The 228,381-nt window shown below is 73.6% G+C and carries 193 protein-coding genes, 3 tRNA genes, 5 pseudogenes and 1 riboswitch (2 of these 202 running past the window's edge); of the genes and pseudogenes, 106 read left to right on the top strand and 95 right to left on the bottom strand.

Going from position 1 to position 228,381, the window contains the following annotated elements; genetic code table 11:
- Positions 1-939 carry the 3' portion of a succinyldiaminopimelate transaminase gene (gene dapC, locus ACZ6X9_RS03040; protein WP_469776144.1) on the top strand. Its footprint begins 183 nt before the window's first position, so 939 of the gene's 1,122 nt are visible here — the last part of the coding sequence; its start codon lies off the left edge, out of view; its stop codon occupies positions 937-939.
- 177 nt (positions 940-1,116) lie between these two features.
- On the opposite strand, the gene ACZ6X9_RS03035 is transcribed toward dapC, so the two are convergent.
- Positions 1,117-1,566, bottom strand: coding sequence for an ATP-binding protein (locus tag ACZ6X9_RS03035; protein WP_469776143.1), 450 nt, complete (start codon positions 1,564-1,566; stop codon positions 1,117-1,119).
- Positions 1,567-1,881: 315 nt separating this feature from the next.
- On the bottom strand, positions 1,882-2,796 hold the full coding sequence (locus ACZ6X9_RS03030) for a VldE C-terminal domain-containing protein (protein WP_469776142.1): 915 nt from the start codon (positions 2,794-2,796) through the stop codon (positions 1,882-1,884).
- Positions 2,797-2,979: 183 nt separating this feature from the next.
- Between ACZ6X9_RS03030 and dapE the strand changes: the two genes are divergently transcribed.
- Positions 2,980-4,059, top strand: coding sequence for a succinyl-diaminopimelate desuccinylase (dapE, locus tag ACZ6X9_RS03025; RefSeq protein ID WP_469776141.1), 1,080 nt, complete (start codon positions 2,980-2,982; stop codon positions 4,057-4,059).
- A 79-nt stretch (positions 4,060-4,138) separates the two neighbouring features.
- Positions 4,139-4,888, top strand: coding sequence for an LOG family protein (locus ACZ6X9_RS03020; RefSeq protein WP_469776140.1), 750 nt, complete (start codon positions 4,139-4,141; stop codon positions 4,886-4,888).
- 86 nt (positions 4,889-4,974) lie between these two features.
- Here the strand turns inward: ACZ6X9_RS03020 and folP are convergent, their stop codons facing one another.
- A complete protein-coding gene (folP, locus tag ACZ6X9_RS03015; RefSeq protein ID WP_469776139.1) occupies positions 4,975-5,835 on the bottom strand; it encodes a dihydropteroate synthase in 861 nt (286 codons plus the stop codon).
- A 139-nt stretch (positions 5,836-5,974) separates the two neighbouring features.
- Between folP and ACZ6X9_RS03010 the strand changes: the two genes are divergently transcribed.
- Both ACZ6X9_RS03010 and ACZ6X9_RS03005 read left to right on the top strand, forming a co-directional pair.
- Positions 5,975-6,343, top strand: a complete 369-nt coding sequence (locus ACZ6X9_RS03010; RefSeq protein ID WP_469776138.1) for a DivIVA domain-containing protein — start codon at positions 5,975-5,977, stop codon at positions 6,341-6,343.
- Positions 6,340-6,966: a DNA-3-methyladenine glycosylase I gene (locus ACZ6X9_RS03005; protein ID WP_469776137.1), complete on the top strand. Its 627-nt coding sequence runs from the start codon at positions 6,340-6,342 to the stop codon at positions 6,964-6,966. Before ACZ6X9_RS03010 ends, ACZ6X9_RS03005 begins: the two co-directional genes overlap by 4 nt.
- Before the next feature lie 100 nt (positions 6,967-7,066).
- Here ACZ6X9_RS03005 and ACZ6X9_RS03000 read toward each other — a convergent pair whose 3' ends face one another.
- Positions 7,067-7,867, bottom strand: coding sequence for an enoyl-CoA hydratase-related protein (locus ACZ6X9_RS03000; RefSeq protein ID WP_469776136.1), 801 nt, complete (start codon positions 7,865-7,867; stop codon positions 7,067-7,069).
- Between the two features lie 330 nt (positions 7,868-8,197).
- Here ACZ6X9_RS03000 and ACZ6X9_RS02995 point away from each other — a divergent pair, with 330 nt between their 5' ends.
- The gene (locus ACZ6X9_RS02995) at positions 8,198-8,365 is read left to right on the top strand and encodes a DUF3117 domain-containing protein (protein WP_004950282.1); all 168 of its coding nucleotides are present in this window, start codon (positions 8,198-8,200) and stop codon (positions 8,363-8,365) included.
- Positions 8,366-8,631: 266 nt separating this feature from the next.
- On the opposite strand, the gene ACZ6X9_RS02990 is transcribed toward ACZ6X9_RS02995, so the two are convergent.
- On the bottom strand, positions 8,632-9,342 hold the full coding sequence (locus tag ACZ6X9_RS02990) for an O-methyltransferase (RefSeq protein WP_469776633.1): 711 nt from the start codon (positions 9,340-9,342) through the stop codon (positions 8,632-8,634).
- 141 nt (positions 9,343-9,483) lie between these two features.
- Between ACZ6X9_RS02990 and sigE the strand changes: the two genes are divergently transcribed.
- Positions 9,484-10,257 (top strand): RNA polymerase sigma factor SigE, encoded by a 774-nt coding sequence (gene sigE, locus ACZ6X9_RS02985; protein ID WP_469776135.1) that lies wholly within the window; start codon positions 9,484-9,486, stop codon positions 10,255-10,257.
- On the top strand, positions 10,254-11,051 hold the full coding sequence (locus tag ACZ6X9_RS02980; RefSeq protein ID WP_469776134.1) for a zf-HC2 domain-containing protein: 798 nt from the start codon (positions 10,254-10,256) through the stop codon (positions 11,049-11,051). The genes sigE and ACZ6X9_RS02980 overlap by 4 nt, the downstream gene beginning before the upstream one ends.
- A gap of 263 nt (positions 11,052-11,314) precedes the next feature.
- Here ACZ6X9_RS02980 and ACZ6X9_RS02975 read toward each other — a convergent pair whose 3' ends face one another.
- Entirely contained in the window at positions 11,315-11,977 is a 663-nt protein-coding gene (locus ACZ6X9_RS02975; protein WP_469776133.1) for a hypothetical protein, read from the bottom strand.
- Between the two features lie 625 nt (positions 11,978-12,602).
- On the opposite strand from ACZ6X9_RS02975, the gene ACZ6X9_RS02970 reads away from it, so the two are divergent.
- The 3 genes from ACZ6X9_RS02970 (at position 12,603) to ACZ6X9_RS02960 (ending at position 15,657) form a co-directional block, all read left to right on the top strand.
- The gene (locus ACZ6X9_RS02970; RefSeq protein ID WP_469776132.1) at positions 12,603-14,201 is read left to right on the top strand and encodes a S1C family serine protease; all 1,599 of its coding nucleotides are present in this window, start codon (positions 12,603-12,605) and stop codon (positions 14,199-14,201) included.
- 105 nt (positions 14,202-14,306) lie between these two features.
- Positions 14,307-14,750 (top strand): sec-independent translocase, encoded by a 444-nt coding sequence (locus tag ACZ6X9_RS02965; RefSeq protein WP_469776131.1) that lies wholly within the window; start codon positions 14,307-14,309, stop codon positions 14,748-14,750.
- A 115-nt stretch (positions 14,751-14,865) separates the two neighbouring features.
- Positions 14,866-15,657 carry a hypothetical protein gene (locus ACZ6X9_RS02960; protein ID WP_469776130.1) on the top strand — a complete coding sequence of 264 codons (792 nt, stop codon included), beginning with the start codon at positions 14,866-14,868 and terminating at the stop codon, positions 15,655-15,657.
- A gap of 369 nt (positions 15,658-16,026) precedes the next feature.
- Here ACZ6X9_RS02960 and ACZ6X9_RS02955 read toward each other — a convergent pair whose 3' ends face one another.
- Genes ACZ6X9_RS02955 through ACZ6X9_RS02945 form a run of 3 tightly spaced genes read right to left on the bottom strand, consistent with a single transcriptional unit; the run spans position 16,027 to position 19,120 of the window.
- Positions 16,027-17,184, bottom strand: coding sequence for an Mrp/NBP35 family ATP-binding protein (locus ACZ6X9_RS02955; protein ID WP_469776129.1), 1,158 nt, complete (start codon positions 17,182-17,184; stop codon positions 16,027-16,029).
- 42 nt (positions 17,185-17,226) lie between these two features.
- On the bottom strand, positions 17,227-17,802 hold the full coding sequence (locus ACZ6X9_RS02950) for a DUF1003 domain-containing protein (protein ID WP_469776128.1): 576 nt from the start codon (positions 17,800-17,802) through the stop codon (positions 17,227-17,229).
- Positions 17,792-19,120, bottom strand: a complete 1,329-nt coding sequence (locus ACZ6X9_RS02945; RefSeq protein ID WP_469776127.1) for a magnesium transporter MgtE N-terminal domain-containing protein — start codon at positions 19,118-19,120, stop codon at positions 17,792-17,794. The genes ACZ6X9_RS02950 and ACZ6X9_RS02945 overlap by 11 nt, the downstream gene beginning before the upstream one ends.
- A gap of 154 nt (positions 19,121-19,274) precedes the next feature.
- Between ACZ6X9_RS02945 and ACZ6X9_RS02940 the strand changes: the two genes are divergently transcribed.
- A complete protein-coding gene (locus ACZ6X9_RS02940; protein WP_469776126.1) occupies positions 19,275-20,078 on the top strand; it encodes a hypothetical protein in 804 nt (267 codons plus the stop codon).
- Between the two features lie 54 nt (positions 20,079-20,132).
- Here the strand turns inward: ACZ6X9_RS02940 and ACZ6X9_RS02935 are convergent, their stop codons facing one another.
- Positions 20,133-20,636 (bottom strand): hypothetical protein, encoded by a 504-nt coding sequence (locus ACZ6X9_RS02935; protein WP_469776125.1) that lies wholly within the window; start codon positions 20,634-20,636, stop codon positions 20,133-20,135.
- Between the two features lie 101 nt (positions 20,637-20,737).
- Here ACZ6X9_RS02935 and ACZ6X9_RS02930 point away from each other — a divergent pair, with 101 nt between their 5' ends.
- Positions 20,738-21,727, top strand: a complete 990-nt coding sequence (locus tag ACZ6X9_RS02930) for a DMT family transporter (RefSeq protein ID WP_469776632.1) — start codon at positions 20,738-20,740, stop codon at positions 21,725-21,727.
- Here the strand turns inward: ACZ6X9_RS02930 and ACZ6X9_RS02925 are convergent.
- Positions 21,705-22,811, bottom strand: coding sequence for a magnesium and cobalt transport protein CorA (locus tag ACZ6X9_RS02925; RefSeq protein ID WP_469776124.1), 1,107 nt, complete (start codon positions 22,809-22,811; stop codon positions 21,705-21,707). The two genes, ACZ6X9_RS02930 and ACZ6X9_RS02925, sit on opposite strands and share 23 nt — an antisense overlap.
- 492 nt (positions 22,812-23,303) lie before the next feature.
- Here ACZ6X9_RS02925 and ACZ6X9_RS02920 point away from each other — a divergent pair, with 492 nt between their 5' ends.
- The 4 genes from ACZ6X9_RS02920 (at position 23,304) to ACZ6X9_RS02905 (ending at position 26,610) form a co-directional block, all read left to right on the top strand.
- Positions 23,304-23,930 carry a suppressor of fused domain protein gene (locus tag ACZ6X9_RS02920; protein WP_469776123.1) on the top strand — a complete coding sequence of 209 codons (627 nt, stop codon included), beginning with the start codon at positions 23,304-23,306 and terminating at the stop codon, positions 23,928-23,930.
- Positions 23,931-24,019: 89 nt separating this feature from the next.
- Entirely contained in the window at positions 24,020-24,661 is a 642-nt protein-coding gene (locus tag ACZ6X9_RS02915; RefSeq protein WP_469776122.1) for a DUF6758 family protein, read from the top strand.
- 231 nt (positions 24,662-24,892) lie between these two features.
- Positions 24,893-25,753: a PHP domain-containing protein gene (locus ACZ6X9_RS02910; RefSeq protein ID WP_469776121.1), complete on the top strand. Its 861-nt coding sequence runs from the start codon at positions 24,893-24,895 to the stop codon at positions 25,751-25,753.
- 251 nt (positions 25,754-26,004) lie between these two features.
- Positions 26,005-26,610, top strand: a complete 606-nt coding sequence (locus ACZ6X9_RS02905) for a MarC family protein (protein ID WP_469776120.1) — start codon at positions 26,005-26,007, stop codon at positions 26,608-26,610.
- Between the two features lie 117 nt (positions 26,611-26,727).
- Here the strand turns inward: ACZ6X9_RS02905 and ACZ6X9_RS02900 are convergent, their stop codons facing one another.
- The gene (locus ACZ6X9_RS02900) at positions 26,728-26,880 is read right to left on the bottom strand and encodes a hypothetical protein (RefSeq protein WP_171170788.1); all 153 of its coding nucleotides are present in this window, start codon (positions 26,878-26,880) and stop codon (positions 26,728-26,730) included.
- A 273-nt stretch (positions 26,881-27,153) separates the two neighbouring features.
- Here ACZ6X9_RS02900 and ACZ6X9_RS02895 point away from each other — a divergent pair, with 273 nt between their 5' ends.
- Both ACZ6X9_RS02895 and ACZ6X9_RS02890 read left to right on the top strand, forming a co-directional pair.
- On the top strand, positions 27,154-28,080 hold the full coding sequence (locus ACZ6X9_RS02895) for an NYN domain-containing protein (protein ID WP_469776119.1): 927 nt from the start codon (positions 27,154-27,156) through the stop codon (positions 28,078-28,080).
- Positions 28,081-28,360: 280 nt separating this feature from the next.
- Positions 28,361-29,137 (top strand): VOC family protein, encoded by a 777-nt coding sequence (locus ACZ6X9_RS02890; protein WP_469776118.1) that lies wholly within the window; start codon positions 28,361-28,363, stop codon positions 29,135-29,137.
- Here ACZ6X9_RS02890 and ACZ6X9_RS02885 read toward each other — a convergent pair.
- On the bottom strand, positions 29,112-30,041 hold the full coding sequence (locus ACZ6X9_RS02885; protein ID WP_469776117.1) for an alpha/beta fold hydrolase: 930 nt from the start codon (positions 30,039-30,041) through the stop codon (positions 29,112-29,114). The two genes, ACZ6X9_RS02890 and ACZ6X9_RS02885, sit on opposite strands and share 26 nt — an antisense overlap.
- 67 nt (positions 30,042-30,108) lie before the next feature.
- On the opposite strand from ACZ6X9_RS02885, the gene ACZ6X9_RS02880 reads away from it, so the two are divergent.
- Positions 30,109-30,876, top strand: a complete 768-nt coding sequence (locus ACZ6X9_RS02880) for a 3-oxoacyl-ACP reductase family protein (RefSeq protein WP_469776116.1) — start codon at positions 30,109-30,111, stop codon at positions 30,874-30,876.
- A 130-nt stretch (positions 30,877-31,006) separates the two neighbouring features.
- On the opposite strand, the gene ACZ6X9_RS02875 is transcribed toward ACZ6X9_RS02880, so the two are convergent.
- The gene (locus ACZ6X9_RS02875) at positions 31,007-33,946 is read right to left on the bottom strand and encodes a DEAD/DEAH box helicase (protein WP_469776115.1); all 2,940 of its coding nucleotides are present in this window, start codon (positions 33,944-33,946) and stop codon (positions 31,007-31,009) included.
- Between the two features lie 550 nt (positions 33,947-34,496).
- On the opposite strand from ACZ6X9_RS02875, the gene ACZ6X9_RS02870 reads away from it, so the two are divergent.
- Complete coding sequence (locus tag ACZ6X9_RS02870; RefSeq protein ID WP_469776114.1) at positions 34,497-35,243, top strand: ferritin-like fold-containing protein; 747 nt, start codon at positions 34,497-34,499, stop codon at positions 35,241-35,243.
- Positions 35,244-35,306: 63 nt separating this feature from the next.
- On the opposite strand, the gene ACZ6X9_RS02865 is transcribed toward ACZ6X9_RS02870, so the two are convergent.
- From ACZ6X9_RS02865 to ACZ6X9_RS02850, 4 genes are all read right to left on the bottom strand, one after another.
- A complete protein-coding gene (locus tag ACZ6X9_RS02865) occupies positions 35,307-35,585 on the bottom strand; it encodes a hypothetical protein (RefSeq protein WP_469776113.1) in 279 nt (92 codons plus the stop codon).
- 294 nt (positions 35,586-35,879) lie between these two features.
- On the bottom strand, positions 35,880-36,107 hold the full coding sequence (locus tag ACZ6X9_RS02860) for a DUF3107 domain-containing protein (protein WP_469776112.1): 228 nt from the start codon (positions 36,105-36,107) through the stop codon (positions 35,880-35,882).
- A 298-nt stretch (positions 36,108-36,405) separates the two neighbouring features.
- Positions 36,406-37,035, bottom strand: coding sequence for a TetR/AcrR family transcriptional regulator (locus tag ACZ6X9_RS02855; protein WP_469776111.1), 630 nt, complete (start codon positions 37,033-37,035; stop codon positions 36,406-36,408).
- A gap of 226 nt (positions 37,036-37,261) precedes the next feature.
- Positions 37,262-37,495 carry a hypothetical protein gene (locus ACZ6X9_RS02850; RefSeq protein ID WP_469776110.1) on the bottom strand — a complete coding sequence of 78 codons (234 nt, stop codon included), beginning with the start codon at positions 37,493-37,495 and terminating at the stop codon, positions 37,262-37,264.
- 243 nt (positions 37,496-37,738) lie between these two features.
- Here ACZ6X9_RS02850 and ACZ6X9_RS02845 point away from each other — a divergent pair, with 243 nt between their 5' ends.
- The 8 genes and pseudogenes from ACZ6X9_RS02845 to moeZ all read left to right on the top strand — a co-directional run bounded on the left by ACZ6X9_RS02845 (position 37,739) and on the right by moeZ (position 48,736).
- A complete protein-coding gene (locus ACZ6X9_RS02845) occupies positions 37,739-38,746 on the top strand; it encodes an alpha/beta fold hydrolase (RefSeq protein ID WP_469776109.1) in 1,008 nt (335 codons plus the stop codon).
- Positions 38,739-39,866 (top strand): DUF3152 domain-containing protein, encoded by a 1,128-nt coding sequence (locus tag ACZ6X9_RS02840; protein ID WP_469776108.1) that lies wholly within the window; start codon positions 38,739-38,741, stop codon positions 39,864-39,866. Before ACZ6X9_RS02845 ends, ACZ6X9_RS02840 begins: the two co-directional genes overlap by 8 nt.
- A 62-nt stretch (positions 39,867-39,928) precedes the next feature.
- Positions 39,929-40,252, top strand: a pseudogene (locus ACZ6X9_RS02835) (hypothetical protein); the annotation flags it as partial.
- A 58-nt stretch (positions 40,253-40,310) separates the two neighbouring features.
- The gene (locus ACZ6X9_RS02830) at positions 40,311-40,952 is read left to right on the top strand and encodes a lanthionine synthetase LanC family protein (RefSeq protein ID WP_469776631.1); all 642 of its coding nucleotides are present in this window, start codon (positions 40,311-40,313) and stop codon (positions 40,950-40,952) included.
- 427 nt (positions 40,953-41,379) lie between these two features.
- Positions 41,380-42,912 (top strand): DUF3492 domain-containing protein, encoded by a 1,533-nt coding sequence (locus ACZ6X9_RS02825; RefSeq protein ID WP_469776107.1) that lies wholly within the window; start codon positions 41,380-41,382, stop codon positions 42,910-42,912.
- Between the two features lie 2,903 nt (positions 42,913-45,815).
- A complete protein-coding gene (locus ACZ6X9_RS02820) occupies positions 45,816-46,730 on the top strand; it encodes an NAD-dependent epimerase/dehydratase family protein (RefSeq protein ID WP_004937390.1) in 915 nt (304 codons plus the stop codon).
- The gene (locus ACZ6X9_RS02815) at positions 46,718-47,473 is read left to right on the top strand and encodes a spherulation-specific family 4 protein (RefSeq protein WP_469776106.1); all 756 of its coding nucleotides are present in this window, start codon (positions 46,718-46,720) and stop codon (positions 47,471-47,473) included. The genes ACZ6X9_RS02820 and ACZ6X9_RS02815 overlap by 13 nt, the downstream gene beginning before the upstream one ends.
- A gap of 84 nt (positions 47,474-47,557) precedes the next feature.
- Complete coding sequence (moeZ, locus tag ACZ6X9_RS02810; RefSeq protein ID WP_469776105.1) at positions 47,558-48,736, top strand: adenylyltransferase/sulfurtransferase MoeZ; 1,179 nt, start codon at positions 47,558-47,560, stop codon at positions 48,734-48,736.
- A 191-nt stretch (positions 48,737-48,927) separates the two neighbouring features.
- Here the strand turns inward: moeZ and ACZ6X9_RS02805 are convergent, their stop codons facing one another.
- Together ACZ6X9_RS02805 and ACZ6X9_RS02800 are read right to left on the bottom strand one after the other, a co-directional pair.
- Complete coding sequence (locus ACZ6X9_RS02805) at positions 48,928-49,560, bottom strand: hypothetical protein (protein WP_469776104.1); 633 nt, start codon at positions 49,558-49,560, stop codon at positions 48,928-48,930.
- A gap of 986 nt (positions 49,561-50,546) precedes the next feature.
- The gene (locus ACZ6X9_RS02800) at positions 50,547-50,972 is read right to left on the bottom strand and encodes a carboxymuconolactone decarboxylase family protein (protein ID WP_469776630.1); all 426 of its coding nucleotides are present in this window, start codon (positions 50,970-50,972) and stop codon (positions 50,547-50,549) included.
- A gap of 74 nt (positions 50,973-51,046) precedes the next feature.
- Between ACZ6X9_RS02800 and pdxR the strand changes: the two genes are divergently transcribed.
- Positions 51,047-52,519 carry a MocR-like pyridoxine biosynthesis transcription factor PdxR gene (gene pdxR / locus ACZ6X9_RS02795; RefSeq protein WP_469776103.1) on the top strand — a complete coding sequence of 491 codons (1,473 nt, stop codon included), beginning with the start codon at positions 51,047-51,049 and terminating at the stop codon, positions 52,517-52,519.
- Positions 52,520-52,639: 120 nt separating this feature from the next.
- On the opposite strand, the gene ACZ6X9_RS02790 is transcribed toward pdxR, so the two are convergent.
- The 7 genes from ACZ6X9_RS02790 to ACZ6X9_RS02760 form a co-directional block, all read right to left on the bottom strand.
- Complete coding sequence (locus ACZ6X9_RS02790; protein WP_469776102.1) at positions 52,640-54,187, bottom strand: alpha/beta hydrolase; 1,548 nt, start codon at positions 54,185-54,187, stop codon at positions 52,640-52,642.
- 197 nt (positions 54,188-54,384) lie between these two features.
- A complete protein-coding gene (locus ACZ6X9_RS02785; RefSeq protein WP_469776101.1) occupies positions 54,385-54,693 on the bottom strand; it encodes a hypothetical protein in 309 nt (102 codons plus the stop codon).
- Positions 54,694-54,853: 160 nt separating this feature from the next.
- Positions 54,854-56,410 (bottom strand): alpha/beta hydrolase, encoded by a 1,557-nt coding sequence (locus ACZ6X9_RS02780; RefSeq protein WP_469776100.1) that lies wholly within the window; start codon positions 56,408-56,410, stop codon positions 54,854-54,856.
- 423 nt (positions 56,411-56,833) lie between these two features.
- Positions 56,834-58,915: an ABC transporter permease gene (locus tag ACZ6X9_RS02775; protein ID WP_469776099.1), complete on the bottom strand. Its 2,082-nt coding sequence runs from the start codon at positions 58,913-58,915 to the stop codon at positions 56,834-56,836.
- Between the two features lie 15 nt (positions 58,916-58,930).
- Positions 58,931-59,713 carry a molybdate ABC transporter substrate-binding protein gene (gene modA / locus ACZ6X9_RS02770; RefSeq protein WP_469776098.1) on the bottom strand — a complete coding sequence of 261 codons (783 nt, stop codon included), beginning with the start codon at positions 59,711-59,713 and terminating at the stop codon, positions 58,931-58,933.
- A 129-nt stretch (positions 59,714-59,842) separates the two neighbouring features.
- Positions 59,843-60,238, bottom strand: coding sequence for a TOBE domain-containing protein (locus ACZ6X9_RS02765; protein ID WP_469776097.1), 396 nt, complete (start codon positions 60,236-60,238; stop codon positions 59,843-59,845).
- A 112-nt stretch (positions 60,239-60,350) separates the two neighbouring features.
- Entirely contained in the window at positions 60,351-61,232 is an 882-nt protein-coding gene (locus ACZ6X9_RS02760; RefSeq protein WP_469776096.1) for a helix-turn-helix domain-containing protein, read from the bottom strand.
- Positions 61,233-61,624: 392 nt separating this feature from the next.
- On the opposite strand from ACZ6X9_RS02760, the gene ACZ6X9_RS02755 reads away from it, so the two are divergent.
- Entirely contained in the window at positions 61,625-63,073 is a 1,449-nt protein-coding gene (locus ACZ6X9_RS02755) for an MFS transporter (protein ID WP_469776095.1), read from the top strand.
- A 155-nt stretch (positions 63,074-63,228) separates the two neighbouring features.
- Here the strand turns inward: ACZ6X9_RS02755 and ACZ6X9_RS02750 are convergent, their stop codons facing one another.
- Positions 63,229-66,003 (bottom strand): flippase-like domain-containing protein, encoded by a 2,775-nt coding sequence (locus ACZ6X9_RS02750; protein WP_469776094.1) that lies wholly within the window; start codon positions 66,001-66,003, stop codon positions 63,229-63,231.
- 176 nt (positions 66,004-66,179) lie between these two features.
- Here ACZ6X9_RS02750 and ACZ6X9_RS02745 point away from each other — a divergent pair.
- The 5 genes and pseudogenes from ACZ6X9_RS02745 to nudC all read left to right on the top strand — a co-directional run.
- Positions 66,180-66,599, top strand: a pseudogene (locus ACZ6X9_RS02745) (MGMT family protein); the annotation flags it as partial.
- A gap of 654 nt (positions 66,600-67,253) precedes the next feature.
- Complete coding sequence (locus ACZ6X9_RS02740; RefSeq protein WP_469776629.1) at positions 67,254-70,916, top strand: UvrD-helicase domain-containing protein; 3,663 nt, start codon at positions 67,254-67,256, stop codon at positions 70,914-70,916.
- A gap of 349 nt (positions 70,917-71,265) precedes the next feature.
- Positions 71,266-75,201 (top strand): ATP-dependent helicase, encoded by a 3,936-nt coding sequence (locus ACZ6X9_RS02735; RefSeq protein WP_469776093.1) that lies wholly within the window; start codon positions 71,266-71,268, stop codon positions 75,199-75,201.
- A 48-nt stretch (positions 75,202-75,249) separates the two neighbouring features.
- Entirely contained in the window at positions 75,250-76,665 is a 1,416-nt protein-coding gene (locus ACZ6X9_RS02730) for a dipeptidase (protein WP_469776092.1), read from the top strand.
- Positions 76,666-76,733: 68 nt separating this feature from the next.
- Positions 76,734-77,660, top strand: coding sequence for an NAD(+) diphosphatase (gene nudC / locus ACZ6X9_RS02725; protein WP_469776091.1), 927 nt, complete (start codon positions 76,734-76,736; stop codon positions 77,658-77,660).
- 80 nt (positions 77,661-77,740) lie between these two features.
- Here nudC and ACZ6X9_RS02720 read toward each other — a convergent pair whose 3' ends face one another.
- Positions 77,741-77,980 carry a mycoredoxin gene (locus ACZ6X9_RS02720; protein ID WP_004937444.1) on the bottom strand — a complete coding sequence of 80 codons (240 nt, stop codon included), beginning with the start codon at positions 77,978-77,980 and terminating at the stop codon, positions 77,741-77,743.
- A 104-nt stretch (positions 77,981-78,084) separates the two neighbouring features.
- On the opposite strand from ACZ6X9_RS02720, the gene ACZ6X9_RS02715 reads away from it, so the two are divergent.
- The 5 genes from ACZ6X9_RS02715 (at position 78,085) to ACZ6X9_RS02695 (ending at position 82,023) form a co-directional block, all read left to right on the top strand.
- On the top strand, positions 78,085-80,403 hold the full coding sequence (locus ACZ6X9_RS02715; protein ID WP_469776090.1) for an ATP-dependent DNA helicase UvrD2: 2,319 nt from the start codon (positions 78,085-78,087) through the stop codon (positions 80,401-80,403).
- 149 nt (positions 80,404-80,552) lie between these two features.
- Positions 80,553-80,879: a hypothetical protein gene (locus ACZ6X9_RS02710; protein WP_469776089.1), complete on the top strand. Its 327-nt coding sequence runs from the start codon at positions 80,553-80,555 to the stop codon at positions 80,877-80,879.
- Between the two features lie 130 nt (positions 80,880-81,009).
- A complete protein-coding gene (locus tag ACZ6X9_RS02705; RefSeq protein WP_469776088.1) occupies positions 81,010-81,381 on the top strand; it encodes a WhiB family transcriptional regulator in 372 nt (123 codons plus the stop codon).
- Entirely contained in the window at positions 81,378-81,704 is a 327-nt protein-coding gene (locus ACZ6X9_RS02700; protein WP_469776087.1) for a hypothetical protein, read from the top strand. The genes ACZ6X9_RS02705 and ACZ6X9_RS02700 overlap by 4 nt, the downstream gene beginning before the upstream one ends.
- Before the next feature lie 112 nt (positions 81,705-81,816).
- Positions 81,817-82,023, top strand: coding sequence for a hypothetical protein (locus ACZ6X9_RS02695; RefSeq protein WP_469776670.1), 207 nt, complete (start codon positions 81,817-81,819; stop codon positions 82,021-82,023).
- 79 nt (positions 82,024-82,102) lie between these two features.
- Here the strand turns inward: ACZ6X9_RS02695 and ACZ6X9_RS02690 are convergent, their stop codons facing one another.
- Positions 82,103-83,467: an ABC1 kinase family protein gene (locus ACZ6X9_RS02690; protein ID WP_469776086.1), complete on the bottom strand. Its 1,365-nt coding sequence runs from the start codon at positions 83,465-83,467 to the stop codon at positions 82,103-82,105.
- Positions 83,468-83,509: 42 nt separating this feature from the next.
- Positions 83,510-84,640: a ThiF family adenylyltransferase gene (locus ACZ6X9_RS02685; protein WP_469776628.1), complete on the bottom strand. Its 1,131-nt coding sequence runs from the start codon at positions 84,638-84,640 to the stop codon at positions 83,510-83,512.
- A gap of 369 nt (positions 84,641-85,009) precedes the next feature.
- On the opposite strand from ACZ6X9_RS02685, the gene ACZ6X9_RS02680 reads away from it, so the two are divergent.
- A complete protein-coding gene (locus ACZ6X9_RS02680; protein ID WP_469776085.1) occupies positions 85,010-85,633 on the top strand; it encodes a M48 metallopeptidase family protein in 624 nt (207 codons plus the stop codon).
- A 160-nt stretch (positions 85,634-85,793) separates the two neighbouring features.
- Here ACZ6X9_RS02680 and ACZ6X9_RS02675 read toward each other — a convergent pair whose 3' ends face one another.
- Positions 85,794-86,336, bottom strand: a complete 543-nt coding sequence (locus tag ACZ6X9_RS02675) for an NUDIX hydrolase (RefSeq protein ID WP_469776084.1) — start codon at positions 86,334-86,336, stop codon at positions 85,794-85,796.
- Positions 86,333-87,889, bottom strand: coding sequence for a zinc-dependent metalloprotease (locus ACZ6X9_RS02670; protein WP_469776083.1), 1,557 nt, complete (start codon positions 87,887-87,889; stop codon positions 86,333-86,335). The genes ACZ6X9_RS02675 and ACZ6X9_RS02670 overlap by 4 nt, the downstream gene beginning before the upstream one ends.
- Before the next feature lie 203 nt (positions 87,890-88,092).
- Between ACZ6X9_RS02670 and ACZ6X9_RS02665 the strand changes: the two genes are divergently transcribed.
- The 3 genes from ACZ6X9_RS02665 to ACZ6X9_RS02655 all read left to right on the top strand — a co-directional run bounded on the left by ACZ6X9_RS02665 (position 88,093) and on the right by ACZ6X9_RS02655 (position 91,428).
- Positions 88,093-89,217, top strand: coding sequence for an SDR family oxidoreductase (locus tag ACZ6X9_RS02665; RefSeq protein WP_433023021.1), 1,125 nt, complete (start codon positions 88,093-88,095; stop codon positions 89,215-89,217).
- Positions 89,218-89,380: 163 nt separating this feature from the next.
- On the top strand, positions 89,381-89,854 hold the full coding sequence (locus ACZ6X9_RS02660) for a molybdenum cofactor biosynthesis protein MoaE (RefSeq protein ID WP_469776082.1): 474 nt from the start codon (positions 89,381-89,383) through the stop codon (positions 89,852-89,854).
- A 485-nt stretch (positions 89,855-90,339) separates the two neighbouring features.
- Positions 90,340-91,428, top strand: a complete 1,089-nt coding sequence (locus ACZ6X9_RS02655) for a YlbL family protein (RefSeq protein ID WP_469776081.1) — start codon at positions 90,340-90,342, stop codon at positions 91,426-91,428.
- A 152-nt stretch (positions 91,429-91,580) separates the two neighbouring features.
- Here the strand turns inward: ACZ6X9_RS02655 and ACZ6X9_RS02650 are convergent, their stop codons facing one another.
- A complete protein-coding gene (locus tag ACZ6X9_RS02650; RefSeq protein ID WP_469776080.1) occupies positions 91,581-92,177 on the bottom strand; it encodes a PPA1309 family protein in 597 nt (198 codons plus the stop codon).
- Between the two features lie 143 nt (positions 92,178-92,320).
- Between ACZ6X9_RS02650 and ACZ6X9_RS02645 the strand changes: the two genes are divergently transcribed.
- From ACZ6X9_RS02645 to ACZ6X9_RS02630, 4 genes are all read left to right on the top strand, one after another.
- Positions 92,321-95,254, top strand: coding sequence for a UPF0182 family membrane protein (locus tag ACZ6X9_RS02645; protein ID WP_469776627.1), 2,934 nt, complete (start codon positions 92,321-92,323; stop codon positions 95,252-95,254).
- 43 nt (positions 95,255-95,297) lie between these two features.
- Positions 95,298-95,371 (top strand) — tRNA-Met (locus ACZ6X9_RS02640).
- A gap of 258 nt (positions 95,372-95,629) precedes the next feature.
- Complete coding sequence (locus ACZ6X9_RS02635) at positions 95,630-97,603, top strand: tetratricopeptide repeat protein (RefSeq protein ID WP_469776079.1); 1,974 nt, start codon at positions 95,630-95,632, stop codon at positions 97,601-97,603.
- Positions 97,604-97,703: 100 nt separating this feature from the next.
- Positions 97,704-97,777: transfer RNA gene (locus tag ACZ6X9_RS02630), tRNA-Met, on the top strand.
- Between the two features lie 127 nt (positions 97,778-97,904).
- On the opposite strand, the gene ACZ6X9_RS02625 is transcribed toward ACZ6X9_RS02630, so the two are convergent.
- On the bottom strand, positions 97,905-98,321 hold the full coding sequence (locus ACZ6X9_RS02625; protein ID WP_469776078.1) for a Fur family transcriptional regulator: 417 nt from the start codon (positions 98,319-98,321) through the stop codon (positions 97,905-97,907).
- Positions 98,322-98,518: 197 nt separating this feature from the next.
- On the opposite strand from ACZ6X9_RS02625, the gene ACZ6X9_RS02620 reads away from it, so the two are divergent.
- Positions 98,519-99,973, top strand: a complete 1,455-nt coding sequence (locus tag ACZ6X9_RS02620) for a catalase (RefSeq protein ID WP_469776626.1) — start codon at positions 98,519-98,521, stop codon at positions 99,971-99,973.
- A 95-nt stretch (positions 99,974-100,068) separates the two neighbouring features.
- Here the strand turns inward: ACZ6X9_RS02620 and ACZ6X9_RS02615 are convergent, their stop codons facing one another.
- Complete coding sequence (locus tag ACZ6X9_RS02615; RefSeq protein WP_469776077.1) at positions 100,069-100,479, bottom strand: CBS domain-containing protein; 411 nt, start codon at positions 100,477-100,479, stop codon at positions 100,069-100,071.
- A 179-nt stretch (positions 100,480-100,658) separates the two neighbouring features.
- A complete protein-coding gene (hisN, locus tag ACZ6X9_RS02610) occupies positions 100,659-101,465 on the bottom strand; it encodes a histidinol-phosphatase (RefSeq protein WP_469776076.1) in 807 nt (268 codons plus the stop codon).
- 126 nt (positions 101,466-101,591) lie between these two features.
- Between hisN and ACZ6X9_RS02605 the strand changes: the two genes are divergently transcribed.
- Positions 101,592-102,221 (top strand): TetR/AcrR family transcriptional regulator, encoded by a 630-nt coding sequence (locus tag ACZ6X9_RS02605; protein ID WP_469776075.1) that lies wholly within the window; start codon positions 101,592-101,594, stop codon positions 102,219-102,221.
- Between the two features lie 9 nt (positions 102,222-102,230).
- Here the strand turns inward: ACZ6X9_RS02605 and ACZ6X9_RS02600 are convergent, their stop codons facing one another.
- The 4 genes from ACZ6X9_RS02600 to ACZ6X9_RS02585 form a co-directional block, all read right to left on the bottom strand.
- Positions 102,231-102,554, bottom strand: coding sequence for a DMT family transporter (locus ACZ6X9_RS02600; protein ID WP_004937508.1), 324 nt, complete (start codon positions 102,552-102,554; stop codon positions 102,231-102,233).
- Positions 102,555-102,639: 85 nt separating this feature from the next.
- Positions 102,640-103,647 (bottom strand): ribosome small subunit-dependent GTPase A, encoded by a 1,008-nt coding sequence (gene rsgA, locus ACZ6X9_RS02595; protein WP_469776074.1) that lies wholly within the window; start codon positions 103,645-103,647, stop codon positions 102,640-102,642.
- 15 nt (positions 103,648-103,662) lie between these two features.
- Entirely contained in the window at positions 103,663-105,027 is a 1,365-nt protein-coding gene (aroA, locus tag ACZ6X9_RS02590; RefSeq protein ID WP_469776073.1) for a 3-phosphoshikimate 1-carboxyvinyltransferase, read from the bottom strand.
- Between the two features lie 88 nt (positions 105,028-105,115).
- Positions 105,116-105,829, bottom strand: a complete 714-nt coding sequence (locus tag ACZ6X9_RS02585; RefSeq protein WP_469776072.1) for a M50 family metallopeptidase — start codon at positions 105,827-105,829, stop codon at positions 105,116-105,118.
- Positions 105,830-105,983: 154 nt separating this feature from the next.
- Here ACZ6X9_RS02585 and ACZ6X9_RS02580 point away from each other — a divergent pair, with 154 nt between their 5' ends.
- The 8 genes from ACZ6X9_RS02580 to def all read left to right on the top strand — a co-directional run bounded on the left by ACZ6X9_RS02580 (position 105,984) and on the right by def (position 113,991).
- Positions 105,984-106,802, top strand: coding sequence for an SOS response-associated peptidase (locus ACZ6X9_RS02580; protein WP_469776625.1), 819 nt, complete (start codon positions 105,984-105,986; stop codon positions 106,800-106,802).
- A gap of 88 nt (positions 106,803-106,890) precedes the next feature.
- Positions 106,891-107,586 (top strand): alpha/beta hydrolase family protein, encoded by a 696-nt coding sequence (locus ACZ6X9_RS02575; RefSeq protein ID WP_469776071.1) that lies wholly within the window; start codon positions 106,891-106,893, stop codon positions 107,584-107,586.
- Between the two features lie 282 nt (positions 107,587-107,868).
- A complete protein-coding gene (locus ACZ6X9_RS02570) occupies positions 107,869-108,558 on the top strand; it encodes a sigma-70 family RNA polymerase sigma factor (protein WP_193581852.1) in 690 nt (229 codons plus the stop codon).
- Positions 108,555-108,887, top strand: a complete 333-nt coding sequence (gene rsrA / locus ACZ6X9_RS02565) for a mycothiol system anti-sigma-R factor (protein ID WP_433023053.1) — start codon at positions 108,555-108,557, stop codon at positions 108,885-108,887. The genes ACZ6X9_RS02570 and rsrA overlap by 4 nt, the downstream gene beginning before the upstream one ends.
- A 177-nt stretch (positions 108,888-109,064) precedes the next feature.
- On the top strand, positions 109,065-110,672 hold the full coding sequence (locus ACZ6X9_RS02560) for an HD-GYP domain-containing protein (RefSeq protein WP_469776070.1): 1,608 nt from the start codon (positions 109,065-109,067) through the stop codon (positions 110,670-110,672).
- A complete protein-coding gene (locus ACZ6X9_RS02555) occupies positions 110,669-111,946 on the top strand; it encodes an HD-GYP domain-containing protein (protein WP_469776069.1) in 1,278 nt (425 codons plus the stop codon). Before ACZ6X9_RS02560 ends, ACZ6X9_RS02555 begins: the two co-directional genes overlap by 4 nt.
- Before the next feature lie 339 nt (positions 111,947-112,285).
- Positions 112,286-113,272: a tetratricopeptide repeat protein gene (locus tag ACZ6X9_RS02550; RefSeq protein ID WP_436779978.1), complete on the top strand. Its 987-nt coding sequence runs from the start codon at positions 112,286-112,288 to the stop codon at positions 113,270-113,272.
- 89 nt (positions 113,273-113,361) lie between these two features.
- Positions 113,362-113,991 (top strand): peptide deformylase, encoded by a 630-nt coding sequence (gene def, locus ACZ6X9_RS02545; RefSeq protein ID WP_469776068.1) that lies wholly within the window; start codon positions 113,362-113,364, stop codon positions 113,989-113,991.
- Positions 113,992-114,058: 67 nt separating this feature from the next.
- Here def and ACZ6X9_RS02540 read toward each other — a convergent pair whose 3' ends face one another.
- From ACZ6X9_RS02540 to ACZ6X9_RS02530, 3 genes are all read right to left on the bottom strand, one after another.
- Positions 114,059-114,490 carry a YciI family protein gene (locus ACZ6X9_RS02540; RefSeq protein ID WP_469776067.1) on the bottom strand — a complete coding sequence of 144 codons (432 nt, stop codon included), beginning with the start codon at positions 114,488-114,490 and terminating at the stop codon, positions 114,059-114,061.
- A gap of 174 nt (positions 114,491-114,664) precedes the next feature.
- The gene (locus ACZ6X9_RS02535; protein WP_469776066.1) at positions 114,665-115,678 is read right to left on the bottom strand and encodes a ribonucleotide-diphosphate reductase subunit beta; all 1,014 of its coding nucleotides are present in this window, start codon (positions 115,676-115,678) and stop codon (positions 114,665-114,667) included.
- Positions 115,678-118,083, bottom strand: a complete 2,406-nt coding sequence (locus tag ACZ6X9_RS02530) for a ribonucleoside-diphosphate reductase subunit alpha (protein WP_469776065.1) — start codon at positions 118,081-118,083, stop codon at positions 115,678-115,680. Before ACZ6X9_RS02530 ends, ACZ6X9_RS02535 begins: the two co-directional genes overlap by 1 nt.
- A gap of 173 nt (positions 118,084-118,256) precedes the next feature.
- A riboswitch (adenosylcobalamin-variant (AdoCbl-variant) riboswitch) is annotated at positions 118,257-118,357 on the bottom strand.
- A 367-nt stretch (positions 118,358-118,724) separates the two neighbouring features.
- Between ACZ6X9_RS02530 and ACZ6X9_RS02525 the strand changes: the two genes are divergently transcribed.
- On the top strand, positions 118,725-119,153 hold the full coding sequence (locus ACZ6X9_RS02525; protein WP_469776064.1) for a hypothetical protein: 429 nt from the start codon (positions 118,725-118,727) through the stop codon (positions 119,151-119,153).
- Between the two features lie 135 nt (positions 119,154-119,288).
- Here the strand turns inward: ACZ6X9_RS02525 and mctP are convergent, their stop codons facing one another.
- Together mctP and ACZ6X9_RS02515 are read right to left on the bottom strand one after the other, a co-directional pair.
- Entirely contained in the window at positions 119,289-120,914 is a 1,626-nt protein-coding gene (mctP, locus tag ACZ6X9_RS02520; RefSeq protein WP_469776063.1) for a monocarboxylate uptake permease MctP, read from the bottom strand.
- The gene (locus ACZ6X9_RS02515) at positions 120,911-121,186 is read right to left on the bottom strand and encodes a DUF3311 domain-containing protein (RefSeq protein WP_469776062.1); all 276 of its coding nucleotides are present in this window, start codon (positions 121,184-121,186) and stop codon (positions 120,911-120,913) included. The genes mctP and ACZ6X9_RS02515 overlap by 4 nt, the downstream gene beginning before the upstream one ends.
- A gap of 243 nt (positions 121,187-121,429) precedes the next feature.
- On the opposite strand from ACZ6X9_RS02515, the gene ACZ6X9_RS02510 reads away from it, so the two are divergent.
- Positions 121,430-122,086 carry an HAD family hydrolase gene (locus ACZ6X9_RS02510; protein WP_469776061.1) on the top strand — a complete coding sequence of 219 codons (657 nt, stop codon included), beginning with the start codon at positions 121,430-121,432 and terminating at the stop codon, positions 122,084-122,086.
- Between the two features lie 79 nt (positions 122,087-122,165).
- Entirely contained in the window at positions 122,166-122,540 is a 375-nt protein-coding gene (locus tag ACZ6X9_RS02505) for a VOC family protein (RefSeq protein WP_469776060.1), read from the top strand.
- A gap of 70 nt (positions 122,541-122,610) precedes the next feature.
- On the opposite strand, the gene ACZ6X9_RS02500 is transcribed toward ACZ6X9_RS02505, so the two are convergent.
- Together ACZ6X9_RS02500 and ACZ6X9_RS02495 are read right to left on the bottom strand one after the other, a co-directional pair.
- A complete protein-coding gene (locus tag ACZ6X9_RS02500; RefSeq protein WP_469776059.1) occupies positions 122,611-123,786 on the bottom strand; it encodes a radical SAM protein in 1,176 nt (391 codons plus the stop codon).
- Between the two features lie 340 nt (positions 123,787-124,126).
- Positions 124,127-124,897, bottom strand: coding sequence for a GntR family transcriptional regulator (locus ACZ6X9_RS02495; protein WP_469776058.1), 771 nt, complete (start codon positions 124,895-124,897; stop codon positions 124,127-124,129).
- Positions 124,898-125,138: 241 nt separating this feature from the next.
- Here ACZ6X9_RS02495 and ACZ6X9_RS02490 point away from each other — a divergent pair, with 241 nt between their 5' ends.
- From ACZ6X9_RS02490 to ACZ6X9_RS02475, 4 genes are all read left to right on the top strand, one after another.
- Positions 125,139-126,410 carry an extracellular solute-binding protein gene (locus tag ACZ6X9_RS02490; RefSeq protein ID WP_469776057.1) on the top strand — a complete coding sequence of 424 codons (1,272 nt, stop codon included), beginning with the start codon at positions 125,139-125,141 and terminating at the stop codon, positions 126,408-126,410.
- A gap of 97 nt (positions 126,411-126,507) precedes the next feature.
- Positions 126,508-127,485 carry a carbohydrate ABC transporter permease gene (locus ACZ6X9_RS02485; protein ID WP_469776056.1) on the top strand — a complete coding sequence of 326 codons (978 nt, stop codon included), beginning with the start codon at positions 126,508-126,510 and terminating at the stop codon, positions 127,483-127,485.
- Complete coding sequence (locus ACZ6X9_RS02480; protein WP_469776055.1) at positions 127,482-128,312, top strand: carbohydrate ABC transporter permease; 831 nt, start codon at positions 127,482-127,484, stop codon at positions 128,310-128,312. The genes ACZ6X9_RS02485 and ACZ6X9_RS02480 overlap by 4 nt, the downstream gene beginning before the upstream one ends.
- Before the next feature lie 10 nt (positions 128,313-128,322).
- Positions 128,323-129,822 carry a glycoside hydrolase family 3 protein gene (locus ACZ6X9_RS02475; RefSeq protein WP_469776054.1) on the top strand — a complete coding sequence of 500 codons (1,500 nt, stop codon included), beginning with the start codon at positions 128,323-128,325 and terminating at the stop codon, positions 129,820-129,822.
- Positions 129,823-130,484: 662 nt separating this feature from the next.
- On the opposite strand, the gene nagB is transcribed toward ACZ6X9_RS02475, so the two are convergent.
- Together nagB and ACZ6X9_RS02465 are read right to left on the bottom strand one after the other, a co-directional pair.
- Positions 130,485-131,267 (bottom strand): glucosamine-6-phosphate deaminase, encoded by a 783-nt coding sequence (gene nagB / locus ACZ6X9_RS02470; RefSeq protein ID WP_469776053.1) that lies wholly within the window; start codon positions 131,265-131,267, stop codon positions 130,485-130,487.
- 80 nt (positions 131,268-131,347) lie between these two features.
- Positions 131,348-132,109 carry an SDR family oxidoreductase gene (locus tag ACZ6X9_RS02465; protein WP_469776052.1) on the bottom strand — a complete coding sequence of 254 codons (762 nt, stop codon included), beginning with the start codon at positions 132,107-132,109 and terminating at the stop codon, positions 131,348-131,350.
- An 83-nt stretch (positions 132,110-132,192) separates the two neighbouring features.
- On the opposite strand from ACZ6X9_RS02465, the gene ACZ6X9_RS02460 reads away from it, so the two are divergent.
- Both ACZ6X9_RS02460 and ACZ6X9_RS02455 read left to right on the top strand, forming a co-directional pair.
- Positions 132,193-132,843, top strand: a complete 651-nt coding sequence (locus tag ACZ6X9_RS02460) for a TetR/AcrR family transcriptional regulator (protein ID WP_469776051.1) — start codon at positions 132,193-132,195, stop codon at positions 132,841-132,843.
- A 459-nt stretch (positions 132,844-133,302) separates the two neighbouring features.
- Positions 133,303-134,772, top strand: a complete 1,470-nt coding sequence (locus tag ACZ6X9_RS02455; RefSeq protein ID WP_469776624.1) for a sensor histidine kinase — start codon at positions 133,303-133,305, stop codon at positions 134,770-134,772.
- Positions 134,773-134,947: 175 nt separating this feature from the next.
- Here ACZ6X9_RS02455 and ACZ6X9_RS02450 read toward each other — a convergent pair whose 3' ends face one another.
- Both ACZ6X9_RS02450 and ACZ6X9_RS02445 read right to left on the bottom strand, forming a co-directional pair.
- Complete coding sequence (locus ACZ6X9_RS02450) at positions 134,948-135,205, bottom strand: WhiB family transcriptional regulator (RefSeq protein ID WP_004937597.1); 258 nt, start codon at positions 135,203-135,205, stop codon at positions 134,948-134,950.
- A gap of 320 nt (positions 135,206-135,525) precedes the next feature.
- Positions 135,526-136,494, bottom strand: a complete 969-nt coding sequence (locus ACZ6X9_RS02445; protein ID WP_469776050.1) for a diacylglycerol/lipid kinase family protein — start codon at positions 136,492-136,494, stop codon at positions 135,526-135,528.
- 121 nt (positions 136,495-136,615) lie between these two features.
- Here ACZ6X9_RS02445 and ACZ6X9_RS02440 point away from each other — a divergent pair, with 121 nt between their 5' ends.
- On the top strand, positions 136,616-137,101 hold the full coding sequence (locus ACZ6X9_RS02440; RefSeq protein ID WP_469776049.1) for a hypothetical protein: 486 nt from the start codon (positions 136,616-136,618) through the stop codon (positions 137,099-137,101).
- A gap of 206 nt (positions 137,102-137,307) precedes the next feature.
- Here the strand turns inward: ACZ6X9_RS02440 and ACZ6X9_RS02435 are convergent, their stop codons facing one another.
- From ACZ6X9_RS02435 to ACZ6X9_RS02420, 4 genes are all read right to left on the bottom strand, one after another.
- Positions 137,308-138,219, bottom strand: a complete 912-nt coding sequence (locus tag ACZ6X9_RS02435; RefSeq protein ID WP_436779956.1) for an RNA polymerase sigma factor SigF — start codon at positions 138,217-138,219, stop codon at positions 137,308-137,310.
- Positions 138,220-138,235: 16 nt separating this feature from the next.
- Complete coding sequence (locus tag ACZ6X9_RS02430; protein WP_004937609.1) at positions 138,236-138,652, bottom strand: ATP-binding protein; 417 nt, start codon at positions 138,650-138,652, stop codon at positions 138,236-138,238.
- Positions 138,653-138,850: 198 nt separating this feature from the next.
- Positions 138,851-139,408 (bottom strand): GNAT family N-acetyltransferase, encoded by a 558-nt coding sequence (locus ACZ6X9_RS02425; protein WP_469776048.1) that lies wholly within the window; start codon positions 139,406-139,408, stop codon positions 138,851-138,853.
- Positions 139,409-139,527: 119 nt separating this feature from the next.
- Positions 139,528-139,791, bottom strand: coding sequence for a UBP-type zinc finger domain-containing protein (locus tag ACZ6X9_RS02420; protein WP_469776047.1), 264 nt, complete (start codon positions 139,789-139,791; stop codon positions 139,528-139,530).
- A gap of 50 nt (positions 139,792-139,841) precedes the next feature.
- On the opposite strand from ACZ6X9_RS02420, the gene ACZ6X9_RS02415 reads away from it, so the two are divergent.
- Positions 139,842-141,443 (top strand): Na+/H+ antiporter, encoded by a 1,602-nt coding sequence (locus tag ACZ6X9_RS02415; RefSeq protein ID WP_469776046.1) that lies wholly within the window; start codon positions 139,842-139,844, stop codon positions 141,441-141,443.
- 98 nt (positions 141,444-141,541) lie between these two features.
- On the opposite strand, the gene ACZ6X9_RS02410 is transcribed toward ACZ6X9_RS02415, so the two are convergent.
- Positions 141,542-142,513, bottom strand: a complete 972-nt coding sequence (locus tag ACZ6X9_RS02410) for a 1-aminocyclopropane-1-carboxylate deaminase/D-cysteine desulfhydrase (protein ID WP_469776045.1) — start codon at positions 142,511-142,513, stop codon at positions 141,542-141,544.
- Between the two features lie 217 nt (positions 142,514-142,730).
- Here ACZ6X9_RS02410 and ACZ6X9_RS02405 point away from each other — a divergent pair, with 217 nt between their 5' ends.
- The 3 genes from ACZ6X9_RS02405 (at position 142,731) to ACZ6X9_RS02395 (ending at position 144,676) form a co-directional block, all read left to right on the top strand.
- The gene (locus ACZ6X9_RS02405; protein WP_469776044.1) at positions 142,731-143,642 is read left to right on the top strand and encodes a glutaminase; all 912 of its coding nucleotides are present in this window, start codon (positions 142,731-142,733) and stop codon (positions 143,640-143,642) included.
- Between the two features lie 102 nt (positions 143,643-143,744).
- Complete coding sequence (locus ACZ6X9_RS02400) at positions 143,745-143,969, top strand: hypothetical protein (protein ID WP_469776043.1); 225 nt, start codon at positions 143,745-143,747, stop codon at positions 143,967-143,969.
- Positions 143,969-144,676, top strand: coding sequence for a helix-turn-helix domain-containing protein (locus tag ACZ6X9_RS02395; RefSeq protein ID WP_469776042.1), 708 nt, complete (start codon positions 143,969-143,971; stop codon positions 144,674-144,676). The genes ACZ6X9_RS02400 and ACZ6X9_RS02395 overlap by 1 nt, the downstream gene beginning before the upstream one ends.
- Before the next feature lie 589 nt (positions 144,677-145,265).
- Here the strand turns inward: ACZ6X9_RS02395 and ACZ6X9_RS02390 are convergent.
- From ACZ6X9_RS02390 to tatA, 3 genes are all read right to left on the bottom strand, one after another.
- Positions 145,266-146,204, bottom strand: coding sequence for a beta-ketoacyl-ACP synthase III (locus ACZ6X9_RS02390; RefSeq protein ID WP_469776041.1), 939 nt, complete (start codon positions 146,202-146,204; stop codon positions 145,266-145,268).
- Positions 146,205-146,392: 188 nt separating this feature from the next.
- Positions 146,393-147,769: an alkaline phosphatase gene (locus ACZ6X9_RS02385; RefSeq protein WP_469776040.1), complete on the bottom strand. Its 1,377-nt coding sequence runs from the start codon at positions 147,767-147,769 to the stop codon at positions 146,393-146,395.
- Positions 147,770-147,864: 95 nt separating this feature from the next.
- Positions 147,865-148,068, bottom strand: a complete 204-nt coding sequence (tatA, locus tag ACZ6X9_RS02380; RefSeq protein WP_469776039.1) for a Sec-independent protein translocase subunit TatA — start codon at positions 148,066-148,068, stop codon at positions 147,865-147,867.
- 244 nt (positions 148,069-148,312) lie between these two features.
- On the opposite strand from tatA, the gene ACZ6X9_RS02375 reads away from it, so the two are divergent.
- Complete coding sequence (locus ACZ6X9_RS02375) at positions 148,313-149,800, top strand: LCP family protein (protein ID WP_469776038.1); 1,488 nt, start codon at positions 148,313-148,315, stop codon at positions 149,798-149,800.
- Positions 149,801-149,911: 111 nt separating this feature from the next.
- Complete coding sequence (locus ACZ6X9_RS02370) at positions 149,912-151,282, top strand: hypothetical protein (RefSeq protein ID WP_469776037.1); 1,371 nt, start codon at positions 149,912-149,914, stop codon at positions 151,280-151,282.
- A gap of 20 nt (positions 151,283-151,302) precedes the next feature.
- Here the strand turns inward: ACZ6X9_RS02370 and ACZ6X9_RS02365 are convergent, their stop codons facing one another.
- From ACZ6X9_RS02365 to ACZ6X9_RS02355, 3 genes are all read right to left on the bottom strand, one after another.
- Positions 151,303-154,323 (bottom strand): HAD-IC family P-type ATPase, encoded by a 3,021-nt coding sequence (locus ACZ6X9_RS02365; protein ID WP_469776036.1) that lies wholly within the window; start codon positions 154,321-154,323, stop codon positions 151,303-151,305.
- Positions 154,307-154,720 carry an ArsR/SmtB family transcription factor gene (locus ACZ6X9_RS02360; RefSeq protein ID WP_469776035.1) on the bottom strand — a complete coding sequence of 138 codons (414 nt, stop codon included), beginning with the start codon at positions 154,718-154,720 and terminating at the stop codon, positions 154,307-154,309. Before ACZ6X9_RS02360 ends, ACZ6X9_RS02365 begins: the two co-directional genes overlap by 17 nt.
- A gap of 112 nt (positions 154,721-154,832) precedes the next feature.
- Positions 154,833-155,534, bottom strand: a complete 702-nt coding sequence (locus tag ACZ6X9_RS02355) for an HAD family acid phosphatase (protein WP_469776034.1) — start codon at positions 155,532-155,534, stop codon at positions 154,833-154,835.
- Between the two features lie 281 nt (positions 155,535-155,815).
- Here ACZ6X9_RS02355 and ACZ6X9_RS02350 point away from each other — a divergent pair, with 281 nt between their 5' ends.
- Positions 155,816-156,517 carry an EamA family transporter gene (locus ACZ6X9_RS02350; RefSeq protein WP_469776033.1) on the top strand — a complete coding sequence of 234 codons (702 nt, stop codon included), beginning with the start codon at positions 155,816-155,818 and terminating at the stop codon, positions 156,515-156,517.
- A 29-nt stretch (positions 156,518-156,546) separates the two neighbouring features.
- Here ACZ6X9_RS02350 and ACZ6X9_RS02345 read toward each other — a convergent pair whose 3' ends face one another.
- Complete coding sequence (locus ACZ6X9_RS02345) at positions 156,547-157,785, bottom strand: MFS transporter (protein WP_469776032.1); 1,239 nt, start codon at positions 157,783-157,785, stop codon at positions 156,547-156,549.
- Positions 157,786-157,956: 171 nt separating this feature from the next.
- Here ACZ6X9_RS02345 and ACZ6X9_RS02340 point away from each other — a divergent pair, with 171 nt between their 5' ends.
- Together ACZ6X9_RS02340 and ACZ6X9_RS02335 are read left to right on the top strand one after the other, a co-directional pair.
- Entirely contained in the window at positions 157,957-158,871 is a 915-nt protein-coding gene (locus tag ACZ6X9_RS02340; RefSeq protein ID WP_469776031.1) for a LysR family transcriptional regulator, read from the top strand.
- 510 nt (positions 158,872-159,381) lie between these two features.
- Entirely contained in the window at positions 159,382-160,047 is a 666-nt protein-coding gene (locus ACZ6X9_RS02335) for a hypothetical protein (RefSeq protein WP_469776030.1), read from the top strand.
- A 282-nt stretch (positions 160,048-160,329) separates the two neighbouring features.
- Here ACZ6X9_RS02335 and sodN read toward each other — a convergent pair whose 3' ends face one another.
- Positions 160,330-160,725: a superoxide dismutase, Ni gene (gene sodN / locus ACZ6X9_RS02330; RefSeq protein WP_004937667.1), complete on the bottom strand. Its 396-nt coding sequence runs from the start codon at positions 160,723-160,725 to the stop codon at positions 160,330-160,332.
- A 148-nt stretch (positions 160,726-160,873) separates the two neighbouring features.
- Between sodN and sodX the strand changes: the two genes are divergently transcribed.
- Positions 160,874-161,338 carry a nickel-type superoxide dismutase maturation protease gene (gene sodX, locus ACZ6X9_RS02325; protein WP_469776029.1) on the top strand — a complete coding sequence of 155 codons (465 nt, stop codon included), beginning with the start codon at positions 160,874-160,876 and terminating at the stop codon, positions 161,336-161,338.
- On the opposite strand, the gene ACZ6X9_RS02320 is transcribed toward sodX, so the two are convergent.
- The 4 genes from ACZ6X9_RS02320 to ACZ6X9_RS02305 form a co-directional block, all read right to left on the bottom strand.
- Complete coding sequence (locus ACZ6X9_RS02320; RefSeq protein ID WP_469776028.1) at positions 161,230-161,871, bottom strand: CGNR zinc finger domain-containing protein; 642 nt, start codon at positions 161,869-161,871, stop codon at positions 161,230-161,232. The two genes, sodX and ACZ6X9_RS02320, sit on opposite strands and share 109 nt — an antisense overlap.
- Before the next feature lie 401 nt (positions 161,872-162,272).
- Entirely contained in the window at positions 162,273-163,040 is a 768-nt protein-coding gene (locus ACZ6X9_RS02315) for an amino acid ABC transporter ATP-binding protein (RefSeq protein WP_469776027.1), read from the bottom strand.
- Entirely contained in the window at positions 163,037-163,993 is a 957-nt protein-coding gene (locus ACZ6X9_RS02310; RefSeq protein WP_469776026.1) for an amino acid ABC transporter permease, read from the bottom strand. Before ACZ6X9_RS02310 ends, ACZ6X9_RS02315 begins: the two co-directional genes overlap by 4 nt.
- Positions 163,994-164,025: 32 nt before the next feature.
- Positions 164,026-164,988, bottom strand: a complete 963-nt coding sequence (locus ACZ6X9_RS02305) for an ABC transporter substrate-binding protein (protein WP_469776025.1) — start codon at positions 164,986-164,988, stop codon at positions 164,026-164,028.
- A 612-nt stretch (positions 164,989-165,600) separates the two neighbouring features.
- Between ACZ6X9_RS02305 and ACZ6X9_RS02300 the strand changes: the two genes are divergently transcribed.
- From ACZ6X9_RS02300 to ACZ6X9_RS02290, 3 genes are all read left to right on the top strand, one after another.
- A complete protein-coding gene (locus ACZ6X9_RS02300; protein WP_469776024.1) occupies positions 165,601-166,815 on the top strand; it encodes an NAD(P)-dependent malic enzyme in 1,215 nt (404 codons plus the stop codon).
- 280 nt (positions 166,816-167,095) lie between these two features.
- Positions 167,096-168,058, top strand: a complete 963-nt coding sequence (locus ACZ6X9_RS02295) for a zinc-binding dehydrogenase (protein WP_469776023.1) — start codon at positions 167,096-167,098, stop codon at positions 168,056-168,058.
- Positions 168,059-168,065: 7 nt separating this feature from the next.
- Positions 168,066-169,520 (top strand): cellulase family glycosylhydrolase, encoded by a 1,455-nt coding sequence (locus tag ACZ6X9_RS02290; protein WP_469776022.1) that lies wholly within the window; start codon positions 168,066-168,068, stop codon positions 169,518-169,520.
- Between the two features lie 361 nt (positions 169,521-169,881).
- Here ACZ6X9_RS02290 and ACZ6X9_RS02285 read toward each other — a convergent pair whose 3' ends face one another.
- Both ACZ6X9_RS02285 and ACZ6X9_RS02280 read right to left on the bottom strand, forming a co-directional pair.
- The gene (locus ACZ6X9_RS02285) at positions 169,882-170,811 is read right to left on the bottom strand and encodes a helix-turn-helix transcriptional regulator (RefSeq protein WP_469776021.1); all 930 of its coding nucleotides are present in this window, start codon (positions 170,809-170,811) and stop codon (positions 169,882-169,884) included.
- Positions 170,811-171,713, bottom strand: coding sequence for a DUF4097 family beta strand repeat-containing protein (locus tag ACZ6X9_RS02280; RefSeq protein WP_469776020.1), 903 nt, complete (start codon positions 171,711-171,713; stop codon positions 170,811-170,813). The genes ACZ6X9_RS02285 and ACZ6X9_RS02280 overlap by 1 nt, the downstream gene beginning before the upstream one ends.
- 229 nt (positions 171,714-171,942) lie before the next feature.
- Here ACZ6X9_RS02280 and ACZ6X9_RS02275 point away from each other — a divergent pair, with 229 nt between their 5' ends.
- Positions 171,943-172,767 (top strand): hypothetical protein, encoded by an 825-nt coding sequence (locus ACZ6X9_RS02275; RefSeq protein WP_469776019.1) that lies wholly within the window; start codon positions 171,943-171,945, stop codon positions 172,765-172,767.
- 188 nt (positions 172,768-172,955) lie between these two features.
- Here ACZ6X9_RS02275 and ACZ6X9_RS02270 read toward each other — a convergent pair whose 3' ends face one another.
- Positions 172,956-173,135 carry a DUF6104 family protein gene (locus ACZ6X9_RS02270; RefSeq protein WP_004937694.1) on the bottom strand — a complete coding sequence of 60 codons (180 nt, stop codon included), beginning with the start codon at positions 173,133-173,135 and terminating at the stop codon, positions 172,956-172,958.
- Positions 173,136-173,294: 159 nt separating this feature from the next.
- Here ACZ6X9_RS02270 and ACZ6X9_RS02265 point away from each other — a divergent pair, with 159 nt between their 5' ends.
- The 6 genes from ACZ6X9_RS02265 to fxsT all read left to right on the top strand — a co-directional run bounded on the left by ACZ6X9_RS02265 (position 173,295) and on the right by fxsT (position 185,420).
- A complete protein-coding gene (locus ACZ6X9_RS02265) occupies positions 173,295-173,675 on the top strand; it encodes a CU044_2847 family protein (RefSeq protein ID WP_469776018.1) in 381 nt (126 codons plus the stop codon).
- Between the two features lie 17 nt (positions 173,676-173,692).
- A complete protein-coding gene (locus ACZ6X9_RS02260) occupies positions 173,693-175,822 on the top strand; it encodes a VMAP-C domain-containing protein (protein WP_469776017.1) in 2,130 nt (709 codons plus the stop codon).
- Between the two features lie 178 nt (positions 175,823-176,000).
- The gene (locus tag ACZ6X9_RS02255; RefSeq protein WP_469776016.1) at positions 176,001-177,008 is read left to right on the top strand and encodes an AAA family ATPase; all 1,008 of its coding nucleotides are present in this window, start codon (positions 176,001-176,003) and stop codon (positions 177,006-177,008) included.
- 6 nt (positions 177,009-177,014) lie between these two features.
- Positions 177,015-180,197 carry an SAV_2336 N-terminal domain-related protein gene (locus tag ACZ6X9_RS02250; RefSeq protein WP_469776015.1) on the top strand — a complete coding sequence of 1,061 codons (3,183 nt, stop codon included), beginning with the start codon at positions 177,015-177,017 and terminating at the stop codon, positions 180,195-180,197.
- An 822-nt stretch (positions 180,198-181,019) separates the two neighbouring features.
- A complete protein-coding gene (locus ACZ6X9_RS02245) occupies positions 181,020-182,333 on the top strand; it encodes an aKG-HExxH-type peptide beta-hydroxylase (RefSeq protein WP_469776014.1) in 1,314 nt (437 codons plus the stop codon).
- Between the two features lie 66 nt (positions 182,334-182,399).
- On the top strand, positions 182,400-185,420 hold the full coding sequence (fxsT, locus tag ACZ6X9_RS02240; protein WP_469776013.1) for an FxSxx-COOH system tetratricopeptide repeat protein: 3,021 nt from the start codon (positions 182,400-182,402) through the stop codon (positions 185,418-185,420).
- A gap of 46 nt (positions 185,421-185,466) precedes the next feature.
- Here fxsT and ACZ6X9_RS02235 read toward each other — a convergent pair whose 3' ends face one another.
- The 6 genes from ACZ6X9_RS02235 to ACZ6X9_RS02210 form a co-directional block, all read right to left on the bottom strand.
- Entirely contained in the window at positions 185,467-185,667 is a 201-nt protein-coding gene (locus ACZ6X9_RS02235) for a helix-turn-helix domain-containing protein (RefSeq protein ID WP_469776012.1), read from the bottom strand.
- Entirely contained in the window at positions 185,664-186,248 is a 585-nt protein-coding gene (locus tag ACZ6X9_RS02230) for a Uma2 family endonuclease (protein ID WP_469776011.1), read from the bottom strand. Before ACZ6X9_RS02230 ends, ACZ6X9_RS02235 begins: the two co-directional genes overlap by 4 nt.
- Before the next feature lie 123 nt (positions 186,249-186,371).
- The gene (locus ACZ6X9_RS02225) at positions 186,372-190,163 is read right to left on the bottom strand and encodes a multifunctional oxoglutarate decarboxylase/oxoglutarate dehydrogenase thiamine pyrophosphate-binding subunit/dihydrolipoyllysine-residue succinyltransferase subunit (RefSeq protein ID WP_469776010.1); all 3,792 of its coding nucleotides are present in this window, start codon (positions 190,161-190,163) and stop codon (positions 186,372-186,374) included.
- A gap of 264 nt (positions 190,164-190,427) precedes the next feature.
- Complete coding sequence (locus ACZ6X9_RS02220; RefSeq protein WP_469776009.1) at positions 190,428-191,513, bottom strand: sensor histidine kinase; 1,086 nt, start codon at positions 191,511-191,513, stop codon at positions 190,428-190,430.
- A gap of 152 nt (positions 191,514-191,665) precedes the next feature.
- Positions 191,666-192,403 carry a response regulator transcription factor gene (locus ACZ6X9_RS02215; protein WP_004937733.1) on the bottom strand — a complete coding sequence of 246 codons (738 nt, stop codon included), beginning with the start codon at positions 192,401-192,403 and terminating at the stop codon, positions 191,666-191,668.
- Between the two features lie 90 nt (positions 192,404-192,493).
- Positions 192,494-193,306, bottom strand: a complete 813-nt coding sequence (locus ACZ6X9_RS02210) for a spermidine synthase family protein (RefSeq protein WP_469776008.1) — start codon at positions 193,304-193,306, stop codon at positions 192,494-192,496.
- A 212-nt stretch (positions 193,307-193,518) separates the two neighbouring features.
- Between ACZ6X9_RS02210 and ACZ6X9_RS02205 the strand changes: the two are divergent.
- A pseudogene (locus ACZ6X9_RS02205) lies at positions 193,519-194,154 on the top strand (rhomboid-like protein); the annotation flags it as partial.
- A gap of 654 nt (positions 194,155-194,808) precedes the next feature.
- Here ACZ6X9_RS02205 and ACZ6X9_RS02200 read toward each other — a convergent pair.
- Together ACZ6X9_RS02200 and ACZ6X9_RS02195 are read right to left on the bottom strand one after the other, a co-directional pair.
- On the bottom strand, positions 194,809-195,408 hold the full coding sequence (locus ACZ6X9_RS02200; protein WP_469776623.1) for a maleylpyruvate isomerase N-terminal domain-containing protein: 600 nt from the start codon (positions 195,406-195,408) through the stop codon (positions 194,809-194,811).
- A gap of 11 nt (positions 195,409-195,419) precedes the next feature.
- Positions 195,420-196,295 carry an NAD(P)-dependent oxidoreductase gene (locus ACZ6X9_RS02195; protein WP_469776007.1) on the bottom strand — a complete coding sequence of 292 codons (876 nt, stop codon included), beginning with the start codon at positions 196,293-196,295 and terminating at the stop codon, positions 195,420-195,422.
- 159 nt (positions 196,296-196,454) lie between these two features.
- Between ACZ6X9_RS02195 and ACZ6X9_RS02190 the strand changes: the two genes are divergently transcribed.
- Positions 196,455-197,480: a helix-turn-helix domain-containing protein gene (locus tag ACZ6X9_RS02190; protein WP_469776622.1), complete on the top strand. Its 1,026-nt coding sequence runs from the start codon at positions 196,455-196,457 to the stop codon at positions 197,478-197,480.
- A gap of 257 nt (positions 197,481-197,737) precedes the next feature.
- Here the strand turns inward: ACZ6X9_RS02190 and ACZ6X9_RS02185 are convergent, their stop codons facing one another.
- Positions 197,738-198,241 (bottom strand): YfbM family protein, encoded by a 504-nt coding sequence (locus ACZ6X9_RS02185; RefSeq protein WP_469776006.1) that lies wholly within the window; start codon positions 198,239-198,241, stop codon positions 197,738-197,740.
- A gap of 61 nt (positions 198,242-198,302) precedes the next feature.
- Positions 198,303-199,013, bottom strand: coding sequence for an SDR family oxidoreductase (locus ACZ6X9_RS02180; protein ID WP_469776005.1), 711 nt, complete (start codon positions 199,011-199,013; stop codon positions 198,303-198,305).
- 278 nt (positions 199,014-199,291) lie between these two features.
- Between ACZ6X9_RS02180 and lon the strand changes: the two genes are divergently transcribed.
- Both lon and ACZ6X9_RS02170 read left to right on the top strand, forming a co-directional pair.
- Positions 199,292-201,724 (top strand): endopeptidase La, encoded by a 2,433-nt coding sequence (gene lon, locus ACZ6X9_RS02175; protein WP_469776004.1) that lies wholly within the window; start codon positions 199,292-199,294, stop codon positions 201,722-201,724.
- A gap of 336 nt (positions 201,725-202,060) precedes the next feature.
- Positions 202,061-202,804 carry a Uma2 family endonuclease gene (locus ACZ6X9_RS02170; protein ID WP_469776003.1) on the top strand — a complete coding sequence of 248 codons (744 nt, stop codon included), beginning with the start codon at positions 202,061-202,063 and terminating at the stop codon, positions 202,802-202,804.
- 272 nt (positions 202,805-203,076) lie between these two features.
- On the opposite strand, the pseudogene ACZ6X9_RS02165 reads toward ACZ6X9_RS02170, so the two are convergent.
- From ACZ6X9_RS02165 to ACZ6X9_RS02155, 3 genes and pseudogenes are all read right to left on the bottom strand, one after another.
- Positions 203,077-203,343 (bottom strand): annotated as a pseudogene (locus tag ACZ6X9_RS02165) (class I SAM-dependent methyltransferase); the annotation flags it as partial.
- 27 nt (positions 203,344-203,370) lie between these two features.
- Positions 203,371-203,511 (bottom strand): hypothetical protein, encoded by a 141-nt coding sequence (locus ACZ6X9_RS02160; RefSeq protein WP_469776002.1) that lies wholly within the window; start codon positions 203,509-203,511, stop codon positions 203,371-203,373.
- 275 nt (positions 203,512-203,786) lie between these two features.
- Positions 203,787-204,233 carry an anthrone oxygenase family protein gene (locus tag ACZ6X9_RS02155; RefSeq protein WP_469776001.1) on the bottom strand — a complete coding sequence of 149 codons (447 nt, stop codon included), beginning with the start codon at positions 204,231-204,233 and terminating at the stop codon, positions 203,787-203,789.
- 89 nt (positions 204,234-204,322) lie between these two features.
- Between ACZ6X9_RS02155 and ACZ6X9_RS02150 the strand changes: the two genes are divergently transcribed.
- Complete coding sequence (locus ACZ6X9_RS02150; protein WP_469776000.1) at positions 204,323-204,901, top strand: TetR/AcrR family transcriptional regulator; 579 nt, start codon at positions 204,323-204,325, stop codon at positions 204,899-204,901.
- A 168-nt stretch (positions 204,902-205,069) separates the two neighbouring features.
- Here the strand turns inward: ACZ6X9_RS02150 and ACZ6X9_RS02145 are convergent, their stop codons facing one another.
- Positions 205,070-205,750, bottom strand: coding sequence for a CatB-related O-acetyltransferase (locus tag ACZ6X9_RS02145; RefSeq protein WP_469775999.1), 681 nt, complete (start codon positions 205,748-205,750; stop codon positions 205,070-205,072).
- A 523-nt stretch (positions 205,751-206,273) separates the two neighbouring features.
- On the opposite strand from ACZ6X9_RS02145, the gene ACZ6X9_RS02140 reads away from it, so the two are divergent.
- Positions 206,274-206,726, top strand: a complete 453-nt coding sequence (locus tag ACZ6X9_RS02140; protein ID WP_469775998.1) for a lamin tail domain-containing protein — start codon at positions 206,274-206,276, stop codon at positions 206,724-206,726.
- 74 nt (positions 206,727-206,800) lie between these two features.
- Here the strand turns inward: ACZ6X9_RS02140 and ACZ6X9_RS02135 are convergent, their stop codons facing one another.
- Positions 206,801-207,454, bottom strand: a complete 654-nt coding sequence (locus ACZ6X9_RS02135) for a LysE family translocator (RefSeq protein ID WP_469775997.1) — start codon at positions 207,452-207,454, stop codon at positions 206,801-206,803.
- A gap of 524 nt (positions 207,455-207,978) precedes the next feature.
- Between ACZ6X9_RS02135 and ACZ6X9_RS02130 the strand changes: the two are divergent.
- Both ACZ6X9_RS02130 and ACZ6X9_RS02125 read left to right on the top strand, forming a co-directional pair.
- Positions 207,979-208,149: pseudogene (locus ACZ6X9_RS02130) on the top strand (imine reductase family protein); the annotation flags it as partial.
- Positions 208,150-208,460: 311 nt separating this feature from the next.
- Entirely contained in the window at positions 208,461-211,355 is a 2,895-nt protein-coding gene (locus tag ACZ6X9_RS02125; protein ID WP_469776621.1) for a M4 family metallopeptidase, read from the top strand.
- Between the two features lie 312 nt (positions 211,356-211,667).
- Here the strand turns inward: ACZ6X9_RS02125 and ACZ6X9_RS02120 are convergent, their stop codons facing one another.
- Positions 211,668-212,576, bottom strand: a complete 909-nt coding sequence (locus ACZ6X9_RS02120) for a lysozyme (protein WP_469775996.1) — start codon at positions 212,574-212,576, stop codon at positions 211,668-211,670.
- A gap of 225 nt (positions 212,577-212,801) precedes the next feature.
- Here ACZ6X9_RS02120 and ACZ6X9_RS02115 point away from each other — a divergent pair, with 225 nt between their 5' ends.
- Entirely contained in the window at positions 212,802-213,296 is a 495-nt protein-coding gene (locus ACZ6X9_RS02115) for a MarR family winged helix-turn-helix transcriptional regulator (RefSeq protein WP_469775995.1), read from the top strand.
- Between the two features lie 274 nt (positions 213,297-213,570).
- Positions 213,571-214,818: a TolB family protein gene (locus tag ACZ6X9_RS02110; RefSeq protein WP_469775994.1), complete on the top strand. Its 1,248-nt coding sequence runs from the start codon at positions 213,571-213,573 to the stop codon at positions 214,816-214,818.
- Between the two features lie 82 nt (positions 214,819-214,900).
- On the opposite strand, the gene ACZ6X9_RS02105 is transcribed toward ACZ6X9_RS02110, so the two are convergent.
- A complete protein-coding gene (locus ACZ6X9_RS02105) occupies positions 214,901-215,674 on the bottom strand; it encodes a protein phosphatase 2C domain-containing protein (protein WP_469775993.1) in 774 nt (257 codons plus the stop codon).
- A gap of 354 nt (positions 215,675-216,028) precedes the next feature.
- Between ACZ6X9_RS02105 and ACZ6X9_RS02100 the strand changes: the two genes are divergently transcribed.
- From ACZ6X9_RS02100 to ACZ6X9_RS02080, 5 genes are read left to right on the top strand one after another with little or no spacing between them, the layout of a single operon-like run.
- Positions 216,029-218,587 (top strand): sensor histidine kinase, encoded by a 2,559-nt coding sequence (locus ACZ6X9_RS02100; RefSeq protein WP_469775992.1) that lies wholly within the window; start codon positions 216,029-216,031, stop codon positions 218,585-218,587.
- Positions 218,588-218,637: 50 nt separating this feature from the next.
- A complete protein-coding gene (locus tag ACZ6X9_RS02095) occupies positions 218,638-219,150 on the top strand; it encodes a roadblock/LC7 domain-containing protein (protein WP_469776620.1) in 513 nt (170 codons plus the stop codon).
- Positions 219,147-219,548: a DUF742 domain-containing protein gene (locus tag ACZ6X9_RS02090; protein WP_469775991.1), complete on the top strand. Its 402-nt coding sequence runs from the start codon at positions 219,147-219,149 to the stop codon at positions 219,546-219,548. Before ACZ6X9_RS02095 ends, ACZ6X9_RS02090 begins: the two co-directional genes overlap by 4 nt.
- Positions 219,549-219,558: 10 nt before the next feature.
- Entirely contained in the window at positions 219,559-220,170 is a 612-nt protein-coding gene (locus ACZ6X9_RS02085) for a GTP-binding protein (RefSeq protein WP_469776619.1), read from the top strand.
- A 31-nt stretch (positions 220,171-220,201) separates the two neighbouring features.
- Positions 220,202-221,467: a styrene monooxygenase/indole monooxygenase family protein gene (locus ACZ6X9_RS02080; RefSeq protein ID WP_469775990.1), complete on the top strand. Its 1,266-nt coding sequence runs from the start codon at positions 220,202-220,204 to the stop codon at positions 221,465-221,467.
- 135 nt (positions 221,468-221,602) lie between these two features.
- Here the strand turns inward: ACZ6X9_RS02080 and ACZ6X9_RS02075 are convergent, their stop codons facing one another.
- The 4 genes from ACZ6X9_RS02075 to ACZ6X9_RS02060 form a co-directional block, all read right to left on the bottom strand.
- Positions 221,603-222,283 carry a hypothetical protein gene (locus tag ACZ6X9_RS02075; protein ID WP_469775989.1) on the bottom strand — a complete coding sequence of 227 codons (681 nt, stop codon included), beginning with the start codon at positions 222,281-222,283 and terminating at the stop codon, positions 221,603-221,605.
- Between the two features lie 99 nt (positions 222,284-222,382).
- Positions 222,383-222,688 (bottom strand): hypothetical protein, encoded by a 306-nt coding sequence (locus tag ACZ6X9_RS02070; protein ID WP_469775988.1) that lies wholly within the window; start codon positions 222,686-222,688, stop codon positions 222,383-222,385.
- Between the two features lie 43 nt (positions 222,689-222,731).
- Positions 222,732-223,454, bottom strand: a complete 723-nt coding sequence (locus ACZ6X9_RS02065) for a TetR/AcrR family transcriptional regulator (protein ID WP_469775987.1) — start codon at positions 223,452-223,454, stop codon at positions 222,732-222,734.
- 42 nt (positions 223,455-223,496) lie between these two features.
- On the bottom strand, positions 223,497-224,429 hold the full coding sequence (locus tag ACZ6X9_RS02060; protein ID WP_469776618.1) for an AurF N-oxygenase family protein: 933 nt from the start codon (positions 224,427-224,429) through the stop codon (positions 223,497-223,499).
- A gap of 215 nt (positions 224,430-224,644) precedes the next feature.
- Between ACZ6X9_RS02060 and ACZ6X9_RS02055 the strand changes: the two genes are divergently transcribed.
- Positions 224,645-225,805 (top strand): ferritin-like domain-containing protein, encoded by a 1,161-nt coding sequence (locus ACZ6X9_RS02055; RefSeq protein WP_469775986.1) that lies wholly within the window; start codon positions 224,645-224,647, stop codon positions 225,803-225,805.
- 149 nt (positions 225,806-225,954) lie between these two features.
- The gene (locus ACZ6X9_RS02050) at positions 225,955-226,770 is read left to right on the top strand and encodes a polysaccharide deacetylase family protein (RefSeq protein ID WP_469775985.1); all 816 of its coding nucleotides are present in this window, start codon (positions 225,955-225,957) and stop codon (positions 226,768-226,770) included.
- 138 nt (positions 226,771-226,908) lie between these two features.
- Here the strand turns inward: ACZ6X9_RS02050 and ACZ6X9_RS02045 are convergent.
- Both ACZ6X9_RS02045 and mrdA read right to left on the bottom strand, forming a co-directional pair.
- A tRNA-Arg gene (locus ACZ6X9_RS02045) sits at positions 226,909-226,981 on the bottom strand.
- Positions 226,982-227,114: 133 nt separating this feature from the next.
- Positions 227,115-228,381: the 3' portion of a penicillin-binding protein 2 gene (gene mrdA, locus ACZ6X9_RS02040; protein WP_469775984.1), read on the bottom strand. The gene runs 911 nt beyond the window's last position; 1,267 of the gene's 2,178 nt are visible here — the last part of the coding sequence; its start codon lies beyond the right edge, outside the window; its stop codon occupies positions 227,115-227,117.

Here is a 228,381-nt window from a genome sequence, read left to right as displayed (position 1 = left end):
GTCTGGGGCACGGCCGCCCTGCGCGACGCGCTCACCGACTGGACGGAGCGCCGGCTGGGCGCCCGCGGGATGGCGCACGAGAACGTGCTGCCGGTCGTCGGCTCCAAGGAGCTGGTCGCCTGGCTGCCCACCCAGCTCGGCCTCGGGGCCGGCGACAAGGTCGCGTACCCGCGGCTCGCCTACCCGACGTACGAGGTGGGCGCCCGGCTGGCGGGCGCCGAACCCGTCGTCTACGACGCCGACACCTTCACGTCCGACGCCGCGGTGGCGGGGCTCGACCCGGCCGGCCTCAAGGTGCTCTGGCTGAACTCGCCCTCGAACCCCACCGGCCGCGTCATGGCGGCGGACGAGCTGCGCCGCGCGGTCGCCTGGGCCCGCGAGCACGGCGTCCTGCTCGTCAGCGACGAGTGCTACCTGGAGCTGGGCTGGGAGACCGAGCCGGTCTCCGTCCTCCACCCGGACGTCTGCGGGGGCTCGTACGAGGGGATCGTGGCCGTCCACTCGCTGTCCAAGCGTTCCAACCTGGCCGGCTACCGGGCCGCGTTCCTCGCCGGTGACGCGGCCGTGCTGGGCGAGCTGCTGAGGATCCGCAAGCACGGCGGGATGATGGTCGCCGCCCCGGTGCAGGCCGCCACGGTGGCCGCGCTCGGCGACACCGCGCACGTCACCGAGCAGCGGGCGCGCTACGCCCGCCGCCGGGCCGCCCTGCGGGCCGCCTTCGAGGGCGCCGGGTTCCGCATCGAGCACAGCGAGGCGTCGCTGTACCTGTGGGCCACCCGGGACGAGCCGTGCTGGGACACCGTCGGGGAGCTGTCGAAGCGTGGCATCCTCGTCGCGCCCGGCGACTTCTACGGCGCGGCGGGCGAGCGCTTCGTGCGGATCGCCTTCACCGCGACCGACGAGCGGGTGGAGGCGGCCGTCCGCCGCCTGGCCGGCTGAGCGGCCGGACGGACCCCGTACGACCCCGTACACGCGCGCGAAGGGCCCGGGAGGGGTTTCCCGGGCCCTTCGCGCGCCGCGTGGGCGGCTCCTGCCGTGGTGCCGTCCGGTCCGCGGGCCGGTGGACGCGGCCCCGGACCGGGCCGGCCGTGCGGCAGGACCGCTCGTGCGGCCGGTTCAGCCGCCGAGGGGCAGGGACTTGGTCACGCCGCCGCCCGCGAGCTGGTCGGTGGGCAGGCCCTTGCCGACCGAGCCGCCCTTGCCGACGGCCTTGGCCGCGCCGCCGACCGTCGAGCCGGTGGTGCCCGCCAGGTGGCCCGCGGTCTGCTGGCCGGACTTCAGGGTGGCCTTGCCGGTGGTGCTGGTGGTGCCCAGCGCCTTCTTGGCGGCGGGCAGGGCGGTGTGCACGACCTTGTTGCCCGCGTCCGTCGTCACCGCGTCGGCCGTCTTGGAGACCGTCTCGACGTGGTTGCCCACCTGGGCGGCGTCCACCGCGGTCAGACCGCCCAGCTCGGGGGCCTTGAGCGCGTCCGCGCTCGCCGCGCCGGCCGCGCCGACGACGGGGGCGGCGCCCGCCGCGACCAGCAGGGCGACCTGGGCGATCCGACGCGTGAGGGGGAGGGACATGATGCTCCTTCGACGGGGTGTGCTTCGACGGGTGTGACTGTCGTTCGCTGTCCGGCGTGCGGACGCAGTGACTACCGCCCGAGCCCTCCGAAGGTTGCGGTGCCCTTGTGTAAAGAGTTGGTAATGCGTCGCATAATCAGGTCTATGAACAATCGGGCAAACCAGTCGGCCGACCGGAGGACGTAAAAGGCCGACAATCCGTTGTTCACCAGCGACGTGACGGGAAAGCGCCGCACCGGTCGGCCGCGTATACCCCGGCCCTCCGGGCGACAACCTTCCGTTCCGGCGGATGCCCCCGACGGGGGCAGGCTCGTACTACTGAGCGGTGGTGATCCGGACGGCCGCCGGGCCCCCGTCGGACCGGCCGCTCTCCGTCCGCCAGCCGGCCCGGGACTCCTCGGCGGTCCACACCCGGCCGTCGTACGACACCCGGGTGATCCGCAGCTCCGCCGCGTTCGCCACAGCCCAGGACGCCAGCTCCCAGCCCCGCCGCCGCGGCCCGTCGTCCACCGCGGCCGTCCGCACCGGCCGGGCCGGGACGGTCACCGTCGGGGGGACGGCACCCCGCCGCCCGGTGCTCTCCGCGGCCGGCAGCACCGACGCCCCGAAGTCCCGGCGCAGCCTGGCCCGGAGCGCCGCGGGGTCGCCCGGCTTCCCGTCGCTGGGGCTGGTCGCGCAACTGAACGCGGCGGGGGCCCGCCCGGTCAGCGCCGCCGAGAGCAGCGAGGCACCCGGCTCGTGCTTGGCGTACGCCTGCGGGAACCCGCTGCGCTGCACCTTCTGCGCCGCCACCGTGAGCGGCAGCCGCGAGTAGCCCGGCACCTGGACGAGGTGCTCGTAGAACGTGCCCGACGCGTAGACCGGGTCGGTGATCTGACGGGCCGTGCCCCAGCCCTGCGTCGGCCGCTGCTGGAACAGGCCCTGCGAGTCCCGGTCGCCGTGGTGGATGTTGCGCAGCCCCGACTCCTGCATCGCGGTGGCCAGGGCGATCGTCACGGCCCGCTCCGGCAGCCCGCGCGACGTCCCCACGGCGGTGATGGCCGAGGCGTTCGCCGCCTGCTCCGGGTCGAGCGAGTACGACTCCCCGTCCACGCGCACGGTGCAGCGCGGGGCGCCCGGGCCGGCCGTCAGGTAGTGCGCCACCAGGTAACCGGCCAGCGCCAGCAGCACTCCGCAGGCGGCCCCGACGCGCAGCAGTCGGCCGCGGCGGACAGCGAAGATCGGGGGCATGCGGCCCACGTTACTTGACGGAACAAGTGGCGGGCCGCTTCGTCCGGGCCCGGTGTCCGGGTGGGCCGGGAGCGGGTGGAGGGGGACGTTCCGGTGTCGGCGCGTCCCGCCGCGCCGCGCACCTCCGGGATTCCCGCCGCCGGCCCGGGACCGCCCTCCGGGCCCCGTATTAGAGTCGCCCGCATGGATCACGCCGCCGCACTGGACCTGTCCCTCGACGCCGCCGCGCTCACCGCGCGCCTCGTCGACTTCCCGTCGGTCAGCGGTACGGAGGGGCCGCTCGCCGACGCCATCGAGCACGCCCTGCGCGCGCTTCCGCACCTGACGGTGGACCGGCACGGCAACAACGTCGTCGCCCGCACCCGCCTCGGCCGGGCCGAACGCGTCGTCCTCGCCGGGCACATCGACACCGTGCCCATCGCCGACAACGTCCCGTCCCGGCTCGACGACGGTGTGCTCTGGGGCTGCGGCACCAGCGACATGAAGTCCGGCGTCGCGGTCCAGTTGCGCATCGCCGCCACCGTGCCGGAGCCCAACCGCGACCTGACCTTCGTCTTCTACGACAACGAGGAGGTCGCCGCGCACCTCAACGGCCTCGGGCACATCGCCGAGGCCCACCCGGACTGGCTGGCGGGCGACTTCGCCATCCTCCTCGAACCCTCCGACGCCGAGGTCGAGGGCGGCTGCCAGGGCACCCTCCGGATGATCCTGCGGATGGAGGGCGAACGCGCCCACTCCGCCCGCGGCTGGATGGGCTCCAACGCGATCCACGCCGCCGCGCCCGTCCTGGCCCGGCTGGCCTCCTACGAGCCGCGCCGGCCCGTGATCGACGGCCTCCGCTACCACGAGGGCCTCAACGCCGTCCGCATCGGCGGCGGGGTGGCGACCAACGTGATCCCCGACGAGTGCACCGTGACGGTGAACTTCCGCTACGCCCCGGACCGCACCGAGGAGGAGGCCATCGCCCACGTCCGCGAGGTGTTCGCGGACTGCGGCGTCGCCGAGATGACCGTCGACGACCACTCGGGCGGCGCCCTCCCCGGCCTCTCCCACCCGGCCGCCGCGGCGTTCATGGAGGCCGTCGGCGGCGTGGCACGGCCCAAGTTCGGCTGGACCGACGTGGCCCGCTTCTCCGCCCTCGGGGTGCCCGCCGTCAACTACGGGCCCGGCGACCCGCTGTACGCGCACAAGCGCGACGAACACGTGGTCGTGGAGCGGATCCACCGGTGCGAGGAGCGGCTGCGGGCCTGGCTGACCGCCTGATTCCCGCCGCTCGGCGGCGCCGTCCAGCGCGCGTTGGGCCTACGCTGAACTGCACCAACGGCAGCGGAGGGAGCACGGAATGGTCAATTCCGACGGGGCGCGCACACGGCGGGAACAGCGCCGGGGGCCGGTGCTGCGACGCCATGGACAGATGCAGCAGGGCACCACGGACCAGCACCTGCTGGACACCCGGGGGACGGCGGACTGGGTGCACGAGGACCCGTTCCGGGTGCTGCGCATCCAGTCCGAGTTCGTCGAGGGCTTCGGCGCTCTCGCCGAACTCCCCCCGGCGATCAGTGTGTTCGGCTCCGCCCGGACCCGGCGGGACTCGCCCGAGTACGAGGCCGCGACCGCGATCGGCCGCGGCCTGGTCGAGGCCGGCTTCGCCGTGATCACCGGCGGCGGTCCCGGGGCGATGGAGGCGGCGAACAAGGGTGCGATGGAAGCGGGTGGCGTCTCCGTCGGCCTCGGCATCGAGCTGCCCTTCGAACAGGGCATCAACCCCTATGTGAACCTGGGCGTCGACTTCCGCTACTTCTTCGTCCGCAAGACGATGTTCGTGAAGTACGCGAGCGGCTTCGTGGTGCTCCCGGGCGGGCTGGGCACGCTGGACGAGCTGTTCGAGGCGCTCACCCTGGTGCAGACGAAGAAGGTGACGCGGTTCCCGATCGTCCTGTTCGGCTCGGGGTACTGGGGCGGGCTGGTGCGGTGGATCGAGGACACGCTGGTGGCCGAGGGCAAGGTGGGGGCGCAGGACCTCCAGTTGTTCCATGTGACGGACGACGTGGAGGAGGCCATCGCGCTGGTGACGAAGGAAGCGGGGGCCTGAGGGCATGAGGAAGGGGGCGCGCCGGACCGCCCGCGCCCCCGCCCGTCCCGCCGCGCCGGCCTACGCCGCCGCCGTCCCGCCTCCGGCTACGCCAGGCCGCGCCGGGCGACCGCCGGCTCCCGGTGGCCGGCGATGGACGCCACCATGTCGAGCACCTGCCGGGTCTCGGCCACCTCGTGCACCCGGTACACCCGCGCACCCAGCCAGGCCGACACCGCGGTCGTGGCCAGCGTCCCCAGGAGCCGCTCCTTGACCGGCCGGTCCAGCGTCTCGCCCACGAAGTCCTTGTTGGACAGCGACACCAGCACCGGCCAGCCGGTCTCCGTCATCTCGCCGAGCCGCCGGGTGGCCTCCAGCGAGTGCCGGGTGTTCTTCCCGAAGTCGTGCCCCGGGTCGATCATGATCCCGTCGCGCCGGACGCCGAGCGCGACGGCCCGCTCGGCCAGTCCCACGGTGACCCGCAGGATGTCCGCCATCACGTCCTCGTACGCCGTCCGGTGCGGCCGGGTGCGCGGCGCGACGCCGCCCGCGTGCGTACAGACCAGGCCGGCGCCGTACCGGGCGGCGACCTCGGCCAGCCGGGGGTCGAAACCGCCCCACGCGTCGTTCAGCAGGTCCGCGCCGGCCTCGCAGACCGCCTCGCCGACCTCGTGCCGCCAGGTGTCCACGCTGATCACCACGTCCGGGTGGCGGCGGCGCACCTCGGCGACGAAGCCGACGGTCCGCCGGGCCTCCTCCTCGGCCGTCACCTCTTCACCGGGACCGGCCTTCACCCCGCCGATGTCGATGATCGCGGCGCCCTCGGCCACCGCCTGTTCGACGCGGGCCAGCGCGGGCTCGTCCTGGAAGGTGGCCCCCCGGTCGTAGAACGAGTCCGGCGTCCGGTTCACGATCGCCATGATCACCGGCTCGTGGGCCCCGAACTCGCGTCGTCCCAGCCGCAGCATTCTCCCGCACTCCCTCTCCGTGGTCCGCCAGCGACCTTAACCGCCGGTGGCGCCCGAAGAGACACGGACGGGCATGGCACGATCGGGGAGGACGGACCGACCGGCGGAATCCGTCCGCCGGCACCCCGGGGAGACGCTCGTGTTCTGGTTTCTGCTCATCGCGCTGGCCGTGGTGGTCGCCGCGGTCACTCTCGCCGTGCTGAGCGGCCGTGACGGCGTGCTGTCCGAGGCGGAACCGGACCGCACCGCCTGGTCGCTGCCCCCGGACCGCCCGCTGGCCCGCGCGGACGTCGACGGCCTGCGGCTGCCGGTCGCCCTGCGCGGTTACCGCATGGTGGACACGGACGACGTCCTCGACCGGCTGGCCGCCGAGCTGGCCGAGCGGGACGCGCGCATCGCCGAACTGGAGGCGGCCCTGGCGGGGGCCCGCGCGGAGACGCGGGGCGCGGTCACGGACCGGTCGGAAAGCCGGACGGCCACCGAGAACGACGAGGGGGAGCAGCCGTGAGCGACGGCGTGGTGATCGGGCCGGACGGCCTGGCGAGGTGCCCGTGGGGGCTGGAGGACGCGTCCCGGGAGGACTACCGCCGCTACCACGACACGGAGTGGGGCGTTCCGGTCCGCGGCGACGACGCCCTGTTCGAGCGGATATGCCTGGAGGCGTTCCAGTCCGGCCTCTCCTGGCTGACCATCCTCCGCCGCCGCGAGGGCTTCCGCGCCGCCTTCGCCGGCTTCTCCATCGCCAAGGTCGCGGCCTTCACCGACGCCGACGCGGAACGGCTGCTCGCCGACCCGGGGATCATCCGCAACCGCGCCAAGATCAGCGCCGCGCTGGCCAACGCGAAGGTGGCCGCGGAGTGGGCTCCCGGCGAGCTCACCTCGCTCGTCTGGTCCTTCGCTCCGGCAGACCCCCGGCCGGTGCCGCACACGGCGGCGGACGTGCCGGCGCTGACACCGGAGTCCACGGCGCTGTCGAAGGAGCTGAAGAGGCGGGGGTTCCGGTTCGTGGGACCGACGACGGCTTACGCGCTGATGCAGGCGTGCGGCGTGGTGAACGATCACTTGGCGGGGTGCTGCGTGCGGTCCGAAACCGCGCTCCGCGCGGTTGTCCTCAAGCGCCGGACGGGCTGACTTCAGCCCGTCCGGCGCTTGAGGACGAGCGGCGGAGCCGCGAAAGGGGGTCTGGGGCGCAGCCCCAGGAAACGGCGAAAGGGCGGGACCGGGGCAAACCTCACCGGCCGACGAACCGCGGCCGCTCCTTCCGCAGGAACGCCTCGACCGCGGCGCGGTGATCCTCCGACCCGCCCACCCGGGTCTGGAGGACCTCCTCCACCGCCAGCGTCTCGGCAAGAGAGTGATCCGCCCCGAACGCCAGCGCCTGCTTGATCGCCGCGAACGTGAGCGTCGGCCCCTCGGCGAGCCGCCGGGCGACCGCGGTGGCCTCCGCGAGCAGGTCGGCCGCGGGCACGACCTTGTGCGCGATGCCGAGGTCGAGCGCCTCCGACGCGGACACGCTCCGCGGGAAAAGCATCAGGTCCATGGCCCGGCTCTGCCCCACGAGCCGCGACAGCGTCCAGGACACCCCGGAGTCCCCGGCGAGGGCCACCCCGGCGAAGGCGGTGTTGAAGGAGGCCGTGTCGGCGACGACCCGGTAGTCGGCGGCGAAGGCGAAGCCCGCGCCGGCCCCGGCGGCGACCCCGTTCACCCCGGCGACGACCGGCTTGGGCATCTCGGCGAGGGCGAGGGTGATGGGGGAGTAGTGCTCCTTGACCGTCTCCCAGGTCCGCGCGGTGCCGTGCTCGCGGTCGGCGGCCAGCGAGGCGGTGTGCTCCCTGAGGTCCTGGCCGACGCAGAAGGCGCGGCCGGAGCCGGTGAGCAGGACGGCGCGGACGGCCTCGTCCTCCGCCGCCCGCAGGACGGCGTCACGGAGGGCCACCTTGGTCACGGTGTCCAGCGCGTTCATGGCGTCGGGCCGGTTCACGGTGATCGTCGCGAGCCCGTCGGTCACCTCGTACAGCACGGTGTCGGCCATGGAACGTCCCTCCCTCGGAATGACTGCGGTCAGCGGTCAGCTTGCCGCAGTCGGCCGTGAAGAACAGGGGGCCGGCATGTGACCTGCGTCAAAGAAGTCAAAGAATCGTTCCTCTGTGCGGGTGTGTGGTTGCCGACCAGGGACCGGGCAATCGCCGAATTGGGTGGTTTTGCCGGAGCGTGTTGCCGAAGGGATGCCGACCGATGTTGGTCATTGGGTCGCGCGATGCGGGATAATGGCCTGGAAGCAATGTGTTCGATGCCGGTGACACGTGCCCGTTCGGAGGGGTCGTCGGCTGACGATGAGCTGGTTTCAGGAAGGGGAACGAGCATGGCGGCCATGAAGCCGCGGACGGGCGACGGCCCGCTCGAGGTGACCAAGGAGGGGCGGGGCATCGTCATGCGGGTTCCGCTCGAAGGCGGCGGTCGTCTCGTCGTCGAGCTGACCCCGGACGAGGCGGCGGCTCTTGCCGACGCCCTGAAGAACGTCGTCGTCTGACACCCGGACCGCGGGTCTTTCGCTGACTTTCCCCTGCCCCGGCAGCCGGTGTACAACCGGCTGCCGGGGCAGGTCTTTTTCTTTTCCGGGACGGTGGGCGGCCGTCTTCCGGAAGATTCCGTTCCTTCCACGGCCCTCCAGGCCCTCCAGGCCCTCCAGGGCCTTCCGCGGTCGACGGCCGCCGACGCGGCCCGACGGCCTCGCCCACGTCACCCCGCCCGTGTCGCCTCGTGCCCGCGTCACTCCGTGCGTCGCCCCGCGTGCCCTCAGCCCCGCCGGGCCGCGCACAGCAGCCCGTCGCCCACCGGCAGCAGCGACGGCAGCAGGATCGCCGACTCCCGCACCACCCGGAGCAGTTCGCGCAGCCGCAGTACCTCCGCCGGCTGGGCGGCCGAGTCCACCGTCCGGCCGTCCGCGAAGACGCCCTCGAAGCAGACGACCCCGCCCGGCCGCAGCAGGCGCAACGATTCCGCTAGGTAGTCGAGGTACTCCAGCCGGTCACCGTCGCAGAACACCAGGTCGTAGCCGCCGTCCGCCAGCCGGGGCAGGACCTCCAGCGCGCGGCCCGGGATGAACCGGGCGCGGTTGCCGGCGAAGCCCGCGGCGCGGAACGCCTGCCGGGCGAACTGCTGGCACTCGGGGTCGCTGTCCACGGTGGTGAGTACGCCGTCCGGACGCATGCCGTGCAGGAGGTGCAGGCCGGAGACGCCGGTGCCCGTGCCGATCTCCGCGACGGCCTTGGCGTCCACGGCGGCGGCGAGCAGGCGCAGCGCGGATCCGGTGCCGGACGACACCGAGCGGAGCCCCGCTTCCTGGGCCCGGTCGCGTGCCCAGAGCAGTGCCGGGTCCTCGATGTGCTCGACGCCGTACGCATCGGCGAACGCCCAGCTCGTCTGCCGGTTGCCGGTAATGGCCCTCTCCTGTCCCCATGTGTCGACGCAACGGTGACTGTATCCGCTGCCGTCGGGAACCCGCAGATGGGACCATGCGTTGAGGGGGATGTGAGGGAGGGTGAGGGGAGTGGGCGGGGCCCGGCGGCCCCGGCGCGGGTCAGGATCGCGGATCAGTTCCAAAACCAGGTCAAAATTCCTTATCCGGAGCTAACGGGCGAGGTGGATATGGTAGGGGCTCCACTGGACACCACCAGAGCCGACAGGGGAGGTGCGGCTTCGAACGGTGACCGCAGAGGAGTGCTCAGGCGCTTCCGCCGGTCCGCCGCGGAGCCGAAATCCGTGACCGACACCGCTGACCGTTCCGCCGCCCGCACGACCGCGACCGCGACGTTCGCCACCGACGCGGACGCGCCGGCGTGGACGCCTCCCACCTGGGAGGAGATCGTCAGCACGCACAGCGCACGGGTCTACCGCCTCGCCTACCGCCTGACGGGCAATCAGCACGACGCGGAGGACCTGACGCAGGAGGTCTTCGTCCGCGTCTTCCGTTCGCTGTCCACGTACACGCCGGGGACGTTCGAGGGCTGGCTGCACCGCATCACCACCAACCTCTTCCTCGACATGGTCCGCCGCCGACAGCGCATCCGGTTCGACGCGCTGGGCGACGACGCCGCCGAGCGGCTCCCCAGCCGGGAGCCCTCCCCCCAGCAGCACTTCAACGACACGCACTTCGACGCGGACGTGCAGCAGGCGCTCGACACCCTGGCGCCCGAGTTCCGCGCCGCGGTGGTGCTCTGCGACATCGAGGGCCTCTCCTACGAGGAGATCGCGGCGACCCTCGGCGTGAAGCTGGGCACCGTCCGGAGCCGCATCCACCGCGGCCGCTCCCACCTGCGCAAGGCGCTGCGGCACCGTTCGCCCTCCGCCCGCGCCGAGCAGCGCGCCCTGGCGGGTGCGGCCCCCGGCGCCCGGCTGAGTGGGGAGGTCGGGATCGCGTGACCGGTTCAGGCGGTCAGTCCCCCGCCGAGCTCCATCTCGGCGACCGCCTCGCGGCCCTGGTCGACGGGGAGTTGGGACACGATGCGCGGGAGCGGGTGCTCGCCCACCTGGCCACCTGCCGGACCTGCAAGGCGGAGGCCGACGCACAGCGCCGGCTCAAGAGCGTGTTCGCGGAGGCGGCGCCGCCGCAGCTCTCCGAGGGGCTGCTCGCCCGGCTCCAGAGCCTGCCGGGCATGGGCCCGGACGGGCCCGCCGGGCCGCGGCCGCCCGGAGCGCCGGCCGACGGCGCCGCCGACCGCCCCGGCGGCGCCGGGCGCGGCGACGGCTTCGGCCCGCGCGCGGACGCCTTCGCCCTCCTGCCGGCCGCCGCCCTGACGGCCCGTGACCGCGGGTTCCGCGTCCACGAGGTGGGACGGAGCCCGTCGCGCGGCCGGCGGTTCGCCTTCGCCGCGGCGGGGGCCGTCACGATAGCCGCCTTCGCCCTGGTCGGCGCCGAGCCGCTGCGGACCGCCGTCGAGGCGCCGCGGGCCCGGCCCGAGAACCCCCGGGTGTCCCATCCGCTCAACCCGCTCGCCCTGTCCGCGCCCGGCGGCGGCACGGCCGGCGGCGGGGCCCGGAGCGGCGGCGAGCCGCGCCGGCCGGACCGGGGCCGCTCGGGCGGCCCCCGCACGCCCGCGCCGGACTCCGGGCGGTCCGCCCGGCCGCCCGTGACCCGGGCCGCGCTGGTCATACCGCCCGCCCTGCCGGTCGCCGTGCCGTTCCGCATGCCCCGGCAGGCGGCCGTCACACGCTGACGCGGCCGCTGATGCGCACCTGACAGGCCGGGGTTACCCTGCTCGCGCCCACCGGCACCTGGTTGAATCGCCGGTGGGCCGGGCATCCCGCTGGATGCCACGGCTCGTGGACGCATCGTGGGGGGAGCAGAGATGGACGAGGGCAAGGCACCGGTGCCGCCGACCGGGCCGCACGGACAGGACGGCTCCCCGGCGCCCGCGGCCGGGCACCCGGCACCGGACAGGGCACCCCTGCACGACCCGGACCCGTACGGGACGCCCCCCTACGGCCGCCCGGGCCCCTGGGCCCCGGCGCCGCCGGTCCAGCACCCCGCGGCCGCCACCCCGCCCCACGGCACCACGCCCCCGGCGGACGCGGCCTGGCCGTACTCCACCCTCCGGGACCGCCCTCCGGCGGATGCCGCGGTGCCGCCCGTGCCGTACCCCCCGGCCGCACCGGACGGCACCGCGCCGCCCGCGTACCCGGCGTCCCCGGGACATCCGACGGCCACCCCGCGGGACGCCGTGCCGTCGGCGGCCCACTCGGCGACCCCGGAGGACGCCGTACCGCCGGGCTTCGCCGCGCCGCGGCCGGCGCCGGAGACGCCGAGCCCGGCCTCCCAGCCGTCCTCCGCCGCCCCCGCCCCGAGCCAGGACGCCTCCCACTCCCCGGACACTTCCGCCCCCACGACGAGCCGCCCGGCCGCACCGGCGTCCGACACGACGGGCTCGTACGCCCTCCAGCCGCCCGCACCGGCCGCGAGCCGCTCCGCCGCGGGCGACGACTCGGGGCCCGCGCCGGCGTCCGAGGACGCCCTGTCCGCCGCCGCGCGGTCCCAGCCCGCCTCGGGCGCGAGCCGTCCCGCCGTGGCCGAGGCAGAGCACGGTCCCGCGCCGCTGGCCGCCTCCGCGACGCCCGGTACGGACGGGACGCAGGTGACCGCCACGCAGCGCCCGCCCGCCCCGGGCGCGGTCCGTGCGCCCGCCGACGCCCGGCCCGAGCCCACGTCCGCGACCAGCGTGCCCGAGGCCGGTCCGGCGACCCGGCCGGCTGAGGAAGGTGCGAGCCGTCCCGCCGTTGACGCGGAGCACCGGCCCGCTGACGCGGAGCACCGGCCCGCGTCGTCGGCCGCGGGCGCGCCCGAGCGTGAACCTGTCGTCGCCGTGGCGCCCGGTACGGACACGACGCCGGCTGCCGCCACGCAGAGTCCTCCCGCCCCGGGCCCGGGCCGTCCGGCCGCCGACGCCCGGCACCGGCCCGTGCCGCCGACCGCGTCCGAAGACGACCCGGCTGCCGCACATCTCCCGCCGGCCCCTGGTCAGAACCGTCCCGCCGCCGCCGCGGAGCACCGGCATCCGTCGGCTGCCGCGGGCGCGCCCGAGCGCGATCCGGCTGCCGCCGCGCAGCGTCCGCCCGCCCGGTCGTCCGCCACGGGGACGAGCCGTCCCGAGGCTCACGACCGGCACCGGCCCGAGACGGCGGAAACCTCCGAGCACGGCCCGGTCGCCGCCGCTCAGCTCCCGCCCGCTCCGGGCGGCCCGGCCGGCCCCGCCCCCTCCCCGGCGGGCCGCGTGACCGACCCCGCCTCCGGCGTGGGGCAGCGCCCTGCCACCGCGCCTCCCTCCGCCGCCGATGCGGCAGAGACGTACGCCCCCGCCGCCCCCGCGCCGGCGGGCGCCCGTTCCTCCGATTCCCCGCCCGACGCGCCGGGTTCGGCCGTCGCGGGCACGGGTGGAGAGCCCGCCGCCGCGTCCGAGCCGCAGGCTCCGGTCGCCGTCGGCGGTGCCCCGGTGGCGGGTCACGCCTCCGCGCCCGCGCCCGGCGGCGAGGTGCCGCCCCCGTACGCCCACGCGCCCGCGCCCGTGCCCGGACCCGCGCCCGCACCCGTCGGGTACGGGTACCCGGCCCCTGCTCCTGCTCCCGCCCCTGCTCCCGCCCCCGCCGGCGGGGGGTACGGGTACGGCCCGGGGATGCCCCCGGGCGCCGGTGGTCCCTGGCAGTACGACCCCTGGGCCGCGGCGGGCGGCGGTCCGCGGCCCGTGGCGGAGAAGGCGGCCGGGAAGCCGGTCAGCCGGTCCCGGATCGTGACCGGCGCGCTCATCGTGGCGCTGGTGGCCGGCGGCATCGGGGGCGGGATCGGTGCCTGGCTGGAGCGCGACGGCGGCCCGGGGCACCGGGTGACGCTGCCCCAGGCGCCCGCCGACAAGTCCGACCGCGACCCGGGAAGCATCGCGGGCATCGCGGCCCGCGCCCTCCCCGGCGTCGTTACCCTGCACGTGCGCGGCAGCAGCGGTCAGGGCACCGGCACGGGCTTCGTCCTGGACACCAAGGGCCACATCCTCACCAACAACCACGTCGTGGAGCCCGCCGGCGGCAGCGGCGAGATACAGGTGACCTTCAACGGCGGACAGACCGCCAAGGCCACCGTCGTCGGCCGGGACAGCGGCTACGACCTGGCCGTCGTCAAGGTCAAGAACGTCTCCGGGCTCACCCCGCTGCCGCTGGGCAACTCGGACTCCGTGCACGTCGGGGACTCGGTCGTCGCCATCGGCGCGCCCTTCGACCTCGCCGGCACCGTCACCACGGGCATCATCAGCGCCAAGGCGCGCCCGATCACCGCCGGCGGCAAGAAGGGCGACGGCAGCGACGTCAGCTACGTCGACGCCCTCCAGACGGACGCCCCGATCAACCCGGGCAACTCCGGCGGTCCCCTGGTGGACTCCCGCGGCCGGGTCATCGGCATCAACAGCGCCATCCGCTCGGCCGGTGGCTCGTCGGAGTCCGGCGGCCAGGGCGGGAGCATAGGCCTCGGCTTCGCCATCCCGATCAACCAGGCCAAGCGGGTCGCCGAGGAGCTGATCAACACCGGCCGGGCCACCCATCCGGTGATAGGTGTGTCACTCGACATGGAGTACCAGGGCGATGGCGCCCGGGTGAATCCCAAGGGCGGCAGCGGCACTCCCGTCACCCCGAACGGCCCGGCCGACAAGGCGGGCATCGCCGCCGGTGATGTGATCAAAAAGGTCGACGACGTGCCCGTCCACAGTGGTCAGGAGCTCATCGTCAAGATCCGCAGCCACCGGCCGGGGGACCGGCTGACCCTCACCGTCGAGCGTGACGGCAAGGAGCGGACCATCCGGATGACGCTTGGGACGGCCAGTTCGAGCTGACCCTTGGCCCGATGTTGGCCCGGCCGTCTCCCGCACCCCCACCGGGCCAGGTACCGTGAGAGGCGGCCTGAACCCCTGGGCCGCCCACGCATCAAGGAGCTGCAGGTGCTCGACATAGGACTTCCCGAGCTGATCGCGCTCGTCGTCCTCGCTCTGCTCATTTTCGGTCCGGACAAGCTGCCGAAGATGATCCAGGACGTGTCGCGCACCCTGCGCAAGCTGCGGCAGTTCTCGGAGAGCGCCAAGGAGGACATCCGTTCCGAGCTGGGGCCCGAGTTCAAGGACTTCGAGTTCGAGGACCTCAACCCCCGCACCTTCGTCCGCAAGCACGTCCTGGACAAGGACGAGCTCGGCCTGAAGGAGATCCGCAACGGCTTCGACTTCCGCTCCGAGATGGCCGAGGTCACGGACGCGGTGCACGGGCGCGACCCGGAGCCGGCCGCGTCGCAGCCCGCCGGCGGTCCCGATCTGCTCAAGAAGCCGGATCTGATGAAGAAGGGGCCCGTCCAGCCGGGCGAGCGACCTCCGTTCGACTCCGACGCCACCTGAGCCACGCCTGCGGTGCCCCATTGACGCGGGTGGCTATCCTCCCCTTGTCCGGGTCGACGACGCTCGCCGGAGCGGCGGGCCGGGCACGACGGGGCAATGAGGAGGCGCCGCGCAGATGGAGACCACCAGCCGGGCAGTGACGGCCGGAGTGCCCGCCGGGGATTCGCTCCCCGGGGGACCGGACGAGCCGGAGCGGGCGCCCGGCGAGCGGCGGCCACTCGACGGTTACCTCCAGGCGGCGTTCCCCTGGTACGGGCTGGACGGCGCGTTCACCGGCCGGCGCTGGCTGCTGCAGGTGGGCACGGCCGCCGACGGCACGGTGGAGCACGGGGCCACGGGCCACGGCGCGGAGCCCACACTGCGCTCGGGGCGCCCCGGCCGGCCGGGGCGGAATGCCAAGCCCGACCGGTTCGACAAGGCCGGCACCCTCTCCGACGGCCAGCGCTTCACGGTCGTCGTGACCGTCGCCAGCCGCCCGGTGCGCCGCAGCGCCGACGGCACGGGCGTCCTGGAGGCCACCTCGGTCTCCTCGGCGGCCTGGCTCGCCGGCGCGGGCCTCCTCGCCTGTACCTGGCCGGCCCGCATGGAGCGGGCCCTGCGGCAGAACTGGCTCGACCAGCAGACGGCCCTCGCCTGGGAGCTGGCCGACCACCTGGACGAGGCCCCCTGGTCCACCCTCTCGCTGCCGGTCGACGGCGTCTCCGCCGACTTCCGCTACCGCGAGTCCGAGTACGGCTGGGTCCTCGCCGGCTCCGCCCCGCACGCCTGCGGTCACGGCGGCGACGGCGCCTCCTGCGGCACCGGAGGGTGCGCCGGCGGGGTGCACATCGGCGCGTACGGGCGCGGGATGAGCGCCTACGGCATGGGCTTCGCGGTCATCGAGGACATCGCCTCGTACGCGGAATGACCGACCGCCGGCCCCCTGCCTGATCGTGGGCCGCCGTCCTTGCCTGCTCGCGGGCCGCCACGGCGCCGGGCACGCCGGCCCGAGCGGGCGCCGCCGGGGCCGTACGGGCGGGATCGCACCGCCGCGTACGCGGGCCGGCGAGACGCGGGCGGCAGGAGTACGCGGGCCGACGCCGCCGCGGTACGAGGCGGCCGCCGGCCGCACGCGGCCGGGCCCCCGGTCATCGGCCGTGGACGGACGGGCCGCACCCGCGGAAGTCTCGCCGGCACCAGCCGCACCCGCGGAAGCCCCGCGAGCACCGGCCGTACCCGGTCCGGCGCCCGCCCTCCCCTGGGCCCGCCCCCGAGGGGGCGCCCCCAAGGGGTCCGCTCAGAACTTGTTGCGCGGCGTGATCCCGAGCGACAGCCCCGACAGCCCCCGCTGCCGCCCGCCCAGCTTGCCCGCGATGGCGCGCAGCGCACTGCCGGCCGGCGAGTCGGGGTCGGTCAGCACCACGGGCCGGCCCTCGTCGCCGCCCTCGCGCAGCCGGACGTCGATCGGAATCGAGCCCAGCACGGGGACGGTGGCGCCGGTGGTGCGGGTGAGGCCGTCGGCGACGAGTTGGCCGCCGCCGGTGCCGAAGACGTCGACCATCTCGTCGCAGTGCGGGCAGGGCAGCCCGGACATGTTCTCCACCACGCCGACGATCTTCTGGTGGGTCTGCACGGCGATGGAGCCGGCCCGCTCGGCGACCTCGGCGGCGGCCTGCTGAGGCGTCGTCACCACCAGGATCTCCGCGTTGGGGACCAACTGGGCGACCGAGATGGCGATGTCGCCGGTGCCCGGCGGCAGGTCCAGGAGGAGGACGTCGAGGTCGCCCCAGTACACGTCCGCGAGGAACTGCTGGAGCGCGCGGTGCAGCATCGGGCCGCGCCAGACGACCGGGGCGTTGCCGGGGGTGAACATGCCGATGGAGATGACCTTCACACCGTTCGCCGACGGCGGCATGATCATGTTCTCGACCTGGGTGGGGCGGCCGTCGGCGCCCAGCATGCGCGGGACGGAGTGGCCGTAGATGTCCGCGTCCACGACGCCGACCTTCAGCCCGTCGGCCGCCATCGCCGCCGCCAGGTTGACCGTCACGGAGGACTTGCCGACGCCGCCCTTGCCGGACGCCACCGCGTAGACGCGGGTGAGCGAACCGGGCTTGGCGAACGGCACCTCGCGCTCCGCGACGCCGCCGCGCAGCGAGGCGGCCAGCTCACGCCGCTGCTCGTCGCCCATCACATCGAGCTCGACGGTCACACCGGTCACGCCCGGCACCGCCGCGACCGCCGTGCGGACGTTCTCGGTGATCATCTCCCGCATCGGGCAGCCGGCGACCGTCAGGTAGACCGCCACCGCGACCGAGCCGTCCCCCGCGATGTCGACGGATTTCACCATGCCCAGGTCGGTGATGGGCCGGTGGATCTCGGGGTCGTTCACCGTCGCGAGCGCGGCGCGCACCGCCTCTTCGGCGGGGACGGTGCCAGGGGTCTCGGTAGCCATGCCCTGATGGTACGGCCGACCACCGACACCGGGGTAAGGCCGTCAGCGGTCGCGTTCCTCACTCTCCTCCGGGAATACCCGGCGCTGTTCCAGCTCCTTGATCAGGTCCTGGAACTCGGAACGGATCCAGTCCCGCGTCGCCACCTCGCCGAGCCCCATCCGCAGCGCGGCGATCTCCCGCGTCAGATACTCGGTGTCGGCGATGGACCGCTCGTTCTGCTCGCGGTCCTGCTCCAGGTTGACGCGGTCGCGGTCGTCCTGCCGGTTCTGTGCCAGCAGGATCAGCGGGGCGGCGTAGGAGGCCTGGAGGGAGAGCATCAGGGTGAGGAAGATGAACGGGTAGCGGTCGAAGCGCAGATGGCCGGGGGCGGTGGTGTTCCACACCACCCACAGCACGACGATCACCGTCATCCAGACGATGAACCGGCCCGTGCCCAGGAAGCGGGCGATCTCCTCCGAGGTCCGGCCGAACGCCTCGGGGTCGTACTCCGGCAGCCAGCGGCGCCGCTTCTGCTGCGGCTGGTCCAGCCGGACGCGCTGGGCGGCCGCCGGGGCGGCGGATCGTTCCTTCGCCCGCTCGCGCGACGGGCCGTGCTCCCGTCCCCGGTCACTTGCCATCCCTCGCCTCCCCCGGCTCGTTCGTTCCGTCCGGCTCGTCCGCCCCCGCCATCGCGCTCATACCCAGGGCACCCTGGTGCAGTTCCGTCTCGCGCCAGTCGTCCGGCAGCAGGTGGTCCAGCACGTCGTCCACGGTGACCGCCCCCAGCAGCGAGCCGCCGGCGTCCACCACCGGCGCCGCGACCATGTTGTACGTCGCCAGGTAGCTGGTCACGGCGGGCAGCGGGGTGTCCGGGGGCAGCGGGCGCAGGTCGGTGTCGGTGATCGAGCCGACGAGCGTGAACGGCGGGTCGCGCAGCAGCCGCTGGAAGTGGACGGTTCCCAGGTACTTGCCGGTCGGCGTCTCGTCGGGCGGCCGGCAGACGTACACCTGGGCGGCGAGCGCGGGGGAGAGGTCGGGGTTGCGGACCCGGGCGAGGGCGTCGGCGACGGTGGCGTCGGGCCGCAGCACGATCGGCTCGGTCGTCATCAGACCGCCCGCCGTCCGCTCCTCGTACGCCATCAGCCGCCGTACGTCCGCTGCGTCCCCCGGCTGCATCAGGGTGAGCAGCCGCTCCTTGTCCTCCTCGGGCAGTTCCGAGAGCAGGTCGGCGGCGTCGTCGGGGTCCATCGCCTCCAGGACGTCGGCCGCGCGCTCCTCCTTCAGCTTGCCGAGGATCTCGATCTGGTCGTCCTCCGGCAGCTCCTCCAGGACGTCCGCGAGCCGGTCGTCGTCGAGGGCGGCGGCCACCTCGGCGCGCCGTTTGGGGGACAGGTGGTGCAGCACGCTGGCGAGGTCCGCGGGGCGCAACTGTTCGAAGGTGGCCAGCAGGCTGGCGGCGCCCTGCCCGTGCTCCTCCAGCGAGAAGCCGGTGACGGCCGACCACTCGACGGTCAGCGTCTCGCCTTTCCGGCGCAGTGCCCCGCCCTTGCCGCGGCGGACGAAGACCTTGTCGATCTCCCAGTCGCGGCGGCCGTGGAGCTGGGTGATCGCCACGTCGAGGACGGTGGCCTCGTCCCCGGTGGCGACGAGCCGCACCCGGCGGTCCAGCAGCTCGCCGAGGACCAGGGTCTCGGTCGGGCGCTGTTCGAAGCGGCGCATGTTGACGACGCCGGTGGTGACGACCTGGCCCGACTCCACTCCCGTCACCCGGGTCATCGGCAGGAAGATGACGCGCCGGCTGACGACCTCGACGACCAGCCCCAGCACGCGCGGCGGGCGGGCACCGACCCGGAGCATCGCCACCACGTCACGGACCCGGCCGACCCGGTCGCCGTTCGGGTCGAACACCGCCACCCCGGACAAGTGCGACACGAACACGCGGACGCTCGCCGCCACGCAGCACACCTCCTTCACGGACCGACCCCGGCCGTTGTCCGGATCAGGCTAACGTGACCGGCCGCGGGCTGCCGCTCCGCGCCGGGGGAGGCCCCCGGGACCCAGGGGGCGCGAGTACGCTGCCGTATCCGGCGCTGACAGGAGGCAGGAGCAGGTGCGAACCCGGAAGGCGGCTCTCGTGGGGGCCGTGTGCGTGGGGCTGTCCACGGTCCTGGTGGCCTGCGGCGGTGAGGAGGACCCGGACGCGGGCACCAACGGCGTGGGCAAGCTCAAGGCCGCGGCGATCCAGGACCGAACCCGGGAGGCGGCCCGCGCCGCCGACGCCGTCCACCTGTCCGGCAACATCGTCAGCCAGGGCCGCACCTACCGGATCGACGTCCGGCTGACGAAGGACGGCGGCAGCGGCAAGGTCACCTCCGGGGACGTCGCCTTCGAGCTGCTGCGGGTGGGCGAGGAACTGTTCGTCAAGGCGGACGCGGCGTTCTGGTCCCGCGGCGGCGCGGGCGCCCGGCCCGGCGGCGGCCCGAACCCGGTCCCCGCGCCGGCCGCGGGGACCGCAGGCAAGAAGGGCAAGGGGGACCTCGCCACGGCCGCGCAGAAGCTCAACGGCAAGTACGTGAAGGTGCCCTCCGGGGACCCGGCCTATCGGCAGTTGCGCGGCTTCACCGACAAGAACACGCTGCTCGACGGGCTCCTCGGCCTGCACGGCAAGCTTCTCCGTGGTGACCACGGAACGGTCGGGGGCACCCGCTCCATCCGTCTCACGGCGGGTGACGCGCAGGGCTCCGGCGGTGTCCTGGACGTGTCCCTCGACGGGACGCCGTACCCGTTGCGGCTGCGGCGGGCGGGGGGTGCGGGGGAAGTGGACTTCACGGAGTGGGGCCGGGGGTTTCCGCTGCGCGTGCCGGAGAAGGGGCAGACGCTGGATTACGGCAAGCGGCTCCCGGCAGGGGGGTGACGCCCCGGTCCCCCCTCTGGGGGAGGGACCGGGGCACAGCCTCCCGCAGGGGCCTCAGCGGCCGCGCCCCCGCCGCAGCAGCCGCGGCAAGCCCGCCGGCATGGCCCGTCGGGTCGTAGCGGGAGTCGGCAGCGGCACGGCCGTCAGCGGACCGTCGGGCAGAGGCGTCGTCGCGCCGGTGGGGGACAGCCGGAGGACCCGGCACTCGCGGGCCCACCGGTCGGTGATCGTCTCCGCGTCGGGCGCGTTCAGCCGCTTGCCCTTGAGTTCGGCGACCGCGGCGGTCCACGCCTCGCCGCCGGGCGCGAGTTCGGTCACCCCGGCGGTCCACTGGACGAGCCGGCCGCCCTTGTCCTTGCTGCGGACGGTCACCGAGGCGGTGCTGCCGTCGGTCAGGCCGAGGCCGTCGAGCGGCTGCTCGCCGGGGCCGCCGACGAGGTGTACCGCGCTCTCGTGCCAGACGTGCCACAGGGCCCGGCTCGGCCCGGTGGGGCCCTGGACCCAGATCAGGCCCGACTTCTTGGCAGCCTCTTCGATCAGCGCCCGCGTCTCCGTCATGCGCCCAACTCTATGACCACGCGCCGGTTCGTCCCTCCGTGCGCCGAAGATTCCCGGTTACTCTCCGCGAGGCAGCGGCCTAGGCTTGGGCTGTGAGCGACGTGAGTGATCCCCGCACCGGTCAACCGCCTGCCGCCGCGCCTCCGTCCGTGCCGTCGCGCCTCGACCCGGGCCCGGGCGCCGGGTGGACGCACGCCCCGCTCGACGTCGTCCTCCTGCTGGTCGCCGTCGCGGGGCTCGCGCTGTCCGCGCCGCTCATCGCCCACATCACGGCCGTCCCGGCGCTCGCCATCGCGTTCTGGCGGAACGCCATGGCGGTCGGCGTGCTCACCCCGGTCGCGCTGGTGCGGCACCGCGCCGCGCTGCGCGCCCTGGACCGACGGGCGGTCGTCCTGGCCGTCGCCGCCGGCGCCCTGCTCGCGCTGCACTTCGCGGTGTGGCTGCCCAGCCTCGGGATGACCTCGGTGGCCTCCTCGACCGCCCTGGTCACCACCACCCCGATCTGGACGATGATCCTGCTCCGGATACGCGGCCGGCGGCAGCCGGGCGTGGCCTGGGCGGGCACCGCCCTCGCCTTCCTGGGCGTGGTGATCCTCACCGGCGTCGACCTGTCGAGTTCGCCGCGCGCCCTGGCGGGGGACGGCCTCGCGCTGGCCGGCGGCATGGCGGCGGCGGGCTACGTCCTGCTGGGCGCGGAGGTGCGGCGCACGGTGGCCACCGTTCCGTACACCCTCGTCTGCTACGCGACGACCACCCTCCTGCTGCTGGCGACCTGTCTGGTGTCGGGCGCGTCGCTCGGCCCGTACGACGGCGGTGCCTGGACGCAGTTGGTGCTGCTCACGGCCACCGCGCAGTTGCTCGGCCACTCGCTGGTCAACCGGGTGGTGAAGACGCTCGGCCCGTCCGTCACCTCGACCGCGATCCTGCTGGAGACCCCGGGCGCGGCGCTGATCGCGGCGCTCTGGCTGGGGCAGTTGCCGCCGGTCGCCTCCTACCCGGCGCTCGCGGTGATCCTGGCCGGCCTGGCCCTGGTGATCGCCGCGGAGCGCGGGGCACGGGGAGGAGGGGCTAGAGCCAGCCGTTCCGCTTGAAGCCGCGGTGGATCGTCACGCAGATCGCGACGGTGACGACCATGACGGTGGGATAGCCGTACCTCCAGTGCAGCTCCGGCATGTGCGTGAAGTTCATGCCGTAGATGCCGGCGATCATCGTCGGCACCGCGAAGATCGCCGCCCAGGACGTGATCTTGCGCATGTCCTCGTTCTGCGCGACGGACGCCTGCGCGAGGTTGGCCTGGAGGATCGAGTTGAGCAGGTCGTCGAAGGCGACCACCTGCTCGTGCACCCGGGCGAGGTGGTCGGCGACGTCCCGGAAGTACTTCTGGATGTCCGGGTCGACCAGCCGCATCGGCCGCTCGCTCAGCAACTGCATCGGCCGCATCAGCGGCGTCACCGCCCGCTTGAACTCCAGCACCTCCCGCTTCAACTGGTAGATCCGGCCCGCGTCGCCGCCTCGCGAGGAGCCCTTGCTGGGGGCGGAGAAGACGTCGATCTCGACCTCGTCGATGTCGTCCTGCACCGCGTCGGCGACCGCTATGTAGCCGTCCACCACCTGGTCCGCGATGGCGTGCAGCACCGCCGACGGGCCCTTGGCCAGCAGTGGCGGGTCCTGCTCCAGCCGGTGCCGCAGGGCGCGCAGCGAGCCCTGGCCGCCGTGCCGGACGGTGATGATGAAGTCCTCGCCGGTGAAGCACATCACCTCACCGGTCTCCACCACCTCGCTGGTCGCGGTGAGTTCGGCGTGCTCCACGTAGTGGATGGTCTTGAAGACGGTGAACAGCGTGTCGTCGTACCGCTCCAGCTTGGGCCGCTGGTGGGCGTGGACGGCGTCCTCCACCGCGAGCGGGTGCAGGTTGAACTCGCGCGCGATGCCCGCGAACTCCTGCTCCGTGGGCTCGTGGAGGCCGATCCAGACGAAGCCGCCCTCCGCCCGGACGCGCCGCATGGCCTCGGCGGGACCACAGGGGGCGCTGGCCCGCATCCCCTCGCGGTAGACGGCGCAGTCCACCACGGCACTGCAGGTGGACGCGTCCCGAGTGGCGTCGTACTCGTACGGGGTCCCGCCGCGGCGCAGGGCGGGACGGACGGCGGCGCGCAGGTCACGGATCATCGACATGGCTGGCTCCATTCACGGGCCGGCCGCCGGTCGGGGCGCGGGGGCAACACGGCCAGGAACGGGGACGTGCGGGCCTGTGACGAACCGGGTACGGACACAGGCGGACGTCCACGAAGCGGGCCGCGCTTCGTGCGTAGCGCGAGAACGGCGGCAGTTCGCGGAGAACTTCGCTGAAGGCTTGCGGGAGGGGCGTAAGGGCAGCGTTCTCCCGCCAAGAGCCGCGGGCGCGAAAGGACTTCCGGAAGCCGGCACGGAGGGCCCGGCGGGGGAAGGCGTCAGATCACACGAATCGCGGAACGCGCGTCCGGAGCGACGAGGCGGGAGAACTGTCGGTACTGCACGGTCGACTAGGATCCACCGCAGCCCCACCTCCTCCGGCCGGTCCCCGCTGAGGGACGGACGTGACTCCCTGACCAGAGGCCAAGGCTAGCAGCCGCCCGGGACGTCAAGCCCCCGCTTTGCCTGTTCGATACACGTTCTATGCTCGGCGCCATGTCAGACGTTCTCGCACGGGTCGAGGCCGGACTCCGCTCCGCCTTCGGCGAACCGGACGCGCGCGCCGCGGTCACCTTCCTCGGCACCGACCGCATCGAGGTCCTCCGCTTCCCCGTGCCCGGGACCGGCGGCGCCGCGTCCGGAACCGGCGACGCCGTCGGGGACGCCGTCCGTTACGCCACCCTCGGCATGTCCGCGCACCCCATGGCCGATCCGACGTCCCCGCTGGCCGACCCGGTGCGCGGGCCGCGCGCCGAGCTGCTCCTCACCGTCCGCCCGGGCCGCGCCGACACCGACAAGGTGCTCAGGCCGCTCGCCGTGCTCGCCGCCTCCCCGCAGGTGGAGGGCCTGGTCGTGGCCCCGGGCGCGTCCCTGGACACCGGTGCGCCGCTGTGGCCGGGCGCCCCCTTCACCGCCGTCCTCGTCGGCGAACCGGGCGGGCTGGTCGAGGACCTGGCGCTGGACGCGCCGATGGATCCCGTCCGCTTCCTCCCGCTGCTGCCGATGACCCCCAACGAGGCCGCCTGGAAGCGCGTCCACGGCGCGGCGGCCCTCCAGGAGCGCTGGCTGCGGCACGGTACGGACCTGCGCGACCCGCTGCGGAAGGGCGTTCCCCTCGACTGACGCGGCGATCCGGCGGCCGCCCGGGCACGGCACTCCGGAAGGGTGATCGTCCTTGACGCGACGGCGCCCTCGGAGGACCGTTGGACCCTATGAGGGGCGAACCCAGTTGCCCGAAGTGCGGTGGCCGGGTGCGTGCGCCCGGTCTCTTCGCCGACTCCTGGCAGTGCGCCGTGCACGGGAGCGTGCACCCTCTGCAACCCGTGGTCCCGCCGAGCGTCGAGGCGCTGGCCGTGGTCGTCGGCCGGGCCCGGGTCCCGGTCTGGATGCCCTGGCCGCTGCCGGTGGGCTGGCTGTTCACGGGGGTCGTCTGCGCCGGTGACGACCGCAGCGGCGGCCGGGCCACCGCCGTCGCCTGTTCCGGCCCGGGTCCGCTCGGCGGCCCCGGCGAGCTGCTGCTGATCGCCGAGGAGCTGGGCGTCGGGCTGGGCGCCCGGTACGCGGGCATCGACGGCCCCGACCCCGGCGCCCGGCTGACCGTCGACCGCCCCCCGGACGCCAAGGTCCTCGCGGCGGGCCGCCCCACTCCGCTCTGGCACGTGTCCGGCGTCCCCCATGACCGGGCCGTCTTCGCCGGCGAGGCGTGCGGCCTGTGGCTGTGGGCCATCGTCTGGCCCGAGCGGTCCGGGCTGCTGATGTACGACGAGCTGGTCCTCACCGACCTGCGGGACGCGGGCGCCGAGGTGGACCTGCTGCCGTGCGGGGCGCTGTCGCCCTGGATCGTCTCGCCCTGAGGGAGGCGGCTCGCCCACGTCCCGCGGGCGGAGGAAGGCCGGAGGTCACGGGCGGCGGGCCGGTGCGCACCGGCTCTGTACAAACCGTCGCGTCCGCCGCGTGCGGGATGCCGGATCGGACCGGCCGGTGAGCGGGCCGACGACCGTTATCCTGAACCGGTTCCGTCCGTAGCGTGATTCTGACCGGTTCCGCCCGTTCAGGTCCCGTCCGTTCGCTGGGAGGCCCGTGTCGTGCGCATCGACCTGCACACCCACTCCACGGCCTCCGACGGCACGGACACCCCCGCCGAGCTGGTCCGCAACGCCGCGGCGGCGGGGCTGGACGTCGTGGCGCTGACCGACCACGACGGCGTCGGCGGGCACGCGGAGGCGATCGCGGCGCTGCCGCCGGGCCTCACCCTCGTCACCGGAGCGGAGCTCTCCTGCCGGCTGGGCGGCGCCGACGGCGTCGGCGTGCACATGCTTGCGTACCTCTTCGACCCGGCGGAGCCGGAGTTCGCCGCCGCGCGCGAACTCGTCCGCGACGGCCGTGAGCCCCGCGCCCGCGCCATGGTGGCCCGACTGCGCGAACTCGGCGTGCCGATCACCTGGGAGCGGGTCGCGGAGCTGGCCCAGGGCGCCGTGGGACGGCCGCACGTGGCCACGGCCATGGTCGAGGCCGGGGTGATCGACACCGTCTCGGACGCGTTCACGCCGGAGTGGATCGGCAACGGCGGGCGCGCCTACGCCGACAAGCACGAGTTCGACCCGTTCGACGCGGTCCGCCTGGTCAAGGCCGCCGGCGGGGTCACCGTCCTCACACACCCGATGGCCGTCAAGCGGGGCGTGTGCGTTCCCGAGGACGCGATAGCCGAGCTGGCCGCGGCCGGACTCGACGGCATCGAGGTGGACCACATGGACCACGACGCCGCGACCCGCGCCCGGTTGCGCGGCCTCGCCGCCGACCTCTCCCTGCTGACCACGGGGTCCAGCGACTACCACGGTCGCAACAAGACCTGTGAGCTCGGTGAGTTCACCACCGACCCCGAGATCTACGGCGAGATCACGCGCCGCGCGACGGGCGCGTTCCCCGTCCCGGGCGCGGGCGGCTGAGCCCGCACCACCCCGGAAGCCTCCCGCGCGGGACCGGACACCCCTGACACCGTCCGGGCTTCCGCGCGCATCCGTGCGCCATACGACCCGGCGCGCTCCCGTCCTTCCTTCCGGGGCCCCTTTCCTCTGGTTTCCTCGGTTTCCTCTGGTTTCCTCTGGTTTCCTCCGGCTTTTCCGGCTTTCCTCCGGCGACCGCTCCGTGCGCCGCCCCTCCCGTCCTCCGACCGGCACCACACCGCAAGGCCCTCACTGTGTTCGACTTCGCTGTCTTCGGCTCCCTCTTCCTCACCCTGTTCGTGATCATGGACCCGCCCGGGATCACGCCGATCTTCCTCGCCCTGTCCTCCGGCCGGGCCGCCAAGGTCCAGCGGCGCATGGCCTGGCAGGCGGCGGCGGTGGCCTTCGGCGTCATCACCGTCTTCGGCATCTGCGGCCAGCAGATCCTCGACTACCTGCACATCACCACCCCGGCCCTGATGATCGCGGGCGGTCTGCTCCTGCTGCTCATCGCGCTGGACCTGCTCACGGGCAAGTCGGAGGAGCCCACGCAGACGAAGGACGTCAACGCCGCGCTGGTGCCGCTGGGCATGCCGCTGCTGGCCGGGCCCGGTGCCATCGTCTCGGTGATCCTCGCCGTGCAGCACGCGGACTCGTTCGCCGCCCAGGTCTCGGTGTGGACCGCCATCGCCGCCATGCACGTGGTGCTGTGGCTGGTGATGCGCTACTCGCTGCTGATCATCAAGGTGATCAAAGACGGCGGTGTGGTTCTCGTCACTCGGCTCGCGGGCATGATGCTCTCCGCGCTCGCCGTGCAGCAGATCATCAACGGCGTCTCCCAGGTGATCCACAACTGGTGAACGGCCGCGCGGGCGGCCGGCGCAGGCCCCCGGGAACGCGAAGCGCCCCCGTACGGACGGTCCGTGCGGGGGCGTTCCGCGTCCGACGACGGCCGGACGTGCGTACTCTTCAGCCTGTCACCGGGTCGCGGTGTCGGCCGGGCGGATATAGATGCGCTGGCCGACCGAAGCGGCCTGCTGCACTATCCGGTTGACGGAGGCGGCGTCCACGACGGTGCTGTCGAGGGCGGTGCCGTCGACGTCGTCCAGGCGCATGATCTCGAAGCGCACAGGCTTCTCCCTTCGTCTGATCCTCCTGAGGAGAACTTCACAAGAACAGGAACACGCACCGCCACACTGCGGCGCCTTTCCATACGTGTCCAACGAGGTGTCGTCTGCAAACATTCCCTACGCTAAAGAAATTTTTATCATGACTAATTACTGACCGGTAGTGCGGAGCCCCGGATCCGGCCCGGGGACCGCCCACCGCGACCGAGACCGCCGGCGTACGCACTCCCCCCACGGACCACGTGGCCCCCCACCGCCACGGATGAGCGAGCATCCATGACCGAACACCGTCCCGAAGCGCCCGACCTCGCCGCGGTAGTCGCCGGCATCGAGCGCACCAACGAACTGCTCACCCGCGTCCTCGCCGAGGTCGCCACCACGCCCGCCACCCACGCCGTCTTCGTGGACGCCGGCTACGCCTACGCCGCGGCCGGCCGCCTGGTCGTCGGCAGCGAGGACCGGCGGGCCATCGAGCTCGACGCCGAGGGCCTGATCGAGGCGTTCATCGACAAGGCGCGCACGATCTTCCCCGACAGCCGGCTGCTGCGCGTCTACTGGTACGACGGCGCCCGCCGCCGTATCCACACCGCCGAGCAGCAGGCCATCGCCGAGCTCCCCGACGTCAAGGTGCGGCTGGGCAACCTCAACGCCCACAACCAGCAGAAGGGTGTGGACTCCCTGATCCGCACCGACCTGGAGACCCTGGCCCGGCACCGGGCGATCAGCGACGCCGTGCTCGTCGGCGGCGACGAGGACCTGGTCTCCGCCGTCGAGGCGGCGCAGGGGTACGGGGCCCGCGTCCACCTCTGGGGCATCGAGGCCCCCGGCGGACGCAACCAGGCCGACCCGCTGCTGTGGGAGGTGGACAGCCGGCGCACCTTCGACCGCGATTTCTGCGAGCCCTATGTGACCCGGCGGGCCGCCCCCGAACCGCTCGCCGAGGCCGGGGCGCACCGCGGCGCGGTCCCGGACCGCGAGGAGGTGCGGTTCGTCGGTGCCCGGGTCGCCTCCGAGTGGCTCGGCGCCCGGGGCCCGGACTCCCTGGCCGAGCTCCTCCCCGGCCACCCCTACCTGCCCGGCGCCGTCGACCAGGAACTGCTGGTCGCCGCGGAGGCGCTGCTCGGCCTGTCCCTGCGCGGCCACGCGGATCTGCGCAGGGCGCTGCGCGACGGGTTCTGGGACCACCTGCGGATGCGGTTCTGAGACCACCCGCGCGTGAGGTCATGAGACCGGGGCGACTGCGGAGCCCTAAGGGACGGGAAGGGAACGCCGGAACGAAGGGTGACCGAGTTCCGCGGCGGAGAGGGGTGGAGTCCTGAAACGGGGGCATACGCCGGGGGGAAGAACTGCGCGTGGGACGCGCGTGCCGGAATGCGCACCGGAGGACCGAGTGGAACCCTTGCTACGGGTGGGTCGCGGCCCCACGCGCGCCGGCCGCCCGTCACCGCTGGAGTACCGGACAAGAGAAACGAGGCGATCGGCCATGTCGGCTTCCGACCGTGCGGGGCCGGGGACGCCCTGCTGGGTGAGCCTGTTGTCCGGCGACCTCGGCGCGGCGCAGCGCTTCTACGGCGCGGTGCTCGGCTGGACCTTCCGGCAGGGCTCGCTGGGCGAGGACTTCTGCGTCGCCCTCTCCGGCGGCCGGCCGGTCGCCGGGCTGGGCAACGTCGCCCGCAGGATGGGCGTGCCCGTCCACTGGAGCAGCTACTTCGCCGTGGACGACGCGGACACGGCCGCCGCGCGGGTCCGGGAGCGCGGCGGCACCGTCGCCGTCGGCCCGCTCGCCTTCGGCGGCGGCCGTGCCGTACTGGCCGCCGACCCGGACGGCGCGGTCTTCGGTTTCTGGGAGGGGCGGGTGCTGCGCGACTGGAGCATCGGCAGCGGCGCCGCCCCCGCCTGGCTGGAGCTGCGCACCCGCGACTGTTTCGACGCCGCCCTCTTCTACGGCGGCGTCTTCCAGTGGGACGGCCAGGACACGGACGTGCGCTACGAGGACGACGTAGTGATGGTGCGGGTGGCCGGCCAGACGGTGGCCTGCCTGCGCGGCGGCGCCGTCGAGGCCGCCCCGGACCCCAAGGTCCGGCCGCGCTGGCACGTCTACTTCCGGGTGGACAACGTGGAGAAGGCCGTCGAGGCGGCCCTCGCGGCCGGCGGATCGGTCGCCGCCGAACCGGGTGTCTCCCGGGTCGGCCAGGAGGCGACCCTCTGCGATCCCGAGGGCGGCATCTTCACGGTCACCGAGGCGGCGCGGGGCTGCTGACCGACGGCCGGGAGGCCCCCGGCGGCGGCACCGCCGGCAGCGAGGCCCAGAAGTCGAGAAGCCGGGCGGCGGTGGCCGCCGGCTCCTCGGCGTTCGGCGAGTGCCCCGCCCCCGCGATCACCACACGCCGGGCGGACAGCTCCTCCGCCATGGCGTCCAGCTCGGGCACCGGCCAGGCGTAGTCCTCCTCGCCGGACACCACGCACAGCGGGATCGGGAGCCGCGCCAGCTCCGCCGACCGGTCCGGTTCGGCCGTCAACTGCCGTGCCGTGGTCGTGAGCTGGACAGGGTGGGTGGACAGCCAGCGGCGGCGCAGGAACACACCGGGCTCCGTCGGCAGGATGCTCTCCTCCGGGCCGCCACCCTGCTCGGCGTCGAGCCGCCGCATCTCCCGCCACACGTCCTCCATGCTCATCCCCAGCTCCTCCAGCGCGTGGATCAGCAGGTGGACGCGTTCCCGCTGCCCGGCGGAGACCGGTCCCCGACCGCTGCTCATCAGCGTCAGCGAGCGGAACGGGCGCGGGTCGCGGAGCGCGGCCGCCCGGGTGATCAGCCCGCCGAGCGAGTGGCCGAGCAGGTGCACCGGACCGTCCCCGAGCGCGGCGGCCTGCGCCAGCACGTCGAGGGCCAGTTCCTCCCGGCCGTAGGCCGACGCGTCGTCGGGCCCGGGCGTCTCGAACTGCCCCCGCCCGTCCACCGCGACGGCCCGCACGCCGGCCTGGGCGAGGGGCTCCAGCAGGGCGATGAAGTCCTCCTTGCTGCCCGTGAACCCCGGCACCAGCAGCACCGTGCCGCGGTGCGCGCCGGCCGGCCGGGCGTCGTGGACGGCGAACTCCCCGCGTGCGGTGGCGAGGCGGTACGCGCGGGCACAGGAGGGCAAGGTGAGGAAGGGCGGCCTGCTCATGGTCCGAGGCTAACGCGACGTCCGATGGCCGCCGGTGCCGGGAGCCCCGGGCGGCGACGATCAAAGCATGAACACGATGAACAACGCACTGGTTCCCACCGAGTTCGACGGCAAGGCCGTCCTCGTCACCGGCGGCAGCCGGGGCATCGGCCGCGCCGTCGTCCTCCGCCTGGCGGCGGGCGGCGCCGACGTCGCCTTCACCTACCAGGCGAACGAGCGGGCCGCGGCGGACGTCGTCGCCGAGGTCAAGGCGCTCGGCCGGCGCGCCCTCGCCGTCCGCGCCGACGCGGCAGACGCCACGGCGGTACGCGGCGCCGTCGACGCGGTCGCCGCGGAGTTCGGACGGCTCGACGTCCTCGTCAACAACGCGGGCACGGGCGCTCTCGGGCCCATCGGCGAGCTGACCGAGGAAGACGTCGACCGGGTCCTGTCCGTGAACGTCCGTGGCGTCTACCTGGCCACTCAGGCGGCCGTACGCCACCTCGGCGAGGGCGGACGCATCGTCATGATCGGAAGCTGTATGACGCAGTACACGCCGTTCCCCGGCGGCTCGCTCTACGCCACCAGCAAGGCGGCGCTCATCGGTCTCACCAAGTCCCTGGCGCGGGAGCTGGGCCCCGCCGGCGTCACCGTCAACATCGTCCACCCCGGTCCCGTCGACACCGACATGAACCCGGCGGACGGGCCGTTCGCCGAGGCGCAGGCGGGGGCGACGGCGGTGGGGCGGTACGCCCGGCCGGAGGAGATCGCGGCGACGGTGGCGCACCTGGCCGCGCCGTCGGCCGGGTACGTGACGGGCGCTTCGGTGGCCGTGGACGGGGGGTTCGCGGCGTAGGAACGCGACGTCGAACGCCGGACGGGCCGAGTCATCAGCCCGTCCGGCGTTCGAGAACCACCGCGCGGAGCGCGGTTCCGGGGCGGAGCCCCGGGAAACGGTGAAGAGGTGGGACCGGGGCTCTATCCCCTTACGCCACGCCCTCCGCCTCCGCGGCGGCCTTCTTGCGCGTCCGCTTCGGCTTGGCCTCGGCCTCACCCTCCGCGACCGGCGCGGCGGCGGCCTTCTTGGCCGTCCGCGTCCGCTTGGGCTTGACCTCCGCCTCGCCTTCGGCGACGGGCGCGGCGGCGGCCTTCTTGGCGGTGCGGGTGCGCTTCGGCTTCGCCTCGGCCACGGCCTCGCCCTCGGCCACCGGCGCGGCGGCGGCCTTCTTCGCGGTGCGGGTGCGCTTCGGCTTGACCTCCGCCTCGGCCTCGGCCTCGGCCTCTGCCGACGCCTCCGCCACCGGCGCGGCGGCGGCCTTCTTCGCCGTCCGCGTGCGCTTCGGCTTGGCCGGCTCCGCCGCCGGGGCGGCCTCCGGCTCGGCGGCCGCGGTGTCGACCGCCTTCACCGCGCGCTTGCGCGGCTGCTTGACCGGCGCCGCGGCCTCGTCGGCCACCGGCGCGGCGGCGGCCTTCTTGGCGCGGGTGCGCTTCACGGGCTTGGCGGCCTCGTCGGCCTCGGCCTCGCCGGCGGCCGGAGCCTCCGGAGCCTCGGCACTCAGCGTCGTCACGGCCCGCTTGGCGACCCGACGCGTCCGCTTCGTCGGCGCGGCCGGCTCCGCCTCGGCGGCCGGAGCCGTCGGCTCGGCGGCCTGCTCGGGCGCCGGGGCGGCGTCCGAGCCCAGGGTGGTGACGGCACGCGTGGCGACGCGCCGGGCGCGCTTCGCCGGGGCGGCCGGGGCGGTCGGCGTCTCCGCGACCGGCTCGGCGGCCTGCTCGGCCGCCGCCGTCGGCGCGGCGTCCGCGCCGAGGGAGGTGACCGTACGGGTGGCGACGCGCCGGGCCCGCTTCACGGGAGCGGCCTCGGTACCGGCGGCCGGAGCCTGCTCGGCGGCACGCTCGTGACGCGCCGGAGCCGAGGTCGCCGGCGCCTCGGCCGGAGCGGCGGGCGCCGCGGCCTTGGCCTTGGCCTTGGCCTTCGCCTCGGCGGCGGCCCGGGCGGCCGCCTGGACGCGCAGGAGCGCGGTCTCGACGGTCTCGAACTCGCCTTCCGGCACGGCCGTGGCCGGCGCCGCGTACCGCGGGCGCGTGGTGCGGCCGGCCCCCGTCGACCCGGCCTGCGAGGGCAGCGACGTGCCCGCCTGGCGGGGCGCGGCGGTCCGGCCACGGCGGCGCGGACGGGCCGGGGCCTCCGGCTCGGGGGCCGGTGCCGTGACCACGGACGCCTTGGGGGCGGCCGCGGCGGAGGTGACGGAGGCGGCCTCGGACCTGGTGGTGGCCTTGGCCGTCTTCGGCGCGGGGGTCTCCTCGGCGGCCGGGGAGGCGGCCGGAGCGGAGGGAACCTCGGCCACCGGAGTCTCGGCCACGGGAGCCGCCGCGGCCGGAGCCGCCTGCGGCGCCGACACCGCCGCCGGAGCGGAACCCGAGCCGCTGCCGCGCGTACGGCGGCGACGGCGCGGACGGGCCGGCGTCTCGGGAGCCGTCGTGGCCGGGCGCGCCGCGGAGGCGCTCTCCGTCACGGCGGGCTCGACGGCCTCCACGGCCTCAGGGAACGCGGTGGCCGTGGTGGCGGTGACGGCGGTGGCCGGCGCGGCGGCGTCCGCCGTCGCACCCGAACGCGTCCGACGGCGCTGCCGCGGCGTACGGGTGCGCTCGGCGGCGGCCTCCTGGCTGTCCCGGCTGTCCCGGCTGTCCCGGCCGTCCTTGGGGCCACGGCCCCGGCCCGCGCCGCGTCCACCCGTCTCGCCGAGGTCCTCGATCTCCTCGGCCGCGAGCCCGGCCAGAGTCCGCTGCGAGCGGGGCAGGACACCCTTGGTGCCGGCGGGGATGCCCAGTGCCTCGTACAGGTGCGGCGACGTGGAGTAGGTCTCCGGCGGGTTGTCGAAGGGCAGTTCCAGCGCCTTGTTGATGAGCTTCCAGCGCGGGATGTCGTCCCAGTCGACCAGCGTGACGGCCGTACCCGACTTGCCCGCGCGGCCGGTGCGGCCGATGCGGTGCAGGTACGTCTTCTCGTCCTCGGGCGTCTGGTAGTTGACGACGTGGGTGACGTTGTCGACGTCGATGCCGCGCGCGGCGACGTCGGTGCAGACCAGCACGTCGACCTTGCCGTTGCGGAACGCGCGCAGCGCCTGCTCGCGGGCGCCCTGGCCGAGGTCGCCGTGGACCGCGCCGGCGGCGAAGCCGCGGCGGGTGAGCTGCTCGGAGATGTCGGCGGCGGTCCGCTTCGTCCGGCAGAAGATCATCGCGCGGTCGCGGCCCTGCGCCTGGAGGATGCGGGAGACCATCTCCGGCTTGTCCATGGAGTGGGCGCGGAAGACGTGCTGGGCGATGTTGGCGACAGTCTGGCCCTCACCGTCCGGCGAGGTGGCGCGGATGTGCGTCGGCTGCGACATGTAGCGGCGGGCCAGTCCGATGACCGCGCCCGGCATGGTCGCCGAGAAGAGCATGGTCTGCCGCTTGGCCGGCAGCATGGTGATGATGCGCTCGACGTCGGGCAGGAAGCCCAGGTCGAGCATCTCGTCGGCCTCGTCCAGCACCAGCGCCTTGACGTGGCTCAGGTCCAGCTTCTTCTGGCCGGCGAGGTCCAGCAGCCGGCCGGGGGTGCCGACGACGACGTCGCAGCCGGCCTTGAGCGCCTCGACCTGCGGCTCGTACGCCCGGCCGCCGTAGATCGCCTGGACGCGCACGTTGCGCACCTTGCCGGCGGTGAGCAGGTCGTTGGTGACCTGCTGGCAGAGCTCACGGGTGGGGACGACGACGAGGGCCTGCGGCGCGTCGGTGAGCTGCTCGGGCCTGGCCCGGCCCGCCTCGACGTCGGCGGGGACGATGACGCGCTCCAGCAGGGGGAGGCCGAAACCGAGGGTCTTGCCGGTGCCGGTCTTGGCCTGGCCGATGACGTCGGAGCCCGAGAGGGCGACCGGGAGCGTCATCTCCTGGATCGGGAACGGGTGGACGATGCCGACGGCGTCGAGCGCCTCGGCCGTCTCGGGGAGGATCCCGAGTTCTCGGAACGTGGTCTGCTGCGTGTCAGGCGTATTCAGGGTGCTGCCTCTTCTGTGAGACGCGGCACGGGGCGGCGAAGGGGGTCGTACGAGGAGTCCGTACGTACCGCGCCGTCGTACTCGTTCCGGCGGAAGCCGGATGGCGCGGGACCACTGCCTTCGCGCGAGCACACGTGCTGCGAGCGGATCCCTCCTGGTGTGCGGACGACTCGTCCACACCGCGCGGAGGGCGGTCGGTCGGGTGGAAGCCGATCGGGCCACCGACCGGGCATCCGCTGGCGCTCCGAGGACTCACTCCCGGAGGAACCTGCATGGAGACGGCCAGTCGGGCACGTGCCTTGTTCGGCGTACTCGGCGGGCCGTATAGCACTCTACCCCGGAACCACGCATCCGCGCCCGGGCCATTCGTCCCTGACCTTGTGGACACCTGGCTGACCAGGGGCTTCCCTCCCCGCCACAGCGGGCTAAGGTTCCGTTCATGGAGACGTCCGACAAGGCCGCAGCGGCCACAGAGCCCGCCGAGGAACTCACCGGAATCGCCGCCCAGGACTGGGCGCAGGCATCCGCCGACCCCCGCTACCGCGCCGCGGTCGTGGACCTGCTCGGCGCGCTCGCCTACGGCGAGCTGGCCGCCTTCGAGCGGCTGGCGGAGGACGCCAAGCTCGCGCCGACGCTGGGTGACAAGGCGGAACTGGCCAAGATGGCCGCCGCCGAGTTCCACCACTTCCAGCGGCTGCGGGACCGGCTCGCGGCGATCGACGTCGAGCCGACCGCGGCGATGGAGCCCTTCGCGGCGGCGCTGGACGAGTTCCACGGCCAGACGGCCCCCTCGGACTGGCTGGAGGGCCTGGTCAAGGCGTACGTGGGCGACTCGATCGCCAGTGACTTCTACCGGGAGGTGGCGGCCCGGCTGGACTCCGACACCCGGGCGCTGGTGCTCACCGTCCTCGACGACACCGGGCACGCCACGTTCGCGGTCGAGAAGGTGCGGGCCGCGATCGAGGCCGAACCGCGGGTGGGCGGCCGGCTGGCGCTGTGGGCGCGGCGGCTGATGGGCGAGGCGCTGTCGCAGGCGCAGCGGGTCGTCGCGGACCGTGACGCCCTGTCGACGATGCTCGTCGGCGGGGTGGCCGACGGCTTCGACCTCGCCGAGGTCGGGAAGATGTTCTCCCGCATCACCGAGGCGCACACCAAGCGGATGGCCGCGCTGGGGCTGGCCGCGTAGCCGCGGCGGTCGGCACACGGCGCACCGTCCCGTGACACCGGGGGCTCCGTCCGGCGGCCCGGCTCAGGCCGTGGCTGACCGGCGGGGCGGTCCGGCGGGACGCAGCAGCAGGGACAGCAGCGCGACCGCCACCACGAGCGAGGCCGCCAGAATCGCGAGGGCGTGACCGGGACCCAGCACCGAGCGGGCCAGCAGTCCGCCGAACAGGCCGGCCACCGGTCCGGTGCCCAGCGTCAGAGGGCGGGAGCGGAACCGGCCGAACCGGGCCGGCAGCCAGCGCAGGGCTCCGAAGGAGACGGCGAGGCCGATCAGGACCGAGCCGAGCGCTTCCCAGAGGATCATCGTCGTTTCCCTCCCGTGCCACCGATGAGCGGCAGGTGCAAATCGGTCGTAGCGGTCCTACCCCGGGGCCGCCCGCGGCAACCCTCGGGACGGGCCTCCCATGGTTCTCCCCGGGAGCGCGCGCGGGGGTCCCGACACGCCTCGCGCCCGGGTCTCGGCACGCCTCGCGGGGCACTCTCCGACCTGCTCGGCGCGGCCGGCCGCCGGCGCGGCTCGGCTCCAGGACGCCGCCGGGTACGACGACGGGCGGGACCCCGGTGCCCGCGCACCGGGGTCCCGCCCGTGTCCGGTGACTCAGATGGTGGTGAAGCCGACCCGCCGGGTGGCGGGCTGGCCGATCTCCACATAGGCCAGCCGGTCGGACGGGATCAGGACCTTGCGGCCGTGCTCGTCCGCCAGGCTGAGCAGCGGTGCCTTTCCGGCCAGCGCGTCGGCCACCGCGCGCTCGACCTCCTCGGCGGACTGACCGCTCTCCAGAACGATCTCGCGGGGCGCGTGCTGCACGCCGATCTTGACCTCCACGGCTACTGTCCCTCCGAAGGTGTGCGTCCCCCACGGCGTAGCCCCAGGGGAGGGGTGCGCGGACGCGCCGCGCCGTACGGTCCACACATTAGCCCGGTGCGGGGGCGCGCCGGGCCCGCGCCCGCACGCTGGCAGCGAACACGCGGCCGGGAAGGAAGGTCCCCGGACCGGGGCGCGTTCCCCGGCAAGCGGGGAAGGCGCCCGTCCTCAGGGCGAGGCGCCCCTCCTCAGGGCATGGCGTCCGCCCTCAGGGCACGGCGTCCCGCGGGCAGGACGCCCGTCCTCCGGGAAAGCGGACTCAGTGCTCGTTCTTCGGGAACCCGGCGATGCCGCGCCACGCCAGCGACGTCAGCAACTGGACCGCGGTGTCGCGGGGGACGGTGCTGCCGCTGGAAAGCCAGTACCGGGCCACCACCTGGGAGACGCCACCGAGGCCGACGGCGAGCAGCATCGCCTCCTCCTTGGCGAGGCCGGTGTCCTCGGCGATGACCTCGCTGATGGCCTCGGCACAGGTCAGCGCGACCCGGTCGACGCGCTCGCGCACGGCGGGCTCGTTGGTGAGGTCGGACTCGAAGACCAGCCGGAAGGCGCCGCCCTCGTCCTCGACGTACGCGAAGTAGGCGTCCATGGTGGCCGCCACCCGCTGCTTGTTGTCGGACGTCGACGCCAGCGCCGTGCGCACCGCCTGCAGCAGGTTGTCGCAGTGCTGGTCCAGCAGGGCCAGGTAGAGGTCCAGCTTGCCGGGGAAGTGCTGGTAGAGCACCGGCTTGCTGACGCCCGCGCGCTCGGCGATGTCGTCCATGGCGGCGGCGTGGTAGCCCTGGGCCACGAAGACCTCCTGGGCGGCGCCCAGGAGCTGGTTGCGTCGGGCTCGGCGCGGCAGGCGCGTGCCCCGCGGGCGCGCCTCGGTCTGCTCGATGGCTGTCACGCCGCCTCCCATGATTGTTCCTGCACGGTGTGCACCGCGCCCGCCATCGTACTTTTGGGTAACCGCGCCGTGCGTGGCCGCAGGGGAGAATTTCACCTGACGGACGCTGTGGGAAGCCCACAAAAACCCGACAAATCCCGCGTTGTGCCGTCGAGGAACGGCCGTCTCCCCGTTCGGCCGCCGCCGCGCGGGACCGCCTCGGGGGTCCGCGCGGCCGGGGCCGGGCTCACCGGTAGTCGTCCTCGTCCAGCTCCACGACGCGGGCCTGCTCGGCGCGGTCCGCCTCGTTCGCCGCGCCCGGGTCGATCACGGTCAGCGGTTCGTCGCGTGTCGGGGCGACGTCGGCGTGCTGCTCGGCGGCGTCCGCCTCCGGGGCCTCGACGTCGAACTCGGTCACCGCCGCCTCCTCGGTGTCGTCGAAGTCCTCGAAGGTGTCCGGGTCGGTCGGGTCGACAGGCATGCGGAAGGTCTCCTTCGTCCTCGTCCTCCGGGCGGTCCGCCCGGTCCGGCCTTCGCCGGCGTACCGGAACTCCTTCCCATGGGAGCCGTCGCGAGTCCTCCGCGGTCCGGCCGCCCAGGAGGCCGCCGGGGCCGCCCTCGGGGCCCTTCCTCCGAGCGTAGGAGACGCGGCTGCGCGCCGCCAGGCGATCTGTGACGGCTGCCACAGACGATTCCGGCGTGATGCTCTCGTAACATTGCCCGCATGTCGGAGACCGAGTCGCCGGTGGCACTGGGTGCCCCCGCCGTTCCCGTGGTACCGCCCACGCCCCTCCCGCCGCAGTCCGGCGCGGGGGAGCGGGTGCGCATGGTGACCCTGCCCGGAGCGACGCTGACGGTGCGCTCCCGGCCGCCGGCCGCCTCGGACGGACCGGCTCCGCCACCCGCCCTCTTCGTGCACGGCCTCGGCGGCTCCTCGCGGAACTGGACCCCGCTGATGGCCCGGCTGGCGGACGACGTCGACGGGGAGGCGGTGGACCTCCCCGGCTTCGGGGACTCGCCGCCGCCCGACGACGGCGACCACTCCGTCACCGCCTGCGCCCGGGTGGTCATCCGCTATCTCGACGTGCGCGGCCGCGGTCCCGTGCACCTGTTCGGCAACTCGCTGGGCGGTGCGATCGTCACCCGCGTCGCCGCCGTCCGGCCCGACCTCGTCCGCAGCCTCACGCTCGTCTCGCCCGCCCTGCCGGAACTGCGTCCGCAGCGCACCGCGCTGCCCACCGGGATGCTCGCGGTGCCGGGCGCCGCGGCCCTCTTCGCCCGGCTGACGAAGGACTGGACGCCCGAACGCCGGACGCGGGAGCTGCTCGCCCTCTGCTACGGCGACCCCGGGCGGGTGACCCCGGAGGGGTTCGCCCTCGCCGTCGAGGAATACGAGCGCCGGCTGGAGCTCCCCTACTTCTGGGACGTGATGGCCCGCTCCGCGCGTGGCGTGGTCGACGCGTACACCCTCGGCGGGCAGCATTCGCTGTGGCGTCAGGCGGAACGCGTGCTTGCCCCTACCCTGCTGGTGTACGGAACGCGCGACCAGCTCGTCTCGTACCGCATGGCCCGCCGGGCGAGCGGGGCGTTCCGCGACTCGCGGCTGCTGACGCTGCTGGGCACCGGCCATGTGGCGATGATGGAGGATCCGGACGCGGTGGCCCGTGCCTTCCGCGAACTCCTCGCGGACACCGTCACGACGTCGGAACGGAGCGCCACGCCCCGTGGGTAAACACAGCGCACGTGCCCCCCAGGCTCCTCGGGGGCGTACGGAGGAGGCGCCGGAGGTCCCCGGTGCCCGGGAGACCGTCCGGACCGCCGAGCGGCCCCTCCTCACGGAGGACGACCGACCGCCCGGCCCGCCGGATCCCGTCGTGCGGTCCGCGCCGCGTGGCCCGGCCATCGGCTGGGGCGTCATCGGACGGCAGGGCGGCCGGTCGGGACCGTCCCGGCCCGCCCGGTCCGCCGGCCCGCGGCCGTCGACGGGGCGGGTGCCGGAGCCGCGCCGGGCGGGCGGCGGGCGCGGGGACGCGCCCGGCGGCGGCACCCACCGGGCCACGGGCGGCAGAGGCCGTGCCGTCACCGGGGTGGCGGCGGCGATGGTGACGGCCGTACTGGCCGTGGTCGTGGCGGGGCAGGTCGAGGACGGCACGGAAAGCCGGGCGCAGGCGCGGACCCCGGACGCGCGCAACGGCGCGGGCGCCGCCGCCTCGCGGTCCGACAGCCGCCCGACGCCCCGCGCTCCCGCGGCGCCGGTGACGTACGAGCAGAAGATGGCGAAGAAGTACCCCCTGGACCAGCGGATGCCGGCCTCGGGTGAATTCATGACCGTCGGAGGGCACGACAAAGCCCCCGGTAAGGGTGAAGTTCTGCGTTACCGCGTTGACGTCGAGAAGGGGCTGCCGCTTGACGGCGGGCTCTTCGCCACCGCCGTGCACCGGACGCTCAACGACGAGCGCAGTTGGGGCCACGGCGGCGTCCGCACCTTCGAGCGGGTCTCCTCGGGCCACGCGGACTTCGTGGTGACCCTGGCCAGTCCGGCGACCACCGCCAAGTGGTGCGCCAAGTCGGACCTGGACATCACCGTGGACAACGTCTCCTGCGACTCCGCCGCCACCGACCGCGTGATGATCAACGCCTACCGGTGGGCGCAGGGCGCCGAGACCTACGGCGACCGGATGTACGAGTACCGGCAGATGCTCATCAACCACGAGGTCGGCCACCGGCTCGGCCACAACCACGAGTCCTGCGGCAAGTCGGGGGCCCTGGCGCCGGTGATGATGCAGCAGACGAAGTTCCTGACGACGGACGGCGTGACCTGCAAGCCGAACGCCTGGCCGTTCCCGGGCTGACGCGGCGGACCGTTCGGCGGGCCGCCCGGAAAGCCCCGGGTGACTTCACCGGCGCGGGGCCGGTGGCCTTCTCCCTGCTGATCGCCCACCGGACGACGGGGGGTTACCGCGCGGCCCTGGAAGGGCTGGACGACTTCCACCGCCGTCTGGTGCGCGAGCGCCTGCCGGCCGTCGGGACGGGCCCGGTCGACACCAACGGCGTATTCGAGACGGTCAGAGGCATGACCGGGATCGGGCGGTATCTGCCGGCCCGCCGCGACACTTGCGAACCCGAACTCCGCCGTGTCCTCGCGTACTTGACGCGGCTCGCCCACGGCGAGATCCGGCACGCGGGACACCGCCTGCCCCGCTGGTGGACCTCGGCGGCGCCTAAGTTCGGGCAGGAGGCCGAACTCCCCGACGGACACCTCAACCTGGGCCTGTCCCACGGCATCGCCGGCGCCGCTGGCGCTGCTGTCCCTCGCCCGGCGGGAGGGCATCACCGTCGACGGCCGGCGCGAGGCAGCCGAACGTCTCGTCGCACCCCTCGTCCGCTGGTCCGCCGAGGACGGCACCGGGCTCCGCCGGCCCGGTTACATCACCCTCGCCGACTGGGCGGCCGGCCCGGGAAGCCCGCGGGTGCCCCGGTCGCGGCCGTCCTGGTGCTACGGCGCCCCCGGCGTCTCCAGGGCGGTCCGACTGGCGGCCCTCGCCTTCGACCGCCCCGACTGGCACGGCGTCGTCCACCGCTCGCTCCTGCCCCTGCTCACCACCGATCCGGACACCTGGGGAGTGGACGATCCCGGGCTGTGCCACGGCTGGGCGGGACTGCTCCACCTGTCGGGGCTGCCGGCCCACCACGTCGCCGACGAACGGCTGCCCCGCGTCCGCGAGGAGATCGCGGCCCGCACCCTGGCCCACTTCGACCCCGGTGCGCGCTTCGGATTCCGCACGACACTGATTCCGCACGACACTGACGGAGACCCCGGGCGGCGCCGACGCCCCGGGCTTCCTCACCGGGGCGTCGGGCGTGGCCCTGGCCCTGGACGCGTACGCCGACGGAGACACGGTGGACCGGGCGGCCCTGGGGGATGGCACTGCTGGTGAGCTGACTCTGGTGCGCTTTCCGGGGTGGCGCTTTCTTTTGGGGGCTTCCGTCTGTCGGCGGGCCGGAGCGTCCAGTGGTCCGGGACGGTCCGAGTCGGCCCGGCCGGCGTGTGAAGCCGAGCGGCGCGGCCGCGACGGGGCGGGGCGCGCGGGGGCGCGGCTCCCGCGAGGAACGGGAAGGGGCGGAGCAGGGGCGCGGCTCCGCTCACGCTCACGCGGACACGCGCCCGTACGCCCGCCCCCGCGCCGGCGGGCGCGAATCGGCGGGACCCGGGCAAGCGCCTATAACGCACCCCAAAGAGGAAGGTCACGCCCGTTCACCCCTTCCGGTGGTGCGACGGACAACCGTCCGCCGCACCACCGCCGCGCCGCCATAGCGTGCTCCCGGCTGCCGGACGACTGAGGGATCGGGGGTGCGCTCGTGCGCGTGGGACTGCTGACCGAGGGTGGTTACCCGTACGCCGCTGGTGAGGGCGGGGAATGGTGCGACCGGCTCGTACGCGGGCTGCCACGGCACGAGTTCGAGGTGTACGCGCTGAGCCGGAGCGCCCGCCAGGAGGACGGCGGCTGGTACGCGCTGCCCGGCAACGTCCGCCGGATCAGAGCCGCCCCGCTGTGGGGCGGACCGGCGCCCGGCGGGGCCGGGCGCGCCCACGGCGCGTACGGCCGGCGCGAACGCCAGCGGTTCAGCGGCCACTTCGGCGACCTGGCCGCGGCCCTCACCACCCCCGGCGATCAGGCGTACCGTTTCGCCGAGGGGCTCTACGGACTCGCCGGCCTCGCCCGCGACGAGGGCGGTCTCGTCGCCGCGCTCCGCTCGGAACTCGCCCTGCGCGCCTTGGAGACGGCCTGCCGCGCCCCCGACGCCCACCCCGGCGCGCAGGGAGTCCGCGTCGCCGACCTCCTCGTCGTCGCCGGCCTCCTGGAACGGGCCCTGCGCCCGCTCTCCCTCGACTGGTACGGCACCCCGGACGGCGACCTCGGCCTGGCCGGTGTGGACCTGTGCCACGCCGCCTCCGCCGGCCCGGCCGCCCTGCCCGGACTGCTCGCCCGGCGCTACTTCGGCACCCCCCTGCTCGTCACCGAGTACGGCGTCAGGCTGCGCGAGCACTACCTGACCGAGCCGGCAGGCCTGTCCGTGCCCGTCCGCGCCCTGCTGTCCGCCTTCCACCGGCTGCTGGCCGGCGAGACGTACGCCCACGCCTCGCTGATCACCCCCGGCGACGCGCAGGTGCGCCGCTGGCAGGAGCGCTGCGGCGCCGACCGCGGCCGGCTGCGCACCGTTCCGCCGGGGGTGGACGCGAGCCTGTACGAGGCCGTCGCCCAGGCGCGCCCCGGGCGGCGCGGCGACGGGCCGGTGCTGCTCCTCGCGGGCGGCCCGCCCGAACCCTGGCTCTGGGAGGCGACCACCGTCCTCACCCTGACCCGGCCGGACGTGCGGCTGCGGGTCACCGGCGTCCCGGAGGGCGGGCCGCTGCCCGAGGGCGTCTCCCGGGTCGCCGTCTGCGGGCCGGAGGACTACGCCGACGCGGACGTCATCGTCGTCGGCGCCCCCGGCGACGGCTTCCCGGTCCCGCTCGCGGAGGCCATGTTCTGCGGTCGGGCCACCGTCGTCGCCGACACCGCGACGGCCCGCGAAGTCGTCGGCGGCACCGGGCTGCTGGTGCCCGCGCACGACCCGCACGCCCTCGCCGAGGCCTGCCTCACGCTGCTCGACGACCCCGCCCGCGCGGACCGGCTCGGCGCCGCCGCCCGGGCCCGCGCCCTGGAACTCTTCACCGTGGAACAGAACATCGCCACCTTCGGCGGCATCTACCTGGAACTGCTGTCGAGCTCCCCGGCCCGGCAGGACCTCGCCGCCGCCCCGCGCGACGCGGCCCCCCTCGCCACAGCCGGACGCTCCCGCGGCCTCGCCTGGTCCGCCCGCCCCGCCTCGCCGTCCTGGGCGGGCCGCCGGTGACGCGCGCCGCGGCCCCGGCCGCCGTCCCCGCCCCGGCCGTCCCGGCGGGCCCCGCACCGGCCGTCGGCATACCCGCCGCCCCGGGCCGCCCCGGGCCGGCCCCCGACCCGGTCCGCCCCTTCCTGATCCGCCACCACGCGGTCTGCGCCGACGCCGTCGACCCTCTCGAACTCGCCGCACGGCTGGAGGAACGGGGTGTCACCGACCGCGCGGCGGCGGCCTGCGGGCACCGGGACGTCTTCTCGCTCGCCGAGGAGCTTTTCGCCCGGGCGGGGGGTGGCGCCGGGGACGGCGGCCACACTGCGGGGACGGGCGCGGCGGGTGCGACGGGCGTGGCGGATCGGAGGCGTGGGGCCGGCCGGTCCGCCGGGTCCGCCGGGTCCGACGCCGAGGGGCCGGGCGGAGGCGGGCGGTGGGTGGCACCCGGCGACGTCGAGTGGCCGGAGTTCCGGAGCCGGGACTGGCGGCGGTACGGGACGCCGTCCGGTGCGGCCGGTGCGTCCGGCGGTATGAAGGGGGCGCTCACGCTCGGCGCGGGCGTGAGCGGCGACTCCCCGGACGCCCGGCTTCCGCACGGGTCCGGCCTTCGGGCCGTCGGTGCCGTCGGTGCCTCAGGAGCCGCGCGGAGAACGGGAGTCCAGGGAGCCGCCTCCGCTCCGGGTGCCGGCTGCCGTCCGTCGGCCTCCTCCTGCCGCCCCCTTCCCTGTTCCCTCTCCTGTTCCCGTTGCTCCTCCTCCGACGATGCCCACGGCCGGTGTGCCGCCCGCCCGGGCCGGAGCCGCCGGACCGTCGCCGTGGCACTGGCCTGGGCCTGGTTGCTCGCCTACGGCTGCGTCGGGGACCGGCTGTTCGCCGTGCTGGCGCACGGGCACGCGCACGGACGGACCGACCCCCGGTCCCTCGCCTTCGCTGCGGCACCCACCGCCCTGGGGCTGGCCTGCGCCGTCGCGCCCGCCGCGTGGTGTGCGCACGCCTTCGCCGGGTACGCCCGACGGCGACTGACCGCCGCCCGCTCGCTGCCGGCGTACCGCGTCCGGGTCAGGTGTGCCCTGCTGGCCCTCCTCGTCGTCCTGCTCGGCGCCCTCTTCCTGTCCGTCTGGACGGCCCGGTCCGCCCTTCCCGGGCTCGGGCATCCCACATCGCCCGCCGCCCTCGCCGTGCTGGTCCTGGGCTTCCTGCTCTTCCTCGACCGGCTGTGCGCCGCCCACGGCCTGGCCTGGCCCGCCACCACGGCCCTCCTCGCCGCCTGTGCCGTCGAGGCGCTGCCACCGGCCGCGCTGCTCGCCTCCCGGCTGCCCGGATGCGCCGCCCTGGCCTGGCCGGTCACCAGGCTGCCCGACGTCGTCGGCCCCGCCATCCTCGGCCCCGCCACCCTCGGCCTGGCAGCCTGCACCGGAGCGGCCCTCGCCCTGACCGTCCGCGCCCTCGCCACCCTGCCGCACGCGGCCGTCCACGGACTGGCCGGACGGGGCGGGGGCGGCGCGCGGGGTGGGCGGGAACGGGTGATTGGGCCTGTCAGTCCTGTAGGGCCTGTCGGCCCTGTCGGCCCTGTCGGCCCTGTCGGCCCTGTCGGCCCTGTCGGCCCTGTCGGGCCCGACGGACCTGCCCGTCTTGTCGGTTCTGTCGGTCTATCGGGTCGTGTTGGGCCGTCGGGGCCCGGCGACCCGTATGAGGCTGGCGACTCGTACGAGGTCGGCGACTCGTCCGGCGACCCGTTCAAGCCCGGCGCGCCGTCCGACCTGTCCGGCTTGCCAAGTCTCGTCGAACCGTTCGGTCGTGTGCGGCCGTCAGGCTTCCCCGGTTCGTCCCACGCCGGTGATCCGATCGATCGCGCGGGGGCACCTGGGTACGTCGGTCCGTCCGGTCGCGAGAATTCGTCCGGCGCCGTCGAAGCGGCGGGTCACGTGGCTTCGTCCGGCTCTGGTGACGGTCCTGTTCGTCCGAGCTCGCCCGGCGTGCTCGGTTCGTCGGGGCGTGGAGGTGTGCCCGGTGGTGGAGGTTCGTTCGGGCTCGTGAAACGAGTCGGCCACGCGGGTTCGCTTGGTCTCGTCGGTCGGCCTGCGCACGCGAATTCGCCGGGCGCGCCCGGTTCGTCGGAGTTCAGTGATGGTCCCGGTCGCGGGGGTCCGTCCGGTGTCGTTGAACCGGCGGGCCGCGCGGGTTCGTCCGCCCTCGCTGGTCCCCCCGCTCGCGCGGGCTCCGCCGGCGGGCCGGGCTCGCCCGGCGTCGCCGACGCATCCGACTCCACGAGCGCATCCGACTCCACGACCGCATTCGGCTGCCCCGAGGCGACCGGCCGCACCGCTCCTTCCGGCCTTCCGCCCTCACCCGGTTCCGCGGACCCGGCAGACCAGGCAAGCCCGGCTGCGCTCTGTGGGCCGAAAGCCCCGGCGGGCCCGACCGACCCGACTGGCACAACCGGCCCGGCCGGCCCGGTCAGCGCACCCGGCCCAGAATCCCCGGCGGATCAAGCACGCCCCTTCATCCCGGCAGACCCCTGCGACCCGGCGATCCCCTCCGCGACCACCCTCGCCGACCCCGCCCTCAGTTCCCGTCACCCCCTCAGGCCCCGCCCCTCCCTCAGGTCCCCCCGTCCCCTTCGTCCCGGCGGGGTCGAGCCCCCCGCACACTCCCGTCAGAGGAGCACCCACCATGACCGTTGATCCCACTGGCCTCATCAGCCCGACCTTCCCCGCCGGCCTGACCCACTTGACCCACCTGACCCACCTGACCCACCTGACCCACCTGACCCACCTGACCCACCTGATCCACTTGACCGGCTCGACCAGTCCCACCAGCCCGCCCCACGGAGACCCCAGGAACTCTGGGAATCCCGGGAACCCCGGGAATCCCGGCGACTGCGCCGTCACCGGCCGCCCCGGGCGAGCGCGAGGAGGAGACCGATGAGGGTCCTGTTGCTCGGCGCCAACGGCTACCTCGGCCGCTTCGTCGCCGACCGCCTGCTCGCCGACCCCGCCGTGCAGCTCACCGCGCTCGGCCGGGGCGACGACGCCGACGTCCGCTTCGACCTGGCCACCGGCAGCCCGGGCGCGCTCACGCGGTTCCTCAACGCCGTCCACCCCGGCGTCGTCATCAACTGCGCGGGCGCCACCCGCGGCGGCGCCCGCGACCTGACCCGGCACAACACCGTGGCCGTCGCCACGGTCTGCGAGTCGCTGCGGCGCAGCGGCTGCGGGGCACGCCTGGTTCAGGTGGGCTGCTCCTCGGAGTACGGGCCCTCGCAGCCCGGCTCGTCCACCGCCGAGGACGCGGTGCCGCGCCCCGGCGGCCCGTACGGCGTCAGCAAGCTCGCTGCCACCGAACTCGTCCTAGGCTCCGGTCTGGACGCGATCGTGCTGCGCGTCTTCTCGCCCGTCGGTCCGGGCACCCCGGCCGGTTCCCCGCTGGGCCGGCTCGCCGAGGCCATGCGGCGGGCCATGCAGAACGGCGACAACGAGCTTAAACTCACCGGCCTCGGCGTCCAGCGCGACTTCGTGGACGTCCGCGACATCGCGCGCGCCGTGCACGCCGCCTCTCTCTCCGCCGCCCAGGGCGCCGTCAACATCGGCACCGGCCGGGCCACCCGGCTGCGCGAGGCCGCCTCGCTGCTCGCCCGCGTGGCCGGCTTCGGGGGCGCCCTGCACGAGCTCGACGATCCCCACCTGGGCGCCACCCCCGTCTACCCGTACCCGGACGGCTGCGGCGCCTGGCAGCAGGCCGACGTCCGTACCGCCCGCGACCGGCTCGGCTGGCGGCCCCGGATCGGGCTGGAGGAGTCGCTGGCCGACATCTGGATGGAGGCCGCGTGTCGTATCTGATCTCGTCCGGCAACCGCCGCCCGCTGCCCGCGGCCAAGACGCCGCTGCGGCTCGGCGTCCCCGGGTTCGCCCACCCGCTCGTGGCGCCCGTGGAGTGGGGCCGGCTGTGCCGGGCGGGCCTCCCGCTGGAGTGGACGGTGCTCGGCAGCGCCTCCGGCGGCCCCGGCACCCGCCCCGACCCGTACTGCACGGCCGCGGCGGCGCCGCTGCGCGAGGCGGGCGTCCGCGTCCTCGGCCACCTCGACGCGGGGTTCGGCGCGCGGCCGTTCGGCGAACTGCTCTCCGACGCCCAGCGCTTCCTCAACTGGTACAAGGTGGACGGCTTCGCGGTGGCCCGCTGTCCCGCCGACACCGGCGCGCTCGCCGACGTCCGGCGGGTCACCGGGGCGCTGCGCACCCTCCACGACCGGGCGTACCTCGTACTCCTCCACGGCAGCCACCCGGTCGCGGGATACGCGGCGCTCGCCGACCAGTTGGTCACCTTCACCGGCCCGTGGAACCGCTACCGCTGGTCGCGTCCCGCCGACTGGACGGCCGACCACCCGCCCGGCCGGTTCTGCCACCTCGTGCACAGCGTCCCCCGCGCCCACCTGGAGGAAGCGCTCCTCATCACCCGCCGGCAGGGCGCCGGCACGGTCTACATGACCGACCGCACCGACCGCGACGGACTCGACCCCTGGGAGTCGATGCCCGGGTACTGGGACGAGTTCATCTCGAACATCGGACCGGGTGTCTCGGAATGAGGCGGGGCGTGGCAGGGTTGCAGAGGAAGTACAGAACGCTGCCTCTACGTTCCCCGCCCGCGTGGGGATGACCCTGGAGACCCCGTGTCGCTGCCACCCCTGGTCGAGCCGGCTTCCGAGCTCACCGTCGACGAGGTCCGTCGGTACTCGCGCCACCTGATCATCCCGGACGTCGGGATGGACGGGCAGAAGCGCCTGAAGAACGCCAAGGTGCTCTGCGTGGGCGCCGGCGGCCTCGGCTCGCCCGCCCTGATGTACCTGGCCGCCGCCGGCGTGGGCACGCTGGGCATCGTGGAGTTCGACGAGGTCGACGAGTCGAACCTGCAACGGCAGATCATCCACAGCCAGTCCGACATCGGCCGTTCCAAGGCGGAGTCCGCGCGCGACTCGGTGCTCGGCATCAACCCGTACGTGAACGTCGTCCTCCACCAGGAGCGCCTGGAGGCGGAGAACGTCAAGGAGATCTTCTCCCAGTACGACCTGATCGTCGACGGCACCGACAACTTCGCCACGCGCTACCTGGTCAACGACGCGTGCGTGCTGCTCGGCAAGCCGTACGTCTGGGGCTCGATCTACCGCTTCGACGGCCAGGCGTCCGTCTTCTGGAGCGAGCACGGCCCCTGCTACCGCTGCCTCTACCCCGAGCCCCCGCCGCCCGGCATGGTCCCCTCCTGCGCCGAGGGCGGCGTCCTCGGCGTGCTCTGCGCGTCGATCGGCTCCATCCAGGTCACCGAGGCGATCAAGCTGCTGGCCGGGATCGGCGAGCCGCTCGTCGGCCGCCTGATGATCTACGACGCCCTGGAGATGTCGTACCGCCAGGTCAAGGTCCGCAAGGACCCCGACTGCGCGGTCTGCGGCGAGAACCCCACGGTCACCGAGCTCATCGACTACGAGGCGTTCTGCGGCGTCGTCTCGGAGGAGGCCCAGGAGGCCGCCGCCGGCTCCACGATCACTCCCAAGCAGCTCAAGGAGTGGATCGACGACGGCGAGGACATCGACATCATCGACGTCCGCGAGCCCAACGAGTACGAGATCGTCTCCATCCCCGGCGCCCGTCTGGTCCCCAAGAACGAGTTCCTCATGGGCACCGCCCTCCAGGACCTCCCCCAGAACAAGCGCATCGTCTTGCACTGCAAGACGGGTGTCCGCTCCGCGGAAGTCCTCGCCGTCCTGAAGTCCGCGGGCTTCGCGGACGCGGTCCACGTGGGCGGCGGCGTCATCGGCTGGGTCAACCAGGTGGAGCCGCACAAGCCGGTGTACTGAGCGCGGCCGCCGCTGACGTCGACGAGGCGGACGAAGCCCGCGACCCTGGCCGGTCGGGTGCCGTGGGCTTCCGCTGTTGTCGGTCGATGTCGGATGTCCTTGACGGTCATGAGACGGCCCCGTGGAGTTCTCACGGGCGGGCTTTCGGCCGAGCGGAAACTTACGAGCGTGCGGCCCCGAATAACCGGTCTTCAACTGCCGTCTGCCGGGTCCTGCCAGTGCCAGGGCACCGTCGGAGGCAGCCAAGGAGCGCTGTCGCTCCGGTCGAGAACGGGAGCCTCACAATCATCGGGTATGGGGCTGTCGTCGATCACGGCCTCAAGGGTGAACTGGACATAGCGTAGGTATCCGCGCACGTCGCGAATTTGGCGCTCTCGGTTGCTCTGGCCGACGCCGCGCCATGCGACATCGAAGCCCAGCCGCACAAGGGTCCTATATCGCATGCGAACGCGATCGTTGCTTATGGAGAGAAGGTCGGTTCGCATGCCTTGCCGAACCGAACCGAGTGCCGCTATGCAACGTTCACGAGCTTGTGGGCTCAACTGAGGCTCGTCCAGGGCAATGTCCGGAAGCGACGGCAGCCACGCGTACAGCTCTGCGAGCCGGTCGAGGAGCCGTTGTGCAGCTTCGGCGGAGCGCTGCTGCGTCCATTGCCGACGTGCCAACGCGCTGGCTGCAGCTTCTTGTGAGGCGGCAAGCGCAGCTTGGGCCTCAATGGTCTTCGAGGTTTGCCAGCGGGCAACATGCACCGAGATGGCTCCGCCGGCCAACGTTCCCATGAGTGCACTGACAGTTTGGGCCGCCAGATCCCCCCAGCTGCTCATCTCCGCATCTTGGGCACTCTGCACACGCGACAAACCCCCGCCGTCGAACCTGTCCGGATCACGGCTGCCATAACGATCGGCGCTCCTAAGCGAGTTCGCAGCCGCTATGGCCGACCGTTCGTGTGGCCCGGTGGATGTCTAGCGATCCGCGCGCCGCCCGAGCGAGGTCTCGGGCTGCTCGGGTTGCCGTACCCACACGGCCAGTAGCCGCAGCGCGGGAGGGCGTCCTCGGAACGCTTGGCAAGGAGGTCGCCGATTTCGGCATCCACGTCACTGTTGTCGCGCCGCGCAGCTTCCGGACCGGCTGGCCAGCCGCTCACTGATCCGCGCACCTCGTGCGATTGCCGACTGCGACGAGCTGTTCGAGCCCGTACTCACCTGGTGCATCCAGGCCGGTGGGAGCCAACCGGGCTACTGGGACAAGGCGCGGCGTCGGTGCTGCGCAGCGTGGCAGCCGACCGGCTGCCGACGCGCCTGCTGCTCGGCACCGACGTGCTCCGGCTCGTCCCGGGCCGGATACGACGCCTTCGGGCGCGAGATGCCGGCGTGGGTTGAGTTGTCGCCTCGACCGGCTTCGACGCCGGGCAGCGTGACGTCACTTGCTGTCGCCCCCCGGTGCGACCGGCGCTTCGGCGCTGTCCGGTCGGTGATCGTCCCGCGGTCACGAGCTCGTCCCGCGGAGCGTGAAGCGTGAGGCCGCGGTCGGTCCACGGCATGTCCGTGGGGCCGGCGGCTTGACCGCCAAGCCGCCGGGCCGGGCCGGTACCAGACGGCGGTCGGAATGGCCGGTGGCGACCGTGACCAGGGGTGTGGAGGCCGCGGTGGCAGCTCTGGGAGGCCGCCATGAGCCCGGCCGTGCCCACGGACCTTCCTGGCCCCCGCCGACCGGGGTGAGCGGGCCCACCGGGAGCAGCTCGGAGGTCATGACGGCGCCGGCCGTCCTTTCGGGGGCGGGAGCGGGATGGGCTGTCGTCCGGCGGAGGGGGTTATGCGGTTCCGGGGGTCTTGCGGGTGGTGACGTTCATCCGGTTCCAGACGTTGACCGTGAAGACGAGCGCGATGAGCTGCGCAAGTTCCTGTTCCTCGAAGTGCCGGGCGGCCTCGTCGTACACGGCGTCCGGCACCCCGTCGGGCAGCCGGGTGATCGCCTCGGTCAGGGCGAGGGCGGCGCGCTCCCGGGCCGTGTAGAGGCTGGACTCCTCCCAGCCGTCGAGCTGGTAGATGCGGTTCTCGCTCTCGCCCGCCTTGCGGGCGTCGCCTGTGTGGTACTCGATGCAGTACGCGCATCGGTTGATCTGTGAGGCGCGGATCTGGACGAGTTCGAGCAGCACCGGGTCGAGGCCCTGGCGGGCGGCGGCGTCCAGGGCGAGGACGGCTTTGTAGACCTTGGGGGCGACGGTGCCGAAGTTCATGCGCTGGGGAATCGTTACTGGGGTCATGTCAGGGACACTAGAAGCCGATTAGACCACCGGTATGGTGCATTTTCATGGCGAATCTTTGGGGCAATGCCGTCGAGTCACCGGCAGCGCCCGAATCGGGGGCGGCAGCGCACGGACCTGGGGCGGCAGCGCCCGAATCGGGGGCGGGGGCCGACTTTCATCTGGAACTTCCCGGAGAGGGCACCCTGCGCGAGCAGGTGATGCGCGCCCTCCGTGACGCCGTCGGCTCCGGCCGTCTGGCCCCCGGCGCTCGCCTGCCTCCCTACCGAAGCCTCGCGAGGGACCTCGGCATCGCCCTCAACACCGTCGGGGAGGCTTACGGCGAACTGGTCGCGGAGGGCTGGCTCACGGCCCGCCAGGGGTCGGGCACGTACGTCGCCCGGCGCAGCACGCCGTTGCCGCCGGACCGCTCGCGGCCCTCGGTCCCGCGGGCCCGGCGCCCCGCCTACGACCTGATGCCGACCTCACCGGACGCCGCCGCGTTTCCCCGGGCGGCCTGGCAGACCTCGGCACGGCGCGCGCTGAACGCGGCGCCCAACGACGCGTTCGGCGTCGGCGATCCGCAAGGCCGCCTCGAACTGCGCGTCGCGCTCACGGAGTACCTGGCCAGGGCCCGCGGCGTGCGTACCGCACCCCACCGGATCGTCATCTGCGCGGGATTCGCCCACGCCCTGAGCCTGCTCGGCCGCGTCCTCCAGGGTGAGGTGGCGGTCGAGTCGTACGGACTGGACTTCCACCGGTCGCTGCTGGCCGAAGCCGGGCGGCCGACCGTCCCGCTGACCGTGGACGGACGGGGGGCCGTGATCGACGAGCTGCCGGCGACGGGCGCGCGGGCGGTCCTGCTCACCCCCGCCCACCAGTTCCCGACGGGGGGACCGCTGCATCCCGCGCGCAGAGCCGCCGTGGTCGACTGGGCGCGGGCGCACGGGGGGCTGGTGATCGAGGACGACTACGACGGCGAGTTCCGCTACGACCGTCAACCGGTCGGCGCCGTGCAGGGCCTGGACCCGGACCGCGTCGTCTACGTGGGGTCGGCCGGCAAGAGCCTTTCGCCCGCGCTCCGCATCGGCTGGATGGCGGTGCCGGACCATCTGGTGGACGACATCCTCGCGGCCAAGGGCACCCGCGAGCTGTGGACCGGAGTCACGGACCAGCTCACCCTCGCCGACTTCGTCACCTGTGGCGCCTACGACCGGCACCTGCGCCGGATGCGGCTGAAGTACCGGCGGCGACGCGACCGGCTCGTCGCCGCCCTGCGGGCACGGGCCCCTCACATCGGGGTCGGCGGTATCGCCGCCGGGCTGCACGCCGTCCTCGACCTTCCGCCGGGCACCGAGCCGGCCGCGGTACGGGCGGCGTCCCGCCAGGGCCTCGCCCTCGCCGGCCTCGCTCCCTACCGCCATCCCGACAGCGGCATGCCGCCACGTGACGGCCTCGTCATCGGGTACGGCACCCCGCCGGATCATGCCTTCGAGGGCGCCTTGGAGGCCCTGTGCCTGGCCCTGCCGGATCCGGAGTGAGGCCCACCGCGGTGCGGGAGCATCGCCCCGCTGCCGCCGGCGGCCGGTCGGGTTTGCCGGCGGGCCGGTCGGTTTCCGAGAACACGTCGTCGTCCTTTCCCGCTTTCCCAAGAGCCGTGTCTAAGAGCACGTCGTTCCCTCCTTCGGCACCTTCCCCTCGAGCAGGTAGCCGTCGACCAGGCGCGTCATGCAGGCGTTGCCGCTGTTGTACGCGCCGTGGCCCTCGCCGCGGTAAGTGACGTTGACGCCGACGCCCTTGCCGAGGCGTTCGGTCATGGTGCGGGCGCCCTCGTAGGGGGTGGCGGGGTCCCCGGTGTTGCCGATGACGACGATGGGAGCGGAGCCGTCGGCGCGGACGTCCGGGGTTTTCCAGGCGCCCTTGACGGGCCAGTCGGTGCACTGGAGGAGAGCCCAGGCGGCGGACTCGCCGAAGACCGGGGAGGCGGCACGGAAGGCGGGGAGGCGGGCGGAGACGTCGTCCGCGGTATAGCGCTGTTGGGCGTCGGCGCAGGTGATGGCGCGGTTGGCGGCCTGGAGGTTGCTGTAGCGGCCGTCAGGGGAGCGGCCCGCCAGGGAGTCGGAGAGGAGCTGGAGAGTGGTGCCGGTGCCCTTGGTGCCGGCTTCGCGGAGGCCGGCGGTGAGGTACTTCCAGGTGTCCTCGGAGTAGAGGGCGGCGGCGATGCCGTTCACCGCCTGGTCCTGGGTGAGGGGGCGGCCCTTCTGCGCGGTGGGCAGGGGATGGGCGTCCAGGCGCTTCAGGAGGGCGGCGATGCTCTCCTGGGTGGGGCAGACGCTCGCCGCGGCGCCCTTGGCGCAGTCCTTGAGGTAGTCGCCGAGGGCCAGTTGGAAGCCCTTGGCCTGGGCCTGGGCTCCCTCGACGGGGTCCTGGGAGGGGTCGACGACGGCGTCGAGGACGGCCCGCCCGACGCGCTGGGGGAACAAGTGGGCGTAGACGCCGCCCAGTTCCGTCCCGTACGAGATGCCGAAGTAGTTCAGCTTGTCGTCGCCCAGGGCGGCGCGCAGCCGGTCCAGGTCGCGGGCGGCGTCGGTGGTGCCGACATGCGGGAGGACCTTGCCCGCGTTGCGCTCGCAGGCCTGGACGTAGCGCTTGTTCAGGGCGAGGGCCGCGGTGAGCTCGGCCGCGTCGTCGGGCGTCGCGTCCGTCGCCTCGGCGGCGTCCAGCTCACGGTCGTCCAGGCAGCGGACGCCCGCGCTCTCGCCGACGCCGCGCGGGTCGAAACTCACCAGGTCGTACCGGGCGCGCAGCCCGGCGTAGCTCTTGGCCAGCTCGGGGAGCGTCGCCACCCCGGAGCCGCCCGGGCCGCCGAAGTTGAAGACGAGCGAGCCGAGGCGGTGCTCGGTGTCGGTGGCCCGCGCCCGGATCAGGGCGAGGCCGATCGTCGGGCCGTCCGGTTTCGCGTAGTCCAGCGGCACGGGCAGGGTCGTGCACTCCCAGCCCTTGCCGGGGGCCTTGCCGCCGCCCTGGAGTGCCGTGGGCGCGGCGCAGGGCTTCCAGCCGCTCGGGGAGCCGGGGCGTGCCCCGTCCTTCCCGCTGTCGCCGCCGCGCCCGTCCCCGCTCCCGTCACCGGCGCCGCAGCCGGCGGCGGCGAGGACGAGCACGAGGGCGGCTCCTGCGAGGGCGAGGGCCCTCGGCCGTGATGGACTCATGGCACGACTGTACGGCCGGGGCCGGACGGCGCGGGGTGGAACACCCCCGACTTCAGGGGCGTTCCAGGGGCGCTCCGGGGGGCGTCTCAGGGGCGCGCCGCGCACGCTCCGCGCGCCTCGGGGCCGGCGCGGCGGGGCCTCTCGTCAGGGTCGGCGCGGCGCGGTCTCCGGTCAGGGCCTGCGCGGCGCGCCTCCGGTCAGGGTCTGCGGGGCGTGATCTCCGGCGGGATGGCGCGCACCGGCCGTTCGGACCCGGGTCCGAACCCCGGCCCGAAACCGTCCCGCGCCGGCACGGACGCCTCGCCCGAGGGCCGCGGCGTCGACGGGGTCGGTGGTACCGGGGTGCCGTCCGGCCCGACCAGCGGGGCGGACTGCGTCTGCCAGAGGGCCACCAGCGCGGCCAGTAAAGCCGTGACGGCCAGGGCGCCGGTGAACCGACGCGCGTGCCGGCCGGGCTCCGGATCCGGCGCCTGCCCAGGCCCCGGCCCCGAGGGCTCGTCCCGCATGCCACCCCCTCCTCTCGCCCGTGAACGGCCCGCCCGTGCGGGCGGCCCGTACCGCCCCCTCGGCGCAGGGCCTCCGCGACCCGTGTGCGGGTGATGGTAGTGCGGGCCACTGGCATTCGAGAGAGCGGAATTCGCCGTACGGTGTGATCTGCCATGCGTGCTATGAGCACACCGTGCCGCGCCCCGGCACAGTACCGTCAAGGAGGTAGGCGTCGACGGCCTTCTTGACACAGGAATTGCCGCTGTCGTAGGCCCCGTGGCCCTGCCCCCGGTACGTCATCTCGACGCCCACTCCGTCGCCCAGCGCTCGCGCCATCCTGTGCGCTCCCTCGTAAGGAGTGGCCGGGTCACCGGTGTTGCCGACCACGAGGACGGGTGCCGACCCGGCGGCGCTCACGTCGGGCGTCCGCCACTCGCCCTTCACCGGCCAGCCGGTGCACTGGGTCAGCCCCCAGGCCATGAACGCGCCGAACACCGGGGACGCCTTCCGGAACCGGGGCACCTGCTCGGCGATCTCGGCGGCCGTGTACCGCTGGGAGAAGTCCGCGCAGGTGATCGCCGTCAGCGAGGCCTGGAGGGAGCTGTAATGCCCGTCCTGGCCACGGCCGTTCATGGCGTCGCCGAGGGCCATCAGGATCTTCCCGTCACCGTTCTCGGCGTCCTCCAGGCCCTCGGTGAGGTAGTCCCAGAACTCCTTGGAGTACAGCGACTGGGCGATGCCGGTGGTCGCGAGCGACTGGGTGAGCCGCCGTCCCTCGCCGCCGGGCACCGGATGCTCGCCGAGCCGGTCCAGGAGGGACACGATCTGCTTCTCCGTCGGGCAGTTGTCGTGCGTCGCGGTGCACGCGGTGAGGTAGTTGCCGAGGGCGAGTTCGAAGCCCCGGGCCTGGGCGAGCGCGCTTTCCACGGGGTCGGTCGTGGGGTCGACGACCGCGTCGAACAGGGCCCGTCCCACCTTCTTCGGGAACAAGTGGGCGTACACACCGCCCAGTTCGGTGCCGTACGAGACGCCGAAGTAGTTGAGCTTCTCGTCCCCCAGGGCCTGGCGCATCAGGTCCATGTCCCGCGCGGCGTTGGCCGTCCCCACGTACGGGAGGACCTTCGCCGAATGCCGCCGGCACCCCTCCGCGTACTTCTCCACCCGTTCGACCAGTGCCTTCTGCTCGTCGGTGGTGCGCGGCGTCGAACCGGCCGAGTAGTACGCGTCGAGTTCCTTGTCGTCCAGGCAGGACACCCCGCCGCTGCGTCCCACGCCGCGCGGGTCGAAACTCACCAGGTCGTAGCGCCGGCGCAGGTCCCGGTAGTCCTCGGCGAAGGCCGGCAGGGTGGCCACGCCCGAGCCGCCCGGGCCGCCGAAGTTGAAGACCAGCGAGCCGATGCGGTGGGCGGGGTCCGTGGCCCGCGCGCGGATCAGCGCGATCCCCAGGGTGTCGCCGTCCGGGTGCGCGTGGTCGAGGGGCACGCGCAGGGTCGCGCACTCCCACTCGTCCCCCGGCGCCCGCGCCGGAACGCCTTCCTTGCTGCTCGGCGCCGGGCAGGACTTCCACTCCAGGGAGGGGCGGGACGGCGTGGCCGACCCGGGCGCACCCTGCGCCACGGCACCCTTGTCCCCGCCGGTGCACCCGGCGGCGGCCAGCATTCCGGCGGCGAGCAGGCACCCGGCCCGTACGCGTCTGGACACCGCTGCTCCCGGGGTCGGAGGGACGGACGCGTTCATCGTCCGGGCGGCGGACGGGAGTGCGCGCGCAGTGCGGGGCGTACGGGTGGAAACGGGGGCGCGTGGACGGACGAGTGCGTGGCGGGATGGGGGAGGGGTACGGGAAGGGGCTGAGTCCTGGCGGTGAGGATTTGGGGGTGAGGGAGGGGCTGGAGTGCGCCGGTGGGTCGCGGGGGAACGGGAGGGGGTCGGGCGGCGCCGCGTCCTGGTCGCGGGTGTCACCGACGGGCCGCGGCTCGAGTTCGGTATCCGTCCGCCCGTCCGCCCGTCCGCCCGTCCGCCCGTCCGCCCGTCCGCCCGTCCGCCCGCCCGTCCGTCCGCCCGCCCGTCCGCCCGTCCGCCCGTCCGCCCGTCCGTCCGCCCGCCCGTCCGCCCGTCCGCCCGTCCGCCCGTCCGCCCGCCCGCCCGTCGCTGTCGCGCCCCTCAGAGCGGGACGAACGTCACCGCAGCCGCTCGTACCCCCACCCACACCCGGGCGCCCTCCACCGGGCGGAGCTCAGCGGCTGCCGCCGGCGGGAGTTCGGCGACCGCGTCGGGCCCGTCGGCGCCGCCCGCGACCAGGACGCGGAGCCGCCCGCCCTGCGCGGAGACCTCCCGGACCGTGCCCGGCCACACGTTGCCGCCCTCCGGACCGCCCTCCGGACCACCCTCGCGACCGCCTCCAGGCCCGTTCCCCGGCCCGGCCCCCGCCGGGCGGGAGGCGTACAGCGTGACGGCCTCTGGGCCGGCCACGGCCAGGGCCGCCGTCACACCGTGCGGCGGGGCGACGGCGGCGGTCAGTTCGGTGCCGTCGTCCAGCCGCAGCCTGCCCTCGGCGGTGACCTTGCCCGGCCAGGCGTTGTGCCCCAGCATCCGGGCGACCCACGGCGAACGCGGGAACCGGGCCAGTTCGTCAGGTGCCGCGTACTGCACGACCTCGCCGTCCTCCAGGACGAGGACCCGGTCGGCGAGCGACACGGCCTCCACCGGGTCGTGGGTCACCAGCAGGCAGACGCCCCGGAAACCGGTGAGCCGGCGGCGCAGGGTCTGCCGTACGGACGCCTTGGCCGACTGGTCGAGCGCGGCCAGCGGCTCGTCCATCAGCAGCAGCCGGGGGCGCGCCGCCAGGGCGCGCGCCAGGGCCACGCGCTGGGCCTGTCCGCCGCTCAGCTCGTGCGGCCTGCGGTGGGCCAGCCGGCCGATGCCGAGCTCGTCCAGCCGGGCCCGCGCCTCGCGGCGGGCCTCGGCCCGGGGCACCCCCTGGGCGCGCAGGCCGTACGCGGTGTTGGCGAGCGCGGTGAGGTGCGGGAAGAGGGCGCCGTCCTGCGGCACCCAGGCGATCCGCCGGCGGTGCGCGGGCGCCGTCGACAGGTCCCCGCCGCCGAGGCGGAGCGGGTGCGCCGTGGCGCGTGTGGTGAGGCCGAGCAGGGCGCGCAGGAGCGTGGTCTTCCCGGCCCCGTTGGGCCCGATGACGGCCACCGTCGTGCCGGGCGGCACGTCCAGGACGGCACGGGTGGCGCCGGTGACGCGGGCGTACAGGGGGTACGCGACCGGGGCGGCACCGGCACCGGCGTCGGCACGGGGGCCCGCAGGGTCCGGACGGTGAGGGGCGGCGGCCGTCGCCTCCTTAGGAGGTGTGTCGTCAGGAGGGGTGTCGTCGACGGGTGCTTCCCGGCGCGGGCGCGTCGCCGCTCCGCCCCCCAGCCAGCGCCCCCGCAACGCGAGCAGCACCGCCGTCGCGATGGCGAGCAGCAGCAGCGAGACGGCGGTCGCACCCTCGGGATCGTCCTGGAGCAGCAGGTAGACCTGCAACGGCAGGGTCTGGGTCTCGCCCGGCAGGTTCCCGGCGAACGTGATCGTCGCGCCGAACTCGCCCAGGGCCCGCGCCCAGCACAGCGCCGCCCCCGCGAGCAGGCCGGGGGCCACCATGGGCACGGTGACGGTACGGAAGACCCGCAGCGGTGCCGCGCCGAGCGAGACGGCCGTCTCCTCGTACCGCGGATGCAGGCCGGCGAGGGCGCCCTCCAGGCTGATGACGAGGAACGGCATCGCCACGAACGCCGACGCGACGACCGCGCCCGCCGTCGAGAACGGCAGCGCGACCCCGAACCACGCCTCCAGCCACGGCCCGGCGACGCCCCGGCGCCCGTACCCCTGGAGCAGAGCCACCCCAGCAACCGTCGGCGGCAGCACCATCGGCAGCATCACCAGGCAGCGCACCAGCGCCTTCCCCGGGAAGTCGACCCGGGCGAGCAGCCAGGCCAGCGGTACGCCGAGGACGAGCGAGAGCAGCAGGGCCCAACCGGAGACCGTCAGCGAGAGGGCCAGCGCCTGCCGGACCTCGGGCGACCCGACGCGAGACGGGAGCGAACCCCACGGCGTCCGGGCGAGCACTCCCGCCAGCGGCACCAGCAGGAACACCACCGCGAGCCCGGCGGGTACGCCGAGCGCCAGGGGCGTACGCCCCCGGCCTCTCAGCCCTGCCGCCCGCTTCCCCGCCGCCGTCTTCCCTGCCGCCGTCCTCATTTCGTCGGCCCCGCCCTACGGCTGCTGGAACCCGGCCGCGCCCAGCAGGCGCCGCGCCTCGGGGGACCCCAGCCAGCGCACGAACTCGCCCGCCTCGCCGGCGTGCTTCGATCCCTTGAGCGTGGCGGCCGGGTAGGCGGCGACCGCGTTCTGCGCGTCCGGGACGGCGACCGTGGCCACCTTCCCCTTGGCGGCCGTGGCGTCGGTGACGTACACGATGCCGGCGTCCGCCTCCCCCAGCGAGACCTTGCTCAGGACGGCCCGCACGTTCGGCTCCTCGGAGACAGGCCGTACGGCCACGTGCTGCCGGTCCAGCACCTTCCTGCTGTACCGGCCCACGGGCACCTCGGGCGCCGCCAGCACCACCTTGAGGTCCTTCCTCGCCAGGTCGGCGAGGTCCTTGACGTGCTTCGGGTTGCCCTGAGCGGTGGCGATCGTCAGCCGGTTGCGCGCGATGACGACGGGCTTGCCCGTCTCCCCGGACAGCCCGTCCATCGTCTTGGTGTCCGCCGTCACCAGGGCGTCCGCCGGAACGCCCTGCCGTACCTGGGCGGCCAGTTCCTGCGAGCCCGCGAAGGAGAACGTCACCTTCGTCCCCGGGTGCGCCTTCTCGTAGGCGGCTCCCGCCTGCCGGAAGACGTCGGTGAGGGAGGCCGCCGCCAGCACGGTGAGGGCGGTGCCCTTCTTGCCGTCGCCGCCGGCGGACCCGCCGTCCGACGCGTCGTCACCGCAGGCCGTGGCCAGGGGCAGGAGAAGGACGGTGGCGAGGGCGGCGAGACGGACGGACGTGCGGCGCATCGGTTCTCCGTGGGTGTCGGGCGACGGGCGAAGAGGCGGTCGGACGTTGAAGGAAACTGAAGGCGACTGAAGGAAATCGAGAGAAGGGGCGCACAAGCGACTAAACCAGTCAGAATCGGCCGCTACCGGTCAGGCCAGGTCGACGTGCACATTGGTGGCCTTGACCCGGGCTACGGCCTCCATGCCCACGGCCAGCCCCAGTTCCTCCACGGCCTCACGCGTCAGCAGGGACACCAGGCGGTGCGGGCCCGCCTGGACCTCCACCTGGGCGGCGACGTCCCCGAGCTTCACCGCCGTGACGATCCCGGGGAAGGCGTTGCGGGCGCTGGAGTACACCTCCTCCCCGTCGTCGTTCGCCTCGGCGGCGAGCGCCACGGAGAACGCGGCGAGATCCGCCCCGTCGATCTCCCGCTTGCCGTGTTCGTCCCGGCGGGTGGGGATCCGACCGGCGTCCGCCCAACGGCGGACGGTGTCGGGGCTGACGCCGAGCAGCCGGGCCGCCCGGCCGATGGTGTAGGACCGCATGTGCGGCACGGTAGAGCCGCTGGGCGCGCAGGTGCAAGGCAAGAAGGTTTTTCCGCCCGGCACATGCGAGGAACGCGACGCGGGACCGGCTCCCTCCGCCTGGCCGCGACGGTCACGCCCGTCCCGCCGGCCGCGCCCCGCCCTCGGAGTCCAGCCGCAGCATGGCCGCCTCGTCCGCGCCGCCCGGCTCGGCCTGGTAGACGACGAGGCGCTGCCCGTCCGTCGCCGCGAGCGGCATGATCTCGTACGTGAGCGTCATCCTGCCCGCCGACGGGTGGTCGAGGGTCTTCGCGCCGCCGACCCGCTCCTTCACGTCGTACCGTTCCCACAACCGTGCGAACTCCGGCGACTTCAGCAACAGTTCGCCCACCAGCGCGGCGAGCCGAGGCGAGTCCGGATCGATCCCGGCAGCCGCCCGGAGGTGGGCCACCGAGAGGGCGACGGTCTCCTCCCAGGGCTGGTACAGGACGCGCCCCACCGGATGCAGGAAAAGGTACCGGGTCACGTTGCGCCGCTCCGGCGGCCAGTCCCAGAGACCGGGCATCAGCCGCCGCCCCGGCGGGTTGGCCGCCAGCATGTCGCTGTGCCGGCCCACCACGTACGCCGGGAGCGGGCGTAGCGCCTCCAGCATGCGCAGGACGGATTCGCGCACCGTCTCCCCGGTGCCGGACGCCCGCCCGGTGCCGGTACGCGGTTCGGGGACTCGCCCGGAGGCGAGTTCGGCCAGGTCGTGCAGCCGCTGGTGGGCGTCGCCACCCAGTCGCAGGGTGCGCGCGAGCGCGTCGATCACGCCGGGCGAAGGGTTGCGCTCCCGGCCGCGTTCGAGGCGGGTGTAGTAGTCGACGCTGACGCCGGCGAGGGTCGCCAGTTCCTCCCGCCGCAGGCCCGGCGTCCGGCGCAGTCCGGTGCCCGAAGGCAGCCCCACCTCCTCGGGGGTGATCCGCGCCCGTCGCGCCCTGAGGTATCTGCCCAGCTCGGTGCCGCTTTCCGTCATCCCGACATTGTCGCCGGGGGCCGTTCGCCGTGGGGGGCCGTGTCACGGCCGGGAACGGCACGGTCTCCCGTCGCGCGGAACGGGCGCACAGGATGGTCCCGTTGTGGGCGGCCGGCCCGCCGCGCTGCCGGGAGGCGCACGACGCTGTGCCCGGACGCGGCGCGAGCCGCCCGCACACAGCCGTCCCCCAGCGTCATCCGGCCGGGGGAGCGGTGGCGGCGCGTCCGCCGGATCGCTCGCACTCGCTCCGGCGGCCCGTACGCCGCGAACGGCGGGAAGGGCTACCGGAATCGAGCCCGCCCGTCGCGGCCGACGCGCGGTCCGGCCCCACCTGCCGCCGTGTTCCCCGTCCGTCTCCTCGCCCCTCCCTCACTCACCGAAAGCGACCCCGCATGCCGACCCCCGTGGACACCCAGCCACCCCGCCCCACGTCCCGCCCGGCACCCGCGACCACCGCGGAGCCGATGCCTCCGGCACCGCGCCGGCCCGCTTCCCCCGCTCTTACGCTGGCCGCCTCGCTGCTCGGCTTCGCCGTCATCACCATCGACGTCTCGGCGGTCAACATCGCGCTGCCCGCCATCCGCACGTCCCTCCACGGGGACATGTCCGGTCTGCAATGGGTCGTCGACGCGTACACGTTGATGTTCGCCGCCCTGATGATGTCGGCGGGCGCGCTCGCCGACCGTTCGGGGGCGCGGCGGGCGTACGTCTGGGGGACCGCCCTCTTCACTCTCGCCTCCCTCGGCTGCGCGCTGGCACCCGGGATCGGCCCGCTGATCGCGGCGCGCCTGGCGCAGGGCGGGGCGGCGGCCGTCCTCATGCCGGCCTCGCTCGCGCTGATCCGGCAGGCCTACGACGACGCCGGGCGCCGTGCGCGGGCCATCGCACTGTGGACGGTGGGCGGTTCGGTGTCCATGGCGGCAGGACCCGTGCTCGGCGGCTTCCTCGCCGAACAGGCGGGCTGGCGCGCCGTCTTCCTGCTCAACCTGCCGGTCGGGGCTGCGGTCTTGGCGCTGCTGGCCCGGACCGCGCCGTCCCCGCGCCGGCCGGCCCCCCTCGACCCGGCGGGCCAGGTCACCGCCGTCCTCACCCTCGCCGGCCTGACGTACGCGGTCATCGAGGGCGGCCACCGCGGCTGGGCGTCCGCTCCGGTGCTCGCCGCGCTGGCCGTCGCGGCCGGCTCCGCCGTCGCCTTCCGCGCCGTGGAGAAGCGGCACCGCGCGCCCATGGTCCCGCTGGGCATGCTGCGCGAACTCCGCGTGCGCGTTCCCCTGATGGTCGGTTTCACCGCCAACGCGGGCTTCTACGGCCTCGTCTTCCTCCTCGGGTTGTACTACCAGCAGGCTCGCGGCATGACGGCGACGCAGGCGGGGCTGATGTTCGTGCCGCTCGCGGCGGTCATCACCACCGCCAACCTCGTCTCTCCGCGCCTGGCGGAGCGCTTCGGCCGCCGCGCCGTCATCGTCGCGGGGCAGGCCGTGCTGGCCCTGGCGATGTTCGCTTTGCTGCCGTTGACGCCGGGGACGCCGGTCTGGCTGGTCCTCGTTCTCCTGGTGCCCGCGGGGGTGGGCGGCGCGCTCGCCGTCCCGGCGCTGACGGCGCTGCTCATCGACGCCGTTCCGGGGCACCGGGCGGGCACGGCGTCGGGCCTGTTCAACGCCGTCCGTCAGACCGGCGGCGCGCTGGCCGTCGCCGTGTTCGGCGCCCTGCTCGCGGACGGGGGCGCGGGGGAGGGATTCTCGGTCACGGGCATGCGGGAGAGCCTGGGGGTCGCGGGTGGGCTGCTGACTCTGACAACGGTGCTCACGGTGTGGCTGCTGCGACGGGAGCGAGTGGCGTGACCGGAGGGGTCACTCGGGTCGCGCCACCCTCCGCAGCCCGGCGCACCCCTCAGCCCGAACGCGTCACCGTTCCGTCCGGTGCCACCCCTCAGCCCGGACGCGCCTCCCACAACGTCGTCGCGCTGCCCTCGGTCCGTTCCACCGCCCCCCGTCCCTCAGATGGCGCCCTTGCGCGTGAGCTGGTTGAAGCAGAACCACCCCGGCAGCACCGGCAGCCAGAAGGTGAGCAGCCGGTACAGCAGCACGGCGGGGGTCGCGATGTCCGCCGGCAGTCCGGCGAGGGTCAGGGCGCCGATGAGGACGCCCTCGACGGCCCCGACCCCGCCGGGCGTGGGCGCGGCCGACCCCAGCGCGTTGCCGGCCAGGAAGATCACCGCGACGCTGGCGAAGCTCATGTCGCCGCCGAACGCCCGGATCGAGGTGTCGAGGCAGAACACGAAGGCGGCGGTCAGCAGCAGCATGCCGCCGATGCCGTTGACCAGTTTCCGCGGCCGCTGGAGCAGGTCCAGCATGCGCGGTACGACGCCGGCGAACAGCGACCGCACCCGGGTCGAGACGAACTTCCGCAGGAACGGGATGGCCGTCACCACCAGCACCAGCACCGCGGCCGTCAGCAGTCCGCCGATGACCGTACGGGACGGCGGCAGCGGCGACTCGGTCCGCTCGGTGCCGGTGATGTAGCCGAAGGTCAGCAGCAGCAGGATGTGCGCCGCCAGCCCGAACAGCTCGGACGCGCCGACGCTGGCCACCGCCAGCCCCGGGCGGATCCCGGCGCGTTGCAGGAAGCGGCTGTTCAGGGCGACGCCGCCGACCGCGGCCGGGGCCACGAGCTTGACGAACGAGCCCGCGACCTGCGCCATGACCGTCCGCAGGTACGGCACCTTCTCCGGGACGAAGCCCAGCAGCCGCATGGCCGCCGCGAAGTAGGACAGCGCGGAGAAGGCCGCGGCGACCGCCACCCAGCCCCAGTTGGCGTGCTCGACGATCTTGTCCAGCTCGACGTGCGACAACTGCGAGAGCAGGAAGTACGCGGCGATCGCGCCGGCGATGGAACTGATCAGCGTGCGCGGCCGGATGCGCTCCAGCCGGACCGGCTCTATCGGCGCCTGCGGCCGGATCAGCAGCACCTGACGGCGGATCTGGGCCAGCAGGTCCTCCTCGCGGGCCTCCTCGGCCGCGACGTCCAGCGCCTGCTTCTCCGCCTTCTTCTCGGCCTTGAGCGCCCGGCGGTCGTCCGCCGGCCCCGAGCCCTTCTCCGCCCGCTCCCGGGCCCGCTCCTCCTTGGCGATCCGGGACGCCTCCAGCACCGCGTCCCGTTCGCGCTGCGCGCGCTCGCGCGCGAGCCGGCGCAGGGTCGCCCGGCTGGCGCGGGTCAGGGCGATGGGCTGGAGCAGCGGCAGGCTGTCGGCGACCGCGTCCGGGCCGAGCACGGCGACGGCCGAGGCCACGGCCCGTTCGGCGCCGACGCGCAGGCCCAGTGTGGTGAGCAACTGCGCGACGTCCATCCGCAGCACCAGGTCGCCGGCGGCGATCTCACCGCCGCGCAGATCGGTCAGGACGACATTGCCGGAACGATCCACCAGGAGCGCGTCGCCATCGAGGCGCCGGTGCGCGATCCGGCGCGACTGCAGGGCGCGCACCTGCCGCCAGGCGCCGTCCACCAGCTCGTCGGTGATCTCCGCGTCCGGCAGCGTGTCCAGCGTCCGCCCGCCGACGTGCTCGTACACCAGCATCACGGCGTCCGGACCGAGCTCGCTGGTGGCGATCAGCTTGGGCGCGTTGGCGCCGGCGGCGATGGCCGCGTAGGCGAGCAGCGCCTCCTGTTCGAGGGCCTGGCGGAGCGACTGGAGGCTGCGCCGCTGGGTGATGCCGCGCAGCGCGAGCCGCTGCCACAGCCGGTAGAAGAAGCCCTGCGCCTGTTGCTCGCGGTCGACGACCGTGACGTCCAGCGGCGGGCCGTCCTCCAGGGTGACGACGTAGCGGCGCCCCCGGTCGTGCGCGGCGCCGGGGGACGGCTCGGCGTCCGGGGCCTCCTCCGTGCGCAGCGCGCTCACCGGCTTGAAGCCGACGCGCCGCAGGCCGTGCAGGAGGTGCTGGCCGGTGGGGCGGACGTTGGGGGAGCCGACGGCGTACAGGGTGCCGTAGGCGACGGTCCAGCCGATGAGGACCGTGGTGGCGATCGAGAACGGCGTCGAGTAGCCGTTGACCACCACCGCGAACGCGTCGAGCAGCAGTACCGCCCACATCGCGACCCGCCAGCGCGGGCGCCGCGACATCCCGACGGCCGTCATGTAGGCGATGACGGGGGCGAGGTAGCCGTGGACCGGATCGGTGAGCTCGTGGGTCGGCGTGATCCGGGTCAGCGCCTCCCGGATGGATTCCGGGGCGGCCTCGGCGACCCAGAGCGCGGCGCCGAGCGAGACGCCGTGCGCCAGTACGGCCGCGAGGACGCCGTCGGCGATGCGCAGGCCGTCCCGTTTGACCAGCCGTTCGACGGCGAACGCCACGGGGACGATGAAGATCGCGATGTTCGCCGTGAGGCCGGCGATGTTGGCCAGCGTCTGCGGGGCGTGCCCGGCGCTCTCCTTGATGTCACTGGCGAGGCCGGTGGTGGTGCCGTGCGCGAACGCGGCCAGGGCGAGGACGACGGCGATGCCGATGATGCCCAGCAGCATGCGCACCAGGTCGGCGGGGCGGTGGACGCGGGCGGGGAGCAGCGGCTCGTCGCCGGAGACCTTGTCGATGTGGACCTCGCCGTCCTTCGTGTCGCACGCGTACGACGAGCCGTTCCGGTCGTCCGGGGCGCCGGGGCGAGGCCCCTCGGTGTCCCCGCCGCTCCCGGGCAGCGCCTCGCGGGCGCCGGCCTCCTCAGGAGGTCCCGCGCCCTGCTCGTCGTCCGTGTCTTCCTGGTCTTCTCGTTCTCGTATCACCAGTCACCGCCCGGAAGATGGTGGCATGGCCCTGCCGGGCAAGGGTGTATCAGGGTGCATTTCGGGGGCGCGGACCTTGGATCGTACGCCCTGTAGTCCGATCCCGCACTCTGGGTGATCTTCCGGAATTCGGACCTCCGGACCGCGGCCCCGGGGCGCGCGGCGCCTGCGGCAGTATGGACCGGGTGACCGACGCATCGCCGCCCGGGCCGCGAGGACCGCACGGGCTCCCGGAGGACGCCGAGCGTCCCGCGCCCCCCGAACTCCCCGAGTACGCGGAGCGGGTCCTGTCCGTCGCCGAGATCATCCCGCCGGGCCGGGTGATGACCTACGGCGACATCGCCGAGTGGCTCGGCGAGGGCGGCCCGCGCCAGGTCGGCCGCGTGATGGCGCTGTACGGCGGTGCCGTGCCGTGGTGGCGCGTCGTCCGGTCGGACGGCGTCCTGCTCCCCGGCCGTGAGCGCGCGGCGCTCGGCCACTACCGCGAGGAGGGCACGCCCCTCCGGACGGCCGGGTCCGCCGCCGAAGGTCACGTCCCGCGGCTCGCGATGGCGCGGGCGCGGTGGGACGGGCGGCCGCTCGCGGAGGAGGGCGGGGAAGGGCGTGGCGGGGGTGAGGGCGACGCGGTCGAGGCAGGCGGGGCCGGGGCCGGGCCGGGAAGCCGTCCCGTGAGGGGGATACCGCAGGGGCCCGGAAGGACGGGTGGCGGCGGTGTGCCGGGTGTGAGCGGTGCTTCGCGGCCCGGTGAGGCGTCGGACACCGGTGATGCGTCGGACACCGGCGGTGCCTCGCGCTCCGGTGCCGCCTCGTCGTCCGGCGGGGCCCCGGGCTCCGGTGCCGGCTGGTCGTCCGGCGGTGCCGGGCCGTCCCACGCCGTCCCGCTGCCCGGTGGTGCCTCGCGCTCCGGCGCGAAGGGCACGCGCGGCGGCGCGTCGCGTGTGAAACGCGCCACCTGATCCACTCGTCCGCCGGGCAACCCGAACGGGTGAGGTGCCCGAACGGCCCCCACGCCCCCGGGGACGCCCTGCGCCCCACCCACCTCCTGGCGTAGCGTCGAGGGCCGCCCCACCCCCGCGCCCCGACGGCGCGTGGGAATCCGTACCCGACCCGCAGGACCGGCACCTCACGTGAGTTCCACCCGCCTTCCCGGCACTTCCGGCTCTTCCGGCGCTCCCGGCCCGCTCGTCTCGGCGCGCCCGCAGGACCCGGAGCGCCGACGGGCCCCCCGGCCCGCGCCGGGCGCGTACCGGCTGGTGCGCACGCCCCCGGGTCCCGTGGTCCCCCCGGAACCGGACGCGGGACAGCGCGCCGTGGTTGAGCACCGCGAGGGACCGCTGCTGGTCCTCGCCGGCCCGGGCACCGGCAAGACCACGACGCTCGTGGAGGCCGTCGCCGAGCGGGTGCGACGCGGCGCCGACCCGGAGCGGATGCTCGTCCTCACCTTCAGCCGCAAGGCCGCGGCCGAACTGCGCGACCGCGTCGCGGCCCGCCTGGGGGAGCGCGGGCTGGCGGCGCGCGCGCCGCAGGCCACCACCTTCCACTCCTACTGCTACGCCCTGGTCCGCGCCCACCGGGAAGCCGACCCGTTCGCCGAGCCGCTGCGGCTGCTGTCCGGCCCCGAGCAGGACGTCGCCGTCCGCGAACTGCTCGCCGGCCAGACCGAGCTGGAGCGCGAGGGCCGCGCCACCGTGCGCTGGCCGGACGACCTGCGCGCCTGCCTCACCACCCGCGGCTTCGCCGACGAGGTGCGCGCGGTCCTCGCCCGCAGCCGGGAACTGGGCCTGAGCCCGGAGTCGCTGGCGGCCTTCGCCGAACGGACCGGGCGCGGCGACTGGTCGGCGGCGGCGGCCTTCCTGGCCGAGTACCTCGACGTGCTCGACGCGCGCGGCGTCGTCGACTACGCGGAGCTGGTGCACCGCGCCGTGCTGCTGGCCGAGCGGCCGGAGGTCGCGGCGGACCTTGCCGGGCGGTACGACGCGGTGTTCGTCGACGAGTACCAGGACACCGACGCCGCCCAGGCGCGGCTGCTGCGCGCGCTGGCGGGCGGCGGGCGCACCCTGCTCGCGTTCGGCGACCCCGACCAGTCCATCTACGCCTTCCGCGGCGCCGACGTGGGCGGCATCCTCGACTTCCCGTCGGCCTTCCCGCGCCGCGACGGCTCGCCCGCCCCCGTCCGGGTCCTGACCACGTCCCGCCGCTCGGGCGCGGCCCTCCTCGCCGCCACCCGGCTCCTCACCCGGCGGATGCCCCTCACCCGCCTCCCGGCCGACGCCGTCCGCGCCCACCGCGACCTGACGGCCGTCCGCCCCGGCGGCCGCGTCGAGGCGTACACCTACCCGACACCCGGCGCCGAGACCGAGAACATCGCCGACATCCTCCGCCGCGCCCACCTGGAGGACGGCGTCCCCTGGGGCGCCATGGCCGTCCTCGTCCGCGCCGGCTCCCGCTCCCTCCCGTCCCTCCGCCGCGCCCTGACCTCCGCGGGCGTCCCGGTGGAGGTCGACGGCGACGACGTCCCCCTCCGCCACGAACCGGCGGTCGCCCCGCTGCTGACGGCGCTGCGGGTGGTGGCGGAGTGGGCGGCGGCGGAGACGTCGGCGCCGTGCGCGGACGACCTCGCGGGGCCCGGGGACGAGCCCGCCGGGCCCGGCGCGGCGCCGGAGCACGGCAGCACGGAGGTTTCCGACCCCTCGCCGGCCGCGGACGCGGCCACCGGAGGCGATTCCGCGCCGGAACCCGGCCGCCGTTCGGGGCCCGGTGCCGCGTCCGCCCCCGGCACGGCCGGCGCATACGCTTCCGCTCCGGAGCCCGGCCCTGTGCCCGGTTCCGCCGTCTTGTCGGGGCTCGCCCCCGAGCCTGGCCCCGAGCTCATCCCCGAGCTCACCCCCGAGCCCGGCCCCAACCCCGGCCCCGAGCCCACCCCCGACCCCGGCCTTGGGGGCGGCACCGGCGACGACGCCGAGGAAGAGCCCGCCCCCGCCCACCCCGCCGTCACAGGCGGCTCGAGCGGCGCGCTCACCCCCGAGACGGCCCTCACCCTCCTCACCTCCCCCCTCGGCGGCATGGACGGCACCGACCTGCGCCGCCTCGGGCGGGCCCTGCGGGAGGAGGAGCGGGCCGCGGGCCGTACCGCGCCGCGTCCCTCGGACGTTCTCCTCGCCGAGGCGCTCGCCGCGCCGGAGCGGCTGGTGGCGCACGATCCGGCGTACGCGCGGGGCGCGCAGCGCCTGGCCGCGCTGCTGGCCGCCGCCCGCGACCGGCTCCTGGCCGGCGGCACCGCCGAGGACGCGCTGTGGACGCTCTGGAACGGCACCCCCCGGCACCCCGCGCCCTGGCCGGACCGGTTGCGCCGCGCCGCGCACCGCGGCGGCGCGGCCGGCCGCAACGCGGACCGCGACCTCGACGCCGTGTGCGCCCTGTTCGAGACGGCGGCCCGCGCCGAGGAGCGCGTCGGCGGCCGGGACGTGCTCGGTTTCCTGGACGAGCTGGAGGCCCAGGACATCGCCGCCGACACCCTCACCCGCCGGGCCGTGCGCCCCGACGCCGTCCGCCTCATGACCGCGCACCGCTCCAAGGGCCTGGAATGGCGGCTCGTCGTCGTCGCGGGGGTGCAGGAGGGGCTCTGGCCCGACCTGCGTCGCCGCGGCTCGCTGCTGGAGGCGGACCGCATCGGCAGCGACGGTCTCGCCGAGCCCCTCCCGCCCGGCGCGCTGCTGGCCGAGGAGCGCCGGCTGTTCTACGTGGCCGCCACCCGTGCCCGTGAGCGCCTGGTGGTGACGGCGGTCAAGGCCGCCGCCGAGGACGGCGACCAGCCGTCCCGCTTCCTCAGCGAACTCGGCGTCGAACCGGTCGACGTCACCCAGCGCCCGCGCCGCCCCCTGGCCGTCGCCGCGCTCGTCGCCGAACTGCGGGCCACCACCGTGGACCCCACCGCCTCGGACGCGCTCCGGGCCGCCGCCGCCGACCGGCTCGCCCGGCTCGCCGGCCTGCGCGACGACGAGGACCGGCCGCTCGTCCCGGCCGCCGACCCCGACCGCTGGTGGGGCCTGTACGAGCCGACGCACAGCGCGGTGCCGCTCCGCGACCGGGACCAGCCGGTCGCCCTCTCCGGCTCGGCCGTCGGACAGCTCGTGGACACCTGCTCGCTCCAGTGGTTCCTGGGGCGTGAGGTGCGCGCCGAGGCGCCCGCAGGCGTGGCCCAGGGCTTCGGCAACGTCGTCCACGTCCTCGCCGACGAGGTCGCCTCCGGCCGCACCCCGGCCGACCTCGCCGTCCTCATGGAGCGCCTGGAGACCGTCTGGGACGCGCTCGCCTTCGACGCGCCCTGGAAGTCCCGGCAGGAGAAGGAGAACGCCCGGGCCGCCCTGGAGCGCTTCCTGCGCTGGCACGTCATGGAACGCGGCCGGACCCCCGTCGCCACCGAGCACCCCTTCGACGTCACCCTCACCGCGGGCGGCCGGCTCGTCCGGGTCCGCGGCTCCATGGACCGCGTGGAGCGGGACGCCGCCGGCCGCGCGTACGTCGTCGACTTCAAGACCGGCAAGACCGCGCCGACCGCCGCCGAGGTGGCCCGCCACCCCCAGCTCGCCGTCTACCAGCTCGCGGTCCGGCACGGCGCCGTCGACGACGTCTTCGACGGCGAGCGCCCCCGCCCCGGCGGCGCGGAACTCGTCCAGCTCCGGCAGGGCGCCACCAAGAAGGAGGGCGGCGACGCGCTGCCCAAGGTGCAGGCCCAGGAACCACCGCCCGGCGACGGCGAGGACGGCCCCGACTGGATCGGCGACCTCCTCGCCACCGCCGCCGGCCGCGTCCTGGACGAACGCTTCTCCCCCCGTCCCGGTGCCCACTGCGCCCACTGCGCCTTCCGCTCCTCCTGCTCGGCCCGCGCGGAGGGCCGCCAGATCGTCGAATAGACGGCCCGGAGGCCCGGCGTGGACGGGACGGGCGACGCGGCGACCGGAGGACGGACGGCGGACGCCGGGCGACGCCGGCCCCGCAGGGCGCCGGGTGAGCCGGCCACGGGCGGCCCGGACCCCGGACCGGACGTCGAGCACCCCTCCCGGGCGTGCGACCGGCCGGCTCGCCGCCCCGGCGCCCGGGGAGGCACCGCCCGGCGGTGGAGCCGGCTTCGGACAGAGGCACCGGGGCCGGGCGCCCGGTCCGAGCGGCGGCGCGCTCGCGCAAGATCGGAAAGACCGGTTTCGCAAAATCGGAAAGCCCGGTTTTGCGTGCTTGTCAGTGCCCCCGGTTACCGTTTCTGGCGTGACCCCGCGCCTGACCGACCCCGAGCAGCTCAAGGAGCTCCTCGGCATCCCCTTCACCCCGGAGCAGACGGCCTGCATCACCGCGCCGCCCGCCCCGCAGGTCATCGTGGCCGGGGCCGGGTCGGGCAAGACGACGGTGATGGCGGCCCGCGTGGTCTGGCTGGTCGGCACCGGGCAGGTGGCGCCCGAGCGCGTCCTCGGCCTCACCTTCACCAACAAGGCCGCGGGCGAGCTCGCCGAGCGCGTCCGCAAGGCGCTCGCCGCCGCCGGGGTGACGGCCGGCGAGGCCACGGACGAGGAAGGGCCCGGCGAGCCGCGGATCTCCACGTACCACGCGTTCGCCGGCCGCCTTCTGAAGGAGCACGGCCTCCGCATCGGCCTGGAGCCCACCGCCCGCCTCCTCGCCGACGCCACCCGCTACCAGCTCGCCGCCCGCGTCCTGCGCACCTCCCCGGGCCCGCACCCGGCCCTCACGCGCCCGTTCGGCGATCTCGTCGCCGACCTCCTCGCCCTCGACGCCGAGCTCGCCGAGCACCTGGTGGAGCCGGAGGAGCTGCTGGCCCATGACGAGGCCCTCCTGAAGGATCTCGACGGCGCCCGCCTCGGCAACGCCGATCTGCGCAAGGTCCCCGACGCCGCCCGCGCCCGGCGTGAGCTCACCGGCCTGGTCGCCGCGTACCGCACGGAGAAGCGCCGCCGCGACCTCCTCGACTTCGGCGACCAGATCGCCCTCTCCGCCGAGCTCGCCCGCACCCGCCCCGAGGTCGGCCGGATCCTGCGCGAGGAGTTCTCCGTCGTCCTCCTCGACGAGTACCAGGACACGTCCGTCGCACAGCGCCTGCTGCTCGCCGGCCTGTTCGGCGGCGGTACGGGCCACGCGGTCACCGCCGTCGGCGACCCCTGCCAGGCCATCTACGGCTGGCGCGGCGCCTCCGTCGCCAACCTGGACGAGTTCCCCCGCCACTTCCCGCACGCCGACGGCCGCCCCGCCGTCCGCCACTCCCTCGGCGAGAACCGGCGCAGCGGCGGCCGGCTCCTCCGCCTCGCCAACAGCCTGGCCGCGCCGCTGCGCGCCCTCCACGAGGGCGTGGAGGCACTGCGGCCCGCGCCCGGCGCCGAGCGGGACGGGTACGTCCGCTGCGCCCTGCTCCCCACCCAGGTCGAGGAGCTGGCCTGGCTCGCCGACTCCATCGCCCACCGGGTGCGCACCGGCACCCGCCCCGGCGACGTCGCCGTCCTCTGCCGCACGGCGGCCGACTTCGCCCGCATCCAGGAAGCGCTGGTCGACCGGGACGTCCCGGTCGAGGTCGTCGGCCTCTCCGGCCTGCTCCACCTGCCCGAGATCGCCGACCTCGTCGCCGTCTGCGAGGTGCTCCAGGACCCCACCGCGAACGCGGCGCTCGTCCGTCTGCTGACCGGCCCCCGCTGGCGCATCGGCCCCCGCGACCTCGCCCTCCTCGGCCGCCGCGCCCGCACCCTGGTCCCGTACGGCAGCGCCGGGACCGATCCCGAGCGGCGGCTCGCCGAGGCCGTGGAGGGCCGCGACCCCGCCGAGGTGATCTCCCTCGCCGACGCCCTCGACACCTTCCTCACCGGCGACGCGCCCGACGACGGCCTGCCCTTCTCCGCCGACGCCCGGATCCGCTTCGCCCGCCTCGCCACCGAGCTCCGCGATCTGCGCCGCTGCCTGGCCGACCCGCTGATGGACGTCCTGCACCGGGTGCTCGCCACCACCGGCCTGGAGGTCGAGCTCTCGGCCTCGCCGCACGCGCTGGCGGCCCGCCGCCGGGAGACCCTGAACCAGTTCCTGGACATCGCCGCGGGCTTCGCCGGCCTGGACGGCGACGCCGGCCTGCTCGCCTTCCTCGGTTTCCTGCGCACCGCCGTCCAGTACGAGAAGGGGCTCGACAGCTCCCTCCCCGGCGCCGAGAACACGGTCAAGGTCCTGACCGCCCACAAGTCCAAGGGCCTGGAGTGGGACGTCGTCGCCGTCCCCGGGCTCGTCGCCAAGACCTTCCCGAGCGAGCAGGCCAGGGACGCGTGGACCTCCCAGGCCCGGGTCCTCCCGTACGCCCTGCGCGGGGACGCCGACACCCTCCCCGAGGTCCCCGCCTGGGACGGCAAGGGCATCGCCGCCTTCAAGGCCGCGATGAAGGACCACCAGGCCACCGAGGAGCTCCGCCTCGGTTACGTCACCTTCACCCGCCCTCGCTCCCTGCTCCTCGGCTCCGGCCACTGGTGGGGCCCCGAGCAGAAGCGGCCCCGCGGCCCGTCCGCCTTCCTGCACGCCCTGCGCGAGCACTGCGAGGCCGGGCACGGCGAGGTCGAGGCGTGGGCCGAGCCCCCGGAGGAGGGCGACACCAACCCCGCCCTCGACACGGCCGGGACCGACCGCGCCTGGCCGCTTCCCCTGGACCCCGGCTCCCTCGCGTTGCGCCGCGAGGCGGCCGACGCCGTCCGCGCCCGCCTGGGCCGCCTCCCCGGCCCGGCCCCCGAGCCGGAGCCCGCCTACGACCCGGAGTGGCCGCCCCCGCCGGATGAGGAGGAGGCGGAGGAGGCGTACGCGGGGCGCCGCGACGTGCGCGGAGACGCCGTCCCGGCTCACACCGACCTGCCGCGGCACCCGGCGGCGTACGACGAGGCGTACGAGGACCCCGCCGCGTACGAGGACCTCACCGCGGACGAGGACGCCGCCGCCTTGGCGGGCTGGGACGCCCTGCCCACCACCCGTCCGACGCCGGCCGCATCCGACGGCGCCCGCGCCGGCGAAGAGACCGGCGGCCCCACGGCACCGGCGTCCCCCATGCCCCACTCGCCCCGGCGGCCGACACCCGCCGTTCCGGCCCCCCGGCACGAGCGGACGTCCGCCGGCCCGCACGAGCCCGCCGATCCGGCCGGCTCCTTCCCCCCTGACGGCTTCCCGTTCCGGAACGGCGACTCCGCCTCGGGCGAGTCGCCGGCTCCGGACGATGCCTCCGCCTCGGGTGAGCCCTCCGCCGTGCGCCGTTCCGCTGCCCGGGGCGGGCCGGCCGACGGGACGGGGGCCACCGCCTCCGCCGCCCCCGCCGACCCGGACGCGCGTCCGGCTCCGAACGACCCCCCGGCCCCCGGCGGAGCTCCCTCCCCGGCGCCGTCCACCCCGGGCGTCCTCGCCCGAAAGGCGGCGCCCCGCTCCGGCCTCAGCCCCGAGGAGAGCCGCCTGGTCGACTCCTGGGACCGCGACCTCGACGCGCTCGCGGGCGAGCTCCGCCGGGCCCGTGCGACGGTGCACGAGGTGCCGCTGCCGGCGTCCCTGACCGCGTCGCAGTTGGTCCGGCTCGCCGCCGACCCCGACGCGTTCGCGGGCGAGCTGGCCAGGCCGATGCCCCGCCCGCCGCGGCCCGCCGCCCGGCGCGGCACCCGCTTCCACGCCTGGGTCGAGTCCCGATTCGAGGCGCTGACCCTGCCGTTCCCGGGCCCGGACGGGCTCCCCGGCGGCGTGGACGGCGACGAGACGGACGAGGCCGACGAGACCGGGATCGCCGACGAGCGGGACCTGGCCGAGCTCAAGGCCGCGTTCGAGCGCACCCCGTATGCCCACCGCGTGCCGTACCGGGTGGAGGCGCCGTTCCGGATCACCCTGGCGGGCCGGGTGATCCGCGGCCGGATCGACGCGGTCTACCGGACCGAGGGGACCGCCGGCGGCACCGGCGCATCCGACGGCGCAGCCTACGAGATCGTCGACTGGAAGACCGGCCGGGACGGCACCGCCGACCCCCTCCAGCTCGCCGTCTACCGCCTCGCCTGGGCCGAGCGGCACGGCCTGCCGCCGTCGGCCGTCGCCGCCGCCTTCGTCCACGTCCGCGACGGTCGCGTGGTCCGCCCGACGGCGCTGCCGGACCGGGCCGGGCTGGAGAGGATCCTGCTCGGGGAGGGTGCCGGGGAGAGTGAGTGAGGCAAACCCGGTCCCGGTCACGGCCCGTGTCCGGCTAGGCTCGACGTCATGAGCGACACCCCGGACAGTGCCGTCCGCGCGTACATCCAGCAGCACCGCGCCGCCTTCCTCGACGACCTCGCCGAGTGGCTGCGCATCCCCTCCGTGTCGGCCGACCCCGGCCACGCGGCCGATGTGCGCCGCAGCGCGGACTGGCTGGCGGACCGGCTCAGGGCGACCGGTTTCCCGGTCGCCGAGGTCTGGGAGACCGACGGGGCCCCCGCCGTCTTCGCCGAGTGGCCCTCGGGCGACGAGGGCGCGCCGACGGTCCTGGTCTACGGCCACCACGACGTCCAGCCGGCCGCCAAGGAGGACGGCTGGCACACCGAGCCGTTCGAGCCGGTCGTCAAGGACGGCCGGATGTACGCCCGCGGTGCCGCCGACGACAAGGGCCAGGTGTTCTTCCACACCCTCGGGGTCCGCGCCCACCTGGCGGCCACCGGCCGGGCGGCCCCCGCCGTCAACCTCAAGCTGATCATCGAGGGCGAGGAGGAGTTCGGTTCGCCGAACTTCCCCGCTCTCCTCCGCGCGCACGCGGACCGCCTCGCCTGCGACGCCGTGATCGTCTCCGACACCGGCATGTGGGCCGAGGACACCCCGACCGTCTGCACCGGCCTGCGCGGCCTGGTGGAGTGCCAGATCGACCTGTACGGCCCGGACCAGGACATCCACTCCGGCGCGTTCGGCGGTGCCGTGCCCAACCCGGCCACCGAGGCCGCCCGGCTGGCCGCCGCGCTGCACGACGAGGACCGCCGCGTCGCGATCCCCGGCTTCTACGACGGCATCGTCGAACTCACCGACCGCGAGCGCGAGCTCTTCGCGGAGCTGCCCTTCGACGAGAAGCGCTGGACGCGCGGGGCGCACTCGCACGCCACCCTCGGCGAGGCCGGCTACAGCACGCTGGAGCGCGTCTGGGCTCGCCCGACGGCCGAGGTCAACGGCATCGGCGGCGGTTATCAGGGCCCCGGCGGCAAGACGATCGTCCCGTCCTCGGCGCGGTTGAAGCTCTCCTTCCGCCTGGTCGCGGGCCAGGACACCGACGCCGTCCAGCGGGCCGTACAAGAGTGGGTGGCCGCCCGCCTCCCGGCCGGCGTCCGCCACGAGCTCACGTTCACGGGCGCCACCCGCCCCTGCCTGACGCCGCTGGACCACCCCGCGCTCCAGGCCGTCGCCCGCGCCATGGGCCGGGCCTTCGGGCAGCGGGTCCGTTTCACCCGCGAGGGCGGCTCCGGCCCGGCCGCCGACCTCCAGGACGTCCTCGGCGTCCCCGTCCTGTTCCTCGGCATCTCCGTGCCCTCCGACGGCTGGCACGCGCCCAACGAGAAGGTCGAGCTCGACCTCCTCATGAAGGGCGTGGAGACCGCCGCCTACCTCTGGGACGACCTCGCCGCCGGCGACACGTCCTGGACGCGCCGCGCGGCCTGAACCGGGCGGGACCCGTGACGCACCACACGCACCACCGTCAGCACCACCAGGGGGAGTTGGAAGCAGCCGTGACCACCAGGACCGATTTCGCCGCCGACCGCATCACGCTCAGCGGGGCCAGCGGCATCGACCGCGCCGCGCACCACCGGCTGGACGAGGCGTGGCTGTCGGCGGCGTGGAGCCACCCGTCGACCCGTGTGTTCGTGGTCTCCGGCGGCCAGGCGCTGATCGACGACACCCCCGACGGCCGTACGGAACTGGTGATGACCCCGGCGTTCGACGCGCCGCCCACCGAGACGCACCGCTACTTCCTCGGCCAGGACGAGGACGGGGTGGCCTACTTCGCCCTCCAGAAGGACAGCCTCCCCGGCCGCATGGACCAGTCCGCGCGCCCGGCCGGCCTCCGCGAGGCGGGCCTGCTGCTCTCCCCGCGCGACGCCGGACTGCTGGTGCACGCCGTCGCCCTGGAGAACTGGCAGCGCCTCCACCGCTTCTGCTCGCGCTGCGGCGAACGCACCGTCATCGCCGCCGCCGGCCACATCCGCCGCTGCCCGGCCTGCGGTGCCGAGCACTACCCGCGCACCGACCCCGCGGTGATCATGCTGGTCACCGACGACCAGGACCGCGCCCTGCTCGGCCGCCAGATGCACTGGCCCGAGGGCCGCTTCTCCACCCTCGCCGGCTTCGTCGAACCGGGCGAGTCCATCGAGCAGGCCGTCCGCCGCGAGGTCGCCGAGGAGGCCGGCGTCGTCGTCGGCGACGTCGAGTACGTCGCCAGCCAGCCCTGGCCCTTCCCCTCCAGCCTCATGCTGGGCTTCCTCGCCCGCGCCACCTCCCCGGAGATCCAGGTCGACGGCGAGGAGATCCACGAGGCCCGCTGGTTCTCCCGCGACGACCTCCGCGCCGCCTTCGCCTCCGGCGAGGTCCTGCCCCCCACCGGTATCTCCATCGCCGCCCGCCTCGTCGAGCTCTGGTACGGCGAACCGCTGCCGTAGGGCGGACCGGCCCCGGGCATGGGAAAGCCCCCGCCGCGGCGGGGGCTTTCCCATGGGCCCTGGCGCGGGCCTGCGGCCGGTCAGGCGCCGATCTTGGCCTTGACCTGGGCCAGCGAGGGGTTGGTCAGCGTCGAGCCGTCGGGGAACAGGACGGTCGGGACCGTCTGGTTGCCGTTGTTGGCCTTCTCGACGAAGGCGGCGGACTCGGGGTCCTGCTCGATGTTCACCTCGGTGTACGCGATTCCCTCGCGGTCCATCTGGCTCTTCAGACGGCGGCAGTAGCCGCACCAGGTGGTGCTGTACATCGTCACGGCGGACATCGGGACTCCTTCTGCTGGCGAGCTGGGGGGAGCGAGGCTCCGGTGGTAGAACGTGCGCCTCTCTCCCGCCATTCCCGGCTGTCGCAGGCGCCGCCATCGGTGTGATGGTACGACCGCCGGGCCTCGCCTGTGGACAAGGTTCCCGGTCGCCTCCCCGGACCTGGCAGCATGGCTGCGTGACAGCAGCAACGCACTCCCCCCTCTTCCCCCAGGTGCCGGAGACCGCCGACGCCGTGCTCGACGGGCTCGACCCGGAGCAGCGCGCGGTGGCGACGGCCCTCGGCGGGCCGGTGTGCGTGCTGGCCGGTGCCGGTACGGGCAAGACCCGCGCGATCACCCACCGGATCGCGTACGGCGTGCGGTCCGGGGTGTTCCAGCCGACGAGTGTGCTCGCCGTCACCTTCACCAACCGGGCGGCCGGCGAGATGCGCGGCCGGCTGCGCCAGCTCGGCGCGACCGGGGTGCAGGCCCGGACGTTCCACTCCGCCGCCCTGCGCCAGCTCCAGTACTTCTGGCCCAAGGCCGTGGGCGGCGAGCTGCCCCGGCTGGCCGAGCGCAAGGTGCAGATCGTCGCGGAGGCGGCGGCCCGCTGCCGGATCCGGCTCGACCGCAACGAGCTGCGGGACGTGACGTCCGAGATCGAATGGTCCAAGGTCACCCAGACCGTTCCCGAGGACTACCCCGCCGCGATCGCCAAGGCCGGCCGCGAGGCCCCCCGCGACCCGGCGGAGACGGCGAAGATCTACGGGATCTACGAGCAGCTCAAACGCGAGCGCGGTGTGATCGACTTCGAGGACGTCCTGCTGCTCACCGTCGCCGTCCTCCAGGACCGGCAGGACATCGCCGAGACCGTCCGCCGCCAGTACCAGCACTTCGTGGTCGACGAGTACCAGGACGTCAGCCCCCTCCAGCAGCGCCTGCTGGAGCTGTGGCTGGGCGACCGGGACAGCCTCTGTGTCGTCGGTGACGCCAGCCAGACCATCTACTCCTTCACCGGCGCCACCCCCGACCACCTGCTGAACTTCCGCGCCCGCCACCCGCGGGCCACGGTCGTCCGGCTCGTCCGTGACTACCGCTCCACGCCGCAGGTGGTCCACCTGGCCAACGGGCTGCTCGCGCAGGCCCGCGGCAAGGCCGCGGAGCACCGCCTGGAGCTCGTCTCCCAGCGCGACAGCGGCCCCGAGCCCGCCTACGCCGAGTACGCCGACGAGCCGGCGGAGGCGGAGGGCGTCGCCCGCCGGATCCGCGACCTCATCGCCTCCGGGGTGCCCGCGAGCGAGATCGCGGTGCTGTACCGGATCAACGCCCAGTCCGAGGTCTACGAGCAGGCCCTCGCCGACGCGGGCCTGCCCTACCAGTTGCGGGGGGCCGAGCGGTTCTTCGAACGGCCCGAGGTGCGCGAGGCGCAGATCCTGTTGCGCGGTGCCGCACGGGCGGGCGGCGGGACCGACCCGCAGCTCGCCGGTGCCGAGGACCTGCCCTCCCAGGTGCGGGCCGTGTTCTCGACGCGGGGCTGGACCGCGGAGCCGCCCGCCGGATCGGGTGCCGTCCGCGACCGCTGGGAATCCCTCGCCGCCCTGGTCCGGCTCGCCGAGGACTTCGCCGCCGCCCGCCCCGGCGCCACGCTCGCCGACCTCGTCACCGAGCTGCAGGAGCGGACGGAGGCCCAGCACGCCCCCACCGTCGAGGGTGTGACGCTCGCCTCACTGCACGCGGCCAAGGGTCTGGAGTGGGACGCCGTCTTCCTGGTCGGCCTCACCGAGGGCATGATGCCGATCACCTACGCCAAGACGGACGAGCAACTGGAGGAGGAGCGCCGGCTCCTCTACGTGGGCGTCACCCGGGCCCGCCGGCACCTGACATTGTCGTGGGCCCTCTCCCGGTCGCCCGGCGGCCGGCCCAACCGGCGTCCCAGCCGCTTCCTCAACGGCCTGCGGCCGGGTTCCCCGGCCCAGGGGCAGGGCGCCACCGGCTCGCCCTCCGCCCGCGGCCACGTCTCGTTCGGAGCCGGCTTCCAGGACGGCGGCGGGCGGCCGGCCCCCGGTTCGCGCGGCGGCGGTCCGGCGCGGACGCGCCGGCCGGCGCGGTGCCGGGTCTGCGGCCGGACGCTCACGGACGCGGGCGAGATCAAGCTGCTGCGCTGCGAGGACTGCCCCAGCGAGCTGGACGAGGGGCTGCACGAGCGGCTGCGCGACTGGCGGGCCGAGCAGGCCCGGCGGCTCGGCCAGCCGGCCTTCTGCGTCTTCACCGACAAGACGCTGCTGGCCATCGCCGAGGCCGTGCCGGACACCGAGGCGGAGCTCGCCGCCATCTCCGGTGTGGGGATGCGCAAGCTGGGGCGGTTCGGAGCCGACGTCCTGGCCCTCTGTGCCGGCCGTGAGCCGGAGCGGCACGAGGGCCCCGAGAAATCTCCGGAAAAATAGTTTGCGTGCGTGGACGGCCTACCCATAGCCTTCCGAGCAGGGAAGCAACGGGCCCTCGCGGGATTCGTTGGTTCCGTGCTGTACTGCTGTACTCAACCGAAGACGACGGACCCCGGTCCGTCCCGAGACGCCGAGAGGAGGCGAGACCAATGATCAGCTTCATCACCAGCAACAAAATGACCGATCGCCCGGTCTTTGCCACGCGTTCCCTCGGTGTCGAGGCAGGCATCGTCGTCGTGCCGTCGTTCGGTTCCGTCCGGGGCACCGGTCTGTCCCTTGCCAAGCTGCCGCTCTCCGAGTCGGCGCTGGGCAATGAGCGACCGACCAAGGCGCCTGAGGTGGCGGAAGCGGCAGTAGTGGCACGAGTCCGTGCCATTGCGGCGGAGACCAACGGCGCCGGCTCCCGGGCCAAGCAGTACCAGCACCAGACGATGTGGGCCTTCCGTGGGCTCGAACCCTGGAGAGATCCAGCCTGATCGGCAGATCAGGTCGGCACCTTCCAGGGCCGCGGAACCCACACCGGGATCCGCGGCCCTTTTGTTTGCCCCCGACAGGGGACCCAGCCCGGCCACCAGCCGGAAACAACACAGACGAGGAACACACACCGTGCACATCAAGGCACACACCCCGTCAGTAGCCACCGACCTGATCCCCCCGCCCGTTCCCACGGAGGACTCCTTGACTTCCCTCGCTCCCCTCACGGCGCTCACCGACCTCGACGACGCGATCGAGAACCTCGGCACCCCCGTGCCGTGCCGCACCTACGACCCCGAGGTCTTCTTCGCCGAGTCCCCGGCCGACGTCGAGTACGCCAAGTCGCTCTGCCAGACCTGCCCGCTGCGTGAGGCCTGCCTCGCCGGGGCGAAGGACCGCCGCGAGCCGTGGGGCGTCTGGGGCGGTGAGCTCTTCGTCCAGGGCGTCGTCGTCGCCCGCAAGCGTCCCCGTGGTCGCCCGCGCAAGAACCCGGTCGCCGCATGAACCTCCACGGCACCATCGACCGCCCAGTGACGCACGACCCCAAGAAGCAGGACCCGACGATGCAGCGCCCATCCCCCGAGCCGGCCGGCTCCGCCCTCTCCGTCCGTGATACCTCCGGCGCGATCGTCTCGCGTCAGAACAGGAACCTCGAAATGCAACTCATCCCAGAAATCCTGGCCCGCGCGCATATGCACGAGCGCCTCCGCGAGGCCGACTCGGAACGCAGGGCCGTTCGGCTCGCCGCCGCCCGCCGGATGCAGCGCCGTGCCGAGCGCGCCTCGCTGCGTGCCCGCAAGGCCTTGGCCATGGCCGTCATGCAGTAAGACGGCCGCGCAACGCTTGGTGAACCGAGGGGCCGGTCCGAACGGACCGGCCCCTCGGTGCGTCGGGGTGCGTCGGCCGTTCACCGGCCGTTCACGGGGATATCGTCGGAGAGTGGACCAGAAGACGCCTGACGCAGCGCAGTTGGACCCCGACCATCCCGGCCCCCTCACGTGTGCCCGTTGCGGCACCACCGCCGACGGTTCCCCGCCGACCTGGACCTGCTCCGTGGAGAACGGCATCCGCCGCTACTTCTGCGACGACTGTGCCCGGGCCAACATCAGAGCGATCGAGGGCCGTCTCGACTCCTCCTGGTGGTGAACCCGCTGTCGTGACACCCGCCGGAGCCGCCCGGAGCCCACGCGGAGCGGGCCCCGGCTCGCTGCGGGCGGCGAGGTGGTCAGGCGGAGGTCTCCTGGCTTCTGCTCCCGGCCGCGAATCCCGGGACCCACGCCTCCATCTCGTCACGCAGCCGTACGGTCGCGCCCAGTTGGCAGAGCACCCCTATCGTGCTGGTGGTGACCCGGTGGATCAGCAGATACGCCGGGGGCAGGTTGAGCTGACGTGCCAACTGGTAGGCGGGGGAGCGCGGGTCGGCGATCCGCGTCGCCTGCGCGCGCATCCAGTCCCGCGTGAAGGTGAACTCCTCCACTCGGGCCGGCTCGATGATCGGCAGCAGGTAGTCGAGCACCGCGCCCGGGTCGAGATCGATCCCCGGCTTGACGAATCCCTCGTCCCGCAGCAGCTCGTGGACCGCCTCCGCCTCGCCCTCCAGCGTCAGCCGCAACACCGTCCCGATCTCCGGCGGCAGCCCCTGCGGCAGCCGGTCCACCGTGCCGAAGTCCAGCACGCCCAGCCGCCACTTGCCGGGCGGGCCGTCGGGCGCGTCCCCGGTCAGCAACCGGAAGTTCCCCGGGTGCGGATCGGCGTGCAGCAGGCCGGTGCGAGCCGCTCCGGAGAACAGGAAGCGCGCCAGCAACTGCCCGGCCCGGTCCCGCTGCTCCCGGGTGCCGTCCGCTATCACCTCGGACAACGGCACCCCCTCCAGCCACTCCGTCACCAGCACTTGGTCGGTGTGGTGCACCACGCCCGGGACGACGACATCCGTGTCCCCCGCGAACTCCCGGGCATGGGCGGCCTGGGCGCGTGCCTCCAGCCCGTAGTCGAGCTCCTCGGACACCCGGTCCCGCAACTCGGTGATCAGAGGCTTGATGTCCATGCCGGGAACCAGGGGCCCCAGGAGCCGCGCGAACCGGCCGAGTTGGGTGAGGTCGGACAGCAGCGCCTCCCCGGCCCCGGGGTACTGCACCTTGACCGCGACCTCCCGCCCGTCGTGCCAGACCGCCCGGTGCACCTGCCCGATCGACGCGGCCGCGGCCGGCTTGTCGTCGAACTCCTCGAACAGATCCCGCCAGTCCTTCCCCAGCCGCTCCGCCAGCGCGGCGTGCACCGACTTCACCGGCATCGGGGGCGCCGCCTCCTGGAGCTTGGTCAGCGCCGCCCGGTAGGGACTCGCCACCTGCTCGGGAAGCGCCGACTCGAAGACGGACAACGCCTGGCCGAGCTTCATCGCCCCACCCTTGAGCTGGCCCAGCGTGGCGAACAACTGCTCGGCCGTGCGCTGCTGCAACTCCGCGGCGATCAGCTCCGCCGGCCGCCCGCCGATGCGTTTGCCGAGCCCGAGCGCGGTGCGTCCGGCGAACCCCAAGGGCAGCGCGGCCAACTTGGCGGTACGAGCGACCGCCTTGCGCGGTAGATCAGACATGCGCCCCTCCAACTAGCTGAACGGCCACGCCGCGGACGGCGGTTACCCGGGCATTGTCCCGCGCGGGGCCCCCGCCGCCCCGGCACGCCCCCTCTCGGGGGACCGCGCCGCGCCGCACGGACACCGCGGATGCGGCTCGACCGGGCGTGAGGACCAGTCCGGACCCGGCAGAGCCAGCTCCAGGCGCGCCCCCGTAGCCGTAGCGGACCCACCGTCGAGGAACGCGAGCGCCCACGACACGGTCAGTCCCGCCACGACCGTGGCCAGTGCCATGTCGCATGACGGTACCTCCGCCCGGCGACCGGACTTCCACTGGGCGACCATCCGGGGCCAGGCGGCGTCCCGTTCCGCGCGGCCCAGCCCCAGACACTCGGCGCAGGCCGACCGCCCCGGCAGCACCAACGGCCCGACGATCCCGGTGGCCTCCGCCACCCCCGCGTACAGGTGGGGCGTCCCCGCCGCCATCGTCTCCCGCGCCCCCGCCGGATCGGGCGCCCACACCGCCACCCCGTCCCGGGGCGCGAACACCGTGAGGGCCAACGGTGGGCCGTACTCCCCGGCACCGTCCGGCCGCGACCTCGGGCGCGACAGGGGCGCCGCCTCCCGGACCGCGCGCCGGGCCGCCGCGTCCCGCCGCTCACCCGTCCGCTCCGCGCCCACCCCGCAGGGGCTCACGTCCCAGAGCTCGACACACCCGCCGTCGAGCACGTCCACCTGCCCCACCCCGGAGGCCGACAACAGCGCGGCCACCGCGGCGCCCACCCGCCCGGCGCCCCGCACCTGCACCCGCTTCGCCTGCCGCGCGGCCATCAGCCCCATCGCCGCCCCCGGCGCCGGATGCAGCACCGAGAGCGAGGCCAGGTCGGGTCGCAACCGCTCCAGGGCCGGGCCGCGGTTCCGCAGCGCGGCGCCTCCCGCGCCCCCGCCACGCGCGTCGTCCAGCACCCCGGCCCGCGCCAGCCGTTCCACCAACGCGTCCGCCCGGCCCTCCGGGAGCCCCATGGCCGCCGCCTCCGACCGCAGCAGCGGCAGACTCCGCGTGCCGTCGAGCAGGCCGAGGAAGGAGGCCGTCGCCGTATCCACCGGGCCCACCACCGTCGCGTGGGCCCGGGTCATCCCGAGCTGGAGGACGTCCCGGCTGCGCCAGGCCCGCCGCAGGGCGGGCTTCACCATCGGATGCGCTCCCTCGGCGCCGACAGTGCCTCCGGACCCGTCCACGCCCTCATCCGCCGCGATCCCGCTCCCGGCCGCGCCGCCGGCCCCGGCCTCACCTCCTCCCACGCGCTCCAGCACCGCCGCCCCGCACTTGCCGTCCGTCCCCGCCATGGCTCCCCCTCGTCACCCGGCACACGCCGCCCCCCACCGACGGAGCCACCGTTCCGCCGCCGGTGGACCCAGCATGCACGGCCGCACCGATCGGCGTGCGGAGTTGTCCACAGGCACGGGCTGATCGTCGTACTAATGCCGTGGCAGGGTGGGGGAATCACCGTCGGCCGGGCGACGGCGGGACTTCCCGCGGCGCCGACGGGGTAACGTCGTGGCGTGCCCGTCGACCCCCTGCACAGTGCCGCACGACCACCGCGCGGCGGCCCGAAGCCGCTCGGCCCGCCCTTCCTGGGGACCGAGGCGTTCCCGGCGGCCGAGGCCCGTCCGGTGGAGGTCCGCCGGAGCGCGCGCCGGCGCAGGACCGTCTCCGCCTACCGCGAGGGCGACCGCACGGTGGTCCTCATCCCGGCCCGCATGTCGGACGCCGAGGAGAAGCGGTGGGTGAACGTGATGCTCGACCGGCTCGCGGCCCAGGAGAGCAAGCGGATACTCGGCGACACCGAGCTCGCGGAACGGGCCGAGCGCCTCTCCGGTCAGTATCTCGGGGGCCGGGCCCGGCCGGACAGCGTCCGCTGGGTCACCAACCAGAACACGCGTTGGGGCTCCTGCACCCCCGCCGAGGGCAGCATCCGCCTCTCACACCGGTTGCAGGGCATGCCCGAGTACGTCGTCGACTACGTCCTCCTGCACGAGTTGGCCCACCTGCTCGTCCCCGGGCACGGGCCCGCCTTCTGGCGGCTCCTGGAGGCGTATCCGCGCACCGAGCGCGCCCGGGGCTACCTGGAGGGCGTCGTCGCCGCCGGCCGGCTCCCGCACCTTCCCGCCGCCCGCAGCGAGTAACACGCCATCCGGGGACGGAAGCGGTGGGCGGCGAAGCCCGAGCGACCGGTGTGACACCGCCACCGCGCCCGCCCGGGCATGGGCGTCGGAAGCCCGCCCGGCGCCTCCGACGGCAGCCGTGCCAAGGGCGCGTCGGCCACCCGCGAAGAGGGCGCCGCGCCTACACCAGCGCGCGCACCCGCTCGACCAGCCGCACCACCGACACGTCGGCCACCGAGGAGACCTCGTCGTAGCCGAACCACCGCAGGTCCAGCGACTCGTCGCTGATCGCCGCCTCGGCGCCCTCCGGCGCCAGCGCCGCGTACTGCACGTCCAGGTGCCAGGCACAGGGCGTGTGGTGGCGGTCCAGCCGGACCGGGCCGCCCGGCAGCAGGGTCAGCCCGCTCGCGATGCCGGACTCCTCCGTGGCCTCGCGCAGCGCGGCCGCCGCCAGCGTCGCGTCCTCGGGTTCGCAGTGGCCGCCCATCTGCAGCCACATCCCCAGCTTGCGGTGGAGCGTGAGCAGCACCCGGTCGCGGGACGGATCCACCACCAGGGCGCTGGCCGTGATGTGGCCGTCCCGGCACGCCTTCCACATGCCGTCCGGGTGGCCGGCCAGGTGTTCCAGGTAGGCGAGCCGCAGCGTCTCCTGCTGCGCGTCACCGGGCGGAGCGGGCCACTCCTTGAGCACCCGCTCCGCGTCCTCCCGAAGGCGAAGGCTCACGCGCCGCCCTCGCCGTTCCCCTTGCCGTCCTCGGAGCGGTCGCCCTCGGAGCCACGGGACTCCTTGGAGTCCGCGGAGCTCTCCGAATCCTCGGAGGCCTCGAAATCCTTGGCGTCCTTGGCGTCCTTGGCGTCCTTCTTCAGATCCGGCTTCGCCTGACCGCCACCGCCCCCCGCGGCCTCACCGAGCATCTTGTCCAGCTCGGAGAAGTCCAGGTGCTCCCGGTGCACGAAACCGTCCGGATCGTCCAGGTCCGCGGCGGTCGGCAGCATGTCCGGGTGCTCCCACAGCGCGTCCCGGCCTTCGGCGCCGCGCGCGTCGGTGAGGGAGGCCCACAGCCGCGACGCGTCGCGCAGCCGGCGCGGACGGAGCTCCAGACCGATCAGCGTCGCGAAGGTCTGCTCGGCGGGACCGCCGGTGGCCCGACGGCGGCGCAGCGTCTCGCGCAGCGCCCCGGCGGACGGCAGGTGCGGCGCGGCGGCGGCGTGCACGACGGCGTCCACCCAGCCCTCGACCAGTGCCAGCGCGGTCTCCAGCCGGGCCAGGGCCGCCTTCTGCTCCGGGGAGTCCTGCGGCTGGAACATGCCCTGCTGGAGCGCCTCCTGCATCTGCTCGGGACGCGTGGGGTCGAGCTGGCCGACGACGTCCTCCAGCTTGGTGGTGTCCACCTTGATGCCCCGGGCGTAGCCCTCGACGGCGCCGAAGAGGTGCGAGCGCAGCCACGGCACGTGCGCGAACAGGCGCTGGTGGGCGGCCTCGCGCAGCGCCAGGTACAGGCGCACCTCCTCCTGCGGCACCCCGAGACCCGAGCCGAACGCCTCGACGTTCACCGGCAGCAGGGCCGCCTTGCCGGCCGGGCCCAGCGGCAGCCCGATGTCGGTGGACCCAACGACCTCGCCCGCCAGCACGCCGACGGCCTGCCCGATCTGCGTGCCGAACATGGCGCCGCCCATGCTGCGCATCATGCCCAGCAGCGGGCCGGCCATGGCCTGCATCTCCTCGGGCAGCACGTCACCCATGGCGGAGCCGACGCGCTCGGCGACCGGATCCACCAGCTCCCGCCACACGGGCAGGGTCGCCTCGACCCACTCCGCGCGGCTCCAGGCCACGGCGGTGGTGGAGCCCGAGGGGAGCGACGTCACGCCGTCCAGCCAGAGGTCGGCCAGGCGGACGGCCTCCTGGACCGCGGCCCGCTCACCGGCCGAGACGCTGGCGTCCTTGGAGCCGTCGGCGGTGCCCTGCGCGACGGTCTGCCGCGCGATGTCCTTGGCCATGTCCCAGTTCACCGGGCCGCCCTCGTAGGAGAGCATCTGCCCGAGCTGCTGGAAGGCGGCGCCCAGGTCACCGGGGTTCATGCCGCCGAACGCCGGGTTCGCGCCGCCGCCGAACAGCGCGGCGAAGGGGTTGTCCGCGCCGCCCGCGCCGGAACCGAATCCGAACGGGTTCGCCGGATCCTGTCCACGGCCACCCTGGTCACCGCCCTTCTTCTTGCCGTTGTCGCCGTCCTCCGGCTCCTCCGGCGGAAGATTGAATCCGAATGGGGTGTCACTCACGGGTTTCCTCGGCTCCTAGGGCCGCCGGCGATGGCCGACGGCGAATGCCCGACAACACCACCCAGCGTAGACACCTCCCCGGTAAGGGGGCTTGGTGCTCCACCGGCTCGGGGCCTGCGGCAGGATGGACGTCACCTGGTACGTACGGGTCATGACACAGGTGATGACACATACGTACTGAAGACAACCGCTGGAGACGCCCGGTGAGTTCCCCCGACCGAGAAGTTCGCGCAGCGCGAAACGGTTCCGCGCGAGACAGTACGAGCCCGACCGGCCGACGGCCCGTGGTCGCGGTCACCGGCGCCGCCCGCGGCGTCGGTGCGCTGCTCACCCGGCGGCTCGCCGCGTCCGAGGAGGTCAAGCACGTCCTCGCCATCGACGAGCGCCGCGGCGACGTCAGCGAGGCGCAGTGGCACGTCCTGGACGTCCGCGACCCGGCCATCGCGGAGAAGCTGCGGGGTGCCGACGTCGTCGTCCACCTCGCGCTCGACCTGGACCTGGAGACCGACCCGGCCGCCCGCACCGCCTACAACGTGCGCGGCACCCAGACCGTGCTGACGGCCGCCGCCGCGGCCGGGGTGCACCGCGTGGTGCTGTGCACCTCGGCGATGGTCTACGGCGCGCACCCCGACAACGACGTGCCCCTCGACGAGGACGCCGAGCTGCGGGCGACCGCCGAGGCCACCGGCGTCGGCGACCTGCTGGAGATCGAGCGCCTGGCCCGCCGCGCGCCCCGCGCCCACCCCGGGCTGAACGTCACCGTGCTGCGGCCCGCGATCCTCGTCGGCGGCACGGACACGGCCCTGACCCGTTACTTCGAGTCGCCGAGGCTGCTGGTGGTGGCCGGGTCCCGCCCGGTGTGGCAGTTCTGCCACGTCGAGGACCTGGTGAGCGCCCTGGAGTTCGCCGCCCTGGAGAAGGCCGAGGGCGAGCTGGCGGTGGGCTGCGACGGCTGGCTGGAGCAGGAGGAGGTCGAGGAGCTCACCGGCATCCGCCGCATGGAGCTGCCGTCCGCCGTGGCGCTGGGCGCCGCCTCCCGGCTGCACCGCCTGGGGCTGACGCCGTCTCCCGCGGGCGACCTCGAGTACACGATGCACCCCTGGGTGGTCAGCGGCCACCGGCTGCACGCCGCCGGCTGGCGTCCCCGCTGGACCAACGAGGAGGTCCTGGCGGAGCTGCTGGAGGAGGTCGCCGGACGGCACACGGTCGCCGGCCGGCGGCTCGGCCGCAAGGACGCGACGGCGGCCGGCGCCGCCGGGGCCACGGTGGCACTGCTGGGCACGGCGGCCCTGGTGCGGCGGGCGCGCAAGGCCCGGCGTCGGGTGTAGCGGGCGGGCTCGCCGGGCCCGGGCGGCGTCCGCCGGGCCCACCGCGCCCGCCGCGCCCGCCGGGCTCGCCGGACCCGCCGCGGCCACCGGGCGGGCCCCTGCTCGGACACCGGTCCGAATATCCCGCTCCGGACGGGCCGGAAGACGGCCGGCGTACGGCACGATGGAGCGCATGTCCCGTACGTACGAAGATCCCTCCGGGTCCGCCGTCCCCGAACCCGGCCCCCTGCGCCTGCTGGCCGTCCGCGAGACCCCGCTCTCCCTGGACGAGGTCTTCGCCGCGGTCGGCGACCCGGCCGCGGGCGGCACCGCGCTCTTCGTGGGGACCGTGCGCGACCACGACGGCGGCGCCTCCGTCGCCGGGCTCGGCTACTCGGCGCACCCGACGGCCGAGGAGACGCTGCGGCGGGTGGCCGAGAAGGTGGCGGCGGACTTCCCGGTGCGGGCGCTGGCCGCGGTCCACCGGGTCGGCGAGCTGACCATCGGCGACCTCGCGGTGGTGGTCGCCGTCTCCTGCCCGCACCGCGCCGAGGCGTTCGCGGCCTGCCGGCGCCTCATCGACGACCTCAAGCACGAGGTGCCGATCTGGAAGCACCAGGTGTTCTCGGACGGCACAGAAGAATGGGTCGGCGTGTAGCGCCGTCGTCGCGGGGTGGTGGTCGGGTGACGGGTGGGCGCTTGGCGTGATCGCTCGGTGCCCGGAACGGGCCACCCGAGTTGCGTAACCGTTGCCCTCACGTGAGCGTTGAGACGGCAGACGATTAATGTGCTCATCGTAAGTCACGAGGAGTAAGAGGTCGGAGGCCGTTATGGCGGCGCTCGCTTGGTTGCTGATTCCGGTTGCCGCGGCCGTGGTCGCCGCCCTGTGGGGAAGTTGGGCGGCCCGGAACCGCAAGGCAGGCGATGTCTCCGAGCTCGCGGGGTACGCGAAGTTCCGTGAGGCCATGGAGCGTTCGGACTCCGGGGCCGGACCCACGTGACGTGATCCCGGGCGGTGCTCCCGGGCCGTCACGGGCGGGCCGGGACCGTGTTTTCCGCGGAGCATCGGCCCCATCAGGCGCTTCTGCCCCGTACGGACCGCCCCGGAAGTGGACTGTCAGACCTGTCCCGTACTGTCGTTCCATGCCCCGCCGCACCGCGACGATGCTCGCCTCCCTGTTGACCCTGATCGCGCTGCTCTGCGCCGGCGTGCTGATCCCCGTGCCGTACGCGGAGATGTCGCCCGGGCCGACGGTGAACACCCTGGGCGATCACGACGGGGAGCCCGTGCTCCAGATCTCGGGGCACAAGACGTACCCGACCAGCGGCCACCTCAACATGACCACGGTCCGGGTGACCGGCTCGCAGTACCGGATGAACATGGTGGAGGCGGTCTACGGCTGGCTGAACCACGACAAGCTGGTGGTTCCGCACAGCACGCTCTACCCGGACGACAAGTCGCCGGACCAGCTCAACCAGGAGACGGCCGAGGAGTTCAGCCAGTCCCAGGAGAGCGCCAAGGTGGCGGCGCTCAAGCAACTGGGCATCGCCGTCCCGACGCGGATCGTGGTCGCCTCGGTCGTCAAGGCGAGTCCCGCCGAGGGCGCGCTGCACGCGGGCGACGTGATCAAGGCGGTGGACGGCTCCGAGGTGAAGCAGCCCGGTGACGTCGCGAAGTTCGTCACCCGGCACAAGCCCGGCGAGAAGGTCGCCTTCACGATCGTGCCGGCCAAGGAGGCCGCCGCCGCGGAGAAGGAGAAGCGGCAGCCGCGGGGGACGGAGAACGTCACCGTGGTGACGCGTGAGGCGCCCGGGGACAAGCGGGCCATCGTCGGCATCCAGGCGGGAACGGCGCACACGTTCCCGTTCCCGATCAACATCAAGCTCGCCGACGTCGGGGGGCCGAGCGCCGGCCTGATGTTCGCCCTGGGGATAGTCGACAAGTTGACACCGGACGACCTGACCGGCGGCAAGTTCGTCGCCGGCACCGGGACGATCGACGACGAGGGCAAGGTCGGGCCGATCGGCGGCATCGAGATGAAGACGGTCGGCGCGCGGAACAAGGGCGCCCGGTTCTTCCTGACCCCCAAGGACAACTGCGCGACCGCCGCCAAGGACACCCCGTCCGGGCTGACGCTCGTCAAGGTGGACACGATAGGCGACGCGCTGAAGTCCCTGGAGAAGATCCGCAAGGGGGACGCGGCCGGCCTGCCGCGCTGCACGGCAGGCTGAGCGCGCCGCTCGGCGTACGGTTCGGTGGCCGCCGGGCCGTCCGTGGCCGGTCGCGCAGTTTCCCGCGCCCCCATGAGGGGCGCGGTACCGCACCGGACTTCGACGAACCCGCGTCGTCACGCCTTCTCGGCCCGGAAGACCGGCGGAAGGGCTCAGTCCGCGAAGGTGGCGGCCAGCGCCTCGGCCAGGCCGGGCACCAGGTCGGGGCCGGTGAGCACCTCGGTCGGCGAGTCCTTCTCGCGCAGCCGGACGGCGGACTCACGGGCCCCGTCCCGCAGCACGGCGACCGTCATCCGCACCTCCTGCCGCTCCGGGTGGCTCGCCACCCACTTGGCGAGCTGCTTCTCGTTCATCCCGTGGGGTACGGCCCCCTCGGCGGACGGCGGCAGCATCAGCCGCTCCACGGTCAGGGCGCACCCCGTCACCGCGTCCGGCCAGGCGATCGTGGCGAGGAACTCGTCGAGGGCGGAGCCCGCGGGCAGCTCGTCCTGCTCGATGGGGGTGTACGAGGGGGCGGCCGCGCCGTCCGCCGCCCCGTCGAGGCCGAGCTGGGCGGCCAGGGCGGGCTCCTGCGAGCGGAGCTTGGCGGTGTCGACGAGGGCGAAGAGGCGGGCGGGCTGGTCCCAGCCGAGGCCGGAGGCGTACTCGTCGATCTCGAGTACGGCACGGGTCAGCGGGCTGGCGGCCATCGGCGGCGTGCCCGCTACGGGGCGTTCGGGGTGGCTCGGGGAGCCGGCATTGCTGGACATGCCCAATATCGTGCCCTGAGAGGGGCCGAAATCGGGAACCGAGTAAAGCCTCGGTAAGTTGCCACACTGGGTCCTACTATCGCCAGGGCCTGATCGACAGCTCCCTTACAGCGAACTTCGAGGTGCGCACCTTGGCTTTCCAGATGCCGGACCGCGGCGGAGGCCCGACAGGGCCACGGATCAGAGTCGGCCGACCGTCCCGGCGCGTCCGGACCCTGCTGATGACCCTGGGTGTGCTGGCTGCGCTGGCCATGCTCTTCGTCATGTTCGCGGGGTTCTGGACGGACTGGCTCTGGTACCGCTCGGTGCATTATTCGTCCGTCTTCACCACCACCCTCGGCACCAAGATCGGCCTGTTCGCCGTCTTCGGTCTGCTGATGGCGGTGGCGGTGGGATTCAACATCTGGCTGGCGCACCGGCTCCGGCCGCCGCTGAGCGCCATGTCGGCCGAGCAGCAGAGCCTCGACCGCTACCGGATGAGCATCGCGCCCTACAAGAGGTGGGTGCTGCTGGCGGTGACCGCGCTGGTCGGCCTGGTGGCGGGCGCGTCCGCGGCCGGGCAGTGGCGCACCTGGCTCCAGTGGATCAACGGCGTCTCCTTCCACCAGAAGGACCCGCAGTTCCACAAGGACATCTCCTTCTACACCTTCGACCTGCCCTGGTACCGCTTCCTGCTGAGCTTCGGCTTCGCGGCGGCCGTCCTGTCGCTGATCGCGGCGGCCCTGGTGCACTACCTCTACGGCGGTCTGCGGCTCACCAGCCCGGGCCACCGGGCCACCGCGGCGGCCACCGGGCACCTGTCCGTCCTGCTGGGCCTGTTCGTCGCGCTCAAGGCCGTGGCGTACTGGCTGGACCGGTACGGGCTGGCGGTGAAGTCGAGCGGCCTGCGGTCGACGGACGGCTGGACGGGTCTGCGCTACGTGGACGCCAACGCCTATCTGCCGGCCAAGACGATCCTCTTCATCATCGCGCTGATCTGCGCGGTGCTGTTCTTCGCGACGCTCTGGCGGCGCACCTGGCAACTGCCGGTCATCGGCTTCGGCCTGATGGTGCTCTCCGCGATACTGATCGGCGGGCTCTACCCGGCGATCGTGCAGAAGTTCCAGGTCTCGCCGAACGAGCAGACCAAGGAAGCGCCGTACATCGCCAAGAACATCAAGGCCACGCGGGCGGCGTACGGGATCGACGACACCAAGGTCGACGACAGGTACCCGGGCAAGAGCGACGCCGGCGGCAAGGACAAGAACAAGCTGCGCGAGATGGCGAACTCGACCGCCAGCCTGCGGCTGCTCGACCCGAACATCGTCTCCCCGGCCTTCCAGCAGGAGCGCCAGGACCGCGGTTACTACCAGTTCCCGTCCACCCTGGACGTCGACCGCTACACGGTGGGGGGCAAGGAGCAGGACACCGTCATCGGCTTGCGCGAGCTCAACATCAAGGGCATCCCCGAGCGGAACTGGATCAACGACCACTTCAAGTACACCCACGGCTACGGCGCCGTGACGGCCAAGGGCACCTCCGTGCCCAAGGGCGGCGGTCCGGACTTCCAGTCGGACGCCACCCTGGGCGCCTACCAGCCGCGGGTGTACTACGGGGAGAAGACCACCCAGTACTCCATCGTGGGCGGACCGCAGAAGGAGATCGACAAGCCCGGTGACGAGGGCAAGGAGAGCTTCGGTTACGACGGCAAGGGCGGTGTCGCGCTGTCCAACCCGGTCAACCGCGCGGCCTACGCCGTGGCGTTCGGCGAGCCGAAGATCCTCTACTCGGGTGCCATCGGCAAGGGTTCCAAGATCCTGTACAACCGGACGCCCAAGGAGCGCGTCGAGGCGGTGGCACCCTGGCTGACCATCGACGGCGACGCCTACCCCGCCGTGGTGGACCACCGCATCCAGTGGATCGTGGACGCCTACACGACGACCAACGGCTATCCGTACGCCTCCCGCACCACGCTGGGTGACACCACCGCCGACTCGTTGACGACGGGTCAACGCGCCGTGGTCGCCCAGCAGAACCAGGTCAACTACATCCGCAACTCGGTGAAGGCGACCGTCGACGCCTACGACGGCACGGTCAGGCTCTACCAGTGGGACACCGAGGACCCGGTGCTCAAGACCTGGATGAAGGCGTTCCCGGGGACCGTCAAGGCGAAGGGCGAGATCAGCGCGGACCTGAAGGCACATCTGCGCTACCCGCAGGACCTGTTCAAGGTGCAGCGCGAGCTGCTGGCCCGCTACCACGTCACCGACCCGGCGGCGTTCTACACGGGCAGCCAGCGCTGGCAGGTGCCGGACGACCCGACCAACAAGGGCAACGCGGTCCCGCCGTACTACCTGAGCATGCGGATGCCGGACCAGAAGGACCGGACGTTCTCGCTGACGACGACGTTCACCCCCAAGAACCGGCCCAACCTGGGCGCGTTCATGGCGGTCGACGCGGACGCGAAGAGCGACGGCTACGGCCGGATCAGGATCCTCGAACCCAAGGGCGCGGTCTGGGGTCCGGAACAGGCGCAGTCCAATTTCAACAGCAATTCGGACGTCGCCAGCCTGATCAGGCTTCTCAAGGGCGGTGATTCCGAGGTCGAGTACGGGAATCTGCTGACGGTGCCGCTGGACGGCGGTTTCCTGTACGTGGAACCCGTGTACGTACGCGGCGCGCGGGCGAATTACCCGCTGTTGCGGAAGGTGCTCGTCAACTACGGCGAGAAGATCGCCTTCCGGGACACCCTCGGCGAGGCCCTGGACGAGGTCTTCGGCAAACAGCAGGCCGAGCCCGGCAAGCAGCCGCCGGACACCACCCGGCCGCCCTCCGCCAACCCCACGGTCAAGCAGGCGATCAAGGACGCGCAGGACGCGTACGCCACCGGCCAGAAGGCGCTGGAGCAGAAGGACTTGGAGGCCTACGGCAAGGCCCAGAAGAGCCTGAAGGAGGCCCTCGACCGGCTGGCCAAGGCCGAGGAGGAAGCCGAGAAGAAGGCGGACGGCAAGCCCGCCGGCAAGCAGGACGAAGGCAAGCAGGACCAAGGCGGGCAGGGCGAGGGCAAGCAGGACGGAGAGAAGCGGACCGACGGCTAGCCGGTGCCCCGCCCCGCGCCGTGGTACGGTTGTTCCACAACAGCGCGGGGTGGAGCAGCTCGGTAGCTCGCTGGGCTCATAACCCAGAGGTCGCAGGTTCAAATCCTGTCCCCGCTACTGGAAGACAAGGCCCGGAGTCTCGGACTCCGGGCCTTGTCGTGCGTTCTGGGCGGAGTGCGGGCGGCGCTCCGGGGCCGGCGGGCGAGGGACCACCGTTCGCATCGGGCGCCACGCTGCTCTGTGCGGGTTATGTGCGGGGCTTTTGATTAGAGTTTGGGACATCGCTGTGTCGGGAAGTCGGGAAGTCGACAAAACGCTGAAGTGACCTCACTGGCTGCGGCATTCCAGGTGTACACAGGTTGCGGGAGTGCGACGATGGGACGTATGGGGGACAAGGCGAGGCTGGTGGAGACACGTCGGCTGGTAGGGGCTCCCGTCCGGGGGAGTGAGCAGGGGACCGACCGGGGAAGTGACCCGGACGGACAAGGCGGGCAGGTCCCGTCCCAGACATCCGTCACCGCCCCCGCGGGCGCCTCCGCGGACGGCGCCGACCTGGAGCTCGAAACCGCCCGTCGCCGCGCCGAGTCCGGTGACCCCGCCGCCCTGAGCACCCTCGGCGCCCTGCTCCTGCGCCGCGGCGACCTGGACGCCGCCGAGCGCTGTCTGCGCGCCGCCACCGCCGAGGGCGACCGCTCCGCCGCCAACAACCTGGGCGTCCTGCTGCACCAGCGCGGCTACCCCGACGAGGCCGCCGGCTGGTGGCGGGTGGCCGCCGTCGCCGGCTCCGCCGCCGCCGCGCACGCCCTCGGCCGCTACCACCGCGAGCGCGGCGACGAGCCCGCCGCCGAGTACTGGCTGCGGCAGTCCGCCGAGTCCGGGCACGCCCTCGGCGCCTACGCCCTCGCCGACCTCCTGGAGCACCGCAGCGACGTGGGCGCGGAGCGCTGGTTCCGGTCCGCCGCCGAACGGGGTCACCGCGAGGCCGCGTACCGCCTGGCCCGCATCCTCGACGGCCGCGCCCCCGGCTCCGCCGCCGACCGCCCGGGCGCCCTTCCCTCCCCGACTCCGGCGGCCGGCGGCCGGCGCACCCCCGTCGGCGGCGGCGACACCTCCGTACGCGACCTGCGGGCCGCCGCGGCGGTCGGCAAGGAGCGCGGCCCCGCCGCCGAGGCCGAGCAGTGGTACCGCCAGGCCGCCGCCCGCGGCCACCGCCGCGCCGCCCTGCACCTGGGCACCCTGCTGGAGGCGCGCGGCGAGATCCAGGAGGCCGCCCGCTGGTACCTGACCTCCGCCAAGGACGGCGAGTCCCGCGCCGCCTGTGCCCTCGGCTTCCTGCTGCGCGACGCGGGCGACAGCGACAGCGCCGCCGTCTGGTGGCGCAGGGCCGCCCAGGACGGCGACGGCAACGCGGCCAACGCCCTGGGCGCCCTGCACGCCGACCGCGGCGAGGCGCAGCAGGCCGAGCGCTGGTACCGCGCCGCCCTGGACGCGGGCGACGTCAACGGCGCGTACAACCTCGCCCTGCTCTGCGCCGAGCAGGGCCGCACCGCCCAGGCCGAGCAGTGGTACCGGCGCGCCGCCTACGCGGGCCACCGGGAGGCGGCCAACGCCCTGGCCGTCCTGCTGCTCCAGGCCGGCGACCCGGCGGGCGCCGAGCCGTGGTTCTCCAAGGCGGCCGAGGCCGGCAGCGTCGACGCGGCGTTCAACCTGGGAATCCTCTACGCCGGGAGACACGACGAGCGCGAGGCGCTGCGCTGGTACGAGTGCGCCGCCGCGGCCGGACACACCGAGGCCGCCCTCCAGGTGGCCATGGCCATGCTGCGGGACGGCACGCAGGAGGGCGCCGAGGAGGCCGAGCGCCATCTGCGCGTCGCGGCCCGCGGCGGCAGCGCCGAGGCCGCGTTCCGGCTCGCGAGCCTGCTGGACCGGGAGGACCGGGGTGAGGGCGCCGCGGCCGAGTGTGAGGAGTGGTACGACCGCGCCGCCCGCCAGGGCCACCGGCGGGCCCAGGTGCGGCTCGGCATGCTCGTGGCGGCCCGCGGCGACGTCGTGCGGGCCGCCCGCTGGTACCGGGAGGCGGCGGAGGCGGGCAGCCGGAACGGCGCGTTCAACCTCGGGCTGCTGCTGGCCCGCGAGGGCAGCGAGCCGGAGGCGGCGCTGTGGTGGACTCGGGCCGCCGAGGCCGGGCACGGCCGCGCGGCCCTCCGGCTGGCCCTGCTGGCCGCCCGGCACGGCGATCTGCCGGAGGCGCAGCTCTGGTGTGCGCAGGCGGTCGAGTACGGCCCGGCCGAGGTCGCCGAGCGGGCGGCGCGGCTGCGCGACGCCCTCCAGCAGGAGCTGTCGGCGTGACCGCGGCCGTGCCGGGCCGGGCCGCGCGCCGGGGGGAGCCGGCGGCCGGGATCACCCGTTTGCATGGAACGCCTTGACCGGGTTACAGTTGGTTCAACGACGCGGGGTGGAGCAGCTCGGTAGCTCGCTGGGCTCATAACCCAGAGGTCGCAGGTTCAAATCCTGTCCCCGCTACTCTGAACGAAGGCCCGGATCCTCCAAGGATCCGGGCCTTCGTGCTGTGCGTGCCCGCTGTCGGTCGGGGTGCCCGCCGTAGGTCAGGCTCCGCTTCGACGAACGCCCCCCCGGCGTCCGCCGTCCGTCACGCTCCCGAGCAGTTCGGGCACAGCCCCCGGTAGGTCACCTCGACCGCGGACACCCGGAACCCGAAGCGCTCCTCCGCCGGCAGTCCGGCGAGCAGGTCCCCGGAGGGGTGCACGTCGCGGATGGTGCCGCAGTGGGAGCACACCAGGTGCTGGTGCGCGTGGTGGGCGTTCGGGTCGTAGCGTTTCGCCCGGCCGTCGGTGCTCACCTCGATGATCTCGCCGAGGGAGACCAGTTCGCCGAGCGTGTTGTAGACCGTCGCCCGGGAGATCTCCGGGAGCAGTTCGGTCGCCTTCGCGTGCACTTCGTCGGCGGTGTAGTGCACATGGTCCCCGTCGAGCACCTCGGCGACGACGCGCCGCTGCGCGGTCAGCCGCCAGCCACGTCCCCGGAGCCGTTCCAGCAGGTCACTCATGCCATTCACCCATCAGTCAGATAGGACCAGCCTAGCAGCGGCAGGCGTCTACCACTGGATCCGGTTTTTATGTCACCTCCATCTTGACTTAGACAAAGTCCAATGTAAGGATCGGTCTCGCCGCGGAGCCGAAGAGGACCGGCCGAGCGGGCAGGACCGAGAAGACGGAGGCATACGTGTCGGTTCAGGACGAGGCCATGACCACGACGGGCCCGCTGACCACGGAGTCCGGAGCTCCGGTCGCGGACAACCAGAACAGCGAGACCGCGGGCATCGGCGGCCCCGTCCTGGTGCAGGACCAGTTGCTGGTGGAGAAGCTGGCGCACTTCAACCGTGAGCGGATCCCGGAGCGCGTGGTGCACGCCCGCGGCGCCGGCGCCTACGGCACGTTCACCGTGACGGCGGACGTCACCCGGTGGACCCGGGCGAAGTTCCTGTCCGAGGTCGGCAAGCAGACGGAAACGTTCCTTCGCTTCTCCACCGTGGCCGGCAACCTCGGGTCGGCGGACGCGGTGCGCGACCCGCGCGGTTTCGCGCTGAAGTTCTACACCGAAGAGGGCAACTACGACCTCGTCGGCAACAACACGCCCGTCTTCTTCATCCGGGACGCCATCAAGTTCCCCGACTTCATCCACACCCAGAAGCGCGACCCGTACACCGGCTCGCAGGAGGCGGACAACGTCTGGGACTTCTGGGGTCTGTCGCCGGAGGCCACCCACCAGGTGACCTGGCTGTTCGGCGACCGCGGCATCCCCGCCTCGTACCGCCACATGGACGGCTTCGGCTCGCACACCTTCCAGTGGAACAACGAGGCCGGCGAGGTCTTCTGGGTCAAGTACCACTTCAAGACCGACCAGGGGATCAAGAACCTCACGCAGGAGGAGGCCAACCGGCTCGCCGGTGAGGACCCCGACTCCCACCAGCGCGACCTGCGCGAGGCCATCGAACGCGGCGACTTCCCGAGCTGGACGGTGTCCGTCCAGATCATGCCGGCGGACGAGGCGGCGACCTACCGCTTCAACCCGTTCGACCTGACCAAGGTCTGGCCGCACGCGGACTACCCGCTGCACGAGATCGGCAAGCTGGAGCTCAACCGCAACCCCGACAACGTCTTCGCCGAGGTCGAGCAGTCGGCCTTCTCGCCGTCGCACTTCGTGCCCGGCATCGGTCCGTCCCCCGACAAGATGCTGCAGGGCCGGCTGTTCGCCTACGCCGACGCCCACCGCTACCGCGTCGGCATCAACGCCGACCAGCTCCCGGTGAACCGTCCGCACGCCACCGCGGCCCGCACCTACGGCCGGGACGGCTACGCCTACGACGGCCGCCACGGCCGGGCGAAGAACTACGAGCCGAACAGCTTCGGCGGCCCCGCCGAGACCGGCCGGCCGCTGTGGCAGCCGGTCCCCGTCACCGGGCTGACCGGAAACATCGCGACTCCCACGCACGCCGAGGACAACGACTTCGTCCAGGCGGGCAACCTCTACCGGCTGATGACGGAGGAGGAGAAGGAGCGCCTGATCGCCAACCTCGCGGGCTTCATCGCCAAGGTGTCGCGCGACGACATCGCGGAGCGGGCGATCAACAACTTCCGCCAGGCGGACCCCGACTACGGCAAGCGGCTGGAGACCGCGGTCCAGGCCCTGCGCGGCTGAGGCGCTTGCCGTAAGAAACCGGAGAGGCCGGACGCCATGGGGCTCCGGCCTCTCCGGCTGCCCGCGGGCCGGCGGACGCGGGGGAGCGTCCCGCCTCACGCCGTCAGCGCGGCCCCGTCCCGTCGCGGCACCCCGCGCGCCACCCAGCAGCGGATGAGGTCCCGCACCGAGACCACACCGACGGTCTCCTGGCCGTCCAGCACGATCAGATGCCGGAACTCGCCGCGCGCCATCGCGGCGGCGGCCTCCTCCAGCGTCCACTCCGGCGCCGCGAAGACCACGTCCGAGGTGGTGTGGCGGTGGGCGGCCTCCCGGTCCGGGTCGCAACCGGTGCCGAGCGCGTTGAGGATGTCCCGCTCGGTGAGGATCCCCAGCCCGCTGGTCTCGGGATCGAGGACGACGGCGGCGCCGACCCGCCGCGCGGACATCAGCCGGGCGGCCTGCCGGAGGGTGTGGGCGGGGCCGATGGTGAGGACGATCGTGCTCATGGCATCGCGGACGAGCATGGGCGGGCCACCTCCTGCGGACGTTTTCACACATTCACAAGCTGGTCCACAGCGTGACACGCGACGCCTCGGCGGGGAAGAGGAGCGCGGAGGCGCGCTTTGCCGGTCTTTTGCGTCGTCTTTGGGGTTTCGGGCGGCCGAACGGGCGGAGACGTTCCTGCCGCCGCCCCTAGCGTCGTTCAGGTGCGCAGGTAGCCCAGCAGTTCGTCGTGGAGCAGCCCGTTCGACGCCGCGGCGTTCCCGCTGTGCGGGCCCCGGCGTCCGTCCAGGCCGGTGAACCGGCCGCCGGCCTCCTCCACGATGACGACGTTCGCCGCCATGTCCCACAGCGACAGCTCCGGCTCGGCGCAGATGTCCACCGATCCCTCGGCGACCATCATGTACGGCCAGAAATCGCCGTAGCCCCGCGTCCGCCAGCAGTCCCGCGTCAGGTCGAGGAAGCGCGGCAGCAGCCCGCGTTCCTCCCAGCCCGACAGCGAGGAGTACGCGAACGAGGCGTCCGCCATGCGCTCCACCTTGGAGACCGTCAGCCGGCTCGCCGACGTCAGGCTGCGCCCGGTGTACGCGCCCGACCCCTTGGCCGCCCACCACCGCCGGCCCAGCGCCGGGGCCGACACCACCCCGACGACCGGCTGGTAGTCGACGGCGCCCTCGTGCTCCGTCTGCACCATCAGGGAGATCAGCGTCGCCCAGACGGGCACGCCGCGCACGTAGTTCTTCGTGCCGTCGATCGGGTCGACGACCCAGCGGCGCGGGCCGTGACCCTCGCCGCCGAACTCCTCGCCGAGCACGGCGTCGCGGGGACGGGCCCGCTGGAGATGACCACGGATCAGCTCCTCGGCGGCCTTGTCGGCCTCGCTCACCGGGGTCATGTCCGGTTTGGTCTCGACCTTGAGGTCGAGGGCCTTGAACCGTTCCATGGTCGTCGCGTCGGCGGCGTCCGCCAGGACATGGGCCAAGCGCAGATCATCGTGGTAGTCGGACATAACAAGAACACTACCCGCGGCCCCCGCCCGCGCACGTGCGGCCCGCCCGGGCTCTTGACACCGTCTGGCGGTGCGTCAATTCTGTGGCCACAACCGTCGTGCGGCCGCAAGGCCCGGGAGGCGACGATGCCCGCGGCACGAGAGCTCCTGCTGGACGCGGCCTACACGGCGCTCGGAACCCGTCCCTGGCACGGGGTCCGGATGGTCGACGTGGCGGCCGCCGCCGGGGTGTCCCGGCAGACGCTGTACAACGAGTTCGGCAGCAAGGACGGCCTGGCGCGAGCCCTGGTCCGGCGGGAGGCGGAGACCTTCCTGGCCGGTGTGGAACGGTCGCTGGCCGACGCCGCCGGGCGGGAGAACGCCGACGCCGGCGACTGCTGTGCGGCGGCGGCCGTCTGGACCCTGCGCACGGCGCGGGCCAACCCCCTGGTGCGCGCGGCGCTCACCGGCTGCCGCGGCGAGCGGCTGCCCGCCCAGGCGGCTCCCGCCGTACCGTCACCGCGCACCCCGCCGTCGCCCGCGACGGCCCGTGGCGCCCCCACCCCCGCCGGCCTGGTGGAGCGCATCGCCGACAGCGCGGCCGGGGTGTCCGGGGCCACCGCCCGCCCGCCGGATCCGGAGTCGCTGCGCCGGGCCTGCGAGACCGCCGTCCGGATGACCCTGTCGTACGTCGTCGCCCCGGCCGGCTCCGACACGGAGGCGGCCGAGCGGGTGGCCGGCGTCGTCAGGACGCTGCTCGACGGCGGACGGCGGTGATCCACGCGCTCAGTGCGCGGAACCCGACAACTGGAGCCCGATCACCCCGATGATCACGAAGGCGATCGAGACCAGCTTCAGCGTGGAGACCAGGTCGTCCAGGAAGACCATGCCGTAGATCGCCGTCCCGGCCGCACCGATGCCCGTCCACACGGCGTACGCCGGGCCGACGTCCAGCTTCCGGAGGGAGAGCGTCAGCAGGCCGAAGCTGCCGAGCGCGAAGCAGGCGAAGGCGATCGTCGGCCACAGCCGGGTGAAGCCGTGCGAGAGTTTGAGACAGACGGCGAAGCCGGTTTCCAGAAGTCCTGCGACCACGACCAGCAGCCACGCCATCAGTTCGCCTCCCGTGTCGTCGACCGCCTCGTCCGTCCCGGTGCTGATGCACTTGCCATGGGCGGTCATGCGCAAACGTAGGCGATCAGTCGCCTTCGCGCCGCTCCCGGGTGGCCAGAAGCCGGCGCAGCGAGTACAGCCGCTGGGGGTCGGCGTGCCCGTCCGCGACCCATTGGTCCAGCGCGCAGTCCTGTTCGTCGTGGCTGCACGCGCGGGGGCAGCCCTCGGTGCCCGGCTCCAGGTCAGGGAAGGCGTTGATGACACGGGAGGGGTCGATGTGGTTCAGCCCGAACGACCGGACGCCCGGGGTGTCGATCACCCAGCCGGAACCCCCGGGCAGCGGCAGGGCCAGCGCCGACGTGGTGGTGTGCCGGCCGCGGCCGGTGACCGCGTTGACGTGGCCGGTGGCCCGCTGCCGGTCCGGGACGAGGGCGTTGACGAGCGTCGTCTTGCCGACGCCGGAGTGTCCGACGAACGCGGTGACCCGGCCGTTGAGCCGTTCCCGCACCCGCTCGGCGGCCTCGCCGACGGCCAGTTCCTCGCGGTTGGTGACCACGTACGGCATGCCGAGCGCGCCGTAGGACTCCATCAGCTTCTCGGCCGGGGCGAGGTCCGACTTCGTCAGGACGAGCAGCGGTTCGAGACCCGCGTCGTAGGCGGCGACCAGACAGCGGTCGATCAGCCGGGGGCGCGGCTCGGGGTCGGCCAGGGCGGTAACGATGGCCAGTTGGTCGGCATTGGCGACCACGACCCGCTCGAACGGGTCGGTGTCGTCGGCGGTCCTGCGCAGCACCGAACGGCGCTCCTCGACCCGGACGATCCGGGCGAGGGTGTCCTTCTGCCCGCTGAGGTCGCCGACGACCGCGACCCGGTCGCCGACGACGACGCCCTTGCGGCCCAGCTCCCGGGCCTTCATCGCCGTGATCACGCGGTCCTCGACGAGGACCGTCAGCCGGCCCCGGTCGATGGTGACGACGAAGCCCTCGGCGGCGTCCTCGTGCTTGGGGCGGATGCTGGTCCGCGGCCGGTTGCCCTTGCGGTTGGGGCGGACGCGGACGTCGTCCTCGTCGGTGTGCTTGCCGTAGCGGCGCATGGTGTTCCGGACCCCTCAGGCTCTCGGCGCCGTCGTCGCCCCCGCGACGGACCCGAGCATGCCGTGCCAGAGCTCCGGGAAGTCGGGGAGGGTCTTGGCGGTGGTCGCCACGTTCTCCACCTCGACGCCCGGAACGGTGAGGCCGAGCACCGCCGCGGCGGTGGCCAGCCGGTGGTCCTCGTAGGTGTGGAAGACGCCGCCGTGCAGCGGGCGCGGACGGATGCGCAGGCCGTCGGCGGTCTCGGTGACGTCGCCGCCGAGCTCGTTGATCTCCTTGGCCAGCGCGGCCAGCCGGTCCGTCTCGTGCAGCCGCAGGTGGGCGATGCCGCGCAGCTCGGACTCGGAGTCGGCGAGCGCGGCGACGGCGGCGATCACCGGGGTGAGCTCGCCGACCTCGTGCAGGTCCGCGTCGATGCCGGTGATCCGGCCGGTGCCGGTGAACGTCAGGCCCGCGTCGGTCAGCTCGCAGGAGCCGCCCATGGCGGTGAAGATGTCGCGCAGCGCGTCACCCGGCTGCGTGGTGCGCTCGGGCCAGTCCGGGATGGTGACCCGGCCGCCGGTGACCAGGGCCGCCGCCAGGAACGGCGCCGCGTTCGACAGGTCGGGCTCGACCACCAGGTCGCGGCCCAGCAGGGCGCTGGGGGAGACCCGCCAGACGTTCGGCTCGCCGCCGGACTCGGGGGTGTCCACCTGGGCGCCGGCGGCGCGCAGCATCTCGACCGTCATCCGGATGTGCGGCAGCGAGGGCAGCGCCGAACCGACGTGCCGTACCTCCACGCCCTGGTTGAAGCGCGGCCCCGAGAGCAGCAGCGCGCTCACGAACTGGGAGGACGACGAGGCGTCGATCTCCACCGGACCGCCCTCCAGCGCCCCGGCGCCGTGCACGGTCAGCGGCAGCGCGCCGCGGTCGTTGTCGTCGATCCGGGCGCCCAGCGCACGCAGCGCGTCGATCACGCCGTGCAGCGGGCGCTCGTAGCTGCGCGGGTCGCCGTCGAAGCGGACCGGGCCGTCGGAGAGCGCCGCCACCGGCGGCAGGAAGCGCATGACCGTGCCCGCGTTGCCCACGTCGACCGTCGCCGGGCCGTGCAGCCCGGCCGGGATGACCCGCCACGCCTCGCCCGAGCCGTCGTGGTCGCCCTCGGTGGCGGACGAGACGGTCTCCTCGATGCCCACGCCCATGGCGCGCAGCGCCTCCGCCATCAGCAGGGTGTCGCGGGAGCGCAGCGGGCGGCGCAGCCAGCCGGGCTCGGCGGCGAGGGCGGCGAGGACGAGGCCGCGGTTGGTGACCGACTTGGAGCCGGGCACGGTGACGGTCGCGTCGACGGCCCCGGTCGCGGTCGGAGCGGGCCAGAGGTCGGTGGGCGCGGGGCTCTGCGTCATGCCCTAACCTTACGGCCTCGCCGGGGGCGGTGACCGGGCCCTTCGCCCGCGTGGACCCCGTCGCCCGGCGCCCGGCGCGCCCGCCGGTTCACCCCCGGAGCAGCCAGTTGCCGCCGGCGAGCAGGGCGGCCAGGGCGACCACGTGGAAGAAGAGCAGCCACAGCACCGGCGTCACCCCGGTCAGCCGGCCGAGCTGGTCGGCGTCGGAGTCGGCCGCCGCCCCGAACCGGCGCTTGCGCTGGAGCTCGAACGACGGCCGCACGCCCCCCAGCAGCAGGAACCACACCACCCCGTAGGCGAACGCCGCCCGCACCTCCGGGCCGGCCAGCCAGGAGACGAGGACGAAGAGCGCGCCGGTGAGGACCACCGTCAGGGCGCCGTAGGCGTTGCGGATCATCACCAGCATCGCGGCCAGCAGCGCCGCCGCCACCCAGAGCAGGGCCGTGACGTGCCCGGTGGACAGCGCCCAGGCGCCGGCCAGGCCGAGCAGCGAGGGCGCGGGGTAACCGGCCGCCGCGGTCAGGACCATGCCGAAGCCGGTCGGCCGGCCGCGCGAGACCGTGAGGCCCGAGGTGTCCGAGTGCAGCCTGATGCCGTCCAGGGTCCGGCCGCTGAGCAGGGCCACCAGGCCGTGGCCGCCCTCGTGGGCGATGGTGATCGCGTTGCGTGTCACCCGCCAGACCCGGGGCGGGACGATCGCGGCCAGGGCGACCAGCCCGGTGCCGACGACGGTCCAGACCGAGGGCCCGGGCTGACTGCCGGCCAGCCGGTCCCACAGGTCGGTGGCGGTGGTGCTGTCCATAGGCGGGGCCGCTCCTTGCGCGTTCGAGGTCCGTGCTGAGGGACGGCCCGCGCCGCGCGTCGGTTCCTCGGCACGGGGGCGGGGCCGGAGTGTCCGACCCGTGCGGCAGCATGGTGGGTACCAGATGCGCGAGGGAACCGAGGGGCGGTCGGACATGTGCGGGCGGTACGCGGCGAGCCGGGGGCCGGAGGACCTGGCCGGGCTCTTCGACGTGGAGGTGTGGGAGCCGGAGGAGACCCTGGCCCCGGACTGGAACGTGGCGCCGACGAAGAAGGTGTACGCCGTCCTGGAACGCCCGCTCAAGGGCGCGCCCGACCGGCGCCCGGTCCGGCAACTGCGCGCCCTCACGTGGGGTCTGGTCCCGTCCTGGGCCAAGTCGCCCGAGGGCGCCGCCCGCCTGATCAACGCCCGGGCGGAGACGGTGCACGAGAAGCCGTCCTTCCGGCGGCCCTTCGCGGAACGGCGCTGTCTGATCCCCGCCGACGGCTACTACGAGTGGGTCACCGGCGCGCAGGAGCGCGAACTGGAGGTACAGGGCCGCCGCAAGCGCCCCCGCAAGCAGCCCTACTTCGTGACGCCCACCGACGGGCCGGTCATGGCGATGGCCGGGGTCTACGAGTTCTGGCGCGACCGCACGCTGCCGGACGACCACCCGGAGGCGTGGTGGGCGACCTGCTCGGTGATAACCACCGAGGCGGACGACCGGCCGTTCGCCGGCGGCGGCACCGAGGACGGCCCGCGCTCCCTGGCGGACATCCACCCCCGGATGCCGCTGCTCCTGCCGCCCGACCGGTGGGACGCCTGGCTCGATCCCACGCGCACGGACCCGGAGGAGCTGCGCCCGCTGCTCGCGCCGCCCGCCGCCGGGGTCGTGCGCGCCTACCCGGTGACGACGGCGGTCAGCGACGTCCGCAACAACGGACCGGAACTGCTGACGGAGCTGGCGGCGCCGGAGGAGTCGACCCTGTTCTGACGCGCGCCCGGCGCCGACACGCCGGCCCGGGCCGTGTGCCGACCCGCTCCCCGGCGGGCCCGGCCCGGTGGTTCGGCAGGATGGCCGGGTGGCGACCGAGAAGCCCACGTCGAACGACGTGACCACGGAAAGCGTGGAGACCCCCGCGGGCGAGGCCCGCGTCCACTGGCATCGCGCGGCGGCCCCCCGCCTGGTGCTCGCCCTGGGCCACGGCGCCGGCGGCGGCGTCGAGGCGCGCGACCTGCGGGCCGTGGCCGCCGCCCTGCCCGGGCACGGGGTCACCGTGGCCCTCGTGGAGCAGCCCTGGCGGGTGGCCGGGAAGAAGGTGGCGCCCGCGCCCCGGACCCTGGACGAGGCGTGGCGCGCCCTGTGGCCCGCGCTCGCCACGCCCGGGCTGCCGGTCGTCGCGGGCGGCCGGAGCGCCGGGGCGCGCGTCGCCTGCCGGACGGCGGCGGAGCTCGGCGCGGTGGCGGTGCTCGCCCTGAGCTTCCCGCTCCACCCGCCGGGCCGCCCGGAGAGGTCCCGGGCCGGAGAGCTGCTCGACGCCGGGGTGCCGGTCCTGGTCGTCCAGGGCGCCCGCGACCCGTTCGGCCGCCCCGAGGAGTTCCCGTCGGGTGTCGAACCGGCCGTCGTGCCCGGCGGGGACCACGGGTTCGCGGTGCCGAGGAGCGCGGCGAAGTCCGGGGGCGTCACCCAGGAGGACGCACTGGCGGTGATCACCGACGCCGTGGCCGGCTGGCTGGCGGGGCCGGCCGGTCCGGCGGGCGGGCGGCGGGCCGGCTGAGGCGGGCGCGGCCGACGGCGGGGGGCCCGTCGCGGCCGGGAATGGGACGGGCCGTGCCGATGTTGAGCACACGTAGATACGCACCGGCACATGACAAAGGATTGGGAGACCCGCCCCATGGGTTCGATCGCATGCCTGTCCCGCCCCGGCACCGCAGACCGGGGCCGGCCGGTCGTCATGGGCGGCCTGGCCGCCGCGGCCGGAGCGGCGGGCTCCGTGGATCGTCGTCTATTCTCCGAATCGAGCGGGTCCGCCCAGGGCTCGACCAGGTTTTCGGAGGAGGTGGGTCCGGTCGTGGGTACCGACGCGGGGACGCACGGCGAGGAGCACCCCCCTGCCCAGGCCGCGGAGAGCGCGGCGGAGCGCAACGCCCGTTTCGAGCGCGACGCGCTGACGTTCCTCGACCAGATGTACTCGGCCGCCCTGCGGATGACCCGCAATCCGGCGGACGCCGAGGACCTGGTCCAGGAGACGTACGCGAAGGCGTACGCGTCCTTCCACCAGTTCCGTGACGGCACGAACCTCAAGGCGTGGCTGTACCGCATCCTGACCAACACCTTCATCAACTCGTACCGCAAGAAGCAGCGTGAGCCGCTGCGCAGCGCGTCCGAGGAGATCGAGGACTGGCAGTTGGCACGTGCCGAGTCGCACATGTCCCAGGGGCTGCGGTCCGCCGAGTCGCAGGCGCTCGACCACCTGCCGGACTCCGACGTCAAGGAGGCCCTTCAGGCCATTCCCGAGGAATTCCGCATAGCGGTCTACCTCGCGGACGTCGAAGGGTTTGCCTACAAGGAGATCGCGGACATCATGGGTACCCCCATCGGCACGGTGATGTCCCGCCTCCACCGGGGCCGACGGCAGTTGCGCGGTCTGCTGGAGGACTACGCCCGCGAGCGTGGCCTGGTCCCGGCCGGGGCCGCCGCGCCGCACGGTTCCGACGCGTCGCACAATGGGAAGGGCTCGGACTCATGAGCTGCGGAGACCCGCACGAGACGGACTGCTCCGAAGTCCTCGACCACCTCTACGAGTACCTCGACCGGGAGATGCCGGACGGCGACTGCGCCAAGTTCGAGGTGCACATCGACGAGTGCTCCCCCTGCCTGGAGAAGTACGGGCTGGAGCAGGCGGTCAAGAAGCTGGTCAAGCGCTGCTGTGGGCACGACGACGTCCCCGCCGACCTGCGGTCCAAGGTGATGGGCCGGATCGAGCTCATCCGCGCCGGCCAGTCCGTCCCGGAGCAGGACGTGGTGGCCGAGGCCCGCGCGGCCGAGGCGGACGCCCGGAGCGTCCCCCAGGACTGAACGCCGGGCTCCGGACCGGCGGCGGGCCTGCGCGAACGGGCCCGGAACCCGCATCAAAACGGCCGCCCGGCGAACGTCACCCGAACGGACGGCGGTTCCGGCCGATCCGGCCGGGAGCGCCGCGCGTGAGCCTATTCTCCCCATCCCGACAGCGAGTCCGGATGGGGAGGACATGTCATGGAGGCAGTCCCGGCGACGGCGCGCGCCTGGATCTCCGGTGCCGTGGGCGCGGCGGTCCTGAGCGTCCTGCCGGCCGTACGGGACCCCGCCGCCGTCCCCTGGGGGACGACCGTCCTGCTGGCGGCCGTCGGCGCGCTCGGCGGCCTCCGGCCGCGCCGCTCGCCGGTGCCCCCGGCCCTCCTGCTGGCCGTCGTATTGCTGCCTCCGGCCGCCGCGGCCCTGGCCGCCGTCCCGGGCGGCCTCCTCCTCCAAACCCGGCGCCCACGCCGTCAACGCCCGGACGCCTGGCGCCGATTGGGCGGTGCCGCGCTCCTCGTGGCCGCCGCGGCGGCCGCCGCCCTGCTCTTCGGTGCCGCCCGCGCCGCCCTGCCGCCCGGGCTCCTGGGCGCACTGCCCGCCGTACTGGCCGCCGCCCTCGTCCTCGCGTCGGCGAGCGCGGCCCCCGGCGCCTTCGACGGGAGCCTCCCCGCAGCCCGGCGGCCCGCCCTCCTGGGGCCCGCGCTGGGCTTCGCGCTGCTCCACGGACCCGCCGCGCTGCTCGCGGCCGAGCTGTGGCGCAGCGTGTACGGGCCGGTGGCCGCCCTGCTGGTGCTGCTGCCGCACACCGTGCCCGCCCGGCTCCCGGCCGGCGTCCGGCGGGAGCGCGCCGACCGCGGCGCCACCGTCCGGGCACTGGTCGAGGCCGTCGACCTCAAGGACCGCTACACGCGGGGCCACGGCGAGCGGGTCGGTCTGCTCTCCGTGCGGATCGGCCGCGAACTCGGCGTCGCCGACGACCGGTTGGAAGCGCTCCGGATCGCCGGCACCCTGCACGACCTGGGCAAGCTCGGCGTCCCCACCCGGGTGCTGCGCAAGGACGGCCCACTCACCGGGGAGGAGCGGCGCGTCGTCCGGCTGCATCCCGAGTACGGAGACGAGCTGGTGCGCGGGGTGGCGATCCCCGACGAGGCCCGGGAGGCGATCCTCCACCACCACGAGCGGCTGGACGGCAGCGGCTACCCGCACGGGCTGGCGGGCTGCCGGATCCCCGAGGCGGCGCGGATCGTGGCCGTCGCCGACGCCTTCGACGCCATGACCTCCACCCGCACCTACAGCCGCGCCCGGCCGGTCCCCACCGCACTCGCCGAGCTCCGCCGCTGCGCCGGCAGCCAGTTCGATCCGCGCATGGTGGAGGCGCTCGCGCGGGCCCTGGAGCGGGGCGGCCTGCCGGTGGTCGCCGCCCTGGACGAAACCGTGGTTCCCGATTGCGGAAACGTCCCTCCTGATCATCGAGGGGCGCCCCTCCGGCAAGCGCCCCGGGACGAACGCCCCCACGAGCGCGCCTCCGACCGGCCCCCGTCCGCCCCGGCCGGCGACCGCCCTCCCGGCCGGTCCCCCTCGGCCGGCCCCGCCGCCGGGCGCGCGGACGGACACGGCCCCGACGTGCGTGTCTCCGGCCCGGACCGCCCGCCCGGCCCGCACCCGCCGGCGGAACCCCCGGACGCGTACCCGTACGACGCGGCCCCCGGCCGGTCCCGGCTCGTCCCGGACCGCGATCGTCCGCCCGCCCGGCGCGGCCCGCAGCCCGGCCCCGCCCCCGTGCCGCCTCCGGGGACCCGCCGGTGACCGCCGCGCCCGGCGTCCGGCTGGTGCGCGCCGTCCACCTGCTGGCCGGCGGCGGTGCCCTGTTCGCGCTGGCCCTGACCGCCCTGCACGGCGTCCAGCAGCCACGGACCGCCTGCGCGTACGGGCTGCTCATCGCCCTGGGCGAGGCCGCCGGGCGGCGGCCGGGGCCGTACGGCCCGCGCGGCGGCGCGCCGGTCGGCGCCGCGGGCTCCCTGGCGTACGCCCTGCTCGCGGACGGTGGCGCCGCACAGGCGGTCGCCGTGGTGCTGGGCGCCACCCTCGCCGGTACCGCCGGTCGTGCGGACGCCAGGGACCGCCGGGACCGGCTGGTCCGCCGCCTCGCCGCCACGGCCCTCACCGGCTGCGGCCGCCTCGCCGTGCCCGCCGCCGCGCTGCCCGCCGCCGGGCCGGCCGGCCCCGGGGCCTGGCGGGGTCCGGCGTACGCCCTGGCCCTGCTGCTGCTCCTCGCCCTGATCGTCGTCGCCGACGCCGTCCTCGCGGCGGCCCTCGCCCGGGCCGGGACCGGCTGCCGCTACCCGGCGGCCCTCCGCGCCGAGCTGCGCGCCCTCTCCACCACCGCCCCGGCCGTCTGCGCCACCGCGGTGGTGGCCGCCCTGGCCCCCGCCGTCGCCGGCCTGTGGATCCTGCCCGTCTGCTGCCTGCCGCTGCTCGCCGTGTGGCTCGCCGGCGGCCGGGGGGAGGCGCGTGCGTGCTGTCCGCCCGCCGTCGCCTCGCTCGCCCGCGCGACCGACCTCGCGGGATGCACCCCCGCCGGTCACGCACGGCGCGTAGCCGCTCTCAGCCGTGCCGTCGGCCGCGAGCTCGGTATGGCGGAGCGCGACCTCGCCGTCGTCGAGTACGCGGCGCTGATGCACGACGTGGGCCAGCTCTCACTCGTCGACCCGGTCCCGGCCGGGGCGACCGAACCGCTGCCCGCCGAGGAGCGGCGCCGGCTGGCCCGGCTGGGCGGGAGCGTGGCGCGACTGGCCCCGCTGGACGCCGCGGTCGCGCCCGCGGTCGCCGCCGCCGTGGAGCGCCAGGCGGACCCCTACCGCGAGCAGCCGCTCGCCGCCCGCGTCGTCCGGACCGCCAACGCCTACGACGAGCTCACCACCCCCGCCGACACCACAGGCCCCGCACCCGGCGGGCACGGAACGTCCGCGCGCGCCCTGGAGCGGCTGCGCCTGGCCACCGCGCACGACCACGAGCCCCGGGTGGTGGAGGCGCTCGCGCGGGTGCTCGCGCGCGGCACGCCGGTGCACCCGGACCCGTGAGACGCCCGCCGCGTCCCGAGTAGCACGACTAACCCACGGGTAATGAGCGGGCGTCCGACGGGGCATGGTTGGATGCGAAGAGAAGGACGCGGCGCACGCGGAGAACGCAACGACCGAGAAATCGAGAAATACTGACGGGAAAGCGGGATCGGGGGGTGTGATGAGCGCTGTCGCGGCGTATGCGTCGTGGTGGGCGCGGCTCCCCGGCACGGCGGCCCGGCCCGCGGGCCGGACCGTCAGCAAGGCGTGGCGGGCGGCCGTCGGGGAGGACGGCGCCGGCCACCTGGGCCATCCGGCGTGGTTGCACGCGGAACGTCGACACACCAGCAGGCGGACATCGTGAGGATCTTCGGCAGGGTACGGCACCGGCCTTCCGCCTCGTGGCGGCAGGCCACCGACCGTGCCTTCACGCTCATCGGCGACGGCCGGTACGAGGACGCCGGCGCGCTCCTGACGCGCGCCGCGGACATGGAGCCGTGGCTGTCCGAGTCCTGGTTCAACCTGGCCCTGCTGCACAAGTTCCGGCACGACTGGGAGCAGGCCCGCGCCGCCGGGCTGCGCGCGGTGGCGCTGCTGGACCGGGACGCGGGCGCCCCGGACTGGTGGAACGTGGGCATCGCCGCCACCGCCCTCCAGGACTGGCCGCTGGCCCGCCGCGCCTGGCAGGCGTACGGACTGCGGGTGCCCGGCGAGGGCGGCCCGGCCGGCGAGCCGCTCGGGATGGAGCTGGGCAGCGCGGCCGTCCGGCTCTCGCCCGAGGGCGAGGCCGAGGTGGTCTGGGGCCGCCGGCTCGACCCGGCCCGCATGGAGGTGCTGTCCATCCCGCTGCCGTCCTCCGGCCGCCGCTGGGGCGAGGTCGTACTGCACGACGGCGTCCCGCACGGCGAGCGGGTGACCGCCGCCGGGCCCTCGTACCCCGTGTTCGACGAGATCGAGCTGTGGGCGCCCTCACCGGTGCCGACCTGGGTCGTCCTGCTGGAGGCCGCCACCGAGGCGGACCGGGACGCGCTGGAGCGGCTGGCGGCCGACGCCGGGTTCGCCGCCGAGGACTGGTCGTCCTCGGTGCGGCTGCTCTGCCGCACCTGCTCGGAGAGCCGGATGCCCAGCGACGAGGGCGACGGCGAGCACCTGGACCCGCACGACCACAGCGAGCCCGGCCACCCCGGCCCGCTCGGCCACCGCACGGCCGGCTCCGGTCTGCTGTGGGTTCCCGAGCGCGAGTGCGGCATCGCGGCCCCCGCCGGGCTGGTCCGCGGGCTGCTGGACGGTTGGGTCGCGGACAGCCCCGACACCCGCGAGTGGCGGGATCTGGAAGAGGTCTGCTGAGCGCCGGGCCCGGTCCGCTTACCCTGGACGGGCCCCGGGCTCCGGGGCGTGACAGTGCATTCGGGTTGTGAGAGAGGCGTACGGCGGCGATGGCGCAGCGAGAGACCGACCAGCCGGTGAACGACGAGTTCATCGTGGACACCGAGGACTGCGAGGAGCGGGAGACCGCGCACCGCGAGCGCGGCACGTCCCGTCCGATCACCGTGGTCGGCAACCCCGTCCTGCACAAGGAGTGCAAGGACGTCACGGAGTTCGACGACGAGCTCGCCCGCCTCATCGACGACATGTTCGCCAGCCAGCGGACCGCCGAGGGCGTCGGCCTGGCCGCCAACCAGATCGGCGTCGACCTGAAGGTCTTCGTCTACGACTGCATGGACGACGAGGGCGTCCGGCACGTGGGCCACGTCTGCAACCCGGTCCTGGACGAGCTCCCGGCCGACCGCCGGATCCTCGACGACTCCAACGAGGGCTGCCTCTCCGTCCCGACCGCGTACGCCCCGCTGGCCCGCCCCGACTACGCGGTGGTGCGCGGCCAGGACATGAAGGGCAACCCGATCGCCGTCCAGGGCACCGGCTACTTCGCCCGCTGCCTCCAGCACGAGACGGACCACCTGTACGGCTACCTGTACATCGACCGCCTCTCCAAGCGCGACCGCAAGGACGCGCTCCGGCAGATGGCCGAGGGCACGCCGCGCTACCCGGTCGTCCCCAACGACTGACGGGCCCCGGGCGGGCGGCGCGAACGGACCGGGCGGCGTGGAACGGGCCGCCCGGCCCCCCGCTCGTTCAGGCGCCGCCACCGCCGCCCCCGCGCAGCCGTTCGCGGAGCGCCTCCTCGCGGGCGGCCTCCTCGGGCGGTAGCACGTCGGACGGGAAGTCGGACGGTTCGAAGACGCGCCGGAGTTCGACCACGCCCTCCCGGAACGGGATCCGAGCCGCCCACTCCCGGGCCTGGTCCATCGAGTCCACCCGGATCACCCAGTAACCGGCGATCAGCTCGCCGATCTCGTCGAACGGCCCGTCGATCACGCTGGGCTTCCCGCCCGCGAACACCACCCGGGCGCCCTCCGAGGACGCCCACAGCCCGTCGGCGGCCAGCAGCGCTCCCGCCTTGGCCAGGGCCTCGTTGTACCGCTGCATGTCGGCGACCTCCTCCCGGGTCGGCAGCACGCCGGCCTCGGACTCCTCGGTCGCCTTGACGATCATCATGACGCGCATCAGGTGTGTCTCCTGTCCCGTTGCTGCCCCCTGACGACCAGCCTCCCCGCAGGTGGCGGCGGTCCGGGCGCCCCGGCCGACGTGTCGCCGGTTTTTCGCGAGGGTGCCGCACAACGGGAGCGGGCCCTCCCGGAGAACTCCGGAAGGGCCCGCTCGTCACCGAGGCGTGCCGGCTCAGAACTCGTCGTCGAACGCGACCGTGCCCTCGACCGCCACCTGGTACGCGGAGGCGCGGCGCTCGAAGAAGTTGGTCAGCTCCTGGACGTTCTGCAGCTCCATGAAGGAGAACGGGTTCTCCGAGCCGTAGACCGGGGCGAAGCCGAGGCGCTGGAGGCGCTGGTCGGCGACGCACTGGAGGTACTCGCGCATGGACTCGGTGTTCATGCCCGGCAGGCCCTCGCCGCACAGGTCGCGGCCGAACTGCAGCTCCGCCTCGACGGCCTCCTTCAGCATGTCCGTGACCTGCTGCTGCAGCTCGTCGTCGAAGAGGTCGGGCTCCTCCTGGCGGACGGTGTCCACGACCTCGAACGCGAAGTTCATGTGCATTGTCTCGTCACGGAACACCCAGTTGGTGCCGGTGGCGAGACCGTGCAGCAGACCGCGCGAGCGGAACCAGTACACGTACGCGAACGCGCCGTAGAAGAACAGGCCCTCGATGCACGCGGCGAAGCAGATCAGGTTGAGCAGGAAGCGACGGCGGTCGGCCTTCGTCTCCAGCCTGTCGATCTTCTCGACCGAGTCCATCCACTTGAAGCAGAACTGGGCCTTCTCCCGGATGGACGGGATGTTCTCCACGGCCGCGAAGGCGGCGGCGCGGTCGTCCGGGTCGGGCAGGTAGGTGTCCAGCAGCGTCAGGTAGAACTGGACGTGCACGGCCTCCTCGAACAACTGCCGCGACAGGTACAGCCGCGCCTCGGGGGAGTTGATGTGCTTGTACAGCGTCAGCACGAGGTTGTTGGCCACGATCGAGTCGCCGGTCGCGAAGAACGCGACGAGCCGGCCGATCATGTGCTGCTCGCCCGGGGAGAGCTTGGCGAGGTCGGACACGTCGGAGTGGAGGTCGACCTCCTCCACGGTCCAGGTGTTCTTGATCGCGTCGCGGTAGCGGTCGTAGAAGTCCGGGTACCGCATGGGGCGCAGGGTCAGTTCGAAGCCCGGGTCGAGCAGGTTCTTCTGTTCGTTCGACATTACTGGCAGGCCTCGCAGGACTCGGGGTTTTCCAGGGAGCAGGCGATGGCGTCCGCGTCGGGCGCGGCCTGCTGGACGGGGACGGGGACGGTGGCGGCCGCGCCGGCAGACCGGGCGATCCGGGTCGCCGGGCGCGAACGCAGGTAGTACGTGGTCTTGATGCCCTGCTTCCAGGCGTACGCGTACATCGAGCTGAGCTTGCCGATGGTGGGCGAGGCCATGAACAGGTTGAGCGACTGGCTCTGGTCCAGGTACGGGGTGCGGGCCGCGGCCATGTCGATCAGGGCGCGCTGCGGGATCTCCCAGGCGGTGCGGTAGAGATCGCGCACCTCCTGCGGGATCCACGCCATGTCCTGGATCGAGCCGTTGGCGTCGGTCATCGCGTCGCGTGTGGCGCGGTCCCACACGCCGAGCTTCTTCAGGTCCTCCACCAGGTAGGTGTTGACCTGGAGGAACTCACCGCTGAGCGTCTCGCGCTTGAACAGGTTCGACACCTGCGGCTCGATGCACTCGTAGACACCGGCGATGGACGCGATCGTCGCGGTCGGCGCGATGGCCAGCAGCAGCGAGTTGCGCATGCCGACGGAGGCGATCCGGGCGCGCAGCGCGTCCCAGCGCTCCGCCCAGGTCGGCTCGGTGTTCGGGTAGTGGTCCGGGTGCAGCACGCCGCGCGCGGTGCGGGTCGCGGACCAGGCCGGGTGCGGGCCGTGTCGCTCGGCGAGGTCGGCGGACGCCTCGTACGCCGCGAGCATGATCCGCTCGGAGATCCGGGTGGACAGCGCCTTCGCCTCGGAGGAGTCGAAGGGCAGCCGCAGCCGGAAGAAGACGTCCTGGAGACCCATCAGGCCCAGACCGACCGGGCGCCAGCGGGAGTTGGAGTTCCCCGCCTGCTCGGTCGGGTAGAAGTTGATGTCCACGACGCGGTCGAGGAAGGTGACGGCCGTGCGGACCGTGCGGTCCAGCTTCGCCCAGTCCATCTCGCCGTCCGCGCCGAGGTGGGCGGCGAGGTTGACGGAGCCGAGGTTGCAGACCGCGGTCTCGCCGTCGTCGGTGACCTCCAGGATCTCCGTGCAGAGGTTGGAGGAGTGGACGACCTGGCCGGGCTCGGCGGTCTGGTTGGCGGTGCGGTTGGCGGCGTCCTTGAACGTCATCCAGCCGTTGCCGGTCTGCGCGAGGGTGCGCATCATCCGGGCGTAGAGCACCCGCGCCGGAATGGTCTTGACGGCCTTGCCCTCGGCCTCGTACTTCCGGTACGCGGCGTCGAACTCGTCGCCGTAGAGGTCGACCAGGTCCGGGGTGTCCGCCGGGGAGAACAGCGACCAGTCGGCGTCCGCCTCGACCCGGCGCATGAACTCGTCCGGGATCCAGTGCGCGATGTTGAGGTTGTGGGTGCGCCGGGCCTCTTCACCGGTGTTGTCGCGGAGCTCCAGGAACTCCTCGATGTCCGCGTGCCAGGTCTCCAGGTAGACGCAGGCCGCGCCCTTGCGCCGACCGCCCTGGTTGACGGCGGCGACGGAGGCGTCGAGCGTCCGCAGGAACGGCACGATGCCGTTGGAGTGGCCGTTGGTGCCGCGGATCAGCGAACCGCGCGAGCGGATCCGGGAGTACGAGAGGCCGATGCCGCCCGCGTGCTTCGACAGCCGCGCGACCTGGTGGTAGCGGTCGTAGATCGAGTCCAGCTCGTCCAGCGGCGAGTCCAGCAGGTAGCAGGACGACATCTGCGGGTGCCGCGTGCCGGAGTTGAAGAGCGTGGGGGAGGAGGGGAGGTACGAGAGCGTGCTGGTGAGGCGGTAGAGCTCGGCCACGTCCTCCAGGGCGCGGACCGAGTGGTCCTCGGCCAGACCGCAGGCCACACGCAGCAGGAAGTGCTGCGGCGTCTCGATCACGTCGCGGGTGATCGGGTGGCGGAGCAGGTAGCGGCTGTGCAGGGTGCGCAGACCGAAGTAGCCGAAGCGGTCGTCGGCGCCGTCGGCGAGCGCGCCCTCGACGAGGGCGTCCAGGCGCTCGGCGTGCGTGCGCACGAACGCGGCGGTGTCGTCGGCGATCAGGCCTTCGCGGTGGCCGGTGGCGACGGACGCGGAGAAGGAGACCGCGCCCTGCCCGGCCGCCTCCTGGGCGATGGCGAGCGTCAGGAGCCGCGCGGCGAGCCGCGAGTACTCGGGCTCCTCGGAGATCAGCCCGGCCGCGGCCTCGGTGGCCAGCGAACGCAGTTCGGCCTCGTCCGACCCGGGGTGCCGGCCGCGCAGCGCGGCGGCGGCGACCTTGCCGGGGTCGGTGGCGGGCAGATCGGCGGTGAGCTCCGTCAGGGTGCGCAGGAGCGCGGTCCCGGGGCCGCCGGTCGCTACCGTGTCCGCCTCGGGCGCTGAAACCGGACCTGAAGCAGGTTCCGCGGGCGCGATCGTCACGTGTGGCTCTCCCTCGCTCGGCTGGGGGCCTCGGTGGGAGGGCAGGGGGGCGCGCACGCGCAGCCGACGGCGTACGGAAGCCGTACGAGGCGTGCGCGCGGGCGTCCACCGGCCCAACCCGCGAGGCCCGGACGTGTTCAGACGCCGTACCGGGCGGGCCCGGTGCTGGCGTGCTGCCGGCAGGTCCTCGGACTGCGGAACGGGCGGATTGGGCCCGTACGTACACCGTTGCGGGACAGTTCCGGATTTCCACCGGATTCCCCTGCGGCGACAGCGAGCACGAGCATACATCTAGTGCCGACGGTCGCGCGTGCCCCCACATGTTGTGTCGTCACGTCATGGGACGGTCGCGGAATGTGCTATCGGGAGGGGGCTTCGAGGCCGCCGTTCACGGAAGCGATCGCCGCTCGCCGGGCGGGAGACGGGAAGGGCGCCCGGGCTTCACGAAAGCGTAGGAGCGGTGCGGGAGCCGGCGGCGGACGACTCCGTCACGGCGCGCAGCGCTCACCCTCGCCGGCAGGAGATCGATCACACCGCCGCGAGCCGCCGGACGGGGCGACGAATCGCCGGCCGCGGCGGAACCCCCACGCCCCGGGGATATCCGCTGTCCCGTGAACCGGGCCTCCCCTACCGTGGCCCGCATGACCGATCTTCCCGTTCCTGTACGAGAGATATGCGTCCTCATCCGGCTGAACCGTGGCGCCTGCGGTCCCTATGCGCACATCGTCGCCGACTTCGAACCGCCCGGCCCGGACGGCGGGCTGGAGGTCCGCAGCGTCGTCCCCGAAGACCGGTTGCCCGCGGAGCATCTGCCCGCGCTGCGGGAAGGCCTGCTGGAAGGGCTCGCCGGGGTCGCCGCCAAGGTCGTGATCACCGACGGCACCTACCACTTCGTCGACTCCAGCGACATGGGCTATCGGATGGCCGGAGAGCAGGCGGGCCGGGCCGCCCGCGTCGGCTCCGGTTTGCTGCCGGCGTGGGAGGCGATGCGGGTGACACACGCCGACTGGCCGGGCCGGGCCTGGCTGAAGAGGAAGGGGGGCGGCACCGGGAGCCCGGTCCGTCCGTGACGCCGTCACCGGGGCGTCTGCCCCGAACGGCACCACACGGGGCCGTCGGGGCGGGAGAGACGGGAGAAGGGGCGCGGGGTGCGGGAACGGGCGGGCCAGGGGCCTACGATGCCCCTGGCCCGCCCGTCCGGGGCGTCAGTGCCCGCCCGGCGCTCCCGCCGTCGCCGGGGGCAGTTCGGCCTGGACGCCCGGGTCGCCGGCGTCCGCCGTGTAGTCGGACGCCTTCGTCTCGTCCACGCCGTCCGGTGTGCCGAGCGCCTTGAACACAAAGGTCAGCACGACCGCGACGAGCACGTTCAGCGCGAAGGCCGTGAGCCCGATATACCCCTTCTCCCCGATGAGGGGGATGAGGTTGGTGTTGCCGAAATGGTCCTGCGTGGCGCTCGGGGTGTCGTACGCGCGCCACGTGCCGTACAGCATGCCGGCCGCCCAGCCCGCCAGCAGGGCCCAGCGGTGGAACCAGCGTGTGAAGAGCCCGCCGACCAGGGCGGGAACCGTCTGCAGGATCCAGATGCCGCCCAGCAACTGGAAGTTGATCGCCACCGTCTTGTCCATGGTGAGCACGAAGACCAGGGCGCCGACCTTCACCAGCAGGGACGCCAGCTTGGAGACCTTCGCCTCGTGGGCGGGAGAGGCGTCCGGGCGCAGGAAATCCTTGTAGATGTTGCGGGTGAACAGGTTGGCGGCGGCGATGGACATGATGGCCGCCGGGACCAGGGCGCCGATGCCGATCGCCGCGAAGGCGACGCCGGTGAACCAGTCCGGGAACATGTCCTCGAAAAGCTGCGGAATGGCCAACTGGGCGTTCTTCACCTTGATACCGGCCGCGACCGCCATGAAACCGAGCATCGCGAGCAGCCCCAGCATCAGCGAGTACAGCGGCAGGATGGTGGTGTTGCGCCGGATGACGTTGCGGTTCTTGCTGGAGAGGACGGCCGTCACGGAGTGCGGGTAGAGGAAGAGGGCCATCGCCGAACCGAGGGCCAGGGTCGCGTACGCCCACTGCGCGTCCGGCCCGGTGACCAGGGCGCCGCGCGGCTTGCCCGTGTCCGGGTTCTTGACGGAGAACACCTCGCCCGCCTTGGCGAAGACGTCGTCGAAACCGCCGAGTTTGACGGGGATGTAGATGATGGCGACCGCGATGACGATGTAGATCAGAGCGTCCTTGACGAACGCGATCAGAGCGGGGGCCCGCAGCCCGGAGGAGTAGGTGTAGGCCGCGAGCACGCCGAAGGCGATGAGCAGCGGCAGGTCCTTCATGAACCAGTTGGACCCGCCACCGATCCCCATCACGTCCAGCACGGCCTGGATGCCGACGAGTTGCAGCGCGATGTAGGGCATCGTGGCGAGGATGCCGGTGAGGGCGAGCGCCAGCGACAGTCCCCGGGAGCCGAAGCGGCCCCTGACGAAGTCGGACGAGGTGACGTAACCGTGCTTGTGCGACACCGACCACAGGCGCGGCAGGAAGGTGAAGACGAGCGGGTAGCAGAGGATCGTGTACGGCACGGCGAAGAACCCGGCCGCGCCGCCGGTGTAGACGGCCGCCGGCACGGCGACGAAGGTGTACGCCGTGTACAGATCGCCGCCCAGCAGGAACCAGGTGATCCAGGTGCCGAACGAGCGCCCGCCCAGACCCCATTCGTCGAGATTGTCGGCGTGCTCCGCCCGCCGCCACCGCGCGGCGTAGAAACCCATGACCGTGACGGCCAGGAAGAAGATGATGAACACGGTGAGCGCGACACCGTTGACGCCGTCCTTCACGGCCGCCCACCCCGCTTCCGCTCCCGCTCCTGGCGGCGCACGAGCACGTAGGCGATGGTCGTCAGCGCCGTGGAGACGATCACCCAGAGCATCTGGTACCAGTAGAAGAACGGGATGCCGATGAACGCCGGCGTCAGCCTGGCATAGGAATCGACCCAGAGCATCGCCGCGAACGGCAGGGCGAGACAGACGCCCGCGACGACCATCGGGAGGGTCACGACCGGCTTGCGACGGCCGTCGGCGGGTGGTGCGGAAGCGGGTGGTTCGGACATGCGACGGCTCCGTCCCCGTGCGGTCGGCGGCATGGCGCGACGCTCGCGGAGCGATTCCTCGCGGCGCGATCATTCGCGTAATGCGCACGAAATCTAGGTGAGGGAGCCTCCGGTCGTCACCCCCTGTCCGGATATCGGTATGACAACATCAAGTTCCCTGACATGCCGGGGCGCTGGGTGCGCGCCCCGGGCTCCCCGACCGCGGCCGGGCGCGCCCCCGGCCCCGCGCATAGGCTGCAAGGTATGCGCGACAAGCCCTTTGACCTCGTCATCTTCGACTGCGACGGCGTTCTGGTGGACAGCGAGCGGATCTGCGTGCGCGTGGAGGCGCAATATCTGGCCGAGTTGGGGGCACCGTTCACCGAGGCGGAAATCACGGAGAAGTTCGTGGGGTCCCCGGCGGAGATCATGCGCGAGGCGGTCGCGGAACGCCTCGGCCGGCCGCTGCCCGCCGACTGGTGGAAGCCGTACGAGCAGCGCTACGTGGACGCCTTCGCCGCCGAGCTGACGGCCGTGGAGGGCGTCGCCGAGGCGCTGGGGGAGCTGGACGTCCCCTTCTGCGTCGCCTCCAACGGCGATCACACCGCCGTCCGGCAGAACCTGCGGCTCACCGGCCTCCACGGCTTCTTCAAGGAAGGGTGCGTCTTCAGTGCCGAGGACGTGGCACGCGGCAAGCCCGCCCCGGACCTCTTCCTGCACGCCGCCCGCGCCATGGGCGCCGACCCGGGCCGGTGTGCCGTCGTCGAGGACAGCCGGTACGGCGTCCGGGCCGCTCGTGCGGCGGGGATGCGGTCCTTTGGTTACGCCGGTGGACTGACGCCCGCCGCCTGGCTGGAGGGGCCGGGCACGGTCGTCTTCGACGACATGCGGAAGCTGCCCGCGTTGCTCGGCGCGGGGTGAGCGGGACCGGTCGGAGGCGGCAACACGGCTGTGGGCAACGGTGCTTGTCGAGGTCAGTGGTGTCTGCAATGATCGCGGGATGGTGAGTATCGGAACGCTGGTCCTGGGCGTCGACGACATGGAGCGGGCCGCCGGGTTCTGGTCCGAGGCCCTCGGTTACGTGCCACGCGACGGTGCGGTCGACGCGTCCTTCACCGTCCTGGTACCGGCCGTCGGCGGCACCGGTCCCCGACTGGCGCTGATGCCCAGCGACACGCCGGCCGAGCGGTATCCGCGCGTTCACCTCGACCTGTACGCGGACGACGCCGCCGAACAGGCCGCGGAAGTCAAGCGGTTGCTGGCACTCGGGGCCCGACGGGTCGACTGGGACCGCTATCCGGAGGACCCCGATTTCGTCGTCCTCGCGGACCCGGAGGGGAACCGCTTCTGTGTGATCGACATGAGTCACGGCTGATCCGCGACCGATCGGCAGTACATCGACGGCCGTTCGGCAGCCGGTCTGTGGCGGGTGCCCGCGCCTTCCGTCAGAGGAAGTCCGCGTGCAGCGTGGACGGCACCTCGGCCGCGTACGCCCGCAGCGCGTCGTCCAGGGAGGCGCGCCCGCAGAGGAGCAGCTCCATCAGCTCGTTCTGCGGCCGGTAGAAGCAGGATCCGCACAGGGCGGTGGACAAGGGATCGGTGGCCTTCCAGGCGGCGCGGGCGGCACCGTCCAGGACCTCCGCCCACCCGTCCGCGACGACGTCGCCGAGCCGGTAGCGGGGGTCGGGGCTCACCTGGGGACACGGGTAGAGCCGTCCCGCGGCGTCGACGGTGGCCGTGAAGCCGCTGTAGTGGCAGCGGCCGAAGCGGACCCCGGGGGCGTCGGCGGACGGGACGCCGGCGGAGTGCGGCAGCCGGACCTCGAACGCGTCGTCCGCGAGCAGAGCGGCCCGGCGCAGGGCCGGGGCGGTGCCCGCCGGGCTCTCGTGCGGGGCGGTGTCGAAGCGTATGTAGTGGGCTCCCGCATCCCGGGCCGCGCGGGCCGCGGCCAGGATCCCGTCGCCGTTGCGTTCGCTGATCACGTAGTGGAAGCCGATGCGGAAGTCGGGGTCGATGGCGGACTGCCGCAAGTCGCCGACGTCGTGGAGGAGTGCGGCGGGCGGCGTCCGGCCGGGTGCGGTGCCGTCGGCCGGGAAGACGGCCTCAGGGCCCGCCGTGAGCGCCACCCGCACCCAGGTGTGGGTGGAGGCCACGCACTCGGCCGTGTCCGGGCGGCCGAGCCGGGAGCCGTCGGTGACCAGCCCGAGGCGCAGCCCGGCCTCGTGGCCCGCGTCGCAGACGGCCGGGTAGCCGGGATGACGGGTGGCCTCGCGGGCACCGCGGAAGGTCACCGCCCGGCCGCCGCAGGCCGCGAAGTCGCGCAGGAGGGAGACGGCCTTCGCCGTCGGGAGGGCGCTTTCCGCCGGGGTGTTCCCCGGGGCCGGTCCGGCGGGGTCCGTTCCGTTCCGGCTTTCCGGCCCCGAAATGGCGGAAGGTCCCATGAGGTCGAGCCGCATATGCACCGGCCGGATTTCCCGGCCCGCGACGAAACGGCGCAGCAACGCGCCGTGCGCGAGGACTTTCCGCGGGGAATGCGCCGGGCCGAGACCGGGCGCGGAAGGCCGGCCGCCGTCTTGGGAAGCGGTCCCGTCACGGCTCCGCACGCCCGCGGTGTCGTCCATGATCGTCCTCTCGCGAGGCAGCGGTCGGGCGCCGGTGACACTATGAGCCGCCGTCATGAGCGTCAAGCCGTCATGAGTGTCAATAGGAATGGGCCGGGAGACGGGCGTTCCGCCTGGCTTCCGCAATCGTCCCGCCGGGCTCCCGTAATCCTCCTGCCGGGCTTCCGTAATCCTCCCCCTGAGCCCGGCATTCGTCGCGCCGGGCTCACGGGGTAATCCCGCGGATCCCGGCATTCGTCCCGCCGGGCTCAGTCGGTAATCCCGCAGAGTCCGGCATTCGTCCCGCCGAGTCCGGCCGCCGTTCTCCGGACGGCCGCCGGACGACGGCACGGCGCGCGGCCTATTCCGCCACGGGCCGCCGCAGCCGGGCGACGAACTTGTAGCGGTCCCCCCGGTAGACCGACCGCACCCATTCGACCGGCGCGCCGTCCGCGTCCAGCGAGTGGCGGGACAGCAGCAGCATGGGGAGGCCCACGTCGGTGCCGAGCAGCCCGGCCTCGCGCGGGGTGGCGAGCGAGGTCTCGATGGTCTCCTCGGCCTCGGCCAGGTGGACGCCGTAGACCTCGGCGAGTGCCGTGTACAGCGACGTGTACTTGACGAGGTTGCGGCGCAGCGCGGGGAAGCGCTTGGCCGAGAGGTGGGTGGTCTCGATGGCCATGGGCTCGCCGCTGGCCAGTCGCAGCCGTTCGATGCGCAGGACCCGGCCGCCGGGCGTGATGTCGAGCAGGCCGGCGAGGCGGTCGTCCGCCGTGACGTAGCCGATGTCGAGGAGCTGCGAGGTGGGTTCCAGGCCCTGAGCCTTCATGTCCTCGGTGTAGGAGGTCAGTTGGAGTGCCTGGGAGACCTTGGGCTTGGCGACGAAGGTGCCCTTGCCCTGGATGCGTTCCAGGCGCCCCTCGACCACCAGCTCCTGAAGGGCCTGGCGCACCGTGGTGCGCGAGGTGTCGAACTCCGCGGCGAGAGTGCGTTCGGGTGGCACCGGCGTGCCGGGGGGCAAGGTTTCGGTCATCTCCAGCAGATGACGTTTGAGCCGGTAGTACTTGGGGACGCGGGCCGTTCGCACACCGCCGGCGGTGCTGCCGTTCTCCGCTGTCCCGCCCTCGGTCGCCATGGCGTGCCTTCCCGACTCCGATCCTGCTGCCGTCACCGGCTCCTCCGTCTATCGCGGTCACATGGTGGCACGGGCAGTGCCCGAGGGGACCGGAGACGCCCAGGTCGGCCCTCAGGTGTCGGTCCGGTAACGGAGCCGACAGCGACTCTTATACACCCTTGACACCCCAAAAGGTCTAGGCCAAGCTGCGGGCACTGGTCTAAACCATTAAAGACCACTTTTCGGTCCTGAGGAGAGTGCTGTGAAGCGTGGGCTCATAGCGGCGACAGGTGTCGCGGCCTTGTTGGTGAGTGTGGCTGCTTGTGGGTCCGACAGCGGCGACAAGGATGCCGGTTCCGGGGACTCCAAGGGCAAGACCCTCACCGTCTGGTTCATGGACGGCTCGAACCCGCCCAAGTGGACCGAGGCCGTGAAGTCCGAGTTCGAACAGAAGACCGGCGCCAAGCTGGATGTCCAGGTCCAGAAGTGGGACAACATCCAGCAGAAGCTCACCACCGCGCTCTCCGAGTCCACGCCCCCCGACGTCTTCGAGATCGGCAACACCCAGACGCCCTCCTACGCCGCGACCGGTGGCCTCGCCGACCTCGAGGACCTCAAGAAGGAGATCGGCAAGGACTGGACGGAATCCCTCAACAAGCCGTCCGTGTTCGAGGGGACGCAGTACGCGGCACCCTGGTGGGCCGCCAACCGCGTCGTCATCTACAACAAGAAGGTCTTCGCCGACGCCGGCGTCAAGGACATCCCCAAGACCCGCGCCGACCTCTTCAAGGCGTTCGAGGCCATCCGGAAGAAGGGCGACGCCGAGCCCCTCTACCTGCCCGGCCAGAACTGGTACTTCTTCGACGGCCTGACCATCGGCGCCGGTGCCGACCTGGTGAAGAAGGACGGAAACAAGTACGTCTCCAACCTCGCCGACCCCAAGGTCGGCAAGGCCATGGAGGTCTACAAGCAGTACCAGGCGTTCAGCAAGGCACCGAAGGACAAGGACGAGGCCACCCCGCAGCAGGCCGACGTCTTCGCCAAGGGCAAGACCGGCGCCTTCATCGGCATGGGCTGGGAGGCCAAGACCGCGATCAAGGCGAACCCGGCGATCGAGAAGGACCTCGGCTTCTTCACCCTCCCCGGTGAGACCGCCGACAAGCCCGAGGGCGTCTTCCTCGGCGGCTCCAACCTCGCGATCGCCGAGCGGAGCAAGAAGAAGGACCTCGCCGAGGAGTTCCTGAAGATCGCGCTGTCCGACAAGAACGAGGGCGCGCTCGCCCAGGAGGTCGGCTCGATCCCCAACAAGGAGTCGCTGCTCTCCCGGGTGAAGGGCAACCCGGCCGGCGAGGCCGCGGCCCCGGCGGCCAAGGGCGGCGGCACCACGCCGCTGATCGCGGAGTGGGCGGCGGTCGAGAACGCCCCCAACCCGATCAAGGCCTACATGACCGCCGTACTCGAAGGCAAGTCGCCCGAGGACGCGGCCAAGCAGGTCGAGGGCGAGATGAACAAGCGCCTCAGCCAGAAGCAGTGACCCGCGCGGGCGGGCGGGGTGCGGGCCGGACACCGGCCGGCGCCCCGCCCGCCCGGCACCACGCACCACCGTTGTACAGGGGAGAAGGCGGACGACGATGTCAGCGCAGACCGAAGAGGCGGCGGCCCGGCCCGCCGTCCGGACCGGCAAGGGCGGTGCGCCGCCGGCCGAGGGGACGCCCCGGCGGGCCGGCAGGGCGATCCCGTACCTGCTGATCCTCCCCGCCGCCGTCTTCACGGTGCTGCTGCTCGGCTGGATCATGGTGCAGAACGGCCTGCTGTCGTTCCAGAACCTCAACCGGCGGCAGCTCATCCGGCGTACCACCGAGTGGATCGGTGTCGACAACTACGCGGACACGCTGGGGAACGAGGAGTTCTGGCGGGTCACCCTCCGGTCCGTCGTCTTCACCGCGGCCAACGTCACCCTGGTCATGGTCGCCGGCTGCCTGATCGGCCTGCTGCTCGCCCGGCTCGGCAAGCGGATGCGGCTGCTGCTCTCCCTCGGACTGGTGCTGGCCTGGGCCATGCCCGTTGTCGCGGCCACCACGGTCTTCCAGTGGCTGTTCGCCCAGCGGTTCGGCGTCGTCAACTACGTGCTGGACCAGCTCGGCTGGCACTCCATGGCCGAGTACAACTGGACCGGCGGGCAGTTCTCCACCTTCTTCGTGATCACCGTGCTGCTCGTCTGGCAGTCCGTGCCCTTCGTCGCGATCAACCTCTACGCGGCGACGACCACGATCCCCAAGGAGCTCTACGAGGCCGCCGCGCTCGACGGCGCCGGCGTGTGGAAGCGGTTCACCTCGGTGACTTTCCCGTTCCTCAAGCCGTTCTTCTACGCCACGACGTTCCTCGAAGTCATCTGGATCTTCAAGTCGTTCACCCAGGTCTTCGTCATCAACGAGGGCGGCCCGGACCGCCTCACCGAGACCCTGCCGGTGTACGCGTTCGTCGAGGGCATGAACAACCAGCACTTCGGCATGGGCGCCGCGATCTCCATCCTGACCATCGTCATCCTGCTCGTCCTGACCGCCTACTACCTGCGCCTGGTGCTCAAGCAAGAGGAGGACGAGCTGTGAAGCGCTCCCTGATCGGCCGGGTCTGGCCGGGGGCGACGGCGGTCGTCCTGTTCCTCGGCCTGGTCTTCCCCGTCTACTGGATGTTCACCACGGCCTTCAAGGCCAACAAGGACATCGTCGGCGACGCCCCGGTCTGGTTCCCCACCAGCCCGACCCTCGAACACTTCGAGAAGGCCGTGGACGCCGAGGGCTTCTGGACCTTCGTCGCCAACTCGTTCGTCATCACGGGCGTCGCCGTCCTGCTGTCCCTGGCGATCGCGCTGCTGGCCTCCTTCGCCATCGCCCGGATGCGTTTCCGGGGCCGCCGGAGCTTCATCCTGGTGATGATGATGGCCCAGATGGCGCCCTGGGAGGTCATGGTCATCGCGTACTACATGATCGTGCGCGACGCCGACATGCTGAACAGCCTGGCGCCGCTCATCGCCATCTACACCCTGATGGTGCTGCCCTTCACCGTCCTGACGCTCCGCGGCTACGTCGCCGCCGTGCCGAAGGAACTGGAGGAGTCCGCCATGGTCGACGGCTGCACCCGGGCCCAGGCCTTCCGCAGGGTGATCTTCCCGCTGCTGGCGCCCGGCCTGATGGCCACCTCCCTCTTCGGCTTCATCACCGTGTGGAACGAGTTCCCCTACGTCCTCATCCTCAGCAAGGACCCCTCCGCGCAGACGCTGCCGCTCTGGCTCACCGGATTCCGGACCACCTTCGGCGACGACTGGGGCGCCACCATGGCCGCCTCCTCCCTCTTCGCCGTCCCCATCCTCATCCTGTTCGTCTTCCTCCAGCGCAGGGCCGTCGGAGGACTGACCTCCGGCGCGGTGAAGGGCTAGCACTGCACTCATGGACACGCTGACCCGTGATGCGCTCACCGTTCTCCAGCCCGGCTTCACCGGGACCACCCCGCCCGACTGGCTGCTGCGCCGGCTCGGCGAAGGACTCGCCGCCGTCGGCGTGTTCGGCCGCAACGTCGCCACGCCCGGCCAACTCGCCGACCTCACCGCCCGGCTCCGCGCCGAGCGGGACGACGTGCTCGTCGCGATCGACGAGGAGGGCGGGGACGTCACCCGCCTGGAAGTCCGCACCGGCTCCTCCTTCCCCGGCAACCTCGCGCTCGGCGCCGTCGACGACCCGGAGCTGACCCGGGCCGTCGCCCGCGAACTGGGCCGCCGGCTCGCCGAATGCGGCATCAACTTCAACTGGGCACCGTCCGCCGACGTCAACTCCGACCCCGACAACCCCGTCATCGGCGTACGGTCCTTCGGCGCCGACCCGGATCTCGTCGCCCGGCACACCGCCGCCTACGTCGACGGCCTCCAGGCGGCGGGCGTCGCCGCCTGCGCCAAGCACTTCCCCGGCCACGGCGACACCACCGTCGACTCGCACGACGACATGCCCCGGGTGAGCGTCGACCTGCGCACACTCCACGCGCGCGACCTTCCCCCCTTCCACGCGGCCGTGGCGGCCGGCACCAAAGCCGTCATGAGCGCCCACATCCTGCTCCCCGCCGTCGACCCCCGGCTGCCGGCCACACTCAGCCCCGACGTCCTGCACGGCCTGCTCCGCGCCCCCGTCGAGCGGGGCGGCCTCGGCTTCGACGGCCTCATCGTCACCGACGGCATCGAGATGCGGGCGATCTCCGCCACCTGGGGCATCGAGCGCGGCGCCGTCATGGCCCTGGCGGCCGGCTGTGACGCCATCTGCGTGGGCGGCGGACTCTCCGACGAGCTCACCGTCCTGCGGCTGCGCGACGCGATCGTCCGGGCCGTCCACACGGCGGAACTCCCCGAGGAGCGGCTCTCCGACGCCGCGACCCGCGTCCGCGCACTCGCCCGCTGGGCCTCGAAGGCGGGGGAGGGCGCGCGGGAGGGGAGCGCGCCCACCCCCGGCATCGGGCTCACCGCCGCCCGCCGGGCCCTGCGCCTCACCCCGGCCGACGGCCACCGCGCCGCTCCCGACGGCCCGGTCCACGTCGCCGCGTACACGCCCACGGCCAACTTCGCCGTCGGCAACGAGACGCCCTGGGGCATCGCCGCCGACCTGACCCGTCTGCTCCCCGGCACCACGACCGGCACCTACGGCCCGGACACCGCCGACACCGCCACAGTGCTGCGGGACGCGGCCGGCCGCCCGGTCGTCGCGGTGGTACGGGACGCCCACCGCCACCCGTGGATGGCCGCCGCCCTAGCCGCCCTGGTCACCGCCCGGCCCGACACCGTCGTGGTCGAGATGGGCCTGCCCCAGGCCCCGCCGACCGGAGCCCTGCACATCGCCACCCACGGCGCGGCCCGCGTCTGCGGCACGGCCGCCGCCGAGGCAGTGGCAGGCCGCCTGACGATCTAAGCCGAGCCCACCGACCGCCGGGCGGCCGCCCATTGGCTCGACCGGCCCCGCGCGGGTGCCGCATGGTCGGGCCGGCGCTGGGCGGGTGCCGCATGGTCGGGTTGGCGCTGGGCGGGTGTCGCAGAGTTGGCTTGGCGTTGGGTGGGTGCCGCAGGGCTGGCTCGGCGTTGGGCGAGTGCTGCATGGTCGGATCGGCGCTGGACGAGTGCCGCAGGGTTGGCTTGGCGTCGGGCGGGTGCCGAAGGCTCGCCCGAAGCCGGGCGGAGTTCTGAGGGATCGGCGCAGTGCCGGGCGGTCTAGGAGAGCTCGGCCCGGTGCCGGGCGGCTCCGAAGGCTTGCCCGGCACCGGGCGGTTCTCGCAAGGCTCGCTCGGACGACCCCGGCCCTCTCGCTCGGCCTGCCGACACCCGACCGAAACCGCCTGCCCGGCGCCGACGGTCCACCGGGCCGGCACCGCGGCCAGGGCCGCGACCCGCCGGCCTGTCCGGAGACGGCCTGTCCGGAGACGGCCGGTCCGGGACGGCCGGTCCGGGACGGCCGGTCCAGGACGGTCTGTCCGGAGGAACCGCCCGCCTCCGGCGGAAACCGTCCGCCGGGCAAGCCCGGCGTTCTGACCGGCGGGCGGTCCCGGCCTCCCGGCCCCGCCCGCCCCACACCGTGGTCTACAGGCCCTGCCAGCTCGGCTTCGCCGCGTAGGTGGCGCGGAAGTAGTCGGCGAGCCGGAGCTGCGAGGCCGCCGCCTCGTCGACGACCACGGTCGCGTGCGGGTGCAACTGGAGCGCGGACGCCGGGACCAGGGCGGAGACCGGACCCTCGACGGACCGGGCCACCGCTTCCGCCTTGCCCGCCCCGGTGGCCAGCAGCACCAGGTGCCGTGCCTCCAGGATGGTGCCGATGCCCTGGGTGATGACGTGGTGGGGGACCTCGTCGATGCTGTCGAAGAACCGGGCGTTGTCCTGCCGGGTCTGCTCGGTCAGCGTCTTGATCCGGGTCCGGGAGGCGAGCGAGGAACACGGCTCGTTGAACCCGATGTGCCCGTCGGTGCCGATGCCGAGCAACTGCAGGTCCACACCGCCCGCCTCGGAGAGCGCGCGGTCGTACGCGTCGCACGCCCCCTGCACGTCCTCGGCGGTGCCGTCCGGGCCCATGAACGAGGCTTCGGTCAGCCCGAGCGGCTCCACCACCTGGCGCAGCACCGTCGACCGGTACGACTCCGGGTGGTCGGCGGGCAGGCCGACGTACTCGTCCAACTGGCAGATACGGGCACGCGAGGCGTCCAGGGAACCCGAGCGGACCATGCCCGCCAGGGCGTCGTAGACGGGCAGCGGCGTCGAGCCGGTGGCAACGCCGAGCAGAGCGTCGGGCTTGCGGCTCAGCAGGGCGGCGATGGCCTCCGCGATGAGAGCGCCGCCTGCCTTGGCGTCCGGGACGATGACAACTTCCACGCTGGGCCTGCCGATCTTGGGATTGGGGTGGTATAGACCAATCTAACAGAGCCGGGCCCGTGGAGACCGTTGCCCGCGCGCTACAGCAGGGCGCCGCCGGTGGCGTCGATCCACTGCCCTGTTACCCACCGTCCCTCCGGTGAGGCCAGGAAGCCCACGACATCCGCTATGTCCTGCGGCTCTCCGAGCCGCCGGAACGGTGAGAGCCCGGCCATCGCCTCGCGGGCCGCCGTGTTCTCCTCACCGCGCAGCCAGCCGGCGTTCATGTCCGTGTCGACCACGCCGGGGGCCACCGAGTTGACCGTGATGCCGCGCGGGCCGGTCTCCTTGGCCAGGGTCATGGTGAAGACGTCGAGGGCGCCCTTGGTCATCGAGTACGTGATCAGCTCCGTCATCCCCGCCCGGCGGGACAGTCCGGTCGACACGTTCACGATCCGGCCGCCGTCCCGCATGCGCTCCAGGCCGAGCTTGGTGATGAAGAAGGGGGCCTTGGCGTTGACGGCGAAGACGTCGTCGAAATCCTCCGGCGTCGTCTCCGCGATGGGCTTGCGTGCCCCGTCGGTCCCCGCGTTGTTGACCAGGATGTCCACCCCGTTCGCCTGCTCGTCGTAGGCCGCCCACAGCGCCTCCGCATCGCCCGGCACGCCCAGTCGCGCCCGGACCGGGAAGGCGGAACCGCCCGCGGCCGTGATCGCCGCCACCGTCTCCGCGGCAGCCCGCTCGTCCCGCCCGTAGTGCACGGCCACCCGGGCGCCGTCCCGCGCCAGCCGCTCCGAGATCGCCCTGCCGATGCCCCGGCTGCCGCCCGTCACCAGTGCCGTCCTGCCCTTGAGCGCGCCCATGAGAGCCGCCCCCCTCTTTATCTAGGGATCGTTACAGAAAGAAGGTAGCAGAGATTCTTGAGTGAGCGCTATAAAATTGGCGCATGGCGACGAAACAGCGCGGACGTCCCCGGTCCTTCGACCGGGCCACGGCCCTGGAGAAGGCGGTCATGGCCTTCTGGGAGCACGGCTACGAGGCCACCTCCATCACGGACCTCACGCGCAGCATGGGCATCGGGGCCCCCAGCCTCTATGCCGCCTTCGGCGACAAGAAGGCCCTGTTCGGCGCGGCCGTGGAGAGGTACGGCCACACCTACGGCTCCTTTCTCCATCGCGCCCTCGAGGAGGAGCCGACCGCACGCCGCGGGGTCGCGCGGATGCTGCGCGAGGCCGCGGCCGAGTACACCGTGCCCGGCCGGCCGCCCGGCTGCCTGGTCATCACCGCCGCCACCAACGCGACGGAGGCGTCGGCGGACGTGGTGGCGGCCCTGCGCGAGCAGCGGGAGGCGAACGTGCGTGCGATGGAGCGGGCCATCGAGGCCGACAAGGCGGCCGGGGTGCTTCCCGAGGACGCCGACCCGCGTGCCCTCGCCCGCTTCACGGCCACCGTCATCCAGGGCATGTCGCAGCAGGCGCGCGACGGCGCGAGCCGTGAAGAGCTGGAGTCCGTGGCGGAGTTGGCCATCCGGGCCTGGCCGGGGGATGCCCCGGCCGGGGCGTCGACGGGCGGAGTCGCCCACGGGGGCGGGGCGTGAAGAGAGAGGGAGGGCCCGGGAGCGGAGGTGCCCCGGTGGTGGAGGGGGTGTGCCGCGCCACGGGCCGCGGCGCCTGACGGGGACCCTCGACCCCGCCGGCACCGCAGCCCGGAGCTGATATCGACCGGTCCGGACACCGCGGGGTGTGCGGGCCCCGCGTCCGGAGCGGCCGACCGGAGGCCATGGCGCGGTCAGGGCAGAGAGCGCCAGGCCTCGTGCCGCCCTCCTGTGCGGGGAGGGCGGGGCTTTACCTGTTCATTGTGGACTAGACCATTCGCCCCTGTCCATGCCCGCGCGCCGGAACTCCGCGTGTCCCGGCGGCGAATCAGCGATGTCGTGCCGCTCGGGGAGACCCCCGCCGGCGCGGCCGAGCGTGGCGCGCCCGACGGCGCCCGGGTGCGCGGGCACCGGCACCTCCACCCGCCCGCGAAAGCAATTAGGCTCACAGCCGTGCCCTCCATGAACGATCTCGTACGCCAGCACACCGCCCTCGACGGCTCCGATCTCGAATGGCTCCACCTGCTGGTCTCGGAGTGGCAACTGCTCTCCGACCTCTCCTTCGCCGACCTCGTCCTGTGGATCCCCACGCTCGACGGCACCCGGTACGTCTCGGTCGCCCAGATGCGCCCCAACACCGGCCCCACCTCGTACCAGGACGACATGGTCGGCCATCTCGTCCCGCGTGGGCGCCGGCCCATGCTCGACGCGGCGCTGGACGAGGGAAGGATCGTGCGCGAGGGCGATCCCGAGTGGCGCGAGGAGGTGCCGGTCCGGGTGGAGTCCATCCCGGTCCGCCGTGAGGGGCGCGTGCTCGGCGTCATCGCGCGGAACACCAACCTCCTCACCGTGCGGACGCCGAGCCGGCTGGAGCTCACCTACCTGCAGAGTGCCTCCGACCTCGCCCAGATGATCGCCGCCGGAACGTTCCCCTTCCCGGGGCAACAAGTCGACATGGACGCGTCGCCGCGCGCCGGCGACGGACTGGTCCGGCTGGACGCGGACGGCATCGTCCAGTACGCCAGCCCGAACGCGCTCTCCGCCTACCACCGGCTCGGTCTCGCCGCCGACCTCGTGGGGCATCATCTGGGCGAGACCACCGCTCAGTTGGCGCCCTCGCGCGGACCGGTGGACGAGGGGCTCGCGAAGCTCGCCAGCGGCTGGGCGCCGCGCGAATTCGAGGTCGAGGCCAACGGCGGTGTGATCCAGTTGCGGGTCATCCCCCTCAAGCCCAAGGGCGCGCACATCGGTTCGCTCGTCCTGCTCCGGGACGTCACCGAACTGCGTCGGCGAGAGCGTGAGTTGATCACCAAGGACGCCACCATCCGGGAGATCCACCACCGGGTGAAGAACAACCTGCAGACCGTCGCGGCCCTGCTGCGGCTCCAGGCCCGCCGCATCGGCTCGGCGGAGGGGCGCGAGGCGCTGGAGGAGGCCGTACGCCGGGTCGGCTCGATCGCGATCGTCCACGAGACGCTTTCGCAGAACCTCGACGAACGGGTCGAATTCGACGAGATCGCCGACCGGGTGCTCGCCATGGTCGCCGAGATCTCGCCGGGCCGGGTGCACACCCGGAGGACCGGCCGGTTCGGAGTGCTCGACGCGGAGGTCGCGACTCCGCTCGCCATGGTTCTCACCGAGTTGCTGCAGAACGCCCTGGAGCACGGCTTCGGCCCGGGGGAGCAGGGCACGGTCGAGGTGACGGCGGTGCGCGGCGGCACCCGTACCGACACCCGGCTGCTGATCTCGGTCCAGGACGACGGGCGGGGGCTGCCGGAGGGCTTCGACCCGCGCCAGGCCGGAAATCTCGGTCTGCAGATCGTCCGCACCCTGGTCGAGGGTGAGCTCGGCGGCAGGTTCGACATGGTGCCCGCCTCCGAGCGGGGCACCCGGGTCGTCCTCGACCTTCCCGTCCGGCCGGGAAAGCCCTGATCACATCGGTGCCGGCTGAGCGCGAGGCGCCGCCGAGCCGGGCGGCGCCGGGCACAGCACTGAGCCCCGGACCGTGATCGGTCCGGGGCTCAAAGCTTCACTGTGCGGTGCTGGTGGGCGCCCCCGATACGTCAGGGGCACTGCGCGCTGCGGCTCGGGGGCCGAGGGGGCTTCGTCAGGCGGTCGCGTTGCGAGCCCGGTTGCGGGCGGCGCGGCGCTTCATCGCGCGGCGCTCGTCCTCGCTGAGGCCACCCCAGACGCCGGAGTCCTGGCCGGACTCGAGCGCCCACTGCAGGCACTGCTCCATGACGGGGCAGCGGCGGCAGACGGCCTTGGCTTCCTCGATCTGCAGCAGCGCAGGACCGGTGTTGCCGATGGGGAAGAACAGCTCGGGGTCTTCCTCGCGGCAAACGGCGTTGTGACGCCAGTCCATGGCTGCTCCATCTCCTCGTTATTGCGGCTACGTGGCTTGTGAATGTGAACGCTTTCACGAATCCCCCCGCACGGGAAGGGCCGTTACCCAGTCGAGACTGGCCGCGGTCCAGGAAAGAGAGAGGGGGTTCGGGCAATCCGGGAAGCCGAGATGAGCGGCTGTCCCGATCGCCATGAAGAGACTCGCAAACCTCGGCGGCCGACACAACCCCTTCTGGAAAGTTTTTTTTGATTCCTCGGTGTCAGCTAGGTCACAGCCGTACTTCCAGGGGGTGGAACCCAGGCTAAACGTTCGAGTGGAAGGACTTTAGGCCCTCACACTCACACAATCACACGCAGTGCACGACGAACGCCTGTGAACGTCACGCTCGTACGCAATCCGAGGTGGTCACCGTCCATCTGAAAGGGGAGTGGGGCCTGCGAATGCAAGGTGAAGGAACTCTGGTCATGGAGTGACACAGCGTGTCTGCCCTCGGGGCCGCGCTCCGGGGTGGAGGTCAGCAGGCGGGTGATGTGGCGGCCGGCCGTGAGAGTCGAGAGCCTGGTGAGTCCCAGCACGTCAAGGCCGGTGTCGAAGGACGCTCGGGGCAGCGCGTAGATCGGCCGGTTGCCGAAGTACGTCCACGGCGACGTGTTGCAGATTATCGACATGACGAGATTCGCGAGTGGCTCCTCGCCAGGCCGTTCGAGGGTGATCGTGCCGTGCCGCCGGTGGGGCTCGCCCGCGAACTGACGCATGAACTGTCGCACGTACAGGGAGTGTGTCGAACGTTTGCCGCGCTCGCGCTGTTGCTCCACCCGGCCGACGACACCGGCGTCGAAGCCGAGGCCGGCGCAGAAGGTGAACCAGCGGCCTGGCACCCCTTCGTCCTCACTGCCCGGCGTGCCGGTCGCGTGCCCCAGGCCGATGGTCCGCTCGTCACCGTCGCGCAGCGCCTCCAGAAGGGCACCCGCGGCCTCCACGGCGTCGTTCGGCAGCCCCAGCGCTCGGGCGAACACGTTGGTCGAGCCGCCGGGCACCACCGCGAGGCGCGGCAGGCGCTCCGGGTCGGGGCCGTGGTGCAGCAGACCGTTGACGACCTCGTTGACCGTGCCGTCCCCGCCCAGCGCGACCACCAGCTCGGTGTTCCCGCCCTCCGCGGCGGCCCGCGCCAGGTCCCGCGCGTGCCCCCGGTACTCGGTGGTGGCGACCTCGAGCTTGAGGTCGCTGGCGAGCGCGTGCACCAGGACATCGCGCGTACGGGCACTGGTGGTGGTGGCCGAAGGATTGACCACGAGAAGCGCACGCATGCGCGCCAGCCTACCTACCTGTCGGTACACGACCCACCTCAGGTCTCGCCGTCCCGCCCGTCCGCGTGCCGGATCGTCCGGGGCGCGACCGGTCGGAACGGGGCGGGGCTACCCTGCTGGGGTGAGCAGCAAGCAGTCCGCGCCGAAGTCCGCCCGTAAGAGCGCCGCCCCCGAGCGCGGCGGGAGCAAGGCACCCGACGTCCCGGAACCGGCCGGTCCGCGGCCCGCCCGGTTGACGGCCGCTGCCGCGCTGGCCGGTCTGGAGGGGCTGGCCCTACTGATCGGCGGGCTGTACATCCTGGTCATGGGGCTGCTGGGGAAGCCGGACAGCCCGCGGCAGGCGGTGACGGGTGGGGCGACCATGGTCGCGCTGGCCCTGTTGCCGCTGGCGGCGGCCCGCGGCCTGCTGCTGCGCCGTCGCTGGAGCCGGGGGCCGGCGCTCATCACCCAACTCGTGGCGTTCCCCGTGGCCTGGTCGCTGGTCAACGGGGGCGGCGCTTTGATCGCCGCGGGGGTGCTGCTGGCGCTCGCGGCCGTGGCCACCCTGGCGCTGCTGGTGAACCCGACGGCGACCGAGGCGCTGGGCATCGGCCCGCGGGAATCCTGAGCGAGTCCGCACCGCCCCGGACGCCCGGCCGGCGTACCGAGGGCCGGGGCGCCGACGCGTCCGGTGCGGGACGGCGGGCGTTCCGCACCGTGGACGGGCCGGGCCTCCTGTTCCCCACCTGATCCCGTCGGCCACGGGATCAGGTCCGCTCGGCTCGGCCCCGGCGCCCGCTCTCCCGGCGCCTGACCGTGGGACGGCCGCTCCGGTTACTCCTCGACGAGCAGGCGCTCGCGGAGCTGGGCGAGGGTGCGGGCGAGCAGCCGGGAGACGTGCATCTGGGAGATGCCGACCTCCTGGGCGATCTGCGACTGGGTCATGTTGCCGAAGAACCGCAGCAGAAGGATCTTCTTCTCGCGGGGCGGCAGATCCTCCAGCAGGGGCTTGAGGGACTCGCGGTACTCGACGCCCTCCAGGGCCTCGTCCTCCGCGCCGAGGGTGTCGGCGACGGCGGGCGACTCGTCGTCCGTGTCCGGCACGTCGAGGGAGAGGGTGCTGTACGCGTTGGCCGACTCCAGGCCCTCCAGTACCTCCTCCTCCGAGATGCCGAGGTGCTCGGCCAGCTCGTGGACCGTGGGCGCGCGCCCGTGCCGCTGGGAGAGCTCCGCGGTGGCGGTGGTCAGCGACAGCCGCAGCTCCTGGAGCCTGCGCGGGACCCGGACCGCCCATCCCTTGTCCCGGAAGTGCCGCTTGATCTCGCCGACGACCGTGGGCGTGGCGTAGGTGGAGAACTCCACCCCCCGGTCCGGATCGAAGCGGTCCACGGACTTGATCAGGCCGATGGTGGCGACCTGGGTCAGGTCGTCGAGCGGCTCGCCGCGGTTGCGGAACCGCCGCGCCAGGTGTTCCACCAGCGGCAGGTGCATCCGTACCAGGTGGTTGCGCAGCTCTGCCCGCTCCGGGGAGCCGTCGGGAAGCGACCGCAACCGGGTGAACAGGGCGCGCGCTCCGCTGCGATCCTGCGGCTGCCGCTGCTGTTCCTGCTGATCCATGTGGTCCGCCCGCTCCGGTCGGTCACTCGCCTCGTCCGGCTCCAGAGCCGCCGCGCTCCCCGGATGGTGCCGGACGGACTGATGCGGGATGGCCGGGGTGCGTACTTCCCGCGACGATGCAGTACTCACGGAGCCCCCTCTTCCGTCACGGCTGCCCGGGGCCGGCGCCGCGCTTCTTGTGCAGGCTGATGCTGACCGTGCGGTCGTCCGCGACGGTGGAGTCGACCTCGCCGGCCAGTGCGGAGAGCACCGTCCAGGCGAAGGTGTCGCGCTCGGGCGCGCGGCCGTCCGTGGTGGGTGCCGAGACCGTCACCCGGAGCGCGTCGCCGACGAGGCGGAAGACGCAGCTCAGTACGGAGCCGGGCACGGCCTGTTGCAGGAGGATCGCGCACGCCTCGTCGACGGCGATGCGGAGATCCTCGATTTCGTCGAGGGTGAAGTCCAGCCGGGCCGCGAGACCGGCTGTCGCCGTCCGCAGGACCGACAGGTAGGCACCCGCAGCGGGCAGCCGGACTTCAACGAAGTCCTGGGTCGCCCCGGACTCGCCTGCGATGGGGGACACCCTCACCTCCAAGGTGACACAAGCTTCTTGAGCTTTGACGGGCGTCGGCCGTGCACCCTCCGGGAGAGGATGACACAAGGCCGCCGCGGCACATTTCCGGCTGCGACGCTATCGCGATCTGGAGGTCCGCGCCGCAGGCCCACGACTGTCACTCATGGTAAACCCATGAGCACGGAAAGTGGCTAGGGGCTTGCGGTCTCAAATCGAAAGAGAAGTCGCCCTGTTGGGATTTTCGTCACTCTGCGCGAGTGCCGCAAGGGCGTGGAGCGGTTCACCCGATATCCGGTGCACCGTCCATTCGTCCATGGGCTCCGCGCCGAGCGACGCGTAGAAGCGGATCGACGGTTCGTTCCAGTCCAGTACTGACCATTCGAAACGCTGGTAGCCGCGCTCCACGCAGATCCGGGCGAGCTCGGCGAGCAGTGCCCGCCCGTGCCCACCGCCCCGCGCGGCGGGTCGCACGTAGAGATCCTCCAGATAAACACCGTGCGTACCCGTCCAGGTGGAGAAGTTGCGGAACCACAGCGCGAAACCCACCGGTTCCCCCGCCGGGACCGTGCTGCCCTCCGTAACCCCCGCTTCCGGTCCGTCACTCTCCGCTATGAGGGCGAAGACCGCGGGCTGCGGTCCGAAAAGTGCCTCGCGCAACTGCTCCTCGGTCGCCCGCGCGGAGTCCAGCGCCCGTTCGTACGCCGCGAGTTCGCGAATCATCGCGTGGAGCACGGGAACGTCGGCGGGCGTCGCGGATCGGATCATGCGTGCATGCTAGCGGGCGGCACCGACAGCGCCCCGGGCGCCGACCCGGCTCAGGGTTGGAAAGTCAGGGTTGCGTCGGGGTCGGATCAGGGGGACGTTCGAGCGTTCACCGGGGAGCATCAAGGCATCAGGCGCCGGTCGACGTAGCACCAGCGCCAGGACTCGCCCGGCTCGAAGCTGCGCATCACCGCGTGGCCGGTCTCCTCGAAATGGGCGGTGGCGTGCCGGTGCGGCGACGAGTCGCAGCACCCGACGTGCCCGCACGCCAGGCACAACCGGAGCTGGACGGGATGACTGCCGGCCGCCGCGCACTCGGGGCAGGTCTCGCTCAGCGGGACGGGTTCGGGGCGCGGCTGCTCGGCGCAGTGCGGACACTCGATCATGATGGCCAGGTTAGAAGGTGAGGGAACGGCATGGACATGGGTGGGGACCGATGGATGTGATGCCACTGCTGGTCCTGGTGGCCGGGAGCGCCGCCGTCGCGGGCGCCGCCCGCAGGACACCCGTGTCCGCGCCGCTGCTGCTGGTGGCGGCGGGGCTCGCCGTGTCGTACCTGCCGGGCGTGCCGGACTACACCCTCGAGCCGGACATCGTGCTGCCTCTGGTGCTGCCCCCGTTGCTGCACACCGCCGCGCTCGACAGTTCGTACCTCGATCTGCGGGCCAACGCCCGCCCGGTGGCGCTGCTGTCGGTCGGTTATGTGCTCTTCGCCGCGCTGGCCGTCGGATGTACCGCCTTTCTGCTGGTGCCGGGGCTGCCCTTGACGGCGGCGCTCGTCCTCGGAGCCGTCGTGGCCCCGCCCGACGCGGTCGCCGCCACCGCCATCGCCCGCCGGCTGGGCCTGCCGTCGCGCATCACCACCATCCTCCAGGGCGAGTCCCTGGTGAACGACGCGACCGCCATCACCGCGTACAAGGTGGCGCTGGCCGCCGCGGTCGGCGAGGGCGCCACCTGGGCGGGCGGCGTACGGGAGTTCGCGGTGGCGGCGCTGGGCGGCGTGGGGGTCGGCCTGGTCCTCATGGTGCCGCTGCACTGGCTGCGCAAGCGGCTGCGCGACCCGCTCCTGCAGAACACCCTCTCCCTCCTCATCCCCTTCGCCGCCTACACCGCCGCCGAGCAGGTGGAGGCGTCCGGCGTGCTCGCGGTCGTGGTCGTCGGCCTCTACCTCGGACACCGCTCCTGGCAGGTGGACTTCGCCACCCGGCTCCAGGAGGCGGCCGTGTGGAAAATGGTCGCTTTCGTCCTGGAGTCCGCCGTCTTCGCCCTGATCGGTCTTCAACTGCGGGTCGTCGTGGGCGGACTGGGGGAATACGGGACGGGCGAGGCCGCCTGGTACGCCCTCGTCGTCTTCCTCGCCGTGGTCGTCGCCCGCTTCCTCTGGGTCTATCCCGCCACCTTCCTGCCCCGGTGGCTGTCCGCGCGGATCCGTGAACGGGAACGGGAGACCACCGCGCGCGGCGCCTTCGTCGTGAGCTGGGCCGGAATGCGCGGGGTCGTCTCGCTGGCCATCGCCTTCTCGATCCCGGTCACCACCCACGACGGGAGCGCCTTCCCGGCGCGCAACCTGGTGCTGTTCCTCACCTTCACGACCGTGATCGGCACCCTCGTCGTCCAGGGCCTCACCCTGCCCCCGCTGATCCGCCTGCTCCGGCTGCCGGGCCCCGACCCCCGGACCGCGACCCTCGCCGAGGCGCAGGCCCAGAGCGAGGCGTCCACCGCCGCGGAGCGCAGACTCGACGAACTCCTCGCCGACGACCGCAACACCCTGCCCCAGCCGCTCGCCGACCGGCTGCGCGCCGTGCTGGAGCGCCGCCGCAACGCGGTGTGGGAGCGGCTCGGCGCGGTGCACGAGACCACCGGGGAGTCGGCCGACGACACCTACCGGCGGCTGACCCGGGAGGTCATCGAAGCCGAGCGGGAGGTCTTCGTGGCCCTGCGCGACGCGCGGCGGATCGACGACGAGATGTTGCGGACGCTGTTGCGGCGGCTTGACCTGGAGGAGGCCGCGGCGTACCGGGAGGAGGCGGCGGAATGAACGCACGACGGCCCGGGCGGCCCGGGGCTCCCGGCCGCGGACGACGCGCGGATGGTTCGCGCGCGAGCCGCCTCCGGCGCCGGCTCCTAAGCCGACTCCTAAGCCGGTTCCGACGCCGGACCGGGTTCCGAATCGGGTTCCGGATCGGGGCCGCCGGTGACGACGGCGGCGACCGTGGTGCCCGGAGGGAAAGCCCCCTCCTCGGCAAGTGTCGTCAGGCCGTACAGCGCCTTGGCCACGTACAGCCTTTCCGGCGGCAGGCCGTGCCGCGCGGCGAAGTCGTCCGCGAAGTCGTCCAGCTCAGGGGTGGTGCGGGCGTAACCACCGCCGTGGAAGCGGTCGTCCAGCGACCAGTCGCCCCGGCGGCCGCCGAACGCCGCGGTCTGCAGCCGCTCGACCTCGGCGCCCAGGAAACCACCCTTGAGCACCGGGAAGCCCAGGGCGCGCGTCCCCTCCCCGAGCCCTGCGGCCAGCCCGGCGAGCGTTCCGCCCGTGCCGCAGGCGACGGCGGCGACGTCCCCCGGCCCGAGGACGGCGCGCAGCTCGCGGCCGAGCGCCGCGCAACCGTGGACGGCGGCCGCGTTGCTGCCGCCTTCGGGAACGACGTGGCAGCCGTCCGCCCCGAGCGCGGCCAGCACGTCCGGCTCGGTCTTGCGCCGGTAGGTGGCCCGGTCGACGAAGCGCAGCCGCATGCCGTCCGCCGCGCAGCGGGCCAGCGACCAGTTCAGCGGCCGGTCCGCGAGTTCGTCGCCGCGGACGACGCCGATGGTGGCGAAGCCGAGGAGGCGGCCCGCGGCGGCGGTGGCGCGCAGATGGTTGGAGTAGGCGCCGCCGAAGGTGAGCAGCGTGGTGCGGCCGGCGGCCGCGGCGGCCCGCAGGTTGGGCTCCAGCTTGCGCCACTTGTTGCCGGGCAGCCGGGGATGTATCAGGTCGTCCCGCTTCAGCAGCAGCCGTACGCCGCGGCGGCCGAACCGCTCGTCGGCCAGCTCGACGACGGGGGACGGCAGCCTGGGGCGCAGGGCCGCGAGGTCCAGGGGCGCGGCGGAGGCGAGGTGGGACGGGCCGGTCACCCGTCCATTGTCGGTGAGATCCGCTGGTGCGCCCGCGAGGGGGGACCGGGGTGTGCCGTGGAGGCCGGCCGGGTGGCGCACGCCCTGTCGCATACGCCTGAATGGCCCTGTTGTACCGAAAAGTTCGCAGGTTATCGGGGTGTTCGGATATCGTGCGAGCCGATTCGGCCGCAGGCCGGACGTCGCACGTCGGTACGGAGACAGAAAGCGCACGCCAGTGGACTACCAGGCCGTCCTCGAAGAGGTAGCCGCGTTCGCGCGCCCGCTGGTGGGCCGCGGCCAGGCGGCGCAGTACATCCCGGCCCTGGCGGGGGTGGACACCGGGCAGTTCGGGATGGCGGTCGCCGATGTCACCGGTGGTGTCCACGGGGTGGGGGACTGGGAGCGGCCGTTCTCCGTGCAGTCGATCTCCAAGGCCTTCGGGCTGGCGCTCGTCCTGGCCGAGGGCGGCGACAAGATCTGGGAGCGGGTCGGGACGGAACCGTCCGGGAACGCCTTCAACTCCCTGGTGCAGCTCGAACACGAGAACGGCATCCCGCGCAATCCGTTCATCAACGCGGGTGCGCTGGTCGTCACCGACCGGCTGCAGACGCTGACCGGGGACGCCAGCACCACGATGCTGGAGTTCCTGCGGGCCGAGAGCGGGAACCCGGAGGTGTCCTTCGACCCCGCCGTGGCGAAGTCGGAGTCCGAGCACGGCGACCGGAACGCGGCCCTCGCCCACTTCATGGCCAGCTACGACAACCTCGACAACCCGGTGCCCACGGTCCTGGAGCACTACTTCTGGCAGTGCTCCATCGAGATGAGCTGCCGGGACCTGGCCCTGGCGAGCGGCTTCCTGGCCCGCCACGGGCTGCGTGCCGACGGCACCCGGCTGCTGCCGCGCCGGGAGGCGAAGCAGATCAACGCCGTGATGCTGACCTGCGGCACCTACGACGCGGCCGGCGATTTCGCCTACCGGGTCGGTCTGCCGGGCAAGAGTGGGGTGGGCGGCGGCATCATCGCCGTCATACCCGGGCGCTGCACGCTCTGCGTCTGGAGCCCGGGGCTGGACGCGCGCGGGAACTCGGTGGCGGGCGTCGCCGCGCTGGACCACTTCACCACGCTGACGGGCTGGTCGGTGTTCTGAGGTCGGCTCCCGGTGCCGGTGCCGGTGCGGTTGCCGTGGCCGGTGGCGGCCCCCGGGGGCCCGGCGCATCGTGGAGCACGGGGAGAACCAGGAGGAGGCCGTATGGAACATGAGTTGCGCGCCGAATACGCGGACGGCAGCTCTCCGGACGACGACGACCCCGCGGTCAAGACGTGGCACGTGGTCCGTGAGGGCGACGGCACGACCGGGATGTGCGGCCGGGAGCTCGACCCGGGCGCGGCCGCCCGCTCCGTCGACCTCTGGGGCACCGGCAAGGTTCCCATCTGCCACTCCTGTGGAGCCCTCTACCTGCGGGAATCGCCCTAGTGACGGACCTGTCGGCGGGGTACCTGGAGCGGCCCTCGCGACGTCTTCCCGGGGCGGTCGTGTGGACCCGGACGGATGTGTCCGCCGATCCCGTGCGGGTCGTCCCGGACGGCTGCATGGATCTGATCGCGGTCGGCGGGCGGCTGGTCGTGGCGGGCCCGGACACCCGGGCGCATCTCGTCGAGGCGGTACCGGGGGCCGTGTACACCGGGGTGCGCTTCCTGCCCGGCACCGGCGCGGCCCTGCTGGGGGTGCGGGCGCACGAGCTCCGCGACCGGCGGGTGCCGCTGGACGACCTGTGGCCCGGCCGCCGGGCGCGGCTCGCCGCCCGGCGGGTGGCGGAGGCGCCGCTGCCCGGGCGCGCCCTGGAAGATGTCGTCGGCGGTGCCGCGGGCCCGGACACGTACGACCCCGTGGCGGCCGCCGTCCTGGCGTCCGCCCGGCGCGGCGAACCGGTGTCCCTGTCGGCCGCCCGGCTGGGCCTCGGTGAACGGCAGTTGCACCGGCGCTCCCTCCACGCCTTCGGATACGGGCCGAAGACGCTCGCCCGGGTGCTGCGGGCGAACCGGGCACTGGAGCTGGCCCGGACCGGCGTCCGCTTCGCCGACGTGGCCGCCACGTGCGGTTACGCCGACCAGGCCCATCTGGCGCGCGAGGTGCGGCGGCTGACCGGGACGACGCTGGGCGAGCTGGTGCGCGGGCGGTGACCTCGCGCCGTCCGTCGGCGTCCGGCAACGGTGATCCGCGCCGGATGACGGCCGGCCGGCGGCGGCCGGCGCGCCGAAGCCGCAGGGGCCTCCAGAGCGGCGAACAGGTCCACCGCGTTGCCGCCCGGGTCCGGCACGATCGCGTACCGCTGTCCCCAGACCGCGTCCCACGGCGCTTGGTGCCCGGTGACCCGGCCTTCGTCAGCTCGGCCCGGACGGCGTCCACCCCGTCGGGGCCGTGGCACGCGAACCCCATGGTGACGCGGCCGGGGCCGGTGGACAGACGGGTGCCGGGGGTGAAGGAGCGGTAGGCCGCGTCGGTGTCCCACAGCAGCCGCAGGCCGTTCGGCAGCACGGCTCGACGTGCGGCAGGTCGTCCGCCTCCGCCGGGACGTCCAGGCCGAGGCGGCGGGAGAAGACGAGGGAGGAGGCCATGTCGGCGACGACGAGGCCGGTGCAGTCGAAACGAGGTGCCGAAGGGGGGGAGTCACAGGAGGTGTCGTGCGAGCGCCGTTGGCAGGGGCCGCGGGGCCGGTCTTGAACGGGTCGGACACCCTCGGAGGGCCGCCCTCCCGCGCTGTTCCCCCGGTCACGGGCAGCGGATGACCTGGCCCGCGTACGAGAGGTTGCCGCCGAAACCGAACAGGAGCACCGGCGCGCCGGACGGGACGGCGCCGCGTTCGACGAGCTTGGAGAGAGCGAGCGGGATGCTCGCGGCCGAGGTGTTGCCGGACTCGGTGACGTCCGTGGCGATCACCGCGTTGACGGCGCCGATGCGGCGGGCGACGGGTTCGATGATCCGCAGGTTCGCCTGGTGCAGGACGACCGCCGCCAGCTCCTCCGGGGCGACGCCGGCGCGTTCGCAGACCGACCGGGCGATCGGCGGGAGCTGGGTGGTGGCCCACCGGTAGACGGACTGGCCTTCCTGGGCGAACCGGGAGGGGGTGCCCTCGATGCGCACGGCGTGCCCCATGTTCGGGACGGAGCCCCAGACCACCGGGCCGATGCCGGGCTCCTCCGCGGCGGAGACCACCGCGGCGCCCGCGCCGTCGCCGACGAGGACGCACGTCGAGCGGTCGGTCCAGTCCACCACGTCCGTGAACTTCTCCACGCCGACGACCAGGGCGTTCGTCGCCGCGCCGGCGCGGATGGCGTGGTCGGCGGAGGCCAGGGCGTGGGTGAAGCCCGAGCAGACGACGTTGACGTCCATCACGGCGGGGGAGGCGAGCCCCAGCCGGGCGGCGACGCGGGCGGCCGTGTTCGGGCTGCGGTCGACGGCGGTGCAGGTGGCGACGAGGACGAGATCGATGTCGGTCGCGGCGAGACCGCTCGCGGCGAGGGCCTTGGCCGCGGCCTCGGCGGCCATCGCGTCCACGGTCTCGTCGGGTGCGGCGACGCGCCGGGTGTGGATGCCGACGCGGGAGCTGATCCACTCGTCGCTGGTGTCCACCATCGCCGCCAGCTCGTCGTTGGTGAGCACCTTGGCGGGCTGATAGTGACCGAGGGCGATGACGCGCGACCCGGACATCGGTGGTTCCTCCTGCGGGCGAATGATCCGAACCCCCAGTGTTGACCGCGCCCGGCGCCGGAGCGATGAGCAATCCACCAACGTTCCGGCGGGATAACTGGCATAACCCACAGGAGGGCCCGTGGGGCCCGGCCGGCCGGAGGGATCCGGCGACCGGGCCCCACGGGCCCGGGGCGGCGGGTTCCGCGTCAGCGGAGGGAGAGCGCCGTCCGGAGAGTGGTGAAGAGCTGGGTCTGGTCGGTCACGCCCAGGACACGCTCGGCCCGCGGACCCTGGGCCGCGATGCGGACCTGGGTGCCGGTGTGCTCCTGGGACTTGCCCGGGGTGTTGGTCGAGTAGTTGACCTTGATCTGCTGACCCTCGTTGGTGACCAGCGTCGAGGACAGTCCGGGCGGGGCGGCCTCCAGCGGCACGATCTGGCTGGTGTGCCCGTGGTCGGCGGTGGTGACGACCAGGGTGTCGGGGTGCTCGGCCGCGTAGGCGCGGGCGACCTTCACCGCGCGGTCCAGCGCGGCCGTCTCGCCGATCTGGCCGCACGGGTCGGCCGAGTGGTCCCGCTTGTCGATCGAGGCGCCCTCGACCTGCAGGAAGAAGCCCTTCTTGCCGCGCTGCCCCTGCTCCAGCAACTGGAGCGCCTTCTTGGTCTGCTCCTCCAGGCTGGGCGTGCCGGCCGTGCGCTCCGGGTTGTTCGTCACGCAGCGCTGCGGTGCGGTGCCGCCCTGGGCGGCGGCCTTGCCGGTCCACTCGACGGGGACGTTGCCCGGGGCGAACAGGCCGAGCACCGGCTTGCCGGACCGCGCCTTGCCGAGCGCCTTGGCGTCGGTGACCACCTGGTAGCCGAGCTTCCGCGCCTGCTCGGTGACGGTCAGCCCCTGGTAGCGGCCCTCGGTGATCTTCTGGTCGAAGCGCTGCTTGCCGCCGCCGAGGAGGACGTCGACCTTGTGGTTGACGCTCTGCTCGGCGATCGAGCCGGGGCCGCCCTTGGCGATCCGGTCGCTCGGGCACTCCTTCATGTCGGCCGGGCCCTGGCAGCTCCGGTCGGTGGCGTGCGAGGCGAGGACGGCCGGGGTGGCGTCGGTGAGCTCGGCGGTGGTGACGCTGCCGGTGGCGAGCCCGTTGCGCTGGGCCAGCTCCAGGATCGTGGTCATCGGCTTGTCGGTGCCGGGTGTCTTGGATATCCGGCCGTTGACGGTCTTGTGGCCGGTCGCCCAGCCGGTGCCGCTCGCCGCCGAGTCGGTGACGTAGTCCGGCTTGCCGTTCTTGTCCACGGAGTAGGTGGTGTAGGCGCCGGTCATCGGGAACTTGTCCATGTTCAGCCGGCCCGCCGCGCCCACCGTGTAGTCCCGGGCGAGGGTGATCTCGGAGTCGCCCATGCCGTCGCCGATGAGCAGGATGACGTTCTTGGCCTTCTTCGGACCGTGGGCCTGGGCGGCGACGGCCGACTCGGCCGCCCGGTCCGTGCGACCGCCGTCGGAGACGGAAGCCGCGGCCGGCACCGCGACACCGGCGACGAGCAGTGCGGCGGCGCCCCAGGCGAGACGACGCCCGTACGGACGAGAACCCATGGTGTTTTCCTTCCTCGTGGGCCGGCGGTGTGCCCGGCCGGAGGAAGCTCACCAAGCGAGGGTGTACGGCAGCGCAATACGAGGTGACATCGAGGTCAGCGGGAGCTTTCGACCGTGGTGGGAGAGGTGGCGGCCGTGGGGGCCGGGTCCTCCTTCATGGCCCTGGCCTCGCTCTTGAGGATGCGCGCCGACTTGCCGAGGGCGCGCGCCATGTCGGGCAGTTTCTTCGATCCGAAGAGCACGACGAGGACGAGCACGACGATGATGAGGTGCCAGGGTTCGAGGGCGTTGCGCAGCACGGCGGCCACCTGCTTTCTCTGCGGTCCCGGTGGCGGGACGTGGTCGTGGGATGTGCGGCCGGCTCGCCCTACTTTACTTGCGCTATTGCGCAATCGGGCAACCGGGGGTGACTCCCGTCCGTCTCTGGGGATGAACCTGTCGGGACGCGTCCGTTCGGGATGCCGGCGAGTCTCCGGGGGATACGCCTCCGGGGTCGAGGCGCGCATGGGGTCGAGGCACGCATGGGGCTGAGGGGGCTCGGGGATGAGCGGAGGGGGCGGCCGGAAGTTCGGCGGCGCGTCGCTGGTGCTGCTGATACTGCTGGTGGCCGCGGCCGGCTGGACGTACCTGCGGCTCGACGGCAACCTCGGCGTCTTCGACGCGGACGGCATCGCCCGGGACCGTCCCCCCGGCTCCGCCGCCGGCGACAACGTCCTCGTCATCGGCTCCGACTCGCGCGCCGGCGGCAACCGGGAGCTCGGTGGCGGTACCGGCCGCACCGGCCGCTCGGACACCGCCTTCCTGCTGCACGTCTACGGAGACGGGGAGCGGGCCGCCGTCGTCTCCATCCCCCGTGACACGCTCGTCGAGATCCCGCCCTGCCGGCTCCCCGACGGCAGTTGGACGGCCGCCCGGAGCGAAGCCATGTTCAACTCGGCCTTCTCGGTCGGCGGCACGCCCGAGGGCAACCCCGCCTGCACGCAGAACACCGTCGAACGGCTGACCGGGCTGCGGGTGGACCACACCGTCGTCGTCGACTTCGCCGGTTTCGCGGCGCTGACCGACGCCGTGGGCGGCGTCGAGGTGTGCATGCCCCAGGACGTCTACGAGGGCGACCTCGACCCGAACCGCGGCAGCCGCGGCGACCTGCTCTTCAAGAAGGGGCGGCAGAGCGTGTCCGGCCGGAAGGCCCTGGACTACGTGCGGGTGCGGCACGGTATCGGCGACGGCTCCGACATCGGCCGCATCCGCCGCCAGCAGGCGTTCGTCGCCGCCCTGGTCGAGAAGGTGCGGTCCCGGGGGCTCGCGCCCGCGACGCTGCTGCCGCTGGCCGACGCGGCGACGAAGTCCCTCACCGTCGACCCGGGGCTGGGCTCGGTGGACAAGCTCGTGTCCTTTGCCCGGTCGCTCAAGGACATCGGCCGGGACGACATCACGTTCGTCACCATGCCCTGGCGGTACGCGGGCGACCGGGTGGCGGTCGTCCGGCCGGAGGCGGACGCCCTGTGGGCGGCGCTGCGGGAGGACCGCGCGGTGCGGGGTGATGGCGCTGCCGGAAGGGGCGGGAAGAGTGGCGGGGGTGGCGCGGGGGACGGGCGTGGCGCGGTGTCGGGGGCCGGCGTCCGCGTCTCCGTCGTCGACGCCACCCACGAGAAGGGACCGGCCGCCCGCGCCGCCGATCTCCTCCGGCGGCACGGCTACACGGTGACCGGCACCCGCACGGCCGAGGGCGGTGACGCGGGCACGACGGTGATCGAGTTCGGCCCGGGACAGGCGGGGCGGGCCCGCACCCTGGCCCGGCTCTTCCCCGGCGCCTTCGTGCGAGGCACCGCCGACTCCGGCATCTCCCTCATTCTCGGCCGGGACTACGGCACGTCGGCGGCGGACGGAGCGGAGCGGCCGGAGGGCGCGGCGCCGGACGGAACGGCGAGCGGGAAGGCGGCCGGGAAGGCGAGCGGGAAAGGCGCCGTCGACGCTTCCGTCGCGAGAGCGGCGGAGGGAAACCCCTGCCCCGATCTGTCCTACGGGTGAGATGAGGGTGCGAGGGGAACCGGGTGACTGAATAGTCCGTTGTTTCAGAGAACGCAGAGTAAGTTCGGAATTCCGATGGAAGTTCCTTCCGCCTCTCCGAGGAGCACCACCATGCCCGCCACTCCCAGGGTTCCGTCCCGGCCCCTGCCGGCCCTCTTCGCGGGGCTCGTCGCGGCTCTGCTGCTGGTGGCCGGCGGTGCGATGGCCGCCCCGCCCGCCCACGCCGCCACCGGCTTGAACGAGGCGGCCGACGCGCTGAAGAAGAGCCCCGTCTACGTCGACCCCCGGGCGTCCTCCCAGCTCTCGTCGTCCGACGCGGACGCCCTGGCCAAGAAGATCAAGGACGCGGGCAAGCCGGTGTTCGTCGCCGTGCTCCCGAACGCGCCGGAGTTCCCCCAGCGGACCGTCCTCAAGGACCTGCGCGAGAAGGTCGGCGTCAGCGGCGTCTACGCCATCCGGCTCGGCGACAAGTTCAACGCGGGCGCCGACCGCCGGGTGATGTCCAATAACGCTGTCGCCAATCTGCGCGATTCCGTCCGCCGCAACGACGACGCCAACGCGAGCACCGAGCTCAACGCGTTCGTCGACGGGGCGATCAAGACCGCCCGGGGGCACGCCCCCGACTCGTGGGGCGGTTCCGGATCCGGGGGCGGGTCCACCGGGCTGATCGTCGGCGGCGCGGTCGTCGTCGCGGGCGCGGGCGGGGCCTACGCGCTCTACCGGCGAGGGAAGAAGAAGCGCGAGCAGCGCGAACGCGCCGAGCTGGACGCCCTGCGCGTCGTCGTCGACGAGGACATCACCGCGTTCGGCGAGGAACTCGACCGGCTCGACTTCTCGCCGTCGGAGGCCGGGGCCACGGACGCCATGCGGCACGACTACGAACAGGCCCTCGACGCGTACGAGGAGGCCAAGCGGCGGATCGCGGCGGCGACCAGGCCCCAGGAGGTCACGGCCGTGACCGAGGCCCTGGACAACGGCCGGTTCGCCCTGGCCACCCTCGCCGCCCGCCGCGCCGGAGCACCGCTGCCCGAGCGCCGGCTGCCCTGCTTCTTCGACCCGCGCCACGGGCCGTCCGTCGAGGACGTCCAGTGGGCGCCCCCGGGCGGCGCGCCGCGCACCGTCCCCGCCTGCCGGGCCGACGCCACGCGCATCGCCGACGGCGAGGACCCCGTGTCCCGCACGGTCCAGACGGCCCAGGGCCCCCAGCCGTACTGGAACGCGGGCCCCGCCTACGCGCCGTGGGCGGGAGGCTACTTCGGCGGCGGCATCCTGCCCGGCCTCCTGATGGGCACCATGCTCGGCAGCATGCTCACCGGCCCCGCCTACGCCTCCGACTTCGGCGGCGTCCCGACCGACACCGGCCCCGAAGGGGGCGACTTCTCCGGCAGCGACTTCGACTCCGGTGACTTCGGGGGCGGCTGGGGTGACGGCGGGGGATTCGGCGGCGGAGACGGTGGTGGGTTCGGGGGCGGGGACTGGTGACGCTCTGAAGAGGGGGCCGGTCAGGCGGCCGGTGACCCGCCACCTTGAGCGGCTCCGGCTTCGGACCCTTCGGGCGGGGCGTGACCGTCGGTGGCCGCGACGCCCCGCGCGTACCGGTTCCGGGCGGCGGTGAGGGCGACGCCGTACGCGGTCAGGACGGTCGCGAGGAGGAGGTACGTGAGGGGCGGCAGACCGGTCATGGAGAGCGGGGGGCCCAGGGGGGAGAGGGGGAGGAGGAGGCCGACGACGGCCAGCGCGGTGGTGGCCGACGGGATGGGACCGGGTGACCGGCCTTCCGCCAGGTGGCGGCCGGAGCGCAGGAGGAGCATCACCATCGCCTGGGTCAGCAGGTTCTCCGTGAACCACCCGGCGTGGAAGGCCTCCTGACCGCCGTCGTCCCCCAGCGTCCGGACCGCGAAGGCCAGGACGGCGAACGTGGCGAGGTCGGCCGCGGCGTTGAGGAGGCCGAAGGCCGTGACGAAACGCAGCAGGTCACGGGGGCGGAGCCGGGCCGGCCTGCGCAGCGCCGCCGGGTCAGGGCGGTCGAAGGCCAGGGCGAGCTGGGCGGCGTCGAAGCAGAGGTTCTGCACCAGCACCTGGGCGGGGAGCATCGGCAGGAACGGCAGGAGCAGCCCGGCCGCCAGCATGGCGATGACGTTCCCGAAGTTCGACGAGAGGGTGATCCGCAGGTACGCGGCGATGTTGCCGGTGCTGCGCCGGCCCGCGGTCACCGCCCGGTCGAGGGCGGTGAGGTCCTTCGAGGCCAGGACGACGTCCGCCGCCTCGCGCGCGACGTCGACGCCCGCGCGGGGACAGACGCCGACGTCGGCGGCGTGCAGGGCGGCCAGGTCGTTGACGCCGTCGCCCAGGAAACCGGTGGTGCGGCCGTTCGCGCGCAGGGCGCGGACGATACGGGCCTTGTGCTCCGGGGAGCAGCGCGCGAAGACGGTCGTACGGTCGGCGAGCCGCGCCAGGTCCGCGTCCGTGAGGCCGTCGACGCGGTCGGCGGTCACCACCTCGCCCGGGTCCAGGCCGAGGTCGCGGCAGACGCGGGCGGCCGTGCCCGGGTGGTCGCCGGTGAGAACCCGGACGGTGATGCCCCGGTCCGCGAGCACGGCCAGCGCCTCCGCGGCGGTGGGGGCGAGGGCGTCGCGCAGGGCGACGAAGCCGGTGAACTCCAGGCCGCGCTCGTCGTCGGGCCCGTAGGGCCGGGAGCGCGACGGCCGTTCGGCGTGGGCCACGGCGAGCACCCGCAGCCCGTCCGCCGCGAGGTCCGCCGCCCGCCGCGACAGGCGTTCGCGCTCGGCCGGCACGAGGGCGCAGCGCTCCAGGACGTCCTCCGGAGCGCCCTTGACCACGAGGACGTGGACCCCCGCGAGGCCGAACCGGGGGTCGCCGGCGCGCCGGACGACGGCGGTGGACAGGGGGCGCCCGGGAGCGCAGGGGAGCGCGGCGATCCCCTCGTACTCCTCCTCGGCGGCCAGGAGGGCGTCGTCCCCCGCCGCGTCGAGCAGGGCCTCGTCCAGGGCGTCGGGCACCGGGAGTTCCGCGAGGTGCAGCGTCCACAAGGCGTTGACCGCCGCCCGGCGCAGCACCTCCTCGCCGTCCCGCCCGTGCGCGTCCTCGGCGTGGTGGAAGACGGGCCGGTCCTGGGTGAGGGTGCCCGTCTTGTCGACGCACAGCACGTCGACGGCGCCCAGGTCGTGCAGTGCGGGGAGGCGGCGCACGATCACCTCGCCGCCGCGCGCGAGACCGGCGGCGCCGCGTGCCAGTGCCGCCGTCACGACGACGGGCAGCATCTCGGGCGTCAGCCCGACCGCCACCGCCACGGCGAACGGCAGCGTCTCCATCCCGCGCCCGCGCAGCAGCGCGCCCGTGACCAGCACCAGGGGCGCGGTCAGCAGCATGAACCGGACCAGCGTCCACGCGATGCCGTTGACGGACCGGTCGAACGGGCTGACCAGGCGCCCGCCGCTCCCGCCCGCCGCGCCGGGGAACGCCCCGGAGAGACGGGTCGCCCCTCCGGTCGCGACGACGACGGCGGTGGCGGTGCCGGAGAGGACGCTGCTGCCCTGGAAGCAGAGGTGGGCGGGGTCCGGGGCGCCGCGCGGCCGATCGCCGCCGTCCTGTCCGTTCTCCCGACCGCTCCCGGGGCGGCCGTCCGCGGGCGCGGGCCGGGCCGCCGTGCGGTGGACCGCCGGTTCGCCGCCGCCCGCCTGGGGCTGCCCTCCGGCCGGTACGAGCGTGAGGCGGCGGACCGGCGACGGAGTCGCCCGGCGTCCGCCGGCCGTGCCGTCCCGGTCGTCCTCGGGGTCGGGAGCGGTGCGCGGGGGCGTGGAGGCCGCCGCCGGTGTGCGGCCGGGGTGGTGGGCCGGGCCGGCGGGACCGGCCGTCCGGCGGCCGTCGGCGGCCCTGCCGGCGGGGTCGGCGGAGGTGGCGGTGGTGGTTGCGGTGGCGGTTGCGGCGCCCGCTGCCAGGGCCGGGGCCCGCTTCTCCATCGGCGCCGACTCGCCCGTCAGGACGGCTTCGTGGACGGTCAGGCCGGTCGTGCGGAGCAGGCGCAGGTCGGCCGGGACGAGGTCGCCGGGGGAGAGGAGGACGACGTCCCCGGGGACCAGCTCGCCGACGGGCAGCTCCCGGTGGACCGGGGGCGCGTCGTCCGCGGGGCGGCGGCGGACCGTGGCGGTGGCGGGGACGAGGTCGCGCAACGCCGCCGCCGCGCGTTCCGCGCGGTGCTCGCCGGCGGTCCGCAGAGCGCAGCTCACCGTCACGAGAACGCCGATCACGCAGGCGGTGCCCCAGGAGGCGACCGCGGCGGAGACCAGGCCGAGGCAGAGGAGGACGGCGGTGAACGGGTCGCGCAGGCCGCGCGCGAACCGCCGGACGGGCCCGGGCGGGCGGCGGCCGGGGAAGACGTTCTCGCCGGCGTCGGCCAGCCGGCGGGCGGCCTCGTCCTCGGTCAGTCCGCGCGGGCCGCTGCCCAGCTCCCGCAGTACGTGAAGGGTGGAGCCGGCCTGGCCGGCCTCAGGCGCCCAGGCCACGGAGGCGTCCGGAACCGGCGCCGGACCGCGACCGGGACGCGGCGTCGGCCCGGCGGTCGGAGAGCTGGTCGACCATGAGACGGACGATGGTCACCACGTGCGGGTCGTCCACCAGGTAGACCACCCGGCGGCCCTCGCGCCGCGACCGCACCAGCCCGGCGAGCTTGAGCTTCGCGAGGTGCTGGCTGATGGCGGGCAGCGCGCCGCCGACCCGTTCGGCCAGCCCGGTCACGTCGCTCTCGCCCTGGGCGAGGGCCCAGACGAGGTGCAGCCGGGCGGGGGAGGCCAGCAGCCCGAACGCGGCGGCGGCCTCGCTCAGCACGTCCGCCGACGGGTCGGCGGCGCTCCGTTCGACGGCCCCCTCGGGGCTCCCGAATCCGCCGACGCCTGCCGTCACTGTCGCTCTCCCGTCCCTGCCGGGCGTCGTCACGCCCGAGAGGGTCAGTCTAGGCAACCGGGCGGTCCGGCCCCCAGTAGCCTCCGCGCGGTGGTCCCGGGGGCAGGCGGAGTCAGGACAGCTTGCCGTCGTAGTCGGGGAGCTTGACCGTGAGTTCCGCGTGACCGCCTGTGAGGTCGGTGGTGTTGTTGCCGATGTTGGCGATGATCTTGTACCCCTTGGCCTCGATCTTCGCCCGCTCGGCGGTCTTGTAGGCGCTCACGTCGCGGAAGAGGTCGGGGAGGCGGCGGACGGACAGGCCGTCCACCGGGTAGCCGACGCGCTTGAGGTTGTCCTCGGTCAGGGAGCCCAGGAGGCGGGGGCGGGCGGTGACGAAGAAGACGGCGGCGCCGCGCTCGTGGGCGTACCGGACGAGGTCGCGGACGGGGGCGACGGCCGGCGTCGGGTACGTCCAGTGGAAGTCGGTCTCGAGCGAGGTGTTGTCGATGTCGAGGACCACGGCCTGCTTCTCGGTGCGGGCCTGGGCGGTGCGCTCGCGGATGTGGGGCGTCGCCCGGTCGACGGCGGCCCGTACGTCCCGCTGCCAGGCCGCGTAGTCGACGCCCTTGAGGGCGGCGGTGCCCGAGGTGTGCGTGCCGGAGGAGGCGGCGGTCACGGGTATGACGGGCGTGGCCGGAGCGGTGGCGGGGATGCCGGAGCGGGTGCCGGCCGCCGTGGGGGCGGCCGCGGCCGTCGTGGTCGTGCCCAGCGTGGCGAGAGCGGCGGCCGCGGAGACGGCGACGGCGGTGCGGCGGGCCCGGAGCGATGCGGTCATGCCGGGAACGATCACGTTCCTCCGTGACGGGTGGGGAACGTGAGGTTGTCCGGTGAGTGATGTCTGGGTTCCGCGTGCGGGGTGTCACTCCAGAGGCTTGTCTCCCAGGTGCACCAGCAGCACGCGCAGGGCCTCCGCGACCCGGTCGCACTCCTCGCGGCCGAGGGCGGAGAGGATCCGTTCGCCGTTGGCCGAGTGGAGGGCGATCAGCTCGTCCGTGAGGCGGTAGCCGCGGTCGGTCAGCCGGATGCGGACCCCTGCGCGCGCTGCCCGCGGGGCTGGTGCTGCCGGCGTACAACCGCAGGCTCCCGCGCGGCTCGTGGTGGTGGAAGTCGGCGGTGCTCGCCGTCCTCAACTTCGGCGCCTTCCTCCCGCTGATCTTCTTCGCCGCCTACCGGCTCCTCGGCGGGGTGGCCGCCACGATCGGGGCCGTGCAGCCGTTGATGGTGGCCGGCTTCTCGCTCCTCGTGCTGCGGATCCGCTCCCCACTGCCCGTCCTGCTGACGGCGGTCGCCGGCGTCGGCGGCGTGGCCCTGATGACCCTCACCGGCAAGGCCGCCCTCGATCCGCCGGGCGTCGCGGCGGCCCTGCTGATCGCCCTGTCCATCGTGCTCACCGAGAAGTGGGGCAGCGGTGAGAGCCCCCTGGTCATGACGGGGTGGCAGCTCACCGTCGCCGGCCTGCTCCTGGCGCCCGTCACCCTGCTGACCGAGGGCCTCCCCTCACACCTGACCGGCACCAACGTCGTCGGCTACGCCTACATCGGGATCGTCGCGACCGCCGCCGCCTACCCCCTCTTCTTCCGCGGCATCGGACGCCTCGCCCCGACCTCGGTCTCTCTGCTCAGCCTCGTCGGGCCGCCGGTCGCCGCGGTCATCGGCGTGGTGGTGATGGACCAGGCCCTGAGCCTCTGGCAGGGCGTCGGGCTCGCGGTCGCCCTCGCGGCGGTGGTCGCGGGGCAGGCCCTCGGCCGCAGGGGGTGAAAGCGGCGGCAGTCCGCGGAGGACGCGCGTCACGATGTGGCGCGCGTCCCGAGTGTCTTCTCGGACTCTCCCGCCGGTCCCGCTTGCCCCGTCCGTGTCGGCAGTCCCGGACGCCTCACCGCTCCGCCTGCCGCCAGGGGCACCACCGCCGCGGCGGCCAGCAGGCCGCCCAGCCACAGGGCGGCGGGTACCGAGACCGCGTCCACCATCCGGCCGCCCAGCAGCGCTCCGAGCGCGATGGCCCCGTTGAACACCGCGACGAAGAGCGCGGACGCCGTCTCTCCGGCTCCCGGTGCCACGGCCGTCAGCCAGGTCTGGGTGGCGACCGAGACGCCACCGTAGGCGAGTCCCCACACCACGAGCAGCCCGGCAGCCCCCACCGGACCGCCGGCCGTCAGTGACACGGCGGGTATCACCGCCCCCAGAGTCACCGCGATCACCGTCAGGACGCGGCGCGGGTGCCGGACGGCCGCCGTCCCGGCCAGGAAGTTGCCCGCGACGCCCGCGAGGCCGTACGCGAGCATGAGGCCGCCGACCGTGGACGGGCCCGTCCCCGGGATCCGTTCCAGGGCGGGGCGGACGAAGGTGTAGCCCGCGAAGTGTCCGCACACCAGCAGCAGGATGACCAGCAGCGCGGCGCGGACCCGGCGGGCGCGCAACAGCGCGGGCAGGGCGCGCGACGGTGCCGCGCCCCGGGGCGGCAGCGGAGGAAGGGTCAGCGCCAGGGCCGCCGTCACCAGGAGGGCCACCGCCCCCATCGCGAGGAACGCCACGCGCCAGCCGGCCCGTCCACCCGCCAACGTGCCCGCGGGGACGCCGAGTACGGAGGCCACGGCGATGCCGCTGAAGATCACCGAGGTGGCGCGGCCGACGGAGGGGGAGGGGACGAGCCGGGGGCCGAGTCCGGCCGCCACGGCCCACACTCCGCCGATGCACACGCCCACCAGCACCCTTAGTCCCAGCAGCACCTCGATCCCCGGCGCGGCGGCGGAGAGGAGGTCGGCGGCGGTGAGCAGCCCCATCAGGGTCAGCAACAGCAGGCGCCGGTCCAGTCGTCCGGCGCACACCGTGACGGCGGGCGCGGCCACGGCCGCCACCACGCCGGGCAGCGTCATCGTCAGCCCGGCGACACCGTCCGAGACCCCCAGCCCCGCCCCGATCGGGCTGAGCAGGCCGATCGGCAGCATCTCCGTCGTCACCACCGAGAACGTGCCCGCCGCCACGGCGACCACGGCCGGCCACCCTCCCGCGTTCCTGATCTTCATCATGCGTCCAGCCTCGGCGCGGGCCCGGCCGGGAACAACGGCCGGTCGCTCACCGCTCCATGAGCGGGACTTATCGATGACGGCGGCCGGAGACGCCCGACGAGCCGGCCGCGCGTGGACGGAAGCGGGCGGAAGCGGACGGAAGCGGACGGAAGCAGAGGGAAGCAGAGGGAAGTGGACGGCAGGAGAGGGGAGACGGTGGGCGGACTGGACCTGCGCGAGCTGGAGTGCTTCCTCGTCCTGGCCGAGGAGCTGCATTTCGGCCGCGCCGGCGAGCGGCTGTTCGTCTCGCAGAGCCGGGTCAGCCAGTTGCTGCGTGCCCTGGAACGCCGCGTCGGCGCGCGCCTCGTCGACCGCACCAGCCGCCGGGTGGCCCTGACCCCGCTGGGTGAACGTTTCCTCGCCGACCTGCGGCCCGCCTACGACGCGCTCCGCGGCGCGGTCGGCGACGCCCGCGACGCGGCGCGCGGCGTCGAGGGCGTCCTGCGCGTCGGCTTCCAGGGCGTCGCCGGACGGACGGTCATGGCGGCCGTGCACGCCTTCCGGGAGCGCCACCCCGCCTGCGAGATCGAGGTCGTGGAGATCCCGCTCGCCGACCCGTTCGGCCCGGTGCGCCGGGGCGAGGTCGACACGGCCGTCGTGCTGCTGCCGGTCGCGGAACCGGACATGACGCTGGGGCCGGTCTTCTCCCGGGAGCGGCAGACGCTCGCGGTGTCCGTACGGCACCCGTTCGCGTCCCGTGCCCGCCTGGGCGCCGAGGACCTCGCCGACTGCCCGCTCATCGGCCCCGCCGCCCCGGCCCCCGCCTACTGGCGGGCGGCCCAGGCACCGGCCGTCACCCCGGGCGGCCGGCCGGTCCCGGCGGGGCCGACGGTGTCCACCCTCCAGGAGGGCCTCACCCTGGCCGCCGCCGGCCGCGGCGGCATGCTGCTGTGCCGGCCGACCGGGGTGTACCAGAGCCGCGACGACCTCGCCTTCGTCCCCGTGGACGGCCTCCCTCCGTCCGCCCTCGGCCTGATCCGCCACCGCGACGCGGCGACGGCCCGGCTCCGCGCCTTCGGCACGGCCCTGGCGGAAGCGGCGGACTGACGGCGGTCCTCCGCCGACCACCCGTTCCTGAAACGAAGTAGCCGTCTCCTGCGCACCGGGAGACCCTTGAAGCGATACCCCCCCACTGTGCCGGGTGGCGGGCGGGGGCAACGGGTTTTCGATCGGGTGAGGGATCGGGTGAGGGAGGGGCGCGGGGTGGACGGCGTGCGGCGGGTGGCGCTTCCTCCGGGCTCCCGCCCCGGGCCGCCGGAGCGAGGGGCGACGGCGTCGGCGCCGTGAATTCCGGCGGGAATACGTCGAGTTCATCGGAGTGGCCGGCCGGAAGCCCCGCGCGAATGCGCGGAGCGCTGCGTGAAAGTGTGCCTTCCTCCGTATTTTCCCCGGAACTCCACCGAAACCTTCCCCGATATCCGGATTCCGCGGCACCGGTCCGCCCGCTCTTCGGCCGCCCGCCCCCTGGTGACTTCCGCGCGGAGAACGGTGCGTAAACTCGGTCGCCGTTTCCGGATTCGGAACCGGAATAGCACCACGGAACACACGGGGGATACCTTGCGCATCCAGTTCGTCCATCTCGCCGGCGCGGCGCCCCGCCGCGCCGCGCTGGCCGCCGGGGCCGTCGTGGCCGCCCTGGCCCTGACCGCCTGCGGTTCGTCCGACAAGGACGCCTCGGACTCGGCCAAGTCGGGTACGGGGAAGTCGGGATCGGCGTCGTCCGGCTCCGGCGCGTCCGGCGGGAAGTCCGACGCCGGGGACCGGGAGCTCGCGGCCGGGCAGCCCAGCCCGGAGGAGCAGGAATTGGACACGGACAAGCAGAAGGGCAAGTTCGTCGTCACCGCCGAGAAGGTGGTGATGGGCAAACCGGAGTCCCTCAAGGGCGGATCGGACGCCGCGAAGTTCGCCGGGAAGACGGTCGCTTTCGCCTATCTGAAGGCCAAGCTGGCCGACGGTGACTCGCCGATGAAGCCGCCCATGGTGGGCACCAACATCGGCACGCTGGTGGAGGGCGGCGAGCAGGGACGGCCGCTCCTCACCATCGGGGCGCTTCCCGGCACGCCGGCCGACTGCCAGAGCGAGGACTACGGAAAGGCGTGGAAGAAGGGCGAGGAGCGCACGATCTGCCGCCCCTTCGTGGTGCCGGAGGGCAAGAAGGTCACCCACGTCACCTTCCGCCGCGGCTTCTACAAGGCGCCCCTGAAGTGGGCCCTCCCGAAGTAGTCCCGTGCCGGGACGCGTGACCGGGCGGTCGCGGGTGAGCGCGGTCGTGTGACGGCCTGGGCGCGCGGGCGCCCACCGGCTCGGGCGGGCGCGCGCCGCTCCGTACGCCCCGGTGCGCGCCGCCCGGACGACGACGAGGGGCCCGGCCGGTGATACCGGCCGGGCCCCTCGGGTTGCCGCGGTGCCACGTCATGGACGCGTACCGCGTACCTCGTACCGCCGCGCGCCCGGGGCGGCGCATCGTGCGCCCCCCCCCGGCAGCGGGCGGACGAGGGCCGGGCCTTACGCCTTCTTGGTCTCCCAGAAGATACGGTCGATCTCGGCGATGAGCTCCAGCGCCTTCTCGCCCGTCTTCGGGTCGGTGGACGCCTTGGCGGCGCTCAGCGCCTTCAGGGTGTCATTGACCAGTTGGTGCAACTGGGGGTACTTCTCGAAGTGCGGCGCCTTGAAGTAGTCGCTCCACAGCACCGAGACGTGGTGCTTGGCGAGCTCCGCGCGCTGCTCCTTGATGATCGTGGCGCGGGCACGGAAGTGGGGGTCCTCGTTGGCCTGGTACTTCTCCTGGACGGCCTTGACCGATTCCGCCTCGATGCGGGCCTGGGCCGGGTCGTACACGCCGCAGGGCAGGTCGCAGTGGGCGCTGACCTTCACCTTGGGGGCGAACAGGCGGGAAAGCATAGTGGTGCTGTCCTTCCTCGTGATCGTCTTCTCAGGTGCGAGATTACTCGGTGCGGGAAGGCTTTTCCCGGGCACCCCGTGGGGCTTAGGACAAAAGACCGGTGTCAGGCTGGGACCGGACGGAGACGGACGGGAGTGAGGAGCCGAGGTGCAGGAGCGACTGGACGAGCCCGGTCACGGGCTGGACCGCGAGCGTCGCGGACTGCTGCGGATCGGGCTGGCCGAGGTCTACAACCCGTCGATGGTCCCGACGCTGAACCCGGGCGACCAGCTCGTGGTGCAGTACGGCGCGAGCGTGCGTCCGGGGGACGTGGTGGTGCTGCGGCACCCGTTCCGGCAGGACCTGCTGATCGTCAAGCGCGCGGTGGAGCGGCGCGACGGCGGCTGGTGGGTCACCGGGGACAACCCGCTGGTGGAGAACGACAGCCGGGAGTTCGGCGCGGTGCCCGACGAGCTGGTCGTGGCCCGCGCCTGGATGCGGCTGCGACCGCCGCCGCAGGCGGGTCAGCGGTCGGCGGGCGCGCTGCTCTCCTGGGCGGCCTCGGCCGTCCGGCCGGTGCGCTCCTCCGGGCTGCTCGGGCTGCCGCTCTCGCGCCGCTTGCGCGCCCGGTAGGCGGCGACGTTGGCGCGGGTGGCGCAGCGGTCGGAGCAGTAGCGGCGGGAGCGGTTGGTCGAGGTGTCGAGGTAGGCGTTGCGGCACGGCGGGGCCTGGCAGATGCCCAGCCGGTCCACGCCCAGCGAGGTGAGGTGGACGGCGAGGCCCATGCAGGCCGTCGCCGTGTAGCCGGCCGCCGAGTTGGCGGCGTGGTCGGCGATGTGCAGGTGCCAGTCCGGCCGGCCGGCCTCGTCGCGCTGCTGGTGGCCGGAGATCTGCGGGCTGACGGGAAACTCCATCAGCAGCGCGTTGAGCAGGTCCACGGCCCGTACCTCGTCGCCCTCGGCGGCGGCCTCGAAGACCGCGCGCAGCCGCGTCCGGACGCCGCGCAGCCGGGTCACGTCCCCGTCGGTGAGCCTGCGCGCCATCTGCGAGCCGGGGCCGAAGACGTCCCGGGCGCCGTCGAGCGAGGTGAGGGTGTCGGTGCCGCGCGCGGGCGCCTCGGTGTTGACCAGCCGGACGGCGTAGTCGGCGTAGGAGGCCAGTTCCACGGGGGGTCCTTCGGTGGTCGGCCCGGGGCCGGGCCCCGATGGGTAATGGATGTCTATCCGACGAGGGTATTACACCGTACGACGGGCGGGCGGGGGTTACGCACTTACCGGCCCTGCGCACCGTAGGCGTGGCGGCGCCCGTGAACGCCGGACGGCGGCCGCGCGGAACCGTGTTCCGTACGACCGCCGTCCGGCGTTCACGCACCTGTCACCCGTCCGGCGGGCGCCCTACGGGAGGGGCGTCGTCCCGACCGGACGCGCCGGGCGGGGAAGCGGGCGGAGGAGGGTGCACCACCGTGCGCTCCGGCGCCGGGGGAGGCACTCCTCCGCACCGTCGTCCCACCGCACGACACTTTGGACCCGCGCACGACCGCGGATCCACGCGACACCGCGGACCCGCCTCACAGCACCTTGGACAGGAAGGACTTCGTCCGTTCGTGCTGCGGGTTGGTCAGCACCTCCCGCGGGTCCCCGGACTCGACGACGACGCCGTCGTCCATGAAGACCAGCGAATCGCCGACCTCGCGGGCGAAGCCCATCTCGTGGGTGACCACCACCATGGTCATCCCCTCCTCGGCGAGGTCGCGCATCACGTCGAGGACGTCGCCGACCAGCTCCGGGTCGAGCGCCGAGGTGGGCTCGTCGAAGAGCATCAGCTTGGGCTCCATCGCCAGCGCCCGGGCTATCGCCACCCGCTGCTGCTGGCCGCCGGACAACTGGGACGGGTAGTTGCCGGCCTTGTCGGCGAGGCCGACCCGGTCCAGCAGCTTCAGCGCGCGCTCCCGGGCGACGGACTTGGTCTCGCGCTTGACCTGGACCGGAGCCTCCATGACGTTCTCCACGGCCGTCATGTGCGGGAACAGGTTGAAGCGCTGAAAGACCATGCCGATGTCCCGGCGCTGGGCGGCGACCTCGCGGTCCTTCAGCTCGTAGAGCTTGTTGCCCTGCTGCCGGTAGCCGACGAGTTCCCCGTCGACGTACAGCCGGCCGCCGTTGATCTTGTCGAGGTGGTTGATGCACCGCAGGAAGGTCGACTTGCCCGAACCGGAGGGGCCGATGAGGCAGAACACCTCGCGCGGTGCGACTTCCAGGTCGATGCCCTTGAGGACCTGGACGTTGCCGAAGGACTTGTGGACGCCTTCGGCCTTCACCATCGGGGTGACGGTCATGCGGTACCCCCAGGGCTGCCGGCGGAACGGTTGGAGAACGAGAGCAGGTTGGTCTTGAAAATCTTCTGCAGGGGCGTGGGCGGCAGGTTCCGCGTCGACCCGCGGGCGAACCGGCGCTCCAGGTAGAACTGGCCGATGCTCAGCACACTGGTCATCACCAGGTACCAGGCCGCGGCGAGGAGCAGCATCTCGACCGTCGCGCCCGAGGTCTGGCCCACGTTGGTGGCCGCCTGGAGCAGGTCGTAGTACTGCACCGCGATCACCAGCGAGGTGGTCTTGAGCATGTTGATGAACTCGTTGCCGGTGGGCGGCACGATGACACGCATGGCCTGCGGCAGCACCACACGGCGCAGAGTGCGGCCGTGGCTCATGCCGAGCGCCTGCGCCGCCTCGGTCTGGCCCTCGTCCACCGACTGGATGCCGGCGCGGCAGATCTCGGCCATGTACGCGGCCTCGTTGAGACCCAGGCCCAGCAGTGCCGCGAGGAACGGCGTCATGAACGACGACCAGTAGTCCTTGTAGAGCGGCATGAGGTTGATGTATTTGAAGACCAGTCCGAGGTTGAACCAGACCAGAAGCTGGACGAAGACCGGCGTGCCGCGGAAGAACCAGATGTAGAACCAGGAGATGGACGAGGTCACCGGGTTCTTGGAGAGCCGCATCACGGCCAGGACGACGCCGAGGACCACGCCCAGCACCATCGACAGGACGGTGATGACGATGGTGTTCCGGACACCCTTGAGGATGTCGGCGTCGAAGAAGTAATCGGGAAGGGCGTGCCAGTTGAGCTTGGCCTGCGCGAACGCGTTGACCAGCAGGCCGAACACGGTGAGCGCGATGACGGCCGACACCCATCGGCCGTAGTGCCGGACGGGGATGGCCTTGAGGGTTTCCGGTGCGGAGTCGGAGCCGGCGCCGCCGGGGTCCTTCGCCTTGTCGAGGTCGAGAGTCACGAGAGTGGCCTTTCAGCGAGCGAGGGAAACGATCAGGAACCGCCGTTGACCTTGGCTTCCTTGACGGCGCCCGCCGAGACGCTCCACTTGTCCAGGATCTTCTGGTACTCGCCGTTCTTGATGATCGCCGCCAGGGCTTCCTTGATGGCGTCCCGCAGTTGCGACTGCGACTTGTCGAGGGCGATGCCGTACGGCGCGGCCTCGACCTGGTCGCCGACCAGCTCGAAGTCGTTGCCGCCGCCCGAGGTCTTCACCGCGTACGCCGCGACCGGGAAGTCGCTGGCCCCGACGTCGGCGCCGCCGCTGCGCAGCCGGGTCTGGGCCAGGACGTCGGTGTCGAACGCCTCGATGGCGATCCCCTTGCCGCCGTCCTCGGAACACTTCTTGTTCTGCACCTTGGCGTAGTCGTGCGAGACGGTGCCGCGCTGCACGACGACCTTCTTGCCGCACAGGTCGGTCCAGCTCTTGATGCCCTGGGTCTTGCCCTTGGGGGTGTAGAGCGAGACGCCCGCCTGGAAGTAGTCGACGAAGTCGACGCCCTCGGTGACCTTCTTCTTGGTCTCCGGGTCGACGCCGTTCTGCCGCTCCTTGGTGTCGGTCATGGCCGACATGGCGATGTCATACCGATGGGAGCGGATGCCGGCCACCAGGTTTTCGAACTTGCTGTTGTTGAACTGGAAGCGGACGCCCAACTGCTTGCCCATGGCGTCGGCGATGTCTACGTCCAGGCCGGTCGGCTTGCCCTTCTCCATGAACTCGACCGGCGGGAAGGCGATGTCCGAGCCGACGCGGACGACGCGGGAGCTCTTGACGGCCTGCGGGAGCTTGTCGAACAGCGGGGCGGAGGCGCCGGGGGAGTCGCCGCCGTCCTTTCCCTTGTCCTTGGTCTGGTCGCCGCAACCGGTCAGCAGCAGGGCGCCGGCGACCGCGATCGCGCCGGCGGCGGCCAAACGACTCCTGGCGGCAGCCGGGCGAGGGGTGGTGCTTGCGGTCATTGCTGGTTCCTCCTGCGGGTGAGGGGATAGCGACTCTTCACACGGCCTGTTCAAGGGAAAACGCACGCGAGGCCTCGCGGAGGGCGTCAGCACACTTCACCGGCTGCCGCGACCTCGGGTGATTGGGGCATCTTGCCATCTGGACTACACCGTTCGGGGGGCCAGCAATGTCAAAATCGGATAACGGGATGATCCGGTTGCTGATGAGGGATGTTCGGCTTGTGGGGTGTTGGTTGATCGCTTCCGTTCGTTCCGGGAGCGAGACGCATCTCACGAGCCTCACGTCTCACTCCATGGACTCGAAGCATCAGTTGACACCGATTTCCGGTCGACATCGGTGCGGCGTGGCAGAGAACGCCGTAACTCACTCGTCGGCCGTAGCGCTCATCCGGTAGAAAGGGCCCTTACACCCCGCACCCGGGGCTCAGGGCGCGTCGTGCAGCGCGCCCGGTGTCCGCACTCCCCCGCACCGCGCCCCCGCGCGCGGGCCGCCCGACGGCGGTCGCGCCGGCGCCCCGGCCACCGCCGGGGCAGTGGACACCTCGCCCGGCCGCCCCCCACTCCAGGGGCGGATATACCCTCGATGGACATCTCGACAAAGGGGTCAAGAAAGTGGCAGCGGAGATCGTCAATCCTCTCAGCGGGAGTGGTACGGAGGAGGGTGCTCAGGACGAGCCCTTCGATCCGGCCTTCGCGCTGCACCGCGGCGGCAAGATGGCGGTGCGGGCGACCGTGCCCGTGCGGGACAAGGACGACCTGTCCCTCGCCTACACACCGGGCGTCGCCAAGGTGTGCACCGCGATCGCGGAACAGCCCGAACTCGTCCACGACTACACCTGGAAGTCCCAGGTCGTCGCCGTGGTCACGGACGGCAGCGCCGTCCTCGGCCTCGGGGACATCGGTCCCGAGGCGTCCCTGCCCGTGATGGAGGGCAAGGCCATCCTCTTCAAGCAGTTCGGCGGCGTGGACGCGGTGCCGATCGCGCTCGACTGCCGGGAGGTGGACGAGCTCGTCGAGACCGTCGTCCGCCTCGCGCCGTCCTTCGGCGGCGTCAACCTGGAGGACATCTCCGCCCCCCGCTGCTTCGAGGTCGAGCGGCGGCTGCAGGAGCGGCTGGACATCCCCGTCTTCCACGACGACCAGCACGGCACCGCCGTCGTCACCCTCGCCGCCCTGCGCAACGCGGCCAAGCTGACCGGACGCACCCTCGGTGACCTGCGCGCCGTCATCTCCGGCGCCGGCGCGGCCGGTGTCGCCATCGCGCGCATCCTGGTCGAGGCGGGCATCGGCGACGTGGCCGTGTGCGACCGCAAGGGCATCGTCTCCCGGGACCGCGCGGACCTGACGGACGTCAAGCGGGAACTGGCCGGCTTCACCAACAAGGCCGGGCTCGCCGGCTCCCTGGAGGCGGCCCTCGACGGCGCGGACGTCTTCATCGGCGTCTCCGGCGGCACGGTCCCCGAGGCGGCGGTCGCGACGATGGCGGACAACGCGCTGATCTTCGCGATGGCCAACCCCAACCCGGAGATCCACCCGGACGTCGCGCACAAGTACGCGGCCGTGGTGGCCACCGGGCGCAGCGACTACCCGAACCAGATCAACAACGTGCTCGCCTTCCCCGGGATCTTCGCGGGCGCTCTCCAGGTGCGCGCCTCGCGGATCACCGAGGGGATGAAGCTGGCCGCCGCCGAGGCGCTGGCGGCGGTCGTCGCGGACGAGCTGAGTGCGGACTGCGTCATTCCGTCGCCGTTCGACGAGCGGGTCGCTCCGGCGGTCACGGCCGCCGTGGCCGCGGCGGCGCGGGCGGACGGGGTCGCGCGGCGGTAGCCCTGCGGGCGGCTGTGCCCCGGCCCCTCCCCTTCCCGTTTCTTGCGGGGGCGAGCCCCCGCACCCCCGAAGCGCCCTGCGGGCGCTGTCCTCAAACGCCGGACGGGCTATCTCAGCCTGTCCGGCGTTTGAGGACGAGCGGCGGAGCCGCGACAGGGGGTCTGGGGCGTAGCCCCAGGAAGCGGCGAAGGGGCGGGACCGGGGCACCCCCGCCGTGACGCGAGCCGCGTCACACCGCGCCACCGTTCCCCCGGGCCAACAGCCCCGCTAGGTTCGCACCATGTTCGCCGCCTATGCCGCACGCATCGACCGGGACCAGCCGCTCAACGGACTCGAGCTGGGCGAACGCCCCGAGCCCGAGGTCCGTCCCGGCTGGACGACCGTCACCGTCAAGGCCGCCTCCCTCAATCACCACGATCTGTGGACCCTGCGCGGAGTGGGGATCAAGGAGGACGCCTTCCCGATGATCCTCGGCTGTGACGCCGCCGGGATCGACGAGGACGGGAACGAGGTCGTCGTCCACTCCGTCATCGGCCAGACCGGCCACGGAGTCGGCCCGGACGAGCCGCGCTCGCTGCTGACCGAGCGCTATCAGGGCACGTTCGCCGAGCGGGTCGCCGTCCCGGCCTGGAACCTGCTGCCGAAGCCGAAGGAGCTCTCCTTCGAGGAGGCCACCTGCCTGCCCACCGCCTGGCTGACCGCCTACCGGATGCTGTTCACCAACGCGAACGTCCGACCCGGGCAGAGCGTCCTGGTGCAGGGCGCCGGCGGCGGCGTGGCCACCGCCGCGATCGTGCTGGGCGCGGCGGCGGGCCTGCGGGTCTTCGCGACCAGCCGGGACGAGGCCAAGCGGCGGCGCGCCGTCGAACTGGGCGCCGAGGCCGCGTTCGAGCCGGGCGCGCGGTTGCCGCACCGGGTGGACGCGGTCATCGAGACCGTCGGCGCCGCGACCTGGTCGCATTCGGTCAAGTCCCTCAAGCCGGGCGGCACGCTCGTCATCTCCGGTGCCACGAGCGGTCCGAACCCGTCGGCCGTGGAGCTGACCCGGGTCTTCTTCCTGGAGTTGAGGATCGTCGGCTCGACCATGGGCAGCAAGGAGGAGCTGGCGGACCTGCTGGCGTTCTGCGCGGCCACCGGCGTCCGGCCGGTGATCGACTCCGTGCTGCCGCTGGACCGGGCCCGCGAGGGGCTCGAAAGGATGGCCGAGGGCGAGCTGTTCGGGAAGGTCGTCCTGACGGTATGACCGTCGGATGCGGACGAGACGTGTGCGCCGCCCGGGGCCCGTCATGGCCTCGGCGCTCGCGCTGCTGACAGTTGTCGCACCACTCGCCACTCCGACATCACGAGCCGACGCCGCCCCCGCGGCGCCGGCCGCGCCGGGTGACGGAATCCCCCCGCTGACCGACGACGACGGGCGGACTCTCACCCTCCGCGGCTGGAACCTCGCCGACAAGGACCACCGCGGCGACCGCGCCCTGGAGGACATCACCGAACGCCACCTCCGGGACCTGTCGGCCCGCGGCTTCGACTTCGCCCGGCTCGCGGTGTTCTGGGACGACCTCGAACCCCGGCCAGGACGCTACAGCGAGCGCTACCTGCGGAAGATCGAACGGATCCTGGACTGGGCGGCCCGGTACCGCGTCAAGGTCGTGATCGACGCCCACCAGGACGTCTACGGGCCCGCGTTCGGCGGCCACCGGGGCATCCCCGAGTGGGCCACCCGCACCGACGGCCTGCCCTACCGGCCGCACCCCGACGACTGGTTCGCCGAGTACTACGAGCCCGGCGTGCAGGCCGCGTTCGAGCACCTCTACGAGGACGCGGACCTGCGACGGGCCCAACAGCGAATGTGGCGGGTGCTCGCCGGCCGACTGGCCCGCCACCCCGCCCTGTACGGGTACGACCTGATCAACGAACCGATGGGGAAGGTGCGTCCGGGCGAGGACCTGCCGGCCGCCGCCCGCCGGGTGGAGGCCACCCAGATCACCGCCATGTACAACCGGCTCGTCGCGGCCGTCCGCACGGTCGACCGGAAGCACCGGATCCTCGTCGAGCCCACCCCCGTCGTCGGCGAGGGCGTCCCGACCTCCCTCGGCCGGATCGAGGACCCGGCCGGCCGGATCGTCTACGCGCCGCACTTCTACGAGACCTCCATGGAGACCGGCGCCGACTACGACCCGGCGGCCCGCTGGATCGAACGCTACGAGGCCGCCGTCGTCCGCTACCCGCGCGAGCGGCGGATCCCCGTCGTGGTGGGGGAGTGGGGGCCGCCCGACAGCACCCTCCCGAACATGGGCCGCTACTACGCGGACGCGCTCGCCTCCCTCGACCGGTACGGCTCCGGCTGGGCGGGCTGGACCTGGTGCTACGGCGGCGGCTACTGCGCCCTGGACCGTGACGGCCGGTTCCGGCGGCACAAGGAGAGCACGGCCCGGCCGTACGCGCCGGCCGTCGCGGGCTCGGTGCGGGTCTCGTCGTACGACCCCGCGGGCGGCGGCTACCGGCTGAAGTACACCGCCTCGGCGGCGGGCGGCAGCCGGACGGAGCTGTCGCTGCCGCCTTCGCCGCGCGGCTGGCGCGTCACGGTCTCCGGACCGGCCCGCCCGGATGCGGCGCGCGTCCGCCCGGACGAACGGGGGCGGGTCACGGTGCGGGCCCGGCCGGGCGCGGTGGTCGAGGTCCTGGCCCGGCCGGACGGACCCTGAGGCGCGGCGGCCGCCCACACCGGCGGCCCGCCCCGCTGCTCTCGAATTCACTACGGACGGCCCGGCGCGTTCCGGCGCTCCCCGGGGTGCGTCCCGCGCCGCCACCGTTCTTCGGCCGGGGTGTGGGTCTCGCCGGGGTGCCGGAACAGGTCGGCCGAGACGGCCTTGCGCCGGTGCGCGGGAAGGCCGGTGCCCGAGGGCCCGTGGAGGACGAGGAGTTCCGTCGGCCGGGCCGGGCCGGGGGCGGGGGTGTGCCGTCGATCGCCATGCCGGGTTCATCGACTGGGGCGGCCCGGAGGAAACGGCCGCGCCCCGCCGAAGTCGATCAGATGGGGTGGTGCGCCGCGGTGCGCCCCGGGCGTCACTTCCGCAGCAGTGATCCCATCTTCACCGCCGCTTCCGCCAAATGCTCGCGGCACTGCTCCAGTTGGTCGGCCGTGACTCCATGGTCCCGTGCCGCGTCGCGGACTTCGTCGCGGAAACGGTCCAGCAGGCGGTCGAGGTCGCGGGCCGGGTCGGCGGAGTGGGTGTAGTCCACGGACACCCAGTCGGGGGCGTCCGCACGCTCGACGCGTACCGTCGGGGCCTCGGGGCCGGGACGGCCGCCCGCCAGGGTGCCGAGCTCCTTGGCGAGCGCGGTGACACCCTCCACGAGGCCGGTCGGCCAGTCGCCGCGCCGGGCGTGCTCGCGGACCTGCTCCTGGACGCGCTCCTTGATGCGGAGCACCTCCTCACGGGTGTGCTCCTGGGCCTGTCGCGCCTGGCGGCGGGCTTGCTGGGCCTCCTGATGGGCCCGCCGGCTCTCCTCCTTCGCGCGGCGTGCCTGCTCCTTCCACTCCTCCTTGGCCCGGCGCAGCTCCTCCTTCATCCCGGCGAAGTGGTCGCCGGCGTCGGTGCCGTCCGACCGCAGCCGGTCCGTCGCCTCGCGCAGCTCGCGGCGGAGGGCGCCGGCCGCGCCGCGCACGTCCTCCTTGATGTCGGCGGCGAGGGCGGTGACGGACTCCTGGATCTCCCGCTCCAGGCCGGCCAGTTCACTAGCGCGGTCGGCCAGCTCGGCGCGGCCCGCGTCGGTGATCGCGTACACCTTGCGGCCGCCCTCGGTGGTGTGGGTGACCAGGCCTTCGGCCTCCAGCTTGGCCAGGCGGGGGTAGACCGTGCCGGCGGACGGGGCGTAGAGCCCCTGGAAGCGCTCCTCCAGCAACCGGATGATCTCGTAGCCGTGGCGCGGGGCCTCGTCCAGCAGCTTCAGCAGGTAGAGGCGGAGGCGGCCGTGGGCGAAGACGGGGGGCATCAGAGGACCTTTCCCTGGGCGGGGGCGTCGGCGGGGGCTTCGGGCCGGTCGGCGGGGGCGTCGGCGGCCGGGGGCCTGCGCAGGACGGCGACGGCCCCCGAGACGCTGGACACCCGCACGCGGCCGGTGGCCCGGCCCAGGCGGCCGGTGAGGCGCCGGCCGGCCCACTCGCCGGCCGGCCGGAGCTCGTCGAAGGCGTTGGACACGGCGCCGGTGGCACTGCCCGCCTCCACGGCGGCGTCCGTCGAGCCGGGCAGGCGCAGGGCGACGTCGCCGGAGACGGTGGTGAGGTCCAGGGTGGGCGCCGGACCGGTTCCGGCCCCCTCTCCGGCGGGTTCGGCGAGGTCGATGACGATGCCGCCGGAGACCGTCTCGGATTTCACCGCCTCGCTCCGGCAGTCGACGAGGGTGAGCTCACCGGAGACGGAGTTGTGCCGCAGCGTTCCGGAGAGCGACTGGGCCTCCACGTCGCCGGAGACCGTGTCGGCCCGGACCGGGCCGGTCAGGCCCACCAGCGTGGAGTTCCCGGTGACGCTGCGGACCTCCGTGACGCCGGCGACACCGGACACGACGGCGTGCGCCCCGACGACGCCGACCTTGACGCGGGTGCCGGTGGGGACGGCCAGCGTGACCGTGACCGACCGGTGGCGGATGCCGTGGCCGATCCGGCTGAGGATGTTCTTCCAGGCGAGGTCCTCGTACCCGACGGTCAGCGCTCCATCCTTGTGGGTGACAAGGAGAGGCGCCCCCGAGTGCGCGGAGAGCTCCAGGCGGGCGGGGCCCGTATCGGTGCCGACGATGTTGACGGCGCCGTTCGCGAGGCGCACCTCCAGGGAGGTGACCGGCTCCTCGAAGGTCAGGTTCTCGGGTGCGGTCAGCGACCACTCCGACGGGGTGGGCATGCGGGCCTCCTGTGCAGCACGGGCCGGTGAGGATGGTTCGGGCCGGTACGGGGTGGGGTGCGGCGGGCGGTCGGGGCTGGTGTGAGCAGGCGTACGGACGCGGTTGGCGCGACCGGCGGGGCGTACGGTGCGACGCCACGGCATATCGCGTCTTATCGCGTCTCCGGGGAAACACGATATATCGCGGACCGGTGAAGTCAAGCCCGGCGCGGTGGCATAGCGTTGGCGCATGTCCGCTACCGATCACATCCCGGCCGCGGGGCTGCTGTTGCTCTGCCGGGCCGCCCCCGACCGCGTACGACCCGCCGCGCAGTCGCTGCGGCGGCCGATGCTCCTGGCCCCGGCGGGCGAGGGCTGGAGCGTCCTGGTGCCCGCGGCGGAATCCTGGCGGGAGACCGGCACCCACCTGGCGGCGGTCGCGGGGGACTGGGCGCACGCCCTGACGGTGGCCGACAACTGGCCGGTCGTCGGGCTGTGGTGGGACGCGGACGGCGCGGGGTTCGTGGTGGCGGCGGGCTTCCGCCGCACGGTGGGCCACACCTGGCTGCCGGACGGCACCCCGCTCGGCGAGGAGGAGGCGCTGTCCGCCCTCCGGACCCGGCTCGGGCTCGACCCGGTGCTCGACGGGGCGGCGCTCGACCGGCTGACGGCGCCGGACGCGGAAGCGGACGGGGCCGCCCGCGTGCTCGGTCTCGCCGCCGTCCTGACCCGGGCGGGTCTCCAGCTCGGCCCGGGCGTCGTGCCCGGCTTGGCCGCCGGCCGGCTCTGCGAGGCGGCCGGCGCGCTGCCGGACGCCGAGCCCGTGGACTGGCCCGGGTGGCGGGCGGCGGTCTGCGGCGGGCTGGGCGCGGCCGAGCGGAGTGCGCTGGGGGCGTGGACGCGGGGGCCTCGGGCCCGGGCTCTCGGTACGGCCGAGGTCGCGGCCGGTGTCGTGCTGTTGGCCTGGTCGCGGGGTGGTTTGCGGCGCCGGTGGCGGGCGGCGGGTGTGGTGCTCGTCGCGGATGGCGCGTTGACGTTGCTCTACGACCGGTGGCGTGCGGGGCGGGTCGCCTGAGGCGCGGCCCCGCGCCGGGGGGATGCGCCCCAGCCCCGCCCTTTCACCGTTTCCTGCGGGGGCGGGCCCCCGCACCCCCGAAGCACGCTGCGCGTGCTGTCCTCAAGCGCCGGACGGGCTGGAGGGGGCCGGCGTCCTCAAGCGCCGGACGGGCTGAAGGGGGTCGGCGTCCTCGAACGCCGGACGGGCTACTCGTCGTCCTCGTCGTCCAGCCGCGCCAGCCACGTCGCCAAGCGCTCCACCGGTACCTCGAAGTCCGGGTTGAGGTCCACGAAGGTGCGGAGCTGTTCGGCGACCCAGCCGAGGGTGACTTCCTCCTCGCCTCGTCGGTTCTCCAGCTCCTCGATGCCGCGGTCGGTGAAGTACAACGCTCTCTCCGTCAACAGGGGGCCACGATCGTCCCCAGGATAGGCGGGGGACGGCCGTGCCCGGAGCCGGGCGTTGGCCACGGCCTCTCGCGCCCGTCACGTCCGAGGACTAGCCTGCTGCATCATCGCGGTGACAACGCGACGACGGGGGGACGCGTGATGGACGGGATCACCCAAGTGCGGCTCGACGACGGCACGGTCGTGTGGGCCAGGATCAGCGAGGCGCAGGAGCTGCGCTCGCCCGGCAGCGGCGGTTACCAGGACTCCACGGCGGCGCGCCGCGTCGCGCAATTGGCGAGCGGGCTCGCCGACACGGTGCGCGGGGTCGTCGACTCGCTGCGCATGGGGGTCGCGGCGGCCCGGCCACAAGAAGTGCAGGTGCAGTTCGGCCTGGAGCTCTCCGCGCAGGCCGGCCAGGTCGTCAGCCTGATCACCGACGCGGGCGGCAAGGCGTCGATCAACGTGACGCTCACCTGGAGGGAGAGCGGACCGGCCGCCGGCGGCGCCCCCGGGGCGCCCACGACCCCCAGTGCTCCTTGAACCCCCATGAAGCCACCGTGCGCCGGTCCGTCGTCCGCGTCGCCGGGGCCGGCGGCGGGCAGGGGTCCGTGGACGACCGGTTCTGGGGCACGGGGTTCTTCATCGCCCCGGGCTGGGCCCTGACCTGCGCCCACGTGGTGGGGAACGGGGGCGGCGGCGTGCTGGACGGCACCACGGCCGTCGAGATCACGGACGGGGACGAGCGCGTCCACGAGGGCCGGGTGGTGTTCGTACTGCCACGCCCGGACGACCCCGACCGCCCGCCGGACCGCTGGCCGCTGCCCGACCTGGCGCTGGTCGAGGTCGCGGACGCGGACGACGCCGAGTGCCTCTGGATGAGCGACCGTTCGGCGGTCGTCCCGGCCGACGTGGGCGTCTACGGCTGGTCGCGGGAGACCGGGCGACTGGGCTGGCGCTACGGCACGGGCACCGCCACCGGCGGGGACGGGAGCGGCCGGGCGATACTGCTGCGCGGCGAGATCCCCGTGGAGGGCTGTTCCGGCGGCCCGGTGGTGGACACCGGCCGGGGTGCGGTCATCGGGGTGAGCAAGGGGCGCGGGGCGCACCACGGGCTCGCGGTGCCGGTCACGGCCCTGCGCCGGATCGCCGAGGACCGTCCGGGGCGCGACCGGCTGCACTCCGTCGTCCGCGCGCACGACCGCTACCACCTGCGGCACTACCGCTCCGTGGGCACCGGCCGGAGCTGGACCGGCATCCAGAAGGGGCTGCGGCCGGCGGTCGAGGGCTTCACCCCCGTGCTGCGCACCCAGTTGTTCGCCCGCCTCGCCGAGCTCACCCAGCCCCGTACGCCCGGCGAGGTGATGGCCCTGGTCGACCAGGCCAAGAGCCGGGTGATCCAGGACCCGTACCAGCCGGGCGTCGAGCACGACCCGCGCACCTGGCGCGAGGGCGTCGGCCTCCTCTACGACCTGCGGGACGGCGCCGAGGGCCGCGGTGACCGCACGGGCTGGCCGGGCGCCGGCACCGGACCCGGCCGGGACCTGGAGCTGGAGGCGGTCCTGCTCTACGCGGCCTGGGTGGCGGCGGCCGTGAGCAGGCTCGGCGACCCGGCCGACGCCGGTCCGCTGAGCGAGCTGGCCGGCTGGCTGACCGGCAAGGCGGACCAGGTGCAGGACGTCGTCCGCAAGGAGGTCCAGCGGATCCTGCACGGCCACTCCGACCCGGGACCGGACCGGCCCGTGCCGTCCGCCGGCGTCGTCCTGGCCAAGGACCGGCCGGGGCCGGTGGAGCCCGCGGAGGAGACCGACCCGCGCGCCCGGGCCGATGTGCTCGTCGAGATCGACGCCCTGATGTACGGCGACCGCTACCCGTGGCGCGTCAAACTGCTCGGACACGACGACCGGATCACCCCGTTCCGCGACGACGTCCACGGTGCCCGCCGAGCGGAGCTCCGGGAGGCGCTGCGCGGGCCGATAGCCGATGCGCTGCTCCAGGGCGACGTCGGCGAGCACCTGGCGGCGCTCCAAGTCGTCCTGCCCCGGGAGCTGTTCGACGAGCCGGTGGCCGACTGGCGGCTGGTGCCGCCCGGGGCGGACGACGACGGCCTCGACCCGCGCACCCTGCCGCTCGGCCAGCGCCGCGTCGTGGTCGTCCGCGACCGCCGTCGCCGGGACCTGCGGCACTTCCCGGAGTGGCAGCGGCGGTGGAACGGCTGTACGGCCGGGCCGATAACCGCCGTACCGCTGCGCGCGGAGGTGCCCGTCCCCGGGCACGGCGCGCGGCGGCCGGAGAGCAAGCACGCCGCGTACGCCCGGCTCTCGGACGCGGACCCGGCCGCCGTCCCCGTCTACTGCGGGCCGGTCTCGCACGGCGCGGGCGCCTCGGCCCTGGACGCGGCGCTCGCCGCCGGGCACGCGGTGGTGATCTGGCGGGGGTGCGCCGGGGACCACAGCGATTGCGCCGAATTCCTCGACGAGGCGTCCCGACTGGTGTGCGAGGCGGCCACGGCCGAGGGACTCCACCGCCGGCTGCGCAACCTGCGGATTCGCTGCGCCGATCCCGAACAGCCGGACGAGGAGGCGCGCTGGGCACGGTCGGTGGCCCTGCTCCTGGACCCGCCGGAGCGTCCGGGGCCGCCCGGCCCGCCCCTCTCCGAGCCGGGTATGCGCCCGGGAGGCGGCCCGTGAAGGTGTCCCGGCGGAGTGACAGGGAAGTGACAGGGAAACGACGGAGCGAGACGGAAAGGCTCGGCAGGCCGCGCCCGGACCGGTACCGTCGTCCGGGGAGCGGAAGCGGCGACGGCGGAAGCGTGGGGGCCCGGCCGGTGGCGGCCGGAAGAGCCACGCCGGCAACGAGGAGCCCGATGTGAACGATTGGCGCATCTACCGGGGAGCCGGCCTGCCGCACGACGGGGTCCGGCGATTGCCGCCGCCGCCCCCCTGGCGTGACTTCGCCGCGGCCGGGCCCGACACCGGTGCCGGCACGGATCCGAGCGCGGCCCGCCGGCTGGGGGTGCAGCGCCGGCTGGTGGAGAACCACCATCCGCGGCCGGAAGAGGTCGAGGCGGTCAACGCCGCGCTCTACCTGCGCCGTCCGCTCCTGGTGACGGGCCCGCCCGGAACCGGAAAGTCCACTCTGGCCCACGCCGTGGCCTACGAGCTCAGGCTGGGCCGGGTGCTGCGCTGGCCGATCGTCAGCCGCTCCACCTTGCGGGACGGCCTTTACCACTACGACGCCATCGCCCGCCTCCAGGACGTCCAACTGGAGCGGGCCGGGGCGGACGTGGGGGCCGAGCGTCACTCGATCGGCTCCTACCTGCGGCTCGGCCCGCTGGGGACCGCCCTGCTCCCGGCGGAACAGCCCCGCGTGCTGCTCATCGACGAGCTGGACAAGAGCGATCTCGACCTCCCCAACGACCTGCTGAACGTGCTGGAGGAGGGCGAGTTCCGGATCCACGAGCTGGAGCGGATCGCCGACCGCGAGCCCGAGGTCGAGGTCGGCACGGACGACGGCGGCCGGGCCGTGGTCCGCGACGGCCTGGTCCGCTGCACCACGTTCCCGCTGATCGTCCTCACCTCCAACGGCGAACGCGACTTCCCGGCCGCCCTGTTGCGCCGCTGTATCCAGCTCGACCTCGAACCGCCCGGCGAGGAGCAGTTGACCGCGATGGTCCGGGCGCACCTGGGAGACGAGGCGGTGACGGACGGGAGCGAGCTGATCCAGCGCTTCCTGCGGCGGGAGCCCGGCGAGGTGGTCGCCGCCGACCAGTTGCTGAACGCCCTGTTCCTCACCCAGCACGCCCCCAGCGCGGAACGCGTCACCCGAGAACGGCTCGCCGACATGCTGATGCAACCGCTGGACCGCCCGAGGTGATGAGCGATGACGGCGCCCCCCGAGCCGTGGCTGGAGGAACTGGTCGGCCGGTTGCGGGCCACCTCCCAGGACCTGACCGCCGAGGAGATAGCCGACGCCGTGTGGCTGGCAGGCCGGATGACCCAGGCCGCCGGGGCGCGGCCCCCGACCGGGGACGGCCCCCGGCGGCCGGCGGCCGGTGACGGTCCCGGCATCGCGGCCGACGGGCCGTCCGGGCCGCCGGACGGCGACCGGGACGCGCACGTGCCCCGGCCGCCCGCCGCGGCCGACGGGGAGCCGGAGACCGTCGCCGTGCGCGCCGACGGGCGGCGGGCGCGGGAGACGGACGGCGCCCCGGCGGGCGGTGCGGCCGGCGAGCGGGGTACGGGCCTGTCCCGCGGTACGGACGCCGCGGAGCGGACGTTCCCGGTCCGGGTGCCCTGCGCCGCCTCCCTGCCCGGCCTGCTAAGCCTGCAGCGCGCGCTGCGGCCGCTGCGCGGCTACCGGCCGCTCGCCGCGCCCCCGCGCGGGCCGCTGGACGAGGACGCCACCGCCGACCGCGCCGCCCGCACGGGCGTCGTCCACCCCGCCTACCGGAGGGGCGAACGGCAGGCGGCGGCCATGCAGTTGCTGATGGACACCTCGGCCTCCATGGTCGTCTGGGAGCGGATGCTGGACGAAATGGAGCAGCTTTGCTCGCAGTTGGGCGTCTTCCGTGACGTCCGGGTGCGCTACCTGCACCGGGCGCCCGACGGCACGCCCCTGATCGCCACCTCGGCGGCCGGCGGCGCCACCGGTCCGTCCCGGCAACGTCCGCGCCCCGCCGACCAGTTCCTCGACCCGTCCGGCCGTCGGCTCACCCTGGTCATCAGCGACTGCGTGGGTCCCCTGTGGCAGGAGGGGCGCGCCCAGCGGCTGCTGCACCGCTGGTCCGCGACCGCGCCGCTGGCCGTCGTCCAGCCGCTGCCGCCCCGGCTGTGGCCGCGCACCGCGCTGCCCGCCGAGGCCGGGACGCTCATCCGCGGCCCGATGTCCGGCGGCCGGCTCGGCTTCGAACCGGACGGTTTCGGTCCGCCGCCCCGGCCGGGCGCGCTGCCCGTGCCCGTCCTGCTGCCCGTCCACGAGGCGCTGGGCGCGTGGGCCCGACTGCTGTCCGGCACCGGGCGCACGGCCGTGCACGGCGCGGCCGGCTGGGTACTCCCTGACCACCCGGCGACGGCCCCGCCGCCCCCCGTGGAGGGCGACGCCCCGACCGCCGACGCCCGGCTGACGGCGTTCCGCGCCTCGGCCTCGCCCGGCGCCCTCCGTCTGGCGACGCACCTCGCGGCCGTCCCCCTGGCGCTGCCCGTGATGCAGATGGTGCAGCGGGCGATGCTGCCCGACACCGGCCCCATGGAACTGGCCGAAGTGCTGCTCGGCGGGCTGCTCTGGCGGGTGCCCGCCCCGGCGGGCACGGACGCCGCCACCGGCCCCTGGTACGAGTTCGCCGACGGCGTGCGCGAGCTGCTCCTCCAGTCCCTCGGCGAGGACGAGGCCGCGCTGGTGCTCAAGCACTGTTCCGACTACGTGGAGCGGCACTTCGGCAAGAGCGCCCGCAACTTCTCCGCCCTCGCGGTCGCACGGCTGCGCGGCCACCCGCTGCCCGACACCGTCACCGACGACCCCGACGGCGCCGACCCCGCCCCGGAACCCGAGCTGTTCGCCCGGGTCCCGGCCCGGGTGGTGCGCTGGTACCGGCCGACACCCCCCAGGACCGGACCCGTCGGCGAGGCGGCCGGCCTGCTGCGCCTCTGGCACGACCAGGGCGACTCCGCCCTGCTGCGCGAGGCCCGCGACCTCGTCGCCCCCCTGGCGACGGCACCGCTCACCGGCGACGGTCGCGACGAGGCGGTCCGCGCCCGGTTCGTGCTCGGCGGCGTCCTGCTGGCCCTGGCCGGCACCGAGGCCGTCCGCGACGACCCCGCGGGCCGCCGCGAGCTGCTGGACCGGGCCGTCGCCCTGCTCGCCGAGGCCCACGCGCACACCCCCGTCGGCACCGGGGAACGCACCGCCGCGGGCACCGACGCGTACACCGCCACCGGTCTCGAACTGGCCGCCGCCCACTGGGCCCGCTGGCGGGCCGACACCGACCGCGCCGACCGGGTCGGACGCGCGGACCAGGCCGCCGGCGCCGGCCACGCCGATCTCCGCGCCGCCGAGGCCGTCCTGCGGGCCCTGCCCGCCCGGACCGACCGCCGGCTGCGGCTCGGCCGGGTGCTGCTGGCCCTCGCCGAGACCGGCACCGAGTCCAGGATCGCGCGCGCCGCCGAGGCGGCCGTCGAACTCCGCGCCGCCTGCGCGCTCCTGGAGGCCGAGGACGCGCCGGACGGGCGGCGCTGCGCCGCCCTGCTGGACCTCGGCCGGGCCCTGCGGCTGGCCGGGGAACCCGCCACCGCCACCCTCGCCGTCCTCGACCGGGCCGCCGGGACCGCCGCCGACGAGCTCCAGTCGCTGTACGCCCACCTCGAACGCGCCCGGGTGCACACCGACGCGGGCGACGGACCGCGCGCCGACGAGGCGTACACCGCCGCCGTCGCCCTCACCGGACGCGACAGCCCACGCCGCTGCGAGCTGCTCACCGAGTGGGGGGAGTCGCTCCTCGGTCGCGCCGAGGCCGCCGGGCCGGCGGGGGACGTCGGAACGGTCTCCCGCGCCGAGGCCGTACTGCGCGAGGCGTACGCCGTGAGCCCCGGGCGCTCGCCGCGCCGCCCGCGCCTCCAACTGCTGCTCGGCCGCGCCCTGGTGCTGCGCTTCGGGCGGCTCGGCTTTCCGCCCGACCTCTACGAAAGCTGCCACCTGCTGGAACAGGCGGCCCGCCGGGCCCCGGACGGTGCCACCCGGGCGGAGGCCTGGCTGGAACTGGGCACCGCCCGGCTCGCCCTCCGGGAGCGCTCGCCCGGCCTGCCGCTGTCCGACGCGGCCGACGCGTTCGCCGCCGCGGCCGAGCAGGCGCGCCGGAGCGCCGGGGACGGCCCCGGCTCCGTCGTCGCCGCCCGCGCCTCGCATCGCCACGGCGAGGCCCTGGAGCGGATGGGGCTGCGCCGGCAGGCCCTCGCCGCGTACCGGGCCGCGGCGGGGGAGTGGCGCGACCTCACCGCCCGGCTGGCGGACGTCCCCTGGGACGAGGTCGCGGCCACCCGGGAAAGCGTCGCCCGCCTTTCCGGCGGATGACCGGACCCGGTCCGAACGGGTTTCCGGATTACGGCGTTCGGGAAGAAACGAGCAGCCGCCGGGGGCCGCCGACCGGAAGCCGGACGGGAGTCGCGGCAGCGACCGTGGCAGGGAGGAGCAGAGGGTGCCCAAGCACAGGAACGCCGCCGCGTCGGGCCCTGCGGGTGGAGCGGGGGCAGCGCCGCCGCTGCCCGACCTCCGCGGCGTCGGCCTGCGCGGCCTGCGCCGCCTCCGGGATCCCGGCCTCACGGCCGCCGTCGACAGCACGCTCCGGCGGCCGGACGAACTGGACGAGACCTGGTACTCAAGCGGCGCCCAGGGAGGCCGCTTACGAGAGCCGGCGGGGGCCGGCGGGACCGGCGCGTGACACGCGGATCACCGGCCGGGGAGCCCGCGGAGAGCGCGCCGCCCGGCCGCCCGGCCGCGCCCGCCGCCGGCGCCTCGCCACCCGGGGGCGGCGGACACTCCGCGCACGGGGCCGGGGCGCGGACTCCGGCACCCCTTCGGATCGCCCCGGACGCCTTCCACCCCGCCGACGTCGTCCCGGCTGACGGCGGGGGGCGGTCCCGGGGAGGCCCCGGCACCGAGGGCGGTGCCCGACCTCCGGAAGGCCGTCGTCCGCCTGATGCGGCCGGGATTCCCGTTGAGGGCCTGATACCTGGCGAGGCCTGGGTTGCCGGTGAGGCCCCGGCCGAGAACGCCGGTCCGGCCACCGGCGCCGTTCCGGCTGACGGTCCGGCTCGGCCCCCCGAAGGCTCCCGTCCCTCCGGCGTCACGCCGTTCTCCGGCGTCGCCCGGGCCCCCACGCCGCTGCCGCTAGCCGTGCGGCTCGTCGCGCCGGACGCGTTGCAGCGGCTCGCGCGGACTCGGGTCACCGGTGACGATCTCGCGCTGCTCCTGCACGCCCTGCACAGCAGACGGCTCGTTCTCCTCAAGTCACTGCTGACACGCCTGGAACGGGAGCCGGACGCCGTGCCCGTCGCCGTGCGGGAGCGGTTCGAGGCGCACTGGAGCCTGATGGAGCGCGCGGAGGAACGGCACGCGCCGGCGGTGCGCGACACCCTCGACTACCCCTCCGTCGGCAACTGGCTGGCCCGCGCCCTGGCCGCGCCCGCGGGTGCGGCGCTCGCCGCCGAGCTGGAGCACTTCGGGGCCGTCGCCGCCGCCGCGGCGCTCCGCTCGGGAGCCGCGTTCACGGCCGAACTCACAGCCCCGGGCGGGTCCTTGGCCCTCCCTGGCATAGGGTTGCTGGAGGCCGGAGCCCCCGTCGTCCGGCTGGCCGCCCGGGCCCGTTCCGCCCGGTTCACGGTCCCCGGCGCCCACCCCGGCCCCGGGCCGGTGCTGCTGCGCGGCGCCCGCCGGGTCACCGGCGCCGGAACGGGCTGGCACGGTCTGCGCCGGCTTCCCGGCGGCCACGCCGTGCTGGACGACCTCGACCCCTACCGCGCCCCGGCCGGCGGCGTGGGCCGGGCCGCCCTGCCGCCCTCCGGCCGCACCGCCGCCGGCGGCCGGGCGTGGACCCGCCGCTGGCGCGCCGCCCTGGGCCTGCTGCGCGCCACCGACCCGCAACGGGCCGCCGAGACCACCGCGCTGCTGCGCTGCGTGGTGCCCGTCGCCCGGCCGGCCGCCGGCGCCGGGGCGGAGACCGAGGTGAGCGCCACCTTCCGGGCGGCCCCCGGCGCCATCCTGGCCACTCTGCCGCGCACCGCCGCCGACCTGGCCGAGGTGCTCGTCCACGAGACCCAGCACACGAAGCTGGCCGTGCTGCACGACCTCGTCCCGCTGCACGACGCCGCCCCCGCGGCCGTGCACCGGGTGGCCTGGCGGCCCGATCCCCGTCCGCTCGCCGGGGTGTTCCAGGGCACGTACGCCCATCTCGCGCTCGCCGAGTTCTGGGACCGGGCGGCCCGTGGGCCCGCCGTGCCGGGAGCGGTGCGGGAGGTGGCGCGCGCCCGCCGTGATTCGTACCGCCGACAGGTCGCGGAAGCGGTGCCCATCCTGCTTGAATCCAGTGAACTGACTCCTGCGGGCCGGGAGTTCGCGACGGGTATGGACCGGCTCCTCGCGGGTCTGGGGCGCACCGGGTACATGGCGCCCGGCATCCCCGGTGCGTCATCATGTGATGACGTACAGTGATGATGCCGCCGCACCGGACCCCCGGGCGGCCGCCCGGGCCACGCGGTGCGAAGGAACGAGGGACGCATGAACACGCAGCGGTATCAGGCCGGCACCGGTGCGCAGGACCGGGTCGGCGAGCACTTCACCATCGTCTTCGCCGGTTTCTACCGGCCCTGGGCGACCTGGATCGCCCACCGGCTGGAGAGCCACGGCCACCGGACGACGCTCCAGCGCTGGGACCCGCCCCGGGAGGTGCCCCTGGAGGCCGCGCTGGGTGACCTGCTGCTGGCGAGCGGCCGGATCCTGCTGGTGCTCAGCGACTGGTTCTTCGAGCTCGGCCCGCGCCGCGAGGACGAGTGGAACGAGGCGTTGCGCGGCGTCGTCGCCGACAACGTCGACCGGTTCGCGGCCGTCAACCTCACCAACCGGGCGCTGCTGCCCGCCACCGCCGTCCTGGAGCCGGCCGACCTCTGGGGCGTCGGCGCGCCGGAGGCCGAGCGCCGGCTCCTCGCCCGGCTCCGGCTTCCCGAGGGCCCGCCCCGGCGCTCCCTCGACCCCGGCCCCGGCTCCCGTTACCCCAACGACCCGCCGGCGGTCTGGGGCGACGTCCCCCGCCGCAACCGGCGCTTCACCGGCCGCGACGACCTGCTCAACCAGGTCCAGGAGCAGCTCATGGACGCCGACCGCGGTACCGCCGTCTGCGCCCTGGTCGGCATGTCCGGTATCGGCAAGACGCAGATGGCCGCCGAGTACGCGCACCGGTTCAGCTCCGACTACGACGTCGTCTGGTGGGTCAACTCCGACACCCGGGGCACCCAGCGGGAGCGGTTCGGCGAGCTCGCCCCCGAGCTGGGGCTGAGCGCCGGTTCCGAGCCAGGCGAGCGCATCCGCGCCCTGCGTGAGGCGCTCCGCCGCGGCGAGCCCTACAAGCGGTGGCTGATCATCTTCGACGGGTGGGACGACATCGACCTCGTCGAGGAGATCCTGCCCTGGGGTCAGGGCCATGTGCTGATCACCTCGCGCAACCGGAGCTGGGACCGGTTCGGCGCCACCATCGACGTCCCCGGCTTCCAGCGGCACGAGAGCACCGGCTACCTGATGCGCCGTGCCCCCCGGCTGACCGCCGAGCAGGCGGACGCCGTCGCCTCCGAGCTCGGCGACGTGCCCATCGCCCTGGTCCAGGCGGCCGCCTGGCTCGGCGAGTCGGACATGGACGTCACCGACTACCTGCGGATGGTCCGGGACGGCGCGGTGGCCGGGCCCGCCGGCCACGGCGACTTCGACGGCCTCCCCGGATCGATGATCACGTCCTGGTCAATACTGATCAACCGGCTCCGCGAGACCCAGCCCCACGCCGTCGAACTGCTCACCCTCTGCACCTCGTTCGGGGCCGGCCGGATCCCGATCGGCCTCATCCGCGTCATGCCGCCGGCCCAGCTTCCCGACAGCCTCGGCTGGCTCGTCTCCGACCTGCCGAGCTGGACGCGGGCGCTGGACACCCTGGTCAACTACTCGGTGTGCACCCGCGAGTCCCGCGACCTGCGCACCACCCAGGCCACCGACCCCGGCCCGGAGCAGGAGTCGGTGCACATGCACCGGCTGGTCCACGACATCGTCGCCCGGCTCACCTCACCCGAGGAACGGCAACTGCACCGGCGGATCGTCCGCCGCATGATCGCCGCCGCAGATCCGGGCAACCCCCAGGACAGCCGGCTCTGGCCGCGCTACGCCGAACTCCTGCCGCACCTGGAGCCCTCCGGCGCGCTCGGCAGCCACGACTACCGGGTCCAGGAGACCGTCCTCAACCTGCTGCGCTACTGCATGCACAGCGGCGAGTTCCGCACCGGTGTCGAACTGGCGGAGCAGATCCGCACGCACTGGTCCGAGATGTTCCCGCCCGAGCACCCCCGGATGGTCGAACTCACCACCCAGCAGGGCAACATCCTGCGCGCGCACGGCGCCTTCCGGGCCGCCTACGAGCTCGACCGGGAGTCCCTGGAACGCCTGCGCGCCCTCCCGGACACCGACGCCAGCAGTCTGATGACGGCCACCAGTTGTCTCGCCGCCGACCAGCGCTTCCTCGGCCAGTACACCGAGGCCCTCCAGATGCAGCGCGAAGTCCTCAACACGGCCCTCGAACTCCTCGGCCCGGAGGACCACACCACCCTGCTCGCCCAGCACAACCTCGGTGTCGGCCTCCGTCTGCTCGGCCGCTACACCGAGGCGTACGACATCGACCTGGAGACCCTGCGCGCCCGCGAGAACCTGCTCCGCGCCCGGCACGCCGCCACCCTGGTCTCCGGCATCGCCTGCGCCCGCGACCTGCGGCTGATGGGCCGCTACGGGGACGCGCTGGCCCGCCAGGAGCTCGGCATGCGGCTCCACATCCAGGTCCTCGGCGCCAACCACCCGCAGACCCTGCGCGCCCACCACAACCTGCTGCTCTGCCAGCGCCGCGCCGGCTCGCCGCAGGACCTGACCGGCGCCATGACCGGCCTGCTCGAACAGATGGAGCAGGTCCACGGCCGGGGGCACTACGCCACCATGGGCCTCGTCGTGGACTTCGGCAACTACGCCCGCGAGCACGGCGACCTCCGGCAGGCCCGCGAGCTCATCGAGGAGGGTGAGAGCGGCTTCCGCGCCCTCCTCGGTCCCGCCCACCCCATCAGTACCGGCATGCTCTCCAACACCGGTCTCGTCCTCCAGGCCGCCGGCGAGCGGGCCGAGGCCCTCACCATGTTCGAGTCCGCCTACGCGGGCCTGGCGTCGTCCCTGGGCCACGACCACCCCTGGGTCCTCGGCTGCGCCCTCAACGCCGCCGCCGGACGCAACTTCACCGGCCGCCTGGAGGCCGCCGCCGACCTCAGCCGCGACACCCTCCGCCGCGCCCGCACCGCCCTGGGCCACGACCACCCCTTCACCCTCTCCTGCGAGGTCGCCCTGGCGGCGGACCTCCGAGCGCTGCGGGAACACGAGGAGGCGGAAAAGGTCGAGGAGGACGCCCTGCAACGCCTGGCCCGCACCCTGGGCGCCCAGCACCCGCACGCCCTGTCGGCGCGGCAGCGGTCGCGGCCCTACTGGGACTTCGAGCCGTATCTGGGGTAGGGGTGCACCTCTCCGGTAGGCGGTTCCCGCGGAGACGGGTTCGCGCCTACCGGCGGGGTGTGAGGCTCACCGTGACGTCACATCCGAGGGCGGTGGCCAGGCGCTGGAGGACCGGAAGGGTCGGTATCGCCTTGCCGGACTCGACGCGCGAGATGAAAGCCTGTCCTGTGCCCGCTCGCGTCGCGAGATCGGCCTGGGAGAGCCCGAGCTCGATCCTTCGCGAGCGGATGAGGGCCGCGGTGTTCACCGCGACGCCGTGTCGTAGCGCGGCAGTTCACCGGTATCGATGACCCAGTCGCTGATGGTGATCTTGTCGCCGAAGGTGTACGGAACCCTCGCACCGTACTCCGGGACACCGTTTTGGGAGGCGATGGCCCAGTAGTGGACGCAGGTACCGTCACGGGGGTCGACGATCAGGTAGTGCGGGATATTGAGCCGGGGGTAGTGGCGCAGCTTGCTCTCGTAGTCGTTCTCCGGGTTGGAGGGAGAGACGATCTCGACGGCCGCGAGCAGGGCCTTGGGGTCGATGGCGTCATCCGTGTCCATGGCGGCTTCGGGGAGGACGAGGACGTCGGGGCGGCGCAACTGGCCGAGGTCGGCCGCCTCGATGTCGCCCGAGGTGGTGGCGACGATCCCGGGGGGAAGCTGCGGCTGGAGCTGGCGTTCGATGCGCAGGGCCGCGAGATCGTGGCGGCCGGCCGGGATCGTCGTCATGAGGATCTGGCCGTCGCTGATCTCGACATGTGAACTCAGAGGCGCCGGCGGCGTGAAGCGTTCGGTCAGTGAGCGCAGGTGGCGGTAGGTCTCCTCGCGCGGCGCGGCCGTCATGACGCCACCCTAGGCGACGCGGTCGGAGCAAGGGCTCCCGACCGAACGGGCCGGGGCCCGTACCGCCGGTGAAAGCGGTACGGGCCCCGGCCCGTGTGCGACAGAGGCGGACGGATCCGCGGATCAGCTCTCGAAGACCTCCGCGACCAGCGCCGCCTGCTCCGCCTGGTGGCGCTTGGCCGAGCCGACCGCCGGGGAGGAGGAGTGCGGGCGCGAGACGCGGCGCAGGCGCTCGCGGGCCGGGATGTCGGCGCCGACCGCCAGATCGAGGTGGTCGATCAGGTTGAGCGCGATGAACGGCCAGGCGCCCTGGTTCGCCGGCTCCTCCTGCGCCCAGATGTACTTCTCGGCGTTGGGGAACTTGGCGATCTCCGCCTGGAGCTCGGCACCCGGCAGCGGGTACAGGCGCTCGATGCGGATGAGGGCGGTGTCCGTGGCGCCGCGCTTCTGCCGCTCGGCGTCCAGGTCGTAGTAGACCTTGCCGGAGCAGAAGACGACCTTGCGGACGTCGGCCGCGTTCACCGTGGCGTCGCCGATCACCGGGCGGAAGCCGCCGGTGGTGAACTCCTCCGCCTTGGACGCCGCGGCCTTCAGACGCAGCATCGACTTCGGGGTGAAGACGATGAGCGGCTTGTGGTGCGGGTTGTGCACCTGCCAGCGCAGGAGGTGGAAGTAGTTCGACGGCAGCGTCGGCATGGCGACCGTCATGTTGTTCTGGGCGCAGAGCTGGAGGTAGCGCTCGATCCGGGCCGAGGAGTGGTCCGGGCCCTGGCCCTCGTAGCCGTGCGGGAGGAGCAGGGTGACGCCGGACGTCTGGCCCCACTTCTGCTCGCTCGACGAGATGAACTCGTCCACGATGTTCTGCGCGCCGTTGGCGAAGTCGCCGAACTGCGCCTCCCACAGGACGAGCGCGTCCGGGCGGGCCAGCGAGTAGCCGTACTCGAAGCCCATCGCCGCGTACTCGCTGAGCAGCGAGTCGTAGACGTTGAAGCGCGCCTGGTCCTCGGAGAGGTAGAGCAGCGGGGTGTAGTCCTCGCCGGTCCGGCGGTCGACGAGCACCGCGTGGCGCTGGCCGAAGGTGCCGCGGCGGGAGTCCTGGCCGGAGAGGCGGACCGGGGTGCCCTCCATCAGGAGGGACCCGAAGGCGAGGGTCTCGCCCATGGCCCAGTCGATCGTGCCGTCCTCGACGCTGGCCGCGCGGCGCTGCAACTGCGGCAGCAGACGCGGGTGGACGGTGACGTTCTCCGGCAGGTTGACCTGGGACTCGGCGATCCGCTTGACGACCTCCTGGGAGATCGCGGTGTTCACCGGGACCGGGAACTCGGCCTGCGGGGCCGGCACCTCGGCCGACGCGGGCGCCGAGGTGGCCTCGCGGACCTCGGTGAAGACCTTCTCCAACTGGCCCTGGTAGTCCTGCAGGGCCTGCTCGGCCTCCTCCAGGGTGATGTCGCCCCGGCCGATCAGCGACTCGGTGTACAGCTTGCGCACCGAGCGCTTCTTGTCGATCAGGTCGTACATCAGCGGCTGGGTGAACGAGGGGTTGTCGGCCTCGTTGTGGCCCCGGCGCCGGTAGCAGATCAGGTCGATGACGACGTCCTTGTTGAACGCCTGGCGGAACTCGAAGGCGAGCCGCGCGACGCGGACCACGGCCTCCGGGTCGTCACCGTTCACGTGGAAGATCGGCGCCTCGATCATCCGGGCGACGTCGGTGCAGTACATCGACGAGCGCGAGGACTCCGGCGGCGCGGTGAAGCCGACCTGGTTGTTGATGACGATGTGCACGGTGCCGCCGGTGCGGTAGCCGCGCAACTGCGACATGTTCAGGGTCTCGGCCACGACGCCCTGGCCCGCGAAGGCCGCGTCGCCGTGCAACTGGACCGGCAGGACGGTGAAGTCCGTGCCCGCCTTGCCGATGATGTCCTGCTTGGCGCGGGCGATGCCCTCGACGACCGGGTCGACCGTCTCCAGGTGGGACGGGTTGGCGGCCAGCGAGACCTTGATCTGCTCGCCGTCCAGGCCGGTGAAGGTGCCCTCGGCGCCCAGGTGGTACTTGACGTCGCCGGAGCCGTGCATCGACTTCGGGTCGAGGTTGCCCTCGAACTCCCGGAAGATCTGCGCGTAGGACTTGCCGACGATGTTGGCCAGCACGTTCAGCCGGCCGCGGTGGGCCATGCCGATGACGGCCTCGTCGAGGCGGGCCTCGGCGGCCGCGTCCAGCACCGCGTCCAGCAGCGGGATGACGGACTCGCCGCCCTCCAGCGAGAAGCGCTTCTGGCCGACGTACTTGGTCTGCAGGAACGTCTCGAACGCCTCGGCCGCGTTCAGGCGGCGGAGGATCCGCAACTGCTCCTCGCGCTCCGGCTTGGAGTGGCCGCGCTCGACCCGGTCCTGGATCCACTTGCGCTGCTTGGGGTCCTGGATGTGCATGAACTCGATGCCGGTGGTGCGGCAGTACGAGTCACGCAGCACGCCCAGGATGTCGCGCAGCTTCATCATCGACTTGCCGGCGAAGCCGCCGACCGCGAAGTCGCGCTCCAGGTCCCACAGGGTGAGGCCGTGCTCGGTGATGTCCAGGTCGGGGTGCTTGCGCTGGCGGTACTCCAGCGGGTCCGTGTCGGCCATGACGTGGCCGCGCACCCGGTAGGCGTGGATCAGCTCGAAGACGCGGGCGGCCTTGGTGACGTCGTCGTCGTGCGAGGCGTCGATGTCCTTGAGCCAGCGGACCGGCTCGTAGGGGATCCGCAGCGCCTCGAAGACGTCGTCGTAGAAGCCGTTCTCGCCCAGCAGGAGCTGGTTCATGATCCGCAGGAACTCGCCCGACGCGGCGCCCTGGATGACGCGGTGGTCGTAGGTCGAGGTCAGGGTCATGACCTTCGAGATGCCCATCTTGTTCAGGGCGTCCTGCGAGGTGCCCTGGAACTCAGCGGGGTAGTCCATCGCGCCCACGCCGAGGATGAGGCCCTGGCCGGGCATCAGGCGCGGCACGGAGTGCACGGTGCCGATGCCGCCGGGGTTGGTCAGCGACGCGGTGACGCCGGTGAAGTCCTCCATCGTCAGCTTGCCGACGCGGGCGCGGCGGACGATGTCCTCGTAGGCCTGCCAGAACTCGAAGAAGTTCAGGGTCTCGGCCTTCTTGATGGCCGCCACCACGAGCTGGCGGTCGCCGTTCGGCTTCACCAGGTCGATCGCCAGGCCCAGGTTGACGTGCTCGGGCTTGACGAGAGTGGGCTTGCCGTCCTTCTCCGTGAAGGAGTAGTTCATCGACGGCATCAGCTTCAGCGCCTGCACCATGGCGTAGCCGATGAGGTGCGTGAAGGAGACCTTGCCACCCCGGGCGCGCTTGAGGTGGTTGTTGATGACGATGCGCTGGTCGAACAGCAGCTTCACCGGGACGGCGCGGACGGACGTGGCCGTCGGCAGCTCCAGCGAGGCGTTCATGTTCTTGGCGACCGCGGCGGCGGGGCCGCGCAGCGTCACGTACTCGGGGCCGGCCGGGGCCTCGGTCGCGGGCGCCGCGGCGGGCTTGGCCGCGGGCTTCGCGGCGGCCGGCTTGGCGGGCGCGGCCGGGGCCTGCGCCGGAGCGGCCTGCGCCGGAGCGGCGGCGGCCGGCGCGGGCGCGGCGGCGGGCTTGGCCGCGGCGGGGGCCGCGGGTGGCTGCGGAGGAGCGGCCGGGGCGGCGGGAGCCGTACCCCCGGTCACCCCCTGCTGCACGGCCGGCGCGTTGGCGTCCTTGCCCGGCTTGTAGTCGGCGAAGAAGTCCCACCAGGCTCGGTCGACCGAGTTCGGGTCCTGGAGGTACTGCTGGTAGATCTCGTCGACGAGCCACTCATTGGGACCGAACACATCAGCAGGACTCTTGCCCTGCCCGTCTTGGTCGGTCGAAGTGCTCGAGGTGTTCGGGGACTGTGGCGACACGGCGGCAACCGCCCTCTTCCGCTTCCTAAGGTGGTGGACAGCGGGAATAAAGGCTACGCCTGTCCGCTGCCCTGATGCAGGCCACCGGGGCCAGTCGTCGCGCAAGTCACACTCGGTCCCGTGTTTCAGGGCATGACTTGGCGGGAAACACCCGAGGTTCCGCGCCCCCCGGGTGCTTCCGGGTCCTCCGCGGGTACGCGGAATGGTGCCCCACATCCGGATGAACGTGTGCTTCCGCCTTCGACCCTACGTCAACTCGGATCATCAAGCTCGTCCTGGAAGAGTGACCCGGATCCGGCAGCCCCGAGGGGATTCGGCCACCCCGATGCTGCCGCCGTGCAGGTCGACCGCCCAGCGGGCGATGGCGAGGCCCAGCCCGGTCCCCCCGTCGCTGCCCGGTCCGTGCTGTCCGGAGCCGCCCCGGTTGAACCGCTCGAAGACCCGGTGCCGCTCGGCGGGCGGGATGCCGGGACCCTCGTCCAGCACCTCCAGGGCCAGCGACTGCGGCCCCTCGCCGCGCCGCGCCCGGACCGTCACCCGGCCGTGCGGCGGGCTGTGCCGGACGGCGTTCTCCACCAGGTTGGCGACCACCTGGTGCAGCCGCTCCGCGTCCGCGTACGCCGTGAGGTCCGGCGGCGAGACGTCCAGGTGGAGGTGGACGTCCTTGCGGGCGGCCCGCGGCGCGGCACCGGTGCCGCAGGCGATGCTGGTCTCCTTCAGCACCTGCGCCAGGTACGGCCAGACCTCGAAGCCGCGGGCGTGCAGCGGCACCACCCCGTTGTCCAGCCGGGACAGGTCGAGTAACTGCTCCACCAGCCGCCCCAGCCGTTCCGTCTGCTGGAGGGCGGCCCGCATGGTCTCCGGATCGGCCGCCGAGACCCCGTCCACCACGTTCTCCAACACCGCCCGCAGCCCCGCGATCGGGGTGCGCAGCTCGTGCGAGACGTTGGCGACCAGCTCCTTGCGGTGGGTGTCCACCGCCTCCAGGTCGGCCGCCATCCGGTTGAAGGCGTGCGCCAGGTCGCCGAACTCGTCCCGCCGGCCGTCCCGCACCCGCCGGGTGTAGTCACCCTGTGCCATCGCCCGGGTGACATCGGTCATCTCGTCCAGTGGCGCGGTCAGGCCGTGCGCCACGAACTGGGTGATCAGCAGCGAGGCGATGATCGAGAAGACCGTGATCACCCGCAGCCCGGTCGCCGACCGGAAGGCGACGAACACCAGGAACGTGGTGATCGCCACCGACCCGACGACCAGCCAGCCCAGCGCGGCCTTCACCGACCGGTACGGGTCCAGCGGGCGCAGCGCCTCCCAGGCGCGGCTCAGCAGGCCCGGCCGAGGACAGCCGGTCATCTCGCGTCCGCGCCCCTCGTGCTCACACGCTCCCCGCTGCCGCCGGTCGCGCCCCTCGTGCTCCTGCGCTCCCCGCTGCCGCCGGTCGCGCCCCTCGTTCTGCCGGTCACGCCCCGTGTTCCCCCGTTCCCCCGGTCACGCCGTCCCCCCGGTCATGCCGCCGGCGTCTCCAGCGCGTACCCGACCCCGTGCACCGTCCGGATCCGCTCCGCGCCGATCTTGCGCCGCAGCGCCTTGATGTGGCTGTCGACGGTCCGGGTGCCGGAGGCGTCCGCCCAGTCCCACACCTCGGCCAGCAACTGCTCCCGGGAGAGCACGGCGCGCGGGGTGTTCGCCAGGCAGACCAGCAGGTCGAACTCGGTCGGCGTCAGGTGGACGTCCGCGCCGCGCACCCGCACCCGCCGCTGCGCGTGGTCGATCTCCAGCTCGCCCAGCCGCAGGATCCCGCTGCGCGGGGTGTGCGCGGCCAGCGTCGCCCGCTCCACCCGGCGCAGCAGCACGTGCACCCGCGCGGCGAGCTCCCGCATGGAGAACGGCTTGGTCATGTAGTCGTCCGCGCCGACGCCCAGGCCGACCAGCATGTCGGTCTCGTCGTCGCGCGCGGTGAGCATCAGCACCGGCACCGGCCGGCGGGCCTGCACCCGCCGGCACACCTCCAGGCCGTCGTACCCCGGCAGCATCACGTCCAGGACCAGCAGGTCCGGCTGCCACGCCTCGGTGGTGTCGACGGCCGCGGGTCCGTCGCCCGCGATCCGCACCTGGAAACCCTCGGCCCGCAGCCGCGCCGCGATGGCGTCGGCGATGGTCCGGTCGTCCTCGACGATCAGTACCCGCCGCTGCGCCCCGGCGGAGGCTGCGGCGCCGCTCGGGCCCGTGTGTGTCTGCTCCATGTGCCCCGCCCCTAGCCGTCGTCCCCAGCGTCTTCCCGTGCCGGTCCTCCCACTGTGGCAAGCAGGGTACGGGCAGGTGGCGGGGGACGGCTACGCGGCGAGGACGGCGAGGTGGACGACGTCGGGGACGCCTCGGGCAACGATGATCTCTTCGGTGGTTACCCCGGCGAACCCGGCATTCCGGAGGGCTTCCTCGAACGCGGCGGACGGCTGTGCGGACCACACCGCGAGCACCCCGCCGGGGCGCAGTCGGGCCCGGCAGGCGGCGAGGCCGGTGGGGGAGTAGAGGCTCTTGTTGTCGTCCGTGACGGTCCAGTCGGGGCCGTTGTCGATGTCGAGGCAGATCGCGTCGTAGTCGGGGGCGTGCGGCGGCCGGCCGCCCGGGAGGCCGTCCGCCCCCAGATGCCCCAGGAGGTCCGCCTCGACGATCCGTACGCGCGGGTCGGCCAGTGCCGCGCCGGACACGGCGGACAGCGGGCCCGCGCGGTGCCAGTCGATCACCGCGCGTTCCCGCTCCACGACCGTGATCCGCCCCCAGCGCGGCTCCGCCGCCGCGTGCGCCAGCGAGAAGCCCACGCCCAGCCCGCCGATCAGCACCGCGGGCTCCGGCCGTCCGGCCGGCAGCGCCCTCAGCGCGGCGTCCACCAGCAGCCGCTCGGAGCGGCCGTCCGAGGTGTCCATCAGGAAGCAGCCGTTCGCGATGATCTCGTAGACCGGCGGGGCCCCCTCCGCCGGGCCCCGCCGCCGCAGGGCGATCTCGCCGTACGGACCGTCGCGGCGGTCGAGGGTGGTCACCGGGGTCGGAGTGGCTGCGGTCGGAATCGTCGGAGTGGCCGGAGTCGTCGGAGTGATCGGAGTCGTCAGAGTGGTCGCGGGATCGTTCGGGGCATACGGGACGGGCACGGGAAACCTCCGGAGACCGTTGATGTTCGACGGACGCATCCGAAGGTTAAGAGGTTGACGGGCGTGGGCCGGTTCACGGCCCGAAGACGGGTCCGCCGGACGCGGAGGCCCGTACTGTTCCTACAGCGGCCCGCCGCCGGGCGGGCCGTCCGGAGCGTCCCGGGAAGGCCCGGGCTTCGCCCGGGAACGACCACGGAAGGGAGCCCGGCCGAGTGACCGCCGCTGATCCCGCCGAGGCGGGCGCCCCCGCGCCGGCCGACGGCACCGCCACCGGACGGTTCCGCGCGCGCCCGCGCCGAGCCCGGCTCGACGGCCTGCGGCAGTTGGTCCCCACCCCCCGGGCCACGCCCTTCACCTTCTGCTACGGCCTCGTCCTGCTCGGCACCGCGGTCTACGCCGAGCTCGGCGACGAGAGCACCGTCAACCAACTGCTCCGCGACTCCAGCACCGACGCGGCCCACCTCGCCGACCGGCCGCTGGTCGTCCTGTTCGCCAGCGCCCTGTGGGTCGCCGGCGGGCTCTGGTCCTTCTTCGGCTGGGCGTTCGCGCCGGTGCTCGGCGCCCTGGAACGGCGCGTCGGCGGGCTGCGCGCGGCCGGTGTCTTCCTGCTCGGCCATGTGCTGGCCACCCTGGCCACCGAGCTGCCGGTGGCCGGCGCGGTCGCCGCCGGCCGGCTGCCGGACGACTCGCTGCACCGGCTCGACTACGGCATCAGCTTCGGCCTGATGGCCTGCCTCGGCGCGCTGGCGAGCCTCCAGCGGCCCCCCTGGAAGTGGGGCCTGCTGGGCGCGGCCTCCCTGATGTGCGCCCAGGACCTGGTCGAGCTCGCCGATCCGCTGGCCAGTTGGGGGCACCCCATCGCCCTGCTGGCGGGTGTCGCCTGCGAGGTGCTGCTGCGCGGTGACGTGCGGACGGCGGCGCCGGCCGCGCGGACTCCCCTCCGGCCCGCGCCGGCCGTCGCCGTGGCCGGCGCCCTGGGCGTCACGGACGCCCCGGAGGCCGTGAGCGAACCGGGTGCTCTGGGGGATGCGAGTGCCGCGGAGACTCTGGGTGCCGCGAGTGCCGCGAGTGCCTCGGGTGCTCCGGACGTCCCGGGTGCTGCGGGTGCTTCGGGTTCTACGGATATCCCGGACGTCGCGAATGCCACGGACGTCCCGGAGGCACCGGGTACCCGGGGTGTGCCGGGTACCTCGGGTGCCACGGACGCCCCGGATGTGTCCGTTGCCTCGGGGAACCTGACTGCCGAGGATGTCCCCGGTGCCGCGGACGTCCCGGGTGCCGCGGATTTCCTTGATGACGTGCGCGTCGCGGCCGATCCGCGGCTCTCGGCGGATGCGGGCGTCCGGGGCGATGTCCGTCTCCCGGCGGATACGGGCGTCCAAAGCGGTACCCGACTCCCGACGCGTGCGGGAGCCCAGATCAATACCCGCCCCCCGGCGGATACGGGCGCCCGGGCCGACACCCGCCCCCCGGCGGACGTGGGCGCCCCGGCCCGGACCGGCTCAGCGGACGGTGCCGTCCCACCGCCACTCGGCGAGATGCCGCTCCCCGGGCCGCGCGATCCGGCCGGTGGCCCGGAGCAGGGCCCGGCCGGGCTCGCCGTCGTCCGGGACGCCGGGGAACAGCCGGGCGAGGGCGGGACCGGCGAACTCGTCGGGCGGGGTCCAGTCGACGCCCAGGCCGGCGGCGATGTCGTGGGTGTGGACGACGGTCTCGACCGCGCCCATGGCGGCGAAGCCGGGCCCGTCGGAGTGGCCCCAGGGGTGCCAGGCCCGGTCCTCGGGCGCGGCGGCCCGGACGGCGGCGGCGAGGAACGACGCCGCGACGCGGATGCCCTCCAGCCGGGCTGAGACCGGGGCCTGTGGGTCGAGCGAGGCGAACAGGGTGATGTAGCGGTCCCGCGGCCTGGCGGTGAGCAGCCCCGCGTAGCCGGTGATCCCCAAGGCGAGGTGGTCCAGTGTCGTGTGGCAGGACCACTCCAGCCGCCCGGCCGGCCGCGACCAGTCCGCGTCCCGGGCCAGGCCGTCCAGAAAGGCGGTGGCCCGCTCGGCGACGCCGGTCACCAGGGAGGCCCAGTCGAGGGCGGTGACGGTGCTCGTCATCGTCGCAGTGCTCACGCGCGTCCCTCCGCCCGGACGAACTCCACCAGCCGGCCCCAACTGTCGCCGCCGTGTCCGGCGTCGATGCCCCGCGCGACCAGGTTCCGGAAGAGCTCCGGCAGGCCGGAGACCACCCCGCGCGCCTCACTCGCGTGTACGAGGTGGCCGATGGCGGCCAGGTGCACGTCGAGGGTGGCGTCGTCGCCCGGGTAGTCGCGGGCGTCGGCCTGCGGGGCGTAGGTGCTCATGAACACCTCGATGGCCCGCATCCAGCGGTTGGCGACCGCGGTGAAGGCCGCGGCCTTGCCCTCGCCGTCCGTCCCGACGAGCGCCACGCCGTGCGCCCAGCCGGCGAGCGCGGACCACATCAGGCCGAGCAGCGCGGTGTCGTAGAGGGAGGCCAGGGTGACGTCGGCGCCCAGGTCCACCGGGTCGCCGAGCGCGGCGAGCGTCGCGCGGTGCTCGGCGAGGGCCTCCGGGGAGCCGCTGTAGAGGAACATGAAGTCGGGGTTGCCGACGCCGGGCGGCGTCGTCATGATCGCGCCGTCGAGGTAGCGGAAGCCGTGCTGTTCGGCCCGGCGGGCGGCCTCGGCGGCCTGCTCCGGGGAACCGGAGGTGAGGTTGACGACGGTCCGGCCGGCCAGGTCGCCGGCCAGCGGGTCCAGGACTTCGTGGACGGTGTCGTAGGTGGCGAGGCAGACGACCACCAGCGGGCTCGCCGCGACGGCCGCGGCGGCGTCCGGCGCCTCGATGGCACCCTTCTCCACCAGGGCGGCGGCCTTGCCCGCCGTGCGGTTCCAGACGGTCGTGCGGTGGCCGGCCGCCAGGAACGCACCGGCCAGCGCGGTGCCCATCGAGCCCAGGCCGAGGACGGTCACCTTCGTGCTCATGGAAAAGTCACCCGTTTCATGGGGAATTACTGGGACTTGAGAGGACGTGCTCTCGGGTGACCCCTACGTTTCCAGCGTGGGCGCGCCCCCGACAGTGGCAGGGCTGACCGCCTCCGCAAAATTCCTGCCACTAGGCTTCCCGGCATGAGCGCTGGTTCCGTGGCCGTGGCGGTGATCGACGACGACGTCCCCTACTGGGACCTGTACGAACTGGGGGTGGTCTGCACCGTCTTCGGGATCCCGCACCCCGATCTCGCCGACCCCTGGTACGACTTGCGGCTGTGTGCCGCGGGCCCGTCCCCGGACCAGCCGCCGCCCGGCCCGCTCGGCTTCACCCTCCGGACGCCCTACGGGCCGGAGGGGCTGGACGGCGCCGACACCGTGATCATTCCGTCCGTCCCCGAGGCGTGTGTGGACGGGGAGCGCGAACTGCCGGACGAGCTCCTGCGCGCGCTGCGACGCGCCGCCGACCGGGGCGCGCGGATGGTCTCCCTGTGCGCCGGAGCCTTCGCCCTGGCCGCCGCGGGAATCCTCGACGGCCGCCGGGCGACCGCCCACTGGATGCACACCGAGGCCCTGGCCCGCCGCCATCCCGAGGTGACGGTGGACGACTCGGTGCTCTATGTGGACGACGGCGACGTCCTCACCAGCGCCGGCGTCACGGCCGGTCTCGACCTCTGCCTCCACCTCGTCCGCCGCGACCTGGGCGCCCACGTCGCCAACCAGCTCGCCCGGCGGCTCGTCGTCCCCGCGCACCGGCCCGGCGGGCAGGCCCAGTTCGTCCAGGTGGCCGTCCCCGAGACCGGTGACGACGGCCTGGCGCCCGTCCTGCAGTGGGCGACCGAGCGCCTCGACGAGCCGCTCACCGTCGACGACTTGGCCGCCCGCGCGGGCATGAGCCCCCGCACCTTCTTCCGCCGCCTCCAGGCCGCCACCGGCACCACCCCCCTCCAGTGGCTCCTCTCCCAGCGGTTGGCCCGCGCCCAGTCGCTCCTGGAGGCCACCGCGCTCCCGGTGGAACGGGTGGGCCAACTGAGCGGCCTGGGTACGGCCGCCAACCTGCGCCGCCACTTCACGCTGCACTTCGGCGTCACTCCGACGGACTACCGCCGGGCCTTCCCCGGGCACGGCGGGCGGCCCGCCAGGCCGCGCCGGACGTCAGGGCCGGCTGCCGTGCGGGCGTAGTGTCTGACGGACGGACGGACGGACGGACGGACGGGCCCGGCCGGTGGCCCGAACCGGACGCACCCGCAACCCGGTTGACGGGGCCGGGCTGACGGATCAGGGGTCGGCGAACGGGCCCGAGACCGGCGCCGGCGGATCCGGCGGCCGGCCGACCGACCGGGCCGCCGGCGCGGTCCAGCCACTCCAGCCACTGCCGGATCCCACCGCAAGTGGTTCCACCGCAAGTGGATCCAGTCATCGGCAAATGGGTTCAACCGCTAATGGATCCACAGAAACATGCCGTCCCCCTCCCGGGCCGCGGCCCCGAAGAACGGCACCAGCCGCTCGTACTCGGCGGTGATGTACCGCAGCGACTCACCGCGCTCCCACACCAACGTCGGGTAGATCTCCTCCCGGGCCAGGTCGGCCGGACCGACTCCCTCCAGGAGCCGGTCCGAGGGTATCCGGGCCAGCGCGGCGGCGGCCTCCGCCACCCGGGCGGGGGACAGGTGGCGCGGCGGCCCGCACCCCCAGTCGCCCGCGCCGGGGACCGGCTCCTCGCCGAAGACGACGTCCACCGGGAAGTCGACGCGGTCCAGCAGGAAGGCCAGCCCGTGCCACATCTTGTCCGTGTCGAGGGCCCGGGCCGCCGCGGGCTCCGGCTGCTCCACGGGTTCGGCGTCGAGGCAGCCGTAGGCGTGGTTCACGGCCCAGCGCGGGTCGGCGAGGGCGCGGGCGTAGTCGGCGGGTGCGAGACGCAGGTACTGACCGGTCATTCCCATGTTCCAGAGCGTAGGGGCGACCACTGACAACGGGCTCCGGCCTGCGCGTCCGCCCGCGCTCCTACCAGGCCAGAGGCCGGCCTTCCCGGAAGAAGCCGCCGGTGGGACCGGAATCGGGCAGGGTGGCGGCCCAGACGACACTGGCGGCGCCCCGCTCGACGGGACCTCCGCCCGGGCCGCCCATGTCGGTGGCGATCCAGCCCGGACAGACGGCGTTGACCAAAATCCGTTCGGCGCCCAGTTCGTCGGCGAGCTTGCGGGTGAGGGCGTTGAGGGCCGCCTTCGAGACTCCGTAGGCCGGGGTTCCCCCGGACATGCGCTCCAGGGACCCGGCCTCGCTGGAGACGTTCACCAGGCGGGGGTGGGGCGAACGGCGCAGCAGCGGCAGGAACGCCTGCGTGGTGCGCCAGGGGCCGAAGAGGTTGGTCTCCAGGGTGTGCCGGACGTCGTCGAGGTCGGCGGAGACGGCGCGCCGGCCGATGTCGTAGTCGATGGCGGCGTTGTTGACGAGGACGTCGAGGCGCCCGAACTCTTCCTCCACCCGGCCGGCGAGGGCACGGACGCCGTCGGCGTCGGTCACGTCCAGCCGGCAGGGCAGCAGCCTGCCGGAGACCCCGGGGGCCAGATCGGCGACGGCCTGCTCGGCCTTCTCCGGGCGGCGGGCGCACAGCAGGACGGTGTGGCCCAGCGCCGCGAGCTGACGTGCCGTCTCCCGGCCGATTCCCCGGTTGGCGCCGGTGACCAGCGATACCGGTGCGGCGGCGGTGTTCATGTTCTCTCCCCTGTGCGGACGGTCCATGACCCGGACGGAACGCTATGCCGTCATCCCGCGCCCGCGGATCAGGCCCGCGGCGCAGCAGGGCTGCGTCCTCGGACGTAGTCCTCGCGAACCGTCGCGGTGTCCTCGTGACCCCACGGCCGGTGGAGGTGACCGGCCCGCCGCCGCGCGCGAGTCGGCTGATCGCTCACAGCGAACAAGAAGCGGGGAACATCCCTGAGCTCAGAAGCATTGAGTCAGCAGAGCTCAACTTGCCTGCCGAAGGGGAGATCATGGCTGCTGAGGCCGTTGACAGCAATGCGTCACTGACCCTGCCCGTGCTGCCGCTCGACGACGAGGTCGTCCTGCCGGGGATGGTCGTTCCGCTGGATCTGACCGACTCCGAGGTGCGCGCGGCCGTCGAGGCGGCGCAAGCCGCGGCGCAGGGTGGGGCGCGAGGCGGCGGGAAGCCGCGCGTGCTGCTCGTCCCGCGCGTCGACGGCACCTATGCGGGCATCGGCACCCTGGGCACGGTGGAGCAGGTCGGCCGGCTCTCCGACGGGGATCCGGGCGCCCTCATCCGCGGTGTCCGCCGAGTGCGGATCGGGGCCGGGACCACCGGGCCGGGTGCCGCGCTCTGGGTGGAGGGCACGGCCGTCGAGGAGGTCACCCCCGATCCGCTGCCGGGCGCCGTCACCGAGCTGATGAAGGAGTACAAGGCGCTCGCCACCAGTTGGCTCCGCAAGCGCGGCGCATGGCAGGTGGTGGACCGCGTCCAGCAGATCGACGACCCCGCCCAGCTCGCCGACAACTCCGGCTACTCGCCCTTCCTCACCGTCGCCCAGCGCGTCGAGCTGCTGGAGACCGCCGACCCGGTCGCGCGGCTGAGGCTCGCCGTGAAGCAGCTCGGTGACCACCTCGCCGAGCAGGACGTCGCCGAGTCCATCGCCAAGGACGTCCAGGAGGGCGTCGACAAGCAGCAGCGCGAGTTCCTGCTCCGCCGCCAGTTGGAGGCCGTCCGCAAGGAGCTGGCCGAGCTCAACGGGGAGCCGGGCGGCGAGTCCGACGACTACCGGTCCCGGGTGGAGGCCGCCGACCTGCCGGAGAAGGTACGGGAGGTGGCCCTGAAGGAGGTCGACAAGCTGGAGCGGGCCTCCGACCAGAGCCCCGAGAGCGGCTGGATCCGCACCTGGCTCGACACCGTCCTGGAGATGCCGTGGAACCGGCGCACCGAGGACTCGTACGACATCCCGGGCGCCCGGGCCGTGCTCGACGCGGACCACGCGGGCCTGGACGACGTCAAGGAGCGGATCACCGAGTACCTGGCCGTGCGCAAGCGGCGCGCCGACCGGGGGCTGGGCGTGATCGGGGGACGGCGCGGGGGCGCGGTGCTCGCGCTCGTCGGGCCGCCCGGCGTCGGGAAGACGTCGCTCGGCGAGAGTGTCGCCAAGGCCATGGGGCGGGAGTTCGTCCGGGTGGCGCTCGGCGGTGTCCGGGACGAGGCGGAGATCCGCGGCCACCGGCGTACGTACGTCGGCGCGCTCCCCGGCCGTATCGTGCGCGCCGTCAAGGAGGCCGGTTCGATGAACCCGGTCGTCCTCCTCGACGAGATCGACAAGGTCGGCTCCGACTTCCGCGGCGACCCCGCCGCGGCGCTCCTGGAGGTCCTCGACCCCGCGCAGAACCACACCTTCCGCGACCACTACCTGGAGGTCGAACTCGACCTCTCCGACGTGGTCTTCCTCGCCACCGCCAACGTCCTGGAAGCCATCCCGCAGCCCCTGCTCGACCGGATGGAGCTCGTCCGCCTCGACGGCTACACCGAGGACGAAAAGGTCGTCATCGCCCGCGACCACCTGCTGCCCCGGCAACGGGAGCGGGCGGGCCTGGAGCCCGGCGAGGTCACGGTGGACGACGCGGCGCTGCGCCGGCTCGCCGGCGAGTACACCCGCGAGGCGGGCGTCCGCACCCTGGAGCGGTACCTGGCCCGGCTGCTCCGCAAGGTCGCGGCGAAGCACGAACTCGGGGAGCGGGAACTGCCCTTCGCGATCGGCGCGGACGAACTCCGCCCGCTGATCGGCCGGCCGCACCACACGCCCGAGTCCGCTCAGGACCCGGCCGAGCGGCGCACCTCCGTCCCGGGCGTGGCCACCGGTCTGGCCGTCACCGGCGCGGGCGGCGACGTCCTCTTCGTCGAGGCGTCCCTCGCCGACCCGGAGACGGGCGCCGCCGGGCTGACCCTCACCGGCCAGCTCGGCGACGTGATGAAGGAGTCCGCGCGGATCGCCCTCTCCTTCCTCCGCTCGCACGGCGCGGAACTGGAGCTTCCGGTCGGTGACCTCAAGGAACGCGGCGTCCACCTGCACGTCCCGGCGGGCGCCGTCCCCAAGGACGGGCCGAGCGCCGGCATCACGATGACGACGGCCCTGGCGTCCCTGCTCTCCGGCCGCCGGGTCCGCCCGGACGTCGCGATGACCGGCGAGGTCTCGCTGACCGGGCGCGTCCTGCCGATCGGCGGCGTCAAGCAGAAGCTGCTGGCCGCACACCGGGCGGGCGTCACCACCGTCGTCATCCCCAAGCGCAACGAGCCCGACCTGGACGACGTCCCCGCCGAGGTCCTGGAGAAGCTGGACGTCCACGCGGTGTCGGACGTCCGGCAGGTGCTGGAGTTGGCCCTGGAACCGGCGGACACGGCGGTCGAGACGAAGGTGCCGCTGGCCGCGTAGGCGGCGCTCACTGCCTTTTCCGACGGGCCGTCGGATCGCGGGAACGCCGCGCTCCGGCGGTCCGTTGCCGAATAGGTGACGAACTTCGACGCCCGCCTCACCCGTTCCGCCCACGGGATGAGCCAGGACGGCCGTCACCCGCGGGGCATGGCTCCCCCTCGGTCCCGCCGGTGGAGGACGGTAACGGTCGAACGACGACGTAGACCGGCGTGCGGGAGCCCACCGGACCCGACGACCGAGCGCCGTGGTTTTCGCAGGCAGGGCGTATCTGCGTGGCGTGCGTACCGTTGTATTGCGCGGCTGCCCGCACTGCGCGGCGGCAGGGAGGAGCGCACGGTGACCATCGAGCTGACCGACAGGATCGAGCTGATCGAGATGGCCGATAGCGACGAGCTGAGTCTGGACGCGATGTTCGACTGGCTGAAGCGGATGCCCGTCCCCGAGGGCTACAAGGTGGAGATCGTCGAGGGGGCCATCTACAGGTCGCCGCAACGGGACAATCACTGGGACATCATCGCCACTATCTACGACCAGCTCAGGGCCGAGTTTCCGCGGCGGCAGATCAAATCGGACGTCCGCATCGACTTCCCCGGCCACCTGAACGGCTTCGCCGCCGACGTCGTACTCCTGAAGGAAGGCGCGGAGAAGAACGCCCAGGGGCGTTGGACGTACCAGGATGTCGCCTTCGTCACCGAAGTGATCTCCAAGGACACCGCGCGCAACGACTACGGGCCCAAGAAGGACGCCTACGCGGCGGCCGGAGTCCCGGTGCTCCTGATCGTCGACCCGTACACAGGGCTGTGTCACATCTACAGGGACCCGAAGGACGGAGCGTACCGCCTGGAGCCCGCCGTGAAGTTCGGCGACCGGATCGACCTCACGGAAACGGTGTCGGACTCGCCGTGGAAACCGCGGAGTTCGCGCACGAGTGAACGCGGCGACCCGCTTCCTCAGGACCGCGTGCGCGCCAGGCACAGCCCCGTCCTCGTCGTCAGGCGGACGTGGCCGCCGTGCGCGTCGACGATCCGTGCGACCTCGGCGAGCAGGCTGCGGCGGGTGGCCTCCGGCTGGGCGCGGTAGAAGGAGAGGGAAGTCAGCAGGGCAGTGAAGCCGGTGGTGGAACGCTCGTGTGCCGTGGTGTAGGAGCGGTGGACGGGATCTGAGAAGCCGGCGTGCGCGCGGAGCTCCGCGGTGATCCAGGACTCCTCGCCCCGGTCCGACTCGCGCGGCCGCTCGTCGAGGATCGAGTGCGGGGGACGTTCGGGCAGTAACCGGTCATGATGGGCCGCGAGTTCGTGCCGCAGGTTCTCGTCGGGGATGTACCAGTCGTTCCGGAAGAGGGCGAGCGAGCCGCCGGGGCGGAGTGCGGACCGGGCCCGTGACCAACGGACCTCCGGGTCCACCCAGTGCCACGCCTGGGCCGAGAACAGGAGCCCGAAACGGCGGCCGGCCAGGTCCCAGGTCTCGAAGTCGCCGACGTGCACGCTGACATCGGGGCGGCCCGCGCAGTGCCGCGCCAGGACGGTGGCCATGCGCGGGTCCGGCTCGACCGCCGTCACCGGCACGCCGAGCGCGGCGAACGCCAAGGTCGCCTTCCCGGTACCCGCGCCGACCTCCAGCGCCTCGACGGCACCCTCCGTACCGCGTCACGCGAACGCCAGGACATCGGAGAACAGCCGGCTTGGATACCCGGGCCGGGCGGCGTCGTACTCCTCGGCGGCCTCACCGAAGACGGCCCGCCGCGCGCGGTCCGGCTCGCCCGGGCGGTCTTCACCGCTGTGCGTCATGGCGGCACTGTACGACGCCGGTGCCGGCGACCGCGTCGGCGCGGTCGCCGGCTTTCGGGAATTGAGGACACGGGGGCTTTGGTCACGCTGTCCGGCCCAGGGGACGTTCGTCACCGTGCCGGTGGAGTGGCCGTCACCCGTCGGCGGGTGGGGGAGTGCGGCTCGCCGCCCCCGGCGTCAGTGGTTCAGGCCGGGGGCGGCGAGGCGTGTGAGGGGCAAGTGGTGCAAGGTGGCGTGGGGATGGTGTGCCACCGGCGCGGTGTCGGTCCGTGGGCTCAGGCGAGGGCGGTGACCAGCAGGGCGAAGGCGGCGACGATGACGGCGACGCGGACGTAGTGGTAGCGGTCCCACCGGTTCATCTGCTCCTTCCAGTCCTCGGGCCGGTTCTCGGGGGTCCACGTCTTGCCCCGGTTGTTGATCGGGACGAGCAGCAGGATCGACATGACCACGCTGAACATCAGCAATGCGCCGGCGACGACGGCCAAGCCGGTTCCAGGGTGGTGCCATCCGGCGATGGCCCAGACCGCGACGAGGGCGAGCGAGGTGACGTACCAGACCGGCATCACGGCACCGAGCATCCGGCCCCCGTGGGCGCGGCCGAGCTGGCCACTGTCGCCGGGGAGTGCGTCGAGGATCGGGTTGATGACGAAGGCGACCGAACATTCCACCCCCACCATCACGCCCACGACCACGGTGGTGAAGACCTCGAGTGCGGTGAGCATGATGACTCCTCCGAATCTAGCGCTGCTAGCTTGTGAGGCAATGCTAGGTGTGTCGATGCTCGATTGTCTAGCGGTGCTAGAATTTCGCCATGTCGGTACAGGAACGCAAGCAGCGTGAACGGGCGGAGCGCGAGCGCCTCATCGTGGCGACAGCCCGCGAACTCGCCGAACAGCAGGGCTGGGACGCGGTCACCACCCGCCGGCTCGCCGAACGCATCGAATACAGCCAGCCGGTCCTCTACAGCCACTTCCGCGGTAAACGCGAGATCATCGGCGCCGTCGCCCTGGAAGGCGCCACCGAGTTGGCCACGGCGCTGCGGGCCGCGACCTCCGCCGCGGACGGCCCCCGTACCCGGGTGACCGCCCTCGCCCGTACCTACCTCGACTTCGCCGCGCGCAACCCGGCGGTCTACGACGCGCTGTTCCAGCTCGAGGGCGGCCTGGCCTTCGCGCACGAGGACACCCCGCGTCCTCTCAAGGACGCCTTCGCCGCCCTGTCGGAATGTCTCGGCGAGGTCGCCGGGGACGGCGTCCATCCGGGGGTGTTCACCGAGGTGTTCTGGGCGGCCCTGCACGGACTGGCCACCCTGACCCGGGCGCGACGGCTCCCGCCGGAGTATGCCGAGCGCAGGGTGGAGTTGCTGGTGGGCCGGCTGGCCGTGGTGTGACGGGCCCTCCCGGCGGGCGCGCGGCCTAGGCCCGCCGGTTCCGCCCGCGGCGTAGGGCGCGGTGACTCGCGCTCACGCGGCGCAGCCACGGAACGCCGGACCTTTTACCCCCTGCGGGTGCCCGTCCCGGAAGCGACGGCGCTCATTGATCAACGCTCGTAATGATGCTCATCGATCATCGCTCGACGCGAGCCTGCCGCGGTTCGGCGCCGCGGTCTCCAAGTCGGTTACCGTGCCGGACATGATGGTCCTGATGTGCCGGGTGATGTGCTCCACCGGCCAGTCCCACCAGGCGATGTCCAGCAGCCGGGCGATGTCCTCGGGTGCGTACCGGTACCTGATCACCTTGGCCGGGTTGCCGCCGACGATCGCGTAGTCCGGCACGTCGTCCACGACGACCGAGCCGGACGCGATGATCGCCCCGTGGCCGATCCGGACGCCGGGCATCACCAGCGAGCGGTAGCCGAACCACACGTCGTGGCCGACCACGGTGTCGCCCCGGCCGGGCAGGCCGGTGATCAGGTCGAAGTGGTCGGCCCAGGAGCCGCCCATGATGGGGAAGGGGAACGTCGAGGGGCCGTCCATCCGGTGGTTGGCCCCGTTCATCACGAACCGCGTGCCTTCGCCCAGGGCACAGAACCGGCCGATGACCAGCTTCTCGGGGCCGTAGTGATACAGCACGTTCCGGGTCTCGAAGGCCGTCGGATCGTCCGGGTCGTCGTAGTACGAGAACTCGCCGACCTCGATCAACGGCGAGGTGACCAGCGGCTTCAGCAGCACCACCCGGGTCTGGCCGGGCATCGGGTGGAGCACGGTGGGGTCGGCGGGAACAGCGGGTACGGGGGACATCGCGGGGCATTCCTCTCACGCGCGGTGGGCTGGTCTGCCCATGGTCGCAAGGGTGGGGCGGGCGGGGGCTGGGGTGCGGGCGGGGATTCGGGCCGTGGCGCAGGCGGTGTGTGCCGCGACGCAAGCGGTGCGTGTCGTGGCGCAGGCGGTGGGTGTCACGGCGCAGGCGGTGTGTGCTGTGGGCCGCGGCGCCCATCGCGTCGTCGTGGGTGAACTCTCGTTCCACGCCCGGGAACCGGTGGAGGAGTGCGGCGGGCCGTGCGGGAGTCGTACGGGCGGGGGCGGTTGGTGATGCGGACTGTCCAAGGGGCGTTCGCGACCGGTTGGAGGAGGTGGGTCTCCGCGGGGCGGCCGTTGTCCGTGGGGTGTGACGGAGTCGTGAGAGCTGTGTCACAGCGGACTCGATCCCTTTCACGGAACGGTTGCCTCCGCGCGAGAGTGGGCGGGCCCGGCAGTCGCCGGGCGTTCAACCGTGGTCGCGGCGGCCCCCGGCGGGCCGTCGTACCGGAAAGCAGAGGTTCCCTTGTCGCGATCCATAGCCCGCCTGGTCACCGCCGCCGCCTGTGGTGCGGCGCTGGCGTCCGTCGTCGCGCCCGCGGCGGTGGCGGCGGAGCAGAGCGCGGCCGCGCGTCCGGCCGTCGTGTTCGGCAAGATCCAGTACGACAGCCCGGGGCGCGACGACCGCTCCAACCGGAGCCTGAACGCCGAGTGGGTCACCGTCACCAACCCCGGCAAGAAGGCCGTGGACCTCAGCCGCTGGACGCTCACCGACAACGAGCGCCACACCTACCGCTTCGGCAAGCTGCGCCTCGCCGCTCACGCCTCCGTGCGCGTGCACACCGGCAGCGGCCGTGACACCGCCGCCGACGTGTACCAGAACCGGCGTGCCTACGTCTGGAACAACGACCGGGACAAGGCCACCCTGCGAGACGCCGGTGGGCGCACCGTCGCCACCGCCTCCTGGGGCCGTCGCTGATCCGCGCGCTGTCGTGAGGACCGCCGCCGGCTCCGGGGTACGGGGTCGGCGGCGGTCCTGCGACAACACCCGGATCAGCCCTCGACGGCCATCCGCACGCCGAGCGCCACCAGCACTCCACCCGACGCCAGTTCCAGCCGCCTGCGCACCCGTTCCCGCGCGACGACCGCCCGCATCCGGTCGACGAACCACACGTACAGCCCGTAGTACCCGACCTCGAACACCGCCCAGATCGCGGCCAGCACCACCATCGCCGGCAGGTGCGGCACCCCGTCGGGTACGAACTGCGGCAGGAACGACATCGCGAACACCGCGGCCTTCGGGTTCGCCAGGTTGCTCAGCAGGCCCATCCGGTACGAGGACCAGCCGGAACGTTCCTGCTCCGGGCCCGGTGCGCCCGCCCCCTCGTCCGCCCCCGCCCCCGCCCCCGCCGCCTTCGCGGCTCCGCGACGCACCTCCAGCAGCGTCCTCACCCCGAACGTCACCAGCACCACGGCCCCGACGATCCGCATCACGTCGTACGCCACCTCGGACGCCGCCAGCAGTGCCGTCAGGCCGAACGCGGCGGCCAGGCCCCAGACGAAGACGCCGGTCTCGTTCCCGAGCACCGTCAGGAAACCCGCCCGTCTGCTCTGCAGCGACTTGCGGATGATCAGCATCGTGCCGGGGCCGGGGGAGGCCGCGATCAGTGTGCACGCCCCGAGAAAGGCGAGAAGGGTGGTGAGCATGGGGTTATCGTGCGACAAGGGGTTGGGTGGACGCCAGGGAGTAACTCCGGCGCCGGTCGTATCGCCAACGGCCTTACCGCCAAAGGTCGTGTCACCAGCGGTCGCACCACCTGAGGTTGTGTCATTAGCGGACATGTCACCACCGTTCGCGCCACAGCCGGTTGCGACACCACGGCCGCGTCGCACAGGGGGAGGTGGCGGCACGGGGGGGGTGCCGCCGCCTCGAGAAACCCGCCTAGTCGGCCCGGCTGTTCGTGTCGACGTCCGGGCGCAGGGGTGACCTGCCGGACCCGCCCCCGCAGCCGGTCACCGACAGCGCCAACGCCGCTGCCAGGAGTCCCACACGTGTATGCCGTCGCCACCGGGCGATGGCGTGCGTGGGGGCCGCAGGGGTTGGGGGTGGCGAAGTAGACCAGGAGATGCCGGCTGCGTCCCTGGGCGCAGGGAATGGTGTCGCTGCTGGGGCAGGTGGTGCCGTTGTACGCGGAGCGGGCGGACGCTGACAGTCATCCGGGGGTGTTTCGAACGTCGCCTCCGTCGCGGCCGGCATCGAGGACATCGTTCAGGCCGCGGCCGCGCGCGGGCCGGACGCCGGTGTTCTGGACGCGGCGCTCGTCGTCGCCCGCCGGGCGATCGACGAGGGGCACGGCCGGGACGACTTCTCGCGCCTCGTGGACACCGTGCGCGTGGTGTGAACGGGCGTCGGGTGTGCGCGTTGTGCTCAGGAAGGAGTGGTTCCGGCGGGGAAAGGCGGCGGAGTTGGCGGCTCCACTGCCGGAACCAGTAGTTCCGCCCTCGTCCCGGCCCCCTCGGTCCCCGTCCGCGGACCGGCTGAAAAGTGCCCGCGGAATACCCCTCCCCATTGTCCGGCCGACCGGCTGCCGCTTGCATGGCCCTGCCCTGAAGCAGTTCGACCGTCCGGCACGGACGTCCGGCGCGTACCGAAGGGGAGACCTTGCGCAGTCCCGGAGCACGTTCAGGCAGAGCCAGCAGAGCCAGCAGAGCGATAAGAGCGACAGCGGGCAGAGCACAGAGCGGCATATCGGGTGCGGCGGCGCTGATCGGCGCCGCCGCACTCGTCGTTTCGGCGGTCCCGGCGCACGCGGATCCGGGGAAGCCGGCCGACGGCCCCGGTCAGGTGATCCCGGCGGGCAAGACCGCGACGCCGGCCCTGGTGCGCGGCATCCGGGAGCCGGTGAAGGCCACCGGCAGCCCCGCCGACGCGGCCCGCGGCCACCTCGCGGAGAAGAAGAGCCGCTACCGCATCGCCGACCCCGGCCGTGACCTGCGGCCGGTGCAGACCCTGAGCGCGGGGGCGGCCGAGACGGTACGGCTCCAGCAGCGGTACCGGGGCGTGGAGGTCCTCGGCGGCCAGTACGTCGTGCGGATGGAGCACAAGGACGGCAAACGTGTCGTCACCGGCACCTCCGGGAAGTACTTCACCGGGCTGAAGACCGGTACGACGCCCGACGTCGACGAGGAACTGGCCGTCGAGCGGGCCGTCGGCGCCACCGAGGAGCGGCTCGCCGCGCAGCGGGCGGCCGGGCCGCGCGAGAACGCGGACGACCGCGAGACGGCGCCGCCGCTCACCGGCACGGCCCGCGGCCTGGTCGTCCTGCCCAAGGGCGAGGGCGTCCTCACCCAGCACGTCACCGTGCGCGGCGCCGACCCGGCCACCGGCCGGCCGGTGCTGCAGGAGGTGTACGTCGACGCGCGGTCCGGCTACCCGGTCCTCCAGTACAGCGCCATCAAGACGTTCGGACCGCCCGGCGCCGGCACGGGCAGGACGGCCGCCGCGGGCAAGAGGGCCGACGCGCTCAAGAGGTTCGGCGCGGACAAGGAGAAGGCCGCGAACGGCTCCCGCACCGCCGTGCGGCGGAGCGCGGCGGCGGCCGACGAGCCGCAGGACGGCGTCGCCGGCACCGGCGTCCGGCTCGACGGGAAGTCCGTCGCCCTCCAGTTGTCCAAGGACGCGAGACGCGACGAGTACGTCATGCGCGACGTCTCCCGGATGCGCGACAGCACCAAGCAGGAGCTGTCCACCTGGGACGCCCGCGGCAAGTCCGTGGAGGAGACGTCCGGCACCTGGCCCGAGGGCGTCAAGGAGTTCGGCTCGGCCGGGCCGGCGTTCGGCAAGGACGCCACCGAGTCGGGCGCGGTCGACGCGCACTGGGCCGCAGGCCAGGTCTACGACTACTACCGGTCCGTGCACGGCCGGAACAGCCTCAACGGCCGCGGCGGGGCCGTGAAATCCCTGGTGGGGGTGAGCTACTGGGGCATGCCGTACGTCAACGCCTTCTGGGACGGCACCAAGATGGTGTACGGCAACGGCGACGCCGAGTACCTGCCGCTCTCCGCCGGTCTGGACGTCGTCGGCCACGAGATGACCCACGGCGTCGTGGAGAACACCGCGAACCTCGTCTACGCCGGCCAGTCCGGCGCCCTGAACGAGGCCATCGCCGACTACTTCGGCAACGCCATCGAGAACGACGCCCGCGGCACCGCCATGGACGACCCCGACTCGGGCCTGCTGGGCGAGTCGCTGTGCCGCACCAAGTCGCCGCGCGACTGCGCGTTCCGGGACCTGAACGACGGGAGGACCACCTCCAAGTCCTTCCTCGGCGTCGGCTTCGGCACCGACAACGGCGGCGTGCACCTCAACTCGACGATCTTCTCCGGCGCCCTGTGGGACATGCGCCAGGACCTGGACAAGTCACTCGCCGACAAGATCGTCTACAAGGCGGTCAACGAGTACATGACCCCGCTGGACGGCTTCACCGAGGGCCGCCAAGCCGTGCTCGCCGCGGCGAAGGACCTCAAGGTCACGGACGCCCAACTGCGGACGGTCGAGCGGTCGTTCAACGCCCACGGCATCGTCCCGGGCTGGGAGCTCGCCATGGGCGTGGACTCGGACCAACTGCTCGGCCGGGTCAACACCGACGGGTCGCTCGCGGGTGCCGGCGGCGGCTGGTGGGCCGCGTCCAAGTCCAACGACGACGGCACCGAGGCGTACTCCGTCTGGGCCGGACGCGTCGACGGCAGCGGGGCACCCAAGCTGATCAGCCCCAACGACGGCCGCTTCCACGTCAACCCGGTGACCGACGGGAAGACGGTGGTGTGGGAGGCGTACAAGGGCCGTTCCATCCAGCTCCTGGCCCGGCCGCTGGCCGGCGGACCGGTCAAGGTGCTCGCCTCCGACCGCTACCACTTCACCTCGCTCGCGGTCGAGGGCAAGACGGTGGCCTTCGAGATGCACGGCCGGCGCGGCTACACCGCGGCGGCGTACGTGCGGATCGGCCAGGACGACGCACCCGTCCGCATCCCGCCGACCGCGGGCAGCGGCCGCTTCAACAGCACCGGCGCGCCCTCGCTGCGCAACGGCCGGATCGCCTTCACCGACACGCACCGCGTCGACCAGGTCTACCGGAACGAGATCGGCGTCCTCGACGTCGCGAGCGGCGCGCGGACCCTGGTGCACCTGGAGGACGCGACCGCCATCGCCGGTCCGACGGCGATCAACGGCAAGCACGTCTTCTGGCTGAGCACGCCGGACTACCAGACCGGGCTGACCGCGGTGCGCCGCGCGGACCTGGACGGTCGGAACGTCACCGACATCAGCCCGGTGTCGGGCAAGGACGCGCTGCGCGGCGTGACGCTCACGGCCACCGACGAGGCGGTGACCGTCCTGGCGCAGACGCCGGACAAGGAGTACCGCAACGAGACGCTGTCCAAGCTGTGGCAGCTCACGCCGGACGGCGCCCGCAAGGGCCGGGTCTCCTGCAACCGCGGTGAGCAACTGGGCGGCGCGGCGGACACCGGCACCCGCGTGGTGTGGACCGACGCGACCACCGGTTACACCGACGTGGTGACCCGGCACCGCCCGGCCGGCAACTGCGGCTGACCGTTCCGCGGAGGCGGGCCGTACGGCGGAGGCCGGCTGTTCCACCGAGGCGGGCCGTACGACGGAGCCAGGCCGTTCCGCGGAGCCAGGCGTTCGCGGAGCCAGGCCGTTCCTCGCGGCCAGGCCGTTCCGTGGAGGCGGACCGCTCTTCGGAGCCGGCCGCTTCTCGTGGACCGGCCACTCCGCGGAGGCTGATCGCTTCCGGAGGGGGAGCCGTGCCCCCGGCGCCGATGTGCCGGGGGCACGGCCGTCGTTCGGACCAGGGCGGTGGCGGGTGCGCGGACCGGTCCTGGGCCGGGGTACGGGCCGGCGTCAGCCGTCGGCCAGCGCCTGGAGGCGGGACATCGAGCCGTTGAAGCGGTCGTGGTCCCCCACCACGGGGCCGGTGTCGGTGTACTGCCAGAAGGTGTGGAAGCTCCAGCCGGCCGGCAGCGTCCCGGCCGAGTCGGAGTAGCGCGGGATCCAGAGCGGGTTGACGGCGCCGAACCCGGCGTAGTCGCCGGTGCACCGCTGCCACCAGGCCGTGGAGGTGTAGAGGACGGCGTCGCGGCCGGTGCGCTGCCGGTAGGTGCGGAAGAACTCGGTCATCCAGTCGACCAGGGCGCCGGAGCTCATCCCGTAGCAGATGTCGCCGTACGGGTTGTACTCCATGTCGAGCACGCCCGGCAGCGTCCGGCCGTCGGCGGACCAGCCGCCGCCGTGGTCGGCGAAGTAGTTCGCCTGGGCGGCGCCGCCGGAGTGGTCGGGCAGCGCGAAGTGGTACGCGCCGCGGAGCATGCCGGCGTTGTAGGAGCCGTTGTACTGCTGGGTGAAGTACGGGTTGGTGTAGCCGGTGCCCTCGGTGGCCTTGACGTAGGCGAAGCGGACACCGGAGTTCCAGAGAGTGGTCCAGGCCACGTTGCCGTTGTGGCTGCTGACGTCCACGCCTTCGACGGAGGCGGTCAGCCGCGGTGGTTCGCCGCCGGTCGTGCCGCCCTCGTGGAGGCGGACGGTGGAACCCATCCAGTCGCGGTCCGGGTGGCCTGGGCGGGGTGGCGCGAAGCCGTCGCCCGCGGTGGCCGCCCGGGCGGTGCCGGGCAGGGCGGCGAGCAGGGCGAGGACGGCGAGGAGCGCGGTGAGGAGGGTGCGGGGGGTGAGGACTCCGCGACGGGCGTGAGGGGCTTGGCTGGTGTGAGGGTTGTGAGGGGTGTGGGGGGTCTGAGGGGAGAGTCGTGCGGACATGCTGCCTCCGGGACCTCGGTGGGGGAGGAACCGATCGGTGGGCGCCTGTTTGGCGCGGCCATGACATAGATATGGCACTCGACAAGCTACGCGGGTAGCGGCGCCGGGCGATAGGCCCCCGGGTTGCCGTCGTTGGTCTAATCCTGCGAAATACTGACGGAGCTGCGGCGTCCCGCCGCGACCCGGGCAAAGTTTCACGTACTGAAAAGCCGGAGAGGGCCCCACGTGCACCAGACCACCACGCCGCCTCCCGAGGAGGGCGGCACGGACCAGCGGACCGCCAGTGGTGAGGACCACTCGTTCCTCGCCCTGGAACGCGAGCTCTCCGTGTTCCTGCGCCGCGCCCGCGCCTCCTCGGGGGAGATGGCGCGCGAGGTCCACCCCGAACTCGAACCGGCCGCCTACGGTCTGCTGGTCCGGCTGGCCGACGCCGGCCGGCAGCGCGCCACCGACCTCGCCGCCTACTTCGGCGTCGGCAAGGCCACCATGAGCCGTCAACTGCGCGCCCTGGGCGAACTCGGCCTGGTCACCCGCACCCCCGACCCCGCGGACGGCCGCGCCTCGCTGGTCGCCCTCACCGAGGAGGGGCACGCCCGCTTCACCCGCGTCCGCGAGGCCCGCAGGGGCCAGTACATGCGCAAGCTCGCCGACTGGGACCGCGGCGAGATCGGGGAACTCGCCCGGCTGCTGCACCGGCTCAACACCAGCCTGGGCGGCTGACGGACCGGGCCCCTCGGGCCGCCGCGTCTTCGGCGGCCGGGGGACCGCGCGGGAAGCCGTACGGGACAGGGCCGTACGCGACCGAGCCGTACGGGACAGGGTCGTACGGCACAGGGTCGCACGGGATCGAGCCGTACGGGACAGGGCCGTACGCGACCGAGTCGTACGCGACCGCGCCCTACAGGACCGAGCCGTACGGAAAAGAGCGGATTGACCCGTCGGTGCGGACCGGGTTCCATCGAGCGGATCGAGCATCTGACTCCAGGGGGGAACCATGGGAACGAAGAGACGGCCGATCCTCGGACTGTTACCCGCCGCGGTCCTCGCCCTCGCCCTCACCGCGGCCGCCACTCCCGGCGCCCCGGCCGCCGGCGCCGGCCGGCCGCACCGGCCCGTCGTCCGGCCGGTCGGCACCTCCGCCGCCGGCGTTCCGGCGGGCGACGATGTCTCCGCCCCCGCCATCAGCGGCGACGGGCGGTACGTGGCCTTCTCCACCAAGGCCGGCAACCTCGTCCCCGGCGACGACAACGGCCTGGAGGACGTCTTCGTCAAGGACGTCCGGACCGGCGGGATCACCCGGATCGCCGCACCCGAACGGGGACCCGACCTCAGGGCGCGCGCCGTCGAGCCGTCCCTCGACGCCGACGGACGCCACGTCGCGTTCCGCTCGTTCGTCACCAAGTCGAACGACACCGTCCCCCCGACCTACTCCAGCCACATCCACGTGACGGATCTGCGGACCGGCCGTACGGAACGGGCCGACACCGATCTGACCGCCCCCGACGGCGGGGCCTCCCGCAACCCGGTCCTCGCCCGCGACGGCCGCTCGGTCACCTTCACCTCCGGCGAGAGCCTGCTCTCCCCCTGGGGCGACTACATTCCGGGCGCCCGGCTCTGGCGCCGCGACCTCGTCCACGGCCGCAGCGTCCTCCTCGCCTCCGCGCCCCGGGCCGCCGTCGAACGCCCCACCCTCGATCGGGACGGGCGTCGGCTCGTCTACGAGGACCGCTCGGGCGGTGTCTCCGGACGCTGGACGAGCCGGGTCCACGTCCGCGACCTGCGCACCGGCGCGGACCGGCGGATCGACCTGCCCTACGACGGCAGCGCGGACGAGGGGTGGGCCACGGACCCCTCGGTCTCCCCGGACGGTCGGTACGCCCAGTTCACCTCAAGGGCGCGCAACATGCTCCCGGGCGGCGCCCCCGGCGTCGCCTACGTGTACGTGCGCGACCTGCGCCACGGCACCCTCCGGCGGATCACCGCCGGGGGCGAGGGCCGGACGGCCGACGGGGAGTTCGCCGCCGGCGGCCGGCTGCTGGCCTTCACCGGCGCCGACGGGGTCCACCTCCGCGACCTGCGCACCGGCCGCACCCGACTGGTCAGCGGTGCGCCGGACGGCACACCGGGCGCCGGGACCGGTGACGCCCCCGCGCCCGACGCCCGCGGGGACGCGATCGCGTTCCGCTCCCGGGCCGGGCGCGGCGCTCGGGCGCAGGTCTACCTGGCGCTGTTGCCGGACTGACCGCCCGCCCGGGCCCGCCGGTCCGGCGTGTCCGGCAGCCGGTCCCGCGCCGCGGCCGACCACTCTCCAAAACGCCGGAAACCTAGAGCTCCGCGTACACCGCCGCCGCGTCGTCGTGGACCTTCCCCCGGCGGAAGAGGCGCCGTTCCGGGTCGGCCAGTTCCGCCGCCCGGACCCGGTCGACCAGGGCCCGTGGGCCGCTCTTGGCCAGAAGGGCGGCGCAGGCGGTCCAGTCGCCCTCGGCGAACACCTCCACCCAGCGGGCCGCGCCGTCGCTGAGCGCGGCGAGGGCGCGGACCCCGGTGCGCGGCAGGGCGCCGGTGACGGCCAGTTCGGCGACGGCCGGGTCGGCGGCGGCCGTGTGGAAGCCGCCCTCGGCGTTGCGGTGGGCGTCCGTCACCGGGCCGAGGGCGGCGAGCCGGGTGATCCGGTCGTCGAGTACGGCGGTCACGGCGCCGTCCGGGGCCTCCACCAGGAGGACGGAGTCGGACAGCACCAGGTACTCCACCCGCTCCTCGTCCCAGCGGGCCGCCACCACCGTGGCCTGCGGGGTGCGGCGGTGACCGAGATCACACCCGGCCCGGTGGGCGTCCGCGGTGCGGGTGATCGCGTCGGAGAGGCACTGGCGGAGCGTCAGTTCGCGCCGGGTGGCGCACAGTTCCAGGAGTGCGCCGCCCAAGCGCGCCGTGAACCAGGGAACGCCGTGCTCACAGCCGTCGTCGCCGTCCTGCGGCGGCGTCACGCCGTCCAGCAGCGCCAGCGCGCCGCCCCGCCCGGACGCGGGCAGGACCGCCGACACGAAGTCCTCGTTGGGCCGGGCCGGGTCGCCCGGCAGGGTGGCCAGCTCGATGCGCATGGGGCCAGTGTGCACGAGCCCGGATTTCCGCGGCGGTTGGCGCGCATCCTTCCGGCGGGCCGGTCGGTTTACCGGGTGGCGGTTGCCGGGGGCGGCGGACGCGGCGGACACGACACTTCCACCCACGGGTCGGGGGCGGCGTGCGGCCCGTGGACGATCGCGGCAACTTCCGGGACGGAACCCCACACCTTCGGGTGTGGCGGACGGATGACCGGCGCCCGCCCCGCTCCCGTGCTGACAAGGTCCAGTCAGCGCCAGGGGTGGGCGGGACCCAGACCGGACGAGAGCGGATTGTGAGCACCGGTGCGGAAGAAGCGGCTTCGGGGCGGGCGACGGGAGCGACAGACCACGGGGGTGCCGGAGGGCACCGCCCGCGCCCGCAACCGGCTCGTCCTCTCCGTCGCGACCGCCTCCCTGGCGGTCCTGGGCGCGGGCGCCCTGGGCGTCGCGGACGCCTACCGCGACGCGGCGGACACCGCGCGGCTGGTCCCCACGGCCAGGGCCGCGAGCGACGCCGTGCGCCTCGCCCACGAACTGGCGGACGAGCGTGACGCGGTCACCGAGTACGCGGCGGCCGGCCGCGGCCCCGTACCGGCCGCCCTCGCGGCCCTGCGTGCCCGGACGGACCGGCGGCTCGGCGCCTTCCTCACCTCGGCGACGACGCGGACCGGGCTCCCCGGCGCCGTCCGCACCCGGCTCGACGGCCTGGCCGGCGAGCGGCGCACCGCCCTCACCGGCTCCGCCGACCCGCTGACCGTCTTCCGCGCCTACACCTCCACGGTGCAGGCGCTGCACGGCGTCGCCGGCACCCTCGCGGCCCGACTGCCCGAACGGGCCGGGACCGGCGACGGCGAGGCCGTGGGGCTGCTCGGCCGCGCGGTCGAGGAGGCGTCCGCCACCCGCGGGCTGCTCCTCGCCGCGTACGCCGCCCGGGGCCAACGGCCGGAACTGGCCGCCGCCGCCCAGCAGACCGACACCCGCGAGCGCGCCGCCCGCGCCGACTTCGCCCAGCTCGCCCCGGCCAAGGCCCGTGACGCCTACACCCGGGCGGTGAGCGGCCCGGAGGTCTCGGCCGCCGAGTCCCGGCTGCCCGCCCTCGTCGCCGGCGAGAAGGTGGCCGACCCCGGGCCGGTGCGCGCCCTGCTGACCACCCGCCTCGACCGGATGCGCGGTGTCGAGTCCGACCTCGCCACCGCCGAGGCCGCCCACTTGGCTCGGGTCCACGAGCGGGACATGACGGCCTTCCAGGTCCGCGCGGGGCTGGTCGCGCTGTGCTTCGCCGCCGCCCTGCTCGGCGGCGTCCGGGCCACCCGTTCGCTGACCCGGCCGCTGGCCGCGCTCCGGCAGGGCGCCCGCCGGGTCTGCGCCGACCCCGGGGCCACCGAGCCGGTCGCGTTCAAGGGCCGCGACGACGAGTTCGCCGAGATCGCCCGCTCGGTCAACGTCCTGCACGGCACCGTCGTCCGGCAGCGGGAGCGCATCACCCTGCTGGACGCCGAGCGCGCCCGGCTGGACGCCGCCCGGCAGGACCTCGCCGACGAGCGCGACGCGCTGCGCGCCCGCGACCGGGACCGCGAGGAGCGCCTCGCCGGCCTCGCCGGACGGGCGCACGGCACCTGTGCCAGCCTGTCGCTGCGCACCCTCGGCCTCGTCGAACGGCAACTGACCGTCATCGAGGCGATGGAGGCCCACGAGGCCGACCCCGACCGCCTCGACGTCCTCTTCAAGCTCGACCACCTCGCCACCCGCATGCGCAGGCACAGCGAGAACCTGCTGGTCCTGGCCGGCTCCGAGCACGTCGGCGGCCATGCGGGGACGGTCCCGCTGCTGGACGTGCTGCGCGCCGCCGTCAGCGAGATCGAACGGTACGAGCGGGTCCGCATCCACTCCCTCCCGGCCCGCTCCCAGCTCGCCGGCTTCGCCTCGGACGACATCAGCCACCTGGTCGCCGAACTCCTGGAGAACGCCACGGCGTTCTCGCCACCGGACGTGCCCGTGCAGGTCTCCGGCTGGCTGCTGGAGAACGGCGACGTGATGCTGTCCGTCCAGGACGAGGGCATCGGCATGGCACCCGACCGGCTGGGACAGCTCAACTCCCTGCTGGCGCAGGCCGATCCGGAACCCCCGGGCGTGGCTCCCGGCGCGGGCCCGGCGGCCCACCCGGACGACTCCGTGATGGGCCTCGGCCTCTACGTCGTCGCCCGGCTCGCGGCCCGGCACGGCGTCCGCGTCCAACTGCGCGAGCAGCGGCCCGGCGGCATCACGGCCGTCGTGGTGCTGCCCGCCCGGCTGCTGCCCGCGGCGCCGCCGGCCGTCGCCGACCCAAGGACCACGCCCCCCGTGCCGGGCACCTCGACCGCGCCGCGGGTGCAGATGCCGGGTGTCGCCGCCGAGGCCAACGCGCACGTGCTGCCGGGGCGTTCGCGGCGGATGGCGGGGTTCGCGCCGCAGCCGGAGGCCTCCGGGCCGCCGGACGACGCGACCATCCGACTGATCGTCCCCGAGCGGGGCGCCGCCCCGGCCGTCCCGCCCGAGGTACGCCCCCTCACCCCGGAGGGCCGTCCCACCGTGCCCGCCCAGGCGGGCGGCGGCCGGCACGCCCGGCCGGCCGGACCGGAGCCGTACCCGCAGGGCGCGCCGGACCGGCCGGACCCGTACCAGGGCGAGCTCACCGACACCGGGCTGCCCAAGCGCACCCCGCGCACGGTGCCGCAGCCCCCGCCCGTCCAGCGGGTGCGCAAGGGCGTGGACGCGGAGGCGCTGCGGGCCAGGCTCGCCGGGTTCCAGCAGGGGGCGCGGGAGGGACGGCGCGACGTCGAGCAGGAGCTCGCGGGGCGTGATGGTGACCGGCGCCGGGCGGCGGCGCCGCACGCAGGTGGTGACGTCGGCGATGTCGAGGAGGCACGCGGTTGACTGCATTTTCCCGGGGGGCGACCCCCGTCACCCCCGTCGGCACCCCCGGAATGCCCGGCGCCCCCGGGGTCCCCGGTACGCCCGGAATCCCCGGCGGCGTCGGCTACGGACTGAGCCATGAGGCACGCAACCTCCAGTGGCTGCTGACCGATGTGGTCGAGGAGGTGCCCGGCGTCCGCTCCGTGGCGGTCGTCTCCTCCGACGGCCTGCTGCTGCTCTCCTCCGAATCGGGGCAGCGGCCGGACGGCGGTGGTCCGGTGGACGGTCCACGGCACTCCACCGCCGACCTGGCGACGATCGTCGCCGGCCTCGGCAGCCTCACCACCGGGGCGGCGTCCCTGATGGACGGGGGCACCGTCAAACAGACCATGGTGGCCATGGAGGAGGGCAGCCTGTTCGTCATGACCATCAGCGACGGCTCGCTGCTGGGCGTCCATACGGCCCCGGACTGCGACATGAGCGTCGTCGCCTACCACATGGCCCTGTTCGTCGGCCGTGCCGGACACGTCCTGACCCCCGAACTCCGGCGCGAACTACGCCAGTCGGTGGAGACGATCGGATGACCGGGGGCTGCGCCGTACCCGCCCCGGCCCCCGCTCTCCCGCCCGCGCGCCGGGGCCGGACGGCCCGGGTGCGTCCGTACTCGGCCGCGGGCGGACGGGCCCCCTGCGGACACGTGCTCCAGGTGGAGACGTTCGTGCAGACGCACGAGCGGCGGGCCGGGGACGCCGGGGCCGGCCGGCTGGTCCCCGAGGAGGGCGCCATCGTCGGCCTCTGCCGCGGACTGCGGGCCGTCGCCGAGGTCTCCGCCCTGCTGAGGATGCCGCTGGGAGTGGTCCGCGTCCTCCTCGGCGATCTGGTGGACCAGGGAAGAATCCGCGTCTACGGCCCCGGTCACGGCACCGGCCGGCCCGACCGCGCGCTGCTCGAAAGGGTCCAGTGTGGACTTCGCAGGATCTGAGCCGGAGACGATAGCGGGCCCCGAACCCGTACGGGAGCGTCCGCAGCACGCCCCGGACGGCCGGACCCGGGCCCCCTCGGCCACGAAGATCGTGGTCGCGGGCGGCTTCGGCGTGGGCAAGACGACGTTCGTGGGCTCGGTCTCGGAGATCACCCCGCTGCGCACGGAGGCCGTGATGACGGTCGCCGGCGAGGAGGTGGACGACGCCGTCGCCGTCCCGGAGAAGGCGACGACCACCGTCGCCATGGACTTCGGCCGGATCACCCTCGAACCGGACCTGGTCCTCTACCTGTTCGGCACCCCGGGCCAGCAGCGGTTCTGGTTCATGTGGGACGACCTGGTACGCGGCGCCATCGGGGCCGTGGTCCTGTGCGACACCCGCCGGCTCGCGGACTGCTTCCCCGCCCTCGACTACTTCGAGAGCAGCGGACTGCCCTACATCGTCGCCGTCAACCACTTCGAGGGGACGCCCCGGCACGAGGTCGGGGAGGTCAGGGAGGCACTGTCGCTGGCCGCCGACATCCCGGTGCTGATCATGGACGCGCGGGAGCGCAGCACGGTCGTCGACTCGCTGCTGACCCTCGTCGGCCGCGCCCTCGACGTCACCCCCGAAACGCGCTGACGGCGCGCGGCGGGGACCGGGGGAGGAAAGCATGCGACGCGTCCTCATCGTGGGCGCCGGCCAGGCCGGACTCCAGTTGGCCCTCGGCCTCCAGGCCCGGGACTACGACGTGACGCTGCTCTCCAACCGCACCCCCGACGAGATGCGCGCCGGCCGGGTCACCTCCACCCAGGTCATGTTCGGCACCGCCCTCGGGCACGAGCGCGAGCTCGGCCTCGGCTTCTGGGAGGACCGTGCCCCGCCCGTCGAGGGGGTCGGGTACTCCGTGGCCGGCCCGCCGCACCCCGCCGCGGCCCCCGGCGGGCGGGTGCGGCGCATCGTCGACTGGGTCGGCCGACTGGACGCGCCCGCCCGCTCCGTCGACCAGCGGCTGAAGATGGCCGGCTGGCTGGAAACCTTCGCGGCGCGCGGCGGACACCTGATCCTGCACGCCGCCACCGTCTGCGACCTGGACTTCCTCGCCCACCGTTACGACCTCGTGCTGGTCGCCGCCGGCAAGGGCGAACTGGTCTCCCTCTTCGACCGCGACCCGGCCCGCTCCCCCTGCACCGCGCCCCGGCGCTGCCTCGCCCTGGCGTACGTCCACGGCCTGGGGCCGCGCCCCGAGCACCCCGGGTACGACGCGGTCCGCTGCACCCTCGTGCCCGGCGTCGGTGAACTGCTGGTGATCCCCGCCCTGACCCTCTCCGGCCGCGCCGACATCCTCTTCTGGGAGGGCCTCCTCGGCGGCCCCCTCGACGTCTTCGGCACCGGCGAGGGCCCGGGCGAGCACCTGGCCCGGATGCTCGAACTGATCGAGCGGTACGCACCCTGGGAGTACGGCCGTGCCACCCAGGTCGAACTCACCGACGCCGGCGCCACGCTGACCGGCCGCTACACCCCCGTCGTCCGCGACCCCGTCGGCCGGCTCCCCTCCGGGGGCCTCGTCCTCGGGATCGGCGACGCGGTGGTCGTCGACGACCCGGTCACCGGGCAGGGCGCCAACTCGGCGGCCAAGTGCGCGGCGGTGTGCCTCGCGGCAATCACCGAGCGGGGGGACGGGCCGTTCGACGAGGCGTGGATGCGCTCGGTCTTCGACCGCCATTGGACGGCGGCCGGCCACCATGCCACCCGCTGGACGAACGCGATGCTCGCGCCGCTGCCGCTGCATGCTCAGCGCCTGATCGGGGCCGCTTCCACGCTGCAGCCCGTCGCCGATCGCTTCGCCAACGGGTACGACGATCCGTCGGATTTCGCGGAGTGGTTCTACGAGGAGGAGCGGGCGGAGGCGTACCTGCGGGAGGTGGGTGGGGGGTGAGGGTGCCCCGGTTCCTCCCCCAGAGGGGGGACCCCCACTTTTACCGTTTCCCGGGGCTGCGCCCCAGACCCCGCTTTTCGCGGCTTCGCCGCTCGTCCTCAGACTCCTCCAGAGGGGGCACCCCCAACGGGCTGATTAGGGCGCCCGATCCAGCCCGTTGGGGGTCCCCCTCTGGGGAAGGGACCGGGGCACCCCACCACCCGGCGCCCCAAGCGCCGCCAGCTCCCCGTCCGTCAGTCCGGCCAGCAGCCGCTCCACCTCGTCCAACCCCCGTCGCGCCCCCTCCCGTCGCCGGTCCCGCTGGTCCGCCAGCGTCATCTGAGCGTCCAGCGCCACCCGGGCCCGCCGTGCGACGACCTCCGCCCGCGCGGCGGACGACGCGAGCCGCGACAACACCCCGGCACGCCAAGCCGCCGCCCGCTCGGTCTCATGCCGCCGACGCAGCGCGGCCCCCGGGTCGGCGGTCAGCAGAAAGGTGACGGCGGGCGGCAGCCCACCCGCCCCCTCCCGGTACTGCTCCCGCGCCAGCGCTCCCGCCTCGTCACGACTCCGAGCGAGGGCGACACGCGCCACGGCCAGATCCTCCGCGGCCCGGTCGGCCGCCGCGCGCTCCCGCCGCAGTGCCGGCCCCGCCGCCTCGTACTCCTTCGTGGCCGCCTCGGCCTGCCGGTAGAGCGTCCGCAGCCGCGTGAGCAGGGCGCCGACCGACCGGTCACCGGCAGGGGGGTCGGGTGGTCCCCCGGGCGGCGGTGCCGCCGACACGACGGCGGCGGCCAGCGCCAAGGCGCAGCAGCAGCGCACCAGCCGTCCTGACACGGGTTCACCTCCAGGGGCGATCGTGTCACGGACCGGTCGTACTTTTAGGACATCCGGGGCGGAACCGCCCGAGCCGCACACCGTCCGGACGACGGCCCGTCACCCGGACGGCGGCTGCTCGCTTCCGGCGTCGGGCGCGGGCCGGGGCCGCGACCACGGCCACCGGATGCCGCCGCTGCGCCGCCCCTCCGGGTCGTGGACGTACTTCCAGCCCCGCGGCAGCCCCAGCCGCCGCGTCACCCCGGCCTGGACCCGCCGGTAGACCAGCACGGTGGGCGGCCCGCCGGCCGCGTCCGGCACCGGGACCTCGTAGACCTTCGGCGGGTGTCCGGTCGGTCCCAGCAGTACCGGCAGTACCCGCCCGTCCAGGGGCCCGCCCTCGAAGGGCACTTCTTCGCTTCGCACCGTACGAGCGTACGTTCGCCCCGGCGGCCCCGCCCGCCCACGCTCAGAGCAGGTGTCCCGCCTCGGCGAGCACCGGGCCCAGCCGCCGTACCAGCCGCGTCACCACGCCGTCGGCGGGTTCCAGCGCGAGGGCCGCCCGCGCCACCCGGGCCGTCTGTTCGTCGCTCGCCGCGGTGGTGAGCAGCAGCGCCACGAAGTGGTCGACCAGCCAGTCCCGCAGTTCCTCGACGGGGGGCCGCTTCCCCTCGTCCAGCCAGGTCAGCGACGCGCCCTCGACGGCGGCTATCCACGTCCTGACGGTCATCCGCAGCCGGACCCCGGGCTCCGGCACCTGGAGGTGGGCGAGGATCTGCGCGGCGGCGGCGCGGCGCACCTCGTCCACGATCGCCCCGGTCCGCGACGTCTCGACGACGCTGCCGCCCTGGAGGAGCGCGCCGAAGCCGGCCGCGTGCCCGTCGACGAAGGCGAGGTAGCGGTCGAGGGCGGCGGCCAGCCGGCCGGTCAGCGGGCCGGTCTGCGGCTCGGCGAAGCACAGCTCCAGCTCGTCCGCCGCGGTGCGCAGCGCCGCCTCGTACAACTGGGGCTTGCCGCCCGGGAAGTAGCGGTAGACCAGCGGCCGGGACACCTGGGCCGCCGCCGCCACGTCGTCGAGGGAGACGTCCTCGGGCGGGCGCCGGGCGAACAGGCCGAGCGCGGCGGTGATCAACTGGGCGCGGCGCTGGGCGACGCCCAGCCGCCGGTAGGAGGTGGTTCCGCTGCCGGTCATGCAGGGCAGGGTACGGCAGCTCCCCGAACGGGTGCGGACCGCTCAGGCCAGCAGGCCCGAACTGCGCCACAACCGGCGCCCTGGCCCCCGCAGCACCCCGATCTCCCCGAGGAAATCGGTCAGCCGCTTGGCACCCGCCTGCATCACCTCGCGCCGGTGCCCGCTCGCCCGCACCTGGGCGACCGCCTCGCGCCGGTCGAGGCCGACGTTGGTGTAGACGGCCGGGTTGACGAAGGCGACGGAGAAGACGCGGGCGGCCTCCCCGCAGGTGAGCCGGGTGAGCTCGGCCTCCCAGCGCGGGCAGGTCTTCATCTGGCGGCGCAGTTCCTCCCGGGCGTACCGGACGTGCCGTGCCTCCTCGACGACGTGGATCCGCGTCACGCCGCGCACCAGGGGCTGCACCCGCTCGTCGGGGAACGTCAGCCGCTGCATGTAGTCGAGGATCTCCTCGCCGAGCAGGGTGCAGGCGAACGAGCCGGGCGTGGTGGAGATCGTCTTCAAGATGCGGGCGAGGTTGTGGTGCAGGCGGGCGACGGGGTACGTCGGGGCGCCGCCGTGCACGATCATGCGGGCGAACATCTTGGAGTGCCGGCACTCGTCGGCTATCTCGGTCAGCGCGTACCGGACGTGCGTGCTGGTGACCGGCTTGTCGTAGATGTGCCGGACGAGCAACTGCATCAGGATGATCTCGAACCAGATGCCCAGCGAGGCGAGCGAGGCGGCCTCGTGCCGGGAGAGCTCCATGCGCTGTTCCTCGGACATCCGCCGCCACAGCGGCGTCCCGTAGAGGGAGACCAGCTCCGGGGGCCAGTACCACTTGCCCTCCTCGGGCGGGGCGTCCCAGTCGAGTTCGGTGTCCGGGTCGAAGGAGTGTCTGGCCGAGGACTCCAGCAGCCGTCGGGCGATCTGCTCGCGATCCTTGAGCGGCCCGAACGCGTCGCGGAGCGCGGGTCCGGCCGTGCCGGCCGGCGTCATCGGGTCTGCTGCCATGCCTGATCCCACCTCAGTTGCGGGTTACCCGGGGTTACCTGCTTATAAGACTGCGTGTCAGCAAGCGCGTCAAGACCCCCGGGCGCCCCTGCCGCCCCGGATGACGCGAACCGGCTCTGACGATTGACCGACGGTCAAACGCCGTGTGAGCCTGCCCACAGTGGCGAGCCGCGAGAGACCGGGAGTGAAGGAGGCGTCCGATGGCGACGCGACAGCTCTACGCGCACGAGCCCGACCAGCCGCTGTGGGAGATCCCCGCGAGCGGCGCCGCCCGTTTCGGCTGGGAGTACGCGGAGGGCCGGGAGCGGCTCCTCGCGCTCTACCGGAAGGGCAAGGACAAGCAGTGGGACGCCGACAAGCGCATCGACTGGGACCTGGAGGTCGACCCCTACGACCCGCTCGGCGTCCCCGACGAGAACATGCTGGTGTACAACACCCCCTACTGGGAGCGGATGAGCGAGGCGAACCGCCGCGACATGCGCCGCCACTTCGCCGCCTGGCAGTTCAGCCAGTTCCTCCACGGCGAGCAGGGCGCGCTGGTGTGCGCGAGCCGGATCACCGAGTCGGTGCCCGACCTGGACGCCAAGTTCTACTCCGCCACCCAGGCCATGGACGAGGCCCGGCACGTGGAGGTCTACGGGCGCTTCCTGCACGAGAAGATCGGGATGCTCTACCCCGTCGACACCAGTTTGCAGGCGCTCCTCGGGGACACCTTGCGGGACTCCCGCTGGGACATGCCCTACCTCGGGATGCAGGTCCTCATCGAGGGGCTGGCCCTCGCCGCCTTCGGCATGCTGCGCGACTTCACCGAGAAGCCGCTGCCCAAGCAGATCCTCACCTATGTGATGCAGGACGAGGCCCGGCACGTCGCCTTCGGCCGGCTCGCGCTGCGCGACTACTACGCGGAACTCACCGACGCCGAGCTGCGCGAGCGCGAGGAGTTCGTGATCGAGGGCTGTCACCTGATGCGGAACCGGCTGCGCGGGGAGGAGGTGCTCACCGACTTCGGCATCCCGGTCGCGGAGGCGGTGGAGCTGAGCGAACGGTCCGATTTCATCCGGGGTTTCCGGAAGCTGATGTTCAGTCGGATCGTCCCCTGCGTCAAGGACATCGGACTGTGGGGTGAACGTCTCCGGCGGGCCTACGTCGACCTGGGCGTCCTCGACCTGGGCGACGCCAGTCTGGACCGGCTGATGGCGCAGGACGAGGAGCTGGCGGAGCGGCTCGACGCCCGGCGGTTCGCCGCCGAGGAGGCCACGCGCGTCAACGAAGTGGCCCGAGTGATCGCGGAGGGCGAAGCGCCGGACGTGAAGGAAGAAGTCATTCCGCGAGAAGATGGCGGAGGAAAGCCGGAAGAGTGACCGCCGTACGGTGATTGAGGACGTCTCAGGCGCGTGAGCGCCTGCTTTGTCACTGTTTTGTGAGCGATACCGCATAACGGAACGGCATGCGGTACAAGCACGTCTTCGCGGGCAGGGAACAGACAGGCGTGCGAGGGAGTGGATCGTTCATGACGCGAACTACCGGGCGGAGGCGGCACATCGCGGTGGCGGCCGGGTCGGGCCTCGCGCTCGCCGCGGTGATACTGGGGTCGGTGGCCATGGCCAACCAGGCGTCGGACGGCGGCGGGAGCACGCACGTCGCCGCCGACGCCAAGAGCCCCTCGGAGAAGGCGCCCCGGGAGCGGGGCAAGGCCGCCGAACCCGACGCGGGCGGGCCGGTGTCGGAGGAGATCTCGCACGACAGCGAGACCCCCGGCAAGGTCGTCAACATCACCATCGACGACGGCCCCGACCCCGTCTGGACGCCCAGGGTGCTGGACCTGCTGCGGCGGAACGACGTCAAGGCGACGTTCTGCATGATAGGTCCGCGCGCCAAGGAGTACCCGTCCCTCGTCAAGAAGGTCGTCGCGGAGGGGCACCGGCTCTGCGACCACTCCATGGACCACAACACGGCCATGGACAAACGCCCCGAGTCCTACCAGGCGAGCCAGATCCTCGACGCCCAGAAGCTGATCGAGGAGGCCGCCGGCGACGGCGTGAAGGTGCGCTACTACCGCGCCCCCGGCGGCGCCTTCACGCCGTACAGCCGCAAGGTGGCCGCCGCCCACGGGATGCGTCCGCTCGGCTGGCAGGTCGACAGCCGCGACTGGCAGCGCCCGGGCACCGCCCGCATCGTCGCCAACGTCAAGCGGGAGGTCCCCAACGGGCCGACCATCCTGTTCCACGACGCCGGCGGCGACCGCAGCCAGACCATGGCCGCGATGGAAGAAACGCTTCCGTGGCTGAAGGGGCAGGGGTACGGCTTCGGCTTCCCGAAGATCTGAGCCGCACCGCCGGGCCGCCGGATCGCGCCGGGCCTCCGGGCCCGGCCCCGGGCTCCGGCTCGGTCTCGGGCTCGGGCTCGGGCGTACGCGGAAACGGGAAAGGGCCCGCTTCGACTGGACGAAGCGGGCCCTTTGCTGTGCGCTCGGCAGGATTCGAACCTGCAACCTCTTGATCCGTAGTCAAGTGCTCTATCCGTTAAGCTACGAGCGCGGGCTTGCGATAAATACTCTACATGCCCCGCGGACCCCCGATGACCAGGTCAGGGGGGTGCCGGGAAAAGAAATCCTGTGACGGTCGCCACTTTCCCTTGCGGCCGGCCCGGAATTCCGGGCCGGGGCGTCCCTCAATCGCGCCGCCCGCGTCCCGGGCCCGGTGCCCCGGCGGCCGGCGGTGCCGTGTCGTCCCGGTCCTCCGGCCGGTACTTCCCGGTCTTCGGTTCCGCGATCGTCCCATCCGCGTTGATCTTCGGCAGGGCCTTCTGCGGCGTCGGCAGCAGGGCCTTCCCCGGATCGACCGTGCCCTTCGCGGTGACGCCGTACAGCGCGTTGTAGATGTTGCGCACGGCGGGGGCGGAGGCACCGGAGCCGGTGCCGCCCTGCGCGATCGTCATCACGACCGCGTAGTCGTCGCTGTACGTGGCGAACCACGAGGTCGTCTGTTTGCCGTAGACCTCCGCCGTGCCCGTCTTGGCGCGCAGCGGGATCCGGTCCTGCGGCCAGCCGCCGAAGCGCCAGGCGGCCGAGCCGCGGGTGACGACGCCCGCCAGGGCGCGGTCCATGTCGTCGCGCAGTCGCTTGGTCACGGGCAGTTTCCCGCGCGCCTTGGGGGCGAGCTCCCGCACCTTCTTCCCGTCCGGACTGATGACCGCCTTGCCGATGCTGGGGGTGTACAGCGTGCCGCCGTTGGCGAGGGCGGCGTAGACGCTCGCCATCTGCACCGGGGTGACCAGGGTGTCGCCCTGGCCGATGGAGTAGTTCACGGAGTCGCCGGCGCGCAGCAGGTTGCCGCCGTGGCAGTTGTCGTAGGCGATCCGCTCGGTGTAGCCGCCGTCCTTCTTCCCCTGCTTGCACCAGGCGTCCTTGTTGGCCTCCCAGTACCGCTGCTTCCAGCGGCGGTCGGGGACCCGGCCGGGGACCTCGTTCGGCAGGTCGATCCCGGTGGTCTTGCCGAGCCCGTACTCGTGGGCCGTCCGGTAGAACCAGTCGCCGGCGCCGCGCTTCCCCCTGAGCCCGCCGTCCGCGCGCCACTCGTCGTGGGCGAGCCGGTAGAAGACGGTGTCGCAGGACACCTCCAGGGCGCGTCCCAGGGAGATCGGGCCGTGGTTCGCGGACTCGAAGTTGGTGAAGGTCTGGCTCCCGATCCGGTACGCGCTCGTGCAGTCGTAGGGGCCTTCGTAGGAGTGCCCGGCGTTGACCGCGGCCGTGGTGGAGACCACCTTGAAGATGGAGCCGGGCGCCGACTGGCCCTGGATCGCCCGGTTGAGCAGCGGGTGGTGGGAGTCCTCGCCGGTGAGCGCGCGGTAGTCGGCGGCGGAGATCCCGCCCACCCAGGCGTTCGGGTCGTAGGCGGGGGCGGAGGCCATGGCCACCACACGGCCCGTCCTCGCCTCC

The sequence above is a fragment of the Streptomyces sp. NPDC052910 genome, assembly GCF_055585605.1.
The sequence above is the reverse complement of the archived record's forward strand: the minus strand, read 5'-3'. Positions and strand labels throughout refer to the sequence as shown.

Excerpts from the sequence above, each read along its gene's own strand:
- ACZ6X9_RS02355 (WP_469776034.1), bottom strand. The coding sequence starts at position 155,534 with ATGACCGCATCGCTCCGGGCCCGCCGCACCGCCGTCGCCGTCTCCGCG.
- ACZ6X9_RS02185 (WP_469776006.1), bottom strand. The coding sequence starts at position 198,241 with ATGGGAATGACCGGTCAGTACCTGCGTCTCGCACCCGCCGACTACGCC.
- ACZ6X9_RS02215 (WP_004937733.1), bottom strand. The coding sequence starts at position 192,403 with ATGGAGCAGACACACACGGGCCCGAGCGGCGCCGCAGCCTCCGCCGGG.
- modA (WP_469776098.1), bottom strand. The coding sequence starts at position 59,713 with ATGCGCCGCACGTCCGTCCGTCTCGCCGCCCTCGCCACCGTCCTTCTC.
- ACZ6X9_RS02055 (WP_469775986.1), top strand. The coding sequence starts at position 224,645 with ATGGCGACGCGACAGCTCTACGCGCACGAGCCCGACCAGCCGCTGTGG.
- ACZ6X9_RS02090 (WP_469775991.1), top strand. The coding sequence starts at position 219,147 with ATGACCGGGGGCTGCGCCGTACCCGCCCCGGCCCCCGCTCTCCCGCCC.
- ACZ6X9_RS02720 (WP_004937444.1), bottom strand. The coding sequence starts at position 77,980 with ATGTCCGCCGTGACGATGTACAGCACCACCTGGTGCGGCTACTGCCGC.
- ACZ6X9_RS02700 (WP_469776087.1), top strand. The coding sequence starts at position 81,378 with ATGAACCTCCACGGCACCATCGACCGCCCAGTGACGCACGACCCCAAG.
- ACZ6X9_RS02485 (WP_469776056.1), top strand. The coding sequence starts at position 126,508 with ATGTCAGCGCAGACCGAAGAGGCGGCGGCCCGGCCCGCCGTCCGGACC.
- ACZ6X9_RS02105 (WP_469775993.1), bottom strand. The coding sequence starts at position 215,674 with ATGCGCATCGAGCTGGCCACCCTGCCGGGCGACCCGGCCCGGCCCAAC.
- ACZ6X9_RS02150 (WP_469776000.1), top strand. The coding sequence starts at position 204,323 with ATGTCGGTACAGGAACGCAAGCAGCGTGAACGGGCGGAGCGCGAGCGC.
- ACZ6X9_RS03035 (WP_469776143.1), bottom strand. The coding sequence starts at position 1,566 with ATGTCCCTCCCCCTCACGCGTCGGATCGCCCAGGTCGCCCTGCTGGTC.
- ACZ6X9_RS02715 (WP_469776090.1), top strand. The coding sequence starts at position 78,085 with ATGGTACGACCGCCGGGCCTCGCCTGTGGACAAGGTTCCCGGTCGCCT.
- ACZ6X9_RS02655 (WP_469776081.1), top strand. The coding sequence starts at position 90,340 with ATGCCCCGCCGCACCGCGACGATGCTCGCCTCCCTGTTGACCCTGATC.
- ACZ6X9_RS02315 (WP_469776027.1), bottom strand. The coding sequence starts at position 163,040 with ATGACCGTCACCCCGATGGTGAAGGCCGAAGGCGTCCACAAGTCCTTC.
- ACZ6X9_RS02345 (WP_469776032.1), bottom strand. The coding sequence starts at position 157,785 with ATGATGAAGATCAGGAACGCGGGAGGGTGGCCGGCCGTGGTCGCCGTG.
- ACZ6X9_RS02650 (WP_469776080.1), bottom strand. The coding sequence starts at position 92,177 with ATGTCCAGCAATGCCGGCTCCCCGAGCCACCCCGAACGCCCCGTAGCG.
- ACZ6X9_RS02110 (WP_469775994.1), top strand. The coding sequence starts at position 213,571 with ATGGGAACGAAGAGACGGCCGATCCTCGGACTGTTACCCGCCGCGGTC.
- ACZ6X9_RS02765 (WP_469776097.1), bottom strand. The coding sequence starts at position 60,238 with ATGCGGTCCTACACCATCGGCCGGGCGGCCCGGCTGCTCGGCGTCAGC.
- ACZ6X9_RS02920 (WP_469776123.1), top strand. The coding sequence starts at position 23,304 with ATGTCAGACGTTCTCGCACGGGTCGAGGCCGGACTCCGCTCCGCCTTC.
- ACZ6X9_RS02120 (WP_469775996.1), bottom strand. The coding sequence starts at position 212,576 with ATGTCCGCACGACTCTCCCCTCAGACCCCCCACACCCCTCACAACCCT.
- ACZ6X9_RS02645 (WP_469776627.1), top strand. The coding sequence starts at position 92,321 with ATGCCGGACCGCGGCGGAGGCCCGACAGGGCCACGGATCAGAGTCGGC.
- ACZ6X9_RS02600 (WP_004937508.1), bottom strand. The coding sequence starts at position 102,554 with ATGGCGTGGCTGCTGGTCGTGGTCGCAGGACTTCTGGAAACCGGCTTC.
- ACZ6X9_RS02540 (WP_469776067.1), bottom strand. The coding sequence starts at position 114,490 with ATGCGCGTCATGATGATCGTCAAGGCGACCGAGGAGTCCGAGGCCGGC.
- ACZ6X9_RS02510 (WP_469776061.1), top strand. The coding sequence starts at position 121,430 with ATGCGCGACAAGCCCTTTGACCTCGTCATCTTCGACTGCGACGGCGTT.
- ACZ6X9_RS02385 (WP_469776040.1), bottom strand. The coding sequence starts at position 147,769 with ATGGGTTCTCGTCCGTACGGGCGTCGTCTCGCCTGGGGCGCCGCCGCA.
- ACZ6X9_RS02465 (WP_469776052.1), bottom strand. The coding sequence starts at position 132,109 with ATGGGCGCGCTCAAGGGCAGGACGGCACTGGTGACGGGCGGCAGCCGG.
- ACZ6X9_RS02250 (WP_469776015.1), top strand. The coding sequence starts at position 177,015 with ATGACGGCGCCCCCCGAGCCGTGGCTGGAGGAACTGGTCGGCCGGTTG.
- ACZ6X9_RS02790 (WP_469776102.1), bottom strand. The coding sequence starts at position 54,187 with ATGAGTCCATCACGGCCGAGGGCCCTCGCCCTCGCAGGAGCCGCCCTC.
- ACZ6X9_RS02230 (WP_469776011.1), bottom strand. The coding sequence starts at position 186,248 with ATGACGGCCGCGCCGCGCGAGGAGACCTACCGCCACCTGCGCTCACTG.
- ACZ6X9_RS02460 (WP_469776051.1), top strand. The coding sequence starts at position 132,193 with ATGGCGACGAAACAGCGCGGACGTCCCCGGTCCTTCGACCGGGCCACG.
- ACZ6X9_RS02915 (WP_469776122.1), top strand. The coding sequence starts at position 24,020 with ATGAGGGGCGAACCCAGTTGCCCGAAGTGCGGTGGCCGGGTGCGTGCG.
- hisN (WP_469776076.1), bottom strand. The coding sequence starts at position 101,465 with ATGTCCGACTACCACGATGATCTGCGCTTGGCCCATGTCCTGGCGGAC.
- ACZ6X9_RS02615 (WP_469776077.1), bottom strand. The coding sequence starts at position 100,479 with ATGCTCGTCCGCGATGCCATGAGCACGATCGTCCTCACCATCGGCCCC.
- ACZ6X9_RS02515 (WP_469776062.1), bottom strand. The coding sequence starts at position 121,186 with ATGTCCGAACCACCCGCTTCCGCACCACCCGCCGACGGCCGTCGCAAG.
- ACZ6X9_RS02425 (WP_469776048.1), bottom strand. The coding sequence starts at position 139,408 with ATGATCCGATCCGCGACGCCCGCCGACGTTCCCGTGCTCCACGCGATG.
- ACZ6X9_RS02960 (WP_469776130.1), top strand. The coding sequence starts at position 14,866 with ATGGAGACCACCAGCCGGGCAGTGACGGCCGGAGTGCCCGCCGGGGAT.
- ACZ6X9_RS02605 (WP_469776075.1), top strand. The coding sequence starts at position 101,592 with ATGCCCGCGGCACGAGAGCTCCTGCTGGACGCGGCCTACACGGCGCTC.
- lon (WP_469776004.1), top strand. The coding sequence starts at position 199,292 with ATGGCTGCTGAGGCCGTTGACAGCAATGCGTCACTGACCCTGCCCGTG.
- ACZ6X9_RS02580 (WP_469776625.1), top strand. The coding sequence starts at position 105,984 with ATGTGCGGGCGGTACGCGGCGAGCCGGGGGCCGGAGGACCTGGCCGGG.
- ACZ6X9_RS02200 (WP_469776623.1), bottom strand. The coding sequence starts at position 195,408 with ATGACGAGCACCGTCACCGCCCTCGACTGGGCCTCCCTGGTGACCGGC.
- fxsT (WP_469776013.1), top strand. The coding sequence starts at position 182,400 with ATGAACACGCAGCGGTATCAGGCCGGCACCGGTGCGCAGGACCGGGTC.
- ACZ6X9_RS03030 (WP_469776142.1), bottom strand. The coding sequence starts at position 2,796 with ATGCCCCCGATCTTCGCTGTCCGCCGCGGCCGACTGCTGCGCGTCGGG.
- ACZ6X9_RS02375 (WP_469776038.1), top strand. The coding sequence starts at position 148,313 with ATGAGCGGAGGGGGCGGCCGGAAGTTCGGCGGCGCGTCGCTGGTGCTG.
- ACZ6X9_RS02850 (WP_469776110.1), bottom strand. The coding sequence starts at position 37,495 with ATGCCTGTCGACCCGACCGACCCGGACACCTTCGAGGACTTCGACGAC.
- ACZ6X9_RS02780 (WP_469776100.1), bottom strand. The coding sequence starts at position 56,410 with ATGAACGCGTCCGTCCCTCCGACCCCGGGAGCAGCGGTGTCCAGACGC.
- ACZ6X9_RS02660 (WP_469776082.1), top strand. The coding sequence starts at position 89,381 with ATGGAGCGCATGTCCCGTACGTACGAAGATCCCTCCGGGTCCGCCGTC.
- ACZ6X9_RS02265 (WP_469776018.1), top strand. The coding sequence starts at position 173,295 with ATGGACGGGATCACCCAAGTGCGGCTCGACGACGGCACGGTCGTGTGG.
- ACZ6X9_RS03020 (WP_469776140.1), top strand. The coding sequence starts at position 4,139 with ATGGTCAATTCCGACGGGGCGCGCACACGGCGGGAACAGCGCCGGGGG.
- ACZ6X9_RS02585 (WP_469776072.1), bottom strand. The coding sequence starts at position 105,829 with ATGGACAGCACCACCGCCACCGACCTGTGGGACCGGCTGGCCGGCAGT.
- ACZ6X9_RS03000 (WP_469776136.1), bottom strand. The coding sequence starts at position 7,867 with ATGGCCGACACCGTGCTGTACGAGGTGACCGACGGGCTCGCGACGATC.
- ACZ6X9_RS02820 (WP_004937390.1), top strand. The coding sequence starts at position 45,816 with ATGAGGGTCCTGTTGCTCGGCGCCAACGGCTACCTCGGCCGCTTCGTC.
- ACZ6X9_RS02060 (WP_469776618.1), bottom strand. The coding sequence starts at position 224,429 with ATGACGCCGGCCGGCACGGCCGGACCCGCGCTCCGCGACGCGTTCGGG.
- ACZ6X9_RS02535 (WP_469776066.1), bottom strand. The coding sequence starts at position 115,678 with ATGTCGAACGAACAGAAGAACCTGCTCGACCCGGGCTTCGAACTGACC.
- pdxR (WP_469776103.1), top strand. The coding sequence starts at position 51,047 with ATGGCGAATCTTTGGGGCAATGCCGTCGAGTCACCGGCAGCGCCCGAA.
- ACZ6X9_RS02155 (WP_469776001.1), bottom strand. The coding sequence starts at position 204,233 with ATGCTCACCGCACTCGAGGTCTTCACCACCGTGGTCGTGGGCGTGATG.
- sigE (WP_469776135.1), top strand. The coding sequence starts at position 9,484 with ATGGTAGGGGCTCCACTGGACACCACCAGAGCCGACAGGGGAGGTGCG.
- ACZ6X9_RS02525 (WP_469776064.1), top strand. The coding sequence starts at position 118,725 with ATGACCGATCTTCCCGTTCCTGTACGAGAGATATGCGTCCTCATCCGG.
- ACZ6X9_RS02845 (WP_469776109.1), top strand. The coding sequence starts at position 37,739 with ATGTCGGAGACCGAGTCGCCGGTGGCACTGGGTGCCCCCGCCGTTCCC.
- ACZ6X9_RS02220 (WP_469776009.1), bottom strand. The coding sequence starts at position 191,513 with ATGACCGGCTGTCCTCGGCCGGGCCTGCTGAGCCGCGCCTGGGAGGCG.
- ACZ6X9_RS02080 (WP_469775990.1), top strand. The coding sequence starts at position 220,202 with ATGCGACGCGTCCTCATCGTGGGCGCCGGCCAGGCCGGACTCCAGTTG.
- ACZ6X9_RS02755 (WP_469776095.1), top strand. The coding sequence starts at position 61,625 with ATGCCGACCCCCGTGGACACCCAGCCACCCCGCCCCACGTCCCGCCCG.
- ACZ6X9_RS02730 (WP_469776092.1), top strand. The coding sequence starts at position 75,250 with ATGAGCGACACCCCGGACAGTGCCGTCCGCGCGTACATCCAGCAGCAC.
- ACZ6X9_RS02620 (WP_469776626.1), top strand. The coding sequence starts at position 98,519 with ATGACCACGACGGGCCCGCTGACCACGGAGTCCGGAGCTCCGGTCGCG.
- ACZ6X9_RS02180 (WP_469776005.1), bottom strand. The coding sequence starts at position 199,013 with ATGAACACCGCCGCCGCACCGGTATCGCTGGTCACCGGCGCCAACCGG.
- sodN (WP_004937667.1), bottom strand. The coding sequence starts at position 160,725 with ATGCTTTCCCGCCTGTTCGCCCCCAAGGTGAAGGTCAGCGCCCACTGC.
- ACZ6X9_RS02760 (WP_469776096.1), bottom strand. The coding sequence starts at position 61,232 with ATGACGGAAAGCGGCACCGAGCTGGGCAGATACCTCAGGGCGCGACGG.
- ACZ6X9_RS02625 (WP_469776078.1), bottom strand. The coding sequence starts at position 98,321 with ATGAGTGACCTGCTGGAACGGCTCCGGGGACGTGGCTGGCGGCTGACC.
- ACZ6X9_RS02505 (WP_469776060.1), top strand. The coding sequence starts at position 122,166 with ATGGTGAGTATCGGAACGCTGGTCCTGGGCGTCGACGACATGGAGCGG.
- ACZ6X9_RS02065 (WP_469775987.1), bottom strand. The coding sequence starts at position 223,454 with ATGACCGGCAGCGGAACCACCTCCTACCGGCGGCTGGGCGTCGCCCAG.
- ACZ6X9_RS02955 (WP_469776129.1), bottom strand. The coding sequence starts at position 17,184 with ATGGCTACCGAGACCCCTGGCACCGTCCCCGCCGAAGAGGCGGTGCGC.
- ACZ6X9_RS02390 (WP_469776041.1), bottom strand. The coding sequence starts at position 146,204 with ATGTCCGGGTCGCGCGTCATCGCCCTCGGTCACTATCAGCCCGCCAAG.
- ACZ6X9_RS02500 (WP_469776059.1), bottom strand. The coding sequence starts at position 123,786 with ATGGACGACACCGCGGGCGTGCGGAGCCGTGACGGGACCGCTTCCCAA.
- ACZ6X9_RS02445 (WP_469776050.1), bottom strand. The coding sequence starts at position 136,494 with ATGCGTGCGCTTCTCGTGGTCAATCCTTCGGCCACCACCACCAGTGCC.
- dapE (WP_469776141.1), top strand. The coding sequence starts at position 2,980 with ATGGATCACGCCGCCGCACTGGACCTGTCCCTCGACGCCGCCGCGCTC.
- ACZ6X9_RS02370 (WP_469776037.1), top strand. The coding sequence starts at position 149,912 with ATGCCCGCCACTCCCAGGGTTCCGTCCCGGCCCCTGCCGGCCCTCTTC.
- aroA (WP_469776073.1), bottom strand. The coding sequence starts at position 105,027 with ATGACGCAGAGCCCCGCGCCCACCGACCTCTGGCCCGCTCCGACCGCG.
- ACZ6X9_RS02865 (WP_469776113.1), bottom strand. The coding sequence starts at position 35,585 with ATGATCCTCTGGGAAGCGCTCGGCTCGGTCCTGATCGGCCTCGCCGTC.
- ACZ6X9_RS02880 (WP_469776116.1), top strand. The coding sequence starts at position 30,109 with ATGAACACGATGAACAACGCACTGGTTCCCACCGAGTTCGACGGCAAG.
- ACZ6X9_RS02935 (WP_469776125.1), bottom strand. The coding sequence starts at position 20,636 with ATGACGGAGACGCGGGCGCTGATCGAAGAGGCTGCCAAGAAGTCGGGC.
- ACZ6X9_RS02775 (WP_469776099.1), bottom strand. The coding sequence starts at position 58,915 with ATGAGGACGGCGGCAGGGAAGACGGCGGCGGGGAAGCGGGCGGCAGGG.
- ACZ6X9_RS02710 (WP_469776089.1), top strand. The coding sequence starts at position 80,553 with ATGATCAGCTTCATCACCAGCAACAAAATGACCGATCGCCCGGTCTTT.
- def (WP_469776068.1), top strand. The coding sequence starts at position 113,362 with ATGGCGCAGCGAGAGACCGACCAGCCGGTGAACGACGAGTTCATCGTG.
- ACZ6X9_RS02275 (WP_469776019.1), top strand. The coding sequence starts at position 171,943 with ATGTCCGCTACCGATCACATCCCGGCCGCGGGGCTGCTGTTGCTCTGC.
- ACZ6X9_RS02870 (WP_469776114.1), top strand. The coding sequence starts at position 34,497 with ATGGAGACGTCCGACAAGGCCGCAGCGGCCACAGAGCCCGCCGAGGAA.
- ACZ6X9_RS02805 (WP_469776104.1), bottom strand. The coding sequence starts at position 49,560 with ATGAGCAGCTGGGGGGATCTGGCGGCCCAAACTGTCAGTGCACTCATG.
- ACZ6X9_RS02415 (WP_469776046.1), top strand. The coding sequence starts at position 139,842 with ATGGATGTGATGCCACTGCTGGTCCTGGTGGCCGGGAGCGCCGCCGTC.
- ACZ6X9_RS02560 (WP_469776070.1), top strand. The coding sequence starts at position 109,065 with ATGGAGGCAGTCCCGGCGACGGCGCGCGCCTGGATCTCCGGTGCCGTG.
- ACZ6X9_RS02800 (WP_469776630.1), bottom strand. The coding sequence starts at position 50,972 with ATGAACTTCGGCACCGTCGCCCCCAAGGTCTACAAAGCCGTCCTCGCC.
- ACZ6X9_RS02475 (WP_469776054.1), top strand. The coding sequence starts at position 128,323 with ATGGACACGCTGACCCGTGATGCGCTCACCGTTCTCCAGCCCGGCTTC.
- ACZ6X9_RS02195 (WP_469776007.1), bottom strand. The coding sequence starts at position 196,295 with ATGAGCACGAAGGTGACCGTCCTCGGCCTGGGCTCGATGGGCACCGCG.
- ACZ6X9_RS02690 (WP_469776086.1), bottom strand. The coding sequence starts at position 83,467 with ATGTCTGATCTACCGCGCAAGGCGGTCGCTCGTACCGCCAAGTTGGCC.
- ACZ6X9_RS02450 (WP_004937597.1), bottom strand. The coding sequence starts at position 135,205 with ATGGACTGGCGTCACAACGCCGTTTGCCGCGAGGAAGACCCCGAGCTG.
- ACZ6X9_RS02400 (WP_469776043.1), top strand. The coding sequence starts at position 143,745 with ATGGAACATGAGTTGCGCGCCGAATACGCGGACGGCAGCTCTCCGGAC.
- ACZ6X9_RS02290 (WP_469776022.1), top strand. The coding sequence starts at position 168,066 with ATGCGGACGAGACGTGTGCGCCGCCCGGGGCCCGTCATGGCCTCGGCG.
- ACZ6X9_RS02145 (WP_469775999.1), bottom strand. The coding sequence starts at position 205,750 with ATGTCCCCCGTACCCGCTGTTCCCGCCGACCCCACCGTGCTCCACCCG.
- ACZ6X9_RS02925 (WP_469776124.1), bottom strand. The coding sequence starts at position 22,811 with ATGTCGATGATCCGTGACCTGCGCGCCGCCGTCCGTCCCGCCCTGCGC.
- ACZ6X9_RS02305 (WP_469776025.1), bottom strand. The coding sequence starts at position 164,988 with ATGACCGCAAGCACCACCCCTCGCCCGGCTGCCGCCAGGAGTCGTTTG.
- ACZ6X9_RS02785 (WP_469776101.1), bottom strand. The coding sequence starts at position 54,693 with ATGCGGGACGAGCCCTCGGGGCCGGGGCCTGGGCAGGCGCCGGATCCG.
- ACZ6X9_RS02995 (WP_004950282.1), top strand. The coding sequence starts at position 8,198 with ATGGCGGCCATGAAGCCGCGGACGGGCGACGGCCCGCTCGAGGTGACC.
- ACZ6X9_RS02895 (WP_469776119.1), top strand. The coding sequence starts at position 27,154 with ATGACCGAACACCGTCCCGAAGCGCCCGACCTCGCCGCGGTAGTCGCC.
- rsgA (WP_469776074.1), bottom strand. The coding sequence starts at position 103,647 with ATGCGCCGCTACGGCAAGCACACCGACGAGGACGACGTCCGCGTCCGC.
- ACZ6X9_RS02295 (WP_469776023.1), top strand. The coding sequence starts at position 167,096 with ATGTTCGCCGCCTATGCCGCACGCATCGACCGGGACCAGCCGCTCAAC.
- ACZ6X9_RS02135 (WP_469775997.1), bottom strand. The coding sequence starts at position 207,454 with ATGCTCACCACCCTTCTCGCCTTTCTCGGGGCGTGCACACTGATCGCG.
- ACZ6X9_RS02885 (WP_469776117.1), bottom strand. The coding sequence starts at position 30,041 with ATGAGCAGGCCGCCCTTCCTCACCTTGCCCTCCTGTGCCCGCGCGTAC.
- ACZ6X9_RS02635 (WP_469776079.1), top strand. The coding sequence starts at position 95,630 with ATGGGACGTATGGGGGACAAGGCGAGGCTGGTGGAGACACGTCGGCTG.
- ACZ6X9_RS02685 (WP_469776628.1), bottom strand. The coding sequence starts at position 84,640 with ATGGTGAAGCCCGCCCTGCGGCGGGCCTGGCGCAGCCGGGACGTCCTC.
- ACZ6X9_RS02495 (WP_469776058.1), bottom strand. The coding sequence starts at position 124,897 with ATGGCGACCGAGGGCGGGACAGCGGAGAACGGCAGCACCGCCGGCGGT.
- ACZ6X9_RS02875 (WP_469776115.1), bottom strand. The coding sequence starts at position 33,946 with ATGACGCTCCCGGTCGCCCTCTCGGGCTCCGACGTCATCGGCCAGGCC.
- ACZ6X9_RS02285 (WP_469776021.1), bottom strand. The coding sequence starts at position 170,811 with ATGCCCCCCGTCTTCGCCCACGGCCGCCTCCGCCTCTACCTGCTGAAG.
- rsrA (WP_433023053.1), top strand. The coding sequence starts at position 108,555 with ATGAGCTGCGGAGACCCGCACGAGACGGACTGCTCCGAAGTCCTCGAC.
- ACZ6X9_RS02095 (WP_469776620.1), top strand. The coding sequence starts at position 218,638 with ATGCCCGGCGCCCCCGGGGTCCCCGGTACGCCCGGAATCCCCGGCGGC.
- folP (WP_469776139.1), bottom strand. The coding sequence starts at position 5,835 with ATGCTGCGGCTGGGACGACGCGAGTTCGGGGCCCACGAGCCGGTGATC.
- ACZ6X9_RS02420 (WP_469776047.1), bottom strand. The coding sequence starts at position 139,791 with ATGATCGAGTGTCCGCACTGCGCCGAGCAGCCGCGCCCCGAACCCGTC.
- ACZ6X9_RS02160 (WP_469776002.1), bottom strand. The coding sequence starts at position 203,511 with ATGACGCACAGCGGTGAAGACCGCCCGGGCGAGCCGGACCGCGCGCGG.
- ACZ6X9_RS02455 (WP_469776624.1), top strand. The coding sequence starts at position 133,303 with ATGAACGATCTCGTACGCCAGCACACCGCCCTCGACGGCTCCGATCTC.
- ACZ6X9_RS02890 (WP_469776118.1), top strand. The coding sequence starts at position 28,361 with ATGTCGGCTTCCGACCGTGCGGGGCCGGGGACGCCCTGCTGGGTGAGC.
- ACZ6X9_RS02050 (WP_469775985.1), top strand. The coding sequence starts at position 225,955 with ATGACGCGAACTACCGGGCGGAGGCGGCACATCGCGGTGGCGGCCGGG.
- ACZ6X9_RS02950 (WP_469776128.1), bottom strand. The coding sequence starts at position 17,802 with ATGGCAAGTGACCGGGGACGGGAGCACGGCCCGTCGCGCGAGCGGGCG.
- ACZ6X9_RS02280 (WP_469776020.1), bottom strand. The coding sequence starts at position 171,713 with ATGCCCACCCCGTCGGAGTGGTCGCTGACCGCACCCGAGAACCTGACC.